At 49.0% G+C, this 230,686-nt stretch carries 219 protein-coding genes and 2 pseudogenes (1 of these 221 cut by a window edge); 33 read left to right on the top strand and 188 right to left on the bottom strand.

What is annotated here, in order from left to right; genetic code table 11:
• On the bottom strand, positions 1–172 hold the beginning of the coding sequence (locus O9139_RS04925; RefSeq protein ID WP_270878331.1) for a discoidin domain-containing protein. 5,780 nt of this gene lie to the left of the window's left edge; only the first 172 of its 5,952 coding nucleotides appear in the window; the start codon lies at positions 170–172; its stop codon lies beyond the left edge, outside the window.
• Between the two features lie 619 nt (positions 173–791).
• Positions 792–2,198 (bottom strand): S-layer homology domain-containing protein, encoded by a 1,407-nt coding sequence (locus tag O9139_RS04920; protein ID WP_270878330.1) that lies wholly within the window; start codon positions 2,196–2,198, stop codon positions 792–794.
• A 142-nt stretch (positions 2,199–2,340) separates the two neighbouring features.
• Between O9139_RS04920 and O9139_RS04915 the strand changes: the two genes are divergently transcribed.
• Complete coding sequence (locus tag O9139_RS04915; protein WP_270878329.1) at positions 2,341–3,519, top strand: GerAB/ArcD/ProY family transporter; 1,179 nt, start codon at positions 2,341–2,343, stop codon at positions 3,517–3,519.
• Positions 3,509–4,579: a Ger(x)C family spore germination protein gene (locus O9139_RS04910; protein ID WP_270878328.1), complete on the top strand. Its 1,071-nt coding sequence runs from the start codon at positions 3,509–3,511 to the stop codon at positions 4,577–4,579. Before O9139_RS04915 ends, O9139_RS04910 begins: the two co-directional genes overlap by 11 nt.
• 58 nt (positions 4,580–4,637) lie before the next feature.
• Here O9139_RS04910 and O9139_RS04905 read toward each other — a convergent pair whose 3' ends face one another.
• The 4 genes from O9139_RS04905 to O9139_RS04890 form a co-directional block, all read right to left on the bottom strand.
• Complete coding sequence (locus O9139_RS04905; protein ID WP_270878327.1) at positions 4,638–5,222, bottom strand: TetR/AcrR family transcriptional regulator; 585 nt, start codon at positions 5,220–5,222, stop codon at positions 4,638–4,640.
• A gap of 165 nt (positions 5,223–5,387) precedes the next feature.
• Positions 5,388–7,538, bottom strand: coding sequence for an excinuclease ABC subunit UvrA (locus O9139_RS04900; protein WP_270878326.1), 2,151 nt, complete (start codon positions 7,536–7,538; stop codon positions 5,388–5,390).
• A gap of 111 nt (positions 7,539–7,649) precedes the next feature.
• Positions 7,650–8,048, bottom strand: coding sequence for an SRPBCC family protein (locus O9139_RS04895; RefSeq protein ID WP_270878325.1), 399 nt, complete (start codon positions 8,046–8,048; stop codon positions 7,650–7,652).
• Positions 8,045–8,380 (bottom strand): ArsR/SmtB family transcription factor, encoded by a 336-nt coding sequence (locus O9139_RS04890; protein ID WP_270878324.1) that lies wholly within the window; start codon positions 8,378–8,380, stop codon positions 8,045–8,047. Before O9139_RS04890 ends, O9139_RS04895 begins: the two co-directional genes overlap by 4 nt.
• 660 nt (positions 8,381–9,040) lie before the next feature.
• Here O9139_RS04890 and O9139_RS04880 point away from each other — a divergent pair.
• The gene (locus tag O9139_RS04880) at positions 9,041–9,619 is read left to right on the top strand and encodes a TMEM175 family protein (protein ID WP_270878323.1); all 579 of its coding nucleotides are present in this window, start codon (positions 9,041–9,043) and stop codon (positions 9,617–9,619) included.
• Positions 9,620–9,768: 149 nt separating this feature from the next.
• Here the strand turns inward: O9139_RS04880 and O9139_RS04875 are convergent, their stop codons facing one another.
• From O9139_RS04875 to O9139_RS04830, 9 genes are all read right to left on the bottom strand, one after another.
• Entirely contained in the window at positions 9,769–10,608 is an 840-nt protein-coding gene (locus O9139_RS04875) for an SDR family oxidoreductase (RefSeq protein WP_270878322.1), read from the bottom strand.
• 21 nt (positions 10,609–10,629) lie between these two features.
• Positions 10,630–11,160, bottom strand: coding sequence for a GNAT family N-acetyltransferase (locus O9139_RS04870; RefSeq protein ID WP_270878321.1), 531 nt, complete (start codon positions 11,158–11,160; stop codon positions 10,630–10,632).
• 16 nt (positions 11,161–11,176) lie between these two features.
• On the bottom strand, positions 11,177–12,475 hold the full coding sequence (locus O9139_RS04865) for an MFS transporter (protein WP_270878320.1): 1,299 nt from the start codon (positions 12,473–12,475) through the stop codon (positions 11,177–11,179).
• Positions 12,465–13,145, bottom strand: coding sequence for an ArsR/SmtB family transcription factor (locus O9139_RS04860; RefSeq protein WP_270878319.1), 681 nt, complete (start codon positions 13,143–13,145; stop codon positions 12,465–12,467). Before O9139_RS04860 ends, O9139_RS04865 begins: the two co-directional genes overlap by 11 nt.
• Before the next feature lie 136 nt (positions 13,146–13,281).
• Positions 13,282–14,163 carry an SRPBCC family protein gene (locus O9139_RS33165; RefSeq protein WP_333742448.1) on the bottom strand — a complete coding sequence of 294 codons (882 nt, stop codon included), beginning with the start codon at positions 14,161–14,163 and terminating at the stop codon, positions 13,282–13,284.
• 20 nt (positions 14,164–14,183) lie between these two features.
• Entirely contained in the window at positions 14,184–14,660 is a 477-nt protein-coding gene (locus O9139_RS04845) for a MerR family transcriptional regulator (RefSeq protein WP_270878318.1), read from the bottom strand.
• Between the two features lie 155 nt (positions 14,661–14,815).
• Positions 14,816–15,244, bottom strand: coding sequence for a universal stress protein (locus O9139_RS04840; RefSeq protein ID WP_270878317.1), 429 nt, complete (start codon positions 15,242–15,244; stop codon positions 14,816–14,818).
• Between the two features lie 102 nt (positions 15,245–15,346).
• A complete protein-coding gene (locus O9139_RS04835; protein ID WP_270878316.1) occupies positions 15,347–16,279 on the bottom strand; it encodes a D-2-hydroxyacid dehydrogenase in 933 nt (310 codons plus the stop codon).
• 282 nt (positions 16,280–16,561) lie between these two features.
• Entirely contained in the window at positions 16,562–17,443 is an 882-nt protein-coding gene (locus tag O9139_RS04830; RefSeq protein ID WP_270878315.1) for a LysR family transcriptional regulator, read from the bottom strand.
• 113 nt (positions 17,444–17,556) lie between these two features.
• Here O9139_RS04830 and O9139_RS04825 point away from each other — a divergent pair, with 113 nt between their 5' ends.
• A complete protein-coding gene (locus O9139_RS04825) occupies positions 17,557–18,942 on the top strand; it encodes an MFS transporter (protein WP_270878314.1) in 1,386 nt (461 codons plus the stop codon).
• A 61-nt stretch (positions 18,943–19,003) separates the two neighbouring features.
• On the opposite strand, the gene O9139_RS04820 is transcribed toward O9139_RS04825, so the two are convergent.
• A complete protein-coding gene (locus O9139_RS04820) occupies positions 19,004–20,248 on the bottom strand; it encodes a PASTA domain-containing protein (RefSeq protein WP_270878313.1) in 1,245 nt (414 codons plus the stop codon).
• 152 nt (positions 20,249–20,400) lie between these two features.
• Positions 20,401–21,609 (bottom strand): macrolide family glycosyltransferase, encoded by a 1,209-nt coding sequence (locus O9139_RS04815; RefSeq protein WP_270878312.1) that lies wholly within the window; start codon positions 21,607–21,609, stop codon positions 20,401–20,403.
• A gap of 199 nt (positions 21,610–21,808) precedes the next feature.
• On the opposite strand from O9139_RS04815, the gene O9139_RS04810 reads away from it, so the two are divergent.
• Genes O9139_RS04810 through O9139_RS04800 form a run of 3 tightly spaced genes read left to right on the top strand, consistent with a single transcriptional unit; the run spans position 21,809 to position 23,173 of the window.
• A complete protein-coding gene (locus O9139_RS04810; protein WP_270878311.1) occupies positions 21,809–22,255 on the top strand; it encodes a hypothetical protein in 447 nt (148 codons plus the stop codon).
• A 1-nt stretch (position 22,256) separates the two neighbouring features.
• Complete coding sequence (locus tag O9139_RS04805; protein WP_270878310.1) at positions 22,257–22,490, top strand: helix-turn-helix transcriptional regulator; 234 nt, start codon at positions 22,257–22,259, stop codon at positions 22,488–22,490.
• On the top strand, positions 22,487–23,173 hold the full coding sequence (locus tag O9139_RS04800) for a DUF4386 domain-containing protein (RefSeq protein WP_270878309.1): 687 nt from the start codon (positions 22,487–22,489) through the stop codon (positions 23,171–23,173). Before O9139_RS04805 ends, O9139_RS04800 begins: the two co-directional genes overlap by 4 nt.
• Here the strand turns inward: O9139_RS04800 and O9139_RS04795 are convergent.
• From O9139_RS04795 to O9139_RS04785, 3 genes are all read right to left on the bottom strand, one after another.
• Entirely contained in the window at positions 23,154–23,693 is a 540-nt protein-coding gene (locus tag O9139_RS04795; protein ID WP_270878308.1) for an AAA family ATPase, read from the bottom strand. The genes O9139_RS04800 and O9139_RS04795 overlap by 20 nt on opposite strands.
• A 109-nt stretch (positions 23,694–23,802) precedes the next feature.
• The gene (locus O9139_RS04790) at positions 23,803–25,380 is read right to left on the bottom strand and encodes an amidase (protein ID WP_270878307.1); all 1,578 of its coding nucleotides are present in this window, start codon (positions 25,378–25,380) and stop codon (positions 23,803–23,805) included.
• A 253-nt stretch (positions 25,381–25,633) separates the two neighbouring features.
• Complete coding sequence (locus tag O9139_RS04785; RefSeq protein WP_270878306.1) at positions 25,634–26,521, bottom strand: NAD-dependent epimerase/dehydratase family protein; 888 nt, start codon at positions 26,519–26,521, stop codon at positions 25,634–25,636.
• A 282-nt stretch (positions 26,522–26,803) separates the two neighbouring features.
• Between O9139_RS04785 and O9139_RS04780 the strand changes: the two genes are divergently transcribed.
• Complete coding sequence (locus O9139_RS04780; protein WP_270878305.1) at positions 26,804–27,097, top strand: Dabb family protein; 294 nt, start codon at positions 26,804–26,806, stop codon at positions 27,095–27,097.
• A gap of 53 nt (positions 27,098–27,150) precedes the next feature.
• On the opposite strand, the gene O9139_RS04775 is transcribed toward O9139_RS04780, so the two are convergent.
• The 28 genes from O9139_RS04775 to O9139_RS04640 form a co-directional block, all read right to left on the bottom strand.
• On the bottom strand, positions 27,151–28,827 hold the full coding sequence (locus O9139_RS04775) for an ABC1 kinase family protein (RefSeq protein ID WP_270878304.1): 1,677 nt from the start codon (positions 28,825–28,827) through the stop codon (positions 27,151–27,153).
• 6 nt (positions 28,828–28,833) lie between these two features.
• Positions 28,834–29,130, bottom strand: coding sequence for a phasin family protein (locus O9139_RS04770; protein WP_270878303.1), 297 nt, complete (start codon positions 29,128–29,130; stop codon positions 28,834–28,836).
• A 75-nt stretch (positions 29,131–29,205) separates the two neighbouring features.
• Entirely contained in the window at positions 29,206–30,180 is a 975-nt protein-coding gene (locus O9139_RS04765) for a phosphotransferase enzyme family protein (protein WP_270878302.1), read from the bottom strand.
• A gap of 142 nt (positions 30,181–30,322) precedes the next feature.
• The gene (locus tag O9139_RS04760; protein ID WP_270878301.1) at positions 30,323–31,240 is read right to left on the bottom strand and encodes an L-lactate dehydrogenase; all 918 of its coding nucleotides are present in this window, start codon (positions 31,238–31,240) and stop codon (positions 30,323–30,325) included.
• Between the two features lie 446 nt (positions 31,241–31,686).
• Positions 31,687–33,429 carry an S-layer homology domain-containing protein gene (locus O9139_RS04755; protein WP_270878300.1) on the bottom strand — a complete coding sequence of 581 codons (1,743 nt, stop codon included), beginning with the start codon at positions 33,427–33,429 and terminating at the stop codon, positions 31,687–31,689.
• Between the two features lie 166 nt (positions 33,430–33,595).
• Positions 33,596–34,054 carry a hypothetical protein gene (locus tag O9139_RS04750; RefSeq protein ID WP_270878299.1) on the bottom strand — a complete coding sequence of 153 codons (459 nt, stop codon included), beginning with the start codon at positions 34,052–34,054 and terminating at the stop codon, positions 33,596–33,598.
• Between the two features lie 13 nt (positions 34,055–34,067).
• Complete coding sequence (locus O9139_RS04745) at positions 34,068–34,370, bottom strand: hypothetical protein (RefSeq protein WP_270878298.1); 303 nt, start codon at positions 34,368–34,370, stop codon at positions 34,068–34,070.
• 174 nt (positions 34,371–34,544) lie between these two features.
• Positions 34,545–35,627 carry a YncE family protein gene (locus tag O9139_RS04740; RefSeq protein ID WP_270878297.1) on the bottom strand — a complete coding sequence of 361 codons (1,083 nt, stop codon included), beginning with the start codon at positions 35,625–35,627 and terminating at the stop codon, positions 34,545–34,547.
• Between the two features lie 153 nt (positions 35,628–35,780).
• Positions 35,781–36,953 (bottom strand): UxaA family hydrolase, encoded by a 1,173-nt coding sequence (locus O9139_RS04735; protein ID WP_377524248.1) that lies wholly within the window; start codon positions 36,951–36,953, stop codon positions 35,781–35,783.
• Entirely contained in the window at positions 36,934–37,248 is a 315-nt protein-coding gene (locus O9139_RS04730) for a UxaA family hydrolase (protein ID WP_270878295.1), read from the bottom strand. Before O9139_RS04730 ends, O9139_RS04735 begins: the two co-directional genes overlap by 20 nt.
• 324 nt (positions 37,249–37,572) lie before the next feature.
• Positions 37,573–38,958, bottom strand: a complete 1,386-nt coding sequence (locus O9139_RS04725; RefSeq protein ID WP_270878294.1) for a hypothetical protein — start codon at positions 38,956–38,958, stop codon at positions 37,573–37,575.
• A gap of 93 nt (positions 38,959–39,051) precedes the next feature.
• Positions 39,052–39,366: a DMT family transporter gene (locus O9139_RS04720; RefSeq protein ID WP_270878293.1), complete on the bottom strand. Its 315-nt coding sequence runs from the start codon at positions 39,364–39,366 to the stop codon at positions 39,052–39,054.
• Between the two features lie 2 nt (positions 39,367–39,368).
• Positions 39,369–39,707, bottom strand: a complete 339-nt coding sequence (locus O9139_RS04715) for a DMT family transporter (protein ID WP_270878292.1) — start codon at positions 39,705–39,707, stop codon at positions 39,369–39,371.
• A gap of 13 nt (positions 39,708–39,720) precedes the next feature.
• Positions 39,721–40,302, bottom strand: coding sequence for a TetR/AcrR family transcriptional regulator (locus tag O9139_RS04710; RefSeq protein WP_270878291.1), 582 nt, complete (start codon positions 40,300–40,302; stop codon positions 39,721–39,723).
• A 135-nt stretch (positions 40,303–40,437) separates the two neighbouring features.
• Complete coding sequence (locus O9139_RS04705; RefSeq protein WP_270878290.1) at positions 40,438–41,238, bottom strand: ABC transporter permease; 801 nt, start codon at positions 41,236–41,238, stop codon at positions 40,438–40,440.
• Positions 41,239–41,281: 43 nt separating this feature from the next.
• Positions 41,282–42,085 carry an ABC transporter permease gene (locus O9139_RS04700; protein ID WP_270878289.1) on the bottom strand — a complete coding sequence of 268 codons (804 nt, stop codon included), beginning with the start codon at positions 42,083–42,085 and terminating at the stop codon, positions 41,282–41,284.
• A complete protein-coding gene (locus O9139_RS04695; protein WP_270878288.1) occupies positions 42,082–43,086 on the bottom strand; it encodes an ABC transporter ATP-binding protein in 1,005 nt (334 codons plus the stop codon). The genes O9139_RS04700 and O9139_RS04695 overlap by 4 nt, the downstream gene beginning before the upstream one ends.
• A 304-nt stretch (positions 43,087–43,390) precedes the next feature.
• On the bottom strand, positions 43,391–44,137 hold the full coding sequence (locus O9139_RS04690) for a polysaccharide lyase family 7 protein (protein WP_270878287.1): 747 nt from the start codon (positions 44,135–44,137) through the stop codon (positions 43,391–43,393).
• 463 nt (positions 44,138–44,600) lie between these two features.
• The gene (locus O9139_RS04685; RefSeq protein WP_270878286.1) at positions 44,601–45,380 is read right to left on the bottom strand and encodes a hypothetical protein; all 780 of its coding nucleotides are present in this window, start codon (positions 45,378–45,380) and stop codon (positions 44,601–44,603) included.
• 24 nt (positions 45,381–45,404) lie between these two features.
• Positions 45,405–46,076, bottom strand: a complete 672-nt coding sequence (locus O9139_RS04680; RefSeq protein WP_377524242.1) for a DUF2642 domain-containing protein — start codon at positions 46,074–46,076, stop codon at positions 45,405–45,407.
• Positions 46,077–46,243: 167 nt separating this feature from the next.
• Entirely contained in the window at positions 46,244–46,744 is a 501-nt protein-coding gene (locus O9139_RS04675; RefSeq protein ID WP_270878284.1) for a hypothetical protein, read from the bottom strand.
• Positions 46,745–46,967: 223 nt separating this feature from the next.
• Positions 46,968–47,390 carry a hypothetical protein gene (locus O9139_RS04670; RefSeq protein WP_270878283.1) on the bottom strand — a complete coding sequence of 141 codons (423 nt, stop codon included), beginning with the start codon at positions 47,388–47,390 and terminating at the stop codon, positions 46,968–46,970.
• Positions 47,391–48,559: 1,169 nt separating this feature from the next.
• Positions 48,560–48,811, bottom strand: a complete 252-nt coding sequence (locus O9139_RS04665; protein ID WP_270878282.1) for a hypothetical protein — start codon at positions 48,809–48,811, stop codon at positions 48,560–48,562.
• Positions 48,812–48,828: 17 nt separating this feature from the next.
• A complete protein-coding gene (locus O9139_RS04660) occupies positions 48,829–49,476 on the bottom strand; it encodes an HAD family hydrolase (RefSeq protein WP_270878281.1) in 648 nt (215 codons plus the stop codon).
• A 118-nt stretch (positions 49,477–49,594) separates the two neighbouring features.
• Complete coding sequence (locus tag O9139_RS04655; protein WP_270878280.1) at positions 49,595–49,810, bottom strand: RbsD/FucU domain-containing protein; 216 nt, start codon at positions 49,808–49,810, stop codon at positions 49,595–49,597.
• A 73-nt stretch (positions 49,811–49,883) separates the two neighbouring features.
• Positions 49,884–50,276 carry a GNAT family N-acetyltransferase gene (locus O9139_RS04650; RefSeq protein ID WP_270878279.1) on the bottom strand — a complete coding sequence of 131 codons (393 nt, stop codon included), beginning with the start codon at positions 50,274–50,276 and terminating at the stop codon, positions 49,884–49,886.
• Between the two features lie 15 nt (positions 50,277–50,291).
• Entirely contained in the window at positions 50,292–51,455 is a 1,164-nt protein-coding gene (locus tag O9139_RS04645; protein WP_270878278.1) for a two-component system sensor histidine kinase NtrB, read from the bottom strand.
• 93 nt (positions 51,456–51,548) lie between these two features.
• The gene (locus O9139_RS04640; protein WP_270878277.1) at positions 51,549–52,505 is read right to left on the bottom strand and encodes a D-2-hydroxyacid dehydrogenase family protein; all 957 of its coding nucleotides are present in this window, start codon (positions 52,503–52,505) and stop codon (positions 51,549–51,551) included.
• A gap of 246 nt (positions 52,506–52,751) precedes the next feature.
• Between O9139_RS04640 and O9139_RS04635 the strand changes: the two genes are divergently transcribed.
• Positions 52,752–53,114 (top strand): DnaJ family domain-containing protein, encoded by a 363-nt coding sequence (locus O9139_RS04635; protein WP_270878352.1) that lies wholly within the window; start codon positions 52,752–52,754, stop codon positions 53,112–53,114.
• Between the two features lie 36 nt (positions 53,115–53,150).
• Here O9139_RS04635 and O9139_RS04630 read toward each other — a convergent pair whose 3' ends face one another.
• Positions 53,151–53,825 carry a TVP38/TMEM64 family protein gene (locus O9139_RS04630; protein WP_270878276.1) on the bottom strand — a complete coding sequence of 225 codons (675 nt, stop codon included), beginning with the start codon at positions 53,823–53,825 and terminating at the stop codon, positions 53,151–53,153.
• 87 nt (positions 53,826–53,912) lie between these two features.
• Positions 53,913–55,055 (bottom strand): MGDG synthase family glycosyltransferase, encoded by a 1,143-nt coding sequence (locus tag O9139_RS04625; protein WP_270878275.1) that lies wholly within the window; start codon positions 55,053–55,055, stop codon positions 53,913–53,915.
• 139 nt (positions 55,056–55,194) lie between these two features.
• Here O9139_RS04625 and O9139_RS04620 point away from each other — a divergent pair, with 139 nt between their 5' ends.
• Complete coding sequence (locus O9139_RS04620; RefSeq protein ID WP_270878274.1) at positions 55,195–55,680, top strand: hypothetical protein; 486 nt, start codon at positions 55,195–55,197, stop codon at positions 55,678–55,680.
• Positions 55,681–55,705: 25 nt separating this feature from the next.
• On the opposite strand, the gene O9139_RS33285 is transcribed toward O9139_RS04620, so the two are convergent.
• The gene (locus O9139_RS33285) at positions 55,706–55,861 is read right to left on the bottom strand and encodes a hypothetical protein (protein ID WP_377524235.1); all 156 of its coding nucleotides are present in this window, start codon (positions 55,859–55,861) and stop codon (positions 55,706–55,708) included.
• A 303-nt stretch (positions 55,862–56,164) separates the two neighbouring features.
• Between O9139_RS33285 and O9139_RS04610 the strand changes: the two genes are divergently transcribed.
• Together O9139_RS04610 and O9139_RS04605 are read left to right on the top strand one after the other, a co-directional pair.
• Positions 56,165–57,787: a thiamine pyrophosphate-binding protein gene (locus tag O9139_RS04610; RefSeq protein ID WP_270878273.1), complete on the top strand. Its 1,623-nt coding sequence runs from the start codon at positions 56,165–56,167 to the stop codon at positions 57,785–57,787.
• A gap of 66 nt (positions 57,788–57,853) precedes the next feature.
• Positions 57,854–58,711, top strand: a complete 858-nt coding sequence (locus O9139_RS04605; protein WP_270878351.1) for an SDR family oxidoreductase — start codon at positions 57,854–57,856, stop codon at positions 58,709–58,711.
• A 197-nt stretch (positions 58,712–58,908) separates the two neighbouring features.
• Here the strand turns inward: O9139_RS04605 and O9139_RS04600 are convergent, their stop codons facing one another.
• The 10 genes and pseudogenes from O9139_RS04600 to O9139_RS04555 form a co-directional block, all read right to left on the bottom strand.
• Positions 58,909–59,832 carry a S66 peptidase family protein gene (locus O9139_RS04600; protein WP_270878272.1) on the bottom strand — a complete coding sequence of 308 codons (924 nt, stop codon included), beginning with the start codon at positions 59,830–59,832 and terminating at the stop codon, positions 58,909–58,911.
• Positions 59,833–60,010: 178 nt separating this feature from the next.
• Positions 60,011–61,513, bottom strand: coding sequence for a malate:quinone oxidoreductase (locus O9139_RS04595; protein ID WP_270878271.1), 1,503 nt, complete (start codon positions 61,511–61,513; stop codon positions 60,011–60,013).
• Between the two features lie 202 nt (positions 61,514–61,715).
• Positions 61,716–62,632 (bottom strand): annotated as a pseudogene (locus O9139_RS04590) (AraC family transcriptional regulator N-terminal domain-containing protein).
• A gap of 210 nt (positions 62,633–62,842) precedes the next feature.
• A complete protein-coding gene (locus tag O9139_RS04585) occupies positions 62,843–63,346 on the bottom strand; it encodes a hypothetical protein (RefSeq protein WP_270878350.1) in 504 nt (167 codons plus the stop codon).
• Positions 63,343–63,813 (bottom strand): hypothetical protein, encoded by a 471-nt coding sequence (locus O9139_RS04580; RefSeq protein WP_270878270.1) that lies wholly within the window; start codon positions 63,811–63,813, stop codon positions 63,343–63,345. The genes O9139_RS04585 and O9139_RS04580 overlap by 4 nt, the downstream gene beginning before the upstream one ends.
• A 565-nt stretch (positions 63,814–64,378) precedes the next feature.
• Positions 64,379–65,095, bottom strand: a complete 717-nt coding sequence (locus tag O9139_RS04575; protein ID WP_270878269.1) for a 3-ketoacyl-ACP reductase — start codon at positions 65,093–65,095, stop codon at positions 64,379–64,381.
• Between the two features lie 205 nt (positions 65,096–65,300).
• A complete protein-coding gene (locus O9139_RS04570) occupies positions 65,301–66,170 on the bottom strand; it encodes an SDR family oxidoreductase (protein WP_270878268.1) in 870 nt (289 codons plus the stop codon).
• Between the two features lie 99 nt (positions 66,171–66,269).
• Positions 66,270–66,686 carry an Rrf2 family transcriptional regulator gene (locus O9139_RS04565; protein ID WP_270878267.1) on the bottom strand — a complete coding sequence of 139 codons (417 nt, stop codon included), beginning with the start codon at positions 66,684–66,686 and terminating at the stop codon, positions 66,270–66,272.
• A gap of 42 nt (positions 66,687–66,728) precedes the next feature.
• Positions 66,729–67,913, bottom strand: a complete 1,185-nt coding sequence (locus O9139_RS04560) for a sensor histidine kinase (protein ID WP_270878266.1) — start codon at positions 67,911–67,913, stop codon at positions 66,729–66,731.
• 167 nt (positions 67,914–68,080) lie between these two features.
• On the bottom strand, positions 68,081–68,203 hold the full coding sequence (locus O9139_RS04555) for a hypothetical protein (protein WP_270878265.1): 123 nt from the start codon (positions 68,201–68,203) through the stop codon (positions 68,081–68,083).
• A 147-nt stretch (positions 68,204–68,350) separates the two neighbouring features.
• On the opposite strand from O9139_RS04555, the gene O9139_RS04550 reads away from it, so the two are divergent.
• A complete protein-coding gene (locus O9139_RS04550) occupies positions 68,351–68,557 on the top strand; it encodes a hypothetical protein (RefSeq protein ID WP_270878264.1) in 207 nt (68 codons plus the stop codon).
• A gap of 71 nt (positions 68,558–68,628) precedes the next feature.
• Here the strand turns inward: O9139_RS04550 and O9139_RS04545 are convergent, their stop codons facing one another.
• Positions 68,629–69,489: a YheC/YheD family protein gene (locus tag O9139_RS04545; RefSeq protein ID WP_270878263.1), complete on the bottom strand. Its 861-nt coding sequence runs from the start codon at positions 69,487–69,489 to the stop codon at positions 68,629–68,631.
• A 123-nt stretch (positions 69,490–69,612) separates the two neighbouring features.
• On the opposite strand from O9139_RS04545, the gene O9139_RS04540 reads away from it, so the two are divergent.
• Complete coding sequence (locus O9139_RS04540) at positions 69,613–70,275, top strand: phosphatase PAP2 family protein (protein WP_270878262.1); 663 nt, start codon at positions 69,613–69,615, stop codon at positions 70,273–70,275.
• Positions 70,276–70,324: 49 nt separating this feature from the next.
• Here the strand turns inward: O9139_RS04540 and O9139_RS04535 are convergent, their stop codons facing one another.
• Complete coding sequence (locus O9139_RS04535; RefSeq protein WP_270878261.1) at positions 70,325–70,984, bottom strand: TVP38/TMEM64 family protein; 660 nt, start codon at positions 70,982–70,984, stop codon at positions 70,325–70,327.
• Between the two features lie 56 nt (positions 70,985–71,040).
• The gene (locus tag O9139_RS04530) at positions 71,041–72,177 is read right to left on the bottom strand and encodes an MGDG synthase family glycosyltransferase (RefSeq protein ID WP_270878260.1); all 1,137 of its coding nucleotides are present in this window, start codon (positions 72,175–72,177) and stop codon (positions 71,041–71,043) included.
• A 314-nt stretch (positions 72,178–72,491) separates the two neighbouring features.
• On the opposite strand from O9139_RS04530, the gene O9139_RS04525 reads away from it, so the two are divergent.
• Positions 72,492–72,725 (top strand): HPr family phosphocarrier protein, encoded by a 234-nt coding sequence (locus O9139_RS04525; RefSeq protein ID WP_270878259.1) that lies wholly within the window; start codon positions 72,492–72,494, stop codon positions 72,723–72,725.
• A gap of 64 nt (positions 72,726–72,789) precedes the next feature.
• On the opposite strand, the gene O9139_RS04520 is transcribed toward O9139_RS04525, so the two are convergent.
• The 20 genes from O9139_RS04520 to O9139_RS04425 form a co-directional block, all read right to left on the bottom strand.
• On the bottom strand, positions 72,790–73,548 hold the full coding sequence (locus O9139_RS04520) for an ABC transporter permease (protein ID WP_270878258.1): 759 nt from the start codon (positions 73,546–73,548) through the stop codon (positions 72,790–72,792).
• Positions 73,545–74,291 carry an ABC transporter ATP-binding protein gene (locus tag O9139_RS04515; protein WP_270878257.1) on the bottom strand — a complete coding sequence of 249 codons (747 nt, stop codon included), beginning with the start codon at positions 74,289–74,291 and terminating at the stop codon, positions 73,545–73,547. The genes O9139_RS04520 and O9139_RS04515 overlap by 4 nt, the downstream gene beginning before the upstream one ends.
• A gap of 172 nt (positions 74,292–74,463) precedes the next feature.
• Positions 74,464–74,745, bottom strand: coding sequence for a hypothetical protein (locus O9139_RS04510; RefSeq protein WP_270878256.1), 282 nt, complete (start codon positions 74,743–74,745; stop codon positions 74,464–74,466).
• A gap of 222 nt (positions 74,746–74,967) precedes the next feature.
• Positions 74,968–77,031, bottom strand: a complete 2,064-nt coding sequence (locus O9139_RS04505) for a methyl-accepting chemotaxis protein (RefSeq protein ID WP_270878255.1) — start codon at positions 77,029–77,031, stop codon at positions 74,968–74,970.
• A gap of 142 nt (positions 77,032–77,173) precedes the next feature.
• Positions 77,174–77,830 carry a bacillithiol biosynthesis deacetylase BshB2 gene (gene bshB2, locus O9139_RS04500; RefSeq protein ID WP_270878349.1) on the bottom strand — a complete coding sequence of 219 codons (657 nt, stop codon included), beginning with the start codon at positions 77,828–77,830 and terminating at the stop codon, positions 77,174–77,176.
• Positions 77,831–77,852: 22 nt separating this feature from the next.
• Entirely contained in the window at positions 77,853–78,197 is a 345-nt protein-coding gene (locus O9139_RS04495) for a YojF family protein (protein ID WP_270878254.1), read from the bottom strand.
• A gap of 207 nt (positions 78,198–78,404) precedes the next feature.
• Entirely contained in the window at positions 78,405–78,848 is a 444-nt protein-coding gene (locus tag O9139_RS04490; RefSeq protein WP_270878253.1) for an Hsp20/alpha crystallin family protein, read from the bottom strand.
• Between the two features lie 119 nt (positions 78,849–78,967).
• Positions 78,968–79,942: an aldo/keto reductase gene (locus tag O9139_RS04485; protein ID WP_270878252.1), complete on the bottom strand. Its 975-nt coding sequence runs from the start codon at positions 79,940–79,942 to the stop codon at positions 78,968–78,970.
• A gap of 29 nt (positions 79,943–79,971) precedes the next feature.
• The gene (locus tag O9139_RS04480; protein ID WP_270878251.1) at positions 79,972–81,372 is read right to left on the bottom strand and encodes an LLM class flavin-dependent oxidoreductase; all 1,401 of its coding nucleotides are present in this window, start codon (positions 81,370–81,372) and stop codon (positions 79,972–79,974) included.
• A 26-nt stretch (positions 81,373–81,398) separates the two neighbouring features.
• Positions 81,399–83,609: an SfnB family sulfur acquisition oxidoreductase gene (locus tag O9139_RS04475; RefSeq protein WP_270878250.1), complete on the bottom strand. Its 2,211-nt coding sequence runs from the start codon at positions 83,607–83,609 to the stop codon at positions 81,399–81,401.
• A gap of 12 nt (positions 83,610–83,621) precedes the next feature.
• The gene (locus O9139_RS04470) at positions 83,622–85,001 is read right to left on the bottom strand and encodes an LLM class flavin-dependent oxidoreductase (protein WP_270878249.1); all 1,380 of its coding nucleotides are present in this window, start codon (positions 84,999–85,001) and stop codon (positions 83,622–83,624) included.
• A 17-nt stretch (positions 85,002–85,018) separates the two neighbouring features.
• Positions 85,019–85,684: a methionine ABC transporter permease gene (locus O9139_RS04465; RefSeq protein ID WP_270878248.1), complete on the bottom strand. Its 666-nt coding sequence runs from the start codon at positions 85,682–85,684 to the stop codon at positions 85,019–85,021.
• The gene (locus O9139_RS04460) at positions 85,677–86,447 is read right to left on the bottom strand and encodes a methionine ABC transporter ATP-binding protein (RefSeq protein ID WP_270878247.1); all 771 of its coding nucleotides are present in this window, start codon (positions 86,445–86,447) and stop codon (positions 85,677–85,679) included. The genes O9139_RS04465 and O9139_RS04460 overlap by 8 nt, the downstream gene beginning before the upstream one ends.
• 18 nt (positions 86,448–86,465) lie before the next feature.
• Positions 86,466–87,359 carry a MetQ/NlpA family ABC transporter substrate-binding protein gene (locus O9139_RS04455; RefSeq protein WP_270878246.1) on the bottom strand — a complete coding sequence of 298 codons (894 nt, stop codon included), beginning with the start codon at positions 87,357–87,359 and terminating at the stop codon, positions 86,466–86,468.
• A 52-nt stretch (positions 87,360–87,411) separates the two neighbouring features.
• The gene (locus O9139_RS04450; protein WP_270878245.1) at positions 87,412–88,701 is read right to left on the bottom strand and encodes an acyl-CoA dehydrogenase family protein; all 1,290 of its coding nucleotides are present in this window, start codon (positions 88,699–88,701) and stop codon (positions 87,412–87,414) included.
• A gap of 28 nt (positions 88,702–88,729) precedes the next feature.
• Positions 88,730–89,887, bottom strand: a complete 1,158-nt coding sequence (gene ssuD / locus O9139_RS04445) for an FMNH2-dependent alkanesulfonate monooxygenase (protein ID WP_270878244.1) — start codon at positions 89,885–89,887, stop codon at positions 88,730–88,732.
• A gap of 97 nt (positions 89,888–89,984) precedes the next feature.
• The gene (locus O9139_RS04440) at positions 89,985–91,448 is read right to left on the bottom strand and encodes a 4-hydroxyphenylacetate 3-hydroxylase family protein (RefSeq protein ID WP_270878243.1); all 1,464 of its coding nucleotides are present in this window, start codon (positions 91,446–91,448) and stop codon (positions 89,985–89,987) included.
• Positions 91,449–91,633: 185 nt separating this feature from the next.
• Positions 91,634–92,236: a TetR/AcrR family transcriptional regulator gene (locus tag O9139_RS04435; RefSeq protein ID WP_270878348.1), complete on the bottom strand. Its 603-nt coding sequence runs from the start codon at positions 92,234–92,236 to the stop codon at positions 91,634–91,636.
• A 660-nt stretch (positions 92,237–92,896) separates the two neighbouring features.
• Positions 92,897–93,868 carry an NAD(P)H-dependent flavin oxidoreductase gene (locus O9139_RS04430; RefSeq protein WP_270878242.1) on the bottom strand — a complete coding sequence of 324 codons (972 nt, stop codon included), beginning with the start codon at positions 93,866–93,868 and terminating at the stop codon, positions 92,897–92,899.
• A 24-nt stretch (positions 93,869–93,892) separates the two neighbouring features.
• On the bottom strand, positions 93,893–94,234 hold the full coding sequence (locus O9139_RS04425; RefSeq protein WP_270878241.1) for a cupin domain-containing protein: 342 nt from the start codon (positions 94,232–94,234) through the stop codon (positions 93,893–93,895).
• Positions 94,235–94,397: 163 nt separating this feature from the next.
• Here O9139_RS04425 and O9139_RS04420 point away from each other — a divergent pair, with 163 nt between their 5' ends.
• Positions 94,398–95,060 (top strand): FMN-dependent NADH-azoreductase, encoded by a 663-nt coding sequence (locus O9139_RS04420; RefSeq protein ID WP_270878240.1) that lies wholly within the window; start codon positions 94,398–94,400, stop codon positions 95,058–95,060.
• Positions 95,061–95,105: 45 nt separating this feature from the next.
• Here the strand turns inward: O9139_RS04420 and O9139_RS04415 are convergent, their stop codons facing one another.
• Positions 95,106–95,582 (bottom strand): DinB family protein, encoded by a 477-nt coding sequence (locus O9139_RS04415; RefSeq protein WP_270878239.1) that lies wholly within the window; start codon positions 95,580–95,582, stop codon positions 95,106–95,108.
• A gap of 207 nt (positions 95,583–95,789) precedes the next feature.
• Positions 95,790–97,247, bottom strand: a complete 1,458-nt coding sequence (locus O9139_RS04410; protein ID WP_270878238.1) for a 4-hydroxyphenylacetate 3-hydroxylase family protein — start codon at positions 97,245–97,247, stop codon at positions 95,790–95,792.
• Positions 97,248–97,435: 188 nt separating this feature from the next.
• Between O9139_RS04410 and O9139_RS04405 the strand changes: the two genes are divergently transcribed.
• Together O9139_RS04405 and O9139_RS04400 are read left to right on the top strand one after the other, a co-directional pair.
• A complete protein-coding gene (locus tag O9139_RS04405; RefSeq protein ID WP_270878237.1) occupies positions 97,436–97,765 on the top strand; it encodes an ArsR/SmtB family transcription factor in 330 nt (109 codons plus the stop codon).
• Positions 97,765–98,256, top strand: coding sequence for an SRPBCC family protein (locus O9139_RS04400; protein ID WP_270878236.1), 492 nt, complete (start codon positions 97,765–97,767; stop codon positions 98,254–98,256). Before O9139_RS04405 ends, O9139_RS04400 begins: the two co-directional genes overlap by 1 nt.
• Positions 98,257–98,366: 110 nt before the next feature.
• On the opposite strand, the gene O9139_RS04395 is transcribed toward O9139_RS04400, so the two are convergent.
• Both O9139_RS04395 and O9139_RS04390 read right to left on the bottom strand, forming a co-directional pair.
• Positions 98,367–98,960 carry a hypothetical protein gene (locus O9139_RS04395; RefSeq protein ID WP_270878235.1) on the bottom strand — a complete coding sequence of 198 codons (594 nt, stop codon included), beginning with the start codon at positions 98,958–98,960 and terminating at the stop codon, positions 98,367–98,369.
• Between the two features lie 184 nt (positions 98,961–99,144).
• The gene (locus O9139_RS04390; RefSeq protein ID WP_270878234.1) at positions 99,145–99,324 is read right to left on the bottom strand and encodes a hypothetical protein; all 180 of its coding nucleotides are present in this window, start codon (positions 99,322–99,324) and stop codon (positions 99,145–99,147) included.
• Between the two features lie 211 nt (positions 99,325–99,535).
• Here O9139_RS04390 and O9139_RS04385 point away from each other — a divergent pair, with 211 nt between their 5' ends.
• The 4 genes from O9139_RS04385 (at position 99,536) to O9139_RS04370 (ending at position 102,495) form a co-directional block, all read left to right on the top strand.
• Positions 99,536–100,321, top strand: a complete 786-nt coding sequence (locus tag O9139_RS04385; RefSeq protein WP_270878233.1) for a YheC/YheD family protein — start codon at positions 99,536–99,538, stop codon at positions 100,319–100,321.
• A gap of 141 nt (positions 100,322–100,462) precedes the next feature.
• Complete coding sequence (locus tag O9139_RS04380; RefSeq protein ID WP_270878232.1) at positions 100,463–101,149, top strand: response regulator transcription factor; 687 nt, start codon at positions 100,463–100,465, stop codon at positions 101,147–101,149.
• A complete protein-coding gene (locus O9139_RS04375) occupies positions 101,139–102,332 on the top strand; it encodes a sensor histidine kinase (protein ID WP_270878231.1) in 1,194 nt (397 codons plus the stop codon). The genes O9139_RS04380 and O9139_RS04375 overlap by 11 nt, the downstream gene beginning before the upstream one ends.
• A complete protein-coding gene (locus O9139_RS04370) occupies positions 102,322–102,495 on the top strand; it encodes an ATP-binding protein (protein WP_270878230.1) in 174 nt (57 codons plus the stop codon). The genes O9139_RS04375 and O9139_RS04370 overlap by 11 nt, the downstream gene beginning before the upstream one ends.
• A gap of 43 nt (positions 102,496–102,538) precedes the next feature.
• Here the strand turns inward: O9139_RS04370 and O9139_RS04365 are convergent, their stop codons facing one another.
• From O9139_RS04365 to O9139_RS04350, 4 genes are all read right to left on the bottom strand, one after another.
• Complete coding sequence (locus O9139_RS04365) at positions 102,539–103,132, bottom strand: undecaprenyl-diphosphatase (protein ID WP_270878229.1); 594 nt, start codon at positions 103,130–103,132, stop codon at positions 102,539–102,541.
• Between the two features lie 124 nt (positions 103,133–103,256).
• A complete protein-coding gene (locus tag O9139_RS04360) occupies positions 103,257–104,651 on the bottom strand; it encodes a sensor histidine kinase (protein ID WP_270878228.1) in 1,395 nt (464 codons plus the stop codon).
• Positions 104,652–104,668: 17 nt separating this feature from the next.
• Positions 104,669–105,349 carry a response regulator transcription factor gene (locus O9139_RS04355; protein ID WP_270878227.1) on the bottom strand — a complete coding sequence of 227 codons (681 nt, stop codon included), beginning with the start codon at positions 105,347–105,349 and terminating at the stop codon, positions 104,669–104,671.
• Between the two features lie 73 nt (positions 105,350–105,422).
• Complete coding sequence (locus tag O9139_RS04350) at positions 105,423–106,475, bottom strand: YheC/YheD family endospore coat-associated protein (RefSeq protein ID WP_270878226.1); 1,053 nt, start codon at positions 106,473–106,475, stop codon at positions 105,423–105,425.
• Positions 106,476–106,813: 338 nt separating this feature from the next.
• Between O9139_RS04350 and O9139_RS04345 the strand changes: the two genes are divergently transcribed.
• On the top strand, positions 106,814–108,010 hold the full coding sequence (locus O9139_RS04345) for an oxalate decarboxylase family bicupin (RefSeq protein WP_270878225.1): 1,197 nt from the start codon (positions 106,814–106,816) through the stop codon (positions 108,008–108,010).
• Positions 108,011–108,132: 122 nt separating this feature from the next.
• Here O9139_RS04345 and O9139_RS04340 read toward each other — a convergent pair whose 3' ends face one another.
• The 13 genes from O9139_RS04340 to O9139_RS04280 all read right to left on the bottom strand — a co-directional run bounded on the left by O9139_RS04340 (position 108,133) and on the right by O9139_RS04280 (position 122,258).
• Positions 108,133–108,963: a sugar phosphate isomerase/epimerase family protein gene (locus O9139_RS04340; protein ID WP_270878224.1), complete on the bottom strand. Its 831-nt coding sequence runs from the start codon at positions 108,961–108,963 to the stop codon at positions 108,133–108,135.
• 155 nt (positions 108,964–109,118) lie between these two features.
• A complete protein-coding gene (locus tag O9139_RS04335; RefSeq protein WP_270878223.1) occupies positions 109,119–109,478 on the bottom strand; it encodes a Rieske (2Fe-2S) protein in 360 nt (119 codons plus the stop codon).
• Positions 109,475–110,569 (bottom strand): amidohydrolase family protein, encoded by a 1,095-nt coding sequence (locus tag O9139_RS04330; RefSeq protein ID WP_270878222.1) that lies wholly within the window; start codon positions 110,567–110,569, stop codon positions 109,475–109,477. The genes O9139_RS04335 and O9139_RS04330 overlap by 4 nt, the downstream gene beginning before the upstream one ends.
• Before the next feature lie 39 nt (positions 110,570–110,608).
• Positions 110,609–112,168, bottom strand: coding sequence for an extracellular solute-binding protein (locus O9139_RS04325; protein WP_270878221.1), 1,560 nt, complete (start codon positions 112,166–112,168; stop codon positions 110,609–110,611).
• Between the two features lie 35 nt (positions 112,169–112,203).
• Positions 112,204–113,064: a carbohydrate ABC transporter permease gene (locus O9139_RS04320; RefSeq protein WP_270878220.1), complete on the bottom strand. Its 861-nt coding sequence runs from the start codon at positions 113,062–113,064 to the stop codon at positions 112,204–112,206.
• A 15-nt stretch (positions 113,065–113,079) separates the two neighbouring features.
• Positions 113,080–113,937 carry an ABC transporter permease gene (locus tag O9139_RS04315; RefSeq protein ID WP_270878347.1) on the bottom strand — a complete coding sequence of 286 codons (858 nt, stop codon included), beginning with the start codon at positions 113,935–113,937 and terminating at the stop codon, positions 113,080–113,082.
• 291 nt (positions 113,938–114,228) lie between these two features.
• Positions 114,229–116,541: a helix-turn-helix domain-containing protein gene (locus tag O9139_RS04310; protein WP_270878219.1), complete on the bottom strand. Its 2,313-nt coding sequence runs from the start codon at positions 116,539–116,541 to the stop codon at positions 114,229–114,231.
• Between the two features lie 224 nt (positions 116,542–116,765).
• Entirely contained in the window at positions 116,766–117,068 is a 303-nt protein-coding gene (locus O9139_RS04305; RefSeq protein ID WP_270878218.1) for a Dabb family protein, read from the bottom strand.
• A 256-nt stretch (positions 117,069–117,324) separates the two neighbouring features.
• Positions 117,325–117,660: an HIT family protein gene (locus O9139_RS04300; protein ID WP_270878217.1), complete on the bottom strand. Its 336-nt coding sequence runs from the start codon at positions 117,658–117,660 to the stop codon at positions 117,325–117,327.
• Positions 117,661–117,880: 220 nt separating this feature from the next.
• A complete protein-coding gene (locus O9139_RS04295; protein WP_270878216.1) occupies positions 117,881–118,849 on the bottom strand; it encodes a GNAT family N-acetyltransferase in 969 nt (322 codons plus the stop codon).
• A gap of 13 nt (positions 118,850–118,862) precedes the next feature.
• Positions 118,863–120,422, bottom strand: a complete 1,560-nt coding sequence (locus tag O9139_RS04290; protein ID WP_270878215.1) for an extracellular solute-binding protein — start codon at positions 120,420–120,422, stop codon at positions 118,863–118,865.
• A 34-nt stretch (positions 120,423–120,456) separates the two neighbouring features.
• Entirely contained in the window at positions 120,457–121,323 is an 867-nt protein-coding gene (locus O9139_RS04285; RefSeq protein ID WP_270878214.1) for a carbohydrate ABC transporter permease, read from the bottom strand.
• A 14-nt stretch (positions 121,324–121,337) separates the two neighbouring features.
• A complete protein-coding gene (locus tag O9139_RS04280; protein ID WP_270878346.1) occupies positions 121,338–122,258 on the bottom strand; it encodes an ABC transporter permease in 921 nt (306 codons plus the stop codon).
• Between the two features lie 234 nt (positions 122,259–122,492).
• On the opposite strand from O9139_RS04280, the gene O9139_RS04275 reads away from it, so the two are divergent.
• Positions 122,493–124,775, top strand: coding sequence for a helix-turn-helix domain-containing protein (locus tag O9139_RS04275; RefSeq protein WP_270878213.1), 2,283 nt, complete (start codon positions 122,493–122,495; stop codon positions 124,773–124,775).
• A gap of 141 nt (positions 124,776–124,916) precedes the next feature.
• On the opposite strand, the gene O9139_RS04270 is transcribed toward O9139_RS04275, so the two are convergent.
• The 8 genes and pseudogenes from O9139_RS04270 to O9139_RS04235 all read right to left on the bottom strand — a co-directional run bounded on the left by O9139_RS04270 (position 124,917) and on the right by O9139_RS04235 (position 134,230).
• Positions 124,917–125,543 carry a cysteine hydrolase gene (locus tag O9139_RS04270; protein WP_270878212.1) on the bottom strand — a complete coding sequence of 209 codons (627 nt, stop codon included), beginning with the start codon at positions 125,541–125,543 and terminating at the stop codon, positions 124,917–124,919.
• Positions 125,544–125,794: 251 nt separating this feature from the next.
• Positions 125,795–126,507, bottom strand: a pseudogene (locus O9139_RS04265) (P-loop domain-containing protein).
• Positions 126,508–127,282: 775 nt separating this feature from the next.
• Complete coding sequence (locus O9139_RS04260; RefSeq protein ID WP_270878211.1) at positions 127,283–128,251, bottom strand: aldo/keto reductase; 969 nt, start codon at positions 128,249–128,251, stop codon at positions 127,283–127,285.
• A gap of 34 nt (positions 128,252–128,285) precedes the next feature.
• The gene (locus O9139_RS04255) at positions 128,286–129,137 is read right to left on the bottom strand and encodes an aldo/keto reductase (protein WP_270878210.1); all 852 of its coding nucleotides are present in this window, start codon (positions 129,135–129,137) and stop codon (positions 128,286–128,288) included.
• Between the two features lie 355 nt (positions 129,138–129,492).
• Complete coding sequence (locus O9139_RS04250; RefSeq protein WP_270878209.1) at positions 129,493–129,687, bottom strand: YbdD/YjiX family protein; 195 nt, start codon at positions 129,685–129,687, stop codon at positions 129,493–129,495.
• 4 nt (positions 129,688–129,691) lie between these two features.
• Positions 129,692–131,758, bottom strand: coding sequence for a carbon starvation CstA family protein (locus O9139_RS04245; protein WP_270878208.1), 2,067 nt, complete (start codon positions 131,756–131,758; stop codon positions 129,692–129,694).
• Between the two features lie 113 nt (positions 131,759–131,871).
• Positions 131,872–132,621, bottom strand: coding sequence for a LytR/AlgR family response regulator transcription factor (locus O9139_RS04240; protein WP_270878207.1), 750 nt, complete (start codon positions 132,619–132,621; stop codon positions 131,872–131,874).
• A gap of 7 nt (positions 132,622–132,628) precedes the next feature.
• On the bottom strand, positions 132,629–134,230 hold the full coding sequence (locus tag O9139_RS04235) for a LytS/YhcK type 5TM receptor domain-containing protein (RefSeq protein ID WP_270878206.1): 1,602 nt from the start codon (positions 134,228–134,230) through the stop codon (positions 132,629–132,631).
• Positions 134,231–134,468: 238 nt separating this feature from the next.
• Here O9139_RS04235 and O9139_RS04230 point away from each other — a divergent pair, with 238 nt between their 5' ends.
• The gene (locus tag O9139_RS04230; RefSeq protein WP_270878205.1) at positions 134,469–135,689 is read left to right on the top strand and encodes a murein hydrolase activator EnvC family protein; all 1,221 of its coding nucleotides are present in this window, start codon (positions 134,469–134,471) and stop codon (positions 135,687–135,689) included.
• A 160-nt stretch (positions 135,690–135,849) separates the two neighbouring features.
• Here the strand turns inward: O9139_RS04230 and O9139_RS04225 are convergent, their stop codons facing one another.
• From O9139_RS04225 to O9139_RS04205, 5 genes are all read right to left on the bottom strand, one after another.
• A complete protein-coding gene (locus tag O9139_RS04225; protein ID WP_270878204.1) occupies positions 135,850–136,806 on the bottom strand; it encodes a carbohydrate ABC transporter permease in 957 nt (318 codons plus the stop codon).
• Positions 136,807–136,821: 15 nt separating this feature from the next.
• The gene (locus tag O9139_RS04220; RefSeq protein WP_270878203.1) at positions 136,822–137,748 is read right to left on the bottom strand and encodes a carbohydrate ABC transporter permease; all 927 of its coding nucleotides are present in this window, start codon (positions 137,746–137,748) and stop codon (positions 136,822–136,824) included.
• A 90-nt stretch (positions 137,749–137,838) separates the two neighbouring features.
• Positions 137,839–139,200, bottom strand: coding sequence for an extracellular solute-binding protein (locus O9139_RS04215; RefSeq protein ID WP_270878202.1), 1,362 nt, complete (start codon positions 139,198–139,200; stop codon positions 137,839–137,841).
• Positions 139,201–139,328: 128 nt separating this feature from the next.
• Positions 139,329–140,705, bottom strand: coding sequence for a 6-phospho-beta-glucosidase (locus O9139_RS04210; RefSeq protein ID WP_270878201.1), 1,377 nt, complete (start codon positions 140,703–140,705; stop codon positions 139,329–139,331).
• A complete protein-coding gene (locus tag O9139_RS04205; RefSeq protein ID WP_270878200.1) occupies positions 140,702–141,646 on the bottom strand; it encodes a carbohydrate kinase family protein in 945 nt (314 codons plus the stop codon). Before O9139_RS04205 ends, O9139_RS04210 begins: the two co-directional genes overlap by 4 nt.
• Before the next feature lie 234 nt (positions 141,647–141,880).
• Here O9139_RS04205 and O9139_RS04200 point away from each other — a divergent pair, with 234 nt between their 5' ends.
• Entirely contained in the window at positions 141,881–142,612 is a 732-nt protein-coding gene (locus O9139_RS04200; RefSeq protein ID WP_270878199.1) for a GntR family transcriptional regulator, read from the top strand.
• Between the two features lie 78 nt (positions 142,613–142,690).
• Here O9139_RS04200 and O9139_RS04195 read toward each other — a convergent pair whose 3' ends face one another.
• The 8 genes from O9139_RS04195 to O9139_RS04160 form a co-directional block, all read right to left on the bottom strand.
• Positions 142,691–144,067, bottom strand: a complete 1,377-nt coding sequence (locus O9139_RS04195; protein WP_270878345.1) for a family 4 glycosyl hydrolase — start codon at positions 144,065–144,067, stop codon at positions 142,691–142,693.
• 50 nt (positions 144,068–144,117) lie between these two features.
• Entirely contained in the window at positions 144,118–144,846 is a 729-nt protein-coding gene (locus O9139_RS04190; protein WP_270878198.1) for a glucosamine-6-phosphate deaminase, read from the bottom strand.
• 12 nt (positions 144,847–144,858) lie between these two features.
• Positions 144,859–145,767 carry an ROK family protein gene (locus O9139_RS04185; protein WP_270878197.1) on the bottom strand — a complete coding sequence of 303 codons (909 nt, stop codon included), beginning with the start codon at positions 145,765–145,767 and terminating at the stop codon, positions 144,859–144,861.
• Between the two features lie 188 nt (positions 145,768–145,955).
• Positions 145,956–147,083, bottom strand: coding sequence for an ROK family transcriptional regulator (locus O9139_RS04180; RefSeq protein WP_270878196.1), 1,128 nt, complete (start codon positions 147,081–147,083; stop codon positions 145,956–145,958).
• A gap of 56 nt (positions 147,084–147,139) precedes the next feature.
• Positions 147,140–148,057 carry a nucleoside hydrolase gene (locus tag O9139_RS04175; RefSeq protein ID WP_270878195.1) on the bottom strand — a complete coding sequence of 306 codons (918 nt, stop codon included), beginning with the start codon at positions 148,055–148,057 and terminating at the stop codon, positions 147,140–147,142.
• A gap of 94 nt (positions 148,058–148,151) precedes the next feature.
• On the bottom strand, positions 148,152–149,555 hold the full coding sequence (locus O9139_RS04170; protein ID WP_270878194.1) for a S16 family serine protease: 1,404 nt from the start codon (positions 149,553–149,555) through the stop codon (positions 148,152–148,154).
• Between the two features lie 164 nt (positions 149,556–149,719).
• Complete coding sequence (locus tag O9139_RS04165) at positions 149,720–150,040, bottom strand: hypothetical protein (RefSeq protein ID WP_270878193.1); 321 nt, start codon at positions 150,038–150,040, stop codon at positions 149,720–149,722.
• Between the two features lie 146 nt (positions 150,041–150,186).
• On the bottom strand, positions 150,187–150,336 hold the full coding sequence (locus O9139_RS04160; protein ID WP_270878192.1) for a hypothetical protein: 150 nt from the start codon (positions 150,334–150,336) through the stop codon (positions 150,187–150,189).
• Between the two features lie 131 nt (positions 150,337–150,467).
• Between O9139_RS04160 and O9139_RS04155 the strand changes: the two genes are divergently transcribed.
• A complete protein-coding gene (locus O9139_RS04155) occupies positions 150,468–152,195 on the top strand; it encodes a sulfatase-like hydrolase/transferase (protein WP_270878191.1) in 1,728 nt (575 codons plus the stop codon).
• 88 nt (positions 152,196–152,283) lie between these two features.
• On the opposite strand, the gene O9139_RS04150 is transcribed toward O9139_RS04155, so the two are convergent.
• Positions 152,284–152,790, bottom strand: a complete 507-nt coding sequence (locus O9139_RS04150; RefSeq protein WP_270878190.1) for a DUF402 domain-containing protein — start codon at positions 152,788–152,790, stop codon at positions 152,284–152,286.
• 62 nt (positions 152,791–152,852) lie between these two features.
• Between O9139_RS04150 and O9139_RS04145 the strand changes: the two genes are divergently transcribed.
• Positions 152,853–153,158, top strand: coding sequence for a Dabb family protein (locus tag O9139_RS04145; RefSeq protein WP_270878189.1), 306 nt, complete (start codon positions 152,853–152,855; stop codon positions 153,156–153,158).
• A 165-nt stretch (positions 153,159–153,323) separates the two neighbouring features.
• The gene (locus tag O9139_RS04140) at positions 153,324–154,211 is read left to right on the top strand and encodes a fructose bisphosphate aldolase (RefSeq protein WP_270878188.1); all 888 of its coding nucleotides are present in this window, start codon (positions 153,324–153,326) and stop codon (positions 154,209–154,211) included.
• An 89-nt stretch (positions 154,212–154,300) separates the two neighbouring features.
• Here O9139_RS04140 and O9139_RS04135 read toward each other — a convergent pair whose 3' ends face one another.
• The 11 genes from O9139_RS04135 to O9139_RS04085 form a co-directional block, all read right to left on the bottom strand.
• A complete protein-coding gene (locus tag O9139_RS04135) occupies positions 154,301–154,804 on the bottom strand; it encodes an LURP-one-related/scramblase family protein (RefSeq protein WP_270878187.1) in 504 nt (167 codons plus the stop codon).
• A gap of 91 nt (positions 154,805–154,895) precedes the next feature.
• Positions 154,896–155,825, bottom strand: coding sequence for a methylenetetrahydrofolate reductase (locus tag O9139_RS04130; protein ID WP_270878186.1), 930 nt, complete (start codon positions 155,823–155,825; stop codon positions 154,896–154,898).
• A gap of 170 nt (positions 155,826–155,995) precedes the next feature.
• Positions 155,996–156,895 (bottom strand): LysR family transcriptional regulator, encoded by a 900-nt coding sequence (locus tag O9139_RS04125; RefSeq protein ID WP_270878185.1) that lies wholly within the window; start codon positions 156,893–156,895, stop codon positions 155,996–155,998.
• 7 nt (positions 156,896–156,902) lie between these two features.
• Positions 156,903–157,208 carry a hypothetical protein gene (locus O9139_RS04120; protein WP_270878184.1) on the bottom strand — a complete coding sequence of 102 codons (306 nt, stop codon included), beginning with the start codon at positions 157,206–157,208 and terminating at the stop codon, positions 156,903–156,905.
• A 245-nt stretch (positions 157,209–157,453) separates the two neighbouring features.
• A complete protein-coding gene (locus O9139_RS04115; protein WP_270878183.1) occupies positions 157,454–158,578 on the bottom strand; it encodes an ABC transporter permease in 1,125 nt (374 codons plus the stop codon).
• Positions 158,575–159,564, bottom strand: a complete 990-nt coding sequence (locus O9139_RS04110) for an ABC transporter ATP-binding protein (protein ID WP_270878182.1) — start codon at positions 159,562–159,564, stop codon at positions 158,575–158,577. The genes O9139_RS04115 and O9139_RS04110 overlap by 4 nt, the downstream gene beginning before the upstream one ends.
• Before the next feature lie 687 nt (positions 159,565–160,251).
• A complete protein-coding gene (locus tag O9139_RS04105) occupies positions 160,252–161,994 on the bottom strand; it encodes an aromatic amino acid hydroxylase (RefSeq protein WP_408638358.1) in 1,743 nt (580 codons plus the stop codon).
• 218 nt (positions 161,995–162,212) lie between these two features.
• Positions 162,213–163,121, bottom strand: a complete 909-nt coding sequence (locus O9139_RS04100; protein ID WP_270878180.1) for an NAD(P)-dependent alcohol dehydrogenase — start codon at positions 163,119–163,121, stop codon at positions 162,213–162,215.
• 274 nt (positions 163,122–163,395) lie between these two features.
• Positions 163,396–164,427, bottom strand: a complete 1,032-nt coding sequence (locus O9139_RS04095) for an NADH:flavin oxidoreductase/NADH oxidase (RefSeq protein ID WP_270878179.1) — start codon at positions 164,425–164,427, stop codon at positions 163,396–163,398.
• A 140-nt stretch (positions 164,428–164,567) separates the two neighbouring features.
• Positions 164,568–165,257, bottom strand: coding sequence for a response regulator transcription factor (locus O9139_RS04090; protein WP_270878178.1), 690 nt, complete (start codon positions 165,255–165,257; stop codon positions 164,568–164,570).
• Positions 165,254–168,484, bottom strand: coding sequence for a response regulator (locus O9139_RS04085; RefSeq protein WP_270878177.1), 3,231 nt, complete (start codon positions 168,482–168,484; stop codon positions 165,254–165,256). Before O9139_RS04085 ends, O9139_RS04090 begins: the two co-directional genes overlap by 4 nt.
• A 380-nt stretch (positions 168,485–168,864) precedes the next feature.
• Between O9139_RS04085 and O9139_RS04080 the strand changes: the two genes are divergently transcribed.
• The gene (locus O9139_RS04080; RefSeq protein ID WP_270878344.1) at positions 168,865–169,932 is read left to right on the top strand and encodes a PAS domain-containing sensor histidine kinase; all 1,068 of its coding nucleotides are present in this window, start codon (positions 168,865–168,867) and stop codon (positions 169,930–169,932) included.
• Between the two features lie 39 nt (positions 169,933–169,971).
• Here O9139_RS04080 and O9139_RS04075 read toward each other — a convergent pair whose 3' ends face one another.
• From O9139_RS04075 to O9139_RS04065, 3 genes are all read right to left on the bottom strand, one after another.
• On the bottom strand, positions 169,972–172,368 hold the full coding sequence (locus tag O9139_RS04075) for an EAL domain-containing protein (RefSeq protein WP_270878176.1): 2,397 nt from the start codon (positions 172,366–172,368) through the stop codon (positions 169,972–169,974).
• A 20-nt stretch (positions 172,369–172,388) separates the two neighbouring features.
• The gene (locus tag O9139_RS04070; protein WP_270878175.1) at positions 172,389–173,564 is read right to left on the bottom strand and encodes a beta-ketoacyl-[acyl-carrier-protein] synthase family protein; all 1,176 of its coding nucleotides are present in this window, start codon (positions 173,562–173,564) and stop codon (positions 172,389–172,391) included.
• A 210-nt stretch (positions 173,565–173,774) separates the two neighbouring features.
• Positions 173,775–173,993 (bottom strand): hypothetical protein, encoded by a 219-nt coding sequence (locus O9139_RS04065; RefSeq protein WP_270878174.1) that lies wholly within the window; start codon positions 173,991–173,993, stop codon positions 173,775–173,777.
• A gap of 239 nt (positions 173,994–174,232) precedes the next feature.
• Here O9139_RS04065 and pdxR point away from each other — a divergent pair, with 239 nt between their 5' ends.
• Positions 174,233–175,666 (top strand): MocR-like pyridoxine biosynthesis transcription factor PdxR, encoded by a 1,434-nt coding sequence (pdxR, locus tag O9139_RS04060; protein WP_270878173.1) that lies wholly within the window; start codon positions 174,233–174,235, stop codon positions 175,664–175,666.
• A 368-nt stretch (positions 175,667–176,034) separates the two neighbouring features.
• Here the strand turns inward: pdxR and O9139_RS04055 are convergent, their stop codons facing one another.
• From O9139_RS04055 to O9139_RS03970, 18 genes are all read right to left on the bottom strand, one after another.
• Positions 176,035–176,877 carry a GNAT family N-acetyltransferase gene (locus O9139_RS04055; protein ID WP_270878172.1) on the bottom strand — a complete coding sequence of 281 codons (843 nt, stop codon included), beginning with the start codon at positions 176,875–176,877 and terminating at the stop codon, positions 176,035–176,037.
• 96 nt (positions 176,878–176,973) lie between these two features.
• Positions 176,974–178,503 (bottom strand): amino acid permease, encoded by a 1,530-nt coding sequence (locus O9139_RS04050; RefSeq protein ID WP_270878171.1) that lies wholly within the window; start codon positions 178,501–178,503, stop codon positions 176,974–176,976.
• 26 nt (positions 178,504–178,529) lie between these two features.
• Positions 178,530–178,658, bottom strand: a complete 129-nt coding sequence (locus O9139_RS04045) for a hypothetical protein (protein WP_270878170.1) — start codon at positions 178,656–178,658, stop codon at positions 178,530–178,532.
• A 46-nt stretch (positions 178,659–178,704) separates the two neighbouring features.
• Positions 178,705–179,628 (bottom strand): ethanolamine ammonia-lyase subunit EutC, encoded by a 924-nt coding sequence (eutC, locus tag O9139_RS04040; RefSeq protein WP_270878169.1) that lies wholly within the window; start codon positions 179,626–179,628, stop codon positions 178,705–178,707.
• Between the two features lie 19 nt (positions 179,629–179,647).
• Positions 179,648–181,009 carry an ethanolamine ammonia-lyase subunit EutB gene (locus O9139_RS04035; protein WP_270878168.1) on the bottom strand — a complete coding sequence of 454 codons (1,362 nt, stop codon included), beginning with the start codon at positions 181,007–181,009 and terminating at the stop codon, positions 179,648–179,650.
• The gene (locus O9139_RS04030) at positions 181,006–182,508 is read right to left on the bottom strand and encodes an ethanolamine ammonia-lyase reactivating factor EutA (RefSeq protein ID WP_270878167.1); all 1,503 of its coding nucleotides are present in this window, start codon (positions 182,506–182,508) and stop codon (positions 181,006–181,008) included. The genes O9139_RS04035 and O9139_RS04030 overlap by 4 nt, the downstream gene beginning before the upstream one ends.
• A 24-nt stretch (positions 182,509–182,532) precedes the next feature.
• Entirely contained in the window at positions 182,533–183,129 is a 597-nt protein-coding gene (locus O9139_RS04025) for an ANTAR domain-containing response regulator (protein WP_270878166.1), read from the bottom strand.
• A complete protein-coding gene (locus O9139_RS04020; RefSeq protein WP_270878165.1) occupies positions 183,126–184,580 on the bottom strand; it encodes a sensor histidine kinase in 1,455 nt (484 codons plus the stop codon). The genes O9139_RS04025 and O9139_RS04020 overlap by 4 nt, the downstream gene beginning before the upstream one ends.
• A 28-nt stretch (positions 184,581–184,608) precedes the next feature.
• A complete protein-coding gene (locus O9139_RS04015) occupies positions 184,609–185,052 on the bottom strand; it encodes a EutP/PduV family microcompartment system protein (protein WP_270878164.1) in 444 nt (147 codons plus the stop codon).
• 4 nt (positions 185,053–185,056) lie between these two features.
• Positions 185,057–185,398 (bottom strand): BMC domain-containing protein, encoded by a 342-nt coding sequence (locus O9139_RS04010; protein WP_270878343.1) that lies wholly within the window; start codon positions 185,396–185,398, stop codon positions 185,057–185,059.
• 35 nt (positions 185,399–185,433) lie between these two features.
• A complete protein-coding gene (locus O9139_RS04005; RefSeq protein WP_270878163.1) occupies positions 185,434–185,712 on the bottom strand; it encodes a EutN/CcmL family microcompartment protein in 279 nt (92 codons plus the stop codon).
• 5 nt (positions 185,713–185,717) lie between these two features.
• Positions 185,718–186,572 carry a hypothetical protein gene (locus tag O9139_RS04000; RefSeq protein ID WP_333742449.1) on the bottom strand — a complete coding sequence of 285 codons (855 nt, stop codon included), beginning with the start codon at positions 186,570–186,572 and terminating at the stop codon, positions 185,718–185,720.
• Complete coding sequence (gene pduL / locus O9139_RS03995) at positions 186,569–187,384, bottom strand: phosphate propanoyltransferase (RefSeq protein ID WP_270878161.1); 816 nt, start codon at positions 187,382–187,384, stop codon at positions 186,569–186,571. The genes O9139_RS04000 and pduL overlap by 4 nt, the downstream gene beginning before the upstream one ends.
• 8 nt (positions 187,385–187,392) lie before the next feature.
• Positions 187,393–187,680, bottom strand: a complete 288-nt coding sequence (gene eutM, locus O9139_RS03990; protein ID WP_270878160.1) for an ethanolamine utilization microcompartment protein EutM — start codon at positions 187,678–187,680, stop codon at positions 187,393–187,395.
• A 39-nt stretch (positions 187,681–187,719) separates the two neighbouring features.
• Complete coding sequence (locus O9139_RS03985) at positions 187,720–189,228, bottom strand: acetaldehyde dehydrogenase (acetylating) (RefSeq protein WP_270878159.1); 1,509 nt, start codon at positions 189,226–189,228, stop codon at positions 187,720–187,722.
• 21 nt (positions 189,229–189,249) lie between these two features.
• A complete protein-coding gene (locus O9139_RS03980) occupies positions 189,250–189,543 on the bottom strand; it encodes a BMC domain-containing protein (protein ID WP_270878158.1) in 294 nt (97 codons plus the stop codon).
• Positions 189,540–190,208 carry an ethanolamine utilization microcompartment protein EutL gene (eutL, locus tag O9139_RS03975; RefSeq protein WP_270878157.1) on the bottom strand — a complete coding sequence of 223 codons (669 nt, stop codon included), beginning with the start codon at positions 190,206–190,208 and terminating at the stop codon, positions 189,540–189,542. The genes O9139_RS03980 and eutL overlap by 4 nt, the downstream gene beginning before the upstream one ends.
• Positions 190,209–190,356: 148 nt before the next feature.
• On the bottom strand, positions 190,357–191,757 hold the full coding sequence (locus O9139_RS03970) for an aminotransferase-like domain-containing protein (RefSeq protein WP_270878156.1): 1,401 nt from the start codon (positions 191,755–191,757) through the stop codon (positions 190,357–190,359).
• A 130-nt stretch (positions 191,758–191,887) separates the two neighbouring features.
• On the opposite strand from O9139_RS03970, the gene O9139_RS03965 reads away from it, so the two are divergent.
• Complete coding sequence (locus O9139_RS03965; protein ID WP_270878155.1) at positions 191,888–192,832, top strand: DMT family transporter; 945 nt, start codon at positions 191,888–191,890, stop codon at positions 192,830–192,832.
• A 111-nt stretch (positions 192,833–192,943) separates the two neighbouring features.
• Here O9139_RS03965 and O9139_RS03960 read toward each other — a convergent pair whose 3' ends face one another.
• From O9139_RS03960 to O9139_RS03825, 28 genes are all read right to left on the bottom strand, one after another.
• Positions 192,944–193,549, bottom strand: coding sequence for a pentapeptide repeat-containing protein (locus O9139_RS03960; RefSeq protein WP_270878154.1), 606 nt, complete (start codon positions 193,547–193,549; stop codon positions 192,944–192,946).
• 19 nt (positions 193,550–193,568) lie between these two features.
• Positions 193,569–194,204: a pentapeptide repeat-containing protein gene (locus tag O9139_RS03955; protein ID WP_270878153.1), complete on the bottom strand. Its 636-nt coding sequence runs from the start codon at positions 194,202–194,204 to the stop codon at positions 193,569–193,571.
• Positions 194,194–195,267, bottom strand: coding sequence for a leucine-rich repeat domain-containing protein (locus tag O9139_RS03950; protein WP_270878152.1), 1,074 nt, complete (start codon positions 195,265–195,267; stop codon positions 194,194–194,196). Before O9139_RS03950 ends, O9139_RS03955 begins: the two co-directional genes overlap by 11 nt.
• A 182-nt stretch (positions 195,268–195,449) precedes the next feature.
• On the bottom strand, positions 195,450–196,496 hold the full coding sequence (gene mreB / locus O9139_RS03945; RefSeq protein ID WP_270878151.1) for a rod shape-determining protein: 1,047 nt from the start codon (positions 196,494–196,496) through the stop codon (positions 195,450–195,452).
• Positions 196,497–196,616: 120 nt separating this feature from the next.
• Positions 196,617–197,147 (bottom strand): ATP-dependent Clp protease proteolytic subunit, encoded by a 531-nt coding sequence (locus O9139_RS03940; protein WP_270878150.1) that lies wholly within the window; start codon positions 197,145–197,147, stop codon positions 196,617–196,619.
• 94 nt (positions 197,148–197,241) lie between these two features.
• Positions 197,242–197,793 (bottom strand): cob(I)yrinic acid a,c-diamide adenosyltransferase, encoded by a 552-nt coding sequence (locus tag O9139_RS03935; protein ID WP_270878149.1) that lies wholly within the window; start codon positions 197,791–197,793, stop codon positions 197,242–197,244.
• Positions 197,794–197,824: 31 nt separating this feature from the next.
• The gene (locus tag O9139_RS03930) at positions 197,825–199,000 is read right to left on the bottom strand and encodes an acetyl-CoA C-acetyltransferase (RefSeq protein WP_270878148.1); all 1,176 of its coding nucleotides are present in this window, start codon (positions 198,998–199,000) and stop codon (positions 197,825–197,827) included.
• A gap of 44 nt (positions 199,001–199,044) precedes the next feature.
• Complete coding sequence (locus O9139_RS03925; protein ID WP_270878147.1) at positions 199,045–200,439, bottom strand: dihydrolipoamide acetyltransferase family protein; 1,395 nt, start codon at positions 200,437–200,439, stop codon at positions 199,045–199,047.
• Between the two features lie 19 nt (positions 200,440–200,458).
• Entirely contained in the window at positions 200,459–201,442 is a 984-nt protein-coding gene (locus tag O9139_RS03920) for an alpha-ketoacid dehydrogenase subunit beta (RefSeq protein WP_270878146.1), read from the bottom strand.
• A gap of 1 nt (position 201,443) precedes the next feature.
• Complete coding sequence (locus tag O9139_RS03915) at positions 201,444–202,469, bottom strand: thiamine pyrophosphate-dependent dehydrogenase E1 component subunit alpha (RefSeq protein ID WP_270878145.1); 1,026 nt, start codon at positions 202,467–202,469, stop codon at positions 201,444–201,446.
• 18 nt (positions 202,470–202,487) lie between these two features.
• On the bottom strand, positions 202,488–205,751 hold the full coding sequence (gene icmF / locus O9139_RS03910; RefSeq protein ID WP_270878144.1) for a fused isobutyryl-CoA mutase/GTPase IcmF: 3,264 nt from the start codon (positions 205,749–205,751) through the stop codon (positions 202,488–202,490).
• A 123-nt stretch (positions 205,752–205,874) separates the two neighbouring features.
• Positions 205,875–207,017: an acyl-CoA dehydrogenase gene (locus O9139_RS03905; RefSeq protein ID WP_270878143.1), complete on the bottom strand. Its 1,143-nt coding sequence runs from the start codon at positions 207,015–207,017 to the stop codon at positions 205,875–205,877.
• A 243-nt stretch (positions 207,018–207,260) separates the two neighbouring features.
• Positions 207,261–208,178, bottom strand: a complete 918-nt coding sequence (locus O9139_RS03900) for a fumarylacetoacetate hydrolase family protein (protein WP_270878142.1) — start codon at positions 208,176–208,178, stop codon at positions 207,261–207,263.
• Positions 208,179–208,228: 50 nt separating this feature from the next.
• On the bottom strand, positions 208,229–209,002 hold the full coding sequence (locus O9139_RS03895; RefSeq protein ID WP_270878141.1) for an SDR family NAD(P)-dependent oxidoreductase: 774 nt from the start codon (positions 209,000–209,002) through the stop codon (positions 208,229–208,231).
• A 65-nt stretch (positions 209,003–209,067) separates the two neighbouring features.
• Positions 209,068–210,036: a sugar phosphate isomerase/epimerase family protein gene (locus tag O9139_RS03890; RefSeq protein WP_270878140.1), complete on the bottom strand. Its 969-nt coding sequence runs from the start codon at positions 210,034–210,036 to the stop codon at positions 209,068–209,070.
• Entirely contained in the window at positions 210,027–212,033 is a 2,007-nt protein-coding gene (locus O9139_RS03885; RefSeq protein WP_270878139.1) for a YjhG/YagF family D-xylonate dehydratase, read from the bottom strand. The genes O9139_RS03890 and O9139_RS03885 overlap by 10 nt, the downstream gene beginning before the upstream one ends.
• A gap of 24 nt (positions 212,034–212,057) precedes the next feature.
• Entirely contained in the window at positions 212,058–212,840 is a 783-nt protein-coding gene (locus tag O9139_RS03880) for an SDR family NAD(P)-dependent oxidoreductase (protein ID WP_270878138.1), read from the bottom strand.
• A gap of 28 nt (positions 212,841–212,868) precedes the next feature.
• Positions 212,869–213,840 (bottom strand): sugar phosphate isomerase/epimerase family protein, encoded by a 972-nt coding sequence (locus tag O9139_RS03875; RefSeq protein WP_270878137.1) that lies wholly within the window; start codon positions 213,838–213,840, stop codon positions 212,869–212,871.
• A gap of 24 nt (positions 213,841–213,864) precedes the next feature.
• Positions 213,865–214,626: an SDR family NAD(P)-dependent oxidoreductase gene (locus O9139_RS03870; protein ID WP_270878136.1), complete on the bottom strand. Its 762-nt coding sequence runs from the start codon at positions 214,624–214,626 to the stop codon at positions 213,865–213,867.
• 166 nt (positions 214,627–214,792) lie between these two features.
• Positions 214,793–216,430: a response regulator gene (locus O9139_RS03865; RefSeq protein ID WP_270878135.1), complete on the bottom strand. Its 1,638-nt coding sequence runs from the start codon at positions 216,428–216,430 to the stop codon at positions 214,793–214,795.
• Between the two features lie 6 nt (positions 216,431–216,436).
• The gene (locus O9139_RS03860) at positions 216,437–218,236 is read right to left on the bottom strand and encodes a sensor histidine kinase (RefSeq protein ID WP_270878134.1); all 1,800 of its coding nucleotides are present in this window, start codon (positions 218,234–218,236) and stop codon (positions 216,437–216,439) included.
• Positions 218,237–218,282: 46 nt separating this feature from the next.
• Positions 218,283–219,569 carry an ABC transporter substrate-binding protein gene (locus O9139_RS03855; RefSeq protein ID WP_270878133.1) on the bottom strand — a complete coding sequence of 429 codons (1,287 nt, stop codon included), beginning with the start codon at positions 219,567–219,569 and terminating at the stop codon, positions 218,283–218,285.
• A gap of 213 nt (positions 219,570–219,782) precedes the next feature.
• Positions 219,783–220,625: a carbohydrate ABC transporter permease gene (locus O9139_RS03850; RefSeq protein WP_270878132.1), complete on the bottom strand. Its 843-nt coding sequence runs from the start codon at positions 220,623–220,625 to the stop codon at positions 219,783–219,785.
• Positions 220,626–220,641: 16 nt separating this feature from the next.
• Positions 220,642–221,523: a carbohydrate ABC transporter permease gene (locus O9139_RS03845; protein WP_270878131.1), complete on the bottom strand. Its 882-nt coding sequence runs from the start codon at positions 221,521–221,523 to the stop codon at positions 220,642–220,644.
• Positions 221,524–221,566: 43 nt separating this feature from the next.
• A complete protein-coding gene (locus tag O9139_RS03840; protein WP_270878130.1) occupies positions 221,567–222,931 on the bottom strand; it encodes an ABC transporter substrate-binding protein in 1,365 nt (454 codons plus the stop codon).
• A gap of 423 nt (positions 222,932–223,354) precedes the next feature.
• On the bottom strand, positions 223,355–223,747 hold the full coding sequence (locus O9139_RS03835; RefSeq protein WP_270878129.1) for a hypothetical protein: 393 nt from the start codon (positions 223,745–223,747) through the stop codon (positions 223,355–223,357).
• Positions 223,744–224,526 (bottom strand): glutamate racemase, encoded by a 783-nt coding sequence (gene murI, locus O9139_RS03830; protein ID WP_270878128.1) that lies wholly within the window; start codon positions 224,524–224,526, stop codon positions 223,744–223,746. Before murI ends, O9139_RS03835 begins: the two co-directional genes overlap by 4 nt.
• A gap of 274 nt (positions 224,527–224,800) precedes the next feature.
• A complete protein-coding gene (locus tag O9139_RS03825) occupies positions 224,801–226,306 on the bottom strand; it encodes a DUF4153 domain-containing protein (protein ID WP_270878127.1) in 1,506 nt (501 codons plus the stop codon).
• A 141-nt stretch (positions 226,307–226,447) separates the two neighbouring features.
• Here O9139_RS03825 and O9139_RS03820 point away from each other — a divergent pair, with 141 nt between their 5' ends.
• On the top strand, positions 226,448–228,244 hold the full coding sequence (locus O9139_RS03820) for an ABC transporter substrate-binding protein (RefSeq protein ID WP_270878126.1): 1,797 nt from the start codon (positions 226,448–226,450) through the stop codon (positions 228,242–228,244).
• Here the strand turns inward: O9139_RS03820 and O9139_RS03815 are convergent.
• Positions 228,237–230,192: an ATP-dependent DNA helicase gene (locus O9139_RS03815; RefSeq protein WP_270878125.1), complete on the bottom strand. Its 1,956-nt coding sequence runs from the start codon at positions 230,190–230,192 to the stop codon at positions 228,237–228,239. The two genes, O9139_RS03820 and O9139_RS03815, sit on opposite strands and share 8 nt — an antisense overlap.
• Between the last annotated feature and the right edge of the window lie 494 nt (positions 230,193–230,686).

The following is a 230,686-nucleotide window of genomic DNA, read 5'->3' as shown; positions in this document are numbered from 1 at the left end:
AGGATGCGTAGGCCGCACCTCCGTACGTCAACAGGTGGGAAGCTTCAGCCGTCGCAGCTGCAGCCGCTGGAGCAGGCGCTCCGCTCCATGAACCAAGCAGCACCGAAAGGGCAAGAGCTGACGTTGAGGTCCGGGCCAATGCCTTGCGTTTTTTTCTTGCAGGTGAACTCATTAATCAATTCTCCTCCTCTTTTCGCCCCTATGGGCTTACTTGCGGCACTTCTCGACAAGTAGAAATGCCAACCTTCATTTTTTTGGAAAATGTATTTCCAGCGTCATTATAGAGCTTGTCGAAATATGTCCACAATAAGCGAAATCGACTAGTCGCTTTTCGTAAGTAGGTCTCAAAACCTATGTATCGAAAAGCGAATTCAATGGATTCCCCTGCAGTCTGATGAAAATGTAAGCGTAAAAAAACAACCTTTGTCGACGCCCGTTTCGGACAGAAAGGCTTTTTTGAGCGCTGGTCATTACTCACTGGGCTATAGGCCGCAGGACCTTATCCTGTAGTTTATTTTTAACAAAATCTTAACAATTGACAGAAAGCAAGCCATTTACTTTACCGTTGAAAGCTGATTTACCCGTGCTGTGCAAGGAATACGAGCGAATATGTTGCTCTGCGCAAAGTTTCTATCGCGTCTGATACAATATACAATCATTGGGTTCATCGACATATGTCTGTAGGTTGGTTTATGAACAAGCGTTCTTAAATATCCGGGATTATTGAATCGCTTCATTATATAAAAACAACTGTCCAAGATAAGCTTGAACAGTTGTTTTTGATAAAACCTTTATTTGCTGCTTGAAAATTTCTCAACCACTGTTTTTACGTTCGCGACGATATCCATTGCATCCGCTTGGGTCAAGTCGCCTTTGGGATGAAAGAGGCTTCCATCCGATAATTTGACGAGCCCCAGAGAAACCGCTAACTGAATAGATCCCGTATTCGAGCTGTCCACATTATCCAAATCTTTGATGTCCACGACATCTGGTTTAATCATAGGCAGCTTGCCACTCGTCTTCAGCGTTTGAACGAGCAGGCTGACGAACGATTCACGCGTCATCTTTGCATTCGGATCGACTTTGATTTGAAGATCCACGCCAGCAAGGCCAAGCGCTTTCGCAATCAATTGCGCGCCTTCCGCATAAGAAACGGTAGCGGCAGGGCTTTGATGAGCCTGAAGGTAGTCGGAAGCCTTCGCTATGATGTCGATGGCCGCAGCATGTGTAACTACGCCTTTCGGATCGAACGTTCCGTCGTCAGCAAGCTTCACGAAGCCTAGGGCGATGGCCAATTGAACAGATCCCGAATATTCGATCGTCATTTCGCCATTATCCTTGATGTCAACCGGTTGAATGTTAATCAGCGGAATTTGGCCGCTTGTCTGTAGCGTTTGCATGAGCAGGTTGACGAACGACTCCCGAGTCAATTTTGCATTCGGGTCGATTTTGATTTGGATGTCCGTGCCATTTTTACCGAGCAGATCTTTTATCATTTGCACACCTTCGGAGTTCGAGATGATCATTGGTGCGGATGTATGCGTGCGAGCTTTCAAATATTGAATCGCATTATAGATTTCTTCAGCTGCCTGTTCGCGGGTCATTGTTTGCTTCGGATTGAACGTGCCGTCAGCATTTAATTTAATCAAGCCATACGCAAGAGCGCGTTGAATAGCTCCTGAATACAGCACGTTCATTTGGTCAGCGTCTTTCACGTCAACGACAACCGGATTAATCATCGGCAGACGACCGATCGTCTCCATGGCTCGAACGAGTTGATACGTGAACTCTTCTCTCGTCACCACTTGATTCGGATTCAGTGATTTCGGCAAATCGAGATTGTGCACAGCGGCCGTAATAAAGGAAGCCGCATACCATGCTTTATCATCCGCATTGGTGAAATAGTCTGTTGCTTTCGGTTCTTTCAGGAATCGCACCTTATCCAGATTTAAGCCGAGTGCGGATACAAAAAATTGAACGCTTTGCGCTTCCGTAAGCGGCGCATTAGGCGCGAACAGCCCCGGAGCCACACCTGAAATAATACCGCTTTGTTGAAGCGAAACGATTTTATCTTTTGCCGCAGCGTTGTTGATATCGGTGAAATCTGTAGACGAAGCGGCAAAGCTTTGCCCGACGAGCGCAAGGGACAGAACGGCTGTAGCAACAGTAAGATTGACCATTTTAAAAACCTGTTTCATATTATCCACCTCGTGATTATTTTTGTAATTGTGATTGACACAACCACTAAACGGACAAAGTTTGGATAAGGTTGCAAGGCTTTCATAAATATTTTCAACCGAATATTTTCCAGTTGCTGGCGAATACTAATCGAGGCTTATCATGGCTCAGTTTCCCCTTTATGAGCTTCTAGAATTGAAAAAGTTAGGGAAACCACAGCTTAAGAAAGGGGTGAATCCGTTGAACTCCCGCATGTATGCCATATTGACGATCCCTTTATTTTTTTTCGGCGCTCACAGCAGCATCGCGTTTCTATTATTCCCCAGAGCGATGCTGCATGCAACGGCCTATGGGCATTGGGAACCGGTCGTCTTGGATGTGTTGATCGAGTTCGTCCTCACCGTTGTCTTACTTAAAGGGTTAAAGAAAGCAGGGAATATGGATTATGCAGACTTATTTCTTCCGCTCGGCAGATGGATAAGTACAGTCCTGATCCTGGTCATCGTGTGCTATTTTCTCTTTATTGCCATCATGGGAATTCGCGGATTTGCAGAGCTTTTGATGATTGTTTTCGTCGTCCGAAGCCCGTTATATGCAATTTTGCTTTTGCTTAGTTTGATAACATTACTCGGATCGTCGATTGGCCTCCAAGGCGTCTTTCGTGCTAGCAACTTATTGTCGATCATTTTCTTGCCGGCCCTTTTTTTCGCACTACTTGGATGTTTCGTAAATTCAAAGCTGTTCAATCTGTTCCCTATTGTAAATACAAGCTTTGATTTTTTGCAGCATGGAAAGTTTCTCGTTCCATTATTTTCGATTTGCCCTTTTTTGTTTCTGGGCATGCTGCCGCCAGTTTTCCGAGTTCGGATGAAGCCTATTCTGATTACAATGATAGCGTTAACTCTATTGGATCTAGCCATCGTTTACATTCCAATTCTTGTTTATGGCATCAATGCTGCGCGACTATTGAATTTTCCACTGGTCACAAGCATCGACTCCGTTAATATTACCTGGACTGTTTTTAATCGGGTTTCACTGTTTTATGCGGTAGCCTTGCTCGCTTTCGTTCTGGCAACTGCTTCCTTTACGATCTGGTCTTCCGCCCTGCTCGTGCGCAAAATGGTGCCGGCGTGGAAAGAATCGTATATCCGGCCTGCGTTGTGCTTCATCCTGTTTGGCTTAGCTTATGTGATTCCGAATTGGAGCTCAATCGTGAAAATTTATAACATCGATATATGGGTTCGCCTCTTCATTTATTTCATCATTCCCTGTGCAGTCTATGTGCGAGGCGGGTTCATTCAAAGAATGAACAGAAAGAAGGTATACAAGAATGGTGCGTAAGCTTCGTATCGGAGCTCTCCTATTCCTATGTGCTGTCTTGTTAACCGGCTGCTGGGATATCAAGGATGTCAATCACCGGGTTCTGCCGATCGTTATGGGCATCTCCTACGGGGAGAACGCTAGATTTCGAATTCATATTCAAATTCCGTATCCCGAGAGACAGGGATTATCTTCCAAAGTGTATTACAAGGAGGCCGACACGGTTAGTAAAGCACTCACTGAAATCGATACGGACATTGAAGCGGGGATTGACTTTATGCATGTGCAGCTCATCGTCATTGATCGAAAGCTTGCGGAAGACGGGATCCAAGAAGCGATCGCTTACATTATGAGAAGCCAACAAATACCGACCAAAGCGCTTGTAGCCATTACTTCAGAGGATATAAGCGCGTTTCTAAGGCATACCGGACGTGTGATCCAAACCGACGGCGGGAGTGCGCTGCTCAATTTTTTCAATAAAAATGCAGGCTGGAGCCCAGAAATTAATTTAGCCTACGTGTGGAAAACGTTCGGTACGATCCACTCGGACACGGAAGATGTTACGATACCGATCCTGCGTTCAGGTAAATCAACGATGCTGGAATTTATGGGGGCGGCCGTGATGGCCAAAGGGAAAATGAAGGGAGAGATCAATAAAGAGCAATCGCTATTGATTAATTTGTACGAGGAGTTGTTTCAAGGATCTGTCGTGCAAGTTACGAATCAGGCGAGCGTCGCCATTGTCGATTGCGAGAATAAGATCCGTTCCGCTTGGCGGAATGATCATCCCGTGCTGCGCATGAATATGAAACTTTCCCTGCATCTTATTGAAAATAACGGGACGTATAATGAAGAGCAGATTGAGGAAGCCTTTTCTCAAGCGTTAAAGAAACGATATGAGGAGCTCTTTTCCAAGCTAAAGACCTTCGGTTCCGATGCGTTGGGCACGGGGCAGCATTTCAAAAGCAAGCTTCCTTTCGATCAGCTGCCGAATTGGCGAGAAACGTATTATCCCAAATTGGAAACGGAACTGACGATCGGATGTATCATTACCAACAGTGGCAATCTTACGAAAAATTGAGTTTACTTCAATGAACAATCGTTCTTAAACGATCTGCATGATTTAAGAACGATTAGTCTTAATTCATGATAGACATCGCAACCTTAGCCGCGTCTTCTAGAATTTTGCGGTCTGTTGCTGACTTGGCAAGCACATACAGTCCATTTCTCGTACTCAAAAGAAATCGCGCCAGCTCGCGAACATTGTGCTTCGACTTTAAACTGCCTTGTTGTTGGGCGCGCATCAGAAATTTGGAATACATGATCTCCATATCCAGCGTATAAGCCTCCACGCGAAACGCAATCATGGGGTCCGAGGTCCCGAGTTCCATCGCCGTATTGGCGATTAAGCAGCCTCGGCGGCCTGTTTTCTCATAGGTTGCGATTTCAATTAGTCTCATAAAATAGCGCTGCAGCACTTCTTTCGGTTCGCCAGGCTCCTCAAGCACGCTAAAAGCATGTTCTTTCATTAAATCACGATAGCGGTCCAAGCAAGAAAGAAACAATTGATTTTTGTCCCCGAACGTATCGTATAAACTCCCTCTATGTACACCTGTATGTTCAACTAGGTCTTGAATGGATGTTCGTTCATATCCTTGCGTCCAGAACAGCTCCATCGCCTTGCCAAGTGCAGATTCTTGCTCAAACTCTCTTGGTCTTGCCATTGAATGTCGATCTCCTATTCATTTCTTCTATTCTATATAGCTATTCCTAGTCATGGACGTGAGGTGCCTTTTGTTTGTTGCAGGACTTTCAGTTCATTCTTCACAATTCGACACTTTTCATAAAATAAAAAAGGAGCACGCCTGAAGCGTTGCTCCGTTATTTACTTACCTCAAGTAACTTCCCGTTATCGACTGCTGCGCTTGGATGATCTCCATCGGTGTCCCTTCGAACACCACTTGTCCGCCATTGCTGCCTCCATCCGGGCCCATATCGATGATCCAATCCGCTTGGCTGATCACATCGAGATTGTGCTCAATGACAATGACCGTATTGCCGGCGTTCACGAGACGATTCATGATCTCCAGCAGGTGCCCGATGTCTGACATGTGAAGGCCTGTCGTAGGCTCATCCATCACATAAATGCTGCCATTCTTATGCAGTTCGCTTGCCAGCTTGATGCGTTGGCATTCTCCGCCTGAGAGCGTCGAGAGCGGCTGGCCGAGTGTAACATAGTTCAGCCCTACATCGCTCATTGCCTGCAGCTTGCGCACAACTTCTTTGAGCTGAAAAAATTCCAAAGCCTGCTCGACCGTCATCTCCAGCACTTCTGCAATATTTTTGCCGTTTAACTTGTACGCGAGTACTTCTTCCTTGAACCGTTTGCCTCCACACACTTCGCAGGGCAGCTTGACGCTTTCGAGGAAGGCCAAGTCCGTGTATACAACCCCCAGCCCTTGGCAGTTCTCACACGCTCCTTTGGAATTGAAGCTGAACAAGCCTTGATTCACCTTGTTGGCAGAAGCAAACGCCTTGCGCACATCATCCATAATTCCCGTATAGGTCGCGGGATTCGAGCGCGTGGACACACCCACCGCCGATTGGTCGATGACAATCGCATCCGGATGCGCGCTGAGGAATACATCGTTGATCAGCGTACTCTTGCCCGAGCCGGCGACACCCGTCACAACGGTCAGCACGCCGGTTGGAAGGTCGACACTCACATTATGCAAATTGTGCAGTGTCGCATTGTGGATGGACAGCTTGCCAGATGGCTGTCGGCATGCTTGCTTCAGCTGAAGCGGCCGTTTCATATGGGTACCTGTCAGTGTACCTGATTCCAGCAGGCCCTGGAAGCTGCCTTCATACACGATCGTACCACCGTGGCTGCCGGCATGCGGCCCGACATCGACGATGTGGTCCGCGACCTTGATCACATCGGGATCATGTTCGACGACGATCACCGTATTGCCTTTGTCGCGCAGCTTCTGCAGCAGCCCATTTAACCGGTGCACATCACGGGGGTGCAGTCCAACGCTGGGCTCATCAAAAATATAAGTGACATCCACCAGATGCTGCAACCGCTCGGTCAGCGATTTGATCACCGGTGCGGCGTTCACGGCGTCCACCTCGTGGATGACACGGATGAGCCGGCCGACTTCCATCGAGGACATATCCGCAATGTTGAGCCCGTTGATCCGGCAATTGAGCGCAGCTTGGCTCAGCCTCGCGCCGTGGCAGCTGGAGCACGGCCCCTCAGTGATATACGGCGCAACCGCCCTTTGGGTGCGCTCGGACATCGTTTTCACATCCCGCTTGATGTACTTGTTGGTGAACTTCTCGATAACACCTTCCACTGTAATGTTGATCGCCTTGCCGCCGAACTGCATCTCTACTTTCCTTGCCTTGCTGTATAAAAGGTACGCCAATTCCTCATACGGATAATCGCTCAGCTTCTTATCCGGATCAAAAGAACCTGACTGCACAATGATATTCCAATCCATGCTGTTCACCGCATAGTCCGGCAGCAGGATGGCCCCTTCATTCAACGACTTAGATAAGTCCAGCGCCTTGCTCATGTCGACGCCTAACTTGCGGCCGATCCCGCTGCACTCGGGGCACATGCCTTGCGGATCATTGAAGGAGAACATGTGCGCGGGTCCCACATACGGCTGTCCGACTCGGGAGAAGAGCAACCGGAGAATCGGAGAAATATCGGTAATCGTGCCCATCGTGGAATGGGATCCGCCGCCTAACCGTTTCTGATCCACAATGACAGCCATGCTCAGGTTCTCAATTGCGTCCGTATCCGGCTGCGGATAGCGGGGCAGGAAATTGCGCACGAACATGCTGAAATTCTCATTCAGCAATCGCGTAGACTCTGCCGCAATCGTATCGAAGACGATCGATGACTTGCCGGATCCCGATACCCCGGTGAAAATCGTGATCTTTCGCTTGGGAATCCGCAAGGACACGTTCTTGAGATTGTTCTCCCTCGCCCCCGAGATGACGATAAACTCCTGGTTAGACTCACTCATGTATAACATCCTTCCACTCTCATTTATCACTTCTATCTATATTGTACCATTCATAGGGGAACTGACAAAAAACGGCTGCAAACGATCTGCAGCCGGTTCATGAATATGAAATTATTGGGCCAACAACTTTTCAAGCTCGCCGCACCATTTGCTCCAGCCATACTTAGCACCCTGCACGCCTTGTGCATTGGAAAACCCAACTTGTTCCAGGTGAAGGTTTACCTTGCCGTCCGCTATTGCTTCCAGCGTCCAAGTGACGGTGTGCTTCTCCCCGCCGCTCGCCCATGTATAGGACAAACGGGTTGGCGCATCCACAACGAGCACTTCCCCGGTAATGACGCCATCCCACCATTCGGTCGGCTGTGTGCGGAACTGAAACTGATGGCCTTCAACAGGCTTAAAATCGTTGTCCATCACCCATTGGGCAAGTTTGCCGGATTCGGTTAAAGCGGACCAAACCTTCTCGATCGACGATGTATACTGAAAATCCAAAGATAATGTTAGACTCATATGTCTTCCTCCTCTAATAATTGGTTCAAGCGCAATAGATTCGTACGCCAAAATTTGCTATAGAAAGCCACCCAATCTTGAATCTCTCGGAGTGGTGCGGCGTTTAGCCTGTATCGGGTTTCTCTGCCGACTTTGCGGTCCAGGACCAGTCCGGCTTCTTTCAGTATGACCAAATGTTTGGATATCGCCGTACGCCCCATGTCAAACTGTGATGTCAACTCATGCAGCGGAATTTCCCCTGACTCGGCTTCAGCTAACAGTCGAATCAATCTCCGCCTCGTTGGATCTGCAATCGCATCAAATACATCCCGCAACTTGTTGTTCTCGTTCACAACACCCTCTCCTACATATTTTGTTGATTCAATAATTGGACACCATTCGGTGACATATTAATTATATGACACCGTTTGGTGTCCTGTCAATAACATTTTTAAACTGCAACTCGATTTCCACGCGGGTACACGTCTGCAGTTCGGCATGATCGGGACTGCTGTAAAAAAAAGCCTTCGCGCGATTGCACGAAAGCTTCTTCCGTTAATATTGAGTTTATGTTTGTATCCTACGAGTGCTCGTGCCCGACATGATTTTCCAAACAACTATGTCAGCAAATGGCATGCTATTCATGTCTGGCTCCCCGCTCGGCTTCAACATTTACCAAAGACTCCGAAAATAGCAGCTCATAAGGGCTGCCATGTATGTACCCGATGACTTCGTTCTTGCATTCACAAACAAAGATGACATCTTCGTCTGCGTTGTGATTTGTTCAATCTTCTTTTTTACCTGTTCAACTGAAAAAACATGTAAATTCGGGTTAAAGTCCAGATTTAACAAATATATTTCCTCATAATCGGATACCTGAATGGTCCTTATCATTGTATCTAACATTCCAAAACGCCTCTTTTTAATCTGACATGATGAAGGAAATCATAGAAAATTACAGAACTAAATGAGATACAAATTACGCGTAAAGCGAGAAAAAGGTGATCTCCCGAATGAAAGCGAACCGGATGGAAGCGTTCAGCGACGGTGTGCTTGCGATTATTATTACGATCATGGTACTGGAATTCAAGGTACCGGAAGACCACAGCTGGCAAGCGTTACTTCCACTAGGTCCCAAAATTATCAGCTACATCTTCAGCTTCATTTATGTCGGAATCTATTGGAACAATCATCACCATCTGCTGCACATGGTTCGCCATATGAACGGACAACTCATGTGGCTGAACTTAATCTTGCTGTTCTGGCTATCGCTTATCCCATTCACGACAGCCTGGATGGGGGAAAGCAATTTCGCACCTGCGCCGACAGCACTATACGGCATTATACTTTTGCTTGCCGCAACGTCCTACTGGCTGCTGCAACTCGCGATCGTCAAGCAACACCCCGACGATTCCTCTTTCTATAAGACGATGAACAACGACTGGAAAGCAAAACTATCTCCTTTCCTCTATCTAATCGCCATCTTAACCGCATATGCGAGTCCGTGGGTATCCGGTTTCTTTTTCGTCCTCGTTGCTGCAATCTGGGTCATGCCGGAAAAGAGAATTGAGGAGATTTTGAAAGGCCAATAACAAGCGTTTGATGAATTTTCTACAAATGAAGCGCAATTCCTCCGCTTTAACCAAATCTTAATGAAGCAGATCCATATGTCAGGCTAAATTGGAACGGACGCCAAAAAGCGGAAGTCACGCTTCCGCTTTATCCTGATCTAAGCTTCCTTTTACATATTCAACTGTAGTCTGCGTGTGTTCAACATGCCCTCAAGTCCCGACGGATCCTGCTGCACTTTGTAGCGCACGAAAGCTTCCGCCTGTTCCGATGTGCGAATGCGCAGCGGTTTCGTCTCCATGTTCACGAGCTCCAGCATCACTTCGGCGACAGACTCCGACGTTTGTGGAACGGAATTTCGCTTGGAAAATGTACTGATATAATTTTCAAAAACCGGCTTATATGCATCCTCTCGGATGCCGCCGGTTTGTTCCACATGCGACAGCACGGTGCTGGTGAAGTTTGTGGCGATGGCACCAGGTTCGAGCAAAGTCACATCGATGTTGAAAGTCGGCTTATAATACGTCGCTAAGCTCTCTAACAAACCTTCAACGGCAAATTTGCTTGCACAGTAAATTTCGTTTAAAGGCTGGCCGACCAACCCGCCAACACTTGTTGTAGCTACCAGATGACCTGCCTCGGCATTGCGCAGAAGCGTGAGACCTGCACGAATCGTATGCATCACCCCATACACGTTCGTGTCAAAGACGCCTTGAATTTCCTCAAATGCAGCTTGCTCCAAAGTTCGCAAATAACCAAATCCAGCATTAGCGAATAGCACATCGATATGATCATGTTTGTTCGCAATCGCAGCGAATGCTTTCTCCAACGACGCCGGCTGCGTGACTTCCATTTCCAGGAAATGGAGGTTCGGGCGGCTGCCGTGCAGCTCCTGATCCCGCTCGACATGGCGGGTGCCTGCATACACCGTCCATCCGTTGTCAGCAAATAAATTGGCAGTGGCGAGTCCGATTCCTGAGGAAGCTCCGGTAATCACGATAATTTTATTCACTTATAAGCACTCCTTATTTTTCTAAACGATCCTAATGGAATTATGCATCACCTTGTACACGTTGGTGTACAAAATATCTTTAAACAGTGAAAACTCCGTTTCCTCCAGAGACACAGGGTAGCTCATGATCTTGAGCGGCAAATCGGGCAGCCCTTTCTGTAGTGGCGGCTGCAAATAATCGAAAGGATTAAGCTGAAAACCCAATCGCTGATAAAAGTTGATCCTCCGCTCAGCTAACACCGATTCCGGGGGCTCCACTTCCAAGATCACGGGCTTTGTAGACTCGTTAATATACGCGGCCATTAATTTCCCGCCCAGACCGCCTCCCCGAATGGACGGATGGACGGCAATGTGTTCCACGAAACGGAACAAAGGGAACTCCCAGACGGCTAGAATCGCGATGAGTGATCCATGGTCATCCGTTTCCGTAATAAGACGGTAGTGCGGATCCGATAACAGCTCCTTCTGTCCGGCATACGTTCTCCGTTCAATTTCAGGAAATGAGGCTTTCATCATGGCGTAGACTTGATCAAATGCTGTTTTCTCTATCATCTTTATGCTCCCTTGTCTAAGCTGAGTTGTTGACGCCCAATCCTGCCACCTGGCGTTTTCGGCGTGACCAGATGACAACAGGAATGAGCAATAGTGCGAGCCCGCCACCTGAAAGCGATAGGAACGCATAACTGGAATGAGAGACAACCATGCCGGATAGCGCGCCTCCTGAAGCACCTGCGAGGGCGATTAACACATCGATGGTGCCTTGCGTTTTGGCGCGGGTGGCCGGATCTGTGGCATCGACGATCAGCGTAGTTCCACTGATCAAACCTAAGTTCCACCCGATTCCCAATAGACCAAGTGCCAAAACAAGTACCGCCATGGAATCAGCTGGTGCTAATGCTGCGACGAGACCCGCAGCTAACAGCACACCCCCCGAAGCGATCGACATCGTTGCACGACCGATCTTATCTACAAGCATGCCCGTAATGAGTGAAGGGAAATACATACAGCCGATATGGATGCCGATAACTAATCCGACTTCACTCAAGCTATGTCCATGATGCTTCATGTGTATAGGGGTCATCGTCATAATGGCGACCATCACAATTTGCGTCAAAATCATGACAGTCGAGCCAACGACCAGGCCTCTGTTGTCCATTCTATATGTAACTGGTTGACCAGCTTCAGACTGTCTCTGCTCGGCTTGGGCTTGAACGATTCCCTTTGCTACAAAGAAAGGGTCCGGCCGAAGGAAAACAAAGAGTACAACTCCCGCTAAAATAAAAGCTGCCGCCCCCAAAATAAATGGACCGGCAAGCGCCGGGACTCCGATTGATGTTGCCAACTGCCCCATAGGACTAACCAGGTTCGGGCCGGCAACAGCGCCAAATGTCGTCGAAACCATGGCCGTGCTAATCGCTTTGGCTCGTTGGTTCGGCTGGGCTAAGTCTGTGCCCGCATATCGGGCTTGCAAGTTTGTTGCCGTGCCTGCCCCGTATAGAAGCAGTGAAGCGAACAATAGAATGACATTGTTCATAATGGCGGCAAAAATGATGCCGATGGCCCCAATGCCCCCAACCATAAATCCGGCAGAAAGTCCGAGCCGGCGACCATAACGATGTGAGAAGCGTCCAATCTGCCAGGCAGCCAACGCAGAACCAAAAGTTAACAATGCTGCGGGAACGCCTGCAAAGCTTTCGTTGCCCAACATCTCCTGGGCAAGCAGCGCGCCAACGGTCACGCCAGCCGCAAGCCCTGCGCCGCCAAATAACTGGGAAATGACAACAATCAATAAAGAGCGCTTAAATAATTGCTGCTGCTTAACAGGGGAATCGACATAGCCCTGTATTTGATTAGGCTCAGGCTTCATCGCGTAGAACCACCTCTCTCCTTGTATGCTCCGCATAGTGCTTCCATTCATGCACACCCTCCACTAATCGGGAGGCTTTGATGCCTTTGCTTTGCATAATTTCAACCGCTTGGGCAGACATGAAACAATAAGGGCCTCGGCAATAAGCGACAACTTCCACATTCATGGGTAAAGTGGCGAGATACTTCTCCAATTCATCGATTGGAACCGAGATCGCACCTGGAATATGGCCAACCTCATATTCATCCTGCGGTCGCACATCCAGTAACATAACATCTCCTCGATCCATCCGGCTCATGAGCTCTTCAAGCGATATGGGCTCCATACTTTTATGATACTGCAAAATTTCTGTCTTTAGCCGTTGAATTTCCAATAATTGCTTTTCACTAAGGCGATGTAAAGACACCATGAAATCAGCAACGGATCGTTCGGCGATTTCATATATGACATAATTACCTTTCTTATGAAACCGAACCAATTTGGATTCAAGCAGCGTCTGCAAATGCTGCGACACATTGGCAAGACTCATCCCGGTCATATTGGCGAGTTGTTCAACAGATTTAGGCCCTTGGGCCAAGATATCGATCAGTTCTAACCGTTTGGGACTGGATAAGCATTTACCGATACGGGCAAATTCCTGATAGATCTGATCTCTCCATTTTCGCTCCATATTCACCACGCAACACCTCAACTATTCAATTGTTTTATTGAATAGTTTGATGTTAAATTCATAACACGCTCGTGTCAAGGATTCAACCATATAAAAACTCTCTGTGCTAGACTATAGCAAGAGAGTTCGTCCGAACTTATGGATGAGAAATCTTCTTTAAGAGCGCGCCCATCCTATCCAAATTTTGTTCATTCGCTTCTTCAGCGATCGGTTTGAGCTTACGGTAATCCTCTTCGGTTTCGAATTTCTGCCGGAACGTGATCTCCGTCCCATTGCCACCGTCCGCCTCCTCGAAGGTCGCCGTCAGGATAAAATGCGGCCTGGACTCATGCCTTAACACGATGCGTTCGGGCTCAACTTCATGAAAGATGCTGCGGTTCGGATAATCGGCGCCGTTCGGGCCATGCAGCGTGAATTCCCAGACGCCTCCTGGTCGCAAATCAAAGGTGTGGATCGTGCTCGTGAAGCCGTGAGGTCCCCACCACTGTGCGAGGAGCTCTGGCTCCGTCCATGCGCGATACACCATATTGCGTGGGGCATCCAGCTTTCGGCGAGATACGAGTTCGAAGTTGACGTCATCGCTTTCCCCGAGTGTCTTGCCGAGCAAGTCCAGCATTTCCCTTGTTCCATGCTCCCGTATTTCCGCCGTATCATGGCCGTCGAAGAATGTACCTTGTTCGGTAAATATTAGTTTGGTGCCCTCGCTGACCGGTTGTATTTCAATCGTCGCGATGGAAACCGAGATCCGGATATCATCTTGGTCCAGCGAGTACGTATAGACGATCCGCTCATTGGGGACGATTTCCTGGTAATAAGCCGCAAATGTAAACACCGGTCCTCCTGGAGGGCCGCCTCGGCTTACTTCTCGCCCGCCAACGCGAAAATCGAAGTCATCGGCTGGGGAAAACCAACGCGCTTTGGCGTTCCGGTCAGCCCATGCCGCATATACCCGCTCCTGCGAGGTACGGTAGACACGCTCAATTTGGAATGTGGATTGCGTCGTGAATCTTTGATTCATTGTAGAATCCTCCTTTGAAATCATTCGTTTTCATTTATCAAATCGCCAAGCAAATCAAATCTGCGCTCCCACTTCATCCGATGTTCAATGATGTACTTCTCATGGCTCAGCTTCATCGTTCCCAGAAGTGATATAAATGCATCAACGGAAGGGGAGCCCTGCTGCTTCATTCGTTCATTTAATCGCTCGAGTTCGGCTAGAAGCTTCTGTTGGGTCTTAATCGTTTGACGGGTGCGTTCCATCTGAATCGCGACGATTTGGGTAGGGCTGTATGTATGCCCCTTCAACACCGCCTGAATTTCTTCAAGCGATAAGCCCAAATCTTTCAGTGACATAATTTGTTGCAGCCGCCGAATATCCGTTTCGTTATACAGCCTATGCCCGGTTGCGGAATATCCCGACGGAGAAAATAAGCCAATCTCATCGTAAAAGCGCAATGTACGGACGGTAAGTCCGGTCAACTTGGCAAGGTCTCCCACTTTCCAACTTTGTTGCATAATCCTCTCCTTTCTTCGGCGCTAGCATGGACCGGTAACTTTAGTATAAAACGTAACGTAACGTAAGGTGCAAGAACAAATTTTAACTGCACGATTATAAACCATAAATACCGCATATAAAGCAAAATCCGCTGGTGCGCGACCAGCGGACTTCACTATTTAACGACTAATACCGGAATCTTCGCATGCTGGACAATGCTATGACTGACACTGCCAAGAATGAATTCTCCGAGGCTGTTCAGTCCTCTGCTGCCGACAACGATAAGATCCGCATGGCTTTCGCTCGCATAAGCGAGAATTTCTTTAGCTGCAGATGCGCCTTCCCGAACTTCGATATGTACGTTGGAATCATCCATTATTTTTCCCTTGAGCTTGTCGGTTACTTGCTTGGAATAATCCGTATTTTCGATAGAAATAGACGGAACAACAACCCCGTCCCCTAGCATGTATTTGGGGAAATTGAACACGTGTAAAATTTCTAACCTCGAATCTTGATCCAGCTTGGTTAATTTCATCGCGGTATCCAGCGCTTTATCCGCAGTTTCCGATCCATCATATGCGACAACGATTTTCGAGTACAGCATAGAATCACCTCATTCTAATATATGCAAATAGTATATCCCGTTTACAAAAGAAAAGATGTGAGTTAAATCACTGCAATCATCCTGCTATCATGCTTGTGCATGCTAATATCCGCGGCTAACGTCCACCGCATAGCTAACCCGTTGTTGTCCCTGATCGATTTCTTCCAGCACAGCCAGGTATCCGTTCACCGCTTCATCCAGCCCGGTAACTGCAGAAATATGCGGGGTCACGACGACACCTGAATGCGTCCACAATGGTGATTGCGCAGGCAAAGGTTCCTCGCGAAACACATCCAGAACCGCTCTTCGCACCTGGCCTTGATCGATGGCTTGAAGCAATGCAGCGTCATCGACCGATGCGCCCCGGCCCACATTTATAAAGCCTGCACCGTTCATGCCGGCAAACAGGTTCATCCCAAAATATCGATCCGTTTCCGCCGTTAATGGCAGCGTATTGATCACCCAGTCAGCCTGTCCTAAACACGAGTGCACTTCGCTCATCGGAAAAACCTTATGAAAATAACCGTTAGACGCGCCACTGCGCGATATTCCGTAAACCGTTACACCGAATGCGCCGAGCATCCTCGCTACTTCCTGACCAATCGTTCCCGTACCAAAAATAACGACGTTCAGTTCCTGCAGCAGCTTCCGCTGCGAAGGCAGCCATTGCCTCTCTATTTGATGCTGTTGCAATTCATCATGCCGCTGCAAATCGGCAAGAATGTAACTTAAGCTATATTCCCCTATTTTCCGCCCGAAACTGCCAACCGTTCTCGTTAACATAACATCCTTGTTCCATGCTCGCTTATATAAAAATGAATCGACGCCGGCGCCAAGCGCATGAACCCACTTTAAGCTGCCAAAATGAAACGATGCCGTCGGTTTAAACGCCACATACGCATCAGCCCAATCGAAGTGCTTCGGGTCTACCTGTGCCTCGGGAAGAAACAAATATTCCCGCTTAGGGTCTAGCTCAGCAAGTTTTTCTAGTTCTTGATACATTCGTCCGGTGACGATAATATTGTTAATCTCCATATGAACGTTCCCCCAACATCCGCATAACTCCGCGATAGTAAGCTATTTTACCACGGTTCCAAGGGATTTGCCAGATGATCCATAGAGAGAGCGCGACCTCTTCTGATGCGTGTTCGATAGCTGCTCCCTCTGTGTGTTCGGTTAGAACGTATTGTAAATATTCTCGCATTCTTGCCCGGTTGGCTCATAAAAACAGCTTTCACGACACCCATCGACTCACCTCTTTTGATCGTTCTAGACCCATCATATTGTAGGCGAAACAGAAGTGTACCTTTCCGAAGCTCATTGTTCGGATATGTCCCGAAAATATTCGATAACGACCTCTCGAAACATTTGCGCTGCCTGCGAAATATACCGGCTCTTGTGCCATAACAAAGCGATTTCCCGGACCAGCTCGTGATCACTAACTGGGATATATCGAATATGCTCCCGCGAAATCTTCGCCGTACTCGGTATAAAAGCGATGCCGATCTCGGCTTCCACAAGCGAGCTAAGCCTTGCAGGTTCATCCCCTTCATACACATACTTGGGTACAAATCCGGCGGATTGGCATACCGCATCCACAAAATCGCGAGTTCCGTAGCCCCGCTTCACCCCGACAAACCATTCCTCTTTGAGTTCGAGCAAAGAGATGCTTGTCCGGTCGGCCAGGCGATGTCCCTTTGGTACGGCGACAAGGATCCGATCGATATGGACGATTAGCGATTCAACATCGTCTCCCTCGATCCGCGGTGAAGATAAACAAAAATCGACCTCACCTCGGTGCAGCAAATTAACCATTTCCTCCGTGGTCAGCATTTGGACATGAAATTGGACGTTAGGCATTTGTTTCCGAAACTCGCGAAGAATATTCGGCAGCGTGCTTGCCGTATTCACGGCCAATTCGAGCGTGCTCTGTTCCTGCCTGGATAGATCCCTTATCTCCTGCTTCCCTTGCTCTAATTCCAATAGCGCCCTTTCCGCTCGGCGAAGGAAGCGGACACCGAACTCATTTAATCGCAAGTTCCTGCCTGTTCGATTGAACAGAGGTACACCGAGATCCTCCTCCAAACGTTGAATCGTTTTGCTCAGCGACGACTGCGTAACGTGCAAACTGCGCGCAGCTTCGGTCATATGTTCCAATCGCGCAACTGTGATAAAATATTCCAATTGAAGAAGTTCCACTTCCGGCCTCCATTCATTCCTTTCAGTCAATGAAATCATAACATGAAATGCGTTGGAGTAAATAGCTGCGATGAAGTACGATATCCTTACTACACACTTAGGGGGAACCTTTTATGAATGCCCGCAGCTGGTGGCTGATGATTTCTGTTGGATTAGGGATACTCCTGAATCCATTAAATTCTTCGATGGTTTCTGTTGCGATTCCACGGTTGCAACACGCCTTCCAACTCGATTATACCGCGGTTTCCTGGATTATCTTTTCATTTTACATTGCAAGTGCGATAGCCCAACCGGTTATGGGCAAAGCGAGCGATTTATTCGGCCGCAAAAAAATCTTTCTCGCCGGGCTTATCGTTTCGTTCGTAGCCTCATTGCTAGCGCCATTATCGGCAAACTTCGGGATGCTTATCGTGTTTCGGATTGTTCAATCCATTGGTACTAGTATGATGGTTGCCGTAGGAATGGCCATTGTACGCATCCATATTACAGAGAAGCAAGCGACGGCGATCTCTATCTTGTCCATTTTCCTATCCGGTGCCGCTGCGATCGGTCCCTTTATTGGTGGCGTCTTGACAGACTGGTGGGATTGGCATGCGATCTTCTTGGTCAATATTCCTTTTGTGGTGGCGAGCTTTGTCATGGCATGGAGGATGATTCCGGGCGATACACCACCAACTCCCGCTGCCAGCAACTTGTCCGTTCGCAAATGGCTGCAAATGATTGATGCCTCTGGGATCCTGCTTTTCACAGCGGGTTTGATAGCGCTGCTTTTCGGATTACTATCGATAAAATCCTCCAGTCATGCCTCCGTGTTCAATATCATTATCGTGCTGATTGGCCTCGCGCTGCTTGCAGCTTTTGTTCGCCATGAATTAACAACGCCGTCACCTTTTATTCCGCTTCGCACATTTGCCAAATACCCAGCCATGACTAGGGTCAATGTGGAATTTATGCTCGTTAATGTTATTTTTTATTCCCTCTTTTTCGGGCTGCCTTCCTACTTGCAGATGGTACGCCATATTAGTGAAATCCACACGGGACTCTATATGTTAAGTTTAGGTTTATGCTCGCTCTTAGCAGCCCCGTTAGCCGGCCGTTGGATCGATAAATCAGGGCCGCGTCCGGCATTGATCGTCTCCGCCTTGCTCATGACCTTGGGGTCCATATGGCTCGTCACGTTAAATCAAACTTCACCAATTATCAGCATCAGTCTGGCTTTAGCGGCGTTCGGCATCGCAAACGGATTGAATAATGTCGCCCTACAAGCAGCGTTGTTCAATAGTTCACCGAAAAATATGATCGGGGTTGCATCCGGCCTATTCAGTACGTCCCGATATTTCGGAACCATTCTCTCCTCATTGATCATAGGCGTCGTTATGGGAGGTCAATTCAGCTTCGAAGGATTTCGCGTGCTTGGCATGATCCTCACGCTCATTGCTGTATCATTGGTATTCATGAGCAGACACCGCCGAGAGGCGGGTCAATTGCAAGAAACATAAGAACAAAGCAAAAGCGCCTCGCTACACCAGAAGCCTCTGGTTGTAGGGGCGCTTATTCATTTTACTTCCCTTTGCTCACCCAAAACGTAATGCGGTCGCCATGGTTGACGGCCGTTCCCGGCGTGAGATCTTGCTTGAAAACCATTCCATTCGCCGCTTCATTAGATTCCAGGAAAAACTGATACCGCAGTCCCGAGGCCATGGCCATCTTCACGGCTTCTTCCTTCGTATGCGCGACTAAATCCGGGACGACCCCAGCCTTTGGCTGTACCTCGTCCGCCGGTGCAGCCATCGCCTCGGTCGGCGCAGCCGTCGGTGCCGTTGTTGGATCGGGCGTGGCGGATGCCGGTGCCGATGCCGTGGGCTTGGGCGGATCGTTGCTAGGCTGCGCTGCTGTATGTACGGGTGACGGCGTTGGTTGCGGCCTAGCGGTGCTCATTTGGCTCGGGTTAGCACGCGTGGATAGCCAGACCATCAGCACGATGATGCTCAAACAGGAGGCTGCGATAAGGAGATGATTTTTGCGCAGCTGGAACGATTTGAGCCCACTTGGCCCCGTCACCACAGGTGCATGATAGGCTGTGAGTTTCCGCTGTTGAGGCGCGGTTCCGCTTGCGGCCCTAATGCCAAGCAGCACTTCCATCTCCTGCTGAAATTCAGCCAAGGAGCTTTTACCTTCGTACCCTCTGCAGGCCCATGCAACGGTACGGTCCCGGGTTTCATCCGGCATATCCGCAAACATGCGCTTTATCTCGAAAGCGTAAGCATCCGTAGATGATGTAGGAATATCCGTCTTCGCACTCAACTGATAGAGCAGCAGCGCCAGACCCGGCACTCCCCGCCGGCCGATCTTCCCTTCGCTCCAATAATTGATAACCCGCAGCCGACCGTTATCTTCCATCCACAAATTTTCCACGTCAACCGCGCATTCAGGCAACCGCAGGACACGCGATTCGCGAATGGCTTTGGTAAGCTCATAGACGCAGGCAAGCGCGTTGCGTCCTGATATTTCCTGTGCAGCCAGCTGATCAATGAGGGGACCTCCCGTTATTGCTTGAAGAACAGCAAATAACATGCCATCTTGCGAGCCCGCGTCCAAAATGTGCATGAAGTGATCGCTCGACATCTGAGACGCCTTGCTCAGCCAACGTAACGCTTCCTGATGCACAACGGCCTCAGCCTCGTGGAACGTATATAGAACAACTTCGCGTTGGAAAGTCTGATCGATTGCTCTTCCCCATTGCCCGTTCCACATCGGTTTCATCGCCGCTTGATCATAGGTGTAACGGTTTTTGATGATAGCCATATACGTACTCCCCCTTATACGTATAGTCTATTCGCTAATTACCCACCTTTTATGTCACTTATGGGTGGATTTTCCATGACAATTGTTGGGCTCCGCGGTCATGGGTTCGGGAGAACGACAGGCATCTTCTGCGTTTACGTTGTTTTACGACGCTAACGCGAGTGGAAACTTCGATTTTTAAATTCAAAAATCTCGTCGACAGCTTTCCGATACCCGCCCGATTGCCCGAAGGATTCGCTCATTTGCTCAACAACTTGCTTAAATGAGGAATGGCTTAACACATCATCCACGGCATTGCGCAGTTGCTCGGCAGTTAAGTTCTGCATCTGTAAGGCAATGCCTGCTTCAAGATCGGCGACCCGCTTCGCAATGATCGGCTGATCTGCGCTTTGCGGGATCACGATGAGCGGTACTCCGTAATAGAGCCCTTCATTCGTACTATTCATTCCCCCATGAGTAACAAACAAACGAGCGTGCTGGAGCACCTCCATTTGCGGAACATAAGGCATCACCACAAAATTAGCAGGAACTTCCCCAAGATCAGCAAGTTGAACCTTATTCCCAATCGACATCACAATCGTATGCTCAGTAGTTCCCAATGCTTCAAAACAGAGCTTATAAAACTCCATGGCCTGGTTAAAGACAGTACCCAGTGAAATATAAATGACGTCTTTCCCCTTAATGGCAGTCAAGTCGAAGTCTTCCGGTACAGATCGTGAAACGATGGATGGACCTACAAATTTATAAGATGGATCAAATGCGTCTCCAACCGGCTGAAACTCCTTTGTTGTATAGACAATCGTCAGCGGCGCTGGGTTACAAAACACTTCGTAAGGCGAAGCGATATCGACTTCATATTTTTCCTTCAACATCACCGTCAAGCTATGGAACTTATCGTGTATAGGTGTAACGATTTCTGCAGGGATGCTCGCGGACAACTGTTTTAATAGGTTACCAAAAGAGGCTTCACGCTGGGCAAAAGAAGTGCAAGAATTGATCGCAGGAAGCTTAAGCATTTGAGCCAGCATACGTCCACAACCAAACATGGAATCATGGATGATGTAATCAAAATGCTCATCTTGGATCTGCTCAAGGACACTTGGAATCACGATATCTGCCGTATATAAAAGACCGTTCACTCTTTCAAGCAAATAATTTCTTCCGCCAGCGAGAAAAGCTTGAATAAATTTTTGACCGTCAATTGTTCGTACCGTAGCCCCTGTCTTCTCGATCCGTTCCCGGTAAGCTTCTATACAAAAGTATACGACCTCTTCGCCACGCGAGACCAGCTCTTGCACAACCCCGAGTGTTGGATTGACATGTCCCTCCGATCCAGGATTAATAAATAAAACACGCGCCATAATTGCCTCTCCTTTCACATTTCAAATGTAATTACCCTATTTTACCGCCATTTTACCACAACTCCAAGTTTGAATGCCTTTAACCTCCACCACGGACGATATATACGTATAAAAAACTTTACATCAAGAATGGTTTATATTACATTATGTATAACAAACATTTCATGAAGTAAATATTATTAGACAGGAGAGCGTAGCCATGACCTATCAAGAAAAGAAAAGCATCGTATCCTTGATCAGTGCTGTACTCATTTTCGTCTCTTATTGCTTGTATAAGTACCCGCAGTATCCCGAAGATGGACTTGAGTCGACCGTCACTTTTCACTTTTGGGGCTCATTCGTCCTTATCTTGGCGTTATTTTCCATTGTTGCGCACATCTTGATTAGCATTATTTTCAACATCATTTTTCGGATCACGACCGGAGAAAAGGAACCTGCCTTCGAAGATGAGATGGATAAACTCATTGGTTTGAAAGCTGCAAGAAATTCCTTCGCCCTCTTTATCCTCGGGTTCATTTTGTCTATGGGATCACTCGTCATCGACCTGCCTTCCAATGTCATGTTCATCACCCTGATCGCCTCGGGATTCATTGCAGATGTCACCGGCTCGGTTACGAAACTATATCACTATCGGAAAGGAGTCTAAAATGGCAAATAAACTTGTCGGCAATCACATCCGAAAATTACGATTTAACCATGACGAAATGACCCAGCAGCAGTTGGCTGACAAGGTTGGTGTAACAAGACAAACCATCGTGTCTCTGGAAAAGGGAAATTATTCCCCGTCTCTGGAATTAGCATTTCGCATTTCTCGCGTCTTTCAATTGCCTTTGGAGGAAGTTTTCTTTTATGAGGATGAAAAAGAGGGTGATCAAACATGATTTCAAACCAAAAAGCGTCTAACATTGTGGGAATTCTGTTTATCCTTGCTGCCGTATCGGCGGTACTTGGTCTAATTTTTTACAAACCTATTCTAAACGATCCCGATTACTTGATTCATGGCGCCGAACATGCCAATCAGGTGGTAATTGGTGCGCTGATGGAGCTGATCCTTGTCGTTTCAGCTGTGGGGACCGCAACAACCATGTTTCCATTTTTAAGAAAAGTAAATGAAACAATCGCGCTTTGGCATATTTGCTTCAGATTTCTGGAAGCCGTAATTATTACAATCGGAATCATTAGCGTATTGTCTTTATTGACATTAAGCCGAGCATTTATAGCATCCGGAGCATCGGATATGATCTCATTTCAAGTTTCTGGCACTGTGCTGAAAGCAATCCATGACTGGACATTTTTGCTCGGCCCTAATTTCATGTTAGGCATCAATACGATGATGTACAGTTATCTCTTTTATCGATCAAGACTAGTGCCCAGGTTTATTCCGATCTTGGGTATGACAGGGGCGGTCCTTGTTTTTGTTTGCGCTCTGCTCGTTATGTTCGGTGTCATTGAGCAAGTTTCTACTTGGGGCGGTATTTTAGCGCTGCCAGTCGCAGTTAATGAAATGACCCTCGCCATTTGGCTGATCGTGAAAGGATTTAATGTCAATTTTCAAAAGAGTTAAGGAAACATGTCAGGTCATAGGAATTTCTGATGGTTACCGACTTCCTGTCATATTGGCGCAATAAATCTTGAACCTTTGGTTTAATTTGATGTTCAAAACCATGATTCCACACAAACATATTCTTGAAAATATCAAATGTCGGTTTGTAATTGGATTTTTCAAGCTTCAGCAGCTGTAACATATACCTTCTTACAATTCGATATTTACGGATGGAAACGTTTGTATCCAAAAAAATAATGCAATCAGCCAGATGAAAACTAGGGAACACCCATTCACTAAAATGACTGCCTTCAATAATCCAAGCATTCGTCTGCATCATATGATTAAAAAGCTGATTTCTTTCCTCATCCGCTCTCCGAATATCTTTTGGCACGTGTCTTTTCCAAACGACGTTATCAAGCTCGTAGTAAGGAATGCGCAGTTTAGCTGACAGTTTTCTGGCTAACGTTGTTTTACCGCTCCCGACGGAACCGATAATACGTATTTTGCACGGGATGTGCTCGGACAATGTCGCTTCCACCTTTCACGCCGCAGCAGTTTTACTTCATGTATTCTTTTCAATTAAGCCAAAACCTCTAATTGCGCAAATAAAAAAAGCCGCTGTTAAGCGACTTCAATCGAGCTTCAATTTATAGAAGGATGGCGCCGGACGGATATTCCTTCGTATGTTTGAACTGCTCTTCTAAGCAAGCCATGACGGCCAGCACAAGATCCTCACGCCATGGTGGCGCTGCGACCTGCACGCCGACGGGGAGCCCGCTGCTGTGTTCGTCGGCTTTGGCGGCAGCTTGCACGGACTTGTCGCTGCTTCGCGAGCGGTTGGACGTCTCCTCTGGGCGCACACGAGTTGTGCTGACGACGCCTGCAGGCATGCCCAAATAGTTGAACGTCAGCGCATACGAGCCTTCATACGACATCTGCAGCGATTGATCATGCTGAATGGATGGTGTCAGGAACGGCGGTGCCAGCAGAACATCGACTTGCTGCCGTTCCATTTCTTGCAGGAATCTTTGCTGGTATTGCTCCCGTTTGCGTGTGAGCTCGCGTCGCTCATCTTCAGTCTTTGTTCCCAGATTGGGCACGATATGATGGCCGGCAATGTTTTGACCGAGCAGGCGAAGGATTCCGGAAATGATCCATTTCTTTCCTTTGGTGAGACTGAATGAACGGTGTACGCCAGTTAGCTGTTTCGTCATCTCGTCGCCGTTCACGGAGCGCTCGATTCCGGAAGATCCCGCGGCCGACATAAGCGCATAAAACTGATGGAGGATGAATTCAGGCTCGGGCAACACAAATGGTTTGACAATTGCACCGCATTGAGCCAAGGCCTCCGACGCCTCCCGGACGGCACGCTGTATGGCGGCCGAAGGAGCAGCTATGCCATCCGTTGTATAAAATCCGATGCGCAGCCCCTGAATAGACGAGGACCCGCTCAGACGAATCGGCGCCTGCTTGAGCGACTCCGGCGTCGACAGGATCTCCATGGCCAGCATGAGATCCTCGACCCGCCGGGCCATCGGCCCCGTGCTCGCCATCATCGCCGCTTCCGGGACAAGATGGACGATGCCCTGCGGTTTGCCCGAGGGCACGCGGCCGGGCGTCGGCTTCAGTCCGTGGATGCCGCAAAAATGCGCCGGGGTACGGATACTTCCGCCGACATCCGTGCCGAGGCCGAGCGGTGAGCCCCCGGCGGCAACGATGGCGGCTTCGCCCCCGCTGCTCCCGCCGGAGGAACGCTCTTCCGGGCGCCACGGGTTGCGTACACGCCCGTACACGGGATTGACCGATTCGCAGCCCATTAACAGCTGCATGATGTTGCTTTTGCCGATGATGATCGCGCCGGCCTGCTTCAGGCGGGCTACGCTGGGATCATCGGCTTGTGACAGCTTGCCCTGGCGATGCGGCAAGCCCCAGGTGCTCGGCGTCCCGGCGACATCGAGGGACTCCTTGATCGTTACGGGGACGCCGTGCAGCGGTCCCAGTTCCGCACTTGCCTGTGCCGCTTGCAGATCAGCCTCTTTGGCGGCACGCCGGGCTTCCTCAAACAGCGGAATTGCGATCGCATTCAGCGTAGGATTCACGCCCATAATTCGCTCTATATGGGCCTCGACCAAATCTTGTGAGCTCCATCGCCCTTCTCGGATTCCTCGGGCCATCTCGGCTGCGCCTAGACGCAGAAGCTCATTTTTCTCTATGGCAGCAAGCATCGTACTCTCCACCGTCCTCTTGATTCTCTCTTATTTGCTCGATGAGCTATTCACGTTCTTGCAGACCGTCGGTCGGTCTGTGCGAATTCATCATAACACATCTCCTTCATTCTGGTAAAGCCCCCTCCAAAAGAAAGCTATGTGCGGGGTGCTGCACGCGGGGGACCCATTCACGCCCACTCAACGTCGTGCAGCAGCCTTCCCCCGCACGCCGCACACTTAGCGTCGCGCCACAGCCTTACCCCGCCCTAGCCTAGCGGGCGGGCCACATCCCTGGCAGCTCCGACGGAACCCACAGGCCGCTCACATCCAAACCTTTCTCGTCGCGCGCTTGCAGGTCTCGGAGAAAGTCCAAGAACCCCACAGCAGGCCGCCATCCGAGTACCTGCTCCGCTTCCTTTAGATCGTGCTGTTCCACCTGCTCGGGCAGCGGTATCGCATACTTTTCGATCAGTCTGCGCGCTCCAGGAACATGCTCCTCACACCAGGCGACGCCCAGCTCGCGGAAACGATCCACGACTTCCTGCGGCATCCCATGGTCTGTATGTACGATGGTTCGAAAGAGCCCGACCCGGCGCGCCAGCACCGCTTTTACGGACGCAACTGTCGCTGCAGCGACATCTCGCCGATCTACTCCATTTTTCAATAGCCGCGCCCCAAACTCCAAATAAGGTCTTGGAATAAATTCATGATAACGAAGCATGACGATGGAAGCTCCTGTCATTTCATTGTACGCTTTGCACAGATCCTCTCCGATCACTTTGGAAACGCCATAAACCGACCACCATCCATAAGCCATCGACGAAGCGTACACGATCGATTGAATACCCTCCTGCCGGCAAGCTTCCAGAACGTGAAAGGTTCCGTCGACGTTGACCGCAAAAATCGTTTCATCACTGACCGGCGGGTTATGCGCACAATGCCAGGCAGCGAGATGAACGACGGCATCCATTCCAGCTACTGCCCTTCTCACATCAGCTGGTGTGCGCGTGTCACAACGTACGAACTCTGCTTGTTTTAAATCATCCATTTGAGTTGGGATCACATCAGCCATACGCACAGTATAGCCTGCATCCAATAACGCCCGGCAAACAGCTTGACCGCCGTTTCCTGACGCTCCCGTAACTAGCACTTTCATCATAACAACTCCTCCTTTATACCATTTATTGCTTTTCGCAAACATCTTCCAATAACGCACCCGAATTATAGCGCTTCCATGAATGTATGCCGTAGTAGGCAAGCGTATTAAGGATGATTTAATTTGATTATAAAAGAAAAGATGCCATCGAATAAACACTGAAAATATGATTAGTTAGTTACCTTTTCGTAAGTACGACTTCATCAATTTCATTGCTATCTCCTTCATCTCCCTGTAAGATGGACAAGTGGACAAGAACAAATTATTACTGCGGAGGGAAAACCAATGATTCAACGTACCGTGCTTTTGAAATTTGCTGAAACAACAACGCAAGAGCAACTTCTTGAGGTTGCAAAACGCTTCAAAGCATTACAAAGCCTCATTCCAGGAATCGATGAAATCCAAGCGGGACTGAACCTGGCTGAAAAAAGTAAAGAATACCAAGTCATTCTTCTGGTAAGATTTGAAAATCAAGCCGCATTGGATGCATATACGGTTAACGAACACCATCAAGCCGTTGTTACTTACATTCGCGAAGTTGGCAGATTAGACAGTATCGGCGTAGATATTGAGGTTTAAGCGACATAAATAGCCCAATGGAGATTCATCCATAGGGCTTCATTTTTTTCACACTAAAACCTACCCGACCTAAAAATCGAAAACAGCAGCCACAGCATCATCAAAGATGCCAGTACGAACCCAACCTCGATGGTCGGCACGGTTAGCAGAAAATATGGCCTGCGGCCAACGATAGATGAACCGATAATGAGTCCCATCATCATCAGGCTGAAAGACAACAGCACGATGCTGAACGTGATCCTGTTACCGATGCGGTCTAGCTTGCGCAGGAAATCGTAGGCATCCGGGACACTGATGTTCACATGCAGCTTGCCCTTTTTGATCAGCGTCAAGAGCTCTCGCGACTGTTTGGGTAAGTTCACCAGCATTTGCCCGTAATCCGTGACATCCTTGAAGATACTTGCGCTCAAGTTATCCGGTCGAAGTCGCTCGAACAGCAGCTGGAGCCCGAATGGTTCGGCGATTTTGACGATGCTGATCGTCGGATCCAGCTTCATGACAACCCCTTCAAGGGTTACCAGCGTTTTCCCTAATAAGATGAAATCTGCCGGAATACGAATATGATACTTGTACGCCACTTCGAACAGATCATTGACGATTCCACCGAGGCTGACTTGACTTAGCGGGACTCCGAAATACTGCTCTCTTAGTCCCTCAATATCTAAACGCAACTCCGACATATCGACATCATCATCAATTAGGCCAATCCGATAAATCGCCTTAATGACCCCGTCCGTGTTTTGACGCATGAGTGCAATGATCAAGGAAGAAAAATGAAATTTCATTTCCTCCGTGAGCCGCCCCACCATGCCAAAATCGAGAAAAGCGATCACTTCCCCAGGCAGGATCACGATGTTGCCGGGGTGTGGATCCGCATGAAACAATCCTTCAACGAAGATTTGGTGAAATAACGCTTGAATGAGCCGATTGGCGATTCGTGCCCGGTCATATCCATGGGCAACGAGCTGATCCTCCTGATGCAAGCGGACACCTTCGATATACTGCATCGTCATAACTTTCCGGGAGCTGTATGCACGATACGTTGGCGGCACAAAAATATGGGCAATATGCTTGAATTGTTCGGCTATTTTTTCCGCGTTCCTCGCTTCTTTGGTATAATCCAGCTCATTGAGCAGCGAGTTGCCGAATTCCGCGACGAGGACCTCCATCTGAATGCGCCGGGCCCAGGCAAAGCGGCGTTCGGCTAGCACTGCCAAATCGGCCAAAATATCCAAATCAATGCGGATTGAATCTGCAGCTTGAGGCCGTTGGATTTTGACGGCTACACGCTCTCCTGTGTGCAGCACGCCAAGGTGCACTTGTCCGATCGATGCCGCAGCAAGCGACTCCTGCTCAAAATAGCTGAACACAGTCTCGATATTTTGCCCCAGTTCCGCCTCGATGATCTCCTTCACCTGATAGGAAGGAATCGGCTTCACATGATCCTGAAGCTTCTCCAGTTCCTTCACAATATCATCAGGAAGCAGGTCTGAACGTGTGCTGGCTATTTGTCCTAACTTGATGAATGTGGGTCCGAGCTCTTCAACGACATTCCTGATGCGCAGTCCTAACGACTTACGATCCGCATCGTCCTCCAAGCGAAATCTTCGAATCGGGATGCGCAGACGCTGCAGCAGATCCGACTCTTCCACAAGGAAGCCGAAACCGTGACGAACCAAGGCGATAACGATATCGCGGTATCGTTGTAACTGCCGTATCCTTCTCCTCATAATCGGCTATGCCTGCTGTTTTTGTTCCAAGTGGTCGATACGCTCATCTAACCGCTTAATATCATCCTCTGTCGCTACGTGCAATTCGACCAGCAGTTTTTGAAGCTGTGTACGGATTAAGCGCTTCAAGTCGTCCTGCTGCTCCTCCCCCCTCTTGATCAAATTAGATACCAACTCTTTCGATTCTTCAGGTGCGACTTTGCCTTTCGCGACGAGCTCATTGACGCAGCTTTCCAATTTTTCTTTGGTCATCACCGTGATGCCTAACCCGAGCGAAAAAGCATTTTTGATCAAATCATTCATCTTGCCCACTCCTCTTTAAACATGCATTAGAAGTTATGGTTCCCAGAAGCTTCCATAAGTATGTAGAGCAGGAAATCATTCATCAAATGAAAAATGAGTTAAAGGTTCATCTGCTTCAATCTCCACTTTCATACGCTGCCAAGCTGCCTTCAACGGGCCTTCAACCGTGCCCCAGTCATACTTTTGGTGCAGGAAGTTATAATCTAGCAACCGACGATAACTTAAAAATTTCGGTATAGCTTTTAACCACCAACTTTCAACGTTCTGTATCTCTTGGTACCCTTTCATGAACCATGTAAAGAACCATGCCACGTGGTCATCGAGGGTTGAACTTTGTTGTTCCAATCGTTTCTGTCGGATGATAACCGAATGCAGGATGATGGCGATGTCATAAACGAACCAATGATAGCAGGAATCATCAAAGTCAAATGCCGTAATCGAGCTGTCTTTCGTGACAAAAATGTTTTTGGCATGGAGGTCGCAGTGGACAAGACCATAGTTTTTCAAATCTTTTGGCAAAGTCTCGAGCCAGGTCGTCAGCTCGTAGGCTTTTTGCCGGGCAATTGTCTCCTCTTGGGGCAAGTTTCGCATCATATCCATCCAGGTTTCCTGTTTCCAGTCGCGACGTTGGGCATCTGGCAAGGGGACATACGATTGCGTAAGCAGGTGCATCTGCCCAAGAAGCCGACCCCAATTCTCAAACAGCTTAGGGTTCCAGTCCTCTTCTGTAGCGATTTTACCAGGAGCTTCGCCAAAAACAGCGGCATGGAAACCTCCTGCAATCGATTCTACCCATTTTTCCCCTTTGGATAGGAACACTTTAGGGACTGAAACGCCATGATCATATAAATACATCATAAAATGCAGTTCTGCCATGGCCTCTTGTTCGCTGCGCCACTTCTGCGTGGACAACCGCAATATGCGTGCAGGGAAACCTTGTCCTGCCGGGTACTGATAAACCACATTCACATTCCCGCCAACGTGTCTTAGTAGATTCACATCTAATCCATACGCATTTGCTGCTGCTTGCAGTACACCTGCCTCTACCATTCCATCCCTCCTACAATGAAAAGCAAATCTATAAAGAAGAGAAACTTATACTACTCTATTTTACGCTTATCGATCAAAAATCCTTTAAAGCCCTTGACTCTCCTAGTGGAGAAATCAAGGGCTCTTCGTTTTATAGCTCGATTTATTCGATTGTAATCGAAGCATTCAACGCTTTCAGCTTGGCCGCCGAACGGTTCAGCAATTCCACTTCACTGTCGGACAAATCCAGCTTTAGCACTTCCCGGACCCCTCCACGATCAACGATGCACGGTACGCCTAGATAGACGTCGCTAATGCCGTGATAATCCTCAAGCAGCGTGGATACGTTCAATACGGCGCCTTCGTCGCGCAGGATGGCTGTACAAATTCGATCCAATGCGAGGGCGATCGCGTAGTAGGTTGCTCCTTTGGCGCTGATGATTTCGTAAGCTGCATCCCTTGTATTGGTAAAGATATGGTCCTTATCTTCATCGCTTAACTCCAGCTTCGTACCCGCCACATTTGCCAAGCTCCATACTGGCAGTTCGGAATCTCCGTGTTCGCCGACAATATGCGCATGAACGCTACGCGGGTCGATGCTCAGATGGCTGCCGATCAAATATCTGAATCTTGCGCTGTCCAGCAGCGTACCGGATCCGATGACACGGCTAACCGGCAAGCCGGATTTACGCCAGGCATAATAACTCATGACGTCTACAGGGTTAGACGCCAGCAAAATAATGCCGCTCGAATTGTGTTTCATCACTTCGTTCATGATATTGTCCATAATGACGGTGTTCCGCTTCAGCAATTCCGTTCGCGGTTCCCCTTCACGTTGTGCGGCTCCTGCCGTAATGATGATGATGTCCGCTTCTTGACAATCCGCATAGGTACCAGCCCATAGCTTCGTTGTGCCAAGAAAAGGAATCCCGTGATTCATGTCCAGCGCGTCACCGGCTGCCTTCTTCTCATTTGAATCTATAAGCACTAATTCGTCCGCGCGATTCCTTAACATAAGTGTATATGCAGTCGTAGCGCCAACTGCACCTGAACCAATAACGACGATTCTTGATTTTTTCATTTCCTAATATCCTCCCTTATTCAACTTCTTGCATGAACGGTTTATTCACAAAGTCATACATGAAACCCATAAACACACCCGCCGAGCAGATACCCGAAGGGGACCGGAATGAAATACATCATATGACGCGAAAAAATAATTCTGAAGCAGGCGCATGCAATTTCTTTGCGACGACGCTAAACAGGAATCCGTGAACAAATGCTTCCGCAAACAATTCTGTCATATGTATCGCACAAGTAAAGAGCGCTGCGCCGAGCAAATTTCCGCACCGAACGTCATGGCTGTCATCGGGTAAGTGAACGAAGAATGTTTCAGATAAAAGCTTACCACATTCCATCATTTCCTAGAGTGATTTTCGTCACAGTCCATCAAAAGTATATAAAAAAAGCTGTCGAGACATCTTCGCTCGACAGCTCCGCACCTTAGCTCAGGCACGCTATATTCTTTTATGGATACGTAACGTTGACGGTTACCGTAATAACACCAGGCAATCGTGTATCGTTATGATACGTATAGGATACCTTGTTTATGTTATAATTTGCAGTTAATTGGCTGGTCAATGCTGATTTCATCACCGTCTGCGGTTTGCCGAGGGAGCTCTTATAATGAATAGTGATCTGGCTTTGCTTGTCTGTAAATCCCTGTTGCAGAATGGCTTGAATAGCAGGGACTGAATTAGACGTCATTTCATTCGTTTCACTTGCAATTCCAGTCGTATAGAGCATGACATGAGCGCTGCCCGCTTCGATCTGACCTGACTTCGTAGCCGCATCCAGCGCTTGAACAAAATCCTGCGATGCCGCAGGATAAGTTCCCTTCCAAGAATGATCTTGTTTGATCTGCTCATCCGTTAGATTAAAGTAATTATAGATCAATCGGCCCTGCACATCCGGAATCGGATCGTCCCATGTCGTATCCAAATGGTACCAGTTCCCATACAAGTTGACCAAATTCCAAGCATGCAATTGACCGCCAGCACGACCTTCTACAATTTTATTCGGAATGCCTGCGACGGTAAGTAACCGGTACGTGAGAAGTGCATAGCCCTGACAGACGGTCTTCCCATTCGTTAACCCGCCGTACGCGCTGTGCTCTTTCAATGACTGGTCATAGGCAAGATGAGAGATGACATAATCATGGATGGCTTTTTCCTTTTCAAAATCATTCATATTCGCTGTAATGATCGAAGCAACGATGCTTGCTGCTTGAGCAGTCACGTATGCCGTTTGCGCTGCTGTTTCCAAATAAGTGACTTTGAAATTCACGGTAGCAACTCCGTCGAATTGATACTTCATATCACTATAAATGAAATGCAAATAATCATTATCCGCCAGCACCTGATTGACGAACGGTTTAATCTGTTTGAATTGCTCCGGGTCGGTTAGAGTAAGTTGGAAGTCTGTATCTTGATTCAACAAATGCTGCTTCAGGGATTCCTGCCATGCTGATGTCGTCGAATCCGTGTCCGAGCTCGAATCAGGACTCGTAATAGGAGCCGTTTCTGTATCTTCCGGTGTATTCGTCTCCGGTTGAATAGGCGTCTCGGAAGCCGCCGTTGAAATACTTCCTGGCAGATCGTTCATCGAATGGACTAACAGGGCAGCCATCTCCTGCCTCGTCATATTCGCACCTGGGCGGTAGGCCCACTTCCCATTCGATTGGCGCACATCCGCTCCGAACCATCCTTTGGACACGACCCCATTGATCCCCGGAATTGCCCATGAATCGACGGTTTCCTGCAGATTCACCGGTGCGGCTTCCGCCAATCCTTTGCTCTGGGCTAACCGCCAGATCATTGCCGCCGCTTCCGCGCGTTTGACCGGTTGATCCGGCGCGAAGATGTCAGCACTTTTGCCATCAACGATTCCTGCTTGATAAACAGCGCTAATATACGGGTAAGACCAATGCGTCTGGATATCTAGAAATGGCACTTCGGACCCATTATCCTTTAACTGAAACGCTGTTGCGACGAACTTGGCGAATTCGGCGCGGGTGAGCGTTTTGGTTGGTTCAAACTGACCTGGCTTCACGCCATTGGTCACACCTAGCTGCTGAAGATCATTAATATAAGTGGCATAAGGACTCTTTGAAGATACATCGGTAAAATTGCTGGTGTTTGCTGAAGTTAGACTACCGTCACTAAATGTGAGTAAACTAATCATCGTTGTTAGCAAAATAATTTTCTTCATGCTGCCGCCTTCCTTCATATGCTCGTTATGCCGTACCTCAAGCATTCATTTTTTGGCGATATCCTCTTGTGTATTTCATTGTTCACGCTACAAACTCCTGCTTAAAAAAATCAAGATGAACATTGCAGCTGTAAATAAGCCGACTGTATGTAACTGTATAAGCTTGTTAGGTGGAAGGAAGGATTCGAATCTGTTTATCCAAATGAGCCAGCATCATGAAATTGTGGTTGAACGTAAAAATGCGTTTGACCTGGTAATAGGACATCGTCACAGCCGTGAACGCTTCGCTAAGCGAGAAACGAAGTTCAGGCCTGTCCAGCAGCAGTCTCCGCGATTCCATCTCAAATTCAGGGCTGCTGGATATAAGCACCAGTTTGCCTCTGCTTACTGCTTTATCAATCGCACTCAAGAAATATTCCGCTTGCTGATAGCTGTATTCGTTGCGCAGCCATTCATGAAGATCAAAAATAATAGAATTTGTCGTCACAAAATGACGCTCAAGATCATGCAAATCCAGAAACAAGGAACGTGCCTTGGCATAACGGGGGTTCTCCGGGTTCATGAAAGCGGCTAAAGCTGTTTCATCTAGAAAAATGGCGTCTTGAATGTTCAAATTGTTCTCCATTTGTTTGCGCTCCTTAATCCTTTAGTCTGCATATGCCATCCAAATATAGCAGCGGGTTATCTTCCTTCTGATCCACAGAGATCGGAACGGGTTCATGAGATGCGCTCTGCAAAAACTCGATAACGATGTCATTAACGATCTCCTGCACAGTCGTTTGCTGCAGATCCGCGATTGCTTGCAGCTCAGCAGCTTGATCCGGATGAAGCCTTATCAGGTAATCTTCTTGTTCCTCATTTTTTGAAGAAATGAACTCGGAAGCGGTGGACTTTGCTTTTTCGAATTGGTGTTGAATAAAGCGTTTATAATTACTGGCCATCGTGATTCACTCCTTAAGCAAACATAGACTTCTATAACGATTCTATACCAATTCGTCATTTTCTGTCGATTTCTGCGGGTGACATTCGCCGCCAATGGCAAATCAGGAAATAATTTCAACGAAAAATAGGAGCTGCTCTGCAGGCAGCTCCCAGGAGGACAATACGCCTATTGCTCAGTCCTGAATGACGAAGATTTTCTTTTCACCGCCCAAATAGATGCGGTTTGTTAGCGGGTTGATCGCGACTCCTCCAGTAGACTCTACTGGAGGAAGCGAAGCAATCCGTTTCAGGCTGCTGCCTTGATAAACCGTCAACGGGTCCGGTCCATTTTCTTCATCCGCCGAAATGTAGAGATGGTTCGTGTTCGGGTTGATGAACATGTTCGTAAAGGTGGGGATGGTCTTTGTCTGGATCACACGGTTCGTATCACCGTCGATGACATACAGCCGCCCCTTTGATTCGATTTGCGCGGATGTGATATAAATCCGATTCGTCACCGGATTCACGATGATGTCGCTTTGCAGCCTGCCGAGCTGAAGATTGTGAACGATGTTCGTGCGCAGATTCAAAATCGAACAGTAGCGGCTTAAATTATTCGGAATATATAAGCAATTCGACTTCTTGTTTAAGGCCGGCGTAATAACCGGATTTCGCCCGACTTTGACCGTTTTGATGATCGTATTTTTATTTCCGTCCAATACGGAAACGGTATTGTTCATTGTGTTCGTGACATAAATCCGATTCGTCTCCTCATCTGTTACAATGGTGGACGGACGGCCGATGAATGGCATTCGTTTTTGAATACGGTTCGTTTGCCCGTTGATCACGGTTAGCATGCCGTTTCTGGATGATAAAGAGATCGTAGCTGCGTATATCTTGTTTGTTCGTGTATTAATCGCAATTTCATCGCAGCGCTCACCGACTTTAATCGTCGTGATGACCCGATTCGTGCGCCCATTGATCACAGAGACGCTGCCGTCCAGCCAATTCGAGACATAAATGTGGTTCGTTCGCGGATTGATCCTTAAGTTCGAAGGCATTTGGCCGGTATTCACGTTTGTTATCATTTTGTTGGTCGTCGTGTCCAGGACACCTAGCCCGCTTTCACTTTGAATAACATACACGCGGTTCGTTGCTGGATTCAAGGCAATATCCCCAACTTGGCCGCTCACTGGAATTATCGCGATGATGCTTGGTGTTCGCTGTTCTGTTACTTTTATCTTTACACGGGAGTTCAATAAAGCTTTGGGTAACACAGCGTTTCCTCCTCTCGATGCGCATGTGCTCCGTGTATTATATTCAGATGTACCCATAAGGGAACAAAATCACCAGTTTCCCCCTCTAACATGGTTTATTAAAAAGAAAAAAGCCGCGATTTCCGCGACCTTTTCCGCTACCGAATCCTCCCCTTAAAACGTCGGGCCAATCCGCCATATGCCAAAATCATGCTGCTTTAAAATTTCAGCCTTCGTCAGCTTGCCGGAAGCGACGGAAGCAATTTCGTCAAAGATGCGTTCGCCGACGGCATGAATAGTTTCTACACCGTCGATAATGGTTCCCGCATTCATATCGATATTTTCGCTCATTTTTTGAAAGATCGGCGTATTCGTTGCAATCTTAATAACCGGCGCAATGGGTGAGCCCGTCGGCGTTCCTCTCCCCGTCGTAAAGAGCACAATTTGCGCGCCTCCCGCGACCATACCGGTCAATTGCTCAATATCATGACCTGGGGTATCCATCCACACGAGCCCTTTGCGTGACGGACGCTGAGCGTAATCAATCAGTTCCTGCAGCGGACGGCTGCCTGATTTATTGGCGGCGCCAAGCGATTTTTCCTCGAGTGTGGTTAAACCGCCTCGGATATTGCCCGGGCTCGGATTACCCGTACGTATATCGACGCCCATATGAAACGCGCGTTTCTCCATCGCCGCAATCACTTCATATACCCGTTTGGATACTTTGTCATCAACGGCACGTTGAGCCAACAGATGCTCGGCACCGATCAACTCTGTCGTTTCCGCGAGGATCGCCGTTCCGCCGGCATCTACAATTTTATCACTGACCACACCGACAGCAGGATTCGCGGATATGCCCGAGCAAGCGTCCGAGCCGCCGCACTCAGTCCCAATCATAAGTTCACTGAAGTCGCACAGTTCTCGCAATTGTGCCGATGCATCCTGCACCATCTTGGCTGCGATTTTCGCTCCCTGTGCAATCGCCATTAAGGTCCCGCCTTCATCTTGAATCGACACAACCTCCACCGGTTTGCCTGTAGCCGCAATGTCCTGCGCTACGCTGCGGGCTTGATGCGTTTCACAACCCAAACCGAGCACGACGACTCCGTACACGTTCGGATTCATCCCCATCCCGGCATAGGTCCGAAACGTTTGTTCATAGTCAATCCCGACTTGAGCACAGCCATGCTGATGAATAAAACTAACGGTTCCATGTACGAGTTCCGTAATTTGTCTGGCCGCTTGCGTTGCACATGTGATCGTGGGCAATATCAGAACATGGTTACGTACACCAACTCGACCATCCGGTCGTCGGTACCCCCAAAACTTATGGTTTGACGCTGTCACCAAGCTTATCTCCCCTTCCGCGTTTCCCTTCTACATTGTGCACATGGACATGGCTGCCAACCTCGATATCGCTAAGAGCAACGCCAATCACTTCACCATACTTCAGAATATCTTGGCCTTCAGCAATCGGAACAACGGCAAACTTATGGCCGAATTCGATTCCATCCTTAAGCTGTACGTTGAGCGTTTGCGAGTCACATACGACTTGGACAACAGCTCCTTCAGGAATAGCTGCTAACGCAATAGCTACATGATCTTGAGGCTTCATCATGACCGTTTTATACATGTCCTTCATTGGCACGCCCTTTCAGTAATGTAGTCGATTGACCCCTTGAAAGCGAATACAACTCTTACGTCTATTATATGACTGCCAGATTCAGCTAACAATAGATGCCCAAAAAATATACGCAATTTTTCCTGAAACGCAGTGCTAGCATTCCCGTACTAAATGAAAATGTCGAATAAATATTACAAGTGCACATGCTGGTGGGGAAGTTTAAAGTTTAACGAATTCGTCCGTGAAACAACGAGGGTGTCACTAGCCACATGTATGGTTGTAGAGACACCCCTCGATTTTATTAATATGTAAATGAAATGATATTATTGCTTCTTACCGAAGTCATCTAGGAGTAACCGAATGAATAGAATCAACCTCTAGTTGAACAGCTGCATAATTTTTCACATTCCCGGAGATCACGCATTCAAAAGCCTCCAGCGAATCGCCACCTTGAGATGCTGTGTTCGTCCGAAGCTCTAGCGGTACAATTCCCAAGAGTTGGCCGTTCGCATCTAGGAAACGAAGACGCCCTTGGACCTGATGCGCTCCAGCCTCAACTAACGAGTACTGTCCATGGATGACACTATACGCCCCATCCAGTCTCACGCGAAGATCGCCGATCCGCAGGTTTGCTTGCTTCGGATCAACAATACCCATAGCAGCAGATGGATTCGTATCCGTCTTCATACCTGACAACGATCCGATCTGAACGGTCGAATAGCCCAACCAATTGTCCAAATTACCTTCAACTTGCAAATTGATCTTCTCGCTTTTATCATTCAGGAGTTCCACTTTGCTAGTTCTCGAAGTACCTACGCGCTGTCCCCGTTCATCATAAAAATTGACGGTAAATGCGATGGGAATCGGCACTGGGGCTGTTTCAGCCGCCTGAGCTGGGCTCATCTCCTCGCGTTGATGGGGTCCGAGCTGAACGGTTGCTTCAAGATGTGTCAGATTCGGATCCTTATCATCCTTGTAGCGATAACCATAATTGACAATCAAGTTGAGATGCTCGTCGACGGCATCCCCTTCGTAAAGTTTAAACCAGACCGGCCCTAACCACGAATCAATGCGATGATAATTCCGCCACACTTCCTTAACCTGAGTGGTCTGCGGCGTCAATGCAGCCCCGGTTCCATAACCGCTGGGAAACTTGGTGAGCGGCGTCAATTGCGACAATGTCACTTCTTCTTGGACTTCTCTGACTCCCTCAAAAAACGGATAACTCGGTCGAATCCACTTGTTGCCGGACTTCGTTTCAATCAAATAGTTACCGCCCCACTTGGCTACCGTAGTGACAATTTGCGGCGCTAATTGTCCGCCTGTTGGCTTCAGCAGCTGAGGATCGTTATACAGCGGTTCAATTGAACCGAGATCAACTTCGGTGACAAAAGGCACTGGATTCCACAGCAATCCCCGCTCGGGCACAATCCATTTCTCACCTAACCAGGTGGAGATCAGGTACATGGTGATGAGATAACCTTCACCATGACCCCAGCGAACTTTCTTACTGTCTAAAATTTTCACCGTCTGTGGCGCTATGACACCGTCTATCTCCATGAGGTTATCATACAGAAGCGTATCATCAAGCAATGTAATCGTATCCTCGCCAGGCTGCGGCAGTTCAATCGAAGTTGTGGCAGGTGTTTGCGAAGCAGAAACCGTCATGCTGGTACTCAAGATCAGTACATTACAAATGGCAACAATGAATCCCATGCGACTCTTCAAGCAACCCCCTCCTTATTCCCTAATATTACCACAGCTTCCTGCCGATAGTATAACGCGGCTACCCATTGCGCTGGCAGCCGCGTAATCATCTATTTAAGCAATTAGCTTTAGCCCTACGGCTGCAGCTAGCACCATGGCAATGAACAGGAGCCTGCGCCACTCTTTGGATTCGCCGAAAAATATCATGCCGACCAACGCGCCGCCAACCGTGCCGATTCCAGTCCAAATGGCGTAAGCCGTACCCATTGGCAAACTCCTTAAGGACAGGCTTAAAAAGAAGAAGCTCATGATAATACCGAGGCAAAAAAGAAGATAAGCCCTAATATTATTATCCCGCTTGATCTGGTTCATTCCCAGCACGCCCACCACCTCAAACATGCCAGCTATGACTAACGATACCCAAGCCATGTTCATTCCACCTCCTTCGAAGCGGCAGATCGTCCCGCCAACTTCAAGCCCATCACACCGATCAGCAGCATGGCGATCAGCACGATTTTGGCTAGTTTCACAGGTTCATCAAATATGACCATTTCGGCAATCACGGTGCCGGCCGTTCCTAACCCCGTAAACACGGCATAAACCGTGCCCACAGGCAATTGCGCCGAAGCAGCAATAATTAGATAAAAAGAAATGGCAAGCGAAGCGATCGTAACGATCCATGTAATCGGATCATTTGCATGCTTAAAGCCAATAACCCAAACGACTTCAAAGATCGCACCGATAAATATATAAATCCAATTGCGGTTCATTCTTCATTCTCCTTTAACTGTTTCTGACCCCTCTCCAGAACACGTACCATGAGGCGTCCAGCCTCTTGAGAGATCGCTCCAAATCCCCATACAGCATCTCAACAAACATGCCATCCACAACCGCAGTGAAAGCGGCCGAAGCCCGGTCTATCGTGACGTCCGGGTGCATTTCACCATTTTGAGCCGCGGCTTCAAAGAATGGTTCAATCAGCTCTCCCTGTCGATCGATATGGTGATTGCAATAGTCCACAATTTCCCGCTGCAGATGGCCGGGCGGAAAAAATGCCATGCGCAAAAAGAACTTCGTATCATCTTCCCGCTCGTATCGCTTTCTATATTCATTTAAAAAACCGTACAACACCTGTTCCAGCGGCTGTGAGCTGCTCTGTTCCAAATAGTCTTCAACGAACAGCATTTCCCTTGCTGCCACGTCGCGAAAGACAGCGAAGAACAATTCATCTTTCCCCGTATAGTGATTGTAAATCGATTGTTTCTTAATCCCTACTTCTGCGGATATATCAGCGAGAGAAGCTCCTTCGTAGCCATTTCGTGCAAAATGTCGCAGCGCTACTTCCCGAATTTTAGCTGAAGTCAATTCAAACCCCCCTTACGAACGTTCGTCAGTCTATTTAATCACAACTCATTGCCAATTGCAAAGGTTTTTGGAATGGGCTCGTCAGCAAATAAAAAAAAGTCGCGTTGGACGCGACTTTATCGAACAGGTGATGATCTAACTGCGCAGCCCCATCATATTCCCGGAAGCGTACCTACGCAGCCCCGCATAGAACAATACGATGCCTCCCACGGTCAAGAGTGCCGTTACTCCGACCGCACCGAACAGAAATACCGGGTCCATATGGCGCAATAGGCCAATCGGTAAATAACTAATGAACCCCGCTGGAATAACCGTAAACAATACAAGCTTGCCTAATCCGCGGAAAATACCCGTCGGGTACGTCGTAAACGTCAGCAGCGCATTGAACAGCTGAAAGCTGAGCCCCTCCGTGTTCCCCAGCCAAAACGCCAAACAATTGACAATGATGGTGAAAAAAATAAAAATGAGCGCTGACATTACGAGCGCCAAGCCGAATTTGAGCAAACCGAACGGTGAACGATCGCCGAAGAGCGCATACACCAACAGTGCAAAGACGACCTCACCGATCGAACTGACGGACATCCGGCTGATCAGCACGTGCAGCAGCACTGGCTTAGGTTGAGTGAGGTAGACGTCCAGCTGACCGCTGGCGATCAAGCTGGCGACTCGCATCGAGTTGCCGAAAAGCATCGCCATCAATCCGTAGCCGCCCGCCGCTACAGCCCATAGCATCATTACATCCGTCAACTCCCATCCGTTCACTACGGGGAAGCGTCGGAAATAGATGCCCCAGAACACGATCCACACGACATTGTTGATCAGCATCATTCCCGCCGTAAGCAAGAAGCTAAGCCGAAATTCCATCGCTCCGAGCAAGTTCGCCTTCCAACAGGCGAAGACGAATAGCAGAAGGCGCTTCAACTTGCCAGGCATCATATACTCGCTAATTGCTCCAGGGTTCCGAGAGTCTTGTAAACTTTTATCCTCCATTAACATTGAGCTTCTTCACCCCTCTCCGGTATACTAGCAGCGCGACACAGGCGAACACCGCAATCCACCCCACCTGCGTTAAGAGCATGGCTGGCAGACGCCCCGCCTCGAAAGCCACCGCCGTCTTGGCCGGCGTATAGACGACACCTTGCAACGGCAGCCAGCGAACGATGCGCTGCAGCGCTTCCGGGAATAACTCGATCGGCATCAGCATCCCGCCAACGGTGAACAGAAATTTGTTGTAGACGAACTCCAAGCCCCGCGTCTCTTCCACCCAGAAAGAGCTAAGCGCAAGGACCATGTTCAGTGTAAAGTTCAACGTGAATCCAGCTAGCGCGGTGAGCGGCAGCCAAAGGAATCCAGTGATATCATCTGGCGGCCCGAGCACAAGCAGCCCAAGCGCCCCACCTAAGATAGCGTTAACGCTGAAACGAACCGCTGCCTCGCTCATATATTCGACATAGTGGAAGGCGAGAAAATTCACAGGCCGCGCGAGTTTAAAGGCGACATCGCCGCTCTTCACTTCCTCTTCAAGCCGCGTGCACAAACTTGGACAAGCGAGTGTCATCGACTCCGTGACGATCAAATACCACATCAGCTGGCGGAAGCTGTACCCGGCAATGGAAGCGGCTCCCTCTGCCGCGAAGGTCGTCTGCCATAGCTGCAAAAAGATATATAAAATGAGGAGCAGAAATAATGAACGTACAAGGAAGTCAACCACATAGGCCAGCTGATTACGCAGCGTGATGCGGCCAATGCATACATATTTAAGCGTTTTCGTTAACGCGATCATCCGACTTCCTCCTCTTGCTCATGTACGCCTGCGCTGTACATCTTCGTAATAATTTCCTCCATGGGCGGATCCTCCACTGTGACATCTACGAGCCGGTGCTCAGCCATTATATGGGACAGTACCGCTTCGATGCTCGTAACCCCCATGTCGACGGAGAGCGTCACCTTCACGCCGTCCCGTTCTTGTTCCTGAACACCGGGCATCAGCAGCGCCCCTGGTTCTTCGTGAAGCACCAGCTGCACGGTCTTATGTGTCAGAAAGCGGCGCTTCATCAACTCCACGCGATCGTCAAAAATCATTCGTCCGCCATTGATGACGATCGCCCGATCACACAAGCGCTCCACGTCGCCAGCGTCGTGCGAAGTTAGAAACAGCGTCGTACCTTCCTCGCGGTTGAGCTCGTTAACCAGCTCGCGAATGCGCTGCTTCACAACAACGTCGAGGCCGATCGTCGGCTCATCGAGGAAGATCACCTGCGGCCGGTGCAGCAGCGAGGCGGCAATCTCACAGCGCATCCGTTCGCCGAGCGACAGCTTGCGGACAGCTGTGTGCAGGTGCGGCCCGATGTCGAAGCGCTCGATGAGCTCATCGCGCCGCCGCACATAATCGCTGCGGCGCAGCTCGTAGATGCGGCTCATCAGCTCGAATGTATCGCTCGGGGGCAGATGGTACCACAGCTGCGACTTCTGCCCGAACACAGAGCCGATGCGGTGCGAGAGCTTCATCCGTTCCTTCCACGGATTAAGTCCCAGCACCTCAGCATGGCCGGATGTCGGATGCAAGATCCCCGTCAGCATCTTGATCGTCGTTGACTTCCCGGCACCGTTGGGACCGAGGAAGGCCAGCTTCTCCCCCTGCCGCACGGTGAATGAGACGCCCTCGACCGCCGCCTTCTCCACATATTCCGGGCGCAGAAGCGCGCTGATACTTCCCGTCAACCCTTCCCGCTTCCGCTTCATGCGAAACGTCTTGCCAAGCTCTGTAACCCGTATCGATTCCACGCCTATCCCCCCTCGCTTTGATTCGCTAAAGCAAAAAAGACCTCGGTCCGTTTCGCCTTAACAGGCGGAACTTTCCGAAGGTCTTTTATCCCTTACGGTGTAATCCGGCATCGTGCCGGACCTGCTTCGCTTGGTTCGCCCCTACTTGACGGTCGGATCCCTAGAAGCTCTTCCGTTGTAATTTTTCACATAATAACACAGGATGTCAGTTCGACACAACCTTTTTTTGGAAGTTAGCACAGAGCTTGCTCCGAAGGGCTTCATGTGCAAAAAAAAGCGAGTGGCAACCAATCTTGTTATGCTTTTAGTTATGTACGACGCTTACGGAATATAGCTCAACGATCGTGTATGGCGTCGTGCTGACACTTCCAGCAGTCGCCGTTTGATCGTAATTGCCGCATTTGAAGTAAAAAGATTTTCCGGAAAAGCTCGGCTTCTTGGAAAATACCTGCGAACCATTGATGGACACCGCCGCTGTTCCGCCTGAAAGCGCAAGCTGATAAGTAAATTTCGAACCAAGCGCGGCTTTGGTACTTAATTCGGTATAGGTACCTGCGCCTTTCGCTTCTTCGTATAAAATTTTGAAATTGCCTCCTTGCGAATTCGGCGTCGCTGTATATTCCAATTCAACCAAAGGGATGGAATCCGTGCTGTTAAAAATTTGTCCGATGGTCGTTGAGCCGCTCGAACCCCCACCCTGCAAAGTGACCGCCGCCTGATTCGTCATCGTATTCGTCCCGCTCCAACTCCAGGCCGCATTGCCCCCGCCGGAATTCTGTTCCCTCATCTCCGAACGAGGATGCGACGAGCCGGATGTGGTAGACCCTGTATTCGGATCCATGAACGCTTGACCACCGTCGGAAGCGGCGTAGAAGTAATTACTCGTGTAACCTGAAACGAGACTCGATGAACTGATCGTCGAACCGTCAGGCTGCTGTAAAGACCAGATGTGATAGTCAATACTAGCGGCGGCACTTACGGTTGTTGCTGACATGCAAGCGGCAGCGATGGCGAGAACCGCCAGTCCTTTCCTTAAAGACATTCTTTTCATTTCAATACGCACCCTTTCCATGATTGAACTTTATGATGACCGATTCATTTCAATGATTTGTAATCGGTTACAATAAAATTATCAAATGAACGGGATTTCATGTTTCACTCCATTGTCCATTTATGTGGAAAAATTGCTCTGTTTGACATGGAGCCTTATGATCTGCGGAAAATTTTTTTCAATAATAGGATTGTTTCTTTCCGATAGATTGTGGCTAGGTAGCTCGCATTAATCAATGTTGACAAAGTGAAGAGATAGGAAGCGACAGCATTATCGTGAACCATCCAATTGAAAACAAGCATGATGAAAGAAATCACAGTTAAAGAGAAAGTTAACAGAAACAGTTTGTGCGGATTGAGCATGTACACCACTCCCTTTAACTTCATGATATTTCATTCACCCAAGAAATAACCTTACAAGAAATAAACCTACAGCCCATGAGCCGCAGGTCTTCCTGATGCCATTACTTTTTCTTATTCTCTTTGTCTTTGCCGCCTTTTTCATCCTTGCCTTTATCTTCTTTACCTTTATCTTCCTTGCCTTTATCTTCTTTCTTTTTCTCGTCCTTACCTTTTTCTTCTTTTCCTTTTTCATCCTTGCCTTTGCCTTTCTCATCCTTGCCCTTTTCTTCTTTGTCTTTCTCGCCCTTACCCTTTTCTTCCTTGCCTTTATCGCCCTTGCCCTTTTCTTCTTTGTCTTTCTCGCCCTTACCCTTTTCTTCCTTATCTTTCTCGCCCTTGCCCTTTTCTTCTTTGTCTTTCTCGCCCTTACCCTTTTCTTCCTTGCCTTTATCGCCCTTGCCCTTTTCTTCTTTGTCTTTCTCGCCCTTGCCCTTTTCTTCTTTTTCTTTCTCGCCCTTACCCTTTTCTTCCTTGCCTTTCTCGTCCTTGCCCTTTTCTTCTTTGCCTTTCTCGTCCTTGCCTTTTTCTTCTTTGCCTTTCCCGTCCTTGCCCTTTTCTTCTTTGCCTTTCCCGTCCTTGCCCTTTTCTTCTTTGCCTTTCTCGTCCTTACCCTTTTCTTCTTTGTTGCCTTTCTCGTCCTTGCCCTTTTCTTCTTTGCCTTTCCCGTCCTTACCCTTCTTGTCTTCGCCCTTGCCTTTTTCTTCCTTTTGCACCGCTTCGTTTGTTTTGCTAGTTTCCTTTGTTCCTTGTTCAGAACTTACCGTTTCGTTCTTTTGTTCTTCATTTTCGTTTCCATGTTTACCGGGACCATGACCAGGACCAGGACCTTTTTTTCCAGGCATGCAAATAACCTCCTTAAATTTCCGTTACAAAGACGGCGAGTGAATACTTTTGATATGTTGAATGTTCGTATAAAACGACTTGCCCTCTGCAGTAATCATATGAAGGATCGTGTTGTCAATTGCTTTTAATAAGCCAATCCGTGTCGGGCTTCTTCCCAAGTCAAAGACAACGATTCTACCCTCCAACTTTTTCAATTGCTCCTCAAAGGTGCGTGATAATGGTAGAGCGGAAGGATTGACAGGAAAAAACTTCTTATCCAGCAGGTAAGGAGTATGGTAATCACTATATGGAGTTAGCCATTTCAAATGGTTCAGTGGAATGAACATCGTACCGAATACAGGAGAATAAAATTCAAAATAATTCGTCATCACATGTGTAACGTAACCATGAATCGGCTGATGTCCGGATACGTAAATCTCTGTGAAAATCCCTTTGGCATTCAGCAGTATTTTCCTAAATGATATTTGCTTGTCATTGTTGATTGGCTTTTCAGGAAGAGCGGAGTAGTCAGCTGAACTTGGCTGGCTGCTCATACTGACATTTAACACATGGAATGTAGGAATATATATATATCGTTCTCCATTATAGATGACCAATATATCATGCTCCGCATCTACGAGAACTCCAGTATGAAATTTATCACCAAGCAATTCAACATCAATAACCGCTCCTAGCTGCTTCTGAAAAAGATCCAAATTGTTCACCTCCTCTCACTTCGTGGTCCGGCCCGTTCATTTATACGAAGAAAGCAAGAGTTGAGGTGTTTCTTCCTAAGTATGTGCCAAAGAATCGGGACAGGGGGAATATTGGGAGTTTGCAGCAATTCCCCCTTCCCTTACGATACCGTACAAGGAATTGCGTATTATTTCTTCTGGTTGTTATCCTGCTTTTGTTCTTTTTTCTCTTCTTGATTTTGATTTTGATTCTCATTTTTAACGCCATAGGAAATGCTCTTGATATGATAAGTAAAGATAGTAACTAATTCATGATTGACAACCATTGTGATATGACCATCATTTACTTCAGAGAGTACGCCCTGAACACTCTCATGGCCTCCTCGGTTGACTTGGCACCACAGATTTTTCATGCCTAGCAGCAAAGCGGCAAAATTTTCGCCTTCCATGATTTTCAGAGTCATAGGCTGAGGTTGAGCAACGTTGGATTCATAGGCTTCCACGGCATCTTTCGTATTCAGTGTCATGCTTTTTACATGCTGGGTGTTGTAGTAAAGCAATCCATCTTTCTCGCTCAAAAGAACGACATAATCCGTACCCACCGCAACCACACGACCAAGACGAGACTCTGGGCCTCCGCGATCCAATCTTACTTGTTTTCCTACCAGTGTCGAATAATCAAACGCCATGTTATTTTCCCTCCAGCTATTGATTTGGTTCTTGCATAAATATAGTACGTACCTGGCAATGGTTTGTACTAAACGGATAACCCCCTCTCTCCATATTTCCACGATTATCACTACAAGCCATTTGTACGGTAAGGTCATATATACAAAAAACCTCCCGTTCACCTGATCCACGTCAAAACTTAGCGTTTAACGGATCAATATTGGTGACCGGAAGGGAATTCCATTAGTTGTTCTTTATGTTGGATACATCAGAAATGCTGCTTAATGCGACGACAAATACGATATCTCGCGTAGATAGAACGACAAGGCTTTCATTCAGTCCGATGACAGCCGCATTCATGACATCATTCAACTGTTCTGCCAGCGTATTAAAGTCAACTTGGGACTTGCCGACTAATGGGCTGAAAAATCCCTTAAGCGGCGACGATTCACAGTTATCCGTTTGCTTATCGTCAGATTTCTCTATGCTTTCGATCCATTTTTTGTCATATTCCCCTGCCCATATTTCCACACCTGCAATGAGATGAATGGGCACGAAGTGATCGACGCCGTTGCTCACAAAATTCAAGATAAAGTTCTCGGCAGCTTTGATTCTCACATTGGTATATTTACCGTTGGAAACATCCAGGGTGTGCAGTTCTTTCACTGTTTTTCCTTGTAATTGAGTTAAAAAGTCTTGCATACGGCGATCGAGGCAATTGCACGAAGATCTTGCATGTTGAGGCGGCCCTGGGGGCTTCGGTGGCCCTGGAGGTTTGGGCGGCCCTGGGGGCCCTGGGAGCGCTGGAGGTCCTGGAGGTCCTGGAGGTCCTGGAGGTCCCGGTGGTCCACACGGTCCTGGAGGCCCTGGGGGCCCTGCCGGTCCTGGAGGTCCTGGCAGTCCTGCGGGACCTCGCGATCCTGCGGGACCTTGCATGCCTGCGGGACCTTGTAGGCCTGTCGGCCCCATCTGCCCAGCCGCCCCTTCAGGGCCCGTCGGTCCAGCCGGCCCTGCGGGCCCCGTGAGTCCTGCCGGACCTTCCGGTCCGAACGGTCCTGCGTGTCCACGCTTTCCCCTGTGGCACCGTTTGATGATTATTTTTTTATGCTTATTCATGCACCGTTTGTGCGTCCTATGTTTTTTGGGACATCCGTGTTTCTTGTGCTTTTTCTTATGTTTTGGGCACCGGCACGGGTCATTACAGCATACAATGCAAATACTTTTCAAACGCTTCGTACTTCGTTTGCGAACTTGAATCACCCTAGGCGACTTTGATTTTCGCAGTCGTAACGTTTTTTTCTTCGTTTTCGTGCAGCTGTATGGCTTTTTGCTTTGGGATATATGGCAACTCTCTTCAGGGACACTTGCTTGGAGATTGGAAACGAGCTGCAAGCCCCCTGGTTTATGAAAAATGTTTAGACGTCGCGCTGTAGGATGTATGAAAACTTTCGAATGCTTCACCTTTACTAACCCCTCCCTTCCATCTGCTAGGCTTAGGCATCTACTTATGGGGATCATTCGTCTATCTGGGTGTTTGCAATATTAGTATATGTCCCTAATAATAGCCTGCTCTAGTGATACCGCACATTTTAATAGGCGTTTACTATATAGAGAGAAAAAGGGCGATACCCTAGTTCAATAGATTTATCTAGACAGCTATCTAACTGCTCATTGATGCAAAAAAAACCACAATATGAACGGTGACATTCATACTGTGGTTGAATTGTACTTCTCTGGCTTCGCTTATGGAACAAAAACTACTCGTTGCCCCTGATGCGATGCTGCTTGCCAAACTTCCGCCACTTTAGCAAGCGGATACGTGACCGGCTCCACGTTCAGCTTGCAGCTGCGATCGTGTCAACGAGCGCTGGAAGCTCCGCAACATAGCCGGCCGCCGTGACCGACCCTTGGCCGCTGCCGAGCAGCTGGAAGTTGGCCGAGCGCAGCGCTACGGATGGCACAGCAGCCGTTGGACCCGCTACAGAGCCAATCTGGATCCAGGTCAAAGCCCGGCTCCGGTCCGATCGCTTGGTCAGCAGCGGCAGCAACACGAGTTCCGCCGGCTTTCCCCATAAATAGTCGATCACGATATCGACTCAAACGCTTATTCCATCCAATCTTTCAAATGAATATCCCTAATCGAATGAACGATTCGATCGGCTTTAGATAAGTCCTGATTGCCGGAATTCGGGTTCCGATAGCCAATACACTTCATGCCTGCAGCTTTCGCTGCCCTCACGCCATGGCCTGAATCCTCAATCACCAAGCAATCTTCGGGGGAGACGCCGAGCAGGCTGGCAGCTTTCAAGAAAATATCCGGATCCGGCTTGCCTCTCTCCACTTCATACCCACTAATCATGCAATGAAAATGAGAAGCAATACCCAGCTTATCCAACACGGCTTCAATAAAAATACGGGATGACGACGAAGCGAGACCGATCTGAATATGTTGCTCTGAAATTGCTTGTATCAAGTCCACGATACCATCGATGGCGTAAGCATCGGCTTCTTTCAGCAGAGAAAGCTTTTGATTTTGCAGCCTGCTCAGCATATCTGGCATCGAAACTTGCAGATTATAGTCCTTAATAATCTGGGTCAGCATATCCGGGTCTCTCATGCCCACATAAACCTCGAGATCTGCTACAGTCATTTCAAATCCAAATGTCTTAATTAACAGGTTTTCGGCTTGATAATGCAGCGGCTCGCTATCAATAATGACGCCATCCATATCGAAAAGCACGGCTTTGAGCATCCAATCATTCCTCACTTTAACAAATAATCAGTTCTCCGCTCAGTATAGCATTATCGATAGATGAAGGAAAACCAGGGGAGCTTGGCTGCTGGACACTAACGGCGCCGCAAGGCGGAGATCACCCCGCCGCCACAACGCCCTTCCGAATGATCAGGTTCGCATACAAGGCGCTTTCACCCGTAGCCACGACGGCATAAGCGTTCCGGCAGCGCTCATAAAAAGCGGCACGTTCCAGCTCCACAAGCGAAACATCCTGTTCGGCATGCGTTACAGCCGTGCGTATATACGCTTCCCAGATGTTAACCTCTACGGGGTCGCCAGGATCGACCTGCATCAAGTTTCACAGTCAAAATAAAACGCAAATTGGCGGTAACGGAACGGTTGGTCGTTCTATTACCGCTTTTTGCTTATCGCCTCCGCCATATGCCCCCAGGACATGCTGTGAATCCACAATCCGTATAAAACGCTTCATGCTTTGAAGCATATGTCAGTGTTACAATCTCAATCCCCGTTCGTTCGGCTTCTTCGAGTAATTTCTTGACCAAAGCTTGCCCGATTCCCTGTCGCTGATAGTCGGGATGGACAATGATATCTTCCATGTAGCCATGCTGCAAGCCCATTCCGGCTATATACCCGAAGGCAATAAGCGCTTTGTTTGCGTCTCTGATCCCCGCCCAAAAATTACAGCGCTCAAATAAAACAGGATAATCCGAGTGCCGCCCCTCCCATCCTACCCGTTCTCTCAAAGCCGGGACTTCATCAGGCTGAATGGGCAAGTTGATCATCATTTCATGCTCCATTTCCTCATCACTCCTTTAGGCAACGTCGCCGAGTGGCAGTCTGATCGTAAAAGTAGTCCCCTGCTGCAGCTTGCTCTTCACTTGAATGGTCCCCCCGTGATCTTGGACGATTTTTTGGCAAATGGATAACCCTAAACCGGTGCCATTTGTTTTCGTGGTAAAAAATGGATGAAAAATGTCTTGAAGATCTTTGTCATGGATTCCCCGCCCCGTATCTTGAATCTCAATGACAGCATCCTGTGTATCTTTCGATAGCTTCACCGTCACTGTGCCTTTGTTATCCATAGCTTCGAGCGCATTATTGATCATGTTGACGAGCACTTGCAGCATTTTATCCAGATCCATCCGGCAAAATAAGTTTTCATTGAACTCGGTGTATATCATGCGATGGCCGAGATGTATCGACTTCGTCTCCGTTAAGAGACGTACTTTCTCTAAGCAATGATGAACTTGAATCAAGTCAAAGGCCGATGGATTCGGTTTGGCAAATTGCAGGAATTCTACGGTCAGGCTATTCATTCTTTCAACTTCGCCGTAAATCAGTTCATACCAAGGCTCAATGTTGAAGCTCCGTGTTTTGGAATGCTGAAGAAATCCTTGGATAATGGCTAACGGGTTGCGGATCTCATGGGCAAGACCGGCAGCCAGCTCGCCGAGCAGTTTCATTTTTTCATTCTCAAATCTCATTTCGTCACGAAGCTTCTCTTCTTTTAACCGGTTCTTCTGCTGCTCCATCTCGACTATGTATTGAATGATCAACACCACGGCTAGCGAAGTCAAAAAGTCGGAAGCAATGGCAAAGAAACTGGATAAATGCGATGGCGTATAAGATAGCCGGATCATTGTATAAAGGGTAATGACAACAAAGCCCAGGAATGTGGCTTTCATGACTTTAAGCGTATGCTGGAACAATAATTTGCTTAACAGGATGATATACAGCGAATAACACCAGTTCAATTGGCTGAACCAGTGTAAAAAGACTAACAAGGTTACTTGTAAAGTTGAAAATAGTGCTAGGTATCGGGGAAATTTGGGCTCGATCAGAATACTTCCAATAAAAGTTACTCCCGCTATAATAAGCAGTACATGATTTAGATCTTTCCCAAGGGAAATTGTAGACAGCAAAATGAACCCTACGTATAGGGGAAGAACGACATGGTACATTAATCGAAAAAACATGCAATATTCTCCACTTGTCAATGATTAGTCAAGGCTGCCGCTGAATACTGAAGGGCAGCCTTGTTGCCGCGATTCGCTTAAAGGCGGATGCCTCTATACGAGCGTGCGAACCGGCGATCCGGATAAATAAGCTTCAATATCTTCGACCACGTCGCGATAAAAAGCTTCATAATTGGCTTGCGAAACATAGCCGATATGCGGCGTGGCCAGAAGATTCGGCAAGGAGCGGTACATATCGTGCTGCGGCAGCGGCTCTACCTCGAACACGTCGACCGCTGCGCCGGCGATCCAGCCGCTGCGCAAAGCCTCCGCAAGGGCAGCCTGATCCACGATCGGCGCGCGTGACGTATTGATCAAATACGCCGTAGAACGCATCCGTTTGAGATCCTCCGCACGAATCAGCCCTCTTGTGCGATCGCTCAAAACCAGATGAATGGATACGAAGTCACTGTTCGCCAGCAGCTCTTCCTTCGAAGCTGCTAATCGCACGCCTGCCTCGTCGGCCCGCTCCTGCGTTAAATTTTGGCTCCACGCCATAACGTCCATGCCGAACGCCTGCCCGAACTTGGCAATCTTGCTGCCCAATTTGCCAAGCCCAAGCACGCCAAGCGTCTTGCCGTACAAATCCGTGCCGATCGTGCTCTGCCATCCACCGCTGCGGATGGCGTTATGCTCCTGCACGATATTGCGGGCAAGCCCCAAAATCAACGCCCACGTGAGTTCAGCCGTGGCGTTGCCTGCGCCTCCCGTGCCGCACACGGTGATGCCCTGCGCTGCAGCCGCAGCCATATCGACGGACGCATTGCGCATGCCTGTCGTGATCAGCAGCTTCAAGCGCGGAAGCCGTGCCAGCAGATCCGCACGAAACGGCGTACGTTCCCGCATAATGACGACAATCTCACAGTCGGCGATCTGCTCGACCAACTCATCCTGCTGATCGATATGCCGCTCGATGCTTTTGACCTCTACCTTGTCCATCATTTGCGACCAGTCAGCGGCGGTCAGCGCCACTTGCTGGTAATCGTCCAATATTGCACATCGAAGCTTCATCTTCATTTGCCTCCTTCATCTATCACACGCACAAATCCGACAGACGCTGGCGAGGAGCGAGCCAGCTAGATCCATACGGGTTCCGGGCTTGTCCCTTCTGCCTACCATTGCAATACCAGTATATTCCTGTCCCGGCAGTCTTGTAAACAGAACGAATGATACGGGTGGCCATAATCGGATTTCTTCGCTGCTTATGGTAAAATGGCGCTATAAGGAGTTGATCAATCGATGGATTTTATGCGCTAGATTGCCGAAGAGAAAATTCAAGAGGCCATCAGCCGTGGGGAACTCGACGATCTGCCTGGCGCCGGCAAGCCGCTTCCTCCTGATGAGCTAGCGAATGTTCCCGAAGAGCTTCGGATCGGCTTCAAGCTGCTGAAGAATGCCGGGATGATCCCTGAAGAGATGCAGCTGCGCAAAGATATGCTCACGATCGGTGATCTGATCGCCGCTTGCCAAACCGATGCCGAGCGCCGAAAGCTGCAACTTGAGCTGTCGGCCAAGTGGCTCCGCTATCAATCGCTGATGTCCGATCGCGGATGGACACAATCCGAAGCGTTCACCGACTACCAGCGTGAAATTCAACAAAGGTTAACCGAGAACGGTTAGTTTTCTTTGCAAACGACAAAACTGCCATCTCATAGATTAGATGACAGTTTTGTCTGTTTCTTTCTCTTCTTTTTTTCTGCGAACTAGCCAACTGATCCCGAGCAAAATAAGAAATATGAAGGCCCCAATGATGCCCCAAATGAGGGATCCATTGCGCACACCTGCATAGATACCACTTAATGCAATTGTAAAGGGAAGAATGCCGAGACCCGTTGTCCAAGTGAAATTCCATATCTTTACTTCCAATAAACCAGCCGCATAGTTCACAAAATGATAAGGAACAAAGGGAACAAAACGAATCATCAATAAACCAAAAATCTCGTTTCTTTGCATATATTCTTCCATTTTTTCAAGAAACGGCTGAGCCATATGACCAAAGAACGGTCTTGCGATCCATTTCGTCAGAAAGAGAGCCCCAAGCGCGCCAACCACTCCGCCTATCCAGGCATAGACACCACCCCAAAAGGCCCCATAAATTTCCATAAGCGCGATCGAAATAAACTCGCCAGGAACTGGCAAAATATTGGCAACGGTTTGCACGATGATCCCGATGATAATACCTGAGACGCCTAAGTTTTGAATCGATTTTAATAGTTCCTGCGCTTGCCCTGTCTTTAAGAGATAGAAATAGTACACGACGAGTCCCACAATAACAATAATACTTATAATCCGAATAAGATGAGTCTCAGAAGATTTGGTAGTAGCTTTCAATAAAATTCGTCACATCCCGCTTCAAGAGTTGCTTTATGGATATTCACAAACATACAAAAAGAGACCCACATCCGCATGATGTGAGCATTAAACAAGGACAGGCTGCGGTTGTTCGCTCGCTATCGTCTGGAGGATGTTTTGGACAATGTGATCTGCAGCATGCCATTTTCGAATGGCTTGCATCCGTTTTTTCATTTCTATAGCAATTGAATCATCCGACAAAAATTGTACCAATTGTTCTTCGAGCACTTGATTCGTCCCTGCAATCTTCCCTATTCCCGAACGTAGGAAGAATAGAGCATTCTCTTTTTCCTGACCGCCAAACGGTTTATAAATGAATACAGGCAGCGCCAAACTGAGCGCCTCCGACAGCGTAAGCCCGCCGGCTTTGGTTACTATACAAGATGACAACGCCATCAGATCTTGAATATTTTCCACAAATCCAAAAATATGAACATGATTCATGGCTGCGAAATCCTCGTTCAAACTCGCCTCCAGCTTGGAGTTCCGACCGCATACAATCGCAATTTGGCAGTCCACTTGAGATAGCAAGAATTGTACCATTTCTTTAATTTCATCCAAGACACCATAAGCGCCTGCAGCGATCATCACCGTTTTCTTCGCTGGATCTAAGAGCTGGCCATACTTATTCGTTTGGGGGGAAACGTGATAAAAAGCTTCGCGAATCGGAATGCCCGTCACTTCAATCTGTTCCTGGCTGAAGCCTTGGCTCACTAATTCATCCTTCAATTCATTCGTAGCTACGTAATATTTGCTCATTTCAGGATGAACCCAGCGATTGTGCAAGGCATAATCGGTTAATACCGTGAAGGTCGGGATGTCCAGCTTATGCGCAACTTCGGGTGCGGCGCCAAAAGGGAACACATTAATGATCGCATCCGGTTGTTCCTGCACGATGATTTCTCTCAGCTTTTTCTCTCCAATATAGTTGAAATACTTTGTCCACGGCCGGTCCAGCTTATTATAGCGAGTGATATAATAACTCCAACCGTAGTAGTCCAACCCATATTTGGGGGTGCGCATGCTCGTTAAATACACTTTTTTGGATACTTCATTAAAAAAAGGATGTGCAGCCTGAAACAAATCTATCACACGAATATCTTGAACACTTTGATTGATAAAGCTTTGCTTAAGCGATTGAGAAGCTTGCAGATGACCTTCCCCGAATTTGGCCGTCAGAATCATGATGCGTGGATTCGGTTTATTCAAATGGTTGACCTCCGTTCTATGATCCTCGATCAATGAATAGGGTGCCACGATAATTCAGGAAACATACCACTTCCTATATTTCTACATTGAAACGGAATCCTCCTCGGTATAAGGTGAATGATATGGAGGGGATTCGATTATGCGCAACCAATTACGCGCCTATAGCTGGCGGAAACGGAGATTTCGCGTCTGGAAGAAAAGGCTGCAAGAGCAATTCCAGCTCATCATGCTCCGCCATTCTCTGTCCATGCCCTGCACACTGCATGTATCGCCTGGACCGTTTTATGGAGGTTCCGTAGTAATTGACCGGCAGTATCGACGCGCCAACATTTATATTCATATACCCTATGATCGTTACGTGACACCTGATGAACGTCAAGTGCTAAACCGTTATTCCCTCAAGAAGAATGCCCTGCCTTATTTTATTCTGTTCCACGAATTCTATCATTTTATAGATGCTTTAGAGCACCTGCGCAACCATGAACGTTATAACTTAGATCACTACCAAATTCTACTCAAAAAAGCTGCCCATAAGGCCACAAACTATCGGGGTCTTGATGTGGAGCAGCGGGCCGATGATTTTGCTTATCAGCAGTTCGTTCAGCAATGCAAAAAAGCCGGTTAACCCGGCTTGCCCCTCCCCCATGGCATCACCAAACTTTCCAATAAATCGCGATCAAGCCGAGCACACTTAGCGCCGAAAACATCAGCGGCAGTGTAACAGGAGGACCGATAAGAAAGTTCCGCAAAGCCCAGCCGCCAACGCGAATCCCGACACCTCGGAAATGGAAATAAAACCCAATCAATCCCGCTACAGCTCCGAACCACATGAGAACCATGAATACATTATGCAGCCAAGACGCGTTATACCAGGTCAGAAACCTGGATGCCAATCACAAGAAAGGCTAAGCTGACAAACAAGATTAGAACTCGGTCAAGCGACCACGCAGACCAATTCATAGGGTGGGCCTCTCTTCCATCGCAGTAATGTTGTTTCGAATTATTTCCTGAAATCGCCTAATCTATTCCAGCATAGAACACTGTGTAATAATAGAAAACTCGAATTGGACATACTACCAGGAAATGAAACGAGGAGTACATCGACTGCCATGTTAACCATTCGGCATTTTACAGTAGCGGAGTTGATCGTTGAGCAGCTGCGCATCTTGGGCGTGAAACGGATATATGGTGTCGTCGGCGATGCCATCTTCGGATTGATGGACGCTATAGCGAAGCAGAAGGCGATATCCTTTATAGCGGTTCGACACGAATCTGTCGCCGCCTTGATGGCTTCGGCCGAGGCGAAATTTACCGGCGGTCTCGGCGTCTGTATTTCCCAGATGGGCCCAGGGCTTGCTAATCTGCTCAATGGTTTAGGCGACGCTTACCTGGATCAAGCGCCCGTCCTGGCCATTAGCGGCCAAGCGCCGCTCGGCAAGATCGGCACTCCCTATAAGCAATTTATTAATCAACAGGCTTTCGTGCAGGCCGTATCTGCTTATTCGCAGCTGCTCGTTCATCCGGATGCAGTCATCCCTTCCTTGCAGCTGGCCGTACATACGTCTTTCTTGCAACAAACCGTATCCCACTTGTCGATTCCGCAAAATTTATTTGCCTTGGCCACCTCATCTCAGCCGTTTGAACCCACAGCTGTTAGCCCGCCCTGCCCGGACGCAGAGCAGTTGCAATCCATTGTGCAACTGCTTCGATCCGCCAAACAGCCGATGATGCTCATTGGCGGCGGCGCTCGCTCAGCCCGAGAATCGCTGCAGCGTTTAGCGGAACGTTGGGGCTGCGGGATTGCCCTTAGTTATGGTGCCCTCGGCGTCATTCCCGAAGCGCATCCTAACATGGTAAGCGGGCTTGGTGAAGGCGGCAACCCGCATCTCGCGAGCATGTTTCAGCAAGCGGATGTCGTGCTCGCCGTTGAAACATCTTGGTGGCCGGCTGGTGATGTTCCTCAAGCGGCGCACGTGATTCAAATTGTCAAGCATCAAGCTGACATCGGTGTCTCCGTGCCTGTTGATAGGGGCATCGCAGGCGATCCGGCAAACCTTGTCCCCCATTTGTTGAAGGGATTGCAGGAGCATGTCCCCAACCAAGCTTGGCTTGATAAGATTCGACAATGCAAGCAAAAATGGTCGGTACAAAATGAGATGGAGGGCAATCAGAGCGCATCTCCCCTGCACCCTGCTCGGGTCGTCCGACTGATCGAGGAGCAGATCGATGAAGATGCGGTCGTAGCTTTAGATGAAGGCGACGTCACCCTCTGGTTTTTGCGGAATTTCCGGGCAAAACAGCAACATCTCTTGCTCTCCAGCAAGTGGAGAACCATGGGATTCGGACTGCCTGCTGCGATGGCTGCCAAGTTATGCGCACCTGGCAAACAGGTGCTTTGCATCACTGGGGACGGCGGCTTGGGCATGGTTTTGGCTGATTTAATAACCGCCACAAAATACCAACTGCCATTTATCGTTGTTGTTTTCAATAACGGTACGCTGCAAATGGAACGGGATAAAATGTTCATGCAAGGGCTGCAGCCTGAAGGCACCGAATTGATGAATCCCAATTTTGCGCGGGTGGCGGAAGCTTGCGGTTGGCAGGCTCACCGTGTTCAATCAGCCGAACAGTTGAATGAAGCCTTAGCCGGAGCACGTTCCAGCGCTAAGCCGGTACTTCTCGATGTATCGATAGGCCGTATACCATATCCGGATCTTCCAACCCAACATTGAAAAGGAGAACAGCAAACGATGACATCGCCAACACCTACGGAAACTACAATTGATATCTTAGCGCTGATGAAACCGCTCCCTCCCTATCCTGCGCAGCATCAAGATCAGCAGCCAGGCTTGGAATCCGAGATGAAACCGCGTCCGCTGTTTGATAATCCCAACTACCAGGGAAGCGGAAAGCTGAAAGATAAGATAGCGATCATTACCGGCGGCGACAGCGGCCAAGGGCGGGCTATTGCGCTCGCTTATGCCAAAGAAGGCGCCGATGTCGTTATCGTCTACCTGAACGAGCATTCGGACGCCGATGAAACGAAACATGCCGTGGAGCAACAAGGACGCCGATGTCTGACCATCGCTGGAAATATCGGCAGTGAACCGTTCTGCCAACAAGTTATCGCCCAGACCGTAGAGACATTCGGCAAGCTGGATATTCTCGTGAATAATGCAGCGGAGCAGCATGTCCAGAACAGCTTGGAACAAATCTCATCGGAACAAATGGAACAAACATTCCGAACGAATTTTTACTCCGTTTTTTATTTATCAAAAGCGGCATTACCCCATATGAAACCGGGCAGCACCATCATCAATGCGGCATCGCTGACCGCCTACGAAGGAAACGAGCAGCTGATTGATTATTCCGCAACCAAAGGGGCTATTGTTTCCTTCACACGCTCGCTCTCCAAATCCTTGAGCAGCAAAGGCATTCGCGTGAACGGCGTCGTCCCCGGCACGATCTGGACGCCGCTGATCCCCGCTTCCTTCCCTGCGGATCAAGTCGCCAACTGGGGCGCCAAGACGCCGATGAAACGTGCAGGTCAGCCTTATGAAATTGCCCCTGCCTACGTTTATTTAGCTTCGGATGATTCCACTTATGTATCCGGGCAATTTCTTCATATCACCGGCGGGGTAATTATGAACGGCTAAGGCGGTGAATGCTGTGGGGAAGCCCGCCATGTGCGTGCAACTTTAGCGATGGCCAGCCGGTCGGGTTGCACCGCGGTTAGCATGGGGCTGGAGCATGTGCGGCTAGCCTAGTATCTGCTTCAATAGAGCTTAAGCGCTTATCCAGCACGTTGCACCAAGCGGTGGCGAGACTGTAAAAAGCCGGTCAGCCCGGCTTTTTACGCTGTGACGGTCGCTTCCCTTACCGTTAAGGTGTTATTGAATGTGTTTAAATTTAATTGGGCACCGATGGGGATGGCAGCTTTATAGTAGCTGTGAGCTGTGCTCACGTTCGTCATCAGCGGTTTCCCTATCGGAACGATGAGATCTTGAATTAAATTATTGTAAGAAGTCCGATAGGAAATACTGCAATTCGTACATTGACCCATCACAATGCCGATGCAGTCATCGAATTTGCCTGCCATGATCAATTGCGTCAAATACCTGTAAATCGTATTCGTAGGTTCATGCGTTTCTTCAATCAGTATGATTTTTCCGCTTGTATCGATTTCGTACGACGTCCCCAGTGTCCCGACCAGCGATGTCAGATTGCCGCCGACGATCGGCCCTGTCACATTGCCAGGGATGAGGCTATGCAGCGGCATTCCGGGCGGGTTCTGGATCACTCTCGGACTGGACGTCGTCGACGTTGCCGCGAAAAATTGGTTGAAATTATACCCCGGCGTAATCGTGTTAAAGTCGATGAGCAGCAAGCTTTGGAACGTGATTAAATCGGAGCGTTGGTACAAAATATTTAGCAAAATCGTGATATCACTATAGCCGGTCACGATTTTCGGATTATTTTTGATAACGTTAAAATCAATAATCGGAAAAATATCTTTGACCCCTGTGCCTCCTCTAGTGGGCAAGATCATTTTGACCCGACGATTTTCGAACATCGTCATCAGGTCATCTGCCCGCTGCTCCGCCGAAGAGGCTACAATGCCATTGTATAGATAAGCATATTTGCCGACGAGAACGTTGAATCCCATATGTTCAAGCGTTTGAATACGCGCGTCAATGATATGTGCATCCAACGGACTTCCTAGTGTTACAATGCCGACGGTATCCCCTCTGTGCAGCATGGGGGGCTTTATGGCCATAGATCCGCCTCCTGCCTAAGAAATGAAGGATCGAAAAAACTGCTCTATGTAGCCATATATGCGGGAAAGTTGCATCTCAGTACGGTAAAACGCTTGTTCCGGCTATTTTCTCCTTTTTCAATGGCTCCTAGCACCCGAAAAAAAACCTGCTGAGAAAGAATCTCAGCAGGTTATCAGATTAAATAGCCGGATGCAATTCGCTGCTTAGGCCAAGCGCGCGATCCGTCGATTCATGAATTTCTTGAACAAGCTCTGGATTTTTCACCAGGGACATGCCATAGGATGGAATCATTTCCTTAATCTTAGTCTCCCAAGCTTTCATATGCTGCGGGAAGCATTTGTTGATTAGCTCAAGCATAACGGAAACAGCCGTCGAAGCACCCAGAGAAGCACCGAGCAGTGCAGCAATCGATCCATCCGCGGCGCTAACCACTTCCGTACCGAATTGCAGTGTACCTTTGCCGCCGGTAGTCGTATCTTTAATCACTTGAACACGTTGCCCTGCGACCACCAAATCCCAATCTTCGCTCTTCGCCCCAGGGACGAATTGTCGCAAATCTTCCATGCGCTTCTCTTTCGATAACATCACTTGTTGGATCAAGTATTTCGTCAGCGACATGTTCTTCGCGCCTGCCGCTAACATCGTTACTACGTTATTCGGTTTAACGGAGCCGATCAAATCGAACATGGAGCCTGTTTTTAAGAACTTCGGCGAGAAGCCGGCAAACGGTCCGAAGAGCAGCGATCTTTTGTTATCGATGTAACGGGTGTCCAGATGCGGAACCGACATAGGCGGCGCGCCAACCGGCGCTTTGCCGTATACTTTGGCATTGTGCTGCTCGACCACATCCGGATTGTTGCACACCATGAAGAGTCCGCTCACCGGGAAGCCGCCAATATTTCGTCCTTCAGGAATGCCGGACTTTTGCAGCAGAGGCAAGCTTCCGCCGCCGCCGCCGATGAAGACGAACTTCGCCGTATGGCTTTGAACCATCCCGCTGTCAAGATTACGCACTTTCAATTCCCATAAGCCGTCTCTTGTGCGCTTGATGTTATCAACACTGTGCTTGTAGTTCACTTCGACATCTTTGGTCTTCAGGTTATCGAACAAAATACGTGTCAAAGCACCAAAGTTGACATCCGTACCGGATTCAATTCTGGTCGCAGCGATAGGTTCATTCGAATTCCGTCCTTGCATAATTAGTGGAATCCATTCCTTCAATTGATCTGGGTCATCGGAAAATTCCATCCCTTGAAACAATGGATTGCTGGACATCGCTTCAAAACGCTTTTTCAGGAACGATACATTTTTTTCGCCTTGGACTAAACTCATATGCGGTAGTGGCATAATAAAGTCCTGCGGGTTAAACATCTTATTGTTGCTTACAAGATAGGACCAGAACTGTCTGGATACTTGGAACTGTTCATTAATTTTGACCGCTTTGCTGATATCTACCGATCCATCTGGCTTCTCATCTGTGTAGTTCAGCTCGCACAGCGCCGCGTGCCCCGTTCCTGCATTGTTCCATTCGTTGGAGCTTTCTTCTCCGGCACTAGCCAATTTCTCAAAAACCTTAATGCTCCACTCCGGTACTAATTCTTTCAGCAGTGACCCTAAAGTTGCACTCATGACCCCGGCACCAATTAAGATTACGTCTGTGTTAGTTTGTCTGTTACCCATGTTAAACCGTCCTTATTCCCTTAGATTTGCAGAAAAAGTGTAGACGCTTATGCTCAGTCGCTACAGCACGCAGAGCACGATCATGTCAACACCTTTTCTCGAACAGCTATTACCTTTTAGATTAATAATATATTTACTATTATATGATAGTTAGGAGGCATTCGACAAGAACTCAAGTCATGTCGTTTTTTTGTATGGATGGTTATATGTTCATTCTGTGATCATATTTTTCCTTTAAACGCTTGATATCGGATCTTGGCGGGGAACCAAACATACGCGCATATTCTCGGCTGAACTGCGAGGCACTTTCATACCCAACCCGGAATGCGGCATCTGCAGCGTCTGCGGATTCAGAGAGTAAAAGACGTCGTGCCGCCTGCAAACGCAGCTGTTTTTGGAACTGGATGGGACTCATGGCTGTGACTTCTTTAAAATATCTGTGAAACGAAGATACGCTCATCCGAGCCTTTTCCGCTAACTCCTCAATTCGCAAAGCTTCTCACTATGCTCTACAATATGTTCGATTGCCTCCCTAATACGATATGTGCTGCTGCCTTCCATCGCGATTTGTGCAAGCGCTTCGCCATATTGCCCTTGTAGGACTCTGTACAGCACCTCCTTCACATATATAGGCGCTAAAAACGGAATGTCCTGTGGGCTGTCCAGAAGCCGCGTTAACCGCAAGATCGCATCAAGGATGGGGAGTTCGATTTGGCCGACAAACATAGCTCGCTTGGCATTGTCTTGTTGAGTGTGCGGAATATCGACGTCCTTCATAACCTCTAAGATTTGATGCTGCGAAAATTCAAGCTTGAAACTTAAATACGGGGCTTCCGGTGAAGCTTCGATAACTTGGCCAATGACCGGCAAGTTCATGGATGCAATCAGGTAATCCGCAGGCCCATACATGAATCGTTCCTGTGCCAGCAGGTTCACTTTGAGGCCTTGAGCAATGAAACATAAGGAAGGCTTGTACACCCTGTAGGCAGGCTCTGTCCGATTCGTATGATGAATAAGAAATAAGGATGGAATCGCGGTTTCATATAAGCCTTCCCGACCTGAATGGCGCTCAATCAATTGAGCAAGCTCATCTTTTTTCATTTTGAATTCCTCCGACATAAGCGCCTCCTTGTACGTTCATCTTGTATCATTATAAAGCATATTTGTCCCATCGTGTTAGTCGAGTTGAGATTATAGCCACAATAAAACAGTGTTCAATACAAATCACTTTGACGCACTGTCAGGTTATGCATCATGCGCTGTCCACCCTTCTGCGAAATTTTGAGGTACAAAAAAATCCCTTTCTTCATCAAGAAGAAGGGATTACCGCTAACTTGACATGCTTCGCATACATGTACCGCGGCATCGGGCGTACAAAAAGCACCAGAGTGTTTCGACGATTAAGTAAATCGGCAGCGAGTACCATATTTGATACCCGTTGGTATAGTGGTAAATGCCCATTTGCACGCCGAGCCATTCAAAGCCTAAACTGGCCAGCGACCAAATGAGTACGTAGAGGGGAACCCTGGACGGCTGCACGCGCAATCGATCGAATACATAAAAGAACAGGTAACTGAATATACCGTACATCCAGTAAGAAACAAAATCCATGAATTCAAATAGAGATGAATCGTTGACATCATAATAACTGACAGGTTGAACACTGAGCGTATGATCGAAGAAGAAACCGCTAAATACACCGCTAAGGAAAAATACGTTTGTCACTTGTCCAGGGAACCGTTTGGGCAATAACCACAGCGTGAAGATGCCGATCGCTAGACCTATCAGGAGGAACCATTCATTGGTGTTAAACTGCGTATCGTAAATGATCATTGCCACTTAACATCTTTCCTTCCTGCTCGTTGAATCCACCACACTGCCAACCTGGAGAAAGCCACATAAATACTAAACATGATTACCGTATATCCCACATTCCAATTCGTCGTAGACAGGATACCGAGCGCTTCAATTAATTTTTGCACCCCGATAAAAGATAAGATCATCATCGCGGCAAGGATCCATTTGAGATATCCCCAAGCATATAACAGCACGTTGGACGAAATCATCATCACCGTTGGAATCATTATTATTCTTAATACAAGATCGGCAAAAGACTTCTCTGTTTCATTGCTTACCTGAATGATTTGCAAATTTAAATGCAAGATTGTAAATACACTAATTTCAAAGATAATATTGCAGAAATAAAGGAAGATCATCTCCAGTTCAGAAAGCTTCTTAGGAATCAGGGATAAGATGATGATGACTACCCAAGTAAGCAATATACATATAGCAAGAGACATGGAAACGCCTACCTTCCCCATTCACAGTTTACAAAAACCAATTCACAGATCACATCCGCTTTCCGGTTCATGTCTGCTCATTCCCTGACTGTACACAATCCCGTAGGCCAATGATGATGAGCCAGTTGACCAGTGCGAGGCAGCAGATATAGACCGCTGCAAAGCGCCAAATGGGCACGAATAGCAGCATAAGTCCCTTTTTGTAAAGCAAGTATTGAAAACTCAGAATGCATATCCATGCAACAACCAAGACAGATGAAACAAAACAATGGCATAACCGCGATGTTTGAACAGTATCCCTATGAAAACCAGCAATGAAGCTAGTGCAATGAGCAAATATGGCGCAAAGTTTGGCATAACTCACACCTACGTATCGTATACACCATTATCATCCATCTGAACAAAGTTTAAACAACCCTATCTGTAGACCCCTTCCATTACAGTGACGTCGATCACCCATTCGAAGATGGATGGAACGGTAAGCGATCCGGTTTTCATCGATGGCACGAATGTCGTCTAATTAAAAAAGCCCGCGATATCACGCGGACTTCGATAACAAGATGTTTTACTTTGGATTCGCCGTCAAAATGCCGGCTGATTTCAGCACGACCCGTGCTGGCAGTGCTAAGGCGGCAAGCATCAGCTGTGCGACATCTTCAGGCTGCATCATTTGCTCTTCGGGACCGATCGGCAGCCCTGCTTTGGCCGCAAGCTCTGTATTCACCGTGCTCGGTGTCAATGCCGTTACGCGGATGTTGGACTTTCGGACTTCGTGAAAGAGGGCTTCCGTCAAGCCCATGACGGCGAATTTGGATGCGCAATAAGCGGAGCCTGTCGCGAAGCCTCGCTCCCCTGCCGTTGACGCCACATTGATGATATCCCCTTGCTTGCGCTCCAGCATTAAAGGCAGCACAGCACGAGTTGTGTAGTACGTACCCATCAAGTTAACCTGGATGATCTGATGCCACAGCTCAGGATCCATATCCACCAAATTTGCAAACGTCCCCATCCCTGCATTGTTAATCAAAATATCAACCGTTCCAAGCTGTTGGACAAGCTGAGTAACCGCAGCTGTAATTTCGCTTTGATTGGCAACATCTGCAGCTGCGATGAAAACATCAACGCCGAATTCAGCTTTGAGCTGACCCTGTAGCCGCTCTAAGTCAGCCGCCGTTCTGGCGATTAAACCAAGACGCAAGCCCTCTTTGGCTAACGCCCGCGCTGCGGCTAAGCCGATTCCTTTGCCTGCACCTGTAATGATGGCTGTTTGCTGATGAAGCATGTGATCGCAACTCCTTTATCATTCAAAATTTGCCGGTAACGCGCAGACATAGTCTACGCCTAACGCGCCGACTTCACACGCGTGATGCTCAAGATTTTTTACTTAGCGTTCCACTATTCTATCAAAATAAATGGAATTATACGGCAAGATGGCGAACAAAGAAAAGGCAGCCGGTGTCAAGTAGTGAACCGACTGCCTTGCCGATTTAGTTGACGCGGATGCCTTTCACGATCTGCGCCAAAGCTTCATGGATCGACGTAAGCGGACGACCGAGCAGGCGTTCAAAATCGTTGCTTTCAACCTCCAAAGCACCCTCCCGAATTCCTCGCTGAATGCCTATAAGGATTGGCAGGACAAATTCAGGGATACCCACACCCTTCATGATCTCCGAATAAGCGGCATCATCGACTTGGTGGACGGCAACTTCCTTGTTTAAAACAGCACCGATCGCTGACGCCAGCTCCTCTTGCGTCAACAGTTTCCCCGACAATTCATAAATCGAATTTTCGTGGCCTTCCCCTGTCAAGACAGCTGCGGCCGCCTCGGCGTACTCTTGCTGCAAAGCCCAACCTACTTTGCCTGACTCGGCCGATGTCACCCATGGTGCGCCGGCCATAACACCTTGAATACCGCCGATTTCATTTTCCAAATACCAGTTGTTACGCAAGAATGAATACGGGATGCCCGTTTGAATAATAGCTTCTTCAGTTATGCGATGCACTTCAGCCAGAAAAATCGTGCTCTCACTCGCATCGGCAAGGCTCGTATAAGCGATGAATTTAACGCCGGCACGCGCAGCGGCTTCTACTGCATTCGTATGCTGCCGAACTCTCGTTTCATTGTCACCATCCGCGGATATGAGCAGCAAGCGATCCACACCGGCAAATGCAGCATCCAAAGTGGCCGGATGATCAAAATCGCCATGGCGCACTTCCACGCCGCGGGATCGGAAACTTTCCGCTTTCTCCGGAGTGCGCACACTGACAGCCAAATCGCTTGCAGGTACCGTTTGTAACAACGTCTCGACCACTTTTGTTCCTAATTTTCCTGCTGCGCCAGTAACTAACAATTTCATGTTGATTTCCTCCTAAAATTTGGTTGTAATTCATAAAGTTATAACAAACATAGTTACAACAAGCTTATAAAACAAAGCTCATCAAAAGAGAGCTTTTGTTTACCTAAATTTGTCTTTGAGCTGGGCCAAATTCGTCTGGGCTAACCTCATCTCCATCGCGGCTTGCGCTTCACTCAGCTCGGCTTGCAGCACGTTCTCAATGTTCCGGCCGACCGGGCACAGCACATTCGGACCTTCATGGACGCGGAACAGCTGATTGTCCTCAATGACGTTAACAGCCCGATAAACGTCCAGAAGTGTAATATCTTCAGGCGCTCTGCATAAGGATGCGCCGCCCACGCCAGGACGCACATCAACCAGGCCTGCCTTCTTCAACATTCCCATAATTCTGCGAATGACCACAGGATTCGTATTCACGCTTGCCGCTATATAATCCCCTGTACATTCGTTGGGCGTAACCGCAATCAAAGAAAGCGTATGTACGGCGATTGAAAAGCGTGTGCTGATCTGTTTCAACTGCATCACCACCGATGTAATCATTATAGTTACAACAAACCACTATGTCAACTCAGGATGATGCTGCTCTTTATGGAAGGTGAAAATAAAGGTGGATCCCCTGCTATCCGTCTCCACGTTAATATCAGCTTGATGTCTTCTGGCGATATCATAACAGATCGATAATCCTAGCCCCGTGCCGCTCGCTTTGGTCGTCAAGAACGGGGTGCCGAGTTGTTCCACGATGCTCACAGGAATGCCGCTGCCCTCGTCTTTGACTGAAAATCCTACTCTACGGTGATCTTCAAAAAGTTCAACCGTGACACAAGCGCCAGTTGGCGATGCCTCAAGGCCATTTCTGACGAGGTTAATGAGCACTTGCTGAATTTCTTTCGTGTTCATCCACAGCTTCGAAACCTGCTTTTCCATAAACACCATCTTCTTGCCCATCATGAGTGCATCCGCTTCCAATAAAGGGAGTACAGCATGAAAAGTTGCCAGTAAATCTTGTTCTTCCCGATCCATAGAATTGTTGTTCTTAGATAAAGATAAGAAATTACCGATAATTTCATTGGCTCGATCTAATTCATTAATAATTAAATCATAATATTTTTGATAGTTAAAAAAACTTTTCCGCTGCATGATGAGCTGCAAGAACCCTCTTACCGTTGTAATCGGATTTCTCACCTCATGGCTAATACTAGCTGCCATCTGTGCGACTAAACTTAACCGGTCAAGCCTTTCTACTTCATTGCGCAGCCGGGCGTGTTCCTCAATTTTTTCCCTAACAACCCTCTCAAGATGTTCTTTATCCAAGCGGGCTTCCCGTTCTTTTAACACATAATGCGAGATATCTTCGGAAGTGGCTAGAACGCCTCGCACAACTCCTGATTCATCATAGATCGGCGTCGTATTCCACACGGAAATCGATTTATGACCATCTTCCCAGACAAACTCCAGCACTTCGTTCTGGACCTCATCTCGTAACCTAGCCGATCTTTGTATCGGCATTTCCGCAGCCGAGAGCTCGACGCCATCCTTGTATACCTTTACTTTAGGCGGTTCCTTCGAAGAATGAGAAAATGCTCCGCCGGCATGAATGCGCAGCATGCGTGAAGCTTTTTTATTATGAATGATGGTTGAGCAAAGCGGATCCGTGGCAATAGAGATACCACCTGGCGAATGATCAAACAGAAACCAATACGCCTCTGGGATAGGATTGGCTCTGGCGAATTCAAGTTTTGGCATGATGAGCCCCTTTCAGAAAGGTCATATATATACTTTCGCTCATATGATCATAGCTTTACTAATTTTAGCACATGCCCTCTAGTTAAGATAGAAAGATAAATATTTTTGTGAACATGTACAAAAAGACCTCCTACCGTCTCCGGTGAGAGGCCATTTTTAACGTCTAACTATTCTTTGATCTGATCGTAATGATTTTTCTGAGCGGATAGATCCGGCGATTTGCGGGACTGCAACTCCTTATCAACGGTTCGCTGCGATTTGGTAATCTTCGTTTTCGTTTTATCAGACACTTCGTAACCCTCCTTGATGATATGATGGAATCAGCTTCATTAATATGAGCCACAACATGAAAAACATACATCGCTTTTTTTCAAAATAAGACTAGTAAAACAGCCCTCGCATCTATGAGACTATTGCATAGGATATAGCATCTCATAATGAAAGGAATGATAGGATTGACTTTGCTCGTTAATCATTTCTATGGCATTGTTTACCGCAATCTCAATGGAACAACAACCGTGTTTAATGGTCGTGTCGTGTCTAGAACCCGCACCTTCATTATTCTCCGCTTTATGAACAATAGAGGATTTATTGTCCTCCGCAGACTTTTTCTCATTCAGATCATCCGGTTTGTAGCCATCTAATTTGCAATGTGAAAAGGAGACCTCTACGGGTCTCCTTATCTTTTATATACGCCATGGAAATCAGTTTTCTGTTATCCTTTTATCCGCGTCCTTGCATATCGGGAGCTCAAATAAGATTTCCTTAAGCTCTTTATCTTTCTGTACATCGTTTTATCTTTTAGTTTGTTAAACAATCCATGTGAAGGATAGTCAAAATTGACTTCAATCACCCATATTCGGCGATGCTCATCAATGCCAAAATCAATCCCGATCTGCGTCGAATACTTATATCTATCGAATCGTTTACATATCCGATCGCTTAAATCGATCAATTGGCGCATCACTTTTTGCTTTTCGCGACTTGAAAGGCCCAAGGAAGTCCCTAAGGCACGTTCAATCGGGAGCGCAAAGCCTCCGCCTCTGTTTACATTTGTAATCACACTCGAGGGTCCAGCTACTTTAGCCAACATGCCAGCATACTGCCATTCATTCCTCGCATTGCGCATCATCATCACACGGATGTCATAAGGCCTTGAGTGATAGGTTGCCAAATGGATCGTTTTTTGAATCAAATATTGATCTTTAGTTGTCATTTTTCGAATGGCACGATACGTGGACGTAAGTTGCTTGAATGTCCGCGTATCCCCTTTTACCTTGACAACTTTATACCTGTTTTGTTCTGACCAAGCTTTAATAATCCCTTTTCCCATATGTGACATATTAGGTTTGATGAAAACCGAAGCGTAGCGATTCATGAACTTGAAAAAAGAATGCCGATTGAATGCCGTTGTCGGTGGTAAATGGAGACGAATACGACGGTCTTTTGCGTAAAAGTTGTGCAAACCCAATTTACCGGGCATTTCATCACCTCTATAGGTTCGGGCAAGTTGACATGACAACTCCCCTGTATAAGTAGCTACTTCTTTATTATTCGGGAAAAAGGCTGCACGCAACTTCCGATCCTGCCTATTTATTTGCAAGCGTACCTAACTGTCTAGTATATTAATGGAAGTAATCGCATAGGAACCTGCATCCAATGGGATAATATGCAAATACATCGAATTCGGAGACAACCTATGTATGCCAAATTGAAAGTAACCAAAGTACTGATGCTTGGCCTGCTGGCATTCCTTTGTTTTGCAGGACTTGCCTCCATGATCAATCGGACTTGGATGGCGGAGTTTGACAGCCGTATCATTGTCAGCATCCAGAGTTTGGAATCGCCTGGACTGACAGACGTCATGAAATTTTTTACATTCATCGGCTCTACACAAATCGTAACGGTTATTTCGATTTGCTGTTTTTTCCTGCTGTACTATTTCCTGCATCATCGGATCGAACTCATCTTTTTCCTTATTATCATTGCGGGTACAGGGGCTCTGAATCTAATGCTCAAACTTATTTTTCAACGCGAGCGGCCTTCGCTTCATAGGTTGATTGAGGCAACAGGATTTAGTTTCCCGAGCGGTCATTCCATGGAAGCCTTCTCCCTCTACGCCTCGATTGCCTTTCTGTTATGGCGGCACCTGGCTACACGCCCTAGAAGAACGGCAGTCATCCTGATATGTATCGGGATGATCCTCATGATTGGCATAAGCCGGATCTATTTGGGCGTCCATTACCCGAGTGATGTCATCGGCGCTTATTTCGCCAGCGGTTTTTGGTTTGCTTTATTCGTATGGCTCTATCAATGGTACATGGAGTACCGATATAACAAACAGATGAGAAAAGCAACTTAAAAAGCATGCAACCAGCCCTCTGAGCAATGGGCTGTTGCATGCTTTTCGCTTAATCCTTTATTGCTTCCCTTTTTCTTCGAATCCACCAACTGAGAACTAGAAGGAGAACAAAAACACAAACGCCGATAACGCCCCAGATCAAAGAGCCGTGTCGAACGCCCGCATAAAGGCCGCTGAATGCGATCGTATAAGGAAGAATGCCGATTCCCGTCGTCCAGGAAAAATTCCATATTTTCACATTCGCCAGCCCTGCGGCATAATTGACAAAATGATAAGGGACAAAGGGGACGAATCGAAGCAGCAAGAGTCCAAAAGCTTCATGCCGCTTCGTAAACTCGTCCATTTTGACAAGAAACGGTTGCGCAAGCTTGCCGAAATAAGGCTTGGCGATCCACCTGGTTAACAAGAGCGCTCCCAGAGCGCCCGCCATTCCGCCAATCCAGGAATAGATGCCGCCCCAGATGGGACCATAGATCTCCATCAGCATCACGGATATAAACTCGCCTGGAACAGGGATGATATTGACCACGGATTGAACAAGAATGCCAATCAGTACCCCCGAGGCTCCCAAATTATGAATAGACTTCAGTAATTGCTGCGCTTGCCCTGTCCGTAACAGATAAAGATAATAGCCAATGAGGCCTAATAAGATGATGATACTTATGATTCGAGTCAGCCGATTCGGGTGATGATTGGAATGAACATTCAACTTAACGGGTCACATCCCTGCTTCATAGTGCCAGCATCAAAGAGCTTAGCCATAGCTTAAGCCAGCCCGCTCTCCAATGGTACCACAGAGGATTGCCGATAAGCTCGACTCAGCACATCGCGAACGATCGCGTCCGCAGCCTTGGATTGATGCAAGATAGCCATTTGCTCTTTAATTTGCTTGGCGTAAGAGCCATTATTCATCAAATACTCAATTTGATTCGTTAATTCGTTAATATCATTCGCGATGACAGCTACACCTTTGTTAGCAAGATAGTTGGCATTGTCCTTCTCTTGTCCAGGAAACGGGCGAAAAATAAAGACGGGAATTTGCAAGGCCATCGTTTCCGCCATAGTCAGTCCCCCGGCTTTCGTAATGATACCCGACGCTTGTGCCATTAACTCGTTAATTTTTTCAACAAATCCGTAAATCGTCACCTTCGTATCGTTCCGGAACTGACCTTCAAGGTAATGCTGAAGCTTGGCATTACGACCGCAAACCACATGCACCTTGCAGCCCTTGATTCCTTGAAGCTTACGGATCATATCCTCGGTTTCTTGAAAAACGCTATGTGAACCTGCGAAAAGCAGGATCATTTTGTGAGACGCATGGGTCGTGGTGATCTGTTTCTTGGATTCAAAAGCTTTGCGGATCGGAATTCCTGTCACAGCAATATGATCCCCTTGAACCCCAACTTTCATAATATCCTGCTTCAGGTCGTTCGTCGCCACATAATATTTATCCGTACACGGGTGAAGCCATCTGGCGTGCATGAGATAATCCGTAATAATGGTATACGTGGGAATGCCTTGATGGCTGCCGACGATAGGAGCAGCGCCATAGGGAAAAGTATTCAGAATGACATCGGGCCGCTTCTCGGCAATCAATTTCTGAAGATAGCTTGCCCCTAGACGGTTTAATCCTGCGAGGATGCCGTTCTTGGAAGTCACTCGCTGCGTCAGGTAATAACTCCAACCATAATAATTAAATCCATAATTGGCGGCTTTGAAACTCCCCTTATATAGAGCACTTGAAATCATGTTAATAAAGGGATGTGCTTCCTTCATCAAGTCGATGACCTCAACATGTTCAACACCCATCTGTTTAAAATGCTCCATTAACGCAAACGCTGCCAGCAAATGTCCTTCGCCGAAACTAGCCGTAAGAATTAAAATTCGCGAACATTTGTCCATATGTAGAATCCTCCCAATATGCAGGTATCCATTAGTAATATCTTACTATCCATCATAGACATTAAGAATGAAACTTGTATGAAACCATTCTTAAGAATTTCTAAATTCTTTAGAGTAGTTAAGGAAGCTTGGCATAACTCGGCGCTGATAATACTATTTTACTGCTTCATGGAAAAATATGCACGAACCTCGCCGCTGCTTCATTTCCCCTTCCCGAAAGGGTTTGCATAATTTGACAGCGATATGCGGATGTGCTACCTTTTTTATAGTCAACTATGCGCACACATAATAGCGATCGAAAGGGGATGTTAAGCATGATGACGCCAATCAGGGTAAAGGATGTCAAGGATATCGAGAACATCAATAAGATCGTATCCCGATATGACTTCGATATTTGGATTCATGGGAAAAGCGGAATGGCCGATGCCAAATCCATTCTAGGGATGTTCGTTTTGAAATTGAACGAACCTTTAACGCTTGTCATTCCGGATGGCGTGAATTACAAATCCCTGTTCAAAGAACTTAGCGAATATCTCGAAATCGGTTAAAATGTTACGGAAATAAAAGAAAAGGCTGCCCATGATTTAATGGGTTCAGCCTTTTTTTGCTTTATCAACTCTCACTGAACGTTTTTAACTGCAAGAACTCGGTAAACACCAGCTTGTAGCAAAGCGCGCTCAACAGAATGCTTGTAATGGCGGCTGATCCGGTGAAGGAAAAAACGATTAATATTTGATAGCGTACCGCCTCAACCGGTTGCGCACCGGCTACAATCATCCCTGTCATCATGCCAGGGAGCTGGACCAGGCCGACGGTTTTCATCCCGTCTATGGTCGGGATCATGCTGAATTTAACCGCCCGCTTGCGAACCTCATGCAGCGCCTGTGCCGCTGTCGCACCTAACGACAAAAGGGCTTCGATCTCCCCTTTAGAAGAGATGACCTCTCGCTTGAGCTGGTTCACAAACAATCCGGCCACAATCATCGCGCTGCCGACCGTCATCCCGCTAAGTGGGATGATGTATTGCGGCGTCGGTTGGATGAGGTGCAGCCCGAGAAGCACCGCCATCATGACGATTTCCATAACCGTTATCGAAAAGGCGATCCGCCATATGATTCCGCGCATGCCCTTCCCTCTTTTGGCTGCATTCCATGAAGCGACCGCAATCATAATCGTAATAATGATCAATAAGAACCCAATATTATTCGTTTGAAAAATATACTGCAGCACATAGCCGATAAATAGTAATTGCAAGGCCGATCTAATCGTCCCGATAGCGATCTCTTTCTCTAAGCCTAGCTTCTGCCAGAAAGAGATGATCATGGTCGCCAATATAAATAAAAGTGTAAAGCTAAGTGAAATCATCGTCATGGCTGAACCTCTTCCGAGACATGATGTCCAATGAATGTTCTGCCTGCATCGGTAGACGGCCTCGTAAAAAAGGCAGTCGCCAGCGAATCCTCCATAATCGTATTGCCGGACATAAACCATACGCGCTCGCAAGTTCGCGTCACTTGTTCCAGCTCATGTGTCACCCACAGCATCGTGGTTCCCTCATCCGCATGCCACTGCGCCAGCAGCTGCTCGACGGCTTTGGTATTCACCGTATCCAGCGATGCGGTGATTTCGTCCAGCAGCAGCACCTTAGGGCGCAGTAACAGCGCGCGGATCAGCGCAATCCGCTGCATCTCCCCTCCGGACAAGTCGCGAGCGTTCTTTTTCAGATCTAAGCCGGATAGGCCTGCTGTTTGGAGTAAGCGTTCTGCGAGCTTAAGGTCAAATGAACGGCCGTGCAGCTTGCTGGAGATCGTTAAATTAGCCTCAACGCTGCCAGGCAGCATGACGGCTTGCTGCGCGACATAGCAGATTTGTTTGCGCCAATTCCGGGGCCCCACTTCTCGAAACGCGACTCCGTCGAACGACATCTCCCCTTCATCGGGCATGTTCAATAAAGATATCGTTCGTAACAGGGTGCTTTTGCCTTGTCCTGATGCGCCGATCAGCGCTATTCGTTCCGCTTGTTCGATCGTCTTCGTTATATTGCAAAACGTATAGGGAGATTTGGATGGCTCCTGATTGAAGGCACGCTTTGCTAATCGTTGCAGCTCAAGCATGACGATGCTCCTTTCTCATACTGAAAATTCCCTTCAGTCGAAAATAACATTGATTTACTTATTTTAGCATTCTATCAGATTGGGTCAATATAAAGAAGCCTCCCCAATCGGAGAGGCAGCACGTCTTGTTATTGTCCATGCTCATCGGTCGGGCGTCTTCGTGGAGCCTCCATCAGGTTCTCGTCAATAAATCCCTTTTCACCATTTCCATAGCTTCTCGAACCGCTCTCTGTATTAGCAGATTGGCCTTATATTCCTCGTATGTGTCCTGCTCATATCGCACTCTCGCTTCAAGCTTCCCTGTCTTCGCGACAGTTCCATACACCTTGGCGACGAGTTCATCTTGTTTATCGTCCTCAGAAGCATAAATGTTCACACAGTTCTTGTACAAAAAAACTTCATCTGCTACAACGCGAATCGCTGGATGCGGATAAGCTTTCTTCCAGACTTTCAATTGTCATTTCCTCCAAGTTTCATTTTTTATTACTCACTTGAGGATACATATCCTTAGCGATCAAGGCAAGGCTGGGCACAATGACTTCACGTAAATGAAGGTGTACCCGCTTTATGTCTGCAAAATCGAACTGCTGTGGCGCTGGCAACGCACCCATATCGCAAAAAATCCCGATGAAGGGCTTATAGCCGCATCGGGATTATCACGCTGGTTGACAATAACTTATTTCACTTTGAACTGACCAGCCGCTTGCCCCAGCTCTTTGCTGATCGTGTCGATGCTCTCCACCATATCGGCCAGCTTCTGTGCCATCGACGATTGCTCCTGCGCGGTCGCTGCGACTTCTTCAATCGAAGCTGACACTTGTTCGCCTGAAGCCGATAAGCTTTGCGCGGAACCCAGCACCTCATCTTTCACTTGATCCATAAGTCCAACCTCATCGGTCATGGATTTGATTTGCTCGGTGATGTCGACGACATGCTCCAAGATCTCTTTGAAACCCTGCTGCGTCTTGCCGACAAATTCATCCTGCATCCCGGCAATCGCCTGGATTTCGCCGACGCTCTTAATGTTCTCATCGACGTGATCGAGCGCCTGGCGGACAATCTCATTAATATCGTTCGATTGTTTCGCCGATTGTTCCGCCAATTTGCGAATTTCGGCGGCAACAACGACAAAGCCTTTGCCATGTTCGCCGGCTCTCGCCGCTTCGATCGAAGCATTCAGCGCCAAGAGATTGGTCTGCTTGGAGATATTGCCAATCGTACCGGTAATCGTCTCAATTCGTTTCGAACTCTCAGCAAGAAGCGAGATAATGGTAGAAATTTTTTCCACTTCCTGCTCGTTCTTCTCGTTAATTTCGGTAAGCTTCTCAACCACTTGCTGATTCGAGTGGAACACTTCCACAATCGCCTCAGATCGTTCTTTCACCGATTGGCTTCTGCTGCTGATCGCCGCGATCTTCTCGCCTAATCCATAAAACTTGCCGACGATATGCTCCGTCTCAAACGATTGCGATTCCATCGCTCTGGCGATCTCCTGCGTCGTTACCGACGTCTCGCCAATGGATAGCACCGATTGTTTGGACGCTTCATCGAGCTGGTTCGTATTCGCATTCAGCATTTCGATCGATTTGTTCATTTGCGCGATCAGTTCATTATTTTTCAAAGCCATACTATTAAAACTATCAGCCAACTGCTTGAATTCACTTCGATATGTCCCGTCGGCCACCACGGTCAAATCGCCTGCGGACAATCGCTCGAACAAGTTCTTCAAGCGGATAATTGGCCTTGTAATCGAACGCGATAACAAAAGCCCGACGATGATCGACAGAACGATCGCTACAATCGTTACGAGAATGATATTGTTTAAGAGCGAATTCAGCGGTTTCTGAATATCTTTGTAGTCATCGGCAATGAACAATGTCCAATCAGCAATTGGAATTTTCGCATAGCGGATGTACGCCGAGTCATTGTTAATCATGCCTTGCTCAACGTCCGCTTTCGCTTTTTGCTTCAAGACATCCTTGTACATCTCAGCGTCAAGCGGCTTACCGATCATGTCTGGCGCCGTAGAATGATATACGACCGTTCCTCCCCGGCTCACCAAAAAAATGCTGCCCTCGCCGTTGATTTGAATTCCCTTTAACTTGTTGACAAATAGCGACGCATCCAGAGTACTTATGTAAACACCGATCACTTTACCGCCATCGTCCAGCACAGGTTCAGCAAAGACGACGATGAGCGAATTCGTACTTTTGGAAATAAGCGCGTCACTCACGAAGAAATGCCCTTGCATAGCTTCTTTGAAATATTCACGATCGGAGCGGTCCGTATTGACGGAGTCCGGGTTGCTGCTGGCGACAATCGTTCCTTTGGCATCGATTAAAGTCAGCGACTGAACGCCGGCTGCATTTTCAATGCTTTTTTTAAGTAGCGCATTAGCCTTTGATTGCATTTCATTTTTTGCTGAGAAAAAGTCTGGGTCAGCAAGGCTGCCGCCATTGCGCAGATTTAATAAATCTTTGAACGTAGAATGAACGGAGACTTGATATGTGCTTTGCTGCTCTAACTGAACGATGGAAAGCAAGTTCTCCCCAATACGGTCAGCGTTGGCGTTCATTTCGTCTTTACTTTTCTTGTTTAGCATATCAGATCCGAACATATAGACGAAGATGCTCGAACCTGTAAGCGCAACGATAACCAATAAACTAATCAACATTGGAAGCTTGACCCGCAAAGAGAGCCCAGTCCTTGCCATCCTGCTTTTCTGTGGTGCTGTCGACATAGAATCTCCTCTTAACATTTAATATTTTTGTAATATCTCATTAATAATATCGGCCATTCAACCTGAAATTGTTATATAATTTCTTAATAAATGAATAAAAAAAGGCATCCACGAATTCGTGAATACCTCTCTCTGTTAACGGTCACGCAAAAGGGTAAATCCAGAAACGCTCTGTTCCGAAGCGCTCCTTCAACTCATTCGGAATCGTGGCTACGTTGCCGTGCAGCCCAGGAACTTGGAATTGCGAGCGATGCGCTTGGATGGACGCTACTTTCGGCTTCAAAAAGCTGCTGACATCGTGGAACACGTTCGGCTGTCCAATCGCTTCTTCATGATTTTTGGAAAATGCCATGCAGTAAACTTGCGGCCTTTCGCTTTCCGCCAGTTTGCCTACCGTACGGATCACAGCCGCACCGCATGCGTCATGGTCCGGATGAACGCTATATCCCGGATAAAAGGTATAGATCCGAGAAGGACGAACCTCTTGAATGATGGCATTAATGGTGCCGTCCAGTGTTTGAAAGTCTTCGAACTCGATCGTTTTATCATGGAAACCAAGCATCCGAAGATCTTGGATGCCGATGGCGCTGCAGGATGCTTCCAATTCCATCTTGCGGATTTGCGGCAGGCTCACGCGGTTGGCAAATGGCGGCACCCCCATGTTGCGGCCCATTTCACCTAGTGTTAAACAAGCATAGGTCACTTGATCGCCTTGCTTGACATGCTGCGCTAGCGTTCCGGCAAGGCCAAAGCATTCGTCATCCGGATGCGGAAGCACGACTAGAATATGCTGGTTCATCATTACTTCATCTCCTCTTCCATTAGAACGGCTCACGGCTTAATTGCAGCGATACGATCAGCTTCCCCTGACTATCATGGCCAGCCAAGATCAACCGCTCCGCATCCACTTCATCAACGTGCGTCAACCCTTCAGTGTACACCCACCCATGGTGCATCTTCAAACCGACGCGGTAAGGCCCAGAACCGGCAATGGAACCGTGCGAGTAACGAATCAATGCATTCGTGATGAAATTAGCCGCCGGATGCTTTGAACTATCCAAATGGGCCGCATAGGCGCCAGTTGTCATCTCTAGATGGATGTACAGATCCTGATCTTTAAAGCTTTCGATGCGCTGCTGCACTTCAGATAAAATAATAGGCTTCATCTCGATGCCTCCAAAAATTTTGTATTTGTGCGGATCCTCATGCATTTACGTCAACATCTGCTAAAGATGAATACGCGTGAAATGAATATTACCAGTTTAACACCAAATTGTCACGAGGTACACCTTTGTCCCCATATAAGCTCAAAAAAGCAAATAGCGGAAGATATCCTCCCGCTACTTGCTGTGCAACCCCCCGGTTCGCAACTGTTAATCAAAATCGATATCTATACGTTTCCGCGAGTCCGACTTCACTTTGGGCATGCGAACTTCCAATACGCCGTTTTTATAGGTCGCTTTAACGCCTTCCGGCTTCACTATAGCCGGCAGACCGATGGAGCGCTGAAAATTCCCCGAATACCGCTCTTGTCTGTGCACATGCTCATCTTGAACTTCGTAAGTCCGGTTGATGCTGCCACTGATCGATAACACATTATTATCAATCTCAATGCTCACATCTTCTTTCTTTTCAAGACCCGGGATGTCACAGATGGCCACAACTTCATGCTCCGTTTCATGCACGTCCACATTCAAATTTCCAAAGCTATGGCCGAACGTATTTTTTAAGACAGGAAAATCAGTCGTAAAAAACCGGTCAAGTTCCCGCCTCATCTGATTCAGATTGCGGAAAGATTCAAAAGGGCTTAAAGACATCACCAAGCTACCTCCTACTAAAGAATTGAACATTAGCTGCTTAAAAAAGAACCGCTGCTAATAATCTATTCCATCAGGGCTGCAGAGGAGACACTTCACCCGCTTTTCGTACAAGATGCTTAACGAGCCGCTTCCTCGCTCCTGTCCGTTGCCAGCGGCGGATCGATCGACAGTGCCGTAATCTCTTGACGCCACCCGTCGGGAAGGGCCAAATCTACTGCGGCCAAGGACGGCTCCAGTTGTTCGATGCTGCGGGCACCGATAATTGGCGAAGTAATCCCCGGATGGCCAAGTACCCAAGCAACCGCCAGCGTAGCCGGATGGATGCCTCGTTCACGGGCATAGCCCACGAATCTGTCAGCAATTGTATAATAAGCTTCATCGCTATAACGCTTCACATAATTGCTCTGCTCGACCAATCGACCGGTAGCTGGCTTCTTGTCGATGCCGTACTTGCCTGTCAACAGTCCGCCGCCCAGCGGGCTGTAGCTGATCACCCCGAGCTTCTCGGATTCCGCGAGGGGCAGAATTTCGACTTCGGCTTGGCGCTTGACCAGGTTGTACATCGGCTGGATCAGCTCAAACCCTGCCAAGCCTTCTTTGGCGCTGATGCCCAGCGCCTTGGCGATCTGCCACGCAGCCCAGTTGCTGACAGCGGGGTATAAGATTTTGCCCTGCCGCCGCAGATCGTCCAGCGCCCGCACCGTCTCCTCAATCGATGTCAATGAATCAAAACGATGGATAAAGAAAAATTCAACGCGGTCTGTTCGCAGCCGCTTCAAGCTTTGCTCCACGGATAGGAACAAATGCCTGCGTGAGGCGCCGCGAGCGTTCGGATCCGATCCAAAGGGGAAACCTGCCTTGGTCGTAAGCACCAGTTCATCGCGCTTGCCTTCGATCAGTTCACCCAGTATTTCTTCTGCCAGCCCGCTGCTGTAGACGTTGGCCGTATCGAAGAAATTAATGCCTTTTTCCAAACTTCGGTGGAACAGCTGCTTGGACGTTTCCTTGTCAGCATTGCCCCCAAAAGACATCGTTCCAAAGCAAAGCTCCGAGACTTGAATCCCTGTTTTGCCTACCGTTTTATACTTCATGCGCCTGCCTGCCTCCTTAATTCCATCCCTTAAAATGATTGCTGAGCCTTCGTCTCCGCAGCTGCCTTCCGGTATTGCGCTGCGGGATGGTGCGCTGGAAGCGTACGCTGCCCCGGTCCGAACAGCTTCTCCCGGAGCGTCCCTGACGCATAGTCCAGCTTGTAAATGCCCCGGCGCTGCAGTTCCGGAACAACCAGATCCACGAACTCCCGCAAGCTTCCCGGCGTAATCAGATGCGCCAGATTAAACCCGTCCAGCCCTGTTTCTTCCACTTGTTCCTGCATGTAATCGGCAATTTCGCCCGGCGTCCCTACGAGGATCCGCCCCTGGCGGTGATCCAGCGTTGCGACGCGATCCATCACTTCTTGCACTGTAAGGCGTCTCTGGACATGCTTCGTATACTGAGCCGCCCGGCTCTGTCCATGGTCAGTAGCTACATATTCCAAATAAGCGTCTGGGTCGTACGCGGACAAATCATAGCCGCTCGACCCACCGAACTGGGCAAGCGCCGCCTCACCGCTCCACAAGCTGGCATATTCCCGCATTTTCGACTCCGCTTCTTCCTTCGTCCTGCCGACGACAACGCTCAAGCCGGTTAACATTTTGATCGCCTGCGGATCTCTGCCGAGCTGCTCCGCCTTGTTCCGTATATCCGCGATGTTGAACTTGAGCGCTTCCTTCGAATTGCCCCCGACAAAGACACATTCCGCATGCTTGGCGGCAAAAGCCCGTCCTCGCTCAGAGCTGCCCGCCTGATACAGAACTGGCGTTCGCTGCAACGAAGGCTCACTCAGATGGGGCCCCGGGACATTGTAGAAACGGCCTGCGTGGTTGATGTAATGAACCTTGTCCGGCTCCGCATACACACCTCGTGCAGCATCTCGGACCATGGCGCCGTCCTCCCAGCTGCCTTCCCACAGCTTGTAGGCAACTTCGAGAAATTCGTCAGCCAGCTCATAACGGTCATCATGCTTGATCATCTGGCTCAGACCGTGATTGAGAGCTGCATTCGGCAAGTACGAGGTAACAATGTTCCAGGCGATTCTTCCGCCTGTCAAGTGATCAAGCGTACTGAACCGTCTGGCATGTGCGTAAGGATGCTCATAAGTCGTCGTGACAGTCACTGCGAAGGACAAGTGCTCCGTGACCGCAGCCATCGCCGGCACAATCAGCGCAGGATCATTAAGCGGCACTTGTACGGCATCCCGGATCGCCGGATCGCGGCTCATCTTATAGACGTCATAAATACCGACGACATCGGCAAGAAAGAGGGCGTCAAACTTCCCTCTCTCTAACAGAGTAGCCATTTCCGCCCAATATGCCAAGTCGGTATAGCGATGCCTTTCATTGTCGGGATGCTTCCATAACCCGTGTGAATTGTGCATGGCACTGTTCATATCAAAAGCGTTCATGATGATTTGTTTACTCATCGCCGTGGAAGCCTCCCTCGCTTGCATCATACTTTATATTCATGGTAAACCCCGTTCAAGAACCATTTGCCAACGTGATGCAGCTTCAGACGCGCCGGGTCGTGCAGCGTATGAATGCGAACACTGCGCCAATGGCGGTCATAATTATATTTACGGTCCATCGAAGACGTACCCGCAACCTCGAACAACGCATTCGTAATCTCGATGGCCGTCTCCGTGATGAGCCACTTGGCCGAATCAACCGTCATGGACGCATGGCCGGCCGTCTGTGCATTCAGCTTGCTGCGCGCCTCGTCGATTGCGCCCGCAGCCCGGTCCAGCAAGGCTTCCGCTGCTTGCAGACGAATGCCGAGTTCGCCGAAGCGGCGGATCAAATCCGGCTCCTCGGAAGCTCGCGCAGCGCCGCTGCCAAAAGCTGGACGCGTATGTTCGCGTACGAAATACGCTGCGTCCTCCAAGGCGGCTTTCGCGATGCCATAATCGATCGCCGCATGCATGATTTGGCCGAACGCCGAAAAATATTGCGGCCCCTCAAAGATTTGCCAATGAGGCAGCAGATGCTGGGGCGGCACGTTTACGTTCCGGAGCAGTACGCTGCCGCTCGCCGTTGTGCGTTGGCCGATGCCGGACCAATCATCGAGCACCGTGACCCCCGGCGCATGGCGAGGGACGAAAGCGGTCATGCGCTGCTCCGCATCGTTAAGCGCCGTTACCGGAATCCAATGCGAATAAAGCGCTCCTGTCGAGTAAAATTTACTGCCGTTCAATTCGTAACCGTCCCCGTCTGCTGCTTGGCGAATGGTGGTCAAAATTTTCCTTGCTCCCTTAGCGTTGTTGCGCTCTGCCAAACCGTTGCCGAATTGGGCACCTTGCAATATTTCTTGGAAAAAGTAGCTTTTTTGCTCCTCGCTGCCGACCAGCTCGATCGTTTTGGCAAAAAAATGGTGATTTTGCGGAATTTGCCCGATTGATCCATCGGCATGCGAAATGATTTTAAAGATATCGACAAGCGTGCGGGTGGATACATCGGGTCCGCCGTACGCTTTCGGTACGATGAGGCCCAGCAAGCCAAGCTCGGCGTACCGCTTCATCTCCGCCAAGGGCAGCTTGCGGTTGCGGTCCCGCTCTGACGCCTCCGCCCGAATCTCCTCCGCGAACGTTCGCGCTGCCTCCAGTGCCGCCGCATCATCTGCGAGCACATGAGCGGGTGCACGGTCAATAAAGAAGGAAAGCGGCAGATCCCGCTCCGCATATGCGGAGAGCGGTTCGCTCTGCGGCCGCTCAACCTCATGGCTAGCGATGAGCCGCTCCGCTTCTTTCATTACCGCATGATCCAGCGCATCCTCAAGAGCAAATGTACCTTGGAGCCAGCCCCGCTCATTCAGCTCCTTTTGAACATGGAGAAGACGATCCCACTTCTCATCGGTGATCTCCGCTCCAAGCTGCTGATGGAGGTAATCGGAAAAGACCGATGCGAGGGCATGCTCAGGCAAACCGAGCTGCTTGGCTACGAGCCGATCCGTTTTGGAGCGGTTCACCAGCGCCCAGTCAGATGCCAAGTAGATATGGGCGAGTAAGCGTCCGACCTCCGCTGGTTGCTCATGAATCCAACCTGGGGATGCGGTCAATACCGCAAGGACGGGAGTATAGGAGCGAAACCCTTCCACTTCACGAACGCCGAGCAGCCTTTGTGCCTCTGCGGAGAGGCCACCCTCCACATACACGGCATCGGCTTCTTTGCGCAGCAGAGCGCGCAGCTCCAGTCTGCCCGCTTGCATACGATCCGTAGCATGCTCAGCGGACAGCTCCACCCACTGCGGCGCGCCGTTCATGATGCCTTCCCGCCCAACAAGCCGTTCCACTTCTTGTCGGCGAAGATAGGCTAAAGGGTCGTTATTTCGTGCCACCCCCAATGTCCTGCCTCTTAGATCTGCAACGGTCCGCCAGGGTGATTCCGAACGCACGAGCAGCACGTTGCGGCGATCTTGAAGGACAAGTCCGATGATACGGATGTCCGCTCCGCTTGCGAACCGCCGCAAGAACTCGGTCGATTCCTCCAAGCGGAGCTCGTATTCATCGCCTTGTTTCAATCGCGACCCTCCGGCGCCCGTTTCTCTGATAACAGGGATTCCCATGCGCCGCAGATCGAACGGCAGTTCCCCCAATTCGTAGGCAAGGTCGATGGCGCTTGGAATATCAAGCGCCATCGACTGCAAATCTTTACTTATCATAGACATACGTCTCCTCCTTCAGGTCAAGGTCGGCTGTTTCCGATACACGGCGCCTGGATGGTCTGCCGGTAGTCTCTTCACACCGCTGCCAAATAATCGTTCGCGAAGCGTCGTTTCCTCGTACTCCTTACGAAACATCCCTCTGCGCTGCAGCTCGGGAACGACCAGTTCTACGAAATCACGCAATGTATCTGGCGAGACAATTTGGATGACATTAAACCCGTCAATTCCGGTTTCCTCAACCCAGTATTGTATGCGGTCAGCAACTTCTTCCGGTGTTCCGACGACGAATAATCCCCTGCCCCCGAGGGTGCCTAGCGTTTCCTTCACTTCCCGCACCTTTTTCGGTTGAGAGCTGTCTTTGGTAAATTGCGCCGCTGCTGTCTGACCATGGTCCGTTTCCCGATAAGTCAGCACGTCTTCAGGATCGTAGGCGGATAAATCGTAGCCGCTCCCTCCCCCGTAATGGGCCAACACCCCTTCGACGCTGTACAGTTTTTGATAGCTTTCCAACTTAGCTCTTGCTTCCTCTTGCGTACGTCCGACAATAGCCAGCAACCCGGTCAGCAGCTTGATATGGTCTGGATCACGGCCAAAAGAAACAGCCTGAGCGCGAATATCGTCTGCATAGCGTTTCAACGCCTTGACGTTACCACCGCCTAAAAAGACGGCTTCCGCATGCTTCGCCGCAAACGCCCGTCCGCGTGCCGAACTGCCCGCTTGATAAATGACCGGTGTCCGCTGTACGGACGGCTCGCTGAGGTGTGGTCCGAGCACGTTGAAATACCGGCCTTTATGGGAGATGAGATGCACCTTATCCGGATGGGTATATATCCCATTTGCCACATCGCGGACTACCGCATCGTCTTCCCAGCTGCCTTCCCACAGCTTATAGGTGACGTCCAGGTACTCTTCAGCAATCTCATAGCGTTCATCATGACGCACCATTTGGTCTAGGCCAAAATTACGCGCTGCGCTGGGCAAATAGGACGTTACGACGTTCCAGGCGATGCGTCCCTTCGTTAAATGATCGAGCGTCGACATCCGTCTGGCATGGCCGAACGGCTGTTCATAGGTCGTGGAGAACGTAACGGCGAAAGCCAGATGCTTCGTAACCAGCGCCATCGGCGGCACGACCAGAAGAGGATCGTTACACGGGATCTGCACCGCTTCACGGATGGCTGTTTCCGCTCCTTGCTTGTAGACATCATATACACCGACAACATCGGCCAGGAATAGGGCGTCAAACTTGCCCCTTTCCAGCAATTGCGCTAGCTCCGTCCAATAGCGGATATCCGTGTAACGGTGCCGGTTGTTGTCCGGATGACGCCATAAGCCGTGTACGATATGCCCGACGCAATTCATTTCGAAGGCATTGAGGTGGATTTTTTTGGGCATGTCGAGCTCCCCTTTCCTTACAACCGTTTATCCAGTTTGCGTACGATGAAATTTCCTGTGAATTGAAAAACCTGGACGAAAAGCACCATAATGACGATCGTGACAAACATCACATCAGTCTGATAGCGGTAATACCCGTAACGAATAGCAAAATCGCCGATGCCTCCGCCCCCGACCAGCCCGGCAACCGTTGAATACGAGAGAAAGCTGACCGTAACGATCGTAATCGCGTTGGCAATGCCGGAGCGTGCTTCCGTGTATAACACTTTCCAAACAATCTGGAACTTGCTCGCTCCCATCGACTCAGCGGCTTCGACAACACCACGATTCACTTCCAGAAGAATCTGCTCGATGAATCGGGCAAAGTAAGGCACCGCGTTGATAATCATCGGCACGGTCGCCGCTGTGGTACCAAGTGCCGTACCGACGACGAGCCGGGTAAACGGAATGATGGCAATCATGAGAACAAGAAAAGGAAACGAGCGGATCAAGTTCACAATCCCGTTGAGAACGAAATAAAATTTTGGCCATTTGAGAAAGGAATCCGGCCGGGTCAAAAACAAAATCGTCCCCAGCGGGGTGCCGATCGCGACAGCTATCGGAATCGTCAAAATCAGCATGTATAAAGTTTCCAGCAGCGCTTGAATCAGTTCTGGCCAAGCCGTGGTCAAATTGTTAAGCATAGTGTGCCTCCAGTCCACTCGCCAGCGTAATTTCACTGTTGAACAAATACTTGGCGATAGGGGATTTCGGCACAATATTTTTCTCCCGCAAGTCAAACTTCTCCACGATTTTCCCGTGCTCCATAACAGCAACTTTGTTGCAGATGGCTTTCACGACATTCATCTCGTGCGTGACGATCACGATCGTGATGCCCAGATCACGGTTGATTTCCTTCAGGGCGGCCAGAATGCTGCCTGTCGTCTGCGGATCCACCGAAGATGTCGGCTCATCGCAGAGCAGAATCTTCGGGTTACTCGCCAGTGCCCGGGCAATCGCTACCCGCTGCTTTTGGCCGCCACTGAGCTTCGCCGGGTAAGCCTTGGCTTTATCCGCCAGGCCAACCATGTCGAGGCAGTGCTCAATTCGTTTGCGGCGATCCGCCTTCGGCACCTTGGCGATTTCTAACGGAAAGCTGACATTATCGTACACATTGCGGTTGTGCAGCAGATTGAAATGCTGAAAAATCATGCCGATGGACAACCGTTTTTTCCGCAGTTCACGCAGGGAAAGCTTTGTCAATTCCTCGCCGTCAACGATGACATTTCCTTCATCAGGCCTCTCCAGCAAGTTAATCGTGCGCAGCAGCGTCGATTTGCCCGCACCGCTAAAGCCGATCAACCCATAAATATCGCCTTGCTGAATCTGCAACGAGACGGAGGAGACCGCTGGAAGCGGCCCTCCGGCTGTCTCGAACGTTTTGCTTATATTTTGCAGCGTAATCATGGGACGTCCTCCCTCTCCTCATTTATTTAAAGATTCCAACGTTTCAATCGCATCTCCATATTTCTCCTTGTAAAAGTCTTTGATCGCCTGGCTCTCATATGCTTTTTGCAAGGCCTTGATTTTCGGCGTGCCGAGCAGCTTGCTATTGACAGCGACAATCCCTTTATAAGGCAAATCTTTGCCCGTTTCGAGCGCCAGTGCATCTTGCTTTGGCTTATAGCCGATCTGAACCGCTGTACCTGCAAATAGGAAGCCGACATCGACGTCATCCAACGTGCGCTGCAGCATTAATTGGTCAACTTCTTTAAACTTGTATTTGTGCGGATTATCCGTGATATCTTTGAGCGATGCATGAATCACATCCACGCCGTCTTTCAGCTTCAACAGCCCCAAATCACGAAGCATGAATAACGCGCGACCGTTGTTGGCCGGATCTACGGGAATGCCGATAATGGCGCCGTCGGGCACGTCTTTGAAAGACTTATACTTTTTGGAGTACAAGCCGGAAGGGGTGAATGTTGTGTAAAAAGCGCGCGAAATATTTTTCAGCCCTTGATCCTGGACAAATTGGTTGAAATACGCCTCATGCTGAAACGAATTGGAATCCGCTTGGCCGTCGTTGACAATCTTGTTCGGCTGAATAATGTCATTCACGACCACATAGTCCAACGTGTAACCGTCTTTAGCCAGCTCCTTCTGCAAAATTTTTACAATCTCTCCATTGAAGCCAGCATCACTCATGACATGATGAATGACTTTGTCTTCGGAGGTTGCTCCCGCTGCCGCTTTCGAGCTGCTGCCGGTTGCCGCTGATGCGCCCGTATTGGCTGTACTGCTTTTCCCGCAGGCTGCGAGGACGATCATAAAGACTAATACAAGGATGAATGGGGTCAATCTGGCGGTTCTTTTCATTTTTGTCTGCCACTCCTTCTTCAATATAGGTTTGTTTATGTGAAAAAAGAGACTAAGACTCCGGCCTCAGCCGTTCGTCGTCGTCTCCAGTGGTCTGGTCGTGAGATGAGGGTGTTTGTGTGCCAATGCCGGTTTGCCAGGCAAAAGGTGGCCGTGCTGCGTTAACGGCGTAATCACCGACGATTCTTTCCTTGTAAACCAACGGATTATGCGAAGCAATGGTCCGAGCGTTGCGCCAATAGCGGTCCAGCCCTTTGGAACGGGCCGTGGCCGAAGCGCCGAGGGCGTCAAAGAGGGAAGACGCTGCTTCCAGGACAAGGCGCGCCACTATCGTCTGGGCCTGCGCCACTTCTACCTCCGCCTCAATGCTCACGCTCTCCGCATACGAGGCGTCTTCCACTGATTGGGCGTCACAGGCCCGCTGTACGGACTCAGCCGCCTGCAATACGATTGCGCCTGCGGCGTAGGCCTGGCTGTGCAAGCGCCCCACAATTTGCAGCACTTGCGGATCCTCGCTGGAGCGGCTTGCTGCGGCATGCGAATACGTCCTGCGCCGCTCAGCGACCGCTTCCGCAGCATCTCGCGCAGCTGCTCTCGCGATGCCCGCCAGCGTGGCCAGATGGACCATTTGGGCAAACGCCGTGCCGTACTTCGTATACGTTTCACGGGAGAATACTTCGTCGCCGCCGACAGGCGTATTCAGCAAAGTCGTCGTGCCGCTGCCCGTGAGCGTCTGCCCGAAACCGGCCCAGTCATCGACAATACCGATCCCTTCTGCTGTTGCCGGCACAATAGCTGACACGATGTCACCATCTTCCGCTGCAGCACCGACAACGATCCAATCGGCATAAAGCGTGCCGGTGGAATAAAATTTGGTGCCATTCAAGCGCAGCTGATCTGTCCCTCCAGTCAATGTCGTCGCATAGCTGCCGACTTTGGCTTCGCCGATCTCGGTCAACGCGTTGCCTACGAGCGCTCCATCGGCCAGTCGTCGCAGCCATCGCTTGCGCCGGTCTCCGTCCGGCAAGCTTAAGATGCGCTCAACGAAGCCGAAATGAATCCGCAGCGCCTGCGTGATGTTCGAATCCGCCTCCGATAGCTCGATCAGTAGGTTGAACAATTCAGGCAGTGTTGCGCCTAGGCCGCCTTCTTCCTTCGGTAGACGGACAACGCCGAAACCGCAATCCTTCAGCCAAGCGATTTCTTCATGCAGCAGCCGTCTGTTTAACTCCCGATGCACAGCCCCTTCACGAATGCGCCCAAAAATCGGTCTGAAGCGCTCCGCCAGCTGTGCGTAGTTGTCTGTAGGGGCGCTGCCCCAAACACTTTTGCTATGTCCCATGCACGCATCTCCTCTGTTTATTGAATTGTCAGGAGGAAGCGACCGAGCGATCCTGCACATTGGGCAAAATATCACCCGCCACCATTTCTCCGAACGGGCTGACAAACGCATATTTGTCTTTAGGCGCCTGCTTGTTGCTCAGCGGAAGCTTAGGGAACAGCAGCTCTTCAACCCGGTACGCTTCCTCCAGATGCGGATAGCCGGACATAATGAACGTTTCGATGCCCAGCTCACGATACTCCAACATCCTCTCCGCCACCGTATCCGGATCGCCGACCAATGCCGTCCCGGCACCACCTCGAACGAGTCCGACCCCTGCCCACAGGTTGGGACTAATTTCCAGCTTACTGCGATCCCCGCCATGCAGCTCACTCATCCGCCGTTGGCCAACGGAATCCATCTTCGCGAAAGCGGCCTGCGCTTTGGTAATCGTTGCCTCGTCCAGATTGGAAATTAAGCGATCTGCAGCCGCCCATGCTTCCTCGGCTGTTTCTCTAACGATGACGTGCAGCCGGATGCCAAAGCGAACCTTCCTCCCGCTCTTGGCGGCAAGTTCTCTCACTTGCTCAATTTTTTGTTTGACTTGGGCAGGCGTCTCTCCCCATGTGAGATAGACATCAACATGATCGGCAGCAATCTGCTGCGCTATCGGCGACGAGCCCCCAAAATATAGTGGCGGGTACGGCGTTTGAACCGGTGGATACAAAATTTTTGCCTGCTCCACTTTGATGTATTTGCCATCTAGATCGACTTGCTTTCCATGCATGAGCTGCCTCCAGATCGTCAAATACTCATCGGTAAGCTCGTAGCGGGAGTCATGATCGAGCAAAAGACCGTCGGCTCTGGCTTCGGCACTGTCTCCGCCGGTCACGATATTGATCAACAACCGCCCTTGGGACAGTCTATCGAACGTCGCCGCCATTCTCGCGGACAAAGTTGGCGACATCAGTCCTGGCCGCAGCGCCACCAGAAATTTCAGCCGCTTCGTGACTGGAATCAGCGCTGAAGCTGTCACCCAAGCATCTTCGCATGATCTGCCTGTCGGCAGCAGAACACCGCTGAACCCTAGCGTATCCGCAGCCTTCGCTATTTGGGTGGCATAGTCCAAATCCACCTCTCTTGCCCCTTCACCTGTACCCAGATACCTGCCATCTCCATGTGTTGGAATAAACCAAAAAACTTCCATATCGCTCCCTACCTTTCGTTTAAATAAAAAAAGAGACCTGCGCTTCTTGATTGTAAGAAGCTGAAGGTCTCCGGTTCGTCCGGTTGACAATCTGATTTCATTTGATTTCTGTATGCATAGCTCCCCGCTTGGCGGATTCCTTAATCAGTTTCCAGATCGGAGCTGTTAAGCTTTCTTTATCAAACATCAAGTATTGATTGGCGTAACCGCGAACCGGGTCTCCGGCATAGAACCTCTCATACAACTCGTGTCTGGACCCCAGCGGGCTCCCGACAAGATCCCAGGCGAGCTTGAACAACTGCACTTTTTTCTCTGCGCTTACGGTTGCTCCCTCAAAATACTGGTTCATCAAGCCGGAAATAGTACCGTAGAAATCTTCAATACTGGAAGGGATTTGAACGAATCCGCCACCGCCAACCTGCTGCAAAATTTCAACCGCACGCGGGTAAAACTTCGTACCGATATTTCTGGCTGTATGAATATAAGACAGCTCCGGGATCAAGACTCCATTCGCATCAACCTTCGCTTGCGCTTCCGAAGCAATGACGAGCGCTTTGATTGAATCAATCTGCGTTAACAGTTCACCCAGCTTCTCCTGAATATGGAGGAAACCGCTGACGCCAATAGCTTCGGCCACTGCGAAGGTCACACCGGTAATAAACTCCAGTTTGGCCACATAGCGAACGACGTTTTGATGAAAAGCCAGTGCATTGGCCGTTGCATGGGCTCTGAGCGACATGACTTTATCAGCATCGCCGTACATCAGTACACGTTCCCAAGGAATCAGGACATCGTCAAAGAAAAGCACAGCATCCATCTCATCATAACTCGCACTGAGCGGAGCATCATGCTCCTTGTCACTGGCAAACGATTGCCGACAGACGATATGAAGGCCTGGCGAGTTCGCAGGCACGATCAAGACATGTGCATGCTGGCGATGGGCTTGTTCTAATTTGAGAAAAGAGAAGATGACAAAGTCATGGGTATACGGAGCTCCCGTGGCAATCATCTTGGCGCCTCTAACGACAATACCATCACTTGTCTCCTTCACAACATGCAGGAAGCGCGAAGCGATCCGGTGATCGTCCAACCCGCTTGATCTGTCAATTTGCGGGTCAATGATCGCAGTCGTTAAAAAGAGGTCGTTATCCCTCACCTGCTCATAATAAGCCGTGATTTTTTGGGCAAACCCGGGCTCCAGCCGGTCCAGCTCCTGGCGGGCCGCATACCATCCGGTAATGAAGGAGCGCGCATAATCGGAGAGCCTGCTCATCATGCCGTTACATTGTTTCGACCAATAGGCGAAAGCACGGCTACGCTGTGCCAATTGCTCCGATGTATAGGGTACGAGGAAGGAACTGTGGGCATAAGCTTCCCGTCCATCGATCCGATAACCCGCCTGATCCCTTGTCTGAGGGTCGTCAAGCGTGTCGAAGAGGCTGCGCAGCGTTGCCAAGGTGCCTCGGAAGGCCGGATGTGCATCAAGCTGGGTAACCTTCATTCCGTTCAGCCAAACCATCCGTCCGTCATTCAAGCTTGTTATGAATCTCTCGCCTCTCACCTTATCACTTCCCTTAAAGCCAAACTCCATAATTCCAATGCACTAACTCGGGTATTAACTTGAATGGCTTTATCATAGCCTTCGTCCCCTCGGAGAGTCAACAAACAAAAAGGAGCGAAATGTAGCTTTTCGGACAGTTTAGACGAAAATGATCATTATCGACTCGTCTAACAAACAAGATTCCCTCATTTGTAAACTTTCAAGCTCATTGCTTGGTAAAAGCCTATCGAAGCAACCCGGCTCAGTTGAATGGCCATGTAATTTGGCGAGTACATCATCCCTTGCTTCAACCAGCTGATGGCCGTGCCTGCAATGCAACAAGCCATGCTACCCAGTAAAATATCGAGCGGAATCGGCTGTTTCTGATCCATCCGATTGTTGTCCACCCGCAGCGCTATCGTGCTCTGAATTGCCTCTGTCCATCGGTCGCTAAAGCGGGCTTCCGGCACTTCAAACAGCATGACCTTGTAAAAACGGGCATTGTCCGACAAATACTCGAACAACGAAACAAAGTACGGGTCGGGTATTTCATGATGCGGTACGTAAGCCAGAATGGCAGCTTGGTTGCTCTCGTATAACCGCAATGTTTCCGCAAGTTTGTCCTTTAGTAGCTGTTCTAGCAAATCGTATTTGTCTTGGAAGTGTGTATAAAACGTGGAACGGCTAATATCAGCTTCATCCGTGATATCCCGTACGACAACAGCTTCAAATTTTTTTTTCTCACACAACGACAAGAAGGCGCTGGTGATTTGATTTCTCGTTTTATAAATTCGCCGATCAGCTCTCATGTCATTCACACTCGTCTCCATCCTTCCGCTGAAACTTACTAAATGGGCAATTCTGTACGAAAACGGACATTTCGGACGATTTTGTCTGATAATGGACATTTTCAGCATTTTTCACACTTCCGCCCCTAAGTTAATAGATATCATAATTGACAAATGCAAGTTAATCAATCGGAATTATGATTGACAACCTGGCGGTAAACTGCTATTTTGAAATTAATATTCCGACATAATTAGTCGGCATTAATTTGAAAAAGGTGTGGCGGCCTCCATTTTGGATGAAAAGGAGACTGATTCACGGTTATGATCATTTTTAAAATAATCCAGTTTTTTTCTTTTGTTTGTTCATTTATTTATCAAATGTTAAAACACATAGAAAAACGTACTGCTAAACCTTCTGAGATATGGGCTTATTTCATAACTCAAACCAGCAAGATTATAAGAAGTCATATTACTACTTACTGATTCAGCATGTACTTTAAAACTTGCAGCTCTTCCATCGGTATGGGAAATATAAGCCGTTCTAAAAGGGGAGACAGGTTCGATAGATCCATTTCATATTCACGTGCATGAAGAAAACCAGTAACGTGTAATGAACTGCACCTCCAAAGTTAGTTGTTCCTAACATTAGGGAGCAGTTCAATGTCGTTACTGGTTATTCTATTATCGCTGCTCTTCATTCATCGACTGCTTTATCCGCTGCAGCCCTTGTTCTGCTTGCTCGATCATGCGATCAACAAGCTGCTGAACCGTCGGGATGTCATGGATGAAGCCGATGACTTGCCCGGCCCAACCGAACCCCTTCGCATTGCCACGATGGATAAAATCCAGGTTCCGCTCACCGCTGATGTAAGCCTTGAGCTGCTCGTAATCAGCTCCGTTCTGTTCCATCTGCAGGATTTGCTCTGAACCTGCGGTACGCACCACGCGGGCCGGCGTCCCGAGCGTCCGCTTAATGACCTGGGTGTCATGCTCCGACCCCCGGAGCAGCGCTTCTTGGTACGCGGGATGAGCATGGACGCATTCCTGCGTCGCAATAAACCGCGTACCCATCTCCACCCCCTCGGCGCCAAGCGACAGCGCCGCCAGCAAGCCGCGGCCATCCCCGATGCCGCCGCTGGCCAGCACAGGAATTTGCACCGCATCGACAACTCGCGGTATGAGAACGATCGTTCCGATATCGTCCCGGCCCAAATGCCCGCCGCCTTCCTGCCCAACCGCCATAACCGCGTCCGCTCCGATGGACTCCGCCTTCTGCGCTTGTCTGGCCGATGCCACGAGGACGAGCTTCTTCATGCTGTGACCGTCCATGCGGCGGATCAAGGGCTCCGGGTTTCCACCTGTTATGGAAACGACTGGCACGCCTTCTTCAATCGCAACATCCAGCATGTGCTCAAAGGGGCGATCGTGCTGGCCAATGGCGAAGTTTACGCCAAAGGGCTGCTGCGTCATCGTCCTTACCTTGCAGATCTCCTCCCGCAACACTTGCTGTGACGGAAGCGACATCGCGGTAATCTGCCCCAAGCCTCCGGCATTGGAAACCGCGGCCGCTAAATCCGCATAAGCCAAATAGGCAAGCCCTCCTTGAACGATCGGATAGCGTATTTGCAGCAAATCCGTGACTCTTGTTCGCATCGATTAGCCCCCTCGTCCTAATCCTTATTCAACCGCGATCCGATCTCCCCGGCTCGTAGGCTGCGATATGACCAAAAACTCCGTATCCGCATCGGACTTGTTGAACATTTGGTGCGGAACGAACGGTGGCACTTCAATCCCCTCTTGTGAATGAAGCCATATTTCTTCTCCATTGACTACCATGCAGGCGACGCCTGACAAAACAAAGAAAAATTGACGCGAACGTTCATGATAATGCTTCACTTCTGCCGTATGTGCCGGCATTCGCTCATGAATGACGCTGAGCTCCTGATTTTTCACCAAATGCCAGCCATCACATATGCTGCCCCACACATAATGCTCAGCGTTCTGTTTACTTATTTTCATATACGAACTCCTTTCACTTGCTTCATCTAATCCATATTATAACATGCAGCGTCAGGTTTATCTTTTCGTATATGCGAAACCATCCTCATCTGGCATAAATTTGCAAATGATAAGAAATATTATGTTCATCTGTATATTTTGATGTTTGATAAAGGAGAACCCTATGTTTAGAATTCTGGTTGTATTCGCCCATCCAATCGTGGAAATAGAGAAGTCCAACAGCTTGATCGTCGCTTGGCATTTTATCGAGAAGGTGCGGGAACTGGAACCGACAGCGGCGATTGAAAAATTCGAGTTGTACGGGAATGACATCCCTGTTGTCGATGATCTTGTGCTTGGCGCCTGGGACAAGAAGGCCAAAGGGGAAGACTTGAACGAAGACGAGCAGAAGGTTTTAACACGTATGAATCATTTGCTGGATAATTTTAAATGGGCGAACCGATATGTGTTTGTTTTTCCGCTGTATAACTTCAATATTCCTTCCAAACTAAAAGACTATCTCGATAATGTGTTAATCGCCAAAGAAACATTTGCCTATGGGGATGACGGTCCTGTCGGGCTGCTGAATGATGGCAGGAAAGTGCTGGTCATTCAATCCAGCGATGCCGTCTATTCCAAACCGGGCTGGTATGCGGATCATGAGTTCTCTCACAAATATATGAAAATGATCAGCAGCTTTGTTGGCATCGAGGATTATACCATCGTTCGGGCTGAAGGCGGTGGCGTCTACGATCGCGAGGTTATTCTCAAAAGGGCGAAAGAGGAGGTGGAAGCGGTCGCGAAGGATTTTGTTGCGCCGCCGGCACCGGTTACGGCGCCGATCTGAATGGCGGCAAAAAAAGCCCGCAGCGATGAGCTGTGGGCTTTAACCTTATTGTACTCTATTGGCAAAGCGTTTAAGAAAGTTAATCGCGTTAAAATGAATGCCTTCATGATAGAGCGTATACGTTAAAAACTCTTGAATGGTCGAAAGCGTCAGACCGTTTCTCGTCGTATATGGTTCCTTCACGCGCTCTTCCAAGCGATTCGTTAAGACGGACTCAATGCGCTGCGATTGCTCAATAAGCAGCTGCAGCAAAACATCTTTCGTCGGCGGTGTGACCACCCAGTCGGCAGGTTTAGTCCCATTCGGAAATAACGCTTCAAAGTGGTCCGGCAATTGCACAGGTTCGCCGGCAAAATAGAAGGCAAACCGCTCTTGCACATAGTAAACATGCCCTAAATTCCATCGAATATTGTTGTTAAAGCCTTCCGGAATCACATCAAGCACTTCGTCTGATAAACCTTGAACAGCATCGATAGTACGATTACGTATAAATTCAAGTTGTTTGAACAGCATTTGATCCATACGATCCCTCATTCCTATTCATTTGTTTACCTGAGCCAAGGGACTAAATCCGTCCCACAGGGACTTATAACGTCCCTACAAGCTAATTGTAACACCCTTTTTATGGAATTTCAATGGATTCATATTAGCCCTCCCGCAAAACAAATGGCTCTGCAATCGGCATTCACGCCTTTGCAGAGCCATCGTTGATCCGTTCCTCATCATCCTTCATTCATTGCCTCCATACAAAAAATCCTTAACCCGCTGTTTAAACGATTCTCCTCCCTGGTACCCGTTGTATAACCGATTATTGACGATAGCTGCATTCCCGAAGAAGAAACGTTCATAGACAGTCTGTCGGCCACCAAACGCACTCACGCTGAGCTCCCAAGCTAACCTGGATAACTGCACGTTCTGCTGCGCGTTGAGATGAACTGTTTTCATAGAGTCAAGGATGAGCTCTTTGATCTCGCTCTGAAAATCCCTTTCGTCCGGGATCATAATCAGCGTGCTAGCCCCGATTAATTGAATAATTTCGATCAGGCGCGGGTAGATCTTCGGGTAATAAACACTGGCTGTCAGAAGGGCGTTTTGGTCAGGTAGCATACTCCCCCACCGGTCGCGGGAGGCTTTTTTCTCAGCAGCGATTTGCAAAGCTTTCAGTGTCTCAAGCGCTACGATGACCTCTGCTACTTTCTCGATGACTTGCGCATGATTTTCCATTCCGGCCACATCAATTAAGTTTTCAATCGTGCCCAACAGAAATTCTGTTTTGGCAATATTTTTGCCGATGATTTGCGCCCCAGTATGAATATAAAAATGGCTATCTTCGAAAAAGCGTGACGCGACATGCGCATCCCCACAAATAAAGACACGATCCCAAGGGACCACCACGTGATCAAAAAAGACGAGCGTATCCATCTCTTCAAACCGCGAGCTTAGCGGATAGTTAAACGAAGATTCGCCGCCGACAAAGCTCTCTCTGCAAAGAAATGTAATGCCCGGCCAATTGCTGGGCACCGCAAAGGCAAAAGCATGTGGATTCTCCTCCAGTTCGGAAGGCGGGGCTACTGGAAAGACGAGGATCTCATCCGAAGTGACCCCCTGCGTATCCAATAGGAAAGTGCCTTGGATGACGATGCCTTCGTTGTTCTTGTCAACGATTCGGGCCGGTTCCGGCAAATCGAACATCTGACAAATGTTCGGAATTCTGCTCGCTCTCGGCTGTACAAAAACGTGTGAGAGCGTAATGTCATGATCTCGGCAGTACGCATAGTAGTTCTGTAAATTGAATGCGAATTGAGGATTGCTCTCTTCCAGCAAGCCTGAAGCTGCCGAATACGCCATTAACGCTGTATTCATGTAATCAGGCGACCTGCCCATAAAGCCGTAATGTTTGCTCGTCCAAGCCTGCATCATTTCACGACGGGCTGCCAGATCTTTTTTGGTCTTCGGCTGTAAGAAGGAGAGGCCAACCGGATCGCCTGTTAACGGCGAAGGATACGACATCTTGCTGATCCATGCCTGTTCGCACTGCATGTCATACATGGATGATTGCGTCGCCATCAAACCTTTAAATGCTCGGTGTTCGGATAACGGCCCCTTCACCTGCTCACCCGAAAGCCATACATGCGCCATATTATTATTTATCCGCTCCGTATATTGCCCTCCATTTTTCATTGGCATGATGATCCGCCTCCTCAACTCCTATGTATTCAGAAACAGGCTGATTTGCATGTACGATTACCTACGATGTGGATTCTATACGTGATTGCTGTTTTTTTAACTAGAACATACAGGTAGCTTGCATCTTATATTACTTTCCGGTAATATAACCAGTGAGTAATGGAATGATGAACAGGATGGTCGTTAACATGCTTAATCATCAGAAACAAAGCGATTTATTCGAGGTGATTGCCGAAGTAAACCGCAGGAACATCATCGATCTGCTCCGGGTACGCCCGCGCTCCGTCGGAGAGCTTGTCGAAAGTTCCCATCTCAGTCAGCCGGGAGTGTCCAAACACCTGCGCATCCTTCGGGAAGCCGGACTTGTCACCGTGAGCAAAGAGTCGCAGAAAAACATTTATCATCTTCGCCCTGAACCGCTTATGGCCATCGATCATTGGCTGGAGCCTTACAGGCAATACTGGTCGCAGTGGCTGGATTCGCTTGAACAATTTTTGGATGATGAGGAGAAATCGTGATGTTAGCTTCTATTCAAAGGACAGACGCCGGATATATCGTCCGCTTTGACCGGCATTTACAGCATGCTGTGGAGAAAGTTTGGGCTGCGATAACGGATAATGACAAATTGGCCAAATGGATGCCAAATCTTCAGATCAATGACCTTCGTTCCGGCGGATTGATCAAATTTGATATGAAAGACGGGTCAGGCACATTCATCGACATGGAAATTTTGGAATGTATCCCCTATTCTGTTCTGGAATTTGTGTGGGGCACAGACAGGGTACGCTTCGAGCTGTATCCCGAACCGGAAGGATGCTTACTCGTATTAAAAGAGTATATTGGCGCTTTGTCCGATCATACTTCGAAGGATTTATCGGGGTGGCATGTTTGCCTGGATATGATGTCCGCTTTGCTTCAGGGACAACCTATGGCATTCCCGAAGAGCGACTGGGAGAAATGGCATGCCCGGTACAAAGAAGAAGTCGACCGCTTCCAGCAAGAGGGGTAATATTGGCTTGCGGAAATGAAATTCACATTATTTCCTGGGCAAGCGCAAAAATCGCTAAAAACAATGAACATCCGTCAGCAAATTACAAAAAGGAGCCGCTGTGGCGGCTCCTACTGGATAGAATCGATTTCATCTCTATGCTTTTGCATCCCAGTGCCAAAGAGGATGACGCCGCCTTGATCCGTGTAAGGATAAGCGATTGCAATTTCATTCGTGTCTTCCACCCATTTTATAACCAAATCAACGTTCGTCTGTTTGCCCTTCAAGTTGAGAATCCCGCTCATTGTACCTGACACATAGACGGTGCCATCCGCAAGCTTGCGCTTGGTTAACGTTGATGTCGAATTGATAAAGAGATGGATCTTCGCTTCGCCATTCGTCAAAGTACCTGTCCCAACCGGGTGCACCTCTGCACTATCCTTGGTTCCAATAGGCTTCAATCGTACGCTCAATTGTAGACGGGCATCCCGTTTTTGATGAGCGATGATCAACTCTGGCATAACGCCTTTATTGGGCGTAGTTGAGCTCGTCACGGTAGTTGCTTGTTCCGCTGGCAGCCACGCAGAGGCTGATCCTTGCCATTGCAGCCGCTCCTGCTCTTCTTTTTTAGTTGGCCCATGAATTCTTGAAAAAATAGCAGCTACAAGCAAGATCGCGAGAAAGATCCGCGCCCAAAACCAAACGGACATATTCGTTTGTTGCATGTGTTCCCCACCTCATGGCAATTACCGTCCCCCCAAACGCCGTTAAACACGATCCAGGGTTCTTGTTGAAGCCATTATAAGAGAAGCTATGGCCTAACACACCAGCCACTTGGGAAACTATTCAACCATCCACTAGGTAAATGATTAACCAGGTGAAATAAGTGATTTTGGACACTTCAACCGACTACTCCTCACCACGCAGCGATCTGAGTATCGAAATCCCCCCAAAGCACACCGCCAGTGAGCCAATCTCCGCCAAGAAGACAGACGGAATGGCATCAAGGTTACTTTCAATTAAAGCAACGTATAAGCTTAAGCCGAACAAGATTAGGACAACATTTAGGATCAAAAATGGTTTTGTCACGCCCATGCCCCCTCCCGCCAAGTATAAAAGCGCAAGATGAGATTTTGATGAGAGATCTTTGATTGGCTCATGCATGTTCAAGATGAAGTTTATTTAATGTTTCCATTCGGCGATACCCACAAATTGTTGCTTCTTGCTGAATACGATGCAGTGGAATGGATGGATTTATGAACGTTATCTATTCAAATCCCAACATGGATGAGGTGCTCAATTGAAAATCATAAGATCGCGCACTTTGGGTAGTAAATGGATCAAAACGAAGATTCTGCTGCGTAACAAAATCCTTCGGACATTCGTCCCGCATACCAGATTGTATAATGAGCTCAATCTACTGTATATGCTGAACAAACATAATATGGTGTATGTGAAACCTGTCATAGGAACCTTTGGTCAAGGGGTGATCCGGGTTAAGAAGCTGAGCGCCGGTCGGTACAATTACCAAATCGGAACCGTTTCAAAGACCTTCAACTCTTATCGTGAACTGGTTCACTCGCTGAACAAAGCGAAATTGAATCGCAATTATTTGATTCAAAAGGGAATTCGGTTGTTAACCTATCGGGGGCGGATCTTTGATATCCGTGTGATGGTGCAGAAGAACGCAAGTGATTACTGGGAAGCCACCGGCTATATCGGGCGCGTCGCTCATCCCCAAAAAATTGTGACTAATTTTCATAATAGCGGAAAGCCTTTACCGCTAGAGACGCTGCTTGGCGCCCATATCAAAGAAGCTGAGAAAAAGAAAAATTATATTGACCAATTAGTGCGCCTAGGCAACGAAATCGCTCAACAATTCTCAAGATCACACCCTGGTTATAAAGAAATCGGTGTGGATATTGGCGTGGATTCTACCCTGAAACCATGGATTCTTGAAGTCAATACTTCACCCGATCCGTTTATATTTAACCAACTGAAAGATAAGCGCATGTTTTATAAAGCGCTGCGGCTTGCCCGTTTGCACGGCCGATTCATTGCCAGAAAACGGACCAAGAGGCGTTAACATGCACAAAAACCTAATTCCGACCCAAAGGCTTGCAGGTTGGAATTAGCGTTTTAGAACCGAGAAGATTATGATCTCGCTACTGCATAAGATGTAGCATCTCAATCTAGCCTCGTGACCAGGCTTGAAAGGTTGGTACAGATGAAGCGGATCCTTGTCATTGAAGATGAAGAAAGAATTGCCCGGCTGCTGCAGCTTGAGCTTGTGCATGCCGGTTATTCCATTGAACTTGCCCCTGATGGTGCCGAAGGACTGCGCAAAGCCCTTCATAACGAATGGGATCTCATTCTGCTCGATATTTTATTGCCGAGGCTTAGCGGTTTCGACCTGATCAAAGCCATTCGAGAGGCCGACACGCATACGCCCATCATCTTTGTCACCGCTTGCGAAGCAACTGCAGATATTGTGAATGGGCTCGATCTCGGTGCGCAGGACTATGTCACCAAACCTTTTGAGATGGAGGAATTGTTGGCCCGGATACGCGCCAATTTGCGTACGCGGCCTGTACGCCAGGGAACGCAAATCACGTATCAATTGAAAGAAACTTGCATCAATCTCAAAACCAGGGTAGTGACGCACAGCGGGGAGAAAATCGAGCTAACAACCAAAGAATTCGAACTCCTCGTCTATTTCATCGAACATGCCAATAAAGTGCTTAGTCGGGAGACGATTATAAATGATGTGTGGAAATACGAATTTCTCGGCAGTACAAATCTGATCGATGTCTATATCCGTTACTTGCGCAAAAAATTGCCAGCTTCTACGTTCCTGATCAAAACGATTCGAGGCGCTGGATATCGTTTTGAGGTCCTCGTTCATGAAGATTAAAACGAAAGCCGCGATGCTCTCCTTCATTAGTGTCATGAGCATTGTTATCCCGGTCACGATCATCATCTATATGCTTTTTGCCGTAACCGAGGAGGATGAAGAAATTAACGATCTCCGCACGACGGGTAGCGAAATCATCCGTCAGCTCTCTCCTGATGAGTTGCTGCAAGCCGGTAATCAGCGCCTCCTGCGAAAATTTCTTCCTGATCACGCGCTCATTCGAAGCCTCAATACAAATGCAGAGATCATGAATCAGTCCTATACCACAACGGAGCTGCTTGCCATTCCGCCTAAGCTCGTTAAGCAAGAGAACATTCAAACGATGGTCTCGAATTTCACAGATGAGCCGCTCATCATTGTGCGTCTGCCGATCATGCAGGCAGAGTTGTACGTCGGCACGCTGGAGATCGTGGCTGAACCGCTGGAGCTCCAGCAGCGGCTGCTCCGGTTAATCGAAATTTTAATCGTCGTCACCCTACTAGCTTCCTTTTTTACTATACAAACAAGCCTGTTAGTGTCCAAGATGCTGTTATTACCAATCTCGCGTATGGTGCAGACGATGGAAGATATCGAAACGAGCCTGGAGATACGCAAGATCCCGACAGACCGCCAATCGAAAGATGAGCTGTATCAGCTGACCACGACCTTCAACCGGTTAATGGAGCGGATTGAAACGAGCATGAGCCAACAGAGTCAGTTTATTTCGGATGCCTCCCATGAATTCAAGACATCGTTAACGATTATGGAAGGCTACGCCTCCCTTGTGCGCAGATGGGGTTTTCATGATGTGGAGCTATATCAGGAAGCGTTGGAAACGATTCATGCCGAATGCATCCGCATGAAATCCGTAACATATCAAATGCTTGATCTGGCCCGGTTGGAACATGAGTTGCGTCTGGAGAAGTGCGCCTTTGATCTGGTTCAGCTATGCGACGAGATCATCCTTACACAGCAGCCTCTGACAGATAAGTACATCCAGTTCCACTCGTATGAAGACACTGTCGTGATGGAGGCCGATCCACTGAAAATCAAACAAGTCCTGTTCATTATCTTAGATAATGCCTTGAAATATGGTAAATACATCATTCATGTGGAAATTAGCAGCATCCCCGGCAATATCCGCCTCCGAATCGCCGATGACGGGATCGGCATTCCGCAGGATGAGTTGGCCTTTGGTTTTTGACCGCTTTTACCGCACTGACCGTTCCCGAAGCCGGCATTCTGGCGGAGCCGGATTAGGTCTTTCTATTGCCCAAGCGATTGTCAAGCAGCATCAGGGGAGCATTCACATCAGCAGCGTTCAGCAAGTTGGAACGGAAGTCAATATCCTCCTTCCTGCGCATTAAAAAAAGCTCCCGATTACCCGCTGTAACCGGAAGCTTTTGGCATTCAATAGGAGCGCTGCTGCGATCTAGGCCATACTTTCGCCTCGATTTTTTCATAGAGCTCGATGCATGCAGACAACCATGTCGAGCGTTTCAACCATTGATGGACGCATACCGCGGTGCTCGTGCCCAGCAAAGCTCCCGCGAGCACATCCGCCGGATAGTGAACGCCCGTCCAGACGCGTGAAATGGCGATGCAAGCCGCAAGCGCCAGCCATACTCGACCGGCTTTCCTGCGGAAGAGCCAGATCGCTGTTGCGATGACGAAGGCCCCAGTCGCATGATCGCTCGGAAACGAGGCATTCGCCGGATGCACGATGAGCTGCAGCACATGATGCGTGACGAATGGCCGATCGCGATAAAAGAAGTGGCCGAGGATGCCGCTGATGGCCAAACTCACACAAGCGGAAAGCAGCGCCTCGGCGACCATTCTCCGATTTTCACTTCTTCTGGTAAACCAATATACAATGACACCTAAAAAGAAAAAGTATTCCGCATCTTGGGCCAAGAAGCGCATAACTGGATTGAAGGCCGGAAACAAACCCGCGCATTGATTCATCCATTGAAATAACTGGTAGTCAAAATCGTTTAAACTCATGTTCATCATCCTTTTGTTTTTTCGCTGAGCAGCGTGCTTACAATTACTTTACAAAAGAAAAATGAGAAGCCTATGAGAAACGGAAATTTCCTATCAGAAACCAGTAGCTAACACCAAGGAGGCTCTAATGCAGCCGCAAACATGGCGCTAGCGGAAAACGAATCGTCACTTTCGTCCCTCTGTCTTCTTGACTCTCAATTTGGATTTCACCTTGATAGTTGTTCACAATTTGTTTGGCGATCGATAACCCTAAGCCTGTACCGCCGATCTCCCTGCTTCGGGCTTTATCCACCCGATAAAAGCGATCAAAAATATGCGGTAAATCTGCTTCAGGAATGCCCATGCCATGATCCGCAATCGAGATCGAGACGACATGGTTCTCATGGCGCGCTTCCAACGTAATCCGCTTGTCTTCCACCGTATATTTCACAGCATTATCCAGCAAAATCAGCAGCACCTGCTCCAGCTGAAGCGGATTAATCGTTAACATAACGTCCGCCAAGTTGGCAGTTTTCATCGTGAACGTGAAGTCCGGTTGGAGAATCTCCACTCGTTTGATCGTTTGCACAAGCAAGGGTTCTAGCGGTGTCGGCTCCAATACGTCTTGCACCGGCTGCGTCTCCACCTTCGTCAAAGTCAGCAATTCCTGTACGATTCCTTTCAAGCGCCGGACTTCCTGCAAAGAAGCCACCAACGATTCCTGCAGCACGGCTGGATCATTCTTCCCCCATCGGTTCAATAGTGACAAATGGCCTTCCAGAATTGTAATCGGCGTTCGCAGCTCATGGGAAGCATCCTCGACGAATTGCTTCTGCTTCATAAATGAATTCTCCAGCTGATTCATCAAGTCATTAAAAAGCTTGGCCAAGCTCGATAATTCATCGCCATTTTCAACGACGACAACCCGTTCGCGCAGCCCTTTTTGCTTGACATTACGAATCGCGGCAGCTAACGCTCGAATAGGCAGCATGAACTGCTTGGCAATTGTGAGCCCGCTGAGCGCACTGATGCCAATGGCCAAGATCCCGAAAGTGACCATCACCCAGAGCAAAGCTTCGTTAAAATGGTCAAACGTCTCTAAATTGCTGGCGATCTCAATTGTCCCTATGGCAGCCGCGGGCGAGCGGTACACCAAAAGATGATCTTCATTATGGCTAATTTCGATCAGCTGTGGTTCATGTACGACTTCAGCAGGCACCCAGTTCGCATCGAATTGATTGGCGATCACAATTTGTACTGTACCCGACGAGTCGATAATACGGAGCATTTGATTGTTATCGATCAAGTTATTGAGGTAAGCCTCGGTCTCCGTACTGTGGATCGCTTCAGGTGTACGCGACTTATCGAGCAAATACTCCTGAATTTGTCCCATGGTCACCTGCACGGCAATTTTCTCTTGTTTCAGCATCCATTGTTTCAATACCAGATATTGGGCGAAATTATAAAAAGCAAATAGGATAAAAATAAGCAATGTGGCGCCCAACATTAACTTCCATTTAATGGGGAGCCTTCTGATCATAGTTCTAATTTTTCTCATCATCGCATCACATAGCCGATCCCGCGCATCGTTTGAATAAAGCTGTCGGCTCCAGGCTCGTCCAATTTATTTCTTAAATAGCGCACATACACATCCACTACATTCGTCTCCACCAACGAATCATAGCCCCACACCTGATCCAACAGCATATCCCTTGTCAACACCAGGTTGGGATTTCTCATAAACATCACCAGCAGGTCGAACTCCCGCTTCGTTAAATCAACGAGTTGATTCCCCTTATGAACGACGCGGGCATCAACATCCACCTTGAGATGGCGAAACGCAAGCGTCTGGTGAGGCTGAGGGCTCGTATCCTGCATATCCACCCGGCGGAATAGCGCCCTCATTCGGGCCAGCAGCTCTTCAATGGCAAACGGCTTGGGTATGTAGTCATCGGCGCCACTATCTAACCCTGACACCCGATCTGTTACTGTGTCTCTGGCAGTAAGCATGATCACGGGCGTTTTCTTCTGCTGGCGAATTTGCCGGCATACTTCTATACCACTTACAAAAGGCAGCATGATATCGAGCAAGATCATATCCCACTCCTGCTGCAGGGCAAGATCCAATCCGCTCCGCCCGTCATAAGCCGTTTCTACATAAAATATCTCATGTTCCAATTCCAGCTGAATGAAACGGGCCAAGCTTTTCTCATCCTCAATGACTAAGATTCGCTTCATGTTATTCCTTCCCCATGATTCCCCAAACTCCAGCAGCAACGAAGGCAACCGCGGGAGCTTGGTCATGGCCATTTTATCGTTTATTTAATAAAAACTTGGCGTATTTGAGCGGGTTCTCATACGAACGGTAAAACGTTTCATTCATTTTGGCCTTGCGAAAGGCATATCGCTGATCCCGCCCGTTCATCTCGATAAACTTGATGCGGCCCTCTTTATCAATCCCCATATCCAAGCCAATATCAGCCAGATGCGGAAGCTTCTCGCTCAAATGCCGGGCAATCGACAAGGAGACGTTCTCCACGGCCGCAATCATTTTCTCCGGTTGAAAACCGCTATGCCCGAACAGCTCACGCACTTTTTTCACTTTGCCACCCTTGGCGACATTCGTTACATGCCGACCGCGCCCGGCGACTTTGCCGACGATTCCTGTTACTTGCCAAGCGCCACCGGCGCTGCGCTGCACAGAGACACGCAGATCATAAGGCCTGCCCTTATACGTAGCCAACGGAATTCCCTCTTGAATCATATAGGTTTGATGACTTACTTTTTTTTGGATAAAAGCGGCCGCGGCTTTGCGCGATACCTGTTTAGGATCCCCTTTTTTCCAATGCAAATGAAACTTGCCATCCTGAGAGCGCGCTATTTTCATGATGCCGTTGCCGACGCTGTTATTGGTCGGTTTGATGAATAGGGCAGGATATTTATCCATCGCCTTCAGCAGTTTCTTACGCGAATATTTGCTTGAAACCGGCAAGTATTTGCTTAGTGTGCTCTCTTTGTCCAAAAGCTTATGAATCCGGTGTTTATCATAACGGTTCTGCCGATTGAACACAATGCTCGATTGGGATAACATTTGAAGCTTGCGCTTTAAATACGGCGACAATGTGATGGAACGGTTATGCGTGACGCGAGGAATGGATCGCCGGACAAGTTTGTAGGAGCGACCTGTATACGTATAACCGAGCGCGGATGTCTTTCCAATCTGATGTAAGGACATATAGAAGAGCTTCAAACCAAGCTTTTTAGCAGCTTTGTTATACAATTGAATACGCTCTGTTCCGGTTCTCCCTTTGGGGAGTCCTTTGAATGTATCCCGATCCAATAAGACGCCAACGATATGTCTCACAAATCTCACACCACCCGATTATATTTGACTAAGATCAATGTATGCCTAGCCGAATATAAACATCGCGGTAGTCGCCTACAAGCGAGAAGAGAAAGTTTTCACGGGAGACGCCTTGTCGAACACAAACCAATAATTATACTGTACAACTGTTTAATGAAGAAATCATGAGAAAACAAAGGACGCAGTTTCAGACAGCGTTGGATACAGGGCTTTCTACTGTTTTCCAGCAAATTATTGAAATATCAGCAGCACGCTTGAATCTTTGTCATATTTGAACGTTCAGGGAATAAAGTAGAGGGATCATCATTTCAAATCGTTTCGATGAAAGGGTGAATGAAGTGGAAAGCAAACGTCCCAGCGAACCTCTTTTACATATTCCTCAGCCGATTCGCAAAGACGGTTCAGGAAACGTCGACCTGGGTCCCCGTGATGTCCTTAGAGACATGCAGAACCCTGACATGTTCGTCCCTCCCGTTACTGATGAAGGACTCGTGCCTAATCTTCGCTTCTCCTTCTCAGATACACATATGCAGCTAAATGAAGGCGGTTGGTCGCGGGAAATAACAAGCCGGGAGCTGCCGATCGCCACAACACTAGCCGGCGTCAACATGAGCCTGACACCAGGCGGCGTGCGCGAGCTGCATTGGCATCAGCAGGCGGAATGGGCCTATATGTTAGTCGGCAGCGCGAGGATTACATCTGTCGATAATTACGGGCGCAACTTTATCGACGATATTTTCCCTGGCGATCTATGGTATTTTCCGCCGGGCATTCCGCATTCCATCCAAGGGCTGAAGGATGGCTGCGAGTTTTTGCTCGTTTTCGACGATGGCAGCTTTTCCGACCTGAACACGTTATCTTTGTCGGATTGGTTTGCGCATACGCCTAAGGAAGTGCTCTCGGCCAACTTCGGCGTGCCGGAAAGCACGTTTGCGAAGATTCCGCCGGACCAAGTATATATTTACCAAGATCGTGTTCCCGGTCCGATTGAAACGCAAAGAGTCGATTCCCCTTACGGCACGATTCAACCCAGTTTCAGCCACCGCTTGCTCGCCCAGCCGCCGATTAAGGTGCCTGGCGGGACCGTGCGCATAGCCGACTCGACGAATTTCCCGATCGCGCAGACGATCGCAGCAGCACTCGTCGAGATCGAGCCCGGCGCGATGAGGGAATTGCATTGGCATCCGAATAATGACGAATGGCAGTATTATTTGACCGGGCAAGGCCGGATGACGGTATTTTCAGGCAACAATACAGCGCGCACGTTCGACTTCCGGGCAGGTGATGTCGGGTATGTTCCGTTCGCTTTTGGCCACTATATCCAAAATACAGGAACGGAGTCGTTGTGGTTTTTGGAGATGTTCAAAAGCAACCGCTTCGAGGACGTCTCCTTGAACCAATGGATGGCGCTCACACCGCAGCAATTGGTGGAAAGCAATATTAACGTTGGTCCGGAGATGATCAACGCGCTGCGCAAAGTCAAATGGCCGGTTGTCAGCTATCCGGGCTATAATTATCAGCCAAAGCCGAAGTGAGCTTTGAGCGTTTCTGAGGGCCGAGTGAGGCTTGGCGGCAAAGCAAAAAGCGGAAGCCATGCTTCCGCTTTTTGTGCTGCGCTGGCTCCGGCGGGTTCCCGTTCCCCGCCGGGAGCGCCAGCTCAATTCAGATAAGGCGCCGCAAGCCGCCTTACACGCTCAATGCCCGCCCACATGTCGCCTGGGCCGTCATAGACGAGCGTGATCGGACCTTCATATCCGGCTTCCTTGGCGATTTGCAAACAGCGAATAAAATCGCTTTCTTCCGGAATGCCGTCGGCATCGGTCTGCGCTTTGGCATGGATCGACTCGCTGAGCGGAATCGTTTTGGCCAGCTCGCTATATTTCCCGTCACCTTTAAAATTGCCAAAATCAGAAGTCAGCCCCAGCTGCTCACCACACGCTGACAGCAGTGCAAGACAATTATCCGCAACCGATGTAAGCAAGTGAAAATTTTCTGTCACAACACGCACGCCAACAGTGTCCGCGTACTTGCTTAACTCCCGCAAAGCGTCAGCAGATCGTTGCAACGCTTGTTCATCTCCCGGCTCCGCATCGCCGGCGATCACGCGCACCCGCTCAGCGCCTGCACGCGCAGCGATATCGATCCAGCCTTTGATCCAGTCGATATCGGACTGCCTGCGCGCAGCATCGGGGCTGGAAATATCGCCGTATTCGATAAGCAGCGTGTAAAAGCGGACACCTGCTTCTGCAAACGATTCCCTTAACTTTTGTAAATAGCCTTCACTAGTGTCCGGAAAATGAAATTCGCAAATTTCCAGCGATTTAAAACCTTTATTCGCCACAATTGCCGGCAGTTCCAGCAATTTGATCAATTCTGGCTGCTCTTGGGCAACAGTGATCTGGCTCCGATTACGCTCATCCCAGCGTGTCCACCTAAGCGGCCCCAGATTCCGATGCAAGCTCCAACTCGTTAACGATAAAAAGGGCATGTCTACCATCCTCTCCATGGCTAAGTTTTGATAGTATCTTATCAAAAAGCCCCTGCATACACCATGTTCGATCTAGCAAATAGTTGCCTAATTATGCTGTTATTGCACACGCACACGAAGAGGCCCCCAATGATCGTGAGAGCCTCTTCGATATTTTAAGAATCGCGCAGCACCACATAAACACCGCTATCATCTGCCTCAACGGGAAAGCCCCGCAACTTGGCATTGCTGCCGGCCGCCAGATGCTGCCCGGTGCGCAAGTCGAATTCCCAGCCATGCCAGGGACAGCGAAGCACTTGATTATCCATGCCATATTGGTAATCATAGACCGTCGACGGAAGCCGTGTGCCCCGTATCGCGCCGACGCACACAGGTGCCGCCGCATGGGGACAAACGTTCCGCCAGGCATAATATTCGCCGTCGATCCGGAATAGGCCGAGCTCCATTTCTTTTACTTTGACAATTCGCTTATCTCCATCGTCAAGCTCATTAGGTTCCGCCACTTTCACCTTCACGCCGGACTCACTCCCTTTTGCTCCGCAGGCAGCGGTAAGTGATATAATTCGGCTGCGTTGTAGCCTAGAATCCGGTTCCTCATCTCCCGAGGGATGCTGTTCAGTACAATTTTCGGATTGTCAAAATCCCAATGCGGGTAGTCGGATGAGAACATGGCGATCTTATCGGCCCGCATCATTTGGAAAATTTGTACCAGATGCTCGGGCTGCTCCGGCTCTTCAATCGGCTGTGTCGTCACCCGTATATGCTCCAAAATATATTCCGATGGCAAGCGTTTTAGCCAAGGTGCGGAATCGCGCAGCGCTTTGTAGTTTTTGTCCATCCGCCACATGAGATGAGGCAGCCAGGCGATGCCGCCTTCGATGGAAATAAACTTCAGCTTCGGATATTTCTCAAATACACCTTCACAGACGAGACTGTTGATATGAGTCATAAAATTCGCCGGCAAAATATTGTGCCATTCCATATAGCGCGTCGGATATCCGGACGGTGTTGGCGCTCCGGCAACCCCTTTGCCTTCCGTGCCCGGGTGAATGGCGACCGGCAGCCCGTTGCGCTCAGCAGCTTCATAGATGGGATGGTAGAAGCGATTGCCATATGGCATCCTCGCCCCGCTGCCCATCACGACCTGCACCATGTCCGGGTTCTTCGCCATACGGTCTATTTCCTTGGCTGCCTCCGCAGGGTCCGAGTGATTGATCTGAATCGAGCCTTTATATCGGGGACTGGCTTTGAGCCATGAATCGGCCAACCAATCATTATAGGCAGCAGCTACAGCTGTGGCGTAATCCGGATCGGCATGCAGCGAAATGCCCTGCTCTCCGCCGCCTGTTAAGATCGCAAAATCGATGCCATATGGATCCATATAATGCTTGAGCGCGAACTGCGGATCGCTTCCCGGCGGACCGCCGTTATCCGGGATCGCATCTTGGCGCAGCACGCCAACAGGCGAATAGTATTGCCCATGAACGCCAATCCCGCTCTCAAGCCATTGCTGATGCCATACTTTGGGCAAATAGGGCAGCAAATCTTTCATCTTCGCCAGTGAATTATGTAAGTCTGCATCAATAATGAACGGCTTACCTTGCATCTTATCCTCTCCTTCTGCCAGGTGCTGCTCTGTCACGTTTTACTTGATGTTATACGTACGTTTGTAGGCCGTATTGTACATGTTCAGCAATTCGTCAGATCCCAGTTTCTTCGCTTGATCGAGGAACTGCTGATAAGTCGCATCATTGATTGGCGTTTTGCCGGTCACGAATTCCGTAATTCGCTGCTCCAAAAATTTCGTCAGCGGAGTCAGCTTTGATTTTTCAAGCTCCAACTCTTCCGTTGTCTTAACGATCGCTTTAGGCGCAGGAATGATAAAGGATTCATAGCTTTTGTTGATCGCCTTACTCTTATCGTCGAGGCCACGCTCCCAAGTTTCCCGGGCCAGCGCGTTATTCAGCGAAATATTGTCATACCAGACACCAAAGTCACGGCGGAGCGGCACGTAAGGAACGGCGCCAAAGTCTTTGTTATACACAGGTTTGCCATCCACCATCGTGTACGATTTGCCTTCAATGCCCAGAGATAAATATTTCGTGCCTTCTTCGCTCACGAGGTAATCGAGGAATTTCACTGCTCGTTCCTTATCCTTGACCTTTGCCGAAATAGCCCTGCCCGACGTGCCGACAACAGGTCTGGAGAATTGGTAATTTTTTACTCCACTGGCCGCAAACTCAGGGATGGCATCCAGATTAAACTCGCCTGGAGCGCCTGCTTTTTTCGCTTTATCCAGCAACGGATTCACTTCCGCCTTCCACCAATACGTGACAGACGACTTCCCTTTTAAGAAGCGCTCTTCCCATTGCGCGCCGGTCAGCAAATAGTATTCAGGATCCAGCAGCTTCTCGCTGTACAGCTTGTTCATGAAGGCGATCGCATCTTTGTACCCGCTCTTCGCAGGCGCAAACTCGTATTTCTCTTCCGTTGGGCTTTGATTGTAAAAGCCTGTGATGCCGGTAAATATTTTACCGAAAACGGTGTATAGGCCTACATCGCCCGTGACCGGCGTATTCACACTGAGCGGGAAACTATCCGGTTCCTTCTCCTTCAGCGTCTTCAGGAATTGGTAAAACTCATCCACATTCGTCGGCGCTTTCAAATTGTATTTGTCCATCAAATCTTTGCGTGCCAACCAAATATAGTTGAATCCTTTGCCGGCAGCATCGCCTTCGAGCACAGGCACATCATAGATGCCGCCGTCCGCTCCGGTTGCCACCGCTTTGGCTTCGGGGTATGTTTCATAAAATTTTTTCAAATTCGGCGCGATATCCAAATAATCTTTCAAATTGAGAAATACTTTCTCCGGACCGTTCTCACGCGCTTCCTGGTTCGTTGGTTGAATGAAGTCCGTCACGGAATTCGTGGCAATCATAATTTGTCTTTTCTCTAAAAGCCCTTCTTGGCTGACAACCTGCCAATCGATTTTGACGCCTGTTTTCGCTTCAATTTCTTTGAAAATCTCCCAGTCCGTTTTCACTTTACCTTCCGGCCGGTCATACACAAGCCAAGAGAACGTAACCGGCTTTTGCGAAGCGCCATTATTTGTGCTGCCCGTAGGCGCAGTTTGTCCGCTGCATCCAGCAATCAATCCTCCGAGCATAAGCGTCGTGAGCGTTACCGCCATCGTTCTTTTTCTCAATTTTGCACCCTCCTAATATTGAAATTTATGGAAATCTACCCTTTAACCCCGCCAATCATAGCTCCCTGCACAAAATATTTCTGGATAAACGGATACACGCATAGTATCGGCACTGTCGCGATCATGATCATGGCATATTTCAAGGTTTCGATATAAGCCGTGTTGCCTTCCCCCTGCACATTGGAGCTTGCGATAATAATGTTGCGAAGGACAATTTGCAGCGGATACATGCTGCGTTCGTTCAAATAAATGAGCGCGTCAAAGAACGAATTCCATTGATTGACAGCGGTGAATAAACCGATGGACACAAGCACGGGCAAGGATAGCGGTAAAATGATGCGAATCAGCAGTTGCACCGTCCCGCAGCCATCCATCGTTGCGGCATCCTCGAGCTCTTCCGGCAAAGCTTCAAAAAACGTCCGCATGATGAACAGATACCAGGTGCTCACTAACGAGGGAAGGACGATTGCCCACATGGTGTTAAGCAGGCCTAAATTTTGCACGACGAGAAAGGTCGGAATCATTCCACCGCTGAACAGCAGCGTGAATGCAGCCATCATCAATATGAACCGGCGGCCGGGCAGCCACTTTTTCGCTAACGGGTAGGCCATCGCAGATGTCACAATAAGCGAGAGCAACGTTTGCAGCACGGTGTAGCGAATTGTATTCCAATAGCTGATCCAAATGTCAGGATTGCCGACAAGTCTGGCGTAAGCTTCAAGCGTGACCGATCTGGGCCAGAGCACGACCTGTCCGCTCATCACCATAGCGTTATCACTAATGGAGGCGGAGAACACATAGATTAGCGGGTACACCATGACGATTATGAGCAAGATCATCAGCACGGTATTGATGACATCAAACAGCCTGGAGCCGAAACTTTCCCTAATTTTCATCTCACGTGAGCCCTCCTACCACAGACTTGTGTCTGAATACTTCTTGACGACGCGATTGGCCATGACGACAAGGATAAAACCAATGGCCGCCTGGAACAGCCCAACAGCTGTGGCAAAGCTGAAGTCGGCGGATAAGATACCCCGGCGATAGATGTATGTATTCAACACATCTGCTGTATCATAAGTCATCGGGTTGTAGAGCAGGATAATTTTTTGAAAGCCTGTCTCCATGAAATGACCGAGCGTGAGCACAAACAGGACGATCATGACCGGGAACATCCCGACTAACGTCACATGGCGCATTTGTTGGAAGCGGTTCGCTCCGTCCATTTTGGCCGCCTCATACAGGGTCGGGTCGACACCGGCGATTGCCGCCAAATAGAGGATCGTGCCCCAGCCGACGGTTTGCCATATTTCGGAGCCTACATAGATGGAACGGAACCATTCCGGAAGGCCGAGAAACAAGATCGGCTCGATGCCGAACCAACGGAGCAAATGATTCACTATGCCGGTCTGCTGCGACAAGAAGGTGACCATAATTCCAGCGATCACGACTGTGGATAAGAAATGCGGCATGTAACTGACACTTTGCACGAAACGCTTAAACCGTTTGTTGCGAATCTCATGAAACAATAGCGCTAGCAGGATCGGTGCGGGAAAACGAAACAGCAGATCGTACACATTCAGCATCACGGTATTGCGAATCAGTTTCCAAGTATCAGGCGTATTCACAAAGAACTCAATAAAATGTTTCAAGCCAACAAACTTGCTGCCCATCATCCCGCGCCCGATGGAAAAGTTCTGGAAAGCGATAATGACGCCATACATCGGGACGTATTTAAAAATGATGTAATACAAAATGCCCGGCAGCATCAATAAATAAAATGCTTTGTACTTGTTCAGATTGAACCACAGGTAGGAGAACTTACTCTTTTTCTTGCGTTCGCTGTACACACTTCCTGCTTCAGCAGCCTTGCTCGGATGAATGGCCAATCGTCCTCCCCCCTATACATGAATACTAAGACTTGGCTTTCACTATACGGTTGGTGAGACACAGGGTAAAGCATCATCTTTTGGCGATGTCTCTATTTTTGCATGAAGCGTCAAACAGCATCGGTTCAATCGTCGTTTGCGAAAAAAATGAGACTCCGCAAAAAAGGAGTCTCACGTATGATACATGGTACGAAACTTCGCTGGCGTCGTCCCCTCATATTTGCGAAAATTCCGGATAAACGAGTTTCGGCCCCAGTAGCCGACGTGCTCGGCAATATCTTCGATTTTCATATCCGTTTCCAGTAAATACTGCTTGGCCATCGCGATTCGGTATTTGGCAATATATTCCACATACTTCTCCCCTACTTCCTCTTTAAAGGAGCGGCTAAAATGCCCCACCGACATGTTCATCTGCTGCGCGAACTGCTCAATGGAGAACTCTTCGTTGTAGTGCTCGTGGATATAAGCCAACACTTCGGAAAATTGCTGCTTTCGATCAGACGGTTCTATAGCGCGGAACAGTAACGCATGAATGTCGCAAAAGCATTGTCGAATCTCTTCCCAGGTCACGCAGCGGTCTATGGACGCAAACAAACTGGAATAAAACGAGATATTGAAATCGTTGCGTTCATTCTCAACGGCACGAATCCACGTATTCAGAATGTCGGCGCATAAATTTTTCATCTGGCTGGCATTCGCCTTCGCACGCATGCCTGTATCCAGCAAGTCAACAACCGATTGCAGCAAATGATCGAACTCGCCGGCCTTATGCATATTAAAGATACGGTTGACTTCGTGAACCGATAAACAGCTTTCGAGGGCAACTCGCTCGCTCCTCATCGCGCTCTCTTCCGTACAAATTTCCGCATCAGCGTCCAGACTTTTGAACTTGAGCATTCTGACAGCCTGATCGTAGGACAGGTACAGGTCTTCTATCGTTTCAACCGTGATCCCAATTCCCACGGACGCTTTAAAAATCGGCTGCTGCAGCAGCGGCATCATGCGATCCACAAACCCTTGAAGATCCGTCCCCATGCGGTCTTCATGATGAATGACGCAAGCTAACTCATTTGATCGCGTCTGACATACCCAGATCATGCCTGGTGCCAACTTGTGCATGTTTTCTTTCAACTCGGCGACGAGGAAAGACTTGGATGCTTCCGACAAATGGTCCACAAATTTCGAATAATATTGGATTTCGATGCAAAGCGCTGTTGCCGCCTTTTTCGCATGGTACGGGAAATTCATTTCTTTGGCGTAGTACTCGATCGACAAGCTGTCACGGTACTCACCGAACAAGATTTTGGAGATAAAATGCTCTTGAACAATCGGGAACATCCCGCTGACCATTTGCGATAACTCTTTATTTTTGGAGATTAGGATATTGGAGAAGCGCTTAATGACATCAAATTCATTGCCCTCCTGGGGAACCGTCATGTCACCGATCCGGTGAGATTCTAACCGGGTTTTAATGTCATAAATCGGGTTATACAACTTTTTGCTCAAATAATAGGAAAGCACGCTGCCCATCACGACAAACAAACTTAGGAAAAAAATCGTGATCATCCGTATCATTCTCGCCGGCTTCAGCAAAGTTTGTAGATCGATAGAGCTTACATAATACCAAGCATCGTTGAAGTGCGATTTTCTGTAGGACAATGCTTGCTTGCCAGAGCTGACAAACAGAGAATTTTCCGGCTCCAAGCGGATCATGGAGGCAAAAGAATCCATATGGATGTCGGATGATCCATTATTGACAAGAACGGAGCCGGCTGCATCGACAAGCGCTGTATCCGTCACCCAGGTCTCCTGCATGCCAAGCAGCTCGCGAAACTTGTCCCGCTTAACGTTGACAACCAAATAAACTTCAGGCGAATTGCTGTTAAACGGATAGCTCATCAATATCGATAAGTTAGAATGCGTAGAGAGGACGTCTTTGGTGTAGGGAGGCTTTTCGTCGACATGATGAGGTGAGGTAAAATACATCGTTTTCTTATCTATAAAATTTCCGAGATAGGTCGCAAGGTCCCGCTCTTGGACCGGGTATTGCTCTTTGAAATATTCATTTTTATTCGTGTAAGTATTGCTGTCGAGTACCAGATCTTGCTTGGCAAAGTACAAAAATGTGCTGTACACCAGGTTGTGCGACTGAATGCTGTTGAGCTGCTGCATTAAGGAATGCAGCAGTTCGAAGCGCTGATGCATGTCAGCGGACTCACCGTTTGTCAAATAGTTTTTGACGTTGGACGTGGTGAGCATGTTGACCATATCGGTCTCAAGCGCCGTGAAGGTAGCATCGGTCTGCTCCGAGAAATGCTGCATGACGATATTGTTGGTTTCTTCCGCATCATGCTCAATTAGCCGGACGACAAAGAGGTTCGTAAACAGGCTGGCCAGAATAACGGGAATAAGAATCAGCGCAAAATACTTCGCAAAAAAACGCCAAAACAGTGCAGTGGAATACTTCCGAATTACACGTGCCATCTTTTCGCCCCCGATTATGAATCATTCTAACATTCACATCGTTCATAATTTGATTGAGATGTATATTCGGCACATGGCTTTACGATTCCTTTATATGGATATATTGTTATAGGCCAGGACGCATTTAGCATCCTGACCTTTCTTTTCTTAAACAGTTTTTTTTCTTATCTTCACAAAGCAACGGTGGCGTTCTAAAATGTACAGATCTCTAATGATAATGTCGATCAACTATGGTGAACTAGATCAATCTCTTGAAACCGGCTTACTTTTTTCTTCCATCGCTCCTCGACATACTTGACATGAACTGGGTGTGTATTGTAAGCGTCGTAAGCATTTTGATCAGCAAATACCATTGAAAACCCATAATCAAATTCATTCTTGGCGCTTACCTGACGGAAAACCTCGAATTGTTCAACCCCAGGAATTGCAGCAAGTTCTTCTCTACTTTCTTGTAAAAAAGATTCTGTTTCCGGACTATCTTTACCTGAAAATAATGTAAACGTCACCATGTGTTGAATGAAACTCATTTCAGTTCCTCCTTTAGGACACACACAAAGTTAATTTTTCTACAATAATTTGTATTCTCATTAATTTATCAGACTAAAGCTCTAATGCGGAGCTACACATCATCAATAATCACAGGTACGATGAATAGCTAAATGAATATCTAATATTTTTTCTACACAAACGAGAGAATTTCCTTTTTATGGGACGGAATAAGGCAAAGTTCGTGAATAACGCTCTACAGGAATCCTTTCATTTCTCCTTAGTTTCAGACTTCGTTTATCCTAATGGTTCCCCGAAGAAGACATGAAAATGAAGATGTTTGGAGTCTTGATACTTTCCTAGATTAGTCAGCACTCTACAAGCCCCATACTCAGACTGCACCTGTGATGCCACTTTTTTAACAACGTCTATCAACTCAATTAAGAGTTCATTGTCGTGTTGTTCCAATGTTAGAAGTGACGAGATATGCTTCTTTGGAATCGCAACAATGTGAACAGGATAAAAAGGGCGCGTATGATGATATGCAAGAACGTTATCAGTCTCAAATACTTTTCTCACAGAAGTACGACCACTTAAAACCTCGTCGCAATAAAAATCCTCAGACAATACCATCCCTCCACATCTTGTTTTCCTAATTTTAGCATATGCCGTATTAAAACAGGAGCTTTGCCGATGCGGCAAACGATCCACGACGTCAAGAACATTCCCAGAAAAAGAGAAAAAAGACCACTTATCAGGTGAAAAAATTCACTGGATAAAGTGGTCACTTTCTTAGAAATAAATTAGAGGATTCCCCCCGGTTCCGCAGACATCGCCCGAGGGTAATTGACGTTCACGCCTCCAATACTTTCTGGAACCTGTCGTAGCTCTTCCATACGGAGAAGCCGTGTTTGCCATAAAAATCCACATAAGGCGTCGTGTCGATCACAATGTGGCTAGCGCCTCTTTGCAGCAAGTAATGAATGCCGGCTTGAACGATGGCGAGACCGTAGTTCAGCCCGCGATACTTCTCATCGATACCGAGCGGACCGATCCCGCCGAGCTCGCCTTGAAACAGGGGCGCCCAATAGACGTTCTGGGCGAGAATCGGCGACTGCGAATCATTGATCCGGCAAAAGCCGATGATGTCCTCCTCCCGCTCGAGGACGACAAATTCTCTGCCCGTTCCTCCCAATTGCCAATATTGCCGTGTCTGGTACTCCCATCGACCTGGAAAACAGCGCTTCATAAAAGCGATGACTTGGTCCTCCTCATTCGGCTGTGCCAAACGGAATACCACATTCTCAAACTGAGGGAGCGCTACTTGAGCCTTGGCGTCATAGTGATTCACGAGGTCGTGTGTCATCCCTTGGTACGCATATCCATTGCGCTCAAACCACCGCTTGGCAGCCGCCAGCTCATGCGGTACGCCGGGGAGCACCCGACGATGGAAATCGTTTCCTAACGACACCCGGCGTACCCCTCTTCCGTGAAGCGCCGATTCGGCTTGACGCAGGAGCTCGCTGCCGATCCCCTGATTCCGGTGGTCCGGATCGACCATCAACGCGTGAATCCACCCGTCTTCACTGCTAAATTCGATATCGTATTTGGAATCTTGCCATACTTTCGATACGACAAATCCAATCGCCTTACCGGTGGCTTCTTCCACGGCGAGCCAGGAGCCCTGCGGAAGAAAGTTTCGGTCCTGAAATACATTTTGCTTCACGATACGTTCTCTAATCGGAAAATCAGGAGCAAGTCCCTGATTCCAAAGCCGACATACGTCTTGGATACGGTCTTCTGTCAACGCCACTAGCTTCATCTCGACATCCTCCCTATTTGGAAGAGAACTGCTGCATACGTTCGTAAGCCGCTTTATAAATCGCAAGCACCTTATCCAGGCCCAATTTCTTCAAGCCGTCCACGTACTGATTCCATTCATCTAAACTTCTATTCCCGAGAATGAACTTGGCAATATTTTCATCCCGGTATTTAGCGATTTCTTGACCGGTCGTTTTAATAACTTCCATTTCATCCTCAGTGAATGCAGGCCTTGGCTGCTCTTTATCGTCATATTTCGGCGCTTCGTGATAAGCGTATTTCGCTTCAGGCGAAGCTAACGAGATATGGGCGTCATAATCAAACCAGATATAGGCTCCGTCCGTAGATAGCCCCGTCTTCTTCCTCATATCGGACACATCGGTGTAGTTCTCTATGAAGGATTTCTTGCCATTTTCCACTTTGTAGGTTACGCCCTCTTTCCCCCAGCTGACGAGCGTCTTCCCTTCCTCTGAGAAGAAGAAGTCAATGAACTTCATAATATCATCGATCTGCTTGGATTTAGACGATACGACGAAATTCATCTCCTCATATTGCGTGAACTCATTCAGCTGCTTGCCGTTCGGACCGCCGGCCGGAGGCGGCATGAACTCCAGATCGAAGTCCGGATTATCCTTACGCAGAGGCTTATTGTAGAAATCAATGCGTCCGATATAATCAACGGTCATAAACGTTTTGTTGGTCGACATCAGGTCCTGCCACTGCTTCGTATCGATGGACAGGAAATCAGGAGGAATCAAGCCTTCCTTCAAAAATTTAGCCATATACGCGATCATAGTTTTATAGTTATCTTCAATCGGCCCGTAATGCCAATCCTTTTTATCGAAATCGTAATAGAAATCATATTGTGTTCCGAACGCTGGCGCCAAATTGCGCAAATAGAGCAACCCATCCCGGAAGGCGAAAGGATAGCTATCCGGATACTGCGCTTTCAACTTCTTCAGTACATCGTAGAGCTCATCCCAGTTTTTTGGCTCCTGCAGGTTATTTTTCTTGAAAATATCTTTCCGGAACATCCAGTGCATCCGATTCGTTTCTCCAATTCCGGAGTTCGGGACGATGTACATTTTCCCGTCCGCAGACATGACATTCTGTGTTTCCGTCGGGTGCTCCTTCATCCATTTATCGTAATTCGGCATATCCTTCTTGACGTAATCCAAGTAGTTGACTAACGCACCCTCTTGACCATATTTGTCCGCCGTCTGTTTATCCGGACTCGTAAGCAGCTCCGGAGGATTACCCGAAGCAATCGCCAGGTTGAAGGCATCCGACAATTCACCCGACGGCACTTCCACATCAAGGTTTACGCCGGTTTTCTCCTTCAGCAACTTCCATACGAGCCAATCCTTATTGTACGGCCAACTGGGGTGCGAGTTGTTTAGAAACTTGAACGTCTTCTCTTTCATCGGGGCAGCCGCTTGATCGGAAGTGGCGGCCGAGTTTCCGGCTGCCGAATCATCCTTGCTGCCGGACGCGTTGTCCGGGGCTTTCGTACAACCCACAATAAGGGCTAGCGACATGATACCTACACTCAACACCGTCATTGTTTTTTTCATACGATGGCTCCTTTTCCAAAATGAATTTTTAATATCAGCCTTTGATCGACCCGATCATAGCCCCTTGCACAAAATATTTCTGCAGAAACGGGTAAGTCAAAAGAATGGGAATCGTTGAAACCAGAATGGTCGCATATTTTAAAGATTCATCGACGACAAGCGCGTCATGTCCAACCGATGTGACCTTCGCTGAGTTCACCTGGCCTGCTAGCACGATATTACGCAAAACAACCTGCAGCGGAAATAAATCCGAGCTGCGGAGATAAAGTAAAGCAGAGTAAAAGTTGTTCCAAATGCCGACTGCATAAAACAACCCAATCGTAACCACGACGGCTTTGGAAAGCGGCATTACAATACGAAGGAAAATGCCTGCGTCAGAAAGGCCGTCGAGCTTCCCGGACTCTTCAAGCTCCTTGGGGATGCCAGAGAAGAACGTACGCATGATGATCAGATTCCACGTGCTTACGGCAGTCGGAAGAAGCATCCCGAGCCTGGAGTCCACGAGTCCCAATCCGTTTACAACCAGAAAGGTGGGAATCATCCCGCCGCCGAAAAACATCGTAAATACGATCGCAAGCGTAAATGTTCGATTCAGAACCATATCTTTCCTGGAAAGGGCGTACGCCCCAAAAGAAGTGATGATGAGAGAAATGGCGGTGCCAAATACGACATAGATGATCGTATTGAGGTATGCTTTTCCAATGCGGGGATCCTGCAGGACAATGTTATACACTTTAAAATTTAAGCCTTTCGGCCATAAGGTCACCTGCCCCTTCAGAACATAAATGTCTTTGCTGAGCGAAACAGCGATCATGTAGACGAAAGGGTATAATGTGACCACGACGACAAACACCATTACGGCGGCAAGAAATATTTCAGACAACCCGATACTACGTTTCATTTGGTTTCACCTCCTTACCACAGGCTGTTCTCGCCAATTTTCCGACTGATCGTGTTAGCGGAATAAATGAAGATAAAGCTAATCAGTCCCGTAAACAAATCGATAGCTGTAGCGTAGCTGAAATTCCCCTGACCAAGGCCGGTTCTATACACGTAGGTGCTGATAATATCCGAGGTTTCGTAGATGGAAGGGTTGTAGAGCAAAAACACTTTTTCAAAGCCGATATCCAGCACATTACCGATGTTGAGAATAAATAAAATGACGATAGTCGGTACAAGGCCCGGCAGGGTAATATGGAATAATTTCTTCCACCTGCCCGCTCCGTCGATTTCCGCTGCTTCGTATAAGAGCGGATCTATCGTGGTTAACGCTGCCAAATATATAATCGTTTCCCAGCCGGTATGCTGCCAAATCTCCGAAAGTACATAGATAGAGCGAAACATTTCCGGTTTGACCATAAAATTGATCGGCTGCATCCCGAACAACTGGATTAAATGATTTACGATCCCGCTGGAGGGAGATAAAAACATGAGCACCATGCTGGCCACAACAACGTTGGAGATAAAATGTGGCAAATAACTGACCGTTTGCACAAACCGTTTGAACACGATATGTTTCAATTCATTGAGCAGGAGAGCTAAAATAATAGGGGCAGGAAATCCAAAGATGAGTTTATAAAATCCAAGAAGAAACGTGTTGCGCAGATATTTTAAAAAATCAGGGCTGTGGAAAAACAGCTTGTAATACTTGAGGCCGACCCAGGGACTGTCCCAAATGCCTTTGTACAAATTGTAATTTTTGAAAGAAACCACGATACCGAACATGGGCAAATATTTGAATATCAAGTAAAATAATAGACATGGCAGAAACATAAGCAATAGAATTTTACTTCTATTCAGTTTCTTTAGGAATGCTTTCACCCAACTGACTTTCATTGGCGGCGAATCAGTCTGTACTGGAACTGCTGGCGAATTTTCCATCAGCATTCTCCTTTCGTCTATACTTGTTCCGTTCTCTGATCTATAATATGAACCATCCCTATCCCCGCAGGCAATCGCCGCTTTTTTGATTTTGTTCATCAAAAACGGAGATTTCGAAAATTTGTGAAACAATCCGAATAACTGACATATCTATGTTAATACTGACCACTAGCGATAGGAGTGATATCCATGAGCACTAGTATCCGATGGAAATTCAAAACCGAGTCCTTATTCGCACGGCTGTTGGTCAGTTTTTTAGTAATCGTCGTCCTGCTCGCAGCCATCAATCTATGGTCCTACGGGCTGTACCAGGCTAGTCTGCGAAATGAAATTATTCGTTATAATACGACGAACCTGGACAACATGACCGAAAGCTTCGAAAAGCATTTCCGATTGATTAATGAGCTTGTCCAACGGTTTTATTTCAGTGATAACGTGCAGCTGCTGAATAAGAAAAATATCGATTACAACATTGCCGATAAGGTGCGCCATGATATTCAACCGACGATCACGAATCCGCTTCTTTATATTGACGAAATGTTTCTTTACTTTAAGGACAACTCGCTTATTTTGCGAAAGGACGGCAGCACTCGGGCTGACGCCATGTTTAACCGGTTTTATCAAAGTCCAAGCTATCCGCTGCCGTTTTGGCAAAATCAATTCCAAAGCGATAAACAGTTTCATATTTATCCGGCCTCTGATTTCACGGAATTCGTCATGCCTGGCAGCGCTCCGCTGCCCAAAGGGAAGCTGATCCCAATCGTCATTAAAAACAACATCAATTCTTATTTCTATATTACGGTTTTGATCAACGCAAAGAAGATGGTCGATACTTACAACCCTTCCCTATTCACCAATTTTTCGATCCTTAATGAGGAACAGCAGCCCATCTATACATCTGAGAATGTCTCTACCGGTATGAACCATATCGACTTCAAGCAAACTTATGTAAAAAAAGGCCACGATTATTATTTTTATAAAAAAGGGATTTTCTCCGGGCTAACCTATGTGCTCGTCGCTTCTGACAAGAGTATGTCATCCCAAATCTACATGGTAAACACGACACTTGCTATCATCATCACAACCGCTTTGGCCTTAAGCATCTTAGCCTCCATTTTCTTCAGCATTCGATTTCATCGGCCCGTGCAACAGATGATTCGTTCCATCCAACAGATCAGTCCCTTACCTCCGCTTCGCAGCACCATTCGGGAATTCAAGCAGCTTAATGAACAAATGAGGCAAATCGTGACGGCCAATCTGAAAATCAGTGAGGATTTGGCGAAGAAAACCTCTTTCCTGAGATATTACGCCTACATAAACAAGCTGAAAAAAATCTATCACACGAATATAGAAGAGATGCAGGATCTCGCTTTAGAAGAAGGCCCCTATCGCCTTCTTATTTTTGATATTAAATTTAAGCCTCACTATGTACGTGATATAGAAATGGATACCCAGCGAGCCATGTATTATATCAATGAATTTGTAACTCATCATGTTTCCAACAGCTTTTCAAATACGCATACGTTTCAAATTGAAAATAATCAAATTCTCTCTCTAATTTATACGAAGGATAACGAAGCGCTCCTCGTCACAACCTTGGAAACGATCCGGCAGGAATTGAACCTGGACCACGCTTATCTGCTGGTTACGATGGCCGTCAGCGGCCAATATCATCGTTCCACCCAATTTAAAGACGCCTATGAGGAAGCTTTGGGGCTCATTGACGACCGTCCGTTCAAGGATGAGTCGTTGATCTTAAGCTCACCTAAAAAGCATGCGGAGCCGCCGACATATGTCTTTACCGCTTCTGAGGAGCACGAGCTCGATACCTATCTACATGCGGGCAATGCTTCCGCCCTGCTTCAATGGTTTACTGGAATGCTGGAACGGTTGGATAAGAAGGGGGCTGGCGTGAGGGACTACTATGATCTAGGGAAGCAAATCATCAACCGGATTCAAATGTCACTGCTCTCCAGCTATGCGCACGATAAACTCGTCCAACGAACAAGCGAGCTTTACAGTCAATTGACGGAATGCTATAACGTCAACCAGCTCACTCATTTTATGAATCTTTTATTCGTATCATCTGCTACGACCTTTAAGCAAAAGCTGGACGAAAGAGACCGAATTACAAGCTTTGTCATCGAATATTTGGAGCATCATTATGCCGAGGACATTACACTCGATTCCATAGCGGAAAAAATGAATATCACCGGTGGATATCTCTCCACTTATTTCAAGGAAAAAACGGGGAAGAATTTCAGTGAATATTTACATGAGATTAGGATCGGGAAAGCAAAGGAGTATCTACTACAGTCCAATATGAAAATTAACGACATTGCTATGAAGTCGGGTTATCAGAACATGAATTCTTTCAACCGAATGTTCAAAAAATTGACCGGTTATACGCCGAGCCAATTCAGACAATCACAGAGCGCACCTTTCAATACCGTCTCAGACGTGGCTCCGTAAGATTCTGCCTCCACCCTGCCATCTGTGCGAATAGGATAAAGTTCTTGTCATTGGTTATTGACAAGAACCTTATCCCATAAAACAAAAAATCCGCGATTTTCGCGGCCCTTTCATGTGATAAAGCTCTTGTCGCTCAAGGATTTATAAGCATGAAATAGCCTCTATTGTTGTCCAAGTAGCACTTGCAAATGCCTTGTAATTCGTAACGGCTGCTTGGAAATCCTCCACACTAATTGTTGCTGTGGCATCGTATACAACAGCTGTTTCAAAACCAGTTTCAATGAGATGCCTCATATGGGACTCTACACAAACGTTTGAAAGCACCCCTGCAATAATCACCTTCTCTTTTCTATGTTGTCGCAACTGATATTCCAAGTCATTTGTTTGTGGACTGGCAACCTTGTGAGGTGTTGCCACGACGGTTCTCCTATCAAAGATATAAGGCTTTAAAGAATGAACAAAATCAGCTCCATATGACGGTGGTGTATACGCATTTGCCACATGATACATTCTAAGATCTAATAGCATCTTTTGTTCACTTCCTGTAAACTGCCAGCCATAATCATGGGGGTATAAATAATGGGGTGATATAAATAGCTGGTAGCCTTTATTCATAGCTGATCTTATTAATAGTTCAAGGTTCTGTATCGTATTGTTTTGTTCTATATTTGCTTTTGTCAGATGATAGCCTCTTCCCCCTGGACACAAAAAGTCATTTTGTGGGTCTGTAATCACAATTGCGGTATGATCCGGGTGTGGTTTAAACACAATTTACTTCCCTCCCTCGCAGAGCTTAATTACTGAAATTTATATGTCAATTCGAGTTTGTCTTATGTGTGCTACGATAAGGGCCTCTTGAGCTTGGATCTCACTCATCACCTATCATGATATATCCCATGGTTGAAACCATCAGCTTTTCTGTACCACTGCCCTGTGGATAGCTCGAAAAGTGATCGGTGGTTATTTTTCTTTCTATCTCCCATTTTGTAAAGGGGATCCGTTCGCGTGGTTTGTCGTGTTTACATAATTCTTTTGCTTCCTGGGTTACGTTTTTTGGCACAAAATTGTCCATCAGGATGATTTTGATCAGCAACGGATAAAAATTCACCGCTGCCTCCAATTACAAGAATGGAAGATACACCAACAGCCTCATAAAGTGCCCTGACACGTTCCGTAAATGGTGTAATGGGTTCATGCTTGATTAATGAACGCATTTTGATATCTTGAATCATAAAATTCGTCGCACTTCTGTCTTCGTCAATAAGAAGAAGCTTGCACCCGATGTTGATTGCCTCCATAATATTTGCAGCTTGAGATGTGGAACCTGAGGCGTAGTCAGTCGTAAACTGTTCAGCCGAACTATTGGGTATCCATTTTATGAAAGGCGTAATATTCATATTTTTTATGGAACGGCCTTCCTCTGCAGATATTTCCATTGCACTTTGATCTGTAATCACAAATTCTCGCCCGTCGCCTATGATGTGATTGTAAATCCCCGAATTTAGTGCATCCAGCATTGTACTTTCCCTGAATAACCACCGTCGGTAATGACCGTAACACCATGCTTGATTCCCATTCCTCGCAAACCACAAATTTCAACTTCAACATCTTCCGGGGATGTAAAAGGCAAGGCACCCTCCAGTGGCCCGCTGTTGTCTTTATTTCTTGGCAAGATGCTGCCATTCGCAATAAACGCACAATAATCACTGGATTTCAGCCAATCGCGAATCATATTTTGTTTTTTTACCAATGCATAGGCTGCATTTAATTGGGTGAGATCAAACTTGGCGATAAACGCCTCCACTTCTTTTGGTAGCATTTTGCAGAGCATGCGCATTGCTTTATCATTATCCTTGAATGGAAGTTGAACTGTAATCATTAAGCATAAATACCATTTTTCCGAGATGACTTCTACAAAGGATGCATTACGCTGCAACACCACATTGGTTGGACGAAAACAATAAAAAGCGCCATTTTCTTTATCAGAACGTGACCGGTTATGAATCCATTCATTTAATGCCTCAATATGCTCAACCCATTTTCTTAATGCAAAATCTGAGAGAACAACTTGATTCCTATTTTCATCTAAGAGAATGAACCTTCATAAATCATACTGTAAGTTGACTGTCCGGATTGTAGGGAGCGAAAATATTGAGCGAGTCTTTTAATAAAGCATCATCCTTTCATATTTGGAAAGCGGTGAATAACGGACAACGATACTGAAGTTAAAAAAAATAACAGCCACTCTGTAAGTGGCTGTCATAGACCGGCAAGAAAGCTTAAACGTTCCTTCTGCCTAAATAGAAAAGCCCTGAGAGTTCCTACCCTCAGAGCTTCATGTATCCGTAATAAACAACTAAAAAGCAGCATGAGGAAAAGACATATATGTTTTTGTTTTCATTGTCCCTCACCTCATTACGATTTATTTTTCAGCAGCAACATCAGCATAACATTAAGATCATCCCCATAATAGGGAAAGATTAATTATAATTAACTCAACCAACTGTTTACCGGTTATATCCAAACCGTGTACCTGCCAATGAGCGCCATACATCATCGCATTTCAACAGAGTTTCGGCATCCAGCGGTTCTCCCTCTAGCGACGCAATATTCTGCTCGATCTGCTCCAGTCGGCTTACGCCAGAAATGATGCTCGACACGCTCGTTTGGGCGTCGCACCATTTCATCGCAAGCTGCAGAATACTTACTCCGCATTCTGCAGCAATCCGAGTAAGCTTGTCGACAGCGGCAAAGTTTTCATCGGACCAGTAGCGGTCAAAGTAGGTATCGTTGTTGGCAAAACGTGTATTTTCTGCAGGCTTGCCTGATTTATGTTTACCAGCCAGCAATCCTCCGGCAATAGGATTATAGATGGCCATTCCCAGGTCATGCGCATTTAAAAAAGGAATGAGCTCCGTTTCGATGCCGCGAGTAATGGGGTTATACACATTTTGGGTGATAATTGGCGCTACATAATTGCGTTTATCGCAAATAGACAACATATCGGCGATCTGCCAAGCGGCATAGTTGCTGACGCCAACATAACGAATTTTTCCACTTTTCACCAACGTAGACATGGTTTCAAGCGATTCTTCAATAGAAGTTTCGTAGTCGGGCGCATGCATGTAGTAGATGTCGATATAATCAGTATCCAGTCTCTTTAGGCTGGCATCAACAGCAGAGAGAATATTTCGGCGGCTTAGCCCCGCGTTATTAGGGTTTTGACCCATTTGACCGCGTACCTTGGTCGCAACAATAATCTCGTCTCGTCTGCCTTTGAGACCCTTGCCGACGATCTTTTCACTTTCGCCTTGATTATAAGTGTTTGCGGTATCAAAAAAATTGATGCCATGCGCAAATGCGTAGTCCATAATTTTCAAACTGTCAGCTTCGCTTGTTTGTCCACCAAACATCATCGTTCCAAGGCTTAACTTGGAAACTTTAAGACTCGTCTTGGGCAAGTTTTTATACGGCATATGACAACCTCCAATTCATCTACATCATCGCTTTTTAAAATGTAATGGTATCAGGGTCACGGGAGAATCCGCAGCAGCCTTTTAAATTTGAAATCGTCTGCACATCCTGTGCCGAAAGTTCGAAATCAAAGACATCGGCATTTTCCTTGATGCGCGAGACGGTTACGGATTTAGGCAAAGGCAAAAAGCCCATCTGCAGGCTCCAGCGAATGCAGATCTGTGCAATCGTTTTCCCGTACTTTTGTGCAAGAACCTTCATCTCGGGCACTTCAAAGATTAATCCGGTTCCAAGCGGGCTATATGCTTCCAGTAAAATGTGGCGATCTTTACAATAAGTGACTAGCTCGTCCTGCGTATCTCCTGGACATAGCCGAATTTGATTGACCATAGGGGCAATTGTCGCCGTTTTCATGAGCTCCTCGATATGATGAGGATGGAAATTACTGATGCCAATGGCACGGATACGCCCGGCATTATACAATTCCTCAAATGCCTTCCATGTACCTGCGTTCGCCTCTTGCCAGCTATTTCTGAATTTAATTGGATTCGGCCAATGAATCAAATATAGATCAAGATAATCCATATCCAAATTTTTCATCGTTTGATTAAAAGCTGCTATTGTATTCTCATAGCCGTGTTCCGGATTTTGCAGCTTGCTGGTAATAAACATATTTTCCCTTGCGATACCGCTTTGTTTTACAGCAATACCGACACTTTCCTCGTTGCCGTATCCAGCAGCGGTGTCAATGTGGCGATACCCCAGTGCGATTGCATCCTTTACAGCGGATTCTGCGATTTCTCCATTTGGCGTCTGCCATGTACCGAAACCTATGCATGGAATCTGAATTCCATTTTGTAATACATAATGATCAGTTAGCGCTTTCATTTATATCTCTCCTTAATTTATAAATGAGTAACGTCATTAAACTGAGCCGTTACCGTCACAGTTCGTTATGCGACGTAACTGCGGGACCCAAGAACATGGAGGGGTCCAATTCTAGATCTTTCTTCGCAAACAACCGTCAATCGCGGCCTTCAAACATTTTCCCTCCTTAACTTTTTTATAATTAGCTTTAGTGCTTGCTTCTCGTTTCTCTATTAATTTTATCATATTTAATGCAGTCGGAAAGATAAAAAAACGGGCTGAATACACGCCTGCCCCACATACTCATCCGCTCACTCCAAAAGCCATCCCGCGCACAAAAAAAGCAGTGCAGGAGTCTCCCCCTACACCGCCATTCCTAGCAGCATCTGTTCACTTTACCGCTTTCATACCTTTCATGCAGAGAGCGCATGTAGAACTCTTTCTCCGTCATCACCGGCTCGCCGGGATGATGCTCCTGCTGATGCTGCACATACCTAGCATAATCGGGAATGTTGAATATAATCTTGACCGTCGTATTCATCTTGCGCGAAAAACTGGCGAACATCCTCATACCATCACGCTCCAAAAGTAGATTGAACGAAAGGCGCCTCTTGCAGCTGCGGCACTTGCTTTTTAAACAAAATCTGCATCCATAAGCGTATCGAGATGATGATCATCAGAAGAACAACGATGCCGAAAAATATCGTCAAAGCCGCATCCACATAGTTATTCGTCACAATTTGCTGCATGACGGCCATATTTTTCGCCGGCGCAATCACTTGTCCGGAGTCGATGCCAGCTTGATACTTTTTCGCGGCTGCAATGAAACCGATGCTCGGATTTGTCGAAAAAGCTTTCTGGAAGCCGGCTGTCAGCGTTGTCACCGCCAGGAAAGCAAACGGGATGAAGCCAACCCAAGCGTAGCGGGCTTTTCCCATTTTGATCATAATCGTAACCGCTACGGCTAAGGCGATAGCCGCCAGCATTTGGTTGGCAATGCCGAACAACGCCCATAAGGAGTTGATCCCGCCGAACGGATCGACCGCCCCTTGGTACAGGAAGTAGCCCCAAGCGATACATACAAGCAGCGAAGCGATGAAATTGTATTTGAAATTTTTCGTTTGGCCAAAAGGTTTATAGAAGTTGCCGACCAAATCCTGCAGCATGAACCGGCCTACGCGCGTACCTGCATCAACGGCTGTCAAGATAAAGACCGCTTCGAACAGTATGGCAAAATGGTACCAAAACGCTTTGGCTCCGTTTAAGAACGTCGAGAAAATTTCCGCCATCCCCACGGCTAAGGTCGGCGCGCCGCCTGTGCGGGAAAGAATCGTTTTCTCGCCGATTTCTTTGGCGGTGCTCGTAATTTGGTCTGCCGTTAAGGTGAAGCCCCAGCTGGAAATTTTGGCCGCGACGGCAGCCGCATCGGTGCCAATCGCTGCAGGCGAAGCATTCATCGCGAAGTAGATACCGGGCTCCAGGGAACACGCGGCGATCAGCGCCATGACGGCGACGAAAGATTCCGCAGCCATACCGGCGAAGCCGATAAACGGGGCGTGGCTTTCGCGATCGATCATTTTCGGCGTCGTACCGGATGAAATCAAGGAATGGAACCCGGAAACCGCCCCGCAAGCGATGGTGATAAACAAGAACGGGAACAAGTTGCCGCTGAACACAGGACCTGTGCCATCAATGAACTTGGTGACCGCAGGCATTTTTAATTCCGGTAAAAGCAGTAGAATTCCGCCTGCCAACAACAGGATAACGCCGATTTTCAGGAAAGAGCTTAAGTAGTCGCGAGGCGCCAGCAATACCCAGACCGGTAAGATCGAAGCGATAAGCCCATATATGATCATAAGTATCGCGATCTGCGGCGCTGTGAATGTGAACATCGCGGACAAAGCGGGACTTGCTGCTACATATTGTCCCGACCAGAGAACGATCATCAACAGAACAAAGCCGATAATGGAGCCTTCAATCACTTTACCAGGACGAATATATCGCATATAAAAGCCCATGAAAACAGCAATCGGCATTGTCATCGCAATCGTGAACATGCCCCAAGGCGATTCTGCTAACGCTTTCACAACAACGAGACCTAATACAGCAACAATGATAATCAAAATCGCTAATGTTGCAATCGAAGCTAACGTGCCGGTGAAGCGGCCGATCTCATCCTTGGCCATTTGCCCCAGCGATTTGCCGTCACGGCGCATGGAACCGACGAGCGTAACAAAGTCTTGTACGCATCCTGCGAGCACGGCCCCGATAATAATCCACAGAATGCTGGGCAAGTACCCCATCTGAGCAGCGAGTATCGGACCAACGAGCGGACCGGCACCTGCGATGGCCGCGAAATGGTGACCGAACAACACATATTTATTCGTTGGCACGTAGTCCTTGCCATCGTTGAGCACATGCGCCGGTGTCGCGCGCTTATCGTTCAGCTCATAAATCTTGCGGGCAATGAATCGGCTGTAAAAGCGGTACCCGAAGGCATACGTACAGATCGCAGCGATAATGAGCCACACCGCCGAAATGCTCTCGCCGCGCGAGAGCGCCAGCATAGCGAAACCTGCTGCCCCCAGTGCAGCGATCGCTGCCCAGACGATGTAGGAAACATATTTGTTTTTTAACACCATATTGATGAACCCCTCCATTAAGCTTGAATGTCAGCGCTTACATGGAGTATAGCTCGTTTGGGCTCAAATCGAAATAGCTGCAGCGCATCATACCGTTTTCAAGGTGCATGATGTCAGATTTCGAGTTTCAAACGCAGCTGCTTCACATAATTGCGGCTAACCGGAATGCTGCTGCGCGCGGCGTCTTCCATCATCAGGTTGTACGCCCCATTAACCCAAGACTTCATTTCCGAGATGGCGGCAAGATTCACGAGATAGCTTTTATGGCAGCGAAAAAAGCCGTATGGCTCTAGCTTCATCTCTAGCTCTGTCAGGGTATAGGAGACATGATACGCCCGGTCGTAGAGGTGAACCTCCACATGTTTAAGCTCTTTGCTGATATATATGATATCTTTGGGGAAAACATAGATTATGCCTTCTTCCAATTCAAGCGCAAGCTTCACGCTTGTCTTCATTGACGAAGTCCCGCTTGGAGCGCCTGGCGCGGTGTCGTTCGGCTGCTGGATTTTTCGCAGCTCACGAAAAACAATCGCGATATCCTCCTCATCGTACGGCTTAAGCATGTAATGAAACGCGCGCAGCTTGAAGGCATGGATCGCATATTGATCATACGCCGTCGAGAATACGATTTTCGTCTGTGGATGAATGTCCGCGACGATCTCCGCTACCTGCAGCCCATTCAAATCAGGCATGTCCATATCGAGAAAGAGCACATCAGGCGCCTGCTCCTTCACTTTTTTGATGGCATCCATGCCGCCGGTGGCTGCGGTCACCTTGTCCACTTCTTCGCAATTTTCCAACAGATATACCAATTCTTCCCTAGCCGGAGCTTCATCATCGGCAATCACAATATTCCAGCCCATCTTTCCATCACCTCACCCAAAATCTAACCATTGTGCCTTCGCCCGGCTTGCTGTCAATCTCCAGCGGCCGCTCGCTGCCGTAATAAAAGCTCAATCGCTGCTCGATGTTCCGCAAAGCCACACCGGCATGTTCCCCCTGCTCTGTGGCGTTGTCCGCCATACCGACGCCATTATCTTCGACCGTAATTCTCGTACGCAGCCGGCCCTGATCTTCCGCTTCCTTCACGGTCAGCCGGATCATGCCTGTGCCTGTCTTGTTTTTGATGCCATGCACGACCGCGTTTTCAACCAAGGGTTGAATCGTAAACGGTGGAATTGTGTGTTCCATCAGCTTTTCATCAATATCGGCATAAAACTCCATCTGATCCCCCTGACGGGACTTAATCAAGCTCAGATAAGACATCACCATTTCATATTCATCACGGATGGTGACCAAGCGCTGATTGCCATGGCTCATATTTTTACGCAAAAATTTGGACAAATGCATCACCATCTGGCGCGCTTCTTCCGGCTTCGTGCGGATAAACGATTTTACCGTATTCAGCACATTGAAAAGAAAATGCGGATTCATCTGCGACTGCAGGGAACGAATCTCCGCATCGGCGAGCAGCTGCGTTTGCCGTTCGGACTCGACGAACGCATATTGCTGCGACAGCAGGTCGGCAAGCGAGGACAGCATCCGCCTGCGGGACGGATTATTATCCTGCTCCCTGTCATAGTAGAGGCGAAATTGAACTGCCTGCGGTCGGTTCGGCACACGAATGAGCAAGTCATTCCAATGCTTCGTTCTCCGTCCCTCGGCAACCCATGACACCCCATCTTTGCTGAAAAAAGTGCCGACCGCTCTCATTTCTTCGATGAGCACTTTGGAAATTTCCGCCACCGCTTTATCGAACTCCAACCGCCATAACGGCATGGTCATGTCGGCAATTTGCAAAGCTTTATGCGCATGCTCGGCCCCGATCCGCGCCTCTTCCCGCTCCATCGTGTTATACAGCACAAAATATAGCGCCACCCCAACGCTGTTCGCCAGTGTTTGCGGGATCCCAATGAGCGTGACCAAGCTGACCGCGTCCTCCCAGGGCTTGGCCAGAAGCAAGATTAGCAGCATCTGCAGGGCCTCGGCCATGAAGCCTACCAGAAAAGCAAGCTGGACCGCAGACTCTTTGCGGAACCGCTTCTTGAAGGCGTCGCGGCAAAGTCCGGCCAAGATCCCTTGCAGGATCGGCGCAATCGTACACGCTACAGCGACAAAACCGCCTAACGTATAGCGGTGCAGACCGGCCAGCGTACCGACGATAAACCCGCTTGGGACGCCGCCGAGCAGTCCGGCGATGACAACACCGACTGTTCGCGCATTCGCGATCGCGGCAGTCGGTGATACTTCGCCGATCCATGGCGCCGGCTGGTAGGTGAAATTAGACACCGTTACGCCCGAATACGTGGCAAGAATCGCATAAGCGGAAAAGAAGAGCAGAAAGCGCCATTGATGCGTCCGATCCGCTTGGTAGCTCATATAGCTGCGCATCCAGCGGCTTCGCGAGAAGACAAAGGCAAGCGCGATCAAAAAACCGACCCGCTCCATCATATCTACGAAAAGCTGAATCATGTTTCTCACCTCATTCCTAACGTAATCCTAGCAGATAACAGGGGATGTTGAAAATAAAAAAGGATCCGCTGAAAGTTCCAGCCGACCCTGACTTGATCTGGTAGATACGATAGATTAGGCAGCGAAGCCACTAGATACCAATGACATAGCAACTTTTTAACTAGTATAATAATTAAATAGAGTGAACCAATTTCATCTTCTCACATCATGATAACTAGCTGCGTAAAGGGATGAAATAATGAAAATTACAACACGTTTTTTCCATATGTTGCTCGCTGTCACGCTCTTGTTTTCCAGCTTTCACCATGTGTATGCGCAAGATGCTACGACTACGGCAACGCCTACAACTACAAATACAACTACAACTAATACTACAGATGCAGCGACAGTCCAACACATGATCGATGATTATAATAAGCGATTAACGTCCATCCAGCAGCTGACGGATCAGCAGGATCAGCTCCAAGGTCAGCTTGCGACGATGAACCGGCAAATTTATGAATACGATCAAATGGCCAATGAATTACAGCCGGAAATCGATCAAGTCAACGCCAAGATGGCTTCTTTGCAAACGTCCATCGATCAGACCAATCGCAGTATCGAAGCCCGAAACGGCTTGGTAAAGAGCAGGCTCGTAAATATTTACACCAGCGAAAGCACGACGGTATCGATTATGGAAGTACTTTTAGGATCTGCAGATTTTGGGGATTTTATTAATCGAATTAGTATGTTGACGATGATTTTTAAGCAAGATAAACAAGTCATTGATACGATGACGGACGATAAGGCCCATTTGAACAGCTTAAAAGATGAGCTGAACGAACAGCAGAAAGCCCTGTTGGCGAAGCAGGCTGCGCTCGCTCAATCCAAAGCTGACCAGCAAAAGCTCGTGGATGAACGCGTTCAATTGATGAGCCAGCTTCAGCAGCAGAAGGTGAGCGAAGAGGATCAGTCCCAAAAAGATGCGGAAGATTTGGCAGCCGTTGATGCGCAGCTTGCTCCGGATGTCGCAGCGCAATTGCAAGCCGTGTTACAGAGAAAAATTGCCAGTGACGGGAGCTGGGCTTGGCCTGTGCCAACCTCTCACGTCGTCACATCCGATTACGGCCCTCGCGGGTCCGAGTTTCACGCAGGCATTGATATCGGCGCGCCGCTTGGCACACCGATTACCGCGGTTGACAGCGGGATCGTGCTCTATGCCGGGAAAGCGAACGGCTTTGGCAATTGGGTGGTCATTAAACATGCGAACGGCTTAATGAGCGTGTATGGCCACATGTACGGTGATGGCATCTTTGTCAAAGTTGGCCAGGAAGTGCAAAAAGGCCAAGAGATTGCCGTTGTCGGCAGTGATGGCGAATCCACCGGCCCGCATCTGCATTTTGGCGTGGCGACGGGGATTACAGGTAATAAAATGGATTATATTGATCCGCGGCCTTATCTTAATAATCAGCGATTGTGAGGATAAAAAACCTGTTGGCTTCGGCCAGCAGGTTTTCTTGTAAATATTCGGGCTTTTACTGAAGTATAGAGAATCTTCTTCATACACAAGATGTTCTAGAGCGATTAAACTTTTAAAATTCTATCCCGTATTCATCAGCAGCAAAATGCATGACAGCATTCTACTCTTTTACGCCACCTGCAGCTAACCCGCCGACAATATACCGGTACAAAAATAGCGAGATAATAACCGGCGGCAACGATGCAATTAACCCGCCTGCCGTCATCAACCCCCAATCAATGCTATGCCTTCCGATAAATTCACGGATTGCCACAGGTAATGTTTTCGAAACCGCCGTCTGAGTGAACGCACTTGCAAAAAGAAATTCATCCCATGCCGAAAGCATCGTAAATATAGCTGTTGCCGCTATTCCCGGCGCGGATAATGGAATAATAATTCTGCGCAGCGTGCCAAGGCGACCAGAACCATCTACAAATGCGGCTTCTTCCAACTCTTTCGATATCGTCTGGAAAAATCCAGCCATCAACCAGATAGCAAATGGCAGTGAGAATGTCGTATACGCTACGACTAAACCCGCAACTGTATCCAGCAGTGGCGGCGAGCGAAACAGCACAACTTGCGTAAAAGGAATATTCACGGTTACGCCCTCACGCATCATGATATACATTGGCACGATAATACTAATGGAAGGCAGCAATTGCATGGCCAAAATGACGAACAGCGATGTCGTTCGAAATGGAAATTTGATTTTCGCAAGTGCATATGCCGCAAATACCCCAATTAAAATAGTAATTAGCGTCGTCCATAAAGCTGCGCTCAAACTATTTTTGATGGCATGAATGAAATCGGAGCCTGCCTCCCCTTGAAACAGTCTGACATAATTGTCGAGTGTCGGCGAGTGAGGCAGCAGATGCCCGCTGAGTAAGTCTACGGGTTGACTTACAGACGAAAGGATAAAGTACAGGAACGGTGCCAGTGTAAAAATGGCGAGCAAAATCAAACCGATCCATAAGTACAGTGGAGGGATAAGTTCAGTGCCTTTTACTTTAAACAACTTCGTTCTGAAGCTTGTTTTTCTACGTCTGGAAGTTTGAGCGGTCGCAAGTTGAACGTCCATCCGTTCTATTCCCTCCTATCCAATCTCAGCATTTTTTTTGAGCATCCGAATATAGACAATAATCAATGCTAAAATAAAAATTGTGGAAATCCATGCCATCGCCGAAGCTTTACCCAGATAAAAGTAACGGAAGGCATAATTATAAGTTAAGAAAGATACGGAGGTTTTGGGGTCGCTGGAGAACACGGTCAAAATATCATACACCCGGAAAGCAGCGATAACACGCAGGACAACAGCTACAATAATCGATGGCATCAGCTGCGGAATCGTAATATGCCAAATCTTCTTCCAAAAGCCGGCTCCGTCAATTACGGCCGCTTCATAGAGCGATCCCGGCAGAGATTGAAGTCCCGCTAGGAGAAGCAGGGTCATGTATGGGGTCATTTTCCAGATGTCAGCAATGGAGGCAAATGTAATAATGCGCGATGAGTTGGTCAACCATACCGGATTCGAATTGGCGCTCAGCAAGTGCAAGTCATGCAGCAGCACAGTTAGCGAGCCGTACCCCGGCTGGTAAATCCAATTCCACATCAAGCCGTTCACTAAGGTCAACATTGCCCACGGAATGATGATTATGCCTCGAAAAAATAATTGTCCGCGAAACATTTGGTTGAGTAATAAAGCGCTAAAGAAACCGAGAATCAATTCCATGCCGACAGTGAACACCGTGAAATAAGCGGTATTGAATAAGGATGCCCAAAATTCATTGAGCTGGAAGATTTGACTATAATTGCGCAGACCGACGAATTCAATGGCAGAGCCATCCATTAAGTTATATTTATAGAAGCTCCATACCAAAGACTGGACGATAGGAAAAATAAATGTTTTCAGCAAAATATAGATGGTAGGCAATAGTAAAATAATCGCAAAAAGAAAATCCCTTCTGCCTCTTGGCGTGAGCCGCAAGGAAGACATAAACCGGCCGGTCGTTGGCTTGCCCACGATGACTACCTCCTTTATTAGCACGGGATCAAAAAAGCGGTTAGGAGCAGCTAACCACTTTTTCGATCTAGATATCGTTATGATCAATGATTACTGGGCCTTTTTAATCGCCTCATTGATTTTTTGGGCTGCGTCGTCCAGGGCCGCTTGCGGCGTTTTGGAACCGGCAAGTGCACTAAACACTTCAGTCGATAGGATATCCGCCCACTCCACATAGCCTGGGCCGTTAGGACGGTTTTGACCATATTGGAACTGTGCTAAAACTTTATCGATGGTGTTCGTCGGATCTGCCTTTTTCACGTCTTGATCATTATACAGCGACTGCAGAACAGGATATTGTCCTCTATCGATGAAATTCGGCTTTTGGAACTTCTCGGAAGACATCCATTTCAGAAAAGCGAGAGCTGCTTGCTTGTGTTTACTTGCTTTCATCAAAGCGATCCCTTCGGAACCCGTTACGGTAGCGGATACGACATTGCCTTCACCTGGGAGCAGCCCGACATCGGTTTGGTTGACGACCTTGGATTTGGCGGGGTCGTTCAATTCAGGGTACATGCCTTCCCAGTTTGACATCATGGCAATTTTTCCCGCTTCAAAGGCATGCTTCACATCGTCCTCCGTCCACTGGAGACTTGCCGGGTCAATTGTTTTATCATTGCGGACGAGGTCGGTCATATATTGCAGCGCTTTGACCGCACCAGGGGAATTCGCTACAAAGTTACCATTTTTATCGAAAAACTCACCGCCGAAGGAGTACACCATGCCAACGAAGTCGCAGTTCAGCCCCTCCGCTTGTTTCCAAGACCAACCGGATGCATAGACGCCATCCTTGGTAAGCTTCTTGGAGGCTTCACGGAATTCGGTCCAAGTTTTCGGTGGCGAGTTGATGCCCGCTTTTTTCAATAAATCATTATTCCAATAAAAATGCTTGGTACTGGAAAAATAGGGTACAGCAGCCAGTTTATTATTGTACATAACGGAACTAAGCGAAGATTGAGTAAATTGCTTCTGCGTGTCTGCCGGCACAACACTCGTTAAATCCTCAACGATATTCCCTTTCAAAAATTGCCCTGCCCAAATCGTATCCATCTCTACTAGGTCGATATCGGAGGAATTGGATAGTGCTGCAGTCGTAACTTTTGTATACAGCGAGTTATAGTCCACCGCAATGACATTGAGCTTAATTCCCGTGTCTTCCGTAAATTTATTCATCATTTTCGCGACGGTGCCATCGTTATCGACAGCCAATACAGTGACTTTTTCATTTTTGAGCGAAGGATCGTCTGTTTTCGCCCAATTTAAAGCGCTTTCAGTAGTCTTTGTGTCATTACTGTTTGGTTTGGAGTCAGGAGCAGTCGTTGCGCTTTGAGGAGCTGGACTACAGCCAGTCATCATTGATACTACAATTAACGCGCTTAGAAAAAACTTTGCTCGTACATGTTTATTCATCATAAAACCCCTCCTGAAAATTAGTAATAACAACTTAACTTAAACGTACTATTTATTGTAACAAATTGTCAATATGTATTCCTATTTTTTACATTCCGCAGCCCAGCTTTGGGCTGCGGCATAAACATGCTTTACTGAAACATCGGTAGATAAGCTTTATGAACCTGCAAATATTCATCAAACATAGATTTCGCTACGGTAAATGAGGGCACCAAAGGATGGACAGTCAGAGCGTTCAACCCCGCTTGGTAATCTCCCTTCACAGCGGCTTCAACCGTAAGCCGTTCATAGGTTTTGACCGGGTGAATTAGGGCCATCGCCATATCGGCGATTTGGCCAACGGAAAGCGGGGTCGGTCCATTCTGATTGACAAGACATGGCACTTCAACAACATCGTCATCTTTCAGTCCAGCAATCGTCCCCCGGTTCGGCACATTCAACGTCAGCACTTGCTGCTTGTTTAAATGAATGCCTTTCATCACATTAATGGCCAGGCCTTCATACCCTTCCTCTTCGAATTGACTATGGACAGGAGCTTCCTGCTCGTGGATATTATGTACTTCTCCAGAAGTCTCCTTAGACATATAAGTACTCGAACGTTTATCCAAGGTTTCTTTGTAGTCCATCCAAGCTTCCTTGAGCTTACCTTCACGAACAAGGGGAGCAATGCGCTGTAGCAGAGGTCGGTTCAGCTTCACGATTTGCTCGCCTCGCGTCTCTCCGGATTGCAAAATATGTCTCACAGACCGGTCATGGTAATAAAAATAATACAGATATTCGTTCGGCAACATGCCGATGTTCCGAATCAGTTCCTTATCAAAGAAGCTAAAAATGTGTGCCGATTTAGCAAGCTCTTCAAAACGGTCCAACAGCATCGGCATTTGATCTACCCCGTCCAGATGTACTTTGGGTACCCAGCCCAGATGGTTCAAGCCGTAATAATCGACTTGCAACCGGGAAAAGTGGACGCCCAAAAATTTGCTAAGCGCGTTCTTAATCCCGGCATGGGCATCGCAAATGCCGATAACCTTACAGTGGCCGTACGTGTTCATAGCTTGTGCAAGCAAACCGGACGGATTACTGAAATTAAGCAGCCAGGCATTCGGTGCCACCTCATGAATGATGCGCGTATATTCAATCATGACAGGGATCGTTCTCAACGCCATTGCAAAGCCGCCAGGTCCTGTCGTTTCCTGGCCTAATACGCCATATTTCAAAGCAACGCGCTCATCGTTCACCCGGCTTTCTTCCTGCCCGACGCGAACTGCAGAAAAAACAAACGCCGCTCCTTGCAATGCTTCTCGGATATCCGTCGTGAATGTGACGCGAAAAGAGGCCTGCTTCGTCTGCGCAATATATTGGGAGAGGCTCCCCATGATATGTAAACGTTCTTCATCAATGTCATACAGAGCCACTTCATCGAACTGCAATTGTTCAGAATGACGAATGAGTCCATTGACCAGCAAGGCTGTTCGCATGCCTGCGCCACCTAAAACAGTTAATTTCATTGTCGATGTCCCCCTTGATATCGTGGAATGAATGGATAAAGTTCAGCCTGCACTTGTTGCCAAGTCGGCGAAGCCGCCGTCCCTCCTAATCCCTGGACCGACTTTGCACCGCAATAATTCCCAAGCCTAACCGCATCAGCGATATCCCAGCCCTTAAGGATGCCCGTAAGCAGCCCCGCTAGGAAATTATCCCCAGCTCCCGTCGTGTCGATCGGATGTTCGACCAAATAGCCGGGAATACGATCGATGCCCCTTGCTGTTTTTAACAGAGCTCCTTCTGGCCCGAGTTTAATGATTGGATGTTCAACAAGACTTTGCATCACTTCGATGGCTTCCTCAGGTGTGTCGGTTCCGGTAATAGCCAGTGACTCCGGCAGGTTTGGCGTAAACCAATGGCCTAGCTTCAACAGTTCCTTCAGCTCCGAACTATAGATCCACTCGTCATCCCAACCGATGTCAAAGACGATCGACATCCCTTTGCTGCGTGCCTTCTCTATGACGGGCACAAACTCGGGACGAGCGTTGACGATCAGCATCCTCGCTTCCAGCCTCTCTAAGGCGTCCAGCAGATAAGACTGATACCTATCGGTATCCAGCGGATCCTGGTAGGTGACAAATGCTCGATCCCCTTGACTGTTAATAGCCGCCGTTACTTGTCGGAGCGGATGATCCACCGAGTATGCATAGGAAGAAGAAACGCCTTCGTTTTCCAGTTGGCTTCTAATAAAATGGCTTAAGAAATCGTTTCCAAGCGGAGCCAGCATCGCCGGCTTCATACCCAATCGTGCCATCGCAACCGATGTAATGTACGTACTCCCGCCACAAGTAAATTCGAAACCTTGACTGAGCACTTCTTTGCCAGGTGACGGCATATGGGGAACAGCGGAGAAAACGATATCCGTAAATATGGGACCACAAATCATTACATCAAATGTCCCCACTTCTGACTCCTCCTGACATCATTTGAGCTTATCTTTTTTCGATCAGCGAATCATATTGTAATGACATTTAGTATAACTTTACCATGTTGTTACTACAAATTGAGTATATGATCACAATAAATATAAGTCAATACCATTTAGGCAAAAGATAGATTATAATAAAACATGTCTCATAACTTGAAAATTGGTAATAACATCTATCAATTCGTTGAATACATGGAGGAACATATACAAATGTCGGAAGGAAAACAGGGAACGTCCTTATATTTCATCGTAAAAGAAAAGCTGCTTGCCTTGATTAAATCAGGAACGTATAAAATTGGGGACCAATTGCCTACTGAATTGGAGCTTTGTCAGGAATACGATGTCAGTCGTACGACGATCAGGCTGGCGCTGCAGCAATTAGAATTCGAAGGGTTTATTCAAAAGGTTCAAGGCAAAGGAACTTTCGTCTCCAAACCGCGAATTCGAGAAACGATCACGCGAACCATTCGAACGTTCGTGGAACAAATGAAGGATCTGGGGCTATCCTATCAATCCCAGGTTCTTGAGTTGATTTTGATCCCGGCTGACTATTCACTCGCAGAAACGCTCCACATTGAAGAAAACGATCCGGTTGTCAAATTGGTTCGTGTCAGAAACGCAGATGCTGAGCCTTTGCAATATGTAACATCGTATTTGCCCTGGAGAGTCGCTCCCGGGCTCGTTAATGACGATATCTCTGGATCATTATTCGATCTCTTAAGAACGAAATATAAAGTAAACATTTGTAGAAGCGTCGAATCCATCGAACCGATACTAATTACAGAACATATTAGCCAATATTTGGAGGTCCCTGTGGGCTCCCCAGCCTTTTCTGTGGAATCGCTAACTTATTCGGATGAAGGACAACCGATTGAATTCTCTTGCGGAATTGTCCGGGGAGACCGCTTTAAGTTTACGATGGAACGCTTCGAGAATAAATAGACATAAATAGACCAGCCACAAAGGGTCAGGATTAAAAAGAAGCCCCTGACGGGGCTTTGTGTTCGAATCCTTCACCGTTTATCTCCATTGAAGATCAGGAAGAATATCTTTCTGCAGTTCGCACATCTCGTCGATCATCGCACAAGCCTGGTAATAAGTCGGCGCAGCAGGATCAAGCAGGACCGCTTGCAATAGCTTTGTTTTGGATTGTTCGATAAAAGCTTCCAGCAAAAGCTTATGGATCGTTCCTTGTATGTGGATGGTACCGATCACTGCTGTCGGCAGCTCGACGGTCATCGGCTTCAAGGCAATACCGCGTCCATTGACAATCGCTTGCGTTTCAACAACCATATCGTCAGGAAGCCCTTTGATCGCGCCCTGATTAGGCAAGTTTACTGCATTCACTTGAATCTCATCATCAAAGAAAATCGCTTCGATAATCGGAATCGCATATTCGTGACTTGCTTGAACTTTTGCTTTATCGTACGTGTAAGCCTGTTCCACCCAGGCCCCCTGCGTCTGCACCGTCTCATACAGCTGTTTATCCAGACTTCTACCATTCGCGCAGTATACAAAATCCGGCGTTCGCGATCCTTTCTTCCACAATTGCTCCCTCATCGGATCATATCGGAATTGCAGCGACAAGCCCGCATAGAAATCCTCTGCAAAAGAGACGTACTCTCCGCAATGATTCGTCCCCGGATACGGGTAATAGCCGTATATCTGGTACATCGTTCTGGACAATGCCATGTGGTCAAACTGCGCCAACCGATTGGCCTGCTGTTCTTTTTCGTGGAATAGCGGGTATAAGTCTTTGCCAGATGCTTTATCCCAAATTTTGGTGAAGAAGCCGAAGTGGTTCAACCCGCCGCCTTCAACGCCGATTTCTTCAGGTTTCATTTCCAAAAACTCGCACAACTGGTCAATCCCCATATCGAGACCATGACAAAGTCCTACGATCTTAATAAACGTCAGTTTGGAGATCGCTTCAACCAATTTAGCTTCCGGATTCGTATAATTGATGAACCACGCATCTGGACATACGCGTTCCATCGTCCTTGCAATTTCAAGCATCGGACCTAAATTGCGCAGCGTATGAAACATGGAGCCCGGTCCGCCATTCTCCCCGTAAATTTGCTTGCTTCCATAGCGGCGAGGAATGTGAAAATCTTGAGACCAATAGAAGTAGCGGTCTACTTCAATGGCCACAATGGCAAAGTCAGCAGCCTGGAGCGCTTCCTCGAGATTCGTCGTTTGCCAGAGGCGGGCCGGATGCGCGAAGGATGCGAACATTTCTGCCGCATAGGCATAGGTCCGATTGACATGCTCCTCTTTGATATCCATGAGCGCGATTTCCAGCTCCACTTGCGATTTCAAACGCGAAGACAAGACGATATCCTGCAAAGCACCAAGAGCAAATGAAGCGCTGCCCGCTCCGATTAAGGCAATTTTCATCTTTTTCAAAGTTTATCGTCTCCTTTAATATATAACTTTAGACGTAAGCTTCACGCCTTTAACAAGCTTGCTGCAGCAGCATCCAAGCAAACATGCACATTCGGATGCTGCTGTAACACCGTAACTGGAACCTCGTTCGTTACTTCACCATGCAGCGCTTTTTGCATAATATCGGCCTTCTTCAAGCCATCGGCGATGAGAATCACCGTTTCGGCCTCCAGCATATGCTTGATGCCAAGCGTAATGCCCATCTGAACTTCTCTCGGCTCGGTAAAATATTTCGCCGAAACCTGCTTCGTCACTGCGTCGAGTTCGACGACGTGTGTATAGGTATCAAAGCCGGCGCCCGGCTCATTAAATCCAAGGTGACCGTTCATGCCGACACCGAGCAGCAACACATCTATATGACCGTGAGATTGAATCAAGGCATCCATCTTCTCACATTCAGCTTGCAAATTCGCACGCTTGGCATCAAAGAAATGAATACGCTGCTCATCAATTCCGCAAGGCTTAAAAAAGTGTGCGTCCAGCGTTTGCCGGCAGCTGCCTTCGTCCGTCCCATCCAGCCCAACCCACTCGTCGAGACTGATGAAATGGCACGCTTCAACGTTCACTTCACCCTTTTGAACCGCTTTCACTAAATGGGTAAACGTTCCTAACGGCGTATTGCCTGCGGCCATGCACACGAGCGAATCCGGCTTCTTCTTCATCAATTGAATGATCATTTCAGCGGTTCTCCGGGACATCTCGTCATAATTATTGTCCACATACAAGTTCATCGCGGTTACTCCTTATTTCATATTCAGCTGTTCATTAGCAAAAGCTGCTGCTCCGACCGCCCCCGCCTCTTCGCCAAGCGAAGTCAGCTCGATGATCGTTGCAATCGGGGTAAAACGAGCAACCGTGGATCGAATCGCATCCAGTACGGCCGGAAGCGACTGCGAAACACCGCCGCCTAGAATGACCTTCTGTGGATTGAGCAGACTCACCATATTCGCAATCCCCATCGATAAGTCTTGGACGAACGCTTTGACAACCCGAACTGCTTGAGGCTCTCCTTGCCTGTATAACTCGAACAGCTCTTGCGCCGAATAACCGTGCTTGGACAAGGCGACGCCTGAAATCTTTTTCTCAAACAATCCAAAATCCCCGAAAGCGTTCTCATTTTGGTTAATAACATCTTTATCCATCACCAGATAAGCAACTTCTCCAGCCATATAACCGCTGCCTTGGATCAAGGCGCCGTTTGCGACTATCGCACTCCCTACTCCAGTGCCAATTGTAATAACAACAAAATCGTTCACATTCTTTGCCGTTCCGACCCAACGTTCGCCAAGCGCCGCACAGTTCACATCATTGTTCACATAGATCGGTTTATTTAAAAACCTCTGAATCTCAGCTTTGAATGGCATGTGATCCCATTTGAACGCAGGCGCTTCAATGACGGTACCTTCTTTACTATCCGTAATCCCCGGGACCCCGAAACCGATCGCGGCCACTTGCTCCATCGTTACAGCGCAGGCTTGCAAACAGGCCTTAATTTGCCCTGAAATCGCTTCAAAATCGACCGATGTGCCTACTTTTTGCTTGTAAACCACATTTCCATCCCGGTCTGTGATGACCGTTATCATCTTCGTTCCGCCGATATCGACGCCGATGACGTATTGTGCCTCCGAACGCTGCTGGCTTTCATCATTCATATTCACCATAAGCTTCCTTTGAAGTCACCTCCACTTCACATTCAACGAATGATTGAGGACAAGTTAGTTTGTTCGAAGCGCGTACTAACTAAACAATAATCCGATATTTTCGTTATGTCAATGCTAAAACTAACTAACTTTTGGGTTTCGCATATAAAAAAAGACCCGCCGCCGGCGAGCCTTTCTTCCTAAATCAGATCCTTCTCTTCGTCAAACGTATAGGCAATAACCCCTAGAACACCTGCTTCCGTTCCGACTGCTGCCGTCTCGATCGTTGTGCGGATCGGGGTCATTTTGTTGACATTAAATTGAATATCCGCGAGTACGGCGGGCAAGTATGCCGCAACCTCTCCGCCAATAATCACTTTTTCCGGATTCAACAGACTGACCATGTTGGAGATACCGATTGATAAATGCTGGATAAATCGCTTTACCACAACAACAGCACGTTCCTCACCTTTTTCATAGGCTTGAAACAACGCTTGCACGGATGTTTCACTCTCAGCTAGCGCTTTGCCGGAAATCTTGTTCTCAAAGACCCCGAATTCACCCATCTCATTCAGCCGATCACCGGCAACATCTTCTTCCATAACGAGATATGCGATTTCTCCAGCCATGAAGTCCTTCCCATGAACCAGATTTCCGTTCGCCACAATCGCACTGCCTACGCCTGAGCCCAAACCGATGTAAATGTAAATAAAGTCGTCCAAATCCTTGGCCCCGCCAACCCACCGCTCACCCAAGGCGGCACAGTTCACATCATTATTGATATAAACCGGCTTGCCTAAGCGCTTCTTCATTTCCTCAACAAAGTGGACATTGGTCCATTTCAGGGCCGGCGCATCAACAATAATCCCATCCTTGCTGTTCGTCAGTCCCGGAATGCAAAATCCGACCGCGATCACCCGATCCATCGAAACGGCGGCCTTCTCGATGCTTTCAAAAATGCAGTCTTCAATTCGCTGAAAATTAAGGCCTTCATTCCACCATTCATTCCATAGCACATTTCCGTCCAGATCGGTCATGCATATGCGCATTCCACTTTCTTTCAATTCAACGCCTATACCGAAGCCTGACTGCGGATTAAAGCCAAGCTCAATCGCCCTCCGCCCGCCTTCTCTCGTCGAAGAACCAAACCCTGTCTCGACAACAAACTTCTTGGAAATCAATTCATCCACGATGGCTGACACAGTCGAACGGCTAAAACTCAGCTTCTGCGCAACCTTCGCGCGGCTTATAGGCTGCTCTGAACGAATTGTTTCCAACACAAGATCACGGTTTATTTTTTTAAAATACTCCAAATTCCCCTTTTTCACGTTCGCTTCTCCTTGAATATGAATCGTTCCGTTAGATTTCCTTTCGAGTACGTTCGTTATTTTCCAGCTAGCTTTGCAAACAAATCTTGAAATACCTTGTCTCTGTTAACATAACGAACATACCGAATGAAATGACGTGTTGCATCGAAACTCCAACGGAAATCTGACGATAGAATCGGACTATGTACAATATCGCTTGGCAGCCAGGCGTCATTATTCAAGAAGGCAATCGTTGAAATATCCCATATAACACGCGAATACCCGACGTGGTTGTCATGGCAATTTTTATACGTTTCATATAAATATCGCCCGATCTCCCCCTTGTCCATCACATAATCGCGTACCTCCGACAAGGTTGTTTGCAGATGTGAAGCAACTCCCATGCAAGGCATTAGGATCAGCGGCACTCCGCAATTGAGCACGGTTCTGGACGCATGCAGATCCTGAGCCAGATTGAATTCCTTGGTATCCGGCCAATGCAAAGCATGACCGCCAAGCCAAATGACAACGATTTTCCCGATAATCGCCGGCTCCATAAGGATGGCTGAGGCTACATTGGTGATCGCCCCGATAGCAACAACATATAGAGGATCATCCGCACCGCGAGCCATCGCTCTCTCTACCAGATTCCGCGCCGCTTCACTCTCCACTGGCACTCCTGCATCTGATAAATAGGAATCCGAACCTCTGTAAACAGGAACACTCTCCACTTTTCCCATGATGGACAGTATCTTCTTTAGCTCGTTGTAGCTTTTCTCCATGCCATCTCTCGGTCCTGAGGAAAGTGAATTGAAGAACGGGGCTGCATAGCACGCTTCAACCTGAATCTTATCTTGCGATTGTAAGGCATAAATAACCGCAAATTGATCATCAATCTCGTTGAACGTGTCTGTGTCTAGCACAATGCTTACTTTCCCTTGAGGCGGCTGTAATCGTCGAATCAGCTCTTCCTGCGGCAATGTTGAAAATGACATCGCAAACACTCCTTTTACGAATATTCTTTAAAGACCTGTATTCGCTATTCCTCGAATAAAGACCTCTTCGGAATCAGTAAAAAGTGAATGACTCTTATTTAGGGTGAGCGCGAAGCCATTTCAATATATCATCTAGCGAACGAACAGGTACGATTTGCAGTTCCGGCGCACCTTTTCTCGCATCGGCTTCATTCTCAACGGGAACGAAAAATACATCCGCACCTGCCCTGTTCACCGTATAAGCTTTCTGCTCCACTGCCCCGACAGGACCAACAACGCCGTTTTGCCCGATCGTACCCGTACCCGCAACACGATTTCTGTAGGTAACACCGCTCGGCGTGAGTTGGTCAATTAGCGTGAGCGCAAGCATGGCGCCATGCGACGGTCCTCCTTCATGAAGTAAATAGTTATGATAGATCACCTTTTCAGGAATGTCATATTGCAAATCTTCACTGACTTGAACCCCAAAAACAGCCCGTGAGGGATTATCCGTACTACGACGCGTTCCCGTTTTAAGCATCAAGCGCTTGCTGCCGCGGCGCACGAGCACATCAACTGGATCGCCCGGCTTTACCACCGACATCGAGTCGGTCAAATCCTGCAACTTTGAAACCAACCGGCTATTCAACTGTTCAATGACATCGCCAACTTGTAAAATGCCTTGGACAGGACTGCTTTGCTCGATAGCCGTCAGGAGTACGCCATCCGAGGTGATTCCTTTCCCTAAACCGAGCTTTTGAAAAGCAATCGCACTACCCGCAGCGTTCGCATCCGCTTTCATTGACTGAGATTGCTGGTTATAGACCCCCAAAGAAACCCCGAGCTTTTCGATCGGCTCGAACGTATAATGAGGAAAAAGTTTGGCATACACCCAATCAACAGGAAAAGCAGGCCGCTCGAAAACGAGTACGCCGGAAGTCTCACCATGCACACCCCCGCCGTTCACCGCTGCGTACCGATTCATGTTCATTGTTACCCCTGGATAGGTAACCAAGTAAGCAGTTGGCCAAAACAAAAAGGCTAAAATACAAAGGATTCCCAAAAAAAAGGTCAGGCTCTGAGTGGGAAGCTTACGCCAAGCACGTTCACTGAAAAATAGGTCGACAAAAACGAGCAGCCATACGATCCCTAGAGAACCGACCGAATATTCGATTTGTTTCGGAACTGTTATGATGGCTATGACCGCCAGCGCTCCAGACACGCATACGGCTCCACTTCGCCATACACGCCAGCGCGATTGAATGACGGAAACTTGTTTGTTTCCCGCTCCCCCAAGTTGAACATGATATCCCCTAGCAGAAAAGATGTTAAGCAACGCGCCAACGATCCAACACAAAGGTACGAGAACAATGATAAATGCAAAAAAATCAAGGCCATCCAGCCAATAAAAACCGTTCCCTAACCGGATAGGGTCGGGAAGCCATATTAATTCGCCAATCACAGATAGGATGATGGCTAAAAGCATGCCGAAGTAGTAGGTTTTCTGCCAGCCTCTCATTGAACAATGACAACCTTTCATTGTGTTATTTGATCGATAGACGCAATTTTTCGCAGAAAGTTTCAGCTGATATATAGAAAAAAATAGCCATAGCGCATATAGAATTTGGATTTCAGCGCCGTGGCTATGTATGGAAGCTTTTAAAATACATCTGCCGAAAAGCCCTAGTGCATAAACGTATCGTTCCTTTGCCAGGAGCCGCCTTCATCCGTACTTCTGTAGCACATCGTTGCTGCTTGCAGCGCCCCCCGTGCGGCTTCCTGAAGCGTCGCATAGCGGTTCTCCATCGCAGTCGCTGACAAGGGCCCTGCATTGTCCGCCCCCCGATAATAATGGCTGAGCTCATAAAAATATGCGCCCTCCGGGTTCTTAAGGAGGTGAATACCTATATATACGCCATCGACTCTGGCTTTTAAAGATTGGACAACCTCATGAACGGACTCAATATCTGCGTGAACATGCTCAAGCTCTGTTAAATCTAACATCGTATGCCTCCGTAAGTTCATTAATCTTCAAGATCAAGCAGGACAGGTTATGATCCTGTGGATATTTTATCCATAAAAAGATAAAAAAACACATGTGTCAAAGGGAGTCATCTCCTCAGAGTCAGCATGCGTTTCATTGGCAATCGTTATTGCGTGTTTCGCGATTTATCTTTCTTCCCGTCCTCAATCGAATAGGCCATGCCACCGTTGCGGGTATGATCCAGGACCACATTCACTTCTTTGGATTGCCCGGATTCCGGATCGTAAGATGTGACTGTATCTTTTTGCTCATCCATGTTACTCACCTCCGCCTAATAGACTGCGCATCTTGCGAAGGATCCATTCTTTTGCAAGTCAACATTTTCCGATGTTTATTCTTAAGCCCGTTGTCATATATAGTACAAAACGAACTACGGGGTGAACCGTCATGAGCCCAATCGGACAACGACCGAATATACTCGTCATTCTTGTTGATGAGGAGCGATACCCGCCTGTATACGAAAGTGCGGCTACCCGGGAATGGCGTCAACATCATCTCGTCGCCCACGAGCGCTTAAGAGCGCACGGCCTCGAATTTCATCGCCATTACATCGGCAGCGCTGCTTGTTGCCCCAGTCGGGCTACTTTATTTACCGGGCACTATCCATCGCTTCATGGTGTCTCCCAGACGGACGGCATCGCCAAGCGAGCTTATGATTCCGATATGTTCTGGCTAAACCCGCATACGGTGCCCACGATGGGCCATTATTTCCGCGAGGCCGGCTACCGGACGTTCTACAAGGGCAAATGGCATATTTCGCACGAGGATATCGTCCGTCCCGGTACCCACCAAAGCTTGCCGAGCTATGAGCCGGTCACCGGCGTTCCTGATCCAAGGAAGGAACAGCTATATTTGCATGCGGATCCGCTCGATGAATACGGCTTCTCCGATTGGATCGGTCCGGAACCGCACGGCACGAATCCCCGCAATTCCGCTTCCTCAGCCGGGATCGGCGTGAGCGGCCGCGACATTGTGTACGGGGAGGAAGCAGCTGCGCTGATCGAGACACTGGACCGACAAAAACAAAATGGCGACGACAAGCCTTGGCTCCTCATCGCCTCATTCCTCAATCCGCACGATATCGTGTTGTACGGTGCCTTAACCGCGCTTCATCCGATGTTCAATTTCGCCGTGGAACCGATGCCTGATCCGCCCCCTTCGCCGACGCAGACCGAATCGCTGCATACGAAGCCAAGGTGTCAGGCGAGCTACCGGGATACGTATCCGCAAGCGCTGCAGCCGATTTGGAATCAAGTGCATTACCGTCAGCTATACGAACAACTGCAGAAAAATGCCGATCAGCAAGTCAATCGGGTGCTGGAGAGTTTAATGCAGTCCTCTTTTTACGAGAATACATATGTCATCTTTACATCTGATCATGGCGATATGCTTGGCGCTCACGGATACATGCATCAGAAGTTTTACGCTGCCTACGAAGAAATCATTCACGTTCCGCTAATCGTCCATCATCCGCGCCTTTATGACGCGCCTCGGCAGTGCGAGAAACTAACGAGCCACCTGGACCTCCTGCCGACCCTGTTAGGCTTGGCCCAGGCCGACGTTAGCGAAATCCAGCTCCGTCTGCAAGCGAGGTTTAGTGACGTGCATCCGCTGGTCGGCAGAGACCTTTCACCGCTCATTAACGGTCAGCAGGATGAGCACGAGATTCCGGAGGAACCGGTGTATTTTATGACGGATGACGACGTAACCCGCGGTCAGCATCAAGTCAGTCCGCTCGGCATTCCGTATGCATCTGCGATCCAGCCGAACCATATCGAGACGATTTTGCTCAAAATCATCCGCAATCAGGCGCAGGAGCTCTGGAAGTTTACCCGGTACTTTGACAACCCGCAGTTTTGGAGTGTGCCAGGGGTTCGGGATGTTCAGCTCACAGCCAGCACGGCTCTCGGCGAACATCCTTGCATCAAGACGATCAAAACTGTGCCGGAGCCGGAAGAATATGAGCTCTATAATTTGACGGAAGATCCCATGGAGACGCGGAACCTCGCCTACCCGGAATACGCGACCGATGAATCTAGAGCAATTCAAGCTTACATGGCGCGTGAGCTTCAGGCGCAGCGGATGCGCAAGCGTCTCGTGCCTGCGCGAGCTTAAAGCGCGGCGGACGCCATACGCGGCTTTACATGGCAATTAGCGGAAGTGCTGCTTCCGCTATTCCCTTACTTATTACGAAGCGGCCCCGTCACTTCGGAATACGCGAAATGAACGTTTCAATCGTCCCGTCAAAAGGAAACAACTGATCGCGAACTCGCTCCTGCAAGTTCGTCAGCTCATGCCTCGCCCGAACGATCAAATCATCGGGATACGCATATCGAATGGCGTTGCTGGCGAACTCGTCTTCGTCGACCACCAACCACTGCCCATTTCTTTTCACATAATCCAAATCCAAATCGACAAAAGAAACCGTTGTGCCTTCCAGCTTGGCAGGCTGGTTGATATTGCAGTAATATTGATCGATCTTTCCATCGACAATGTTCGCGCTTACCGTAAACCAGGAAACAAAGGAGAAGAATTCAATCGTCCAAGCATCCATGGTGAACACTTTTTGTTTCGTAAAATGGTTCAGCTTCCTGCCGTACTCGCCAAGAACAAACAGATATTCAGCAGTTTCTTCCAATAAAAGGGTATCCCATTCATAATGAGGCCTGTCACCATATTTCAAAGCCCGAATCGTCATACGTTTCTCCATGCTATCATCCTTCAATAAGAAATATGTTACAATAAACAAAAACAAAACAGGAGTGACGCCACATGTACGAGCATCTTGTCATTTTTAAATTCAATGAACACCTCACCCCGGCCAAACAGCAGGATCTGCTGGACCAGCTCCTTGCCTTCCGCAACCAGATCCCCGGCATCACAGATATGAGCGCAGGCATCAATGTGACCGAAGAGACAGCGAATATTCACGGCTATACCCTTGGACTACGGGTGACATTCGAGAATCTCGAAGCGCTGCGCGCATATGGTCCACACCCTATTCATCAAGCTTTCGTGAAATCGCTTGGCGGTATTTTGGACAATGTGATCGTGGTCGATTATAGCACAGATAACTAACATTTCGACCGTTTCCTGCCCTTTCCGAGGTCAGAAACGGTTTTTTCTTTTTGATTGCTGGCATGCATGAAACATGCCAAGACAAATTTGTGTTTACAGATAAACATGCTATACTAAAATGGTTAATGTTGGAATTATATTTTAGAAGGAAAGGGAGATACAACGATGAATACCACACAGCTCGAACGAATCCACTCAGGCAAGGGCTTTATTGCAGCCCTGGATCAAAGCGGCGGCAGCACTCCCAAAGCATTACAGCAATACGGCATCCAAGAAGACCGCTACTCCAACGCCGATCAAATGTTTGAAATGGTTCACGAGATGAGAACTCGCATCATAAAAAGCCCGGCGTTTGATTCCGAATACATACTCGGCGCTATTTTATTTGAGAACACAATGGATCGCACCATTGACGGTCAATTTACCGCTGATTATTTGTGGGACAAGAAGGGCATTGTACCTTTCTTAAAAGTTGACCAAGGGCTCGCCGAGCTCGACAACGGCGTTCAGCTCATGAAGCCGATTCCAGGACTGGACGAGCTGTTGAAACGTGCGGTTGAGCGACATATTTTTGGCACAAAAATGCGCTCGGTGATCAAAGAGGCCAACCCGGCCGGCATTCGCCAAGTCGTCGAGCAGCAATTCGAGCTGGGCAAACAAATCGCCGCGATGGGGCTTGTTCCGATTATCGAGCCTGAAGTTGACATTTACAGCGCAGATAAAGCAGCGTCCGAGAAGCTGTTGAAAGACGAGCTTATCCGCCAGTTAGCTTCCCTTGACCAAGATGTCAAGATCATGCTGAAGCTCTCCATCCCGACGGAAACGAATTTCTACAGCGATCTGATGCAAGATCCGCATGTGATTCGCGTTGTTGCTTTGTCAGGCGGATACTCGCAGGCGGAAGCCAATGAGAAACTGGCCCAGCATCAAGGATTGATCGCCAGCTTCTCGCGCGCTTTGTCGCAAGGGTTAACGTTCCAGCAAAGCGAAGATGAATTTAACACGATGTTGGCCAAGTCCATCCATGACATCTACGAAGCTTCGATCCAATAAGGACTTATCCACCTTTTCTTAAAAGCAGCCCAAACAGGGTGTCCTGAGCCAATTTCACGGCTTTTGGGACACCCTCTTTCTATGACCTGCTAAATGGTTCCAGCATTCGCGGCAGAGCTTTGTCTTTTTTGAATCGCATACATCCCCATAATAACCGCCACCAGCTCATAGCTATCCAACTTGGTGCTTGTATGATCCAATCGAAAAGCGCCTGAGCTAAACATGCCGTTGACTTGGCGGAAATGGGCAAGCTCGGTGCCGGATTCATCATGAATCGCATACTCTCTTGACATGAACGAACCTACGAGATCGTATCTGCCTCTTCCCTCTGCTTCATAGGTGAATTTCTTGGAGAGAAAAGAAAATCGCACGCGCAACACACCCAACTGCCGCTCATCGGCATCGCAAACCTCCCAGCGGTTCGAGAAGAAGGGAAACCTTCCTTTACACAACATCCGGCCATCTGCGCCGTACACATCGATCGCTGAAGTAAATGCACTCTTGAGATCAATCTTACCCACCTGTTGTTCTTGTTCATTTAAAATTTCCGTGATTCCAGCACTAAACAAGCGATCCTTAAAATACAGCTGCATGCCAAGCACCTCCTGCTAACATTAAATACGAAAAAGAAGTGCCGTTGTTTCGCTTCTACAACAGAAAAAGGCCCCATTCGGAGCCTATTTGTCAGACATGCAATTTTCGATCGATCATCGCTCTAATATCTTGAACCAATTGAATCGACGCTTCGATCTCGACCTTCCGCGTGGACACGCTTTCGATGCTGCAGCCAATAGGGATACCCTTCTCCAGCCCGAACTCGAAAATTTCTTCAAAGATTTTTTTTGTTAATTGGATCGACTTGTCCAACACATCACTGGAATAAATCAACTCATTTTCTAACCATGACGGGATCCGAATGCCCAGCCACTTCATGAAATCCAGTGTTTTCGGCGAACCGCAAGGCGCGAGGTTAAATAAGATCGGGACCATTTCCAACCCGTTACTCATGCAGTGGTAATAATATTCCGATAGGAAATTTTTGGAGTTTTCCACATCATACGTCGCTTGCGACACAAAAAACTTGCACCCGCTCTGCACCTTGCTCATAACCCTCATATGCTCATCGTTCTTCTTCATGTGCCTTTCCGGAATGACGACGCCCCCGAAAGTCAGATTGTCATTATGATGTTGGCTTAGCTCGTAAGCGCGCGTCAGATCCAAATGTACCGCTTGTGAATGCGAGGAACTGCCCACGTATACTGCAAACCGGTCGCGATCGTTATCCATTTTGACCCAATCGGCGAACTGATCCTCCGAATATTTGCCTACACAGCGATAAATAATTTGATCATAAGGCAAGGACTGGAAATACGTTTCACTATACGTCAAGGGATCCAGCGTCGGCAAGTAAGGAAAAGGTCTTTCATGCTCAATCCGATCGGCTTCGTCCTGGACATCATAAAGAATTAAAGCGTCAATTTGCAGTTCTTGGATCCGTGCCAATTGTTTCTGGGAAATTTCCGCGATTTTTTCCGGTGGATGCGTCGCCTTCGGCGGTGTCATTCCATATGTTAAAATGCCGGCTTGTTTAGCCGCAATTTTCTCTCTAAGCATACTTGCTCCCCTTCCGTATTGGCATGCCCCTCCAAGTCAGGAAGTCATGCAAGCCCCTTCTTTCATTGGTATACAAAAGGTATCACAAATAGGCAATCATGCTGTAATTCCATTAACATATATCTAGCTATAGCTTAAAGCTATAACAAGCAGCGGAAAAGCCCCTTTCATCATGAAATGGACTGTTGCAAGGCATCGATGTAGGCCGCCCCCAGCTTCGTCAGCAAGGCGTTTTTGTGAGAGATCCATCCCACATGCATGCTTTCTTCACAATCCAAAGGCACAGGAATGATTTCATTGCCGTTTAAATCAGAAGGCAGGACCCCGGTGGAAATCGTATATCCATTCAAGCCGATCAATAAATTGAACAATGTTGCCCGATCCGTTACGCGAATGCTCTTTTGATGCGAGAGCGTACTGAGAATTTCCTCGGAAAAATGAAACGAGTTGTACTCCCCTTGATCAAAGGACAAGTATGGATAGGGTTCAAGTTGTTCGATCGTGACGATCGACTGCTGGGCCAGCGGATTTTTAACACTGATAAAAATATGCGGCTTCGCTGTAAATAAGTGGTTGAATTGCAAATTCGCCTCTTTCAGCATCTTGTGAATGACTTTCTCATTAAATTCATTCACATATAAAATGCCGATTTCACTGCGCAGCATTTTGACATCTTCAATAATTTCATACGTCTTCGTCTCGCGCATGGCCAATTCGTATTCATCCTGCCCGTATTCCTGGACCAGCTTCACAAAGGCGTTTACCGCAAAAGCATAATGCTGCGTGGAAACCGAAAAATGCTGCGGTGAGGGCTTGGCGTTCCGATAGCGGTTCTCGAGCAGTTCCGCTTGCTCGACAACTTGGCGCGCATAACTTAGAAACTCGACCCCTTCCTTCGACAAGGAGATCCCTTTATTCGATCGATCGAAGATCGAGATCTGCATCTCTTCTTCCAAATCCCGGATCGCATTGGAAAGGCTGGGCTGCGTAATAAATAATCTTTTGGCAGCCTCATTAATCGAGCCCCGGTTCGCGACCTCTATGACATATTTCAACTGCTGTAAAGTCATCGAGCCTCTAACCCTCCGTCACATCCGCTTGCAAAGCGCTGGCAACCTCCATCATCCTGGGAAGAACCGCCGGATTGCTGCCGGAGACGTAAATATCGCCCTGATAGTAGCGAAAAGGAATTTGCACATCCCCATACCTCCACATGAAAAAATCGCCTTCAATGGACATGGTTGTCGCGCCTTTTACCGTAAACACCGATGTATACGTAAAATCAGACTGCGAGGCGAAATACGCTTTGCAATCCTCCAAAGATATCAATTTCTCAGGATTGTGCTCTTGGAATTCTCTTGTCAGTCTATAGCGTTGACTCATTTGTAATCTCCTCCATTATCGTTCCAACATAGCTACCACCATTCATTATTACTCATCTTGAAAAAATGAGCAAATGGAAGGCAGACGGCCCCCGATCACCGCCTGCCTGTAAATGATGTGTATCGCGTCCACGACTTCAACATCGTCTTCACATCCGCTCCGCCAACGATCATTTTGTGAATATCTTCGTTGACCAGTTGACGCGATGTGTTCCAACCGTTATGAGGCGGTTAGAGCCTTTGCTTTTAGTCCCAGCGAAACGTAAAGCTTGCGACGATGAAGGCGACGATCGCCCAGCCGCCGAGCACGGCAGCCTGCATCCACAAATCGCCGAACCCAGCGCCAACATTCATCACTTGGCGAAGCGCCGTCGACAAGTGTGCGATCGGCAGCACGTTGACCACGGCTTGGAACGCCGCAGGCATCGAGTTCGTCGGAAAAAACACCCCGCCCAGAAACATAAGCGGGAAAGAAATAACCCCGGCAATCGGCCCAGCCGATTCCGGCGATTTCGCCAAGCCGGCGATGATAAAACCCACCGCCATGAAGGCCAGCGTGCCCAGCACGATGAAAAAAATGAGCAGCCACCACGAGCCGTTCACTTGCGTGTGGAACAGCAGGCTGCCGATCAACACGACGAACAACGCCTGGGCGCTGTTCAGCAGTAAGCGCGCCGTAATTTGAGCGGCGATAAACGTCGGCGCCTGCAGTGTCGTGCTTTGCATCCGCCGAAGCACGCCCCGCTCGCGCCAAGAAGAAATCTGTCCAGCGACACCGTTCAGGTTGTTGGACATAATCATCATCGCGACGATGCCCGGCACAAGGAAGTCGATATATTTTAAATTCAGCGAACGCACGCCTTTACCTTCAACGGTTACCGCCGGCTTATACTGGGTGATCTTTTTGCTGACACCATCAATAAGCTGCCCGATCACCGCAAGTCCGACGTTCGCTCTGGATGCATCGGTCTCATCGTAATAGACTTGAAGACTCATAGGATTAATCACGCCCGAAGCCGTTGAAGAAACGGCAGCGATTTGCCCGCCATATCCGCTTGGGATCACGATGACAAATTGCTTATCCCCTTTTTTGAGCAGCTCTTGCGCCTGCGACTCATTCGCACTAACAACCGCTTTCAATGGCGATAAGGAAGAATCCTCCAAAGCAGCAATAAGCGACTGCGACTGCGGGGTCGCATCTTGATCGACGATGACCGTTTCAAACGACATGCCGCCCCCTTTGCCGACGAATGAACCCAGCATGACCATGAGCAGAAGCGGAAACAACAGGGTGAAGAACAACATTTGGCGATTACGGGCAAAAATACGGAGCTGAGCAAGCGTCAATTGAATATAAGCAGCAACATTCATTCCTCTCTCAAGCTCCTCCCTGTCATGTGGATGAACACGTCTTCGAGGGTCGCTGTCCTCGTCTGCAGCTCATCATAGGCGATTCCGGCTTCGCCGGCTTTTTCGATAAAGTCAATGAGCGAGGCCTGCAAATTGTCGGTATACAAGACGAACGCATCTAGACGCGAATCGACCTGTTTCACTTCCGCGACTGATTGCATGAGCTGCAGGAGCGATGTGCGCTCCGCTTCTGGCAAGCTCTCGTAGCCGGAGAGCCTAAACTCAATGGCGTTGCCGGAATGCAGGCTGCGCACGAGGCGATGCGGGGTATCGAGGGCAATTACTTTTCCCTGGTCCATCAGACAGATGCGATCGCAGAGCACGTGCGCTTCATCCATATAATGAGTGCTTAAAACAACCGTTTTGCCCTGCTCCTTAAGCTTAAGAATAATATCCCACAACGTCCGCCTTGCTTGCGGATCTAGACCCGTCGTCGGTTCATCCAGGAAGACGACCTGCGGATCATTCACGAGCGCGAGCGCAATCGCCAGCCGCTGCTTTTGACCGCCGGACAAGTGCTTGACACGATCATTCATCTTCTCCTTCAAAATCATAGCTTCAAGCAGCGGCTTCACCGGCAGCGATTTGGGATAAAAGCTTGCGTACATGCGAACGATTTCCTTCACTTTCAGCAAGTCAAACATCGACGTCGATTGCAGCTGTACGCCGATCACTTCCTTCACCTTGCGCAAATCTTTCTGCGTATCGTAGCCGGCGACTTTCGCCGAACCGCCATCTGGGCGGCGGAGCCCTTCGATCATCTCCATCGTCGTCGTCTTCCCTGCGCCATTAGGACCAAGCAGTCCTAACACTTCTCCGCGCATAACGGTAAAATGGACACCATTGACCGCCGTATGGGCTCCGTATTTTTTGACTAAACCTTCTGCAACGATGATCGGTGCGCCTGTTTCGCCGGCGGCTTGGATTGCTTCAGCAGCGCTTCTCATTTTCACACTCCTTTTTTTATAAATGAATCTAATGACCCACCATATTATAACATTTTACGTTAGAGTCATGCTTCGCTTCCCCTAACTCACCCGTAACAAACCTTTGACAAAACAAACTATGCTGATCGCCCACAACATGCCAAACGCGGCAATTGAGCGTGAGTGAACCTCTTCTTCCTTTCCACCCCGCCGAAGCCGTATCCAAATGTACCGACAGTATGTATAGCTAGTCCAACTAGCAACCATTGTTGCTGTATACCTAGAGTTACGCCCAGGATTCGAAGTGACTAATAGCACTTATATGACCAGAAAACACAAAACAGTAGCATGAATGGAAGAAATTGGTTAGTTAAAGTAGTACTTAGGTGGCGAGACACGGATACGGGGGTTAGCGTGGGATTTCGAGATGAAGCCGATATGCGGGATCAAAAGGGGGCTATTAAGCTTGTGAAACAAGCTTAAATATATGATACGAGCAAGCTAAGGAGGCAAGGCTGAGCGTTAGCTTTGAAATAGAACGCTAAGTCAGTCGGCGCCAGCAAAGTTGTCATTTTAAGCGCGAAAAACAAGCTTAAACTTGGGAGCTGCCCAAGTAAGCTCCTCCCACCCTGCCCCGCGCGCGAGCTCAACAGCAAAATATGCCGCTAAGCTCAAGCACGCGCACAGGACTTCTTACAACGATTGCCGTCATTCGCCCGGATAAATAATAGATAACCCATTACCTATTAGATTTGTCAACGAAGCCACTTTGCTCAACGCCTGAAGCTCCTCTCCCAGCGATACTTCCATCTCCCTCATGGCCGGGTTAGCAGCAGCCAGCTCCAGCAGCTCCAAGCGCAGCAGCCAATCATTCGGATACGAACGGCCAAGCGCTTCATGAATTTCGCGAAGCTCCTGTACATTTTCCGCCAAAGGACCTCGCTCTCTTAATGCTGCCACATGCTGGTACAAAACTTCCAGATCCGTCAGCGATGCAGGAGCATCAGCAATCGGCTCAGCCACCTCAACCTTCAGGACAGGCGCGTCATAGTAAGAAGCTGGATCAGCCGCTCCTGGATAAGCCGAAACAATCCGTGAACCGACTGCCATATCATAGGTGCCCCATTCTTTTTTAAAAAGAACCTCATCCTTCCATGTCACCGTACATTCCTCGAAGGAAACAAGGATCACACAAGCCGCGCTCCTCATAATCCCGGCCACTCTGCCTGATACTTGAATGCCGCTCTCAAAGATAATCTCAGCGAACTGGCCTTCCACAACGCCCAGATCCGCCAGAGCTTGATCGTCGCAATGCTCCAGTGCAATCTGCCCTTGCAGCAAGCCAAGCGGCGTACCAAACCCCTTGGCATGGTAATCTTTCCCATGACCTGGCAGCTGATGATGATTCACGCTTAGCGCAGTCTCACCGGCAGTATGCACATAGATGGCTTCGCCGTTCTCATCCTTCCTCAGACTGTCGACGATTCCTGTCACACAGATCCCGGAATTGAATTCGCAGGTAGCGACATTTCTCGAACGGAGCGCTTTCTCCAGACTTTCCGTGCCGCCAACCCGGAACGCCATTGTGCTCGCTAACGATTCCACGCCTTCCATTAATTGTTTAAAGCTTTGACATACAAAAAGTTGGCTCTGCATCTCCGTCACAGGCTTAGGGCTGGCGACACAAGCCTCTACCGAGTACGGTATTTTCTCGACCGCATCCGTAAAGCAATGCTTGCTTTCACCAACCGAAGATAACAATCCCGCGCCGTAAATTTTCGGATCGTTCACATCCCCTATTAGCCCATATTCGACTGTAGCCCAAAATAAACGCGACACTTTCTCCGCCTCTGACAATCCGACGATCGCTTTCTGCTTCTCTTCTGCAAGCTTCTGGGCTGCCGCTTTTTCTTCCAGTGTGGATTGCGGATTCTCCATGACAATGGTCAACTGCCGAAGCGCCTCAAACGCCTCCCGCCGCTCTTTCATAGAGAATGCTTTCGCACCAACCGCTCCGATCGCCTGCACATAAGCTCGATACGCCGGATCAAATAATATTGGCGCATGCCCCGCCGCTTCATGGATGATATCCGGTGCCGGTGTATACTCAATGTTCGTTAATTTCCTAATCTCCGTAGCGATCGGCAATATGCCATTGGCCAGCAATTCATAAAATACGGAGCCGGGTACAAGGCCATTAACGATGATGGCGCCCCAGCCAATTTTGGCCAAACAGTCGTTCATCTCGGAAACACGGGGTATTTTCTCCGTCCCAATACCTGACTGTAAGAGTCCGTCAACAAATGCAGTATGCGCTTTATCATGTAAAGCATGATGGTTCTGACGCATCACATAGCGCCATACGGCGTGATCAATGGGGGTATAACGGTCATAATGCTGCTCGGCTTCATACGGCTGTAAATGAGTTGGAATTCGTTTCATTTCATTCATCAACTCCTTATTATGCTACACATTCTTAAGTTGTAAGCCCTTACAAAATCTTATACCATCCTATTCATGAGCGCCTCCCTATGCCTCCTCAGCATCTATTTCACATTCCTTTTTTCATTATATTTCCATTCCTCCTAATCAGCAAAAACATGCGGCATCGTGCGCCCGTATTGCCGCATGTTCGCTTTAATTCAGTGAAACTCAGCCCCGCCGTGCACTCACACAGTGATAACGACGTTCCCGCGTTTGTGCCCTTGCTCGACATAAGCATGTGCTTCAGCCATCCGCTCCAACGGGTAGCTGCGGTCAATAGCCGCTATTAGCTTGCCCATCTCCATAAGCGTCTTCAGCACTTCCAGATCTTCTTTGCGCACCTTCGCGATTCCCTGGCCGTCAACGGTCACAAAGACCCCATTTGAAGCTAATCCTTTTCTTCGCTTAAACTTCGGTATTTTTCCCACCGCATCAAAAATAAGATCATAGTTCACGCAGGTCTCAAGCCAATCCTCCTTCGTATAATCAATGACCCGATCCGCACCCAGCGATCGGACCAAATCGATATTCGAAGTACTGCATACGCCGGTCACTTCCGCCCCCAAATATTTGGCTAGCTGCACTGCAGATGTCCCGACAGAACCGGATGCGCCGTAGATGAGAACTTGCTGCCCCTTCCGAATCTGTCCTCTTCTAAGAAAATATAGCGCAGTCGTTCCCCCGGAAAGAATCGCAGCCGCCTCTTCATAGGACGCATTGTCCGGTTTCACCGCGACCAGTCCGTCTTCCGGTAAGCAAATGTATTCCGCATGGGCGCCAAAGCGCATGCCTGGGAAGGCAAAAATTGGATCACCCTTTTGAAATCGTTTCACATTTTTACCAATCGCCACAACCTCCCCAGCCAACTCCACGCCCAATATGGCTTTTCTAGGTTTAGTGATTCCCAAAAACAAGCGCATCGGGAGCCAATACGCGGCGGGGCTGTTAAAACTCCGGACTCTGCAGTCCCCTGCAGTGACGGTTGTCGCATGAATGCGCACTTGAATTTCATCGTCTTTCGGCGGCTTTGCTCCTACCTCCACCAGCTTTAAAACATCTGGTGACCCATATTTCGTGCACACGATCGCTCTCATGACCATCCTCCAGACTCCATTTGGCTCGCAGGATCCCGGCAATTGCCGATCCATCTGTACGTTTCCAAATATATTCCAGCTGCAGACTTTGATGTCCTAAATAAAAAAAGACACCGCTATGGTATTCCCCCTTTTAGTAGACAAGAAAAGGACATCTGGTAAGATGAACTTAACCTTGTTGAAAGGGGATAATACCGCTAAGGTGTCTTTCTTGGTGTCTTTCTTGGTGTCTTTCTTGGTGTCTTACCTGCTCTTTCTCTTTCGCTTGCTTGCGTTATCGCACGTAAATCCCTCTAGCATACTGAACCGGAGGTTCCACTTTTCTAGTAACGGTTCTCAAGGCGTGCATGCTCCAATAAGGATCATCCAGCATGCCGCGGGCAACGCCTACGAGGTCGGCATCGCCATTTGCCAGCGTAGCCTCAGCGAGCAGCGGATCTTCCAATTTGCCGACGGCAATGACAGGAACGTCTAACGCCTGCTTGTACGCCCGGGCAAACGGAACTTGATAACCTGGGTGATTGCCGGGTTTCAACACCCCTGGAGGCGCCTCGCCACCGCTGGATACGTGAAACATATCCACACCGGCCGCTTTATATTTCTTCGCGATGGCAAGCGAATGCTCTAGGCCATATCCGCCATCCATATATTCGATGGCCGAGATTCTTAGGATCAACGGCATATCCGCAGGCATCACGCTGCGCACCGCTTGAATAACCTCAACGCCGAAGCGTGATAAATCTTGGCCGTATTCATCCGTCCGTTGATTAATGCCCGGCGAATGAAATTGATGCATCAAATAACCGTGTGCGCCATGCAGCTCGATCGTGTCGAAACCGGCTGCAACCGCTCGCCTTGCAGCCTCTTTGAATTTGTTGACCATATCTTTCACTTCTTCAGTAGACAGCGCTCTCGGCGGGGTTAAGTTCTCGCCTTGCACAGGGATGGCCGATGCGCTGACAGGCTGCACGGCATCCTGTGCTTTACGCCCTGCATGTGCAAGCTGAATGCCGATCTTGGAGCCGTATTTATGCACTTCATTAACGATCCGCTTATAAGCAGGAATCTGCTCATCGGACCATAAACCCAAATCTCGGTTTGTAATCCGGCCGTCAGGTTCGACATCAGTCATTTCTATAATGATCAGCCCTGTACCGCCAACGGCGCGGGATACATAGTGAACGTAATGCCATTCATTCGGCGTGCCATCTTCGGCATCTACGGAATATTGACACATCGGAGCCATCACGATCCGGTTCTTGAGCATCAAATTTTTTAGAGTAAAAGCTGTATCTATAGTAGTCATGGAATCACTCCTAGTCATGTAAATAGGGACATCATGCCCCTCTTATTTTAATGGTTATCGAAATATAAAACAAGCAATGAATAAAGAGGACAACCTAAGCCATCCATATGGCTGTTAGGTTGCCCTCTATGTGCGCACTATTATGCTTTCGCAAACTTGTATCCGATTCCCCAAACCGTCTTGATCATCTGCGGATTTTTGGGATCCTTTTCAATCTTATTTCTGAGCTTTGTAACAAAAACATCGATGGACCGTTCGCTCACCTGTGTGTCACTTCCCCGTAAATACGTAATCAATTCTTCTCTGCTGAACACTCTGCCAGGATTATTATTAAACAAATACATAATCTCGAATTCGGAGAACGTCATCTCCACATCTTTGCCGTCGACGCTGATTGTACGCAATGCTTTGTCGATGCTAATGATGTCATCGACCTTCCCCGGGCTAAGCGGCTGAATAGGTTCATAGGTGTGATTCGCTCTTCTCATTTGCGCGGCCATTCTGGCCTCCAGCTCTTTCAAGCTGAACGGCTTGCATAAATAATCATCTGCACCAGCCAGCAAAGCATTGACGCGATTCATAATATCTGTGTTCATAGAAATCATAATAATAGGCACCGTGGAAAAATCACGTATTTCTTTACATACATCAATCCCGTCAATGTCTGGCAAAATACAGTCGGTAATGATAATTTCCGGATTAAACACTCGGATAATATCCAATCCTTGACGTCCATTCTCCACTCTTTCCACCTTATGATCTTCATCGGTCAAATACATCGCAATCATATCACCGATAATCGTTTCATCTTCAATTAAAAGTACTCTCATGAATCAGATCCTCTCCATTCATCAGATATTGATTGTAAGGAAGCAAGAACGGTTTGCAGCTCTCGTTCCAGCTGATTAGCAGCAGTTTCATCATCTTCGCCTTGTACAATGGATTTCTCTAATGCGGCAGTGGCGTTAAACAACTCGGAGGCGGAAATATTCGCGGCAACTCCTTTGAGCGTATGGAGCAAGTATTGGGCTTGAACGCGGTCATTCTGTGCTAAAGCTGCCCGCAATTGTTCGATAAACAGGCTGTACTCCCGTTGAAACTTGCTAAGCATGTGCCAGACAATGTTTTCTTTGCCGCCGACTCTAATCCTAATCGCTTCGATATCGATACCTTCTATTTGACTATAGCCGCTATGCTTCAAGGAAACTTGGTGAGTAACGTGCTTGTGAATAGCTTCCAGAAGCTTTTCAATTTCAAGCGGTTTCGTTAAAACATCATTCATCCCAATCTGCTCGTACATCTCATAATCTTCCTTCACGACGCCGGCCGTTAGCGCGATGATCGGCAGCTTATCATAACGGCGATCGGCCCTGATCAGCCTGGTCGCTTCAATGCCATCCATCTCAGGCATATGAATATCCATGAGGACGATATCCCATTGCTGAGCTTGCAGCTCCTCCAGCACCTCCAAGCCATTATTGGCAATAGTTACGGAGTAGCCATGCATCGTTAAATATTCCGTGACGACAAGCTGATTAATTTCATTGTCTTCAGCCAGCAGGACCCGATTCCCTTTCACCGTTATAGGAGGAGGAAGCTGCTTCACAGGGGCGGAATCGCTGTTCATCTCGCTCCTAAGCAGCTTTTTCAGCGTTTGATACAAGCCGCCGCGGCAGACCGGCATGAGCAGAATCGCATCCGGCTGCGCATGATCCGGCCATTCTTGCTGCACGCGATCGCAAATGATCGGTGTGGCCATCATCACATGTTTGCCGCCGCTAGAACTAACTCGATTTTGGAAGGCTACCCAACCATGGAAATCGATGTATTCTTCCGCACCCAAATCGCTGAGAATGACATCGTATGGCGCCTGACCGATATCACAAGTCTTGTAATCGGCGCATGCATTGACCTCAAGGTTCATCGTTTCCAGCATGGTGCATAAGCTTTGTCTAACTAACGGGTTGTTTTCCACAACCAGAACCCTCTTCCGCGGAAGTATCAATCCATTGGCAATTGGCTCTGCTGAATTCCGGGAACCGATAGTGAATGGTAAAATAAAGGAGAACTTGCTCCCTTTCCCCGGCTGGCTCTCCACGTCCATCGTCCCACTCATCAAATCAACAAAATGTTTGCAAATGGATAGGCCAAGTCCTGTTCCTCCGTGCTTATGCATCCTCGAATATCCGAGCTGGGTAAATGGCTTAAATAATTTGCAGATTTGTTCTTTCGTTAAACCGATTCCCGTGTCCTCAACGGAAAATTCCACATAAATCAGCTCATCCTCATGACGGACAGGCTCTACTTTAACGAAAATATATCCCTGCTCTGTAAACTTGATAGCATTATTGATCAGGTTGATCATAATTTGCTCGATTCGCAGAGAGTCGCCAATGAGCGTTTCCGGTATATCCGGAGAAGTGTCGATAATGAATTTCAGCTGCTTTTGCCCGATTAGCGCACTTAACATATCGGATAATCCCTGCATCATTTCGCAGACGTTAAATTCTTCTTGATCCAACTCAATTTTGCCGGATTCGATTTTGGAGAAGTCCAGCACGTCGTTAATAATGCCCATCAGTGTGTGAGACGAATATAAAATTTTGTGTAAATAATCCTGCTGCACCGGAGACATCTCCGTTCGTTGTAATAACTCCGAAAGACCGATCACACCGCTTAACGGCGTGCGGATTTCATGGCTCATGCGAGCCAAAAATTCACTTTTGGCCTGATTTGCCTCGTCGGCTTCCTTTCGTTTCTTGATATCCGTGACATCGTGCATCGTGCAAGTGATTCCAATGATCGAATGATTCATATAGAACGGACTCAAGATGACATTGAAATCGATCTTTTGAACCTTTACATGCAGACTGCACTCAAAATGCTGTGCCGTGCCCATTTGTACCGCTTGATCAAAGTAATAAGCGAAAGCATGAATGTGCTCCCCTGAAGGAAAAACCTCATCTAAGCGCATGCCAAGAATCTGACGATCTTCCATCTGACAAATCTCTCGAACCCGTTGGTTGACGGACGTAATCTTGCCATCAATCTGTAAGCGAAAAATCAAATTATAAGAGCCTTCGACGATTGAACGATATAACTCTTCACTTTCCGCGAGCTTTTCTTCCGATCGCTTGCGCTCCGTTATTTTGGTTACTGACCCGATGATCGCCTGTACTTCATTCTCCTCATAAATCGGCTTTAATGAAATGATCACCGTATGATTGGCTATATTGGCTTCAAAAGATACAGGTTGTCCTTGCCAAGCCTTCTCCATCTCTGTGTCTAGAAGTTTGTGCAGCGTCGGTGTATACATACGACGAATATGCTCGACAGACCGGCCTACCAAATTCTCGGCAGGGATTCCTAGTTCCCGCGATAGATCCCCGCCGGCAAAGTCGTAGACATCCTTGCCATTTTCTTTGACCACCTTGTACGTCAACCCAGCTTGCGATTGAAGAATTTCCAGCAAATCCATCTGCAAGACGTCAAATTTCTGCTTCAACAGCTGTGAATTGATTAAGTAATACATGACAAATGCGACAAAAACACCGCCTATTTGAAATGTAATGATATACGGAATAATTTGGTAGGTTAATGAAAACTGCATGGATAGCAAGTACAGAAAAAGAATAATACTCGCACTAGACACCGCGACGAGCCAGAAGGCCCAGTATTTCGTGACATAGCGTTTCGCTACAATACTGGTGATACAAATCATCAAGAGCGTAATCGCAGCTTTAATCATAACTTTTGCGGAAAAAGCGAAAAATAAACGGGTCAAAATAATGATGATAGCGGAGACGAATGCTGAGAGCGGACCTCCCAAATAAGAAGCTACTAGGATCGGGAATGCTCTGAAGTCAATAATGAGAGATTCTTCAATATGAATGCCTGCACACATCAGGATCACGCCCGCAACGCCTTGAAATAGTCCAATCTTCCACTTGTAACTCCAAGAATTTCGGATAACAGGTTTGATTTTATAGATGAAGGCTACAGAGAAGAACATGAAGATGGTGATTAAGCAAAAGTTTAGAATCAGATCCCTAATCATACTCCGCCCCCTCGCATTGTTATAATCGAATTTAGAAAAACAAATGAAATAAAGTTATGTTCTCTTCATTATGGAATTTAATAAACAATTAACAATTAACTGTTTATAATTTTAAGACTTCTTACCGCTAATTTGTATCAGGGACTCTCCTGATCTTTATAAATAAAGGTGAATAGGGATAGAAACGTTATAATGTTATAATTATTGCTGATATTTTTCATTTCAATTAAGGGAATTCCCTGATTCGTAGAATGAAAATAATCGTATATAATGAAAATTAATGAATTAATAGATAATATTAGAAAAATATTAGGCGGACGTATTGAAAGGATGGTTAGCTATTGGTTAATCAATTTGATTCACAGATCTATTCAAACTTAATGGGGCCTACAATTATCAGGCTGCAAGAGTATCTTGATGAGCATATTCAAAATCCCGACCATCGCGAGCGTTTAAAGAAATCACTCCGGCATTTAGCCGACGTTAAATTTGCTCTGGACGAGTCCTCTATTGTGGCCGTTACAGATCGTTATGGCAAAATTCAGTATGTAAACGATAAGTTTTGCGAGATTTCCAAGTACGAACGCAGTGAGCTCTTAGGCCACGATCACCGCATAATCAATTCAGGTTATCATAGCAAACCATTTATGAGGAACCTTTGGCAAACGATCACTTCGGGTAAAATATGGCATGGCGATATTAAAAACAGAGCCAAAGATGATACGTATTACTGGGTCCATACGACGATCGTGCCTTTCTTGGACGAAAGCGGTACTCCGTACCAGTATCTTTCGATTCGCAATGAAGTGACGGAATTGAAACGAGTCGAGGAAGAATTGCAGCAGATGATGACGCATGTCATGAAGGTGCAAGAGGAGGAACGGCGGCGATTTTCCAGGGAGCTGCATGATGGAATCGGGCAAAGTCTGTTTTCCCTGCTCGTACAGATGGATCGGTTGATCGGCATATCCGGAATTAACGAGCTGGAGGAACTGAGGACGACCGTGTCCACTATTATTGGCGACGTGCGCAGCTTAGCTTGGGAACTTCGCCCGTCCGTATTGGATGACTTGGGCGTCGTCCCTGCCATTCGCACTTATATTGAAAACTTCACTGAACATTATCATATCAAAGTTCATTTCCAGAACAATTTGCGGAAGCGGATCGAACCTAATAAAGAAACGACGATTTACCGTGTGATTCAAGAAGCTTTAACGAATATCGGCAAGTATGCCGATACAGCTGAAGCATGGGTAAAAGTTCAGGATCTGGAGAGCAGCATTCATGTCACCATTGAAGATCACGGCAAAGGCTTCACGAAAGTCAATAATTTGGAAGGGATCGGGCTGTTCAATATGGAAGAAAGAGCTCGTAGTGTCGGCGGCCAGTTCTCCATCCAAACCGAGATTGGCAAAGGAACGAAAATTCATTTGATCGTCCCCTGCTAAAAAAGCCGCTGATCCGAATTGGATCAGCGGCTTATCCTATTAGCAAAACTGTGGATTTTCGCGCAAGATGACTTCGAAATGCTGCGTGCTGAGCGGTTTGCTGAATAAATAGCCCTGCAGCTTTGTGCAGCCATGTTGGCGAAGAAAGTCGCATTGGTCATCCGTTTCGACGCCTTCAGCGACAATTTCAATCTTAAGGCTGTGAGCTAGAGCAATAATAGCTTTTAGAATCCCTCGTTGATCATGGTTTTCTTCAATATCAGCGACGAAAGACCGGTCTATTTTCAAAGTATTGACAGGAAATCTCTTTAAATAATTGATAGCCGTATACCCTGTGCCGAAATCATCGATCGAAAAGCGGATTCCCATGCTGCATAAGCTTTTAATTTTGCTATCGACGTTATCCTCGCCGGTAATCGCGACATTTTCCGTAATTTCAAGATACAGATACGCGGCATCCAGTCCCGTATCATCCAGCACGCGCGTAACAGTTTCCACAAAGTTATGCTTCTTGATCTGGCGTGGCGAAAGATTGACGGAAACGGCTAAGGACGGCAGCCCTGCTTCCTGCCATGCCTTCGTCTGTTTGCAGGCCTCGCGCAAGGCCCATTCCCCGATCGGTACGATCAAGCCGGTCTCTTCCGCAATGGGAATGAATTTCTCCGGCGAGATGAGGCCTCTGACCGGATGCCGCCAGCGCAGCAGAGCTTCCATCCCGCTGATCATTCCCGTTTCTGCATGGATGATTGGCTGATATTGAAGCTCAAACTCCTCGCGCGCCAGCGCTTTATGTAAGCTGTTCTCCAGCTCCAGGAGCCCCGCTCCCGCTTCTTCCAACTCCGGCGTAAAGAGTTGATAATTGTTTTTACCGAGCTCCTTCGCCCGGTACATCGCAATATCCGCGTGCTGAATCAGAATCTCCGGCGGCGTGTCGTCGAGCGGATGCAAGCTAATCCCGATACTCCCGGTCACATACATTTCATATCCGCCGAGAGATAGCGGCTCCGAGATTACATCTAAGATTCGTTTGGCCAGAGCAATCGTTTCGCCGCTATGTTCGAATTCCGTCAGCAGCAGAATGAATTCGTCCCCTCCCCAACGCGCCACCATATCAGGGCTATGCACACATGACGCCAGACGCTTCCCGATTTCTTTCAGCGTTTCATCACCAAAATTATGGCCTAGCGTATCATTAATATTTTTGAACCGATCCAGATCGAGAAACATCACGGACAAATTTTGCTGCTGAGCTTTGGCATGAGCAATCGCATCTGTCAATCGCCGCCAAAATAACGACCGGTTCGGCAGCTTCGTTAATAAATCATGGTGGGCTTGGTATTCAATCATCTCCCCAGCACGCTTTAATTGGGTAATGTCCGTCATAATCGTGAGAAGATGCGGTTCATTCCATAGCGTAATCGGAATTTTGGAAGATTGATACCACCGTGCTTCGTCACCAGATCCGATTTGAACCTCAGGAATAAACAGATCGTTGAAAGCGTTTAGCGCCTCTGCATCCGACGCCATATGCCAATTGGCCACTTCCTCCGTTGCGAGTTCCACTTCACGCTTTCCGATGGCGTTTTGAATCGTTGTCCCGTAGAAGGAAGCCATGGATTGATTCAAGTCCTTGATCACGCCTTTGCTGTCTTTCACGGAAATGGAGCTCGGATTCGCATCCAAAATTTTACGTAAGAACGTCGTTTGTTCGTTGAGCGTCAAGTTCATCACTTTGAGAAGCTTCGCATTCATATGCGTAAACGCGGAAAAAATACAAATTGAGAAGATAAGGCAAGCGATTCCGCTCGTAAAAAGTGCTATCGCTTCATTCGTATTCAATATGGCAATAGCATATAAGAGTGTTGTGGAACCGAAGAATTGCAGCAGGAAAGACCGCGTCACCTGATCCTTCACTTTCACGCTGACGAAAAAGCTGCAAGCGATAATAATGACGTAAAGACCAAGATGAAGCATGAACATCCATGCCCATGGTCCGTAGGTCGGGTAATAGAATTCAATAAATCGTCCTTTAAAAATCGGGTGAATGTTCTGAATGCCTTTATCCGTCCAATTGGTTAAATAGACGAAAACGCTCCAAGCATACAAGAGGATGAGCACTTTCCGATTCAGAACATACGGCATCCAGCGGCTGCGGTTGGTGAGCGCCAAATTTTTAAATACGAAGTAGGTCACGCCGTAAAAAGAAGGGATGACCATAATGGTCCCAATTCGCAGCAGCCGGAAGAGCATTTCTATGGTTGTTGTTGACAATAAGTTTTGTCCATAGAGAACAGCTACATCCAATTGCCAAATACTGATCCAGCCGAGCACGATACAAATCGATAAGGTCAGTTTCATATTTTGGAAAAGCACAGCTGTCACAATACCGAACACAAGCGGCGCGAAGGCAATGATCAGCATAATAAAGAATGTCATCGTTACCACCATTTCAATTTTCAATATTTAGAAATCAATAAACAGGAATTATTGCCGCCAAAACCATGTGACGTAATGGCAACGGATTGGACGTGCCTGCGCATCGTTTCAAACACAATCGGCAAGTCTTCGAAGCCGCATCCGTTAGAACGGGTCGTCGGCGGAATGAAGCCGTCCCTGATACTGATTAGCGCTGAGATAGCTTGCATTGCGCCGGCTGCACCAAAGGGATGACCGATCATGCCTTTAATCGACGTAATGGGCACGGATGCATCAAACAATTGCCGATGCACTTCTTTTTCCACGTTATCATTGGAGTCTAGTCCGAGCGCCTGACTATTGACGTATGTAGGCATTTGTCCCTCCATCAGCTCGCGCATCGCTTCGATCATCCATGTACCCGACAGGTCCGATTTATAAATGGAGAGACCGTCATTATTCGAGCTTCCCTTCGCAACAATCCCCTGCACAGCAATTTCACGCTGCAATGCATCCGCTTCGCGCTCCAGAATCAAGACCCCTGCTCCCTCCGAAAATACGAATCCATCACAATCCTCTTGAAAGGGACGACCGAACGCTTCCGCTGTTCCGTTCATATCATTCCCTTTATAGAAGCTATATATCGCAAATGGAGTGATAGGCGCCTCGGCGCCGCCGACCATGCAAATGTCCGCTTGTCCCGTTTCGAGCAGCAACTTCCCCATGACGATCGCATCGGTACTGGCCGTGCACCCATTCGTCAGGGTTAGCGTCAAGCCATTTAGGCCAAAATGCGCGGTAATCGCCGATGCTCCGCTGTGAAAGTTAGAAAGCCCTGCGGATAAAGGCGGAAATTGCGAGCTATTGCCGGCTGAACTAAATGCTGCGCCTTTCTCAATGTCGATTAACCCGCCTGTCGAGGTACCGATAATGACAGCTACACGCCTACCTTGCATCTTTTCGCGGAGTCCCGCCATTTCCACAGCCTCCACAGCAGCCAGAAGTGCCAGACGAGCAACCTTGGGATAGGATCTATAGTTTTTGCCGTCGATTCGGTGTTTCGTATGCGCGATTTGCCCGCAAAGAATATCCGTCTCGTTCGGGCCTATTTTCTGACAAATGTTTAGCGTACAAGTACCGTTCTCTAAAATTTGTTGAAATTGCTTGGTATTATCAATCATTGGACCTTTCATTCCGTACCCGGTAACGACAATCATTTCGTTTCATTCCACCTTATCACCCAACGATGGATGCATATCTAAAGACTTAGTTCTTCAAGATTATAATAAGTACAAAGTACTAATATACACCTTTTCGATAGGCTTACCAAGAGAAATAATTTTCCTAAACTAGTAGTTGCTCCTTGCTCGCACAGAAAAAGCCTGTATTCACTTCGGTGAATACAGGCCCCTTTACCTATTTTAAACTTAACCTACAAAATTTCTAATAAAAGCGACTAACGCTAATATTCCTGCTGCTATTGCAATGACATAGAGCGCGGTTAGGCGAATCCATTTCACACCTGTATGCTGAAAGTAAGTTTGATCGCCTTCACGATTCTTACGGGAAAATCCAATCATAAATGTCGCTACAAGACCAAATAATAATACAATTGAAAAGATTGCATAATAAATGTACAGATTCATTTGAAAGACCCCTATCATAGAGTATTGTCTACCTCTTTGAATTCGATTATATAAGAGAACGGCTGAAAAGACATCATCCACTTTAGGAGAATGCATACCAACCACTTAATCTCGTTACCTCAGCTTCATGTTCAAGGAATTGTCATGGTTCAGTTGCAAACAGGCGGCTATCCCGCCGATTATCAATGGTATGATTAGGAACATGAGCATGATGTTACGAAATGAAGAACGGAGATATTATGTGGAAACCCGATCGTCAAAGTAAAAAACCTTTATATGAACAAATCGCCGACCATCTGCAGCAGCGGATCGCATATAGTGAATTTCCACCTGGCAGCTTGCTCCCGTCCGAACGTAAATTGGCTGAGCAGCTCGGTGTGAACCGCAGCACGGTCGTTCAGGCTTTTGCCGAGCTTAGGTCTATTGGCATTATTGAGAGCCAGACCGGCAGCGGCACGCGGGTCAGCATGAGCAAATGGGGCGCTACACCGAAGTATACACCAAATTGGAATCGCTATGCAGAAAGCGGAAATTTTCTGCCCAATCCAGCTTTTCTGCGCAGAATCCGCGAAGCGCTTAATCAGGAGCCTTCTTTGATCGATATGGCGAGCGGTGATCTGGCAGGAGATATGGCGCCGATCCATGAAATTACGAAATTGATGAGTGAGAATCAATACGCTTCGTATTTGGGCTATGACAATCCGCAGGGGTATATTCCGCTTCGAGAGGCGCTGGTCACGTTCCTGGATAAGTACCGCAGCATCCCGTCGACGCCCTCTTCTATCTTGATTACGTCAGGTTCGCAGCAATCGTTATTTTTGATCACCCAATGTCTCTTGTCGCCGGGAGATGCGGTTGCGATTGAAGATCCGTCGTACTGCTATTCATTGCCGATGTTTCATTCCGCCGGGCTTCGGCTGTTCCGGCTGCCTATCGAAGAGAGGGATGTATATCCCGAAACGATTCGAAACTTATACAAAAAGCATCGCATCCGGATGGTCTTCCTGAATCCCAACTTCCAGAATCCGTCGGGAACCGTATTTAATGTGCAGCGGCGCAAATCATTTCTTGATGCAGCCAGCGAGTTGGGGTTGCCGATTGTGGAAGACGATCCATTCAGCTTAACCGCCTACAACGGCCCTGTCCCCCCGTCACTCAAAGCGATTGACGCGAACGGGACGGTTATTTATATCGGATCCTTCTCGAAGATCGCCGCATCGGGTATGCGTATTGGCTGGATGGTCGCGCCGAATGCCATTGTGGAACGGCTGGCCGATGCCAGACAGCAGATGGATTTCGGACTTAGCGTCATCCCGCAGCAAGTCGTGGCACAATTTATCAACTCCGCCTACTTTGAGCCGCATCTTGAACGCTTGCGCATGCAGCTGCAATTCAAACGTGATTTGCTAATCGAATCCATCGAGAATGAATTGCCGGGCTTGATGACGTATGAGGCGCCCAAAGGCGGATTGCATTTGTGGTGCAAGCTGCATCCGGATGTCCAGGATGGCAAACTGCTGGAGGAAGCGATAAAGCGCGGGATGGTTTTTGTCCCTGGCAGCGTGTACGGCTCGGATGCCAGCTATGTGCGTTTCAACTACGCCAGAGCCAAGGCGGATGAGATTGGTCCAGGCATCGCCAAATTTGCGGCTGCACTGCGGGAGCTGATGTAGCTAGACACGCGCTCCAAGCGCTGAGTGGCGGTAGGTAAAGCAAATAGCGGAAGGGTCCTTCCGCTATTCCGTCTTTTGTGTCCTGCGCGGGCTTTTAAAACAAATCCTTATTTTTCTTCCAAAACATCCACCCAGCTACGAACATAATAAGCATTAATACATGAATACCGATTACGAATGTCCATATACCAAAGGGAGTTCCCATCATTCATCACCTGATCCTTAAGGTTTATTGGAACGCTGAACGCTATACCCTCATAGTAAACATACCTCCCTCTTTTGTCGCCATCCATTCACTCGTTATTATTCCCCATCCATGTTCATTAATTTGCTACAAGATTTTCATGGAATGTTCACGCCACACCTTGTCATTGAAAAAGCAAAACGACTGAATCCATAACTGGCTCATAGCCGATCTCCATATAGATCTTGTTAGACGTCGGGTTGCTAAGATCCGTGTACAAGCTGGTCGATTTATACCCGTTATCAAGCATCTGCTGCGTCAACGCAGCCACACAATCCGCGGCGTATCCTTTTTTTCGTTCGCTGACCGGTGTGTACACATAGCTAATGGTGACATTAGTCCGCGTCGGCCGCGTGCCATTCGCCATGGAAACGAGCTTCCCATCCACTTCCCAGCCGGCCAAGAGACCTTTTTGAATCAACAATGCCGTCCGTTTTGCCGCCTCTTGTTCACTCATGGCCTGATTCGTTTCTATGCAAAATTGATAAACCCATTCCCGGATCGTCGGAAGATCCTTCGCGGCAATTGTCCGAAGCCTCCCCGGACTCAGCGGCTTTCGCTTCAAGGTTTCCAATTTATAAATGCGTTGGTTCATAAATACGGCAGCCGGTATCCCGCCGCGAAAATGTGTGATCGACGCAGCGAGCTCGCTCGTCGCTTGCTTCTCTCCAATAAATCCCGGGATGTCCGGCAGACTGCGATGCAAGCTTTCGCCGACCGAGCGAATGTCCTCCGAAGTCAATTGCACATATCGCGATAAAATAATTTGATGAGGCTGCGTCTGCAGCAGTACAAGCCCTATAGAAGCCCCTTTATATACCACAGCCATATAGTAAATCTTTGCTTCCTCGGTCAAAGCTTGCAAGACCCCAAGCACTAAGTTGTTTTCCGCTTCCGCTTGTTCGAGGAAGGGAATCACTTCCTTTTTAAAAAGTGAAAGATCGTCAAATTGGATCAATCGGATCATACGAAACCACCCCCACGAATATGTACGCCAACGAACAAAAAAAGTTCTTGGCCCGGCAACCAACCGGCCGTCAAGAACTTTTCAAGTGCTTCTTAATTACTTTAACTCAAGCTCCTGCTCGCGGCGTCTGATTTCCTCGATGGACGTGTTCAGCGCTGCTTGTGGCCCTGGGAAGTGTTTGCGATAATAGGCCAGATCCATGATGATCAGCAGCACGAGCATGCCGCCAAGCGCATAGCCGGCCATTTGATTCGGCGGAATCACCATGACGATACAGATGAACACGATCCAAATCAGCGACACGACCGAGATGAAATCGCTATATTTGCCAAGGTTCCACGGCCCTAGATGCTTCGCTTGGAACGTTCCTTTTGACTTGGCGATGAGCTTCAAGAGAATCGGTATGCCGTATGCGACATAAAGTCCCACCACGCTCACAGCCGTAAGGAAGGCAATCGTGGTATAGGTGGCATCGGGATTGGCCATTTTGATCAAATAGTCAATAAATGCAAGCAGGAACGAGAGAATGACGGCAAGCCAGATTGCTTTGGCCGGGGTGCGGAATTTGCGGGAAATTTGCGCCCATTGACTGCTGAAAGGCATTCCTTTATCCCGTGAAAAAGCGTACATCATTCGCGAGAACGAAGTGATGGAGGAAAGCCCGCAGAACCACATGGCGGCCGTGACCAGCCAGAGAATGATCGAGCCGAACGTGCCGCCAAGAGCCTGGCTAATAACATAAATAAAGGCGTTGTCTGAGCCCGTCGCCGCCGCCGCGTCCTTGATCGACAGTGTCACGAAGGCCAGCATAATAAAGCCGAAGACGAAGGAGTAGGCCACGGAGGTAAAAATGCCCCACGGCGCGCGAACACGCGGATTGACAGTTTCTTCAATCGTGTGCGCGGAGGCGTCATAGCCGGTGAATGTCCACTGGGCTTGGAGCAGCCCGATGAGGAAAGCCATCAAGTAAGGCTTGTCGGAGAAGGTTTGACCGACTTTGAACAAATAATCAACGCTGTTCAGACCGCCTTTTGTAAAAAACGCCAAAGAGACGACCAGCACAGCAACAATAGCGATATGGTACCAAGCGGAAAAATCGTTTAGCTTGGCGACGATGCGAATGCCAATATGGTTCAAAATTCCGTGCGTCAGCAGGATCACGGCGAAGGCGATGAGCACCGTCGTGTTGCTCGACTCGTAGCCGAAGACGCTGGCCAGAAGCGGATCGGCAAACAGCGCCACCGAATAATCAATTCCGGCGACGATGCCGATTTGGCCGATCAGGTTGATCCAAGCGGTGTACCAGCCCCAGCGCTTGTTTTTCAAGATCGCCGCCCAGTGATACAGTGCACCGGCTGTCGGGATGGCCGAAGCCAGCTCCGCCATCGCCGCAGCAATGAACATGACGAACAAGGCGACGATCGGCCAGCCGAACCCCATCATGCCGGGGCCGCCATACGTCAGGCCATGCCCGTAGAGCGATACGGCGCCTGTCAGAATCGAAATGATCGAGAATGAAATCGCAAAGTTGGAAAATCCCCCCATGCTGCGAAGCAGCTCCTGCGCGTAGCCAAAGCGGTTCAAGTCCTGTTTATCCTTCTCGCGGTGGTCAACATGTTGGCTCATGGTTTAACCTCCTTTTATCCGGTCTTCTATTTGCCCAAAAAGTTTTCATGCTTGCTTTCGTCGAATTCCCGGATGCTCTTCCCTGCCAATCGTACAATCCACCAAGCAAATAAGCAGGCAACCACAATTAGCAGAATGCCAATCGTTACCCCCATCCCTTCCACCTCCCTCCTGGCCAGCTCTTCACCCTTCCCTTCATGTCTATAGCTCTAGATGGACGCCGCTTGTGCGCTGTTCAAGCATCTTGTGGACGATGGTGCCGATATGCGCTCCCGCTTCGACAGGCGGCGTGCCACCACGATGTATGTTGGATATGACAGTCCGATCGCTCTCTACGGTGCCTTTGCGCGGAAGGTAGCACATGTAGGCGCTCATCGATTGCGAAGAGACGAGTCCAGGCCTCTCCCCGATCAACAGTACAACGACGTCAGGCTGCAGCAGCTCGCCGATGTGATCCATTACGGCCACCCGTCCCCCGCGCACAAAGAACGGCACGCCTGTCGAAAGCCCGTAAGCCTGCAGAGAATCCAGCAGCGCCGGGTACACATCCCGCAGGTTGGCATCGATGGCGTTCGCGCTCAGCCCGTCAGAGACGACAATTTGCACCTGCGGCTTGGCTGGACAGCGCTCGCGGATCGCAGCTAGCCCTTGGTCGGATACGATGCGTCCCATGTCGGGACGTTTCAAGTAATTCTCTGTATTTTCGTAGCAGGTCTCCACCGTAAATAAAGCAAATTCATCGATCACCGCCGGGTCCACTTGACCGTAGATCGAATCGACGGCGGCAGCGTGATCGCAGCGGAATCGCAGCATCTCTCTCGTCAAGGGCCGTGTGCCCGCCCGCCATACCCCGATGCGCGCCGGTGTGCTGGCCAGCAGCTCCTGCAGCCCCTCCGCCCATTTGGGGTGGGGGACATGCGCTGCGGCGGTCTCCGCGGTGTCATCAGCGGCATCTGCGCGTGCAGCGTCGCTCAGGCGATTCGGCTCGTAGGGAGCAGGCACATCCTGATTGAGGGCCGAAACTGCTCCCTCCTGCCCGCGGGCGCTGTCAGGGACGGATTCGGCAACTCGTTTTTCCAACTCTGCCATCACAAGATCAACCAATTGCTCCAAAGGAACGGTCATCTCCGTCTCCCTCCTTGGCTCACATAAATAGCGTCGGGTCTCCCGCAAGCGGTGTTAATCGGCCATTTTCCATGATGCCCATCTTCACCAGCCAACGCTCAAAATCCGGCGCCGGCCGCAGCCCCATCAGCTCGCGCAGCGTTGCGATATCATGGTAGCTCGTAGATTGATAGTTCAGCATGCAGTCGTCAGCCATCGGCACCCCGATCAAGTAATTGACCCCTGCAGACGCCAGCAGCACTGCCAAATTATCCATATCATTCTGATCGGCTTGCATGTGATTGGTGTAGCACACGTCGACGCCCATCGGCAGCTGCTGCATTTTGCCCATAAAATGATCCTCCAGCCCTGCGCGAATCACCTGACGGCTATCGTACAAATACTCCGGACCGATGAACCCGACCACCGTGTTGACGATAAACGGCTTATATTTCCTCGCCAGTCCGTAGCAACGCGACTCCAGCGTCACCTGATCGATGCCGTGGTGGGCTTCGGCGGACAGCTCGGAACCTTGGCCGGTTTCAAAATACCACAGATTCGGTCCCGTTCCACTGCCTTCTCGCCGCACCAGATCATCAGCCTCGTCAAGCAGCTCGGCGCTGATGCCGAACGCTTTGTTGCCGTCTTCGGTACCGGCCAAACTTTGAAAGACCATATCCGCCGGCGCGCCTTGGCGGATCGCTTTCATCTGCGTTTTGATATGCGCGAGTACGCAGTTTTGCGTCGGAATGCTCCATTTCGCCATGACCTCTTTCATCGCAAACAGCATGCTTTTCACGCTATCGGCTGAATCGATAACCGGATTGATCCCCAGCACCGCATCGCCGATCCCATAGCTTAAAGCTTCGAACAAAGAAGCTTTCATGCCCTGAATGTTATCCGTCGGGTGATTCGGCTGGGCGCGCCCAGCGAGGACGCCCTTCTGCCCGATCGTCATGTTGCAGTGCGAGATCACTTCGATCTTGGCGGCCGCTTGCACCAGATCTAAATTGCTCATCAATTTGGCGGCGGCGGCGACCATTTCGCTAGTCAACCCTCGGCTGAGCCTGCGGATTTCGTCGCTGCCCGTGCCCTGCTGCAGCAGGTGTTCACGAAGCTCCGCCACAGTCCAATTGCGGACTTCGGCGTAGATTTTTTCATTCACGGCTTCTTCAATGATCCGGGACACTTCATCCACCTCAGGCGCAAGCAGCGGAGCATTGCGAAAATCCGCCAGCGTAAGGTCCGCTAGCACGAGCTTGGCGGCCATTCGCTCCTTGGCGTCGGCAGCAGCAATGCCTGCCAGCTGGTCGCCGGATTTGACCTCGTTGGCTTTTGCCATTAAGTCTTTCAAATCGCGGAATTGAAACGTCTGCCCCAGCAAAACGGTTTTGAGCTTCACCTCGGCATCCCTCCCTGGGCTGTGCCCGGAAATGCTAATGTTTTCACGACGACCGGAATCATCATCCCCGAGATCGGCTCGCCTAAATCGATATAATCGCCGTACTCGACGCTAATTTGATCGATGCAAATAATGCGCAGTCGTCCCGCGGCATGTTTGCTCAGCGATTGGCCGAGCGCTTTGGCGATGTCGCTTTCACAGATGACGACGAGACTACCTATTTCTGGAAACAAAGTGCGATAGCCAGCGATAAGCGCGGAAGCCATCAATTGCAGTAATGCGTAAGTCGGCGTGAAGGAGAGCGATAACGCAAAAGCAAACGGCGGGGCTGTCTCTTTGGCGTCCTGTCCGAACAGCGCCTTCCCCGTCCTCATCACTTGCATGACAGACGCTTCGAAAGCATCTGCGTCGCCCGGCGCTGCCAGTGTCTTCAGCGGGACGTCCATTTTCAGCACCGGTAAATTCCGGATCGGCAGCAGCGCTGCGTCAACTTGGATCGTAGCCCCGCTGATCTCGGTGCTCTGCATGCCGGCTCCGATGACCGTCGCTCTGACCGTCTGGTCCGGCTGCAGCAGCCGAATCGGATACGCTGCGGCTTGCTCTCGCATGCAGCGTGCCAGCAGCGGTCCCATATCGCCATACCGGGCGCTGGCTGCCATATCCGCAGGATCGGGTTCATGCAAACATAAACCGATTCCTCCGGATATGGTCCATGTCTCGATCTGCGGGACATCGGGGAGCGGCTTGCCGAGGATAAGCGCCTTGAGTCCTGCACGCTCTCCAGGCGCAACCCGGCCGCTTATATAGTCCAGCATATCCCGGCACATGGAGGTGCAAATTGACTCCAATTGGTGAAAACCTACAACTTGACCGATACTCAGCAAATAGCCGTTAGCCTCAAGCCAAGGCTTAAGCGAAGCTGAAATCGCCGTAATCCGGCCGGTACGATCCAGTTGAATCAGTCTGCCGCCAATGTGAAACGTTACCGTTCCAAGCGGCTTGCCCCGCTTGAATATCGCCACGTTCGCCGTCCCTCCGCCGACGTCGATGTTAGCGACCGCCTCGCGCGTGTGCAGCGAGAGCCGGTCTGCCCCTGCGCCTTTGCCAGCAAGCAGCGCCTCCAAGTCAGCGCCGGCTGTCGCCACGACAAAATCGCCGGCCTGTTCAGCGAGCAGATGCACGATGATCTGCGCATTGGTTGTATTGGCGGTTTCACCTGTAATGATAACCGCGCCGGATTTTAGCTCGGCGGCGCGAACGCCCGCCTGCGCATATTCGAACGCGAGCAGCGCCCCGATCCGCTCTGCGTCCACTTCCGTCGCGCTCCTGAGCGGCGTCGGATAGATCGGGCTGGCATAGATCAGCTCCCGTTCCACGATCTCAAATCGCGGCAGGCTCAGCGCGTTGGACGTTCTAGAGAGCCGCAGCCGGCTCACGATCATTTTAGTTGTGCTCGTACCGATGTCGATGCCTACACTGGTGATCCATTGATCTTCCATCCGCTTCACCCGCTCCCGTCATCATCATCCACTAGCCTCGTTCCATGCATGCGGTCCCTTCTCCACAACGAGCGCCGCCAGCTTGGCAAGCGGTACGCCCATATGCATGCTGGCACTGCGCAGCTTGCGGTAAGCTTCCTCCTCATCGAGGTGATTGGCCTTCATCATCAGGCCTTTCGCCCGGTCGATGAGTTTCCGCTCTTCCAGCGATTGCTTCAGCATCGCGATATCACGATGGAGCGCAGCCATTTTTTCGTTTTGGCTGAGCGCCATTTCGACGGCGGGGATCAGATCCGCCTCCGATACCGGCTTGACCAGATACGCCGAAACGCCGGCGCTGCGCGCATCTGTCACAAGCTCCCGCTGACTGTATGCCGTCAGCAGCAGAACAGCGGTCTCCTCCCGCATGCTGCGGATAATGCGCGCTGCTTTGATGCCGTTCATCACTGGCATTTTAATGTCCATGATGACAAGATCCGGTCGGGTTCTGGCCGCCAGTTCAATGGCATCCTGCCCATTTTTCGCTTCACCGGCTACCTGATAGCCCGCTTCTTCCAGCATTTCGCGGATGTCCAGCCGAATAATCGGATCATCATCGACAATTGCGATGAGAGGCTTCACAGCAATTCCTCCCTGTCTGCGGTTTGGGCAAGCGGAAATGTGAGGCGAATGCTCGTTCCTGTATCATCCGACTCTACGAGCAGCACACCGCCGAGATTTTCCTGAACGAGCGTCTTCGTAATATGAAGTCCCAGGTGCGGCTTGCCTAGCGAATCTTCACCACTGCCCGTGTCCATGCCAACGCCATCATCCATGATCGTCAATCTGGCCATCTGGCCGCTCACCTGAAGCGCAATATCGATATTGCCCACGGACCGGTCTCTGAACGCATGGGTCACACAGTTTTGCACCAACTCGTTAAGCACAAGTGCAAGCGTACCCGCACATTCCGACGGCAGCGTCAGCGCATCACCGTGAATCGCCAGGCGAATCTGCTGCTCCGGTTTGGCAGAGGCCGAAACAATATGTTTGGCAATCCGCTCCATCACTTCTTGAAAAGGGACCGTATCCAAGCCGTCCGAGGCAAGCATTTCATGCAAAATCGCGATGCTAGTCATCCGGTTGATGCTGTCTTGAAACACTTTTTTCACTTCGTCTTGCTTCGATCTGCGCATTTGCAGCCGGAGCAGACTGGAAACATTTTGCAAATTATTTTTCACGCGATGGTGAATCTCTTTAATGACGGCTGATTTAATGATCAGCTGTTTCTCTTTAAGCTTCAAATCTGTCATATCCCGGATCAGCATCACCCCGCCGATCACCTGATCGTCTCTGTATAGCGTCACAGCTTTCAACTCGAATATGACACCACCCGCATGCAATTCCTCCTGATAATGCCCGGATTCCCCCATAATGCTCGGCCGTTTCAGCTCTCCGCCGAACAATTGCTGTACACTACAGCCTTCCTTAAACTCATCCTGAGCGAGCGCACCAAGCAAACTGCGGGCCTGTGGGTTGATATACGTAACGGTTTCCTTCGCATCAAATAGGACCATGCCCTCCTGCATAAGCGCCGGCATCCCGCTCTCGGACATCGCCACGTTCAGCAGCGTTTCGCTTAAATGCTCTGTCGTTTCCTGGAGCCTCTCTACGTGCCGCTCCTGAGCAAGTTTCTCGGACAGATCCTGTTCCATGATGAGCGCGCCGATGACGTTGCCGCTTGGCGAGAAGATCGGCACGACATTTTGCTGTATGACGCGCTGCTCTTGAGAAATGCCCCTGGCGCCGTTGACCGGCTTTCCCGATAATAGACAGTACATCACCGCCGGTTCATTCTGCGCATAAGCGTACTGACCGACGACGGAAGTTCGATAAAGCGAAGGCGAAGTCGCCGGCTGCGATTGGGCAACGACGATGGCGGAACTGTTGTCCATCAGCGGGCAATCTATGAATACATCCGATTGAGAAACATCGGCGAACGCCTGCAGTTGACGGGACAGCTCCTCAATGAGGCCAACATCTTCGTGCGTTAGAAATGTATGCTCCAAACATAGGTTACGAACGGATGTCATGCCCATCCCCCACAGCGGTGAAATGTAGTTATGTTCCGAACACAAGTTGATGCAATCTCTGCCTCAATTCATCCATACCTAGATCACTGGCTGCCGAGGTGTAAAACAGCTCCCCCGCCGGCAGCGCCTGCCGAAGAAGCGTTTCAGCTCGCTTCACATCCGCTTGGGGATGATCGATCTTCGTGATCACGCCCAAAGCCGGCACCGGGAACCCGCCGGCGAAGCCTGGCGGGAAATAATTGCGCTGGCGCGTAGCATCATGCACCAGCACGACGGCGACTGCCTCATGGGAAGTGGCCATGAGCGAGCGGTAAAATAGCGGGTTCTCCGTATACTCGCCTGGCGTATCGATCACCCAATCCCGGTAAACGAGGCTTTGCGTTTTCACAGCGGACGGCTTCTCGCCGAACAGCGCTTTGATGAGCGTGGATTTGCCGGCGCCGACAGAACCGATGATCATTACTTTTTTCATCGGATCACGACCTTGTCAACGAAGCGGTAGCAAACTTCAGTTTTTCCTGTAAAAACGTATTAACCGCCGCAATCGCCATCTCGACCGCAGCGACTTCACCCGTGATCACCAGCGAACCGGTGAACCGATCCAAATAACTGATGCCCACGTGCGCCGCCTTCGTGGCAATGTCTGCAGCAATAATCGCTGTCTCCGTTGGCGTCAGTGTTAATATCCCGATCGCGCTGGCCTCCTCAATGCCGAGTTTGGTGTACAGGATCGGGTCCGGATTGGCAATGACATGCGCCAGCGTCAATTGTTTGCCGGGCACGTATTCTTGGATGACACGCGTTTTCTGCTCTTCCATCGACATCGCGATTGTTCACCCCCCGCCCCCGCCGGTTATTCATCCGTATCGGCTATTTCGTAGCTGTCCACGATTCCAACGACCATGGCATCGATCGGAACGTTCTTTCCGCTAAATAAAATGCGGGCCGGGCTCCCCCGGGAGATAATCACTTTCTCCCCGGCGCCTGCGCCGATTCGGTCGGCGGCTATGACCGTTGCCCCCGCTTCACGCCCACTGAAATCGATCGGTTGAATGACCAGCAGCTTCAAATTTTCCATCCCGTCTTCCTTTTGCGTTGCCCACACACTGCCGATCACTTTGCCCAGCAACATAGCGGTCACCTTTCCTGTTCATCGTCCACATCGTGCAGCGCAATACCGTGATCGCGCAGTAAATCTTTCGCTAGCGGTGACACGAGCGTTCCTCTTGAAAGCGCAATATACGAGAATTGCGATAGGTTTTGCTGCCTTTTGACCCATTCCGCGGAGAGGAGCCGCCCTTCAAAGCGCAATACCGGCATCTTCACTTCTACCGGCTGTACCGGCATTGGCGAATCCGCCGTAATCACAGGCACAGGTGCGCTTTCCACCTCCTCCGTGCGGCTATTCGGCACACACTTCTGGACTACAACCTCCGCAAGCTCCTTCGCAGGCGCGAACTCTACGCCATACATAGCCATCTCTTTTCTATAATATTCAAAAAGTTTCTGATAAGACTTCGGCAGCGTAAGAGATTGCAAGATTCGCCGGTCCGCCCGCTTCATTCCCGGCGCATCGTCGGCAACCAGCACAAATTTGTTCAAAACAAGCGCGGCGAACACAAGCTCCGCCTTGACCGTCCCTTTCATTCCGAGCGAGATGCGCCCGGCATTATCCAGATCGATTTCCGGGATGATAATGCCCTCATAGGCTTTCGGTACCTCTAATGGTGTCGGGGCGTATTCATCGGACAAAATCGTTCTACCGGGCCCGGCGGATTCAATCCGGTGCTTTCCCAGCCAAGCCGATGTTTCCCCGTCAAGGAACATGAAGTCGAAGGCAATTCCGTTTTTACGCAAGAGGATAAAATGGTCTGAAAATGCTTCATGCGCGGTGCTGTCGCAAAACACATAAAGCACTTTGGGCGGCTTTATCGCCTCGGGCTTCAAGCCCGCAATGAGTTCGCGAACAATGGACTCGACCATCTGATTCATCTCCACGAGCGATCCCCCCTTATCGCCTCTTTCTTGCCGATGCACATGACGGTATCCCCTGTCCGCAGCCCGGCTGCATTGCCTTCATCGGTATCCACATGGAAATCGAGCACATACCGCTCGCTAACACGAACGATAACGTCTGCAAAAATGACCGGCCGCTCTCCCATCGTTTGCAACATGAGCCGATCGCCGGATACGACTTGAAAGGCTGCTGCATCCTGCAAGGACATGTGCACATGATTTTTGGCAATGATGACCCCCTCGGATATCCGGATAGCTGACAGAGGACCGACAATCGTGATCCCCGGCGTGCCTGCAAGCTGTCCGGATAAGCGGACAGGCGGATGTACCCCCAGGGCATAGCCGTCTGTCTGAGCGATCTCCACTTGCGTCGCGCCCCGGGACGGGCCGAGGATGCGCACTTGCGGCAAAATGCCCTTCGGTCCGACGAGCGTGACCGTTTCCTGCGCCGCAAATTGACCTGGCTGCGATAGTTCGCGCAGCGGGGATAAGCGATAGCCGGCGCCGAACAGCTCCTCCACATGCCCCTCAGAGAGGTGAATGTGCCTGCCCGATACGCCGACCGGGATGGGCTGCAGAGGCAGATTGCCAGCTGGCACGGCGGAAAGCGCGTCTGCCTCCGCTTCGGCTTCGGCGGGATGTAGCTTGAGCGCAATCCCTCTGCTTCTCAAAAAATCGGCGGCGGCCGGTGTCAATCTGTCTCCCTCGCGCAGCGGGAACGGGTTCGGCAGTCTTCCGGCCAGCCCGGTAGATCGTGCGCGCAGGTCGCGCTCCGTTATGAACGCCATCGGCTAAATCAGCCTTCAAGCTTCGGCAAAATAAACTCGATGTCCGAATGCGGACGCGGAATGACGTGCACGGAAATCAGCTCGCCGACTTTTTCCGCTGCTGCCGCCCCGGCATCCGTCGCTGCTTTCACCGCTCCGACATCGCCTCTGACCATCACCGTAATGAGCCCGCCGCCGACATGCACTTTGCCAATCAGCTTCACATTGGCCGCCTTCACCATCGCATCTGCTGCCTCGATGGAACCGACTAATCCTTTCGTTTCGATCATGCCCAGTGCCGCCATTTCTCCTGCCATACGATCGCCTCCTAAACTTAAATCATAATCTTGCCATTTTTATCCCAGCTGCATCTCAGCCAAGACGCGTTTTACGATTTGCATCACTTCGTCCCGGGTAATATCCGGCCTGCCGTGATTCTGCAAGGCGCTCTCCAGTTGTTGGACTTGAGCAGCGAACGAACCGGTCGGCTCAGACGGCGGTTCCGTCACCATCTCCCGGATGCCGAAGGCGACCCGTTTGATATTGAGCAGATGCATCGGTCCAATATTGTCCGATGTAATATTGTTGCCGAACGATCCGCAGCCGAGTGTCATCGACGGCAAAATGCCCGTCGTCGCACCAATACCGCCAAAAGTCGTGCCTGCATTGACAACGATGCGCGATGCCGGCTTTTCCAGACCAAACGCTTCAATTACGTTCTGATCCTCGCAGTGAATGCCCAGCGTGTGGCCTAATCCGCCGAGCTCCAAAAGCTCGATACAGCGCCTGCAGCCCTCCTGCCAATCTTCAACCGTATATAAAGCCAGCAGCGGGCTTAGCTTTTCAATCGAGAACGGATGGGCCAAGCCGACTTCCGTCTCTTCCGCCAGCAGCACACGGGTGCCTTCGGGAATCGAGATTCCCGCCATCTCCGCAATCTTTTGCGGTGATTGGCCGACAATCTGCGGATTGAGGCTCCTGCCGCCGTTCACGGAAATGACCGCCTCCACCTTCCGTTTCTCCTGCTCCTGGAGTACATAAGCGCCATGCAACTTCAATGCGTGCAACAGTTCCGACCGTATTGAACGGTCGACGACCAACGCCTGCTCCGAAGCGCAAATCGTGCCGTAATCAAACGTTTTACTCTGTATGATAGCGCTCACAGACGCATTGATTTTCGCGCTATGATGAATATAAACCGGCACATTCCCCGGCCCCACGCCATAGGCAGGCTTGCCGGAGCTGTACGCCGCTTTTACCATCGCAGTACCGCCCGTAGCCAAGATCAGATCCGTCAGCTTATGTGTCATCAGCTCCCGGCTGGCTTCCATCGACGGCTGCTGCAAGCAGTGAACCAGCCCCGCTGGCGCACCTGATGCTTCAGCCGCTTCGCGCATCACCCTAGCGGCTTCTTGTGAACACCGCAGCGCAGACGGATGCGGGCTGATGACAATCGCGTTCCTCGCTTTGAGCGCGATCATGCATTTAAACAGGACAGTCGACGTAGGATTGGTCGATGGGATGATGGCAGCGATCACCCCGACAGGCTGAGCGACCTCCCACACTTTACGCGAATCATCGCGGTGAATGATCCCAACCGTCTTCATCTCTTTGATCGCCTGATACACATTTTGCGCGACAAAACGGTTTTTCGCCGCTTTGTCCCGTGCATGACCGAAACCTGTTTCCTCGCAGGCGAGCACACCGAGCCGTACAGCTTCTCGCTCTGCCGCGTCCGCCATCGCTGCGATGATACTGTCGATTTGCGCTTGTGACATCGTCTCCAGCAGCTTTTGCGCCGCTTTGGCTTCGTGCAGCCTTTGACGCACTTCTTGAATCGCCTGCAGGTCAGCGTCCAGCTTCATGTCAGCCCCTCCCTTCCGCAGCTATTCTGGCGGCATCAGCTTCTCCAGCATGTTCCATAGCGAAGCGTCAGGTCTTGGAATCACATGCGTGGCGAGCAATTGCCCGACCTGTCGCGCCGCTTCCCCGCCGGCATCTACCGAAGCCTTGACCGCTGCGACTTCCCCCAGGACGTAAATCGTCACCAATCCGGCATCGGCTTTCTCGTATAAGGTCACGCGAACATCTGCCGTCTTGGCGGCCGCATCAGCTGCAGCGACCAGACCGGCTACCCCTTTCGTTTCGATCATGCCCAGCGCATGTTGTTGTGGTTTCATCGCGAATCACCCGACTTTCGCAGCGGATTTCCGGCCACAGCCTTAACCGCCTCCGCAAAAGCGGCCGCAGCCGCCGTGCAAGCCGACTGGCTGCCGGTAACAAGTCCCCCGCCGAAATTCGTCTCCGTCGGCGGGCCGTAAAATTGGCATAGCCGCACATCGGCTGCCTTGAGCGCCGCATCCAAGCCGGCAATCGCCTCCAGCGGCGGCGCAATGAGATACGCCAGCGGATCCCCTTCGGGAATGTCCGCGATCTTGGATAAATAAGAACCCGTCCGCGAGATCACATGCGCATAATAGGCATGCGTTCCTTCCGGGTTCAGGCCATAGAAGCAGGCGCCGCTTTCCATCAGGCGCAATGCCGCATCCAGGCCGCTTCGCACCTCATCCGGCGATGCGCCGCCGATGATGCCGAGGAACTCGCCCGACAGCGGCCCGGAAGCGTGAGCGGCGCCAGCGTAGAATGAGCGGGCATAGACGACCTCGACAGCGGCCATCTTGGTCGCTTCGTCCACGGCTGTGTAGCCGACGTCGTCGATGCTGCTCGTAAGCAGGCCCAGGCTGCGGAGCCCAGGCTTCAAATCCAGTTTGACCGCCAGCTCCGGCGCGACGTTCGGAATCATCGTAACGGCCAGCGCAGCAGCGCGAATCGGTTGTAAGCTCATCGCATCCCCTCCATGCGCAACAATAAACAAAAAGATGCCCGGGACAACAAGCAGATCAAGTTCCGCTTATCGCGCCAAGGCATCGTCGCCTTCATGCTATGCTTTTTTGAGTCTCACGTACCATCATTTTATGAACGAGCCTGGGCTTCTATGCCTCGAATTGCCGGGAAATATCGGTTAATTTCCGAATTCCTTCCCGTAGCTTTTCTTCATTGATAAAAGAATAATTCAAACGAATCCACGGCTTCATCTGCTGCAGCGGATCACAGATCGTTCCAGGCACGAACGAAATCGAATGCTGGAAACAAGCCTGCAGCAACGTTTCGACCGGAAACGTATCCGGCAGCTTCAGCCAGAGATTAAGTCCGCCTTTCGGACGGACCCACTCCCAATTCGTTCGCTCGTGCAGCTCCGCTTCCATGATGTCGCGCCGCACCTGGAGGGCGATTCTTAACTTCTTCAAATGCTGCTGCATCCGATCCGACTGGAAATAATGCAAAAATATTTTTTGATTCACCAGGGGCGTTCCATTATCTGCCAATGATTTGACCGTTACAAGTGGCCCCATCACCGATTGGCGGCAAATGATTGCACATATGCGCAGCCCCGGTGCCACATATTTGCTGAAGCTGCGAATGTATAGGACCCAGCCTTCCGTATCGTACGTGAACAAAGGCGGCGGCGGCGGCGTGTCAAAATACATCTCATGAAACGCATCGTCCTCAACGAGGATGCATCGGTACCGCTCAGCTAACTCAACGAGCAGCTTGCGCTGCGCCGAAGGGACCGTATAACCAGTGGGATTGTGAAAGGTTGGATTCATGTAAAAAAATCGCGGCCGGTGCTGCTTCATCAACGCTTCCACCTGCTCCAAATCGTATCCATCAATGCTGATTTCAACGGGAATCAACCGGGCGCCATGGATGCGAAATACATCCAGCGCACCGCTGTAAGTCGGCCTTTCCACCAGAATCGCATCCAGGGGACGAATATAGAGGCGGGCGATCAAATCAATGGCCTGTGTAGCCCCGCTTGTGATCAAAATCTCGTTCAGCTTGAGCTGAGCCTTGTGTTTATGAGCGATATATCGGCAGAGGAGCTCGCGCAGCTCGATGTCGCCTTGAACAGGTGAATACGAACCCATCAGCTTCGGGTAAATGTCAAATACTTTTTTCACATATTCCGATAAAAACAGATTAGGCAGCAGATTCGGATCGATCAAAGCCTGTGAGAATTGATACGCCACGGGAACCGCCTGAATTTCCGATAAATTGTTTTTGAACTCGCCCAACACTGTCGGCGGCGCAGCTTCCAGATCAGGATCCAACGCGTGGCAACTTTGTTGTGCGTCTTTGACATAGTAGCCCGATTTTTCCTTTACCAGCGCCTTTCCATTTTCCTTGAGCAGTTGATACGCCTTGAACACGGTCAAACGATGGACCCCGAGCTCTTCCGCCAGCAAGCGGATGGAGGGCAGCTTCTCTCCAGCTTGCCATTCATTCCGTTCGATTTTGCCCACGATGTATTGATAAACTTGCTTGAATAACATGCTTGCTCCCCCTCGTTCGGCTTGGCGATGTTATCCTCTATTGTACACGATTTCCCTCCCATCTGTTCTATTCATTACATTCTGTTCTGTGAAGAACCAGTTATGATACAAGGCAAAGGAGTGAAGTACGATGATTATGTTCAACTATTTGCTTATCTGTTTCATCTTTGGCACCACGTTTCTGGCAATCAAAATTGGTGTCGATGCCGCTGCGCCGCCTTTTTTCTCGGCGGGTTTACGCTTTTTTATTGCAGGTCTCATCTTATTCCTGTGGATGGCAGCGAAGAACAAAGTTCGCTTCAGCCTACTGCTGCGCAAAGAAATGCTGCTGACCGGCGCATTGTTAACATTCGGCACCTTCTCCACCTTATATTGGGCTGAACAGTTTGTCTCCTCCGGCATCGCCGCCGTCTTGTCAGCGACCGGACCGATCATGATTATGCTGTTGCAAATCATCGTGCTGAAACAATCGTCGAGCACGCGTTCCATCGTGGGCTGCATCATCGGCTTTGCCGGTGTCATCTTGCTGCTCATGCCAAGCCTGACAGTTTCCGCCAACATCTGGTGGGTCATCGGCTGTATTGCCATCTTGATCGGGGAATTCGCTTATTCCTCAGGCGCCTTGTTTTCCAAAAGCGTTATTGCTCGTTTTCCGGAATCCTCCCCGATCGCATTGAACGCCGCCCAAATGATGTACGGAGGGCTGCTCTTGCTGGTGTTTTCGATGTGCACGGAGCGATGGCACGTTAGCTATCTCCTTGAACCAAGGGCCCTCGGCTCCTTGTTATACTTAATCGTCATTGGTTCGATGGTCGGACACAGTCTGTTCTATTGGCTTGTCGCCAAAACCAATCCGGTTTTCCCCTCCACGTGGCTGTATGTTTCACCGTTGATTGCGCTCGTGATAGGAGCTATCTTTTATGAGGAAACGATCACATGGGTTTCGATGCTGGGCGTGGTGACCATCATTGCCGGCACGATCGTTGTCAATTTGGACAATTTGCGGCAGTTGATGCGGAGGAAATCAGTGGCAGTGGGTCGATCGCAGAAAGCGCAAAATGCTTCTAATGTGTAAATGATGTTAGATCATATACGCCCTTGCCTTGTACTCATCCGAGTTTCTCGTACCATGTACGTGCAAGGGCGTTATCATCATGCGATATCGATCCGCAGCTCATGCTGTACTTCAGTCCACTTTAGCACCATACGAAAGGGTGAACAGAACAGCTTGTTCCCGATCCATGCGAACACCTTTAATGGGAAACGATTTAAAATCGACACCGTCAAGTTTAGCGCCCCGGACGTCGGCTCCCTGTAATTTCGCTTGTGTGAATATTGTTCTCGTCAAATCGCAATCTCTTAGATCCGCTTTTTCCAGATTCGCTTGTGAAAGATCAGCCTCGAAGAAACGAACCCCGCGCATGTTCTGTTTCCCTAATCGGGCATGACGCAGATTCGTATACGACCAGTCTCCCTTTTGAATGGTAATTCCATCCATATTGGCACTTGAAAAGTCTGACCCCGTCATTTTGCAATGTTCAAATTTGGCCACAAACAGGTTGGCTTCGCTGAAATTGCAGTTCTCGAATGCAGATTCCGTATGTATCGAACTATTGAGTGACGCACCGTGAAAGTTGCATTCCATGAAGCGGCAGCTTTTCGTCGCAATTTCCTCCAAGGACCCATTAGCAAAACTGCAGCGCGAGAAGGTGCAATTAATCAGCTCTCCATATCTCAAGTCTTGGCTGCTGAACGTGACTCCTTCATAATGTTGATTACTATATTGAAACATGTGAACCTCCTACGTATGGCTATCGAACAATCATCCCCATAAGCCCGACGAATGCCGAAGCTTGATGAGGCGCAATGACACAACCATCTAAATTTTCCGCCTCCACACTGAGTTCATCGAAGCTGCAATCACTAAAATCGACATCCTTCAGCTTGGTTCCCATCAAATAAACCTGATCCATATGGCAGCGAGTAAACGCTATTTTTTGAAAAGTAACGGTATAATAATCAGCACTGACTAATGAACAATCTTCAAAACTCACTTGCTTAAAATTAGTGAAGCGAAAATTCGCTAAATTACCTAAACAATTCTGAAACCTGACATTTTGCAATCTGCTTTGCCCAAAGTTCGTTCCGACCAGTTTACAGGTGCGAAATTCAGTCCGATGCATAAAGGAGGAGGTAAAATTAACATTGGATAAGTCGCAATTCTCAAATATGACATCAGTACATTCGATTTGTTCCAGCGATGATTCACTAATCGTTACATTTCTAAAAATCATTTTCTCCAAGGAAACTCGGACCGCTTCCTGGTGTTCAATGGTCATATGTTCAATAACTCCATGGCTAATCTCTTCTCTTGATGCAAATGAGTCGAGAGATCTTGCTTCCAATAAATCAGCAGCAAGTTTAGGCTGTTCGATTTTAAAATTCATAGTTTCCTCCAAGCGGCTGCTGACTGTATATTCTACCATTCACATTTAAGTAGGCAAGTTGTTTCATACCATGAAGAAAGTCAGGCTTCAAATCGATCATGCACATGTCTAAATCCAATATGCGCAAGTGCTTCAGCTTCTTTAGCTCAGGCGGCAGCTCACGGATCGAAGTGTATGCAATCGTCAACTGTTCCAGTTGCTCCAGTTCTCCAATCTCTGGCGGAATGCGGTTTAAGCTAATCTCCTCCTTGGGCTTTGCCCTCCATCCCAAAGCCGGTCGATCTGAACTCCCACAATGGATACACAACACTCGCAGATTATTCAACCTGGCAATAGAGGCAGGAATACTCTCCAAATCAGACGTCATGATTTTCAAATTTTCAAGCTTGTACAACTCGAACAACGCTTCAGGAAGACGATAAAGATCCTGTGCGAAAATTTCCAGTTCACGCAGCTCTGTGAGCTCCCGAATTCGGTCAGGAAGATCAGTCAGCTTATGCCCACTTAAGATCAGCCGATCGGTTTGATGCTTAATGGCATCATCCAGCAGATGATCCAGATCTCGGTGAGACTCTAATTGGTCTAATTGGAGAAAAAGCCCCGGAATCCGATCCATCAGTTCGATTGCTTCTGTATCTGTTACGTCTAACCCATACATTTGTTCATGCACAACGGAGTAAAGGTAGTCCCCACCACCTTCTTTCAAGAAACACAAATCTTCCGGCAGGTTCGGATAAACCCAATCCGCCATTCTACTCGCCATTTGTTTCAAGATGTATCCACTTTCATCGCAGCATCGATAAAAATAATAAGTTCCCGCCGTATAAAAGGCATGGCTGCGATAGGTCTTTTTCATTTGTATAACATCATCCATATGATTTCTTTGGATTTTGATCGTCTTCACTAGATAAGGTTCCAGTGCTGCCAATAGTTTTGAGTAATGGCCTGCGACCCTATCATCGGTTAGAAGTTTTTCTCCAAGAACAAAACATTCCGAGCTTCTTATCGCCAAATCGATGACTTGCTCGTAAGCTTCGCCTTTGGGGTCCGTATACATTCTCATTACAATAGTCTCCATTCCGAAACGAGGTGGACGTTAACGAAGTCTACTCACTGATTATTCCATATTAACACATATAAGACCTCGATGAGATTGTTTCAGTTCCATAACTCAAAACTAAACCTCGCACACTAAAAACAAAAAAACTTAGTCGACCTGCCATAAGCAGTGACTAAGTTTTTTCCTTATGCCGATTCCTCCGGCTGAGGCTCGAGACGGATGAGCGAAGAGCCAGAGTCGCCGACACGGTGGCAGCCGAGCATCATCCCCGTGCCAAGCGCGGTGCATTCCATCGGTGATTCCGCGATATGAACAGGCACGCCCGTCTCCAGGCGGATGCGTTCATCAATGCCTTCGATCAAGGCGCCGCCTCCGCAGAGCAGCATGCCTTGCTCGATCACGTCCCCGGCTAGTTCTGGCGGGCACAGCTCCAAAGTGGATCGAATTGTTTCCACCAACACGATCAAAAATTCATTCACGACAGTGAAAATTTCCGTCGAGGTCAAGCGAATCGAACGCGGTAAGCCGTTGACGAGATCGCGTCCCCTAATGTCGATTGTGCGCTCTGGTGTGCTATCGAGCGCCGTTCCCACTTGCTTTTTAATCTCCTCAGCCGTGCGCTCGCCGATTTCCATGTTGTACTGACGTTTCACATAGTCCATAATGTCCTGATCCAGCGTCATCCCGGCACGATTCAGCGTGTTGCTGGCTACGACCCCGCCCAAGGACAAGACGGCTACTTGGCAAGTTCCTCCGCCGATGTTCAGCACCAGGTGGCCCAGAGGCTCATCCAGGCTAAGTCCAGCGCCAAGCGCGGAAGCCAGCGGTTCTTCGACAGCCACGGCCTTCTTGGCTCCCTTGATGACCACGGTTTCTTCAATGGCCCGTTTCTGAACATTCGTAATCCCGCACGGAACGGAGATGAACATTTGCGACCCTCGCAGGAAGGAAGCGCGTCCTTGCAGTTTTTTCACAAAATATTTCAGCATGCTGCTTGTCTTCTCAAAGTTGGAAATAACACCGTTCACTAGCGGATACGTAATCTCCACATGTGCAGGGGCTCGTCCGATCATCGCTTGTGCTTCGGTGCCTGCTGCCAGCAGTTCTCCCGAAAGTTGATCAAAAGCGATGACAGTCGGCTCGTTCAGCACGATGCCTTTGCCCTTCTGATAAATCACCGTATTGGACGTTCCCAGGTCAATCCCGAATAATTGGTCAAATCGTTTTAACATCTACATTTCCTCCTTAAGTATCAGCTAAGCGTAGTCCGGAGGTGGCATACACATGGTTATAGTATTCAGCGGAACGTTCCGTTTTGAGGGGGCATGCCTGGAAATGTAAAATAGTGTCAATTAAATAATTTCATCAATGATGCCTGCTTCCAACGCCTCTTCGGGGCTAAAAAACTTGTCGCGATGGTGTTCCTGCACGTTTCGCAGATCTTCAACGAGCAGTTTGGTGCGGGAGATTAGATACTCGTCGTACACATTTTGCAAACGCTGCGTTTCTTCAATCCGGTTTTTCAGCCTTTCAAGCTGGCCTTCAATATGATTGGAAACGGAATGATACATAAAGGTGCTCAGCCGGCCTGAGTATCTTTTGTGTCCGCTGACGGCGATCAGCAAGCTCATGCTCGCTGCGAAGCCATAGACGTAGGTGTGAACAGGCGTTTTGCTGTTTTCAATCACGTTGATTAGTCCTAGGCCATCATACACGCTGCCCCCGTTGCTATTGATAATCAGGTCGATAGGAATGCGCTTAAAGTCCTTCTCCTTTTTATCCTTTTCATCGTCCGCCTGGTTCAATTTCATGATCTGCTCAATAATGGGTTTCACAGAGCCTTTATGAATGCCGTCAAACAAATACAACGTTCTCTCGCTCATGATGGGTCCCCCTGTCTCCGCAATGTTGGTTATCTACACTATATGTCTCCTAGTTACAAAATGTAACTCATTTCAAAGCAAAAAATCCTCGACTTTACGAGGATTGGGGAGGATTGCTCTCATACCGGATATCCGGCACTTGCTCGCTATGATTGACCCATCTGGCGGCAGCGAACAGGAAATCCGACAGCCGGTTTATATACTGCAAGCCCTCGGGCTGCACGGGATGCTCTTTGCTCAGCCGGACGATCGCTCTCTCCGCTCTTCGGCATACGGCCCTGCTCACATGCAAAGCCGCCGCCAATGGCGTGCCGCCCGGTAATATAAAATAAGTGATCGCCGGAGTCTGCTCGGAAAGAGCATCGATCCGACTCTCCAGATGCGCCACGTGCACATCTTGAATTTTGTATGCCTGTGGCGCGACAGTTGCCAAATCCACGCCTAGATCGAACAGCGCATGCTGGATGTGCTGCAGGATCGGCTTCAGCGGATGGGCGTCATCGGTCATCACGCTGATTGCCTGGCCGATGAAACAGTTCAGCTCATCGACGGTGCCGTAAGCTTCGACACGCGTATCGTCCTTATCCACGCGCGCTCCGATCACGCTTGTTTTTCCTTTATCCCCCGTTTTGGTATAAAGCTTCATAAGCTTCACCTCTTCACGCTGCTTCTCGCGCTTACACCCGGATCAGCACGGCATCGCCTTGCCCGCCTCCGCTGCAAATAGCGGCAATGCCGAAGCCGCCGCCTCGTCTACGCAATTCATGTATCAAGGTCAAAATAATGCGCGTCCCGCTGGCGGCAATCGGGTGCCCTAAGGCTATCGCGCCCCCATTCACGTTCACTTTGTCCCGGTCCCAACCAAGAATGCGCTCGCAGGTCAGCAGCACGGCTGCAAAAGCTTCGTTGACCTCGAAGCGTTCAATCTGATCAAGCGGGATCGACGTTTGCTGCAGCAGCTTCTGAATCGCCAGCGCCGGGGTCGTCGCAATGTAGCGGGCTTTCTGGCCAACAGAAGCATGCCCCAGAATCGTCGCTAAGGGCTGGATGCCTTGGTCCAGCGCTTTCTCTTTGGACATCACCACGAGTGCAGCAGCGCCGTCATTGACGCCTGGCGCATTGCCGGCTGTGATTGTGCCGTCCTTGACGAAGACCGCCGGAAGCTGCGCGAGCCGCTCCAAGCTGGTGTCCGCACGGGGCGCTTCGTCCTCGGTAATGAGCAAGGACTTGCTTTTGTTCACGATCGGCACAGACACGATTTCTTCCGCCCAATAGCCTTGTCGCGCTGCCTGAATCGCCAGCTCATGGCTGCGCAGTGCCCATTCGTCCTGCTCAGCCCGAGACACGCCGTACTCCTCGGCGACATAGCTGCCGTGCACGGCCATGTGCACTTTGTCAAAAGCGCATTCGAGGCCGTCGTGGAGCATCAAATCGATGAGCTCCCGGCTTCCCATTCTCGCGCCCCAGCGGCCGCTTACATCCAAATAGGGAGCGTTGCTCATGCTCTCCATGCCGCCTGCCACAATCGCGTCCGCATCACCGGAGCGAATGATTTGGTCGGCTAAAGTTACGCTGCGCATGCCGGATGCGCACACTTTATTAATCGTTTCCGTCGTAATCTGCCAATTTAATCCAGCTTGCCGAGCTGCCTGACGGGAAGGAATTTGCCCGGCGCCGCCTTGCAGCACCATGCCCATCAGCACTTCATCGACTAGCGCCGGATCAAGGGTTGAACGCTCCATCGCGCCTTTAATCGCTGCAGCGCCCAGTGTGACTGCGTCCACATCTTTCAGCGAGCCGCCAAATTTGCCGAACGGCGTGCGCGCACCGCTGACGATTACGCTTTCTCTCATCTGCATCGTCCTCCATCGGGTTAGGAGATTAAGTATATACAAGCCTAATATATGACTGTGTCCGTATTCACATGCTCCAAATTGGATTTCACCCGCTGCAAAAATTGACCGCAAATAACTCCGTCCAAGACGCGATGATCCAGCGACAGGCACAGATTCACCATAGAGCGGATGGCGATCGCATCGTTTGTGACGACGACCGGCTTGCGCACAATCGATTCCATCGTAATGATCGCAGCTTGCGGATAATTAATAATGGGATATGAAGAAACCGAGCCGAACGCCCCGGTATTATTAAAAGTGAACGTACCTCCCTGCATATCGGCCGGAGTCAGCTTGCCCGCTTTTGTACGTTTGATCAAATCATGCAGCTCGATGGCCAGCCCGGCGATCGTTTTGTGCTCGGCATGCCGGATGACGGGCGTGACGACGGAGCTGTCGGAGCCGATCGCGATGGACAGGTGAATCGGCTTGTAGATGACGATATGATCATGGGCCCAGGAAGCGTTCAAAATCGGATAATCTTTAATCGCATTAATAATCGCCTTCAGCACAAAAGGCGTATACGTCAGCGGTACGCCCTCCTCGCGCTCAAACCGTTCTTTCCACTTGGTGCGCAGCGCGACCAGCCCGCTTACATCCGCCTCGACAGTCAGCCAAGCGTGAGGGATTTCCGTCAAGCTTTGCTGCATCCGGGAAGCAATGAGCCGGCGCAGCGGGGTGATTGGCATCCGCGTCTGCTCGGTTTCCGATGTCGGCGGCTGTGCAGGCAGCTGTGCAGGCGGCGTCTGCGGCTTCGCAAGCCCGCCTTGAGCCGTAGAAGCTCGCGCCGGCGCCGGACCTGGCTCCGCCACGACGGATGGCCCCGCTGCCGCTTCACTTCGCTCAGGAGCCTGCACCGTCGCGCTCGATGCCCGATTTTTCACATATAGCAAAATGTCCTTCCGTGTGATCCTGCCCCCAAGCCCTGTTCCCTTCACCCGCTGCAGCTCGACGCCATGCACCTTCGCCAGCTTCAGAACAGCCGGTGAGAACCGGGCGCTGTGCACGCCGGACGGCTCGGGTTCAGCTGGCGCCGCCGCTTCTTCTGGCCGCACAGCACCACCTGCCGCCTGCACAGTACCACCTAGCGCTTGCGCAGCACCGCCTAGTGCCCCCTGCGTGGCTCCTGCCTCCTCGTGCTCGCCCGCTGCCCGAATAATACAGATCGGCGACCCGACACTCGCCGTCTCTCCTTCCTGCACCAAGAGTTGCACCACAATCCCGTCCAGTGGCGAAGGCATCTCCACATTAACCTTATCTGTCATGAGCTCGCATAAAACATCATATTCCCGAACGGCATCGCCGGGCTGCTTCAACCATTTGCCCACCGTCGCCGAAACAAGACTTTCAGCCAAATGCGGAACGGTAACCTCAGTCCCCTGCTCCTTGCTTGCCATGCTGTCCACCCTCCCCGCATTAAAGTTCTGCTAAGCGCCGCATAGCCTCCTTCACCATATCGACGTTCGGGATATACAGCTTCTCGATCGGAGCCGCCATCGCGATCAGTGGAATGTCCGGCGCACATACGCGCATAATTGGGGCATCCAAATCGTACAGCATTTCTTCAGCAATCATCGCCGACACTTCCGCCCCAATGCCGCCTGTTTTGTTATCCTCATGAAAAATCAGCACCTTGCCCGTCTTGGCCGCCGCCTCGCAAATCGCTTCTTTATCCAGCGGATACAAAGAGCGGAGATCCAGAACATGCGTCGTAATCCCCTCTTCGGCCTCCAGTTCGTAGGCGGCTCTAACCGCATGATGAACGGCGATGCCGTAAGCGATGACCGTGATATCCTCGCCTTCGCGCCGGACGGCGGCCTCTCCGATCGGCACGATGTAATCGTCTGCCGGAACCTCGTCTGAGACGGATAAATAGCACTTTTTATGCTCGAAAAAGAGCACCGGATCGTCGTCGCGTATCGCAGCCTTAAGCAGGCCTTTGGCGTCATACGCCGTGGACGGAGCGACGATTTTGAGGCCAGGCGTGCCGAAGAAGGCCGATTCCGGACACTGCGAATGGTAAAGCCCGCCGCCGCCGGTCGCGCCATACGGGGCACGAATGACGATCGGGCAGTGCCAGTCATTATTCGAACGGTAGCGAAGCCTCGCCGCTTCGTTCACGATTTGATTCGTTGCCGGAAAAATAAAATCGGCGAACTGCATTTCCGCGACCGGCCGCATGCCGACCAGAGCTGCGCCGATGGAGACGCCTACAATGGCCGACTCGGCCAAGGGCGTATCCAGCACGCGCAGCTCGCCGAACTTGTCGCGCATCCCCTTGGTCGCGTTCAGCACGCCTCCTTTGCCGATATCCTCGCCGAGCACGAAGACGTTCTCGTCACGCTCCATTTCCTCCATCATGGCCGAGCGGATCGCTTCCAGATAAGTGATGATCGCCATCTCAAATCTCACCTCCCTGGGCAGGTTCAGCAGGCTCGGCAAATACATGTTTCAAGGCGTCCTCAGGTGTTGGGTATGGGGCCTTCTCTGCATATTTGGTCGCCTCGTTCAGTTCTTTCATGATCGTTTCCTGCAGCAGCCGGTCCGTTTCCTCATTCAAAATGCCGCAGTCCGTCAAATAACGGCGAAAGCTTTCAATCCCGTCCTGCTCCCGGTGGTAATCCACCTCTTCCTTCGTACGGTACAGCATATCGTCATCCGCTGTCGAGTGCGGAGAGATGCGGTACAGCATCGCCTCGATCAAGGTCGGTCCCGCCCCACGCACGGCTCGTTCTCGCGCCTCCTTGACCACGCGATACACCTCCAGCACGTCGTTGCCGTCCACACGAATACCGGGAAAGCCGTATCCGGCGGCGCGATCGACCACTCGGCCGGCCACTTGGCGGTGCGCCGGAATGGATATGGCGTATTGGTTATTTTCACACATAAAAATGACCGGCAGCTTGAATATACTGGCAAAGTTAAAGCTTTCATGCACATCGCCCTGATTGCTCGACCCTTCGCCGAACGAGACAAAAGCGACGCGCTCCTCTTTTTTCATCAAAGACTTGAGCGCAATGCCGACCGCATGGGGGACCTGTGTCGCGACGGGACTGGAGCCTGACACCACATGGTGCAGGCGATGACTGAAATGCGCCGGCATCTGCCTGCCGCCATTAATATCTTCAGCTTTGGAAAAGGCGGACAGCATCAGCTCCTGAACCGTCACACCAACGGACAACACAAAGGCGTAATCCCGGTAATACGGGAGAAAAAAATCGTGCTGCCGCTCCAGCGCAAATGCCGCCCCTACCTGTGCCGCCTCCTGTCCGATTCCGGATATATGAAAAGCAGTGCGGCCGGATCGCTGCAACAATGTCGCGCGCTCGTCGTATTTTCGCGCCGTCATCATGTACGTGTACATTTTCAACACTTGATCATTCGACAAACCAAGCTGCCTGTGCTTGGGAAGCTGCTGAAAGGACATCGAATCCCCTCCTTCGCGTTACATATTGCGACGGTATTGTCCGCCGACTGCGTACAAAGCATGGGTAATTTGCCCCAAGCTTGCCACTTTGACCGTTTCCATCAGCTCGGCAAAAATGTTGCCCCCCGCCAAAGCCGTCTGCTGCAGCCTGGCGAGTGCGGCCGGTGCCTCAGCCTGATGCTTGGCATGGAAAGCATGCAAGTTGCGGATCTGATGCTCCTTCTCTTCGGCCGTGGCTCTGGCCAGGGGGATATCCAGATCCTCGTCCGTCGCCGCCGGGTGCGGATTGCGGAACGTGTTCACACCGATGATCGGGAGCTCGCCGTTATGCTTCTTCGTTTCGTACAGCATCGATTCATCCTGGATTTTCCCGCGTTGATATTGGGACTCCATGGCGCCAAGAACACCACCCCGGTCGCTGATGCGCTCCAGCTCCGCAAGCACCGCTTCCTCCACCATGTCGGTTAGTTCCTCGATCAGGAACGAGCCCTGCAGCATGTTTTCATTTTTAATAAATCCAAGCTCCTTCGTAATGATCAATTGAATCGCCATCGCCCTGCGCACCGACTCCTCCGTCGGGGTTGTAATCGCTTCGTCATACGAATTCGTATGCAGCGAATTGCAGTTGTCCAGCAAGGCCATGAGCGCTTGCAGCGTCGTGCGGATATCGTTAAAATCAATCTCCTGCGCGTGCAGCGAACGGCCGGATGTCTGAATGTGGTACTTCAGCTTCTGGCTGCGTTCATTCGCCTTGTACTTCCGCTTCATCACCGTCGCCCAAATTCTTCGCGCTACACGGCCGATCACCGTATATTCGGGATCAAGTCCGTTGCTGAAGAAGAACGACAAATTGGGAGCAAAGTCGTCGATCGCCATCCCTCTTGACAAATAGTACTCGACATACGTAAACCCGTTCGCCAGCGTGAACGCCAATTGCGAAATCGGATTTGCTCCGGCTTCCGCAATGTGGTAGCCCGAGATGGAAACGGAATAATAATTGCGCACCTCATGATCGATAAAATATTGCTGAATATCGCCCATCATGCGGAGGGCAAATTCAGTAGAGAAGATACACGTGTTCTGACCTTGGTCTTCTTTTAAAATATCCGCCTGCACCGTGCCTCTTACCGATTTCAATGTCGCTTCTTTCAACTGGTCCAGCTCTTCGCTGGTCGGTGACCTGCCATGCTTATTGGAAAAGAGCTCTGCCTGCATATCGATCGCCGTATTCATGTACATGGCCAGCAGCACAGGCGCAGGACCGTTGATCGTCATCGAAACGGAAGTCAACGGATGACACAGATCAAATCCGGCGTACAACTTCTTCATATCGTCCAGTGTGCAAATGCTGACGCCGCTTTCCCCGATTTTGCCGTAAATGTCGGGTCGATAGTCCGGGTTTTCGCCGTACAAGGTCACCGAATCGAAGGCGGTGCTGAGCCGCTTGGCCGGATCGTTCTGCGACAAATAATGGAACCGCTGGTTCGTCCGCTCCGGTGTGCCTTCGCCCGCAAACTGCCGTTTGGGATCTTCCGCCGTACGTTTGAAAGCAAACACGCCGGCCGTGTACGGAAACTCGCCGGGTACATTCTCCAAGTACATCCAGCGGACGAGATCGCCCCAATCGCGGTATGGAGGCAGGCTGACTTTGGGGATGTGCAGGCCGGACAGGCTTTCCGTTGTCAGCTCGGTGACAATCGCTTGACCCCGCACGTGCGTGACGAAAGTCTCGCCGGTGTATCGCTTTTGCAGCTCCGGCCAGCTGGCCAGCCAGTCGCTCGTCTCGGGCTGGAGCTGACGCTCGAGCTCGGCTCTAAGCTGAGTGAGCTCCGTTGCAGCCGCTCCAGGCTGGGCGCCAAGCTGCTGCAGCGCGCCTTGCAGCCGATAGCAGGCGCTCGCCAGCTCGGCCTCGCGCCGGATGAACGCATGATAATCGCGCACTGTTTGCGCTATTTCTCCCAAATAGCGGATGCGGTCGTTCGGGATGATCACTCGTCTTCTGTCGGCAAATAGAGCTGAGGGAAACGCCGGCAGCTCCCATTGCGCCTCGAACTTCCGGTTCAGCACATCGATTAACGCTATGAATAGGCGATTTACCCCTGCATCGTTAAACTGACTGGCCATCGTACCATGGACAGGCATCGTTTCCACGTCCTGCTCGAATAACATGTGATTCCGCTGATACTGCTTTTTGACATCACGCAAGGCATCCAGCGACCCTTTGCGCTCGAATTTATTAATCGCAATCAGATCGGCGTCATCCAACATGTCAATTTTCTCCAGTTGGGAAGGGGCGCCGAATTCACTGGTCATGACATAAAGGCAGACATCGGCGACATCGACAATTTGATGATCCCCTTGCCCGATTCCGCTCGTTTCAACGAGAATCAAATCAAATCCGGCTGCTTTGACGACAGCCAGCACTTCGCTCATAGCTTTCGACAGCTCCGTACCTGAATCGCGCGTCGCTAAGCTTCGCATATACACCCGATCTGAATGGACGGCGTTCATGCGAATGCGGTCGCCGAGCAGCGCGCCGCCTGTACGCCGTTTCGTCGGGTCGATCGAGATAATGGCAATCGAGCGGTTCGGATCATGCCGCAGGCAGCGCAGGACCAGCTCATCGGTCAAGGAGCTTTTGCCCGCTCCGCCTGTGCCGGTAATGCCGACGACCGGGCTGCGAGCCGGTTGCGCAGCTGCGCTTTGCAGCCTGCTGTACGCCGCAAGCTCGGCAGCGGATAGCATGCCCTCGCTGTGCAGCTCAGCCGCCGTCAAATATTGCGCGATGGCCAGTGGCTCCTTCCGCAGGCATGCCTCCGGGTCCAGCGCCGCATGCGCCAGCGTGCTGAAATCACAGGCCTGCATCATCACGTCGATCATGCCCTGCAAGCCCAGCTCGCGCCCGTCCTCCGGCGAAAAAATCCGCGACACCCCGTAGGCATGCAGCTTTTTGATCTCCGACGGCAGGATCACGCCACCCCCGCCACCAAACACGAGAATATGGGAAGCCCCTTTCTCCCTAAGCAAATCGAGCATATAGGTGAAATATTCCATATGTCCGCCTTGATATGAAGAAATCGCAATCCCTTGAACATCTTCTTGAATCGCTGTCCGCACCACTTCATCCACCGATCGGTTATGACCGAGATGGATGACCTCTGCCCCGCTCGCCTGAAGCATGCGCCTCATCATATTGATGGACACGTCATGACCGTCAAAAAGAGCGGAAGCCGTTACAAATCTTACCTTGTGCTTGGAACGATACTTCACAGAGGATCCCATCTTCGCTCTTCCCTTTCGCTTTAATCTGGATGATAGCCGTTTATTGATGCTGTTTATTGATGGGGGTTAATGGCAAAGTTCATTGATGCGCTTAATTATCCATAGGTTAATTAATATGGCCGATCAGTCCGCTAGGAGCATCTTGGCGATGACAAGCCGTTGAATTTCGTTCGTACCTTCGTATATTTGCGTCACTTTGGCATCGCGAAAGTATCGCTCAACCGGAAAATCTTTGATATACCCGTACCCGCCAAAAATCTGCACAGCATCAATCGTCACCTGCACCGCCGTATCACTGGCAAACAGCTTGGCAATCGCCGACTCCTTGCCGTACGGCACACCTTGACTCTCCCGCCATGCCGCTTGGTAGGTCAATAGACGGGCCGCTTCGATCTTCGTTGCCATATCGGCGAGCTTGAACGCAATCGCCTGCTGCTGCGCGATCGGCTTGCCGAACTGCCGGCGCTCTTTGGCATAAGCGATGGACGCGTCGAGCGCGCCCTGGGCAATGCCGAGCGCCTGCGCTGCGATGCCGCTTCGCCCGCCATCGAGGCTTTTCATGGCGATCGTGAAACCTTCGCCCTCTTCGCCAAGCCGGTTCTCCGCCGGTACCCGGCAATCTTCAAAAATCAGCTCCATCGTCGGTGACGAGCGGATGCCCAGCTTCTTTTCTTTTTTGCCGAAAGAAAATCCGGGGGTGCCTTTTTCGATCAAAAATGCACTGCATCCTTTATGTTTAACGGACGAGTCCGTCATCGCAAACACGAGATACAGGTCCGCTTCGCCGGCATTGGTGACGAAAATTTTGGAGCCGTTAATGACATAGGCGTTCCCGTCACGCTTCGCTGACGTCCGCATCGCGCCGGCATCGGATCCGGACACACTCTCCGTCAAGCTGAACGCGCCAAGCTTACGGCCTTCCGCCAGCGGGCTCAGGAACTTTATTTTTTGCGCTTCTGTGCCATATTGGTACAGCGACCAGCCGATCAGCGACGTGTGCACGGACAGCATCACACCGGTGGCCGCACAAACGCGCGACAGCTCTTCCACCACCATCACGTACGTCAAAAAGTCACCGCCAAGCCCCCCATAACGCTCCGGCCATGGGATTCCGGTCAAGCCGAGCTCGCCCATCATATCGAAAATCGTCCGGTCGAACCGCTCCTCCTCGTCCCGTTCTGAGGCTGTTGGCTCCAGCTCTTTTTTGGCGAAGTCGCGCACCATCCGCCGAATCATATGCTGTTCTTCCGTTAACGTGAAATCCATGCGGCAGCCTCCCTCATGTGCTCGTCAATCCTTCCGTTGCTGTGAAGACTATGCCTTAGCGTGCAATGGTCATCTTGCCAAACTTTCTTGTAAGCGTTACCAAAAAGAAGGGGTTCAATTTATATATACACGATGCCAAGAGGCTTATAACTGTCAGGATAAAAAAGATCTTGCTGTCGGTTCGCCGGCAATATAAAAAGGATCCGCTCCATGGAGTGAATCCTTTTTTTGGCGTTGGCTAATTTATAGGTTGTCCACGGATTCGCTGACCATCCGATTCGTCAAAGCACCAAGCTTTTCAATTTCAATCGTGACAACATCACCTGGCTTCAAGTAAACTCGCTTGTCCTCCGGATAACCGAGAACGACACCTTCCGGCGTTCCTGTCAGGATGATATCCCCTGGGCATAACGTCATATGTTGGGAAATATAGCTGACAATTTCATCGCAATGGAAGATCATATCCGATGTATTCGACTTCTGGCGAACTTCGCCATTCACTGTACATGTAATCGATAAATGATTGGGATCGGCAACTTCATCGGCGGTGACCAGGTAAGGCCCTAACGGACTGAAATCATCGCAGGTTTTGCCGAGCAGCCATTGCCCTGTTCTCATTTGCAAGTCACGGGCAGACAAATCGTTGACATTGCAGTACCCGAAAACATGCTCCAATGCTTGATCCTTATTCACATATTTCGCTTGCTTGCCAATGACAATGACCAGCTCCGCTTCGTAATCCACTTGACTGGATACTCTTTCCGGCAAGGCTACAGGTTTTAGATGGCCTGTTAACGTGTTGTTAAATTTATTAAATAGTATCGGGTATTTCGGAATTGGCGCGTTTGTCTCTTCCGCATGCCGCTTATAATTGAGCCCGACACAAATAATCTTATTCGGACGGGTTACACACGGGCCGTATTGGATATCATTTTCGCTTAGCAAAAATGAATTTGTATCAGCACCTGCGTTGATCACCTTATCGATGAACCGCTGCAAAGCAGTTAACTTTTCCGCACCGCCAGTGATAACATCCATGATATCCGTCGGGACATCAGCGTCCGGAACGATTTGAAGTGCAGCTTCAATATCCACTACCTGCTCTTGATGTCTAACTCCCAGACGAAAAACTCCTTCGCGATCAATCGTAACCAATTGCATATGGATGACACCCCTCCTATAAAGTTTCTGATGAATAATGAAGTGAATTCTTAAGCATTTTTCCCGAATGTGACCCCACCGTCAATATACAATGGGGAGCCCATCATAAACTTGGATTCATCGGATGCAAGGAACAGCGCTGCTTGCGCAACATCCCCCGGTGTTCCGAGTTCGCCGCTTAGCTGTCTGGACTTAATAGAGGCAATAGCAACCTCAGGATCATCATACGAGGTTTTCAAATAATTTTCCACAAATGGAGTCATAATCGTTCCAGGCAGTAAGGCATTTACCCGTATGTTGTACTTCGCATAATCGACCTGCATGGATTTCGTTAATGCAAGCACGGCGCCTTTCGTAGCCGAATAGGATGCACGTCTAGCCAAGCCTATCTCCGCTATGCAGGAAGACATATTAATAATGCTGCCTGAATGCCTCTCCATCATATGGGGCAGAACATATTTCGATGTTAAATAAACCCCGCGAATATTGACATTCATCACACGATCCCAGGCATCGGGTTCAATTTCATGGATGGCCCCGACCCCACTGATGCCCGCATTGTTAAAGAGAACATCGATACGGCCAAATCGCTCAATCGCCTGCTTGATCAGAAGATCCACAGAGTCCGGCTGGGTCACATCTCCTTGAATAAAAACGGCTTGCCCGCCATGGGATGCAATTCGCTCTACCGTTTGCTGACCATTCCGTTCATCCACATCATTGACAATGACGATCGCGCCTTCTTTGGCAAATAATTCAGCGGTCGCCCTGCCAATTCCCGATCCGGAACCTGTTATTAATACCACTTTATCCAACAATCTCATGTTCAACAGCCCCTCAGTTTAATAGGATTAAACGAAGTTTTCGTAAGCGACCTGCGACATCCTCCTTACACATTGCCAAGTGCTTTCCGGATATAAGCAATACTTGTCTCAAGCTGGCTGCTCTCATACGCTATGATAGCTTCTGCGTGCTCACCGCATTCATAAGGGGTGCGCCAATCTCCAGGCGGCTCCGCGCGGTTGAATACGAAATGCATCACCTTGGCTAGCTGGGCTGCAGAGCGAGGCGGATATTCCGGCCAGTAATCGTCAGCGAGCAGACGAACATGCCTGGATTCCAGCGCACCAATCTCCACCGTCATCGTGATATCTGGACACGTTTCCGAGAACATCGAGAAAAGCTGCGGAAAATCAACCACGCCTTGGCCGAGCGGACAACGAACGAGCCGGAACCCCTCTTCACTCAGATAAAGTTTATAATCCTTCAAGTGCACGTGTTTAAGATATGGAGCAACCGTTCTAGCAAATTGAATCGGCTCCTCCGCGGTTGCAAGCGTATTTCCCGTGTCCAAAATAATACCGAATTTTTCGGAGCCAATCGTTTTACACAGCCAGAGCAGCTCCTCGGAAGCAAGATCCTGATGATTTTCCACGGCAAGGTTTACGCCTAGGCGTTCCGCAGCCTTCACCGCTCCCTGTAGCCCATGGAGAATGTCATTCAGAAAGGGTTTCCAGCGTCCTGTCAACGGTCTGCGGTCACCCCCAAACTTGGCTCCCATAACAATCGTGCGCAGCGTAGGGACGCTCATCCGAGCTGCCAGCTCCAAAGCTTCGGTCAGATGCGCCGGATCAAACCCGACGGTCTCCAGACCGATAAACATATCGCGCTCGCGCGCATATCGGGCAACGGCCATTACGTCTTCATGCTCCAGAAGCTCGATAGGGATCTCCACCCCTTCCAGCCCGAGTTCCAGCGCCTTATCGATCAAGGCCAACGGTCTAATTGGAGAACGTTCCGAAGCTTGGACGATCCCCATGCTAAACATCGTTCCGTAGACGGAAAGTCCTAATCGCATGAGCTGCTCCTCTTTTCCTTCTTGAGCATCTCCAAATAGGTATGCCCGGCATTGAGTACTTCGATAATGCGGTCAACATCATAAATGCTTCCCCGCCACGTGCCTCCGCTAGCCGCCTGTAACGCAGCCCAGAGACGAGTATCGTCCGGCAGCTGAGGGTCAGGCCTAAGTTCAGGATGTGAAGGACGCGAGTTCAGGATGACAGCTCCTTCTTGCGGACTAAAGCGTTCTTCACCTTGCCCGATAAATTGAATACTTCCTTCCAAACTGGCAAGATCGATGATGACCTCCAGCAAGTCACCATTACGCAGCTTACCGATCGGTCCGCCGGCGAGCGCCTCAGGACCTATGTGACCGATGCACGCCCCCGTTGAAACGCCTGAAAACCGAGCATCCGTGAGCAATGTGACATATTTGCCGAAGGGGAGATGCTTTAAGGCAGAGGTAAGCTGATACGTCTCTTCCATCCCAGTGCCCGACGGGCCTCTGCCTATTAATACCATAATGTCGCCTTCAATAATGTGGCCGTCCTTAATTGCTTTAACAGCCGATTTCTCCGTCGTAAACACTTTCGCGCGTCCGGTATGGCGATAAATGCCGTCTTCCCCGACGACTTCCGGGTCAATAGCTGTCGATTTGATGACGGAGCCCTCCGGCGCAATATTTCCGGTCGGAAACGTCACTGTTGACGTCAGCCCCCGGCTCTTTGCTTGAGCAGGACTCATAATGACAGCGTCGGGATCGATACCGTCGGTCTCCAGCAATTGCTGCCGAATCTGATGACGGCGTTCCGAGGATTCCCACCAATCCAGCAGGGTGCCCAGGTTCTCGCCTGCCACCGTTTTGACCGACACATCCAACAACCCCAGCTTCCGCAGGTGGAGCATCACTTCCGGCACGCCTCCGGCCATAAACACGCGAATCGTCGGATGATATTCCGGTCCGTTCGGCAATACACTGACGAGACGTGGTACGCTTTTGTTAATCCGGCTCCAGTCGGCCACGTCCGGAATACGGCATTTCGCTGCATGCGCGATGGCCGGGATATGAAGCAGCAAATTCGTCGACCCGCCAAAAGCGGCGTGAACGACCATTGCATTGTGAATCGCCGCATCCGTCAGGATATGGCTCATTCGAATGCCGTTCTGCTGCATCCAATAGATGGCTCTCGCCGACTGTCTGGCGATATTTTTCCACAGTGCCTGTCCGGACGGAGCGAGCGCAGAATGTGGTAAAGACATGCCGAGCGCCTCGGCAACGACTTGCGCGGTTGCCGCAGTCCCCAGAAACTGGCAGCCTCCGCCAGGCGTTGCACAGGTGCGGCAGCCCATATCCGCTGCTTCCTGCAAAGAAATTTGCCCCTGCGCGTAGCGGGCCCCAATCGTTTGAATCTTCGCAGCATCCTCGCCGTTCGTTGGGGGCAGCGTCACGCCCCCGGGAACGATGATGCCGGGCAAATCATGGATGCCGGCGAGCGCGATCATCGTTGCAGGAAGTCCTTTATCGCAAGTCGCGATGCCAATCACTCCGCTTCGCGTCGGCAAAGAACGCACGAGCCTGCGATACACCATCGCTGCATCATTGCGGTACGGCAATGAATCGAACATCCCAGTCGTACCTTGGGAACGGCCGTCGCACGGATCGCTCACATAGCCTGCGAACGGCACCCCGCCTAGCTCGGTGATCTCAAGCGCCGCCTCTTTCGTGAGGAGACCGACCTCCCAGTGCCCTGTGTGATACCCAAGAGCAATTGGCGTGCCATCCTCTGCACGCAGTCCCCCTTGAGTGCTTAGGATGAGCACTTGCTTCCCGTGTAAGCGATCCGGCTTCCAACCCATGCCCACGTTTTGACTCAAGCCGAACAAGTCGCCGCTAGGCCAGTTGAGCAGCATGTCGCCGGTCAGCGGCAGCGAGCCCTCAGGACCCGCCGCGTGGGTTTGCAGGCGGTAACTCGCGTGATCTTCCTGACCCATAATATATGTCAATGCGTCGCTCATCCTGACATCCTCCCGCTCGTCACGTTATTTCCAACAAACGATCGTCTCGCCGCTCAAGGCATCGGATTGCGGTCCGCACAAAAACATAACGATATCCGACATATCCTCCGGCTGGGCAACTTTCTGCAAACGTGAACGTTCATCCTGGCCTGTAACCGTGCGAGTCGCCAGAAACCGCGCCGTGTAAGTCGGCGCCGGAGAAATACAGTTGACATTCACGTCGAACGGACGCAGCTGCTCCGCAAGACTGCGTGTATAATGGGAAATTCCCATTTTGGCCGCTGCATATATGATCCCTTCCCGCACCGGAATATGTCCGGCAATCGACCCGACGTTGACAATTTTACCGGAATGGCGTTCGCGCATATGAAGACCGGCAAATTTACACGCGTACATCGTAGAGAGCAAGTTACGGTCTACAACCGAGCGGATATCGTCGACCGAAATATCCAAGGCGTCATTGGGATCCGGACGCGGTGTATGTAAGCCGATATCTCCACCAGCGTTATTCACCAAAATATCGATCGAGCCCAGCGCCTCAATCGATTGCTCGATCAGTGCTTGAACTTGATCCGCGTCAGACATATCAGCCGCAATAAACTTAGTCTTAACTCCGTACTTGGCTGCGATTTCTTCCGCAACTGCGCTGCCGGACGCCGCCTCGTTAAAGCGGGCCGCTGCTTCTTCATTCACATCGTGAATAATGACATTCGCGCCGGCACGCGCCAAATCAACGGCATACTGCTTGCCAAGACCTCTGCTGGAACCGGTTACAAGAGCGTTTTTACCTGTCAAATCTATCGTCATATCCTGATCACCTCATCGGTTTAATGGGCTATGCATATTGCTTGATTAGGCTCGATAAATAGGCCATGCCGGTATTCATTTCTTCTAATTCATAAGCGGCGATTTCCTCAGCCGATGCGCCTTTTTCAAAAGGCGTTTGCCAATCCCCTTTATTTCTTGCATGATCCTCCACGAACCGCAGTAGACGCGTGAGCTGACGGGCCGAGCGTTCGGGGTATTCTGTCCAAAAATCTTCCTGCAGCACACGCACATGTCTAGCTTCCAAAGCGCCGTGTTCCACCGACATCGTCACATGCGGATTCAATTCATGGAAGATCCGCAGCAATTCGGGAAAATTAATGACGCCTTGACCGAGCGGCTTCCGGACTAGACGGTATCCTTCCTCGGACGAGTAAATCGCGTATTCTTTCAGATGTACATTTTTCACATAGGGGGCTACACGCCGAAAGAAATCAACAGGCTCTTCTGCTGTGGCGAGTGGATTACCTGAATCCAGCGTAATGCCGAATTTGTCGGATCCAACGCGTTCGCATAACCAGAGCAACTCTTCGGACGCCAAATCCTGGTGGTTCTCGACAGCTAGATTAGCGCCAGCCGGATCAGCCTCGTCCATCACCTGTTGAAACGAATGCAGAATCGATTGTAAAAAAGGCTGCCATGTCCCCGCCATATGCCGGCGGTCCCCGCCGAATTTAGCACCGCCAACCACGGTTCTTACCGTAATCGCACCCACGCGTTCGGCCAATTGCAAAGCTTCCTTTAGTTTAACAGGATCAAATCCGCCTGCTGCAATGTTGATAAACAACCCTTTGTCTCGAGCGTAGTCGGCAGCCTCATCGGCATCACTGCTCTTGAGGATGTCAAGCGGGATCTCGCTGCCTTGAAGCCCGTAAGTCTCGGCCGTCTGCAGAAGTTCTTTCGCCGTAATTCGTTTCCGTTTCGCTTCCGGGTGAATCCCCATCGCATAGACCGTTCCGTAAGCCGTAAGTCCAAATCTCATTGACACACGCCTCCTATTTGTTCCTTATTCTGATGTCCAACCGCCGTCTATCACGATCGCCGATCCCGTCATGAAGCTGGAAAGATCAGATGCCAGGTACACCATTAAACCAGTCAACTCTTCAGGTTGTCCCCAACGTTTGACCGGTAAGTGATTAAGGAAAAATTGGTTGGCATCCGGATTGTTGATAACAGCTTGGTTCATATCAGTCGCGAATGGACCTGGGCAAATGGCGTTTGCGGTGATGTTATGTTCAGCCCACTCCAAGGCCATCACCTTCGTCAATTGAATCAACCCGCCTTTGCTGGAGCAATAAGCTGACCGCTCAGGAAGCGCAACAGTCCCCAGCATGGAGGCGATATTGATAATTCTTCCGAATTTTTGCTTGATCATCTGAGGCACGACCGCTTTGGCGCACAGAAAAGGCGCTTTCAAGTTCGTTGTCTGCACGAGGTCCCAACTTTGTTCATCATATTCGAGAATCGGCTTACGCACATTGACACCGGCATTGTTAATCAGAATATCCAAACGCCCGAACGTGTCCACAGCTTGCTCAACCACGGCTTGAATTTGAGCAAAGTCGGTCACATCAGCAACTACACCTAGCGTATCCCGGCCGGTTTCCTTGCGGATCGCATCCGCACTAGCTTGTGCTTTACGCTCATCCCGGCTTGTCACAACAACATTCGCTCCAGCGCTTGCTAATGCGCGTGAAAACTCCAGCCCAAGCCCCTGGCAACCACCTGTAATGAGCGCAACCTTCCCATCCAGATTGAAATTGGTCATTGGTCCGTACATCCTCCCACATTGGTATTTCTTTTTCGTTTTTAATTATATTGGCCTTGTTAATGGGAAAGAATGGAATTTTTTTAGGCGCATTCGTAAATATTTTGTGAATTTCTCATAAGCAAGAACCCTCACCTTCCTCCAGGAAGTGTAAGGGCTTCTTCAGTCATGTTTGGATGATCTTGCTGGGCACGATGTGGAACTTCTTTTTGAAACACTTGCTAAAATAATAGGGATCTGCATATCCGACGCTTCGCGAAACATCTACAATCTTCAAAGATACCAGCCCTTCCGGCGATACCTCCCGCAGCATCTCCATCGCGCGATCCAACCTCAAATCAGATAAATATTCGGTAAACGATTTACCTGTCTCTTTCTTGAAGATATGGCTCAAATAACTGGGATTGGCACAGATGTTTCGTGCGGTCTGCTGTAACGTTAACGACTCCTCGACGTAGTGCTCCTCTATATAAGCAACGGCTTTCCCTACGATATCGGAACCTTTGAATCGGGACAATTGGCTTTCAAGTTCAGTGAAAACCATCTGGTTAAAAAACAGCTGCAGCCATTGCCTCATGCTGGAGATCGTTTCCAAGCCGTGCATTTGCTTAAATAAGGGATGACGGTCCGTCATCCATCCGCTGGGCAGCGTTCCTCCACGTTCCAGAATGACGGCGCTGCCGAGGGATACACACTCCATCAAAATGAAAAAAGCAATATCCTTGCTAGCCTGAATGCTGGCGAGTCGTTGACAGAGTTCATCGATTTTCAAGACCACTTCATCTCGGTTCTTATTCCGAATAGCAGTAATCCATTCCATTCGATCGAGCGGCAGGGAAAAGACAGCCTCCTCCGAACCTTCTTGGTCCTGCGTGTAGGCAATAAGTCGGTTGCCTCCTTTGGCAAATTTATATTTTAAAACATACAGCGCCTCCGAGTACGACAGGTGTATTTGGCTTAAGCTTTCGTACGTTTGCCCTAAGGCGAGGGTAATGTTCAGATGCATCCTCTGATCGATAAACAAGCGGGCTTGATCACAAAGCTCGATAAGCGTCTTATCCCGAAAATCGGTAAACCCGACTAAAACGGCTATTTTATTGTCCTCTCCGTCGATTACCGCGCAATAAGCCCCTGACGACTCGAACGTATCCTTTAAAATGTTTTTGACCGCAAAACGCCAAAGCTGCCGTTCTTGTTCTTTGTTGTAGCGGACGGTCAGCTCGTCAATTTCAGCTACAAACGCAGCATAACTATGGGCATTCAGAGGAATGTCATAGTACTGCGCTTGACTGCACAGCGTTTCCGGACTTTCCGTCGATTCATAAAGGAGAAGCTGGCGTATAAAGTGATCTCTTAACAAAGGCTTCGTGCGTTCGACTTGTTCTTTCAAGTCTTTGACATCATGGGTGAATTGCATCTCTTGTAGCAGCTCAACACGGATTTCCTTCAAGGATCGGATAAGTTCCTCTTCATCCACAGGTTTCAGCAGATAGTAAGAGGCGCCCAAAGCGATGGCCGCTTGTGCGTATTCAAATATATCGTAGCTTGTAATAAAGATGACTTTGGTTTGTATGAACGAGGATCTTAATGCTTCTACAAAATCTAAACCTGTCATGCCCGGCATATTGATATCGGCAACGATCAAATCATAATGCTGTTTCCGCGCAAGTTCCAACGCTTGCAAGCCGTTCTCCGCTTCTTGGTCCACCGTGTAACCATGCGCCTCCCAATCGATTAAATGAATCAGAAGCTTACGGAAATAATATTCATCATCAACGAGCAGTACACGCAGTTTAGGGATCATCGACAGCTATATCCTCTCCTCAAGCTCTGTTTTTTTGACGATCAGGGGGATTCGCAGCTTGACTTCTACGCCTTCTCCCGGCAAAGAAAAAATCGTAATACCGTAAGGTTGTCCATATCGAAGTCTTATTCGCTCCTGAATGTTGCGAATGCCAAAGCTGGATAAACCATGCTCCGTCTGTTCATACTGCCAAATCCGCTTTAGTTTGTCCTCGCTCATTCCGTTGCCGTTATCCTTCACCGTGAAACAGAGGACGTCGATCCCGTTCATCTCTTCAATCCAACCGCTGATCTCACAGAGCGCTCCCTCCTGCTTTTCTCTAAGCCCATGGTAGATCGCATTCTCCACAAGCGGCTGAAGCAGCATATTCGGGATCCAGCATTCCTGGATCCGGCTATCGAAATCAATCCGGTAATTCATGTGATGATATCGGCTGGTTTGGATAAAGAGATAGCTTTCAAGATGTTTCTGTTCCTGCGACACCGGGATAATCTCTTGCCCCCGATTAAGCGACATCCGGTAAAAATCGCCCAGCGATTTGACGACCTTGCTAATATCGTGGGCCTGCCTCATTAGAGCCATAGAACGAATCATTTCTAAGGTGTTATATAGAAAGTGGGGCTTAATCTGTGAATAGGATAACTGGAGCTCCAGCTTCCGCTTTTGCTTCTCCTCTTGATTGATGGTGTGCATCAAATCCTGGATCCGGCTGACCATTTCATTAAATTTATAGGAAAGACGACCGACCTCGTCATTAGCGCTAACCATCGTACGCGTATGCAGCTTGCCGTCACCGACTGCTGTCATCGCTCTGCTTAGCATCATGATCGGATTGGTGATCCACTTGGAAAAAATGATAGAGAGGACGAGTGCCAAAAGTAACCCTGTCAGACCGAATCCGATAATAAACATCGTGATTTTCCATTGGTCTTTCATAAATTCACTCGTGGGCACCGCATATACAGCTCTCCAACCGTTTTTATCCAAGACTTTCGACGAAACGAGTATATTCTGTTTGCCGCTCTTCACAATCGCAGAGCCATCCACATCGATCAAGATCCTACCGTATAGGTCTTGCGTTGATTGAGACACGACTTCAGCACGATTAGCCGAAAGAATCTTGCCTTCGGGATTGACGATCATGATATTGCTTCGCAAATCGTCATTGCTGTAAATCTTGGACAGTTTTCGCTCGTCGATGTTGATATAGATATAGCCGATCAGCAGCCCGTCGTTAATATTAATGATGCGCCTCCCAATGGACAGCAAGTTTTTATGCTGATCATTAACAAGAAACAAGCTTTCAAAGGTTTCAATCCACACCGCCGTACCCTTCGCATTGATCAGCTGTTCTTTGGGATAGACTTGCACTGATGGTACGGTCACATTCGACATGTTGTCCGAATAGTAAATTTTGCTGCCATCCATCGATTGAATCACAACGGAGTCAATGTAAGGGTTGGACTCGACCAACGTATTCAAGCTGGCATACATCGATTGAACATTATCCAACTGCTGCAGCTCGCTGTTCTCCGCCCCCGTTTCCATCAGCGCAGACTGGTATGTTTTATTGATCATGGAGAGCTTGGAGAAATTTTCGATATCATTAAACAGCGTATTAATGGTATTGGTGATATGGCCGACCTTTTGTTCAGAGCTGCGAAGTGCCCGCTCTTCCGCTTGATGCAGGGTCATTTGATATAAGGTTACGGTCAGAAATACGATACTGGGTAAAATAATGATTACGTTGATGAGCTGAATCTTTCTGCGAATCGGCATGTCTTGAAACACTTGGATCGCCTTCATACCTATTCCTATCCCCTCCATCAAGCTGTGCCGTGCATCTATCTGTTTACGGCTTCCTCATGATTTGTTCCATACTTTCCGTATACTGCGAGGAAGATAGTGTTCCCGTATATAATTTCTGGTTCAAATCCCGGTATTCGTCTCCCTTTGTCGTTGTAATTGTACTGTACCAGTACGTTTGAATGAATTTAAAGCTTTTGAAATCCTTTAAGTACTGCGCATAAGCCTCATTTATTTTACCTTCCGGTTTCATCGGCGACTCTGCGTAAGAAGCCTGGCCAATCTTGACGAGTTCATTATTGATTTTGAGTGAATAACGGATTGCGAATTCCTTCGCTTTCTGAAGCTGCGGGGATTGGACGTTGACGAATAGACCGTAAGGTGTACTGCTTCGCTCTCCACTGTTCGTCGAGAATGGATCCGGGGCTGCCCCCGTTTGGGGAAATTTGATATAGCCCAGGTCATCGCCTAAGCTGGAAATGGCTTTCGTGAACACCCATGAGCCGTTGATCATCATCAGCGCTTTACCGGTGTAAAAGAGATCACGCGCTTCTAGATCGCTATGATTTAAATAATCAGGTTGGAATGCACTAGCCTGCACCAAAGCAATAACTTTATCAGCCGCATCTACAAAGGGCTTTTCCGTAAATTTGATTTCACCTGCGAGTGCTCGCTGGAATGCATTCGGGTCCTCACGGAGCACCAGTGTGTTATAGAGGATATCTCCAGGCCAGCGGTCCTTGCCGCCCAGAGCAATGGGAATAACGCCATGACGGTTGGCCTCCTTAATTACAGTCAGGAGCTCGTCCCACGTTCGAGGCGGCTGTACGCCCAGATTAGCCATAAGCTTCTTATTGTAGACAACGACTTGCGATTGCTCGGGACGGTAAGGGACCGAATAAATGCTGCCGTCCGCCTCATGAATCAAGCTTCCTTTATTAAACTTGGATTCAAGCCCTGTAGAGGCAAAAACGTCATTTAGCGGTGCAGCCACATTGGCATTTAAAATTAACTCCCGTTCGGATTTGCCCAAGTATTGCGCGAATACGTCGGGCAGCTCATTTGCCGAAACGGCTACTTTGATTTTCGTTTTATATCGTTCCGGGTTGATAAACTCATAATCCAACTTGATATTCATCTCTTTGGCGACTTCTTCGGCAGCCGGCTTCAAATAAATATCCGTATTGAACATCCATAAAGTCAAGGCCCCACCGTTGTTCGTTTCCTCTGCAGCTCCTCCAACTGAGAATTTGGAAGCGCTACCACTACATCCAGACATAAATACAAGACCAATCATCAACAAAGCGAATCGACTTTGCTTCTTCTGATTCATAGTTACATCCTCCAGAGATGTTGTTTTGTTGGTGTTGTTTTGTTGGTGCTGTTTTGTAGGTAGTGTATGGTTAGTGTATGGTTGGTACTTTTTAGTGGTAGATGCTGGTAACGACTATGACACTTATATTTCTTCAAAGAATATAAGAAAACCTCTATCGAGGCCGTTCAAAAATGAGCGACCGCGTTTAGAGGTATGATTTCATCATTGGGCTTAATATTTAGCACCGCCGTCGGCTAGTCCGCCAATGACAAAGGATTGGGCGCCGAGGTATAGAATCAAGGCAGGGATGGAAGCAATTACCGAAGAGCTCATGAGAAGTCCCCAGATGAACGAATCGGAAAACTTAAAACTCGCGATTCCCACCATCGCCGTTAGCTGGCTTGGACTCGTTGTCACCACGAGAGCATAGAGGAACTCGTTCCATGACATCGTGAAAGCGAAGGTCGCTACGACCGCGATTCCCGGAGCTGCTATAGGGAATATAATTTTCCATAATGTTTGCATTCGCGTACACCCGTCAATCAATGCCGCTTCTTCCAATGAGCCCGGAATCGCCTTAAAGTAGCTAAGCAGCATGTAGCAGCAATACGGCACAATAAAGGTCGGGTAAATAATAAGCAAGCCGTATTTATTGTCCGCAAAACCGAGTTTGCTGACGAGTACATACATCGGGATAAACAGAACCGCTGCCGGCATCAAATAGCAGATAATGATGCTTTTCGTTATGAACTTTTTTCCGCGAAACTTGAGCCGGGTCAAGCTGTAAGAACCGAAAATGCTGATGATTAAGGAGAGCAAGGTGGCAAGCACGGAAACAATCAAACTATTTTTCAGATTGGTCATAAACTCCGTTTGGCTAAACAAATCTTTATAATGCTTCGTCGTCACCTCCGCCGGGATCAGTGAAGGCTTGGCATCGTACATGAGTGCATCGGGTGTGAACGACGTCTTGACCATCCAGTAGACGGGAAACAAGGTCCAGATTAATCCGACGATGACGATGATATAGATCAATACTTTTTTACGAACGTTTCGTACAGCTGATGCTCTCATCCTAACTGCCTCCTCCTCAGTCTTCCTTCGCAAGCTTTCGGGTCATGAAGAACATGAGCACCAGCAAGATAGGAATGATAGATCCGGCCACACTTAGCGATTTGCCCATATTGTTTTGGAGAAAGGCGGTCTCGTAGGTATAAACGGAAATCACGGCCGAATTGTACAGAGGTCCTCCTCCGGTAATTAAATAAATATTCTCGAAATCATTGAATGTCCAAATGGAGGAAAGCATGGTCGTAATGACAATAACTGAGCTGATGGAAGGAATCGTGACCGAAAAAAACTGTCGGATCGGTCCCGCTCCGTCAATTTTCGCTGCCTCGTACATCTGTTTATCAATCGTCTGCAGGCCTCCGAGAATGCTGAACAAGAAGAAGGGAATCCCCCGCCAAATATTTACGATGATGACGGAGACCAGCGCGATCTTAGGTCCGCTTAACCAGGCAACCGGCTGATCAATGAATCCGGAATCAAGCAGCACTTGGTTAATGATGCCGTAAGAATCGTTATACATCCACTTCCACGTAAGTGCTGACACCAGCCCGGAAATCGCCCAAGGGACAAGGAACAACACCCGTACGACGGATCTGCCGAAGAACGCCTGATTGAGCGTCAAGGCAAAGATCATCCCGAATACCAGTTTAAAGAACACGTCCGTCATAAAATAAATGAATGTATTTTTGAGAACTTTCCAATACACAGGGTCGGTAAAAATTTCGCGATAATTCGCAAAGCCAATAAAATGCGCTTCGGCACCTACGGTTTTATCGGTTAAGCTCAGGTATAACGCGTTAATAAAAGGAATGCCGATCACCACGAAAATGACGATGATAATCGGCAGTACCGACGTATACCCCAAAACCATTTCACTTCTTCGATTGGATGATTGCAGCATGGTTTCACCTACCCAAGGAATGTACGCCAGTTACGATGTTGTTTTATTTTTTCTCGTAAACTTTCTTATAGCCCTTGTCGATGTCATCAAGCGCTTTTTTCGGATCTGTGTTATTCACGACAATGCTTTGAACAGCCTTTGAAAGGATGTATTCGCTGATGACTTGCGAAGCGCGCGCATCCGGAGGTCCTGGATCACCCAGCGGGACGATATTTTTCGTTGCGTCGAACCAGCCCTTATTCTCCGGCTTTTGCCAAAACTCCGTATTTTCAAATCCGTTCAACACCGGTACGGCTAGTCCGTTCAATTTCTCAATCAATTTTCCATAAAAATCCTTGTTGAAGAAATAGTCGATGTACTTTTTGGCATTATCAATGTTCTTACCTTTGTTGAACATGACGAACACGGTACCGCCGCCTGAACCAAATTGTCTCTTAGGACCTGCCGGCCAAGGCATGATCTGCGTATTGTTCAGCAATTCCGGCTTCTCTTTTTTCATGGCCGCATATACGCTGCTGGAGTTGAAAATAATGCCGACTTGTCCGTTCAAATACGCCGTATTGTTCCACGAGTCATCCCCAGTGACGGCGCCTGGAGGGGTTAACTTTTCGGTGAAGAAGCTGGCGTCATATTTAATCGCTTCCAAAGCTTCCGGTGTATTGACAGTAACTTTACCATCTTTATCAACCAAGTCCGTACCGAACGTTCGAATCAGGTTTTCAATTCGCCCTGTCGAGTCACCGCCGCCTCCAAGCTGGAATCCAAGCCCATAGAAGTTGTTTTTCGGGTCATTGATCGCTTGAGCCACTTTCTTGACATCATCCCACGTTTTCGGAAGCTCCAGCTTCTTTTCTGCAAGCTTATCTTTTCTTACGTACATAACGTTAGGGTTGTGGTACACCGGAACCTCAAACCAACCTTCTAACGCAAAGGCATATTTCTTGGAGTCTTCCCTGAAGTCATATTTCTTTAAAATGTCTGAAATTTCCACCAGTTGATTATTGCCGACGAATTGTTTAGCGACAAAATCGTCAGCTAGCAGCAAATCCGGAGGATTGCCCGCTTCCACCGCTGCGAGCAGCTTCGTTTTTAAATCGGCCGGAGGGATCGCGACATACTCGACATCGACATTAAATTCCTTGGAGAATTGAGCCACTCTCTCTTTTTGCGCATCATTGTATTCCTTCACATATTCCGACTTGTCCCAAAAGACTAACTTCGTCTTTTTCGCATTGCTTTGATCCCCCGACTTTGCAGCGTCTGCATTTTGCGCCGCTGGAGTCACGGTACTGCCGCTGGCTGGAGTTGCATTCGTACTGGCAGTGTTGCTAGCACTACTGCAACCCGCAGCCGCGAGAACGAGTGAGAAAACAACCGGCAATGACATCGCTTTTTTTAGTTTGGACATGTGGGCCCTCCTCAATTGTATCCGTTTACATTTATGATTATAGGGCCTCGCGGGATCAGGGTTGAATGGATTATTTTTGGGCAGACCAGTAAATATTTTGTGAGTCCGTTAACGGCTCATTATCTTCTTTTACATTACAAACGACCCAAATTACCTAGAAGTGATCTCTACCTATGTCAAGATAAACGTAAAATGAAAGAAACCAACAAGCTCAAGAGCTTGCTGGCTTATTAGAGACTCGCTCGCACATGGTCCCAACCATCTATCGGAATAAAGGCCGTTCCCAACTACTATGCGTCCGGCGCGATCCACTATTCTTGTGAGAACAGCCGAACCGATGTTTTTTTCTTGACCAACAGTCGCGCCTGTTCCACGTATTTCGTCCAGTAAAACAAAAAACACCTTTAAGGTGTCTTTTATTCGCTATCCTTTTAACCAATGGCTTGCTCTTAACGACTCGATAATTCCGGACGCGGCTTCTCTGGCGGCATGCTCGGAAAGAAAATCCTCTTCAAACGCTTCGCTGCAAATTTCGAGTATCTTTTGGCTTAGCGCCTCGACGGAGAGATCTTCCACATGTTGCGTAATAAAAATCGTAATCGTGCGCACTTCCCCATCGTACTCGTCCTCAGGCGCATCGATTGCCAGCAAATGCGCCGGGTCCCACTTGTCGATGTAACGCTTCACGACAGCCATGATCGGCTCAGGATCATAATCTAGTGATTGCAGATACTTGTTCTCTCTCGTGATCTCTTTGCGAATACTCCACATCAAGTAATTCATTTTCGTCTCAGCGGATACAGCTCTAAACTTCATGAAGTGATTCTCCCTTTAAGCATAAATTGCAGAGCTTTATCCATTTTGTGCACATATGCCGGATCTTGGCTGGAACACATCATTGTGATATCTGCACGCCCGTGCTGGTTCAGCAGATTGCGCTCCTGCAGAATTTGCTGCAGCCTCTTCACCGTACCTTCACCGCCATCGACGATTTGAATGTGGTCTGGGAGCAGCTCCTTCAGAATTTGCCGGTAAAAAGGGTAATGCGTGCAGCCCAAAACAACGGTGCCATAACGGCTGAGGTCAAAATCGGCCAGCTTCGCCTGAAAATAAGCCTCGATCGTCGCGTGGTCAAATATAAGCTGCTCGCAATATTGAACCAATTCCGGCAGCGGCAAGGAATCGACGATATGGTGGTCATCAACCCGCGAAATGAGCTCGGAATACTTAGATTGCGACAGCGTTAACGGCGTTGCAAACACGAGCACGCGTTTCCCAGTCGAACGGTTCATTTCAACGGCCGGCTTGACGGCAGGCTCCATCCCGATGATCGGAATCTCATATGTACTTCGCAAATCGTTGACAGCAATACTAGTCGCTGTATTACAGGCGATCACGAGTGCTTTGACATCTTGTAGAATAATCGTTTCCACGGATTGACGGACGAATGCTTTCACTTCATCTTTCGACTTCGTGCCATATGGCACATGCAGCGTATCTGCGAAATACACAAAGTCCTCTTTGGGCAACTTCTGGATCGCTTCGGACAGGACCGTTATGCCCCCAAGCCCGGAGTCAAAAATAGCTATTTTCATCACATTCACCTTGTCATTTAAGATTCATATGAAATTATAGCATATTTTTGGAGAATTCTTTAGACCGGGGAAAAGAGGGGAAGTGAGGTTGGAATATCAGGAACGAATCAAGGAACATACAACATTGACAATTCCGACCCTCATGAGAAAGATAATGTGGATGAAAAAGATAAGAACGACAAATTTAAAGAGGACTTCGTAAGTAAATACAAAATAAAGTAAACAAAAACCGGGCTGAGGCATCCCGCCTCAAACCGGTTTTTTACTGCCATACTCAGTGCCTGGCCCGATATTCGGACAAATTCCATGCTTGCCACGAAGTATCATGCGACCTGCTTTTGATACGGTTAATCGTCAACTGCAACTCCTTCAGGTCAGGATGTCGTTCCTTAAATTTCACCAAAGCCGGGACGGCATCCGTCGATAAGCTGCTTAAATAGGCAAAATCTATCATCCCCGTCTGTTCAAAACGGCTCATATTGTTCATGGCGATTCGCGCGTCCAAGTTCGCATAGTTCAACAGCACATACGCGAGGATGCCGAGGCCGATGTATGCTTTGGACAAGTTGATCCGCTTCATCCAGATGCGCGCCATGGCAATAACGAACATGACACCAAGGAAGATCATAAACCCATGTACCATGAGTCTCAATTGTGTGAACCCGTACGCTTGTTCATATAAAGATAGCCGGCTATAAGCAGAGATCAGCATTACAATGGTGCAGCCAACCAGCAGCGATAACAGCGACTTCAGTATGTACGTCCCCGTCCGGCCAGCTTCTTGCACGCGATGGAGGCTCAAAAGCAGCAGCCAAATATTGAGTATAGCTACAACGACCAACTCGGCAAAACCTTTGCGAGCATACTCGGCATAAGCCACTCCCGCTGGCAGCAGTCCGTTAGCCGCTCCGAATAGGTAGGAAAATTGAATCGAGACGAATAAGATATAGACGAAATTGATGACAACGAGCACCGTGCTGGCGGTTACCGGATCAAGCTTCCACGGCTGTGGAGGCGCTGCCGGCAGTGTGTCCCATGCGGGGGGCTCGGCGGTTTTGGATGAAACAGTTTTGACAAATAATAGCCCGCACAAGTAACAAAATGTATACAAGGCAACGACCGCTGCAGCTCCCAAGCGAACAGTCCCGTCTGAGATGGAAATATGACCAAACCAGGACCCAATATGGGAAAGCCAGGAGGCGAAAATCCGATCGGCTGAGGAAAGCAAAACGATCACGATAAGTAAAATCGGTGAAGCAATCAACAAACCGGCGATTACTTTATTCGCTTTTTTCCAGGCTGGATTGGAATCATTCCCAATTGTTGGAAACCAACTTCGAATAATCCCGAATGGGGCTGGCAGATGAGCAAACGGCTGAATCAAGCTATGCTGCACTAGATCGGCCAGAAAAGTTGCTCGATACCAAGGGTGCTTCCCATTGCGTGATAAAATAATCGTCTGCATCAAGATACAAAGCGGCAGCGCCAAGGCATTCAAGATGTAGAACGTTGTATTGGCAAACAAAGCGTAAGCGGCCGCCAGCAGTACGACAGGAGCCAGCAGCAGCCATCCCGCCCTCGTTTGGCCCCTCCAAAGATCAAATCCGCCAAATCTTCCCTTCACCGCATAAAAAAATAACCCATAAAAAGCGCCAACCGCAATGAGCATCGAAATGCCCGCAACATGACCGATGAACAAATACTGCATGACCAGCCCGAACAATACGGCGAAAAGCAGCATGAAGCTGTACCTTTTCTGCCAGGGTGCAGGATCCCTCATTCCATAGTCACTCCTTTTTGCATATCATTCGATAAATTTGTGATTTCCTGCCTTTTATTGTAACCTGAAAAACAAGAACAAAAAGAGTAAGTTTCAAATTGGAAATTTCATATTTTATCGATATAGGAGCAGGAAACGATTATGAAAATCCGCAAGCACTATTTGGCCTTGCGCCGCTGTTTTCCACAGCTTACGGAAGACGTGCCGCTGGAAACGACGCTGGATGAGCTTTCCCAATTGCTCGATTGCACGCACCGCAACATGGTGCTGCTTCTAAAGCGCATGCAGCAGGAAGGCTGGCTGTCTTGGGTGCCGAAGAAAGGCCGCGGCAATCGCTCGACCCTGCTGTTCACAGCACGGCAGGAACATATTCTCATGCTGGAAGCGCAGGAAATGGTTCATAAGCAAAATTTGCGTTCAGCGCTCGAACTGCTTCAAACCTACGAAGCCTCCCTCACCTTGCGCGAGCAGTTTCAGGATTGGCTGTCGGGGCAATTCGGCTTTCGTTCGGAAGTGCAAGGGCAGCGGCGGACGGATATTTTACGCTTTCCGCTAGCGCAATCCATCCATTCGCTGGATCCCGCATCGATGCATTATTCCGGTGAATCGCACCTCGTGAATCAATTGTTTGATGGTTTGGTGCGCATGGATGCTAGGGGCCAGCTCATTCTCCCCCACCTTGCGCTTGGCTGGGATACCGACGATTCGCGGACATTATGGACGTTTTATTTGCGCAAAGGAGTCCAGTTTCATCATGGACGGGAAATGCTGTCATCCGATGTCAAGTTCTCGCTGGAAAGGCTGCAAAAACTGGCACCCCGCGGTCTATTCAGCTGGGCTTATACCAATATCGCCGCGATGGAGACGCCGGACGATACGACGATCCGGATCCGGCTGCGCGAACGGAACGAGCTGTTTTTGGGCTTTTTGACGACCAGTCGCGCCTCGATTGTTCCGCAAGATATTTGTGAGGCCGCCGAGGGCGGCTTGATGGGCGTCTCACCAGTCGGAACCGGGCCATTCCGACTCATAGGGCATGAGCATGGCATTTGGCAGCTAGATGCGTTTCCGTCATATTTTCAAGGTCGGGGCTTTCTGGACCGTGTAGAGGTGTGGACGGTTCCGGACGGTGAACGCCGCGAGGAGCAGGAACTAGCAATCGGTCCGGGCAGCAAGCCGCTGCAGGAAATGCATCACGTCCGCGTCTCCGATATGACCGTCCAGCAGTGGAAGCAAGCCCGCCAATCCGGGATGACGGCCAAGTTCATTACCGTAAACGAGCATAAAGCGGGGCTCTTCACGCAAGCACCGATGCGACACGCGCTGCAGCTCGCTCTGGACCGCAGGCCATTAAGCAGCCTGCTGCCTGCTGATTGCCTAGATGCGGGCAATAGCTTTTTACAGCAAAAAAGCTCACATGACATGTTGTCATGGAGCTTCGATACAGTTGTAGACCACCTGCGTGCAGCCGGCTATCAAGGCGAATTATTCACTTTGGCGACGATTCCACAGTATGAATCCGATGCTATCTTGATCCAGCAGCTATGTACGCAAGCGGGGATTCAGTTGGACATTGAGCTGCTGTCCGCCGAAGATTTCAAAGGGGAAGCGCGCTTGAAAGCGGATCTGCTGCTTTTTGCCGTCGTGCTGGACGAGCACCGGGAATTGCGGCTTGTGGATCTGTACAAAAGCATGCAGGAGCATGCGATTCCCCAGGTACGCGAGCAGTTGGAGACGGCGCTGCAGCGTCTTGTGACGGAGCCTGACCCGGCGCAGCGTCTCGAGCTGTTGGCCAGCATCGAAGATGGGCTGCTTCAGCGGCACAGCTTGCTTTTTCTATACAAAAAGCATCTGAAAACAGCCTTCCATCCTTCGATTCGCGGCATTTCTCTCGACTCCCTCGGCTGGGTCCGGTTTCGCGATATTTGGTTTACTTAGCAACCGCCGCGCTAAGCTCCACACCTTCAGGCAGCACGCGTAGCACATGCTCTCTTAGCGTCTGGTCACGGTGCAGTTCTTCACTGAAAATGGCAATGATGCCCTTGTCCTCGCGGGAGCGGATCAGACGCCCCATGCCCTGTCTCAAGCGCAGCAGCATATACGGAATGTCGACCTCTTCAAAAGGTGACGACGACGCTTGCCGTTTTGCCATAAAGACGGGATCTTGCGGCGGAAAAGGCAGCGCCCAGACGATCACATTCGACAGCGACGGACCGGGCACATCAAGCCCTTCCCATAAACTGACAGCCCCTAGCACGCTGCGCTCGTCTTCCTGAAAAGCAGCAATCAAATGGCTGATTTCTTGGTCGCCTTCAAATAAAAAGCGGAAACCGGCGCATCCGGGACGATTGGCGATTTCCTGTTTGAACCGCTGGAGCTCTTCCCGCGTCGGGAACAGCATCAAGGCGCGGCCATCAGAACGCTTCAGCAATTGTTCGGCCGCATCCATTTTCTCCGTAAACGAACCGCCTGCCGTCCATTCCGGGACGATAACTTCCATCCGTTCTTTGTAGTCATACGGCGAGTTGACGGAGAATGACAAATAGTCGTCGAGCCCTAAACTATCCGCCATATACGCAAACGACCCTTCTACTGACAACGTAGCTGAAGAGAACACAATCGGCATGTTGGCAGAAAATACGCGCTCGCGGAGCACTTCCTTCACCGTTCTCGGCATGACGACGAGGCTGAGCCCTGTGATGCTGTCCGTTGCCCAGCAAATAAAGGCTTGATCGTGCTGAAAAAGTCCGAGCGCTTTTTGCATCATTTCCAGATGCTCTTCGACGATGCGTAGTTGGTAATCATTCAGCGTGAACAACTCGCTTTCAAACACCAGCTCCTCTTCAATTGCCGTCAAAATCTCGCAAAGACGATGAATCTCCTGAAGCAGGCGCTCGTTCATGATGATTTGCTTGCGCTCCGAACCGGGAATCGGCTGGCAGCAGCTTTCCAGCACATCAAACATCATTTCACTTTGATCAATCGCTTCGTCGATCAGCACCGCTAACGTTTCACGGATTTCCCCTTTCAGCAATCGCGTGACCAGCTCTTCGAACACCACATGCTTTAACTTGTAGGTTAAAGCTTTTTGTGCCGCCGCTTCCATCAGGTGCCCTTCATCAAAAACAACCGTGCAATGCTCGGGCAGCAGCGGCAGCTGACCTTCGCGTTTGCGTCCTTCGTATGTCCACACATGCTCCATATAAAAATCATGCGAACAAATAATCAGATCGGTCGCCCGACGGTAATTATCCCGTGACAGCGTCTGCCCGCAACGATGGCGCCTATCGCAGACAAAGCAGTCCTGGAATGCGTCCCAGCCGATCTTTTGCCACTGGGCATCGTTCAGATGCGGATAATCTTTGCGATCCCCATAGGCATGAAACGATTGCAGCGCTTCACGTGTGTGTACAAACTCAGGCAAGCTTTCATGGAGATCTCGGTACAGCCCGACATCATCATGGCCAAGTCTCGCTTCGTCCAGCTTCACTAAGCAAACGTATTGATCTGGCGATTTCGCGAGCCGCGCATCAATCGTCATATTCAAATGACGCGACAGCTTGTCGATATCCCCGCCCGGCTTTACCAACTGCTCGATCAATGACTCATCGGCACAGGCGATAATCGCCGGTTTATTCATATATCGTGCATAACAAATGGCGTACAATAAATACACAAGCGTTTTGCCTGTGCCTACACCGGCTTCGGCGAAAATCGTCTTCTTTTCCGCAAAAGCGCGCTCCAGCTGAAACGCCATATAAATCTGTTCATCGCGAACTTCGAAACCAGCCTCCGGCAGAACTTCATAGAAAATATCTGCGATCCAGTCCGACACCTGCCCCATATAAGGCTGTCCGCGGTCATATGCAAAAGGATAGCGTGCCACTTTTAATGCCCCCAACAAATCAAAATTGCAGCAAAACCTTATTATCCCACGATCGCGGAGCAAAAGCAAAAAAATATGGCTGCAGCGCCACTGGCTGCCAATCTCACCCAGCCCCAGGAGTTCGTCGATTATGATTTCCATAACCGCCGCTTACACTCACGCAGTCCGGTTTTTCCCACTTACAGCACCCACATTCCCCTTTTCTACCTCCCTAGTCCGGTTTTCCCCACTTATTTCACCCAAAAACGAGTCTACTTGCCAAAAAGTGCTCTGTAAGCCGGATATTTCGGACTACAGCGCAAACTGCCGCCGCTCACACTCACGCAGTCCGATTTTTCCCACTTACAGCACCCACATTCCCCTTTTCTACCTCCCTAGTCCGGTTTTTCCCACTAACAGCACCCAAAAACGAGTCTACTTGCCAAAAAGTGCTCTGTAAGCCGGATATTTCGGACTACAGCGCAAACTGCCGCCGCTCACACTCACGCAGTCCG

Source organism: Paenibacillus aestuarii (assembly GCF_027789125.1).
GTDB lineage: Bacteria > Bacillota > Bacilli > Paenibacillales > NBRC-103111 > Paenibacillus_E > Paenibacillus_E aestuarii.
This window is presented reverse-complemented; position numbering and strand designations above follow the sequence as displayed.

Bases quoted from the DNA above. Each gene is read 5' to 3' on its own strand.
- O9139_RS04920 (WP_270878330.1), bottom strand. From the start codon at position 2,198: ATGAAACAGGTTTTTAAAATGGTCAATCTTACTGTTGCTACAGCCGTT.
- O9139_RS04915 (WP_270878329.1), top strand. From the start codon at position 2,341: ATGGCTCAGTTTCCCCTTTATGAGCTTCTAGAATTGAAAAAGTTAGGG.
- O9139_RS04910 (WP_270878328.1), top strand. From the start codon at position 3,509: ATGGTGCGTAAGCTTCGTATCGGAGCTCTCCTATTCCTATGTGCTGTC.
- O9139_RS04905 (WP_270878327.1), bottom strand. From the start codon at position 5,222: ATGGCAAGACCAAGAGAGTTTGAGCAAGAATCTGCACTTGGCAAGGCG.
- O9139_RS04900 (WP_270878326.1), bottom strand. From the start codon at position 7,538: ATGAGTGAGTCTAACCAGGAGTTTATCGTCATCTCGGGGGCGAGGGAG.
- O9139_RS04895 (WP_270878325.1), bottom strand. From the start codon at position 8,048: ATGAGTCTAACATTATCTTTGGATTTTCAGTATACATCGTCGATCGAG.
- O9139_RS04880 (WP_270878323.1), top strand. From the start codon at position 9,041: ATGAAAGCGAACCGGATGGAAGCGTTCAGCGACGGTGTGCTTGCGATT.
- O9139_RS04870 (WP_270878321.1), bottom strand. From the start codon at position 11,160: ATGATAGAGAAAACAGCATTTGATCAAGTCTACGCCATGATGAAAGCC.
- O9139_RS04865 (WP_270878320.1), bottom strand. From the start codon at position 12,475: ATGAAGCCTGAGCCTAATCAAATACAGGGCTATGTCGATTCCCCTGTT.
- O9139_RS04860 (WP_270878319.1), bottom strand. From the start codon at position 13,145: ATGGAGCGAAAATGGAGAGATCAGATCTATCAGGAATTTGCCCGTATC.
- O9139_RS33165 (WP_333742448.1), bottom strand. From the start codon at position 14,163: ATGAATCAAAGATTCACGACGCAATCCACATTCCAAATTGAGCGTGTC.
- O9139_RS04845 (WP_270878318.1), bottom strand. From the start codon at position 14,660: ATGCAACAAAGTTGGAAAGTGGGAGACCTTGCCAAGTTGACCGGACTT.
- O9139_RS04840 (WP_270878317.1), bottom strand. From the start codon at position 15,244: ATGCTGTACTCGAAAATCGTTGTCGCATATGATGGATCGGAAACTGCG.
- O9139_RS04835 (WP_270878316.1), bottom strand. From the start codon at position 16,279: ATGGAGATTAACAATATTATCGTCACCGGACGAATGTATCAAGAACTA.
- O9139_RS04825 (WP_270878314.1), top strand. From the start codon at position 17,557: ATGAATGCCCGCAGCTGGTGGCTGATGATTTCTGTTGGATTAGGGATA.
- O9139_RS04820 (WP_270878313.1), bottom strand. From the start codon at position 20,248: ATGGCTATCATCAAAAACCGTTACACCTATGATCAAGCGGCGATGAAA.
- O9139_RS04815 (WP_270878312.1), bottom strand. From the start codon at position 21,609: ATGGCGCGTGTTTTATTTATTAATCCTGGATCGGAGGGACATGTCAAT.
- O9139_RS04810 (WP_270878311.1), top strand. From the start codon at position 21,809: ATGACCTATCAAGAAAAGAAAAGCATCGTATCCTTGATCAGTGCTGTA.
- O9139_RS04805 (WP_270878310.1), top strand. From the start codon at position 22,257: ATGGCAAATAAACTTGTCGGCAATCACATCCGAAAATTACGATTTAAC.
- O9139_RS04800 (WP_270878309.1), top strand. From the start codon at position 22,487: ATGATTTCAAACCAAAAAGCGTCTAACATTGTGGGAATTCTGTTTATC.
- O9139_RS04790 (WP_270878307.1), bottom strand. From the start codon at position 25,380: ATGCTTGCTGCCATAGAGAAAAATGAGCTTCTGCGTCTAGGCGCAGCC.
- O9139_RS04785 (WP_270878306.1), bottom strand. From the start codon at position 26,521: ATGATGAAAGTGCTAGTTACGGGAGCGTCAGGAAACGGCGGTCAAGCT.
- O9139_RS04780 (WP_270878305.1), top strand. From the start codon at position 26,804: ATGATTCAACGTACCGTGCTTTTGAAATTTGCTGAAACAACAACGCAA.
- O9139_RS04775 (WP_270878304.1), bottom strand. From the start codon at position 28,827: ATGAGGAGAAGGATACGGCAGTTACAACGATACCGCGATATCGTTATC.
- O9139_RS04770 (WP_270878303.1), bottom strand. From the start codon at position 29,130: ATGAATGATTTGATCAAAAATGCTTTTTCGCTCGGGTTAGGCATCACG.
- O9139_RS04765 (WP_270878302.1), bottom strand. From the start codon at position 30,180: ATGGTAGAGGCAGGTGTACTGCAAGCAGCAGCAAATGCGTATGGATTA.
- O9139_RS04760 (WP_270878301.1), bottom strand. From the start codon at position 31,240: ATGAAAAAATCAAGAATCGTCGTTATTGGTTCAGGTGCAGTTGGCGCT.
- O9139_RS04755 (WP_270878300.1), bottom strand. From the start codon at position 33,429: ATGAAGAAAATTATTTTGCTAACAACGATGATTAGTTTACTCACATTT.
- O9139_RS04750 (WP_270878299.1), bottom strand. From the start codon at position 34,054: ATGGAGAACAATTTGAACATTCAAGACGCCATTTTTCTAGATGAAACA.
- O9139_RS04745 (WP_270878298.1), bottom strand. From the start codon at position 34,370: ATGGCCAGTAATTATAAACGCTTTATTCAACACCAATTCGAAAAAGCA.
- O9139_RS04730 (WP_270878295.1), bottom strand. From the start codon at position 37,248: ATGAAGGACATGTATAAAACGGTCATGATGAAGCCTCAAGATCATGTA.
- O9139_RS04720 (WP_270878293.1), bottom strand. From the start codon at position 39,366: ATGGCTTGGGTATCGTTAGTCATAGCTGGCATGTTTGAGGTGGTGGGC.
- O9139_RS04715 (WP_270878292.1), bottom strand. From the start codon at position 39,707: ATGAACCGCAATTGGATTTATATATTTATCGGTGCGATCTTTGAAGTC.
- O9139_RS04705 (WP_270878290.1), bottom strand. From the start codon at position 41,238: ATGATGCCTGGCAAGTTGAAGCGCCTTCTGCTATTCGTCTTCGCCTGT.
- O9139_RS04700 (WP_270878289.1), bottom strand. From the start codon at position 42,085: ATGATCGCGTTAACGAAAACGCTTAAATATGTATGCATTGGCCGCATC.
- O9139_RS04690 (WP_270878287.1), bottom strand. From the start codon at position 44,137: ATGAAAAGAATGTCTTTAAGGAAAGGACTGGCGGTTCTCGCCATCGCT.
- O9139_RS04685 (WP_270878286.1), bottom strand. From the start codon at position 45,380: ATGCCTGGAAAAAAAGGTCCTGGTCCTGGTCATGGTCCCGGTAAACAT.
- O9139_RS04675 (WP_270878284.1), bottom strand. From the start codon at position 46,744: ATGGCGTTTGATTATTCGACACTGGTAGGAAAACAAGTAAGATTGGAT.
- O9139_RS04660 (WP_270878281.1), bottom strand. From the start codon at position 49,476: ATGCTCAAAGCCGTGCTTTTCGATATGGATGGCGTCATTATTGATAGC.
- O9139_RS04655 (WP_270878280.1), bottom strand. From the start codon at position 49,810: ATGCAGGTCGATCCTGGCGACCCCGTAGAGGTTAACATCTGGGAAGCG.
- O9139_RS04650 (WP_270878279.1), bottom strand. From the start codon at position 50,276: ATGGAGCATGAAATGATGATCAACTTGCCCATTCAGCCTGATGAAGTC.
- O9139_RS04645 (WP_270878278.1), bottom strand. From the start codon at position 51,455: ATGTTTTTTCGATTAATGTACCATGTCGTTCTTCCCCTATACGTAGGG.
- O9139_RS04640 (WP_270878277.1), bottom strand. From the start codon at position 52,505: ATGAAGCTTCGATGTGCAATATTGGACGATTACCAGCAAGTGGCGCTG.
- O9139_RS04620 (WP_270878274.1), top strand. From the start codon at position 55,195: ATGCGCAACCAATTACGCGCCTATAGCTGGCGGAAACGGAGATTTCGC.
- O9139_RS04610 (WP_270878273.1), top strand. From the start codon at position 56,165: ATGTTAACCATTCGGCATTTTACAGTAGCGGAGTTGATCGTTGAGCAG.
- O9139_RS04605 (WP_270878351.1), top strand. From the start codon at position 57,854: ATGAAACCGCTCCCTCCCTATCCTGCGCAGCATCAAGATCAGCAGCCA.
- O9139_RS04600 (WP_270878272.1), bottom strand. From the start codon at position 59,832: ATGGCCATAAAGCCCCCCATGCTGCACAGAGGGGATACCGTCGGCATT.
- O9139_RS04595 (WP_270878271.1), bottom strand. From the start codon at position 61,513: ATGGGTAACAGACAAACTAACACAGACGTAATCTTAATTGGTGCCGGG.
- O9139_RS04585 (WP_270878350.1), bottom strand. From the start codon at position 63,346: ATGATCATTTACGATACGCAGTTTAACACCAATGAATGGTTCCTCCTG.
- O9139_RS04580 (WP_270878270.1), bottom strand. From the start codon at position 63,813: ATGTCTCTTGCTATATGTATATTGCTTACTTGGGTAGTCATCATCATC.
- O9139_RS04575 (WP_270878269.1), bottom strand. From the start codon at position 65,095: ATGCTTCATCAGCAAACAGCCATCATTACAGGTGCAGGCAAAGGAATC.
- O9139_RS04570 (WP_270878268.1), bottom strand. From the start codon at position 66,170: ATGAAATTGTTAGTTACTGGCGCAGCAGGAAAATTAGGAACAAAAGTG.
- O9139_RS04560 (WP_270878266.1), bottom strand. From the start codon at position 67,913: ATGCCAAAACTTGAATTCGCCAGAGCCAATCCTATCCCAGAGGCGTAT.
- O9139_RS04550 (WP_270878264.1), top strand. From the start codon at position 68,351: ATGAAAGGAATGATAGGATTGACTTTGCTCGTTAATCATTTCTATGGC.
- O9139_RS04540 (WP_270878262.1), top strand. From the start codon at position 69,613: ATGTATGCCAAATTGAAAGTAACCAAAGTACTGATGCTTGGCCTGCTG.
- O9139_RS04530 (WP_270878260.1), bottom strand. From the start codon at position 72,177: ATGGACAAATGTTCGCGAATTTTAATTCTTACGGCTAGTTTCGGCGAA.
- O9139_RS04525 (WP_270878259.1), top strand. From the start codon at position 72,492: ATGATGACGCCAATCAGGGTAAAGGATGTCAAGGATATCGAGAACATC.
- O9139_RS04520 (WP_270878258.1), bottom strand. From the start codon at position 73,548: ATGACGATGATTTCACTTAGCTTTACACTTTTATTTATATTGGCGACC.
- O9139_RS04515 (WP_270878257.1), bottom strand. From the start codon at position 74,291: ATGCTTGAGCTGCAACGATTAGCAAAGCGTGCCTTCAATCAGGAGCCA.
- O9139_RS04505 (WP_270878255.1), bottom strand. From the start codon at position 77,031: ATGTCGACAGCACCACAGAAAAGCAGGATGGCAAGGACTGGGCTCTCT.
- bshB2 (WP_270878349.1), bottom strand. From the start codon at position 77,830: ATGAACCAGCATATTCTAGTCGTGCTTCCGCATCCGGATGACGAATGC.
- O9139_RS04495 (WP_270878254.1), bottom strand. From the start codon at position 78,197: ATGAAGCCTATTATTTTATCTGAAGTGCAGCAGCGCATCGAAAGCTTT.
- O9139_RS04490 (WP_270878253.1), bottom strand. From the start codon at position 78,848: ATGTCTTTAAGCCCTTTTGAATCTTTCCGCAATCTGAATCAGATGAGG.
- O9139_RS04485 (WP_270878252.1), bottom strand. From the start codon at position 79,942: ATGAAGTATAAAACGGTAGGCAAAACAGGGATTCAAGTCTCGGAGCTT.
- O9139_RS04480 (WP_270878251.1), bottom strand. From the start codon at position 81,372: ATGAGTAAACAAATCATCATGAACGCTTTTGATATGAACAGTGCCATG.
- O9139_RS04475 (WP_270878250.1), bottom strand. From the start codon at position 83,609: ATGTCTATGATAAGTAAAGATTTGCAGTCGATGGCGCTTGATATTCCA.
- O9139_RS04470 (WP_270878249.1), bottom strand. From the start codon at position 85,001: ATGCCCAAAAAAATCCACCTCAATGCCTTCGAAATGAATTGCGTCGGG.
- O9139_RS04465 (WP_270878248.1), bottom strand. From the start codon at position 85,684: ATGCTTAACAATTTGACCACGGCTTGGCCAGAACTGATTCAAGCGCTG.
- O9139_RS04460 (WP_270878247.1), bottom strand. From the start codon at position 86,447: ATGATTACGCTGCAAAATATAAGCAAAACGTTCGAGACAGCCGGAGGG.
- O9139_RS04455 (WP_270878246.1), bottom strand. From the start codon at position 87,359: ATGAAAAGAACCGCCAGATTGACCCCATTCATCCTTGTATTAGTCTTT.
- O9139_RS04450 (WP_270878245.1), bottom strand. From the start codon at position 88,701: ATGGGACATAGCAAAAGTGTTTGGGGCAGCGCCCCTACAGACAACTAC.
- ssuD (WP_270878244.1), bottom strand. From the start codon at position 89,887: ATGGAAGTTTTTTGGTTTATTCCAACACATGGAGATGGCAGGTATCTG.
- O9139_RS04435 (WP_270878348.1), bottom strand. From the start codon at position 92,236: ATGAGAGCTGATCGGCGAATTTATAAAACGAGAAATCAAATCACCAGC.
- O9139_RS04430 (WP_270878242.1), bottom strand. From the start codon at position 93,868: ATGCGAACAAGAGTCACGGATTTGCTGCAAATACGCTATCCGATCGTT.
- O9139_RS04425 (WP_270878241.1), bottom strand. From the start codon at position 94,234: ATGAAAATAAGTAAACAGAACGCTGAGCATTATGTGTGGGGCAGCATA.
- O9139_RS04420 (WP_270878240.1), top strand. From the start codon at position 94,398: ATGTTTAGAATTCTGGTTGTATTCGCCCATCCAATCGTGGAAATAGAG.
- O9139_RS04415 (WP_270878239.1), bottom strand. From the start codon at position 95,582: ATGGATCAAATGCTGTTCAAACAACTTGAATTTATACGTAATCGTACT.
- O9139_RS04410 (WP_270878238.1), bottom strand. From the start codon at position 97,247: ATGCCAATGAAAAATGGAGGGCAATATACGGAGCGGATAAATAATAAT.
- O9139_RS04405 (WP_270878237.1), top strand. From the start codon at position 97,436: ATGCTTAATCATCAGAAACAAAGCGATTTATTCGAGGTGATTGCCGAA.
- O9139_RS04400 (WP_270878236.1), top strand. From the start codon at position 97,765: ATGTTAGCTTCTATTCAAAGGACAGACGCCGGATATATCGTCCGCTTT.
- O9139_RS04395 (WP_270878235.1), bottom strand. From the start codon at position 98,960: ATGCAACAAACGAATATGTCCGTTTGGTTTTGGGCGCGGATCTTTCTC.
- O9139_RS04380 (WP_270878232.1), top strand. From the start codon at position 100,463: ATGAAGCGGATCCTTGTCATTGAAGATGAAGAAAGAATTGCCCGGCTG.
- O9139_RS04375 (WP_270878231.1), top strand. From the start codon at position 101,139: ATGAAGATTAAAACGAAAGCCGCGATGCTCTCCTTCATTAGTGTCATG.
- O9139_RS04365 (WP_270878229.1), bottom strand. From the start codon at position 103,132: ATGAGTTTAAACGATTTTGACTACCAGTTATTTCAATGGATGAATCAA.
- O9139_RS04360 (WP_270878228.1), bottom strand. From the start codon at position 104,651: ATGATCAGAAGGCTCCCCATTAAATGGAAGTTAATGTTGGGCGCCACA.
- O9139_RS04355 (WP_270878227.1), bottom strand. From the start codon at position 105,349: ATGAAGCGAATCTTAGTCATTGAGGATGAGAAAAGCTTGGCCCGTTTC.
- O9139_RS04340 (WP_270878224.1), bottom strand. From the start codon at position 108,963: ATGCCCTTTTTATCGTTAACGAGTTGGAGCTTGCATCGGAATCTGGGG.
- O9139_RS04330 (WP_270878222.1), bottom strand. From the start codon at position 110,569: ATGCAAGGTAAGCCGTTCATTATTGATGCAGACTTACATAATTCACTG.
- O9139_RS04320 (WP_270878220.1), bottom strand. From the start codon at position 113,064: ATGAAAATTAGGGAAAGTTTCGGCTCCAGGCTGTTTGATGTCATCAAT.
- O9139_RS04315 (WP_270878347.1), bottom strand. From the start codon at position 113,937: ATGCTGCCGGGCATTTTGTATTACATCATTTTTAAATACGTCCCGATG.
- O9139_RS04310 (WP_270878219.1), bottom strand. From the start codon at position 116,541: ATGGCACGTGTAATTCGGAAGTATTCCACTGCACTGTTTTGGCGTTTT.
- O9139_RS04305 (WP_270878218.1), bottom strand. From the start codon at position 117,068: ATGAGTTTCATTCAACACATGGTGACGTTTACATTATTTTCAGGTAAA.
- O9139_RS04300 (WP_270878217.1), bottom strand. From the start codon at position 117,660: ATGGTATTGTCTGAGGATTTTTATTGCGACGAGGTTTTAAGTGGTCGT.
- O9139_RS04295 (WP_270878216.1), bottom strand. From the start codon at position 118,849: ATGAAGCTAGTGGCGTTGACAGAAGACCGTATCCAAGACGTATGTCGG.
- O9139_RS04290 (WP_270878215.1), bottom strand. From the start codon at position 120,422: ATGAAAAAAACAATGACGGTGTTGAGTGTAGGTATCATGTCGCTAGCC.
- O9139_RS04285 (WP_270878214.1), bottom strand. From the start codon at position 121,323: ATGAAACGTAGTATCGGGTTGTCTGAAATATTTCTTGCCGCCGTAATG.
- O9139_RS04280 (WP_270878346.1), bottom strand. From the start codon at position 122,258: ATGAAAGTCAGTTGGGTGAAAGCATTCCTAAAGAAACTGAATAGAAGT.
- O9139_RS04275 (WP_270878213.1), top strand. From the start codon at position 122,493: ATGAGCACTAGTATCCGATGGAAATTCAAAACCGAGTCCTTATTCGCA.
- O9139_RS04260 (WP_270878211.1), bottom strand. From the start codon at position 128,251: ATGCCGTATAAAAACTTGCCCAAGACGAGTCTTAAAGTTTCCAAGTTA.
- O9139_RS04255 (WP_270878210.1), bottom strand. From the start codon at position 129,137: ATGAAAGCGCTAACTGATCATTATGTATTACAAAATGGAATTCAGATT.
- O9139_RS04250 (WP_270878209.1), bottom strand. From the start codon at position 129,687: ATGAGGATGTTCGCCAGTTTTTCGCGCAAGATGAATACGACGGTCAAG.
- O9139_RS04245 (WP_270878208.1), bottom strand. From the start codon at position 131,758: ATGGTGTTAAAAAACAAATATGTTTCCTACATCGTCTGGGCAGCGATC.
- O9139_RS04240 (WP_270878207.1), bottom strand. From the start codon at position 132,621: ATGGGCTGGAATATTGTGATTGCCGATGATGAAGCTCCGGCTAGGGAA.
- O9139_RS04235 (WP_270878206.1), bottom strand. From the start codon at position 134,230: ATGATTCAGCTTTTCGTAGATATGATGGAGCGGGTCGGTTTTTTGATC.
- O9139_RS04230 (WP_270878205.1), top strand. From the start codon at position 134,469: ATGAAAATTACAACACGTTTTTTCCATATGTTGCTCGCTGTCACGCTC.
- O9139_RS04225 (WP_270878204.1), bottom strand. From the start codon at position 136,806: ATGGACGTTCAACTTGCGACCGCTCAAACTTCCAGACGTAGAAAAACA.
- O9139_RS04215 (WP_270878202.1), bottom strand. From the start codon at position 139,200: ATGATGAATAAACATGTACGAGCAAAGTTTTTTCTAAGCGCGTTAATT.
- O9139_RS04210 (WP_270878201.1), bottom strand. From the start codon at position 140,705: ATGAAATTAACTGTTTTAGGTGGCGCAGGCATGCGAACAGCCTTGCTG.
- O9139_RS04200 (WP_270878199.1), top strand. From the start codon at position 141,881: ATGTCGGAAGGAAAACAGGGAACGTCCTTATATTTCATCGTAAAAGAA.
- O9139_RS04195 (WP_270878345.1), bottom strand. From the start codon at position 144,067: ATGAAAATTGCCTTAATCGGAGCGGGCAGCGCTTCATTTGCTCTTGGT.
- O9139_RS04190 (WP_270878198.1), bottom strand. From the start codon at position 144,846: ATGAACTTGTATGTGGACAATAATTATGACGAGATGTCCCGGAGAACC.
- O9139_RS04185 (WP_270878197.1), bottom strand. From the start codon at position 145,767: ATGAATGATGAAAGCCAGCAGCGTTCGGAGGCACAATACGTCATCGGC.
- O9139_RS04175 (WP_270878195.1), bottom strand. From the start codon at position 148,057: ATGTCATTTTCAACATTGCCGCAGGAAGAGCTGATTCGACGATTACAG.
- O9139_RS04170 (WP_270878194.1), bottom strand. From the start codon at position 149,555: ATGAGAGGCTGGCAGAAAACCTACTACTTCGGCATGCTTTTAGCCATC.
- O9139_RS04165 (WP_270878193.1), bottom strand. From the start codon at position 150,040: ATGTTAGATTTAACAGAGCTTGAGCATGTTCACGCAGATATTGAGTCC.
- O9139_RS04160 (WP_270878192.1), bottom strand. From the start codon at position 150,336: ATGGATGAGCAAAAAGATACAGTCACATCTTACGATCCGGAATCCGGG.
- O9139_RS04155 (WP_270878191.1), top strand. From the start codon at position 150,468: ATGAGCCCAATCGGACAACGACCGAATATACTCGTCATTCTTGTTGAT.
- O9139_RS04150 (WP_270878190.1), bottom strand. From the start codon at position 152,790: ATGGAGAAACGTATGACGATTCGGGCTTTGAAATATGGTGACAGGCCT.
- O9139_RS04145 (WP_270878189.1), top strand. From the start codon at position 152,853: ATGTACGAGCATCTTGTCATTTTTAAATTCAATGAACACCTCACCCCG.
- O9139_RS04140 (WP_270878188.1), top strand. From the start codon at position 153,324: ATGAATACCACACAGCTCGAACGAATCCACTCAGGCAAGGGCTTTATT.
- O9139_RS04135 (WP_270878187.1), bottom strand. From the start codon at position 154,804: ATGCAGCTGTATTTTAAGGATCGCTTGTTTAGTGCTGGAATCACGGAA.
- O9139_RS04130 (WP_270878186.1), bottom strand. From the start codon at position 155,825: ATGCTTAGAGAGAAAATTGCGGCTAAACAAGCCGGCATTTTAACATAT.
- O9139_RS04125 (WP_270878185.1), bottom strand. From the start codon at position 156,895: ATGACTTTACAGCAGTTGAAATATGTCATAGAGGTCGCGAACCGGGGC.
- O9139_RS04120 (WP_270878184.1), bottom strand. From the start codon at position 157,208: ATGAGTCAACGCTATAGACTGACAAGAGAATTCCAAGAGCACAATCCT.
- O9139_RS04115 (WP_270878183.1), bottom strand. From the start codon at position 158,578: ATGAATGTTGCTGCTTATATTCAATTGACGCTTGCTCAGCTCCGTATT.
- O9139_RS04110 (WP_270878182.1), bottom strand. From the start codon at position 159,564: ATGAGAAGCGCTGCTGAAGCAATCCAAGCCGCCGGCGAAACAGGCGCA.
- O9139_RS04105 (WP_408638358.1), bottom strand. From the start codon at position 161,994: ATGAATGAAATGAAACGAATTCCAACTCATTTACAGCCGTATGAAGCC.
- O9139_RS04100 (WP_270878180.1), bottom strand. From the start codon at position 163,121: ATGAGAGCGATCGTGTGCACGAAATATGGGTCACCAGATGTTTTAAAG.
- O9139_RS04095 (WP_270878179.1), bottom strand. From the start codon at position 164,427: ATGACTACTATAGATACAGCTTTTACTCTAAAAAATTTGATGCTCAAG.
- O9139_RS04090 (WP_270878178.1), bottom strand. From the start codon at position 165,257: ATGAGAGTACTTTTAATTGAAGATGAAACGATTATCGGTGATATGATT.
- O9139_RS04085 (WP_270878177.1), bottom strand. From the start codon at position 168,484: ATGATTAGGGATCTGATTCTAAACTTTTGCTTAATCACCATCTTCATG.
- O9139_RS04080 (WP_270878344.1), top strand. From the start codon at position 168,865: ATGGGGCCTACAATTATCAGGCTGCAAGAGTATCTTGATGAGCATATT.
- O9139_RS04075 (WP_270878176.1), bottom strand. From the start codon at position 172,368: ATGACATTCTTTATTATGCTGATCATTGCCTTCGCGCCGCTTGTGTTC.
- O9139_RS04070 (WP_270878175.1), bottom strand. From the start codon at position 173,564: ATGATTGTCGTTACCGGGTACGGAATGAAAGGTCCAATGATTGATAAT.
- O9139_RS04065 (WP_270878174.1), bottom strand. From the start codon at position 173,993: ATGAATCTGTACATTTATTATGCAATCTTTTCAATTGTATTATTATTT.
- pdxR (WP_270878173.1), top strand. From the start codon at position 174,233: ATGTGGAAACCCGATCGTCAAAGTAAAAAACCTTTATATGAACAAATC.
- O9139_RS04055 (WP_270878172.1), bottom strand. From the start codon at position 176,877: ATGATCCGATTGATCCAATTTGACGATCTTTCACTTTTTAAAAAGGAA.
- O9139_RS04050 (WP_270878171.1), bottom strand. From the start codon at position 178,503: ATGAGCCAACATGTTGACCACCGCGAGAAGGATAAACAGGACTTGAAC.
- O9139_RS04045 (WP_270878170.1), bottom strand. From the start codon at position 178,658: ATGGGGGTAACGATTGGCATTCTGCTAATTGTGGTTGCCTGCTTATTT.
- eutC (WP_270878169.1), bottom strand. From the start codon at position 179,628: ATGACCGTTCCTTTGGAGCAATTGGTTGATCTTGTGATGGCAGAGTTG.
- O9139_RS04030 (WP_270878167.1), bottom strand. From the start codon at position 182,508: ATGGAAGATCAATGGATCACCAGTGTAGGCATCGACATCGGTACGAGC.
- O9139_RS04020 (WP_270878165.1), bottom strand. From the start codon at position 184,580: ATGACATCCGTTCGTAACCTATGTTTGGAGCATACATTTCTAACGCAC.
- O9139_RS04015 (WP_270878164.1), bottom strand. From the start codon at position 185,052: ATGAAAAAAGTAATGATCATCGGTTCTGTCGGCGCCGGCAAATCCACG.
- O9139_RS04010 (WP_270878343.1), bottom strand. From the start codon at position 185,398: ATGGAAGAGCAGAAAACGCGTGTCATCCAAGAATACGTGCCCGGCAAA.
- O9139_RS04005 (WP_270878163.1), bottom strand. From the start codon at position 185,712: ATGTTGCTGGGCAAAGTGATCGGCAGTGTGTGGGCAACGCAAAAGGAA.
- O9139_RS04000 (WP_333742449.1), bottom strand. From the start codon at position 186,572: ATGAATCAGATGGTCGAGTCCATTGTTCGCGAACTCATTGCGGGCTTG.
- pduL (WP_270878161.1), bottom strand. From the start codon at position 187,384: ATGGCGTTCATAACGGAGCGCGACCTGCGCGCACGATCTACCGGGCTG.
- eutM (WP_270878160.1), bottom strand. From the start codon at position 187,680: ATGGCAGGAGAAATGGCGGCACTGGGCATGATCGAAACGAAAGGATTA.
- O9139_RS03985 (WP_270878159.1), bottom strand. From the start codon at position 189,228: ATGAAGCTGGACGCTGACCTGCAGGCGATTCAAGAAGTGCGTCAAAGG.
- O9139_RS03980 (WP_270878158.1), bottom strand. From the start codon at position 189,543: ATGAAACCACAACAACATGCGCTGGGCATGATCGAAACGAAAGGGGTA.
- eutL (WP_270878157.1), bottom strand. From the start codon at position 190,208: ATGAGCTTACAACCGATTCGCGCTGCTGCGCTGGCCGTTACGATGATT.
- O9139_RS03970 (WP_270878156.1), bottom strand. From the start codon at position 191,757: ATGTTATTCAAGCAAGTTTATCAATACATCGTGGGCAAAATCGAACGG.
- O9139_RS03965 (WP_270878155.1), top strand. From the start codon at position 191,888: ATGATTATGTTCAACTATTTGCTTATCTGTTTCATCTTTGGCACCACG.
- O9139_RS03960 (WP_270878154.1), bottom strand. From the start codon at position 193,549: ATGTTTCAATATAGTAATCAACATTATGAAGGAGTCACGTTCAGCAGC.
- O9139_RS03955 (WP_270878153.1), bottom strand. From the start codon at position 194,204: ATGAATTTTAAAATCGAACAGCCTAAACTTGCTGCTGATTTATTGGAA.
- O9139_RS03950 (WP_270878152.1), bottom strand. From the start codon at position 195,267: ATGAGAATGTATACGGACCCCAAAGGCGAAGCTTACGAGCAAGTCATC.
- mreB (WP_270878151.1), bottom strand. From the start codon at position 196,496: ATGTTAAAACGATTTGACCAATTATTCGGGATTGACCTGGGAACGTCC.
- O9139_RS03940 (WP_270878150.1), bottom strand. From the start codon at position 197,147: ATGAGCGAGAGAACGTTGTATTTGTTTGACGGCATTCATAAAGGCTCT.
- O9139_RS03935 (WP_270878149.1), bottom strand. From the start codon at position 197,793: ATGAAGCTTTATACCAAAACGGGGGATAAAGGAAAAACAAGCGTGATC.
- O9139_RS03930 (WP_270878148.1), bottom strand. From the start codon at position 199,000: ATGAGAGAAAGCGTAATCGTCAGCGGTGCGCGCACGCCGTTCGGCAAA.
- O9139_RS03925 (WP_270878147.1), bottom strand. From the start codon at position 200,439: ATGGCAAGCAAGGAGCAGGGGACTGAGGTTACCGTTCCGCATTTGGCT.
- O9139_RS03920 (WP_270878146.1), bottom strand. From the start codon at position 201,442: ATGGCGATCATCACTTATCTGGAAGCGATCCGCTCGGCCATGATGGAG.
- O9139_RS03915 (WP_270878145.1), bottom strand. From the start codon at position 202,469: ATGTCCTTTCAGCAGCTTCCCAAGCACAGGCAGCTTGGTTTGTCGAAT.
- icmF (WP_270878144.1), bottom strand. From the start codon at position 205,751: ATGGGATCCTCTGTGAAGTATCGTTCCAAGCACAAGGTAAGATTTGTA.
- O9139_RS03905 (WP_270878143.1), bottom strand. From the start codon at position 207,017: ATGGATTTCACGTTAACGGAAGAACAGCATATGATTCGGCGGATGGTG.
- O9139_RS03900 (WP_270878142.1), bottom strand. From the start codon at position 208,178: ATGCAATTGGTTACGATTGATCGCGAAGGAGTTTTTCGTCTGGGAGTT.
- O9139_RS03895 (WP_270878141.1), bottom strand. From the start codon at position 209,002: ATGAGATTGTTGGATAAAGTGGTATTAATAACAGGTTCCGGATCGGGA.
- O9139_RS03890 (WP_270878140.1), bottom strand. From the start codon at position 210,036: ATGCGATTAGGACTTTCCGTCTACGGAACGATGTTTAGCATGGGGATC.
- O9139_RS03885 (WP_270878139.1), bottom strand. From the start codon at position 212,033: ATGAGCGACGCATTGACATATATTATGGGTCAGGAAGATCACGCGAGT.
- O9139_RS03880 (WP_270878138.1), bottom strand. From the start codon at position 212,840: ATGACGATAGATTTGACAGGTAAAAACGCTCTTGTAACCGGTTCCAGC.
- O9139_RS03875 (WP_270878137.1), bottom strand. From the start codon at position 213,840: ATGAGATTTGGACTTACGGCTTACGGAACGGTCTATGCGATGGGGATT.
- O9139_RS03870 (WP_270878136.1), bottom strand. From the start codon at position 214,626: ATGACCAATTTCAATCTGGATGGGAAGGTTGCGCTCATTACAGGTGGT.
- O9139_RS03865 (WP_270878135.1), bottom strand. From the start codon at position 216,430: ATGATCCCTAAACTGCGTGTACTGCTCGTTGATGATGAATATTATTTC.
- O9139_RS03860 (WP_270878134.1), bottom strand. From the start codon at position 218,236: ATGAAGGCGATCCAAGTGTTTCAAGACATGCCGATTCGCAGAAAGATT.
- O9139_RS03855 (WP_270878133.1), bottom strand. From the start codon at position 219,569: ATGAATCAGAAGAAGCAAAGTCGATTCGCTTTGTTGATGATTGGTCTT.
- O9139_RS03850 (WP_270878132.1), bottom strand. From the start codon at position 220,625: ATGAGAGCATCAGCTGTACGAAACGTTCGTAAAAAAGTATTGATCTAT.
- O9139_RS03845 (WP_270878131.1), bottom strand. From the start codon at position 221,523: ATGCTGCAATCATCCAATCGAAGAAGTGAAATGGTTTTGGGGTATACG.
- O9139_RS03840 (WP_270878130.1), bottom strand. From the start codon at position 222,931: ATGTCCAAACTAAAAAAAGCGATGTCATTGCCGGTTGTTTTCTCACTC.
- O9139_RS03835 (WP_270878129.1), bottom strand. From the start codon at position 223,747: ATGAAGTTTAGAGCTGTATCCGCTGAGACGAAAATGAATTACTTGATG.
- murI (WP_270878128.1), bottom strand. From the start codon at position 224,526: ATGAAAATAGCTATTTTTGACTCCGGGCTTGGGGGCATAACGGTCCTG.
- O9139_RS03825 (WP_270878127.1), bottom strand. From the start codon at position 226,306: ATGAGGGATCCTGCACCCTGGCAGAAAAGGTACAGCTTCATGCTGCTT.
- O9139_RS03820 (WP_270878126.1), top strand. From the start codon at position 226,448: ATGAAAATCCGCAAGCACTATTTGGCCTTGCGCCGCTGTTTTCCACAG.